This window comes from Streptomyces sp. NPDC058051 (genome assembly GCF_042885475.1).
Lineage (GTDB): Bacteria > Actinomycetota > Actinomycetes > Streptomycetales > Streptomycetaceae > Streptomyces.
In genome coordinates, this window is the sequence record NZ_JBHVRW010000008.1 from 113,194 (window position 1) to 293,596 (window position 180,403).

122 protein-coding genes and 5 pseudogenes (1 of these 127 cut by a window edge) are annotated in these 180,403 nt (G+C 70.9%); 63 read left to right on the forward strand and 64 right to left on the reverse strand.

The window, feature by feature from the left end; genetic code table 11:
• Both egtC and egtD read left to right on the forward strand, forming a co-directional pair.
• A protein-coding gene (gene egtC, locus ACFVUT_RS15625; protein WP_389650221.1) for an ergothioneine biosynthesis protein EgtC crosses the window boundary here: on the forward strand, nt 1-466 show its 3' portion. The gene continues 290 nt to the left of window position 1, outside the view; the window shows 466 of its 756 coding nt (coding positions 291-756); its start codon lies off the left edge, out of view; it ends in the stop codon at nt 464-466.
• The gene (egtD, locus tag ACFVUT_RS15630) at nt 463-1,425 is read left to right on the forward strand and encodes an L-histidine N(alpha)-methyltransferase (RefSeq protein WP_389650218.1); all 963 of its coding nucleotides are present in this window, start codon (nt 463-465) and stop codon (nt 1,423-1,425) included. Before egtC ends, egtD begins: the two co-directional genes overlap by 4 nt.
• On the opposite strand, the gene ACFVUT_RS15635 is transcribed toward egtD, so the two are convergent.
• The 3 genes from ACFVUT_RS15635 to ACFVUT_RS15645 all read right to left on the reverse strand — a co-directional run bounded on the left by ACFVUT_RS15635 (nt 1,368) and on the right by ACFVUT_RS15645 (nt 4,853).
• Nucleotides 1,368-2,375, reverse strand: a complete 1,008-nt coding sequence (locus ACFVUT_RS15635; protein ID WP_389650215.1) for a lysophospholipid acyltransferase family protein — start codon at nt 2,373-2,375, stop codon at nt 1,368-1,370. The genes egtD and ACFVUT_RS15635 overlap by 58 nt on opposite strands.
• Nucleotides 2,372-3,271, reverse strand: a complete 900-nt coding sequence (locus tag ACFVUT_RS15640) for a GNAT family N-acyltransferase (protein WP_389650212.1) — start codon at nt 3,269-3,271, stop codon at nt 2,372-2,374. Before ACFVUT_RS15640 ends, ACFVUT_RS15635 begins: the two co-directional genes overlap by 4 nt.
• A gap of 325 nt (nt 3,272-3,596) precedes the next feature.
• On the reverse strand, nt 3,597-4,853 hold the full coding sequence (locus ACFVUT_RS15645) for an extracellular solute-binding protein (RefSeq protein WP_389650209.1): 1,257 nt from the start codon (nt 4,851-4,853) through the stop codon (nt 3,597-3,599).
• A gap of 201 nt (nt 4,854-5,054) precedes the next feature.
• Between ACFVUT_RS15645 and ACFVUT_RS15650 the strand changes: the two genes are divergently transcribed.
• Entirely contained in the window at nt 5,055-5,270 is a 216-nt protein-coding gene (locus ACFVUT_RS15650) for a dodecin (protein ID WP_327371645.1), read from the forward strand.
• A gap of 68 nt (nt 5,271-5,338) precedes the next feature.
• Here the strand turns inward: ACFVUT_RS15650 and ACFVUT_RS15655 are convergent.
• Nucleotides 5,339-5,566, reverse strand: a pseudogene (locus tag ACFVUT_RS15655) (hypothetical protein); the annotation flags it as partial.
• A gap of 161 nt (nt 5,567-5,727) precedes the next feature.
• Between ACFVUT_RS15655 and ACFVUT_RS15660 the strand changes: the two are divergent.
• The 3 genes from ACFVUT_RS15660 (at nt 5,728) to ACFVUT_RS15670 (ending at nt 11,680) form a co-directional block, all read left to right on the forward strand.
• A complete protein-coding gene (locus ACFVUT_RS15660) occupies nt 5,728-7,101 on the forward strand; it encodes a polysaccharide pyruvyl transferase family protein (RefSeq protein WP_389650205.1) in 1,374 nt (457 codons plus the stop codon).
• A gap of 140 nt (nt 7,102-7,241) precedes the next feature.
• Nucleotides 7,242-9,665, forward strand: coding sequence for an ABC transporter (locus tag ACFVUT_RS15665; RefSeq protein WP_389650202.1), 2,424 nt, complete (start codon nt 7,242-7,244; stop codon nt 9,663-9,665).
• A 248-nt stretch (nt 9,666-9,913) separates the two neighbouring features.
• The gene (locus tag ACFVUT_RS15670; RefSeq protein ID WP_389650199.1) at nt 9,914-11,680 is read left to right on the forward strand and encodes a glycosyl hydrolase family 18 protein; all 1,767 of its coding nucleotides are present in this window, start codon (nt 9,914-9,916) and stop codon (nt 11,678-11,680) included.
• Nucleotides 11,681-11,822: 142 nt separating this feature from the next.
• On the opposite strand, the gene ACFVUT_RS15675 is transcribed toward ACFVUT_RS15670, so the two are convergent.
• From ACFVUT_RS15675 to ACFVUT_RS15685, 3 genes are read right to left on the reverse strand one after another with little or no spacing between them, the layout of a single operon-like run.
• Nucleotides 11,823-12,569: a succinate dehydrogenase/fumarate reductase iron-sulfur subunit gene (locus ACFVUT_RS15675; protein WP_389650197.1), complete on the reverse strand. Its 747-nt coding sequence runs from the start codon at nt 12,567-12,569 to the stop codon at nt 11,823-11,825.
• Nucleotides 12,566-14,515, reverse strand: coding sequence for a fumarate reductase/succinate dehydrogenase flavoprotein subunit (locus ACFVUT_RS15680; protein ID WP_389650194.1), 1,950 nt, complete (start codon nt 14,513-14,515; stop codon nt 12,566-12,568). The genes ACFVUT_RS15675 and ACFVUT_RS15680 overlap by 4 nt, the downstream gene beginning before the upstream one ends.
• Before the next feature lies 1 nt (nt 14,516).
• Complete coding sequence (locus ACFVUT_RS15685) at nt 14,517-15,224, reverse strand: succinate dehydrogenase (RefSeq protein ID WP_389650191.1); 708 nt, start codon at nt 15,222-15,224, stop codon at nt 14,517-14,519.
• Nucleotides 15,225-15,318: 94 nt separating this feature from the next.
• Here ACFVUT_RS15685 and ACFVUT_RS15690 point away from each other — a divergent pair, with 94 nt between their 5' ends.
• Complete coding sequence (locus tag ACFVUT_RS15690; RefSeq protein WP_389650188.1) at nt 15,319-16,230, forward strand: LysR family transcriptional regulator; 912 nt, start codon at nt 15,319-15,321, stop codon at nt 16,228-16,230.
• A 42-nt stretch (nt 16,231-16,272) separates the two neighbouring features.
• Here ACFVUT_RS15690 and ACFVUT_RS15695 read toward each other — a convergent pair whose 3' ends face one another.
• Together ACFVUT_RS15695 and ACFVUT_RS15700 are read right to left on the reverse strand one after the other, a co-directional pair.
• Nucleotides 16,273-18,447: a putative bifunctional diguanylate cyclase/phosphodiesterase gene (locus ACFVUT_RS15695; RefSeq protein WP_389650185.1), complete on the reverse strand. Its 2,175-nt coding sequence runs from the start codon at nt 18,445-18,447 to the stop codon at nt 16,273-16,275.
• Nucleotides 18,444-19,262: an SAM-dependent methyltransferase gene (locus ACFVUT_RS15700; RefSeq protein WP_389650457.1), complete on the reverse strand. Its 819-nt coding sequence runs from the start codon at nt 19,260-19,262 to the stop codon at nt 18,444-18,446. The genes ACFVUT_RS15695 and ACFVUT_RS15700 overlap by 4 nt, the downstream gene beginning before the upstream one ends.
• Nucleotides 19,263-20,832: 1,570 nt before the next feature.
• Between ACFVUT_RS15700 and ACFVUT_RS15705 the strand changes: the two genes are divergently transcribed.
• The 5 genes from ACFVUT_RS15705 (at nt 20,833) to ACFVUT_RS15725 (ending at nt 25,253) form a co-directional block, all read left to right on the forward strand.
• Nucleotides 20,833-21,600: a hypothetical protein gene (locus ACFVUT_RS15705; protein WP_389650182.1), complete on the forward strand. Its 768-nt coding sequence runs from the start codon at nt 20,833-20,835 to the stop codon at nt 21,598-21,600.
• A 175-nt stretch (nt 21,601-21,775) separates the two neighbouring features.
• Nucleotides 21,776-22,018, forward strand: coding sequence for a hypothetical protein (locus ACFVUT_RS15710; protein WP_389650180.1), 243 nt, complete (start codon nt 21,776-21,778; stop codon nt 22,016-22,018).
• Between the two features lie 387 nt (nt 22,019-22,405).
• Nucleotides 22,406-22,867 (forward strand): universal stress protein, encoded by a 462-nt coding sequence (locus tag ACFVUT_RS15715; protein WP_389650177.1) that lies wholly within the window; start codon nt 22,406-22,408, stop codon nt 22,865-22,867.
• Between the two features lie 108 nt (nt 22,868-22,975).
• Nucleotides 22,976-24,424: an amino acid permease gene (locus ACFVUT_RS15720; RefSeq protein ID WP_389650174.1), complete on the forward strand. Its 1,449-nt coding sequence runs from the start codon at nt 22,976-22,978 to the stop codon at nt 24,422-24,424.
• Nucleotides 24,425-24,683: 259 nt separating this feature from the next.
• Nucleotides 24,684-25,253, forward strand: a complete 570-nt coding sequence (locus ACFVUT_RS15725) for a sigma-70 family RNA polymerase sigma factor (protein WP_389650171.1) — start codon at nt 24,684-24,686, stop codon at nt 25,251-25,253.
• Here the strand turns inward: ACFVUT_RS15725 and ACFVUT_RS15730 are convergent.
• On the reverse strand, nt 25,187-25,384 hold the full coding sequence (locus ACFVUT_RS15730) for a zf-HC2 domain-containing protein (RefSeq protein WP_389650169.1): 198 nt from the start codon (nt 25,382-25,384) through the stop codon (nt 25,187-25,189). The two genes, ACFVUT_RS15725 and ACFVUT_RS15730, sit on opposite strands and share 67 nt — an antisense overlap.
• 125 nt (nt 25,385-25,509) lie before the next feature.
• Here ACFVUT_RS15730 and ACFVUT_RS15735 point away from each other — a divergent pair, with 125 nt between their 5' ends.
• Nucleotides 25,510-26,028 carry a hypothetical protein gene (locus ACFVUT_RS15735; protein ID WP_389650166.1) on the forward strand — a complete coding sequence of 173 codons (519 nt, stop codon included), beginning with the start codon at nt 25,510-25,512 and terminating at the stop codon, nt 26,026-26,028.
• 87 nt (nt 26,029-26,115) lie between these two features.
• Here the strand turns inward: ACFVUT_RS15735 and ACFVUT_RS15740 are convergent, their stop codons facing one another.
• The 10 genes from ACFVUT_RS15740 to ACFVUT_RS15785 form a co-directional block, all read right to left on the reverse strand.
• Entirely contained in the window at nt 26,116-27,345 is a 1,230-nt protein-coding gene (locus ACFVUT_RS15740) for a sensor histidine kinase (protein ID WP_389650164.1), read from the reverse strand.
• Nucleotides 27,342-28,823 carry a cation acetate symporter gene (locus tag ACFVUT_RS15745; protein WP_389650161.1) on the reverse strand — a complete coding sequence of 494 codons (1,482 nt, stop codon included), beginning with the start codon at nt 28,821-28,823 and terminating at the stop codon, nt 27,342-27,344. Before ACFVUT_RS15745 ends, ACFVUT_RS15740 begins: the two co-directional genes overlap by 4 nt.
• Nucleotides 28,820-29,182 carry a hypothetical protein gene (locus ACFVUT_RS15750; protein WP_389650158.1) on the reverse strand — a complete coding sequence of 121 codons (363 nt, stop codon included), beginning with the start codon at nt 29,180-29,182 and terminating at the stop codon, nt 28,820-28,822. Before ACFVUT_RS15750 ends, ACFVUT_RS15745 begins: the two co-directional genes overlap by 4 nt.
• A gap of 63 nt (nt 29,183-29,245) precedes the next feature.
• Nucleotides 29,246-29,998: a LytR/AlgR family response regulator transcription factor gene (locus ACFVUT_RS15755; RefSeq protein ID WP_389650155.1), complete on the reverse strand. Its 753-nt coding sequence runs from the start codon at nt 29,996-29,998 to the stop codon at nt 29,246-29,248.
• A gap of 247 nt (nt 29,999-30,245) precedes the next feature.
• Nucleotides 30,246-31,106, reverse strand: coding sequence for an Fpg/Nei family DNA glycosylase (locus tag ACFVUT_RS15760; RefSeq protein WP_389650153.1), 861 nt, complete (start codon nt 31,104-31,106; stop codon nt 30,246-30,248).
• Between the two features lie 36 nt (nt 31,107-31,142).
• Nucleotides 31,143-31,997 carry an amidohydrolase family protein gene (locus ACFVUT_RS15765; RefSeq protein ID WP_389650150.1) on the reverse strand — a complete coding sequence of 285 codons (855 nt, stop codon included), beginning with the start codon at nt 31,995-31,997 and terminating at the stop codon, nt 31,143-31,145.
• A 1-nt stretch (nt 31,998) separates the two neighbouring features.
• The gene (locus tag ACFVUT_RS15770; RefSeq protein WP_389650148.1) at nt 31,999-32,310 is read right to left on the reverse strand and encodes an L-rhamnose mutarotase; all 312 of its coding nucleotides are present in this window, start codon (nt 32,308-32,310) and stop codon (nt 31,999-32,001) included.
• A 1-nt stretch (nt 32,311) separates the two neighbouring features.
• Nucleotides 32,312-33,304 (reverse strand): aldo/keto reductase, encoded by a 993-nt coding sequence (locus tag ACFVUT_RS15775; RefSeq protein ID WP_389650454.1) that lies wholly within the window; start codon nt 33,302-33,304, stop codon nt 32,312-32,314.
• A 270-nt stretch (nt 33,305-33,574) separates the two neighbouring features.
• A complete protein-coding gene (locus tag ACFVUT_RS15780; RefSeq protein WP_389650145.1) occupies nt 33,575-34,957 on the reverse strand; it encodes a wax ester/triacylglycerol synthase family O-acyltransferase in 1,383 nt (460 codons plus the stop codon).
• Nucleotides 34,958-35,114: 157 nt separating this feature from the next.
• A complete protein-coding gene (locus ACFVUT_RS15785) occupies nt 35,115-37,181 on the reverse strand; it encodes a SpoIIE family protein phosphatase (RefSeq protein ID WP_389650142.1) in 2,067 nt (688 codons plus the stop codon).
• A gap of 261 nt (nt 37,182-37,442) precedes the next feature.
• Between ACFVUT_RS15785 and ACFVUT_RS15790 the strand changes: the two genes are divergently transcribed.
• On the forward strand, nt 37,443-38,810 hold the full coding sequence (locus tag ACFVUT_RS15790) for an FAD-dependent oxidoreductase (protein WP_389650139.1): 1,368 nt from the start codon (nt 37,443-37,445) through the stop codon (nt 38,808-38,810).
• Between the two features lie 89 nt (nt 38,811-38,899).
• Here the strand turns inward: ACFVUT_RS15790 and ACFVUT_RS15795 are convergent, their stop codons facing one another.
• Nucleotides 38,900-39,949: a chitinase gene (locus tag ACFVUT_RS15795; protein ID WP_389650451.1), complete on the reverse strand. Its 1,050-nt coding sequence runs from the start codon at nt 39,947-39,949 to the stop codon at nt 38,900-38,902.
• 252 nt (nt 39,950-40,201) lie between these two features.
• On the opposite strand from ACFVUT_RS15795, the gene ACFVUT_RS15800 reads away from it, so the two are divergent.
• The 7 genes and pseudogenes from ACFVUT_RS15800 to ACFVUT_RS15830 all read left to right on the forward strand — a co-directional run bounded on the left by ACFVUT_RS15800 (nt 40,202) and on the right by ACFVUT_RS15830 (nt 46,015).
• Nucleotides 40,202-41,251: an iron-siderophore ABC transporter substrate-binding protein gene (locus ACFVUT_RS15800; RefSeq protein ID WP_389650136.1), complete on the forward strand. Its 1,050-nt coding sequence runs from the start codon at nt 40,202-40,204 to the stop codon at nt 41,249-41,251.
• Between the two features lie 17 nt (nt 41,252-41,268).
• A complete protein-coding gene (locus ACFVUT_RS15805) occupies nt 41,269-42,306 on the forward strand; it encodes a FecCD family ABC transporter permease (protein ID WP_389650133.1) in 1,038 nt (345 codons plus the stop codon).
• Entirely contained in the window at nt 42,303-43,367 is a 1,065-nt protein-coding gene (locus ACFVUT_RS15810) for a FecCD family ABC transporter permease (RefSeq protein WP_389650130.1), read from the forward strand. The genes ACFVUT_RS15805 and ACFVUT_RS15810 overlap by 4 nt, the downstream gene beginning before the upstream one ends.
• A gap of 240 nt (nt 43,368-43,607) precedes the next feature.
• Nucleotides 43,608-43,661, forward strand: a pseudogene (locus ACFVUT_RS15815) (hypothetical protein); the annotation flags it as partial.
• A 14-nt stretch (nt 43,662-43,675) separates the two neighbouring features.
• Nucleotides 43,676-44,020 carry a YndJ family transporter gene (locus tag ACFVUT_RS15820; RefSeq protein ID WP_389650127.1) on the forward strand — a complete coding sequence of 115 codons (345 nt, stop codon included), beginning with the start codon at nt 43,676-43,678 and terminating at the stop codon, nt 44,018-44,020.
• On the forward strand, nt 44,017-44,529 hold the full coding sequence (locus tag ACFVUT_RS15825) for a DUF1990 family protein (protein WP_389650124.1): 513 nt from the start codon (nt 44,017-44,019) through the stop codon (nt 44,527-44,529). The genes ACFVUT_RS15820 and ACFVUT_RS15825 overlap by 4 nt, the downstream gene beginning before the upstream one ends.
• 49 nt (nt 44,530-44,578) lie before the next feature.
• On the forward strand, nt 44,579-46,015 hold the full coding sequence (locus ACFVUT_RS15830; protein WP_389650122.1) for a lipase maturation factor family protein: 1,437 nt from the start codon (nt 44,579-44,581) through the stop codon (nt 46,013-46,015).
• Nucleotides 46,016-46,186: 171 nt separating this feature from the next.
• Here the strand turns inward: ACFVUT_RS15830 and ACFVUT_RS15835 are convergent, their stop codons facing one another.
• The 9 genes from ACFVUT_RS15835 to ACFVUT_RS15875 are packed head-to-tail and all read right to left on the reverse strand — an operon-like array spanning nt 46,187 to nt 54,361.
• Nucleotides 46,187-47,536, reverse strand: coding sequence for an ammonium transporter (locus ACFVUT_RS15835; protein WP_389650119.1), 1,350 nt, complete (start codon nt 47,534-47,536; stop codon nt 46,187-46,189).
• Between the two features lie 45 nt (nt 47,537-47,581).
• Nucleotides 47,582-48,547: an urease accessory protein UreD gene (locus ACFVUT_RS15840; RefSeq protein ID WP_389650117.1), complete on the reverse strand. Its 966-nt coding sequence runs from the start codon at nt 48,545-48,547 to the stop codon at nt 47,582-47,584.
• A gap of 1 nt (nt 48,548) precedes the next feature.
• Nucleotides 48,549-49,169, reverse strand: coding sequence for an urease accessory protein UreG (gene ureG, locus ACFVUT_RS15845; protein ID WP_389650114.1), 621 nt, complete (start codon nt 49,167-49,169; stop codon nt 48,549-48,551).
• Nucleotides 49,170-49,199: 30 nt separating this feature from the next.
• Nucleotides 49,200-49,964 (reverse strand): urease accessory protein UreF, encoded by a 765-nt coding sequence (locus ACFVUT_RS15850; protein WP_389650112.1) that lies wholly within the window; start codon nt 49,962-49,964, stop codon nt 49,200-49,202.
• Nucleotides 49,965-49,971: 7 nt separating this feature from the next.
• Nucleotides 49,972-51,696, reverse strand: coding sequence for an urease subunit alpha (ureC, locus tag ACFVUT_RS15855; protein WP_389650109.1), 1,725 nt, complete (start codon nt 51,694-51,696; stop codon nt 49,972-49,974).
• Nucleotides 51,696-52,193 carry an urease subunit beta gene (locus tag ACFVUT_RS15860; RefSeq protein ID WP_389650107.1) on the reverse strand — a complete coding sequence of 166 codons (498 nt, stop codon included), beginning with the start codon at nt 52,191-52,193 and terminating at the stop codon, nt 51,696-51,698. The genes ureC and ACFVUT_RS15860 overlap by 1 nt, the downstream gene beginning before the upstream one ends.
• Nucleotides 52,190-53,035 (reverse strand): sirohydrochlorin chelatase, encoded by an 846-nt coding sequence (locus ACFVUT_RS15865; protein ID WP_389650104.1) that lies wholly within the window; start codon nt 53,033-53,035, stop codon nt 52,190-52,192. Before ACFVUT_RS15865 ends, ACFVUT_RS15860 begins: the two co-directional genes overlap by 4 nt.
• Nucleotides 53,036-53,040: 5 nt before the next feature.
• The gene (locus ACFVUT_RS15870) at nt 53,041-53,346 is read right to left on the reverse strand and encodes an urease subunit gamma (RefSeq protein ID WP_389650102.1); all 306 of its coding nucleotides are present in this window, start codon (nt 53,344-53,346) and stop codon (nt 53,041-53,043) included.
• A gap of 52 nt (nt 53,347-53,398) precedes the next feature.
• Complete coding sequence (locus ACFVUT_RS15875) at nt 53,399-54,361, reverse strand: urea transporter (protein ID WP_389650098.1); 963 nt, start codon at nt 54,359-54,361, stop codon at nt 53,399-53,401.
• A 197-nt stretch (nt 54,362-54,558) separates the two neighbouring features.
• Here ACFVUT_RS15875 and ACFVUT_RS15880 point away from each other — a divergent pair, with 197 nt between their 5' ends.
• Both ACFVUT_RS15880 and ACFVUT_RS15885 read left to right on the forward strand, forming a co-directional pair.
• Nucleotides 54,559-55,026 (forward strand): fluoride efflux transporter FluC, encoded by a 468-nt coding sequence (locus ACFVUT_RS15880; protein WP_389650096.1) that lies wholly within the window; start codon nt 54,559-54,561, stop codon nt 55,024-55,026.
• Nucleotides 55,026-55,400, forward strand: a complete 375-nt coding sequence (locus tag ACFVUT_RS15885) for a fluoride efflux transporter FluC (protein WP_389650094.1) — start codon at nt 55,026-55,028, stop codon at nt 55,398-55,400. The genes ACFVUT_RS15880 and ACFVUT_RS15885 overlap by 1 nt, the downstream gene beginning before the upstream one ends.
• Before the next feature lie 92 nt (nt 55,401-55,492).
• Here ACFVUT_RS15885 and ACFVUT_RS15890 read toward each other — a convergent pair whose 3' ends face one another.
• Both ACFVUT_RS15890 and ACFVUT_RS15895 read right to left on the reverse strand, forming a co-directional pair.
• Nucleotides 55,493-55,672, reverse strand: coding sequence for a hypothetical protein (locus ACFVUT_RS15890; RefSeq protein WP_389650091.1), 180 nt, complete (start codon nt 55,670-55,672; stop codon nt 55,493-55,495).
• Nucleotides 55,673-56,137: 465 nt separating this feature from the next.
• Nucleotides 56,138-57,622: an SDR family NAD(P)-dependent oxidoreductase gene (locus ACFVUT_RS15895; protein ID WP_389650089.1), complete on the reverse strand. Its 1,485-nt coding sequence runs from the start codon at nt 57,620-57,622 to the stop codon at nt 56,138-56,140.
• Nucleotides 57,623-57,948: 326 nt separating this feature from the next.
• Here ACFVUT_RS15895 and ACFVUT_RS15900 point away from each other — a divergent pair, with 326 nt between their 5' ends.
• Nucleotides 57,949-58,404, forward strand: coding sequence for an ATP-binding protein (locus ACFVUT_RS15900; protein WP_389650086.1), 456 nt, complete (start codon nt 57,949-57,951; stop codon nt 58,402-58,404).
• Between the two features lie 259 nt (nt 58,405-58,663).
• Here the strand turns inward: ACFVUT_RS15900 and ACFVUT_RS15905 are convergent, their stop codons facing one another.
• The gene (locus ACFVUT_RS15905; RefSeq protein WP_389650083.1) at nt 58,664-59,374 is read right to left on the reverse strand and encodes a (2Fe-2S)-binding protein; all 711 of its coding nucleotides are present in this window, start codon (nt 59,372-59,374) and stop codon (nt 58,664-58,666) included.
• Between the two features lie 377 nt (nt 59,375-59,751).
• On the opposite strand from ACFVUT_RS15905, the gene ACFVUT_RS15910 reads away from it, so the two are divergent.
• Complete coding sequence (locus ACFVUT_RS15910; RefSeq protein ID WP_389650080.1) at nt 59,752-60,945, forward strand: DMT family transporter; 1,194 nt, start codon at nt 59,752-59,754, stop codon at nt 60,943-60,945.
• 28 nt (nt 60,946-60,973) lie between these two features.
• Here the strand turns inward: ACFVUT_RS15910 and ACFVUT_RS15915 are convergent, their stop codons facing one another.
• Nucleotides 60,974-62,368 (reverse strand): transglycosylase family protein, encoded by a 1,395-nt coding sequence (locus tag ACFVUT_RS15915; RefSeq protein ID WP_389650078.1) that lies wholly within the window; start codon nt 62,366-62,368, stop codon nt 60,974-60,976.
• 231 nt (nt 62,369-62,599) lie between these two features.
• Nucleotides 62,600-62,860, reverse strand: coding sequence for a hypothetical protein (locus tag ACFVUT_RS15920; RefSeq protein WP_389650075.1), 261 nt, complete (start codon nt 62,858-62,860; stop codon nt 62,600-62,602).
• 127 nt (nt 62,861-62,987) lie between these two features.
• On the opposite strand from ACFVUT_RS15920, the gene gndA reads away from it, so the two are divergent.
• The 3 genes from gndA (at nt 62,988) to ACFVUT_RS15935 (ending at nt 66,736) form a co-directional block, all read left to right on the forward strand.
• Entirely contained in the window at nt 62,988-64,430 is a 1,443-nt protein-coding gene (gene gndA, locus ACFVUT_RS15925; RefSeq protein ID WP_389650072.1) for an NADP-dependent phosphogluconate dehydrogenase, read from the forward strand.
• 411 nt (nt 64,431-64,841) lie between these two features.
• A complete protein-coding gene (locus ACFVUT_RS15930; RefSeq protein WP_389650070.1) occupies nt 64,842-65,939 on the forward strand; it encodes a Dyp-type peroxidase in 1,098 nt (365 codons plus the stop codon).
• The gene (locus tag ACFVUT_RS15935) at nt 65,939-66,736 is read left to right on the forward strand and encodes a family 1 encapsulin nanocompartment shell protein (protein WP_389650068.1); all 798 of its coding nucleotides are present in this window, start codon (nt 65,939-65,941) and stop codon (nt 66,734-66,736) included. Before ACFVUT_RS15930 ends, ACFVUT_RS15935 begins: the two co-directional genes overlap by 1 nt.
• A 536-nt stretch (nt 66,737-67,272) precedes the next feature.
• Here the strand turns inward: ACFVUT_RS15935 and ACFVUT_RS15940 are convergent.
• Nucleotides 67,273-67,899, reverse strand: coding sequence for an arylsulfatase (locus ACFVUT_RS15940; RefSeq protein ID WP_389650064.1), 627 nt, complete (start codon nt 67,897-67,899; stop codon nt 67,273-67,275).
• Nucleotides 67,900-67,985: 86 nt separating this feature from the next.
• Nucleotides 67,986-68,411, reverse strand: coding sequence for an aspartate 1-decarboxylase (gene panD / locus ACFVUT_RS15945; protein ID WP_389650061.1), 426 nt, complete (start codon nt 68,409-68,411; stop codon nt 67,986-67,988).
• A gap of 154 nt (nt 68,412-68,565) precedes the next feature.
• On the opposite strand from panD, the gene ACFVUT_RS15950 reads away from it, so the two are divergent.
• Nucleotides 68,566-68,805 carry a hypothetical protein gene (locus ACFVUT_RS15950; RefSeq protein ID WP_389650058.1) on the forward strand — a complete coding sequence of 80 codons (240 nt, stop codon included), beginning with the start codon at nt 68,566-68,568 and terminating at the stop codon, nt 68,803-68,805.
• A gap of 100 nt (nt 68,806-68,905) precedes the next feature.
• On the opposite strand, the gene ACFVUT_RS15955 is transcribed toward ACFVUT_RS15950, so the two are convergent.
• Nucleotides 68,906-71,023: a hypothetical protein gene (locus ACFVUT_RS15955; RefSeq protein WP_389650056.1), complete on the reverse strand. Its 2,118-nt coding sequence runs from the start codon at nt 71,021-71,023 to the stop codon at nt 68,906-68,908.
• A gap of 332 nt (nt 71,024-71,355) precedes the next feature.
• Nucleotides 71,356-71,967 carry a TetR/AcrR family transcriptional regulator gene (locus ACFVUT_RS15960; protein WP_389650054.1) on the reverse strand — a complete coding sequence of 204 codons (612 nt, stop codon included), beginning with the start codon at nt 71,965-71,967 and terminating at the stop codon, nt 71,356-71,358.
• Between the two features lie 135 nt (nt 71,968-72,102).
• On the opposite strand from ACFVUT_RS15960, the gene ACFVUT_RS15965 reads away from it, so the two are divergent.
• Nucleotides 72,103-72,735, forward strand: coding sequence for an FMN-dependent NADH-azoreductase (locus ACFVUT_RS15965; RefSeq protein WP_389650052.1), 633 nt, complete (start codon nt 72,103-72,105; stop codon nt 72,733-72,735).
• 92 nt (nt 72,736-72,827) lie between these two features.
• Here the strand turns inward: ACFVUT_RS15965 and ACFVUT_RS15970 are convergent, their stop codons facing one another.
• Both ACFVUT_RS15970 and ACFVUT_RS15975 read right to left on the reverse strand, forming a co-directional pair.
• Nucleotides 72,828-74,426 carry a hypothetical protein gene (locus ACFVUT_RS15970; RefSeq protein WP_389650050.1) on the reverse strand — a complete coding sequence of 533 codons (1,599 nt, stop codon included), beginning with the start codon at nt 74,424-74,426 and terminating at the stop codon, nt 72,828-72,830.
• A 207-nt stretch (nt 74,427-74,633) separates the two neighbouring features.
• Nucleotides 74,634-76,088 (reverse strand): sulfatase-like hydrolase/transferase, encoded by a 1,455-nt coding sequence (locus ACFVUT_RS15975; protein ID WP_389650047.1) that lies wholly within the window; start codon nt 76,086-76,088, stop codon nt 74,634-74,636.
• 429 nt (nt 76,089-76,517) lie between these two features.
• On the opposite strand from ACFVUT_RS15975, the gene ACFVUT_RS15980 reads away from it, so the two are divergent.
• The 6 genes from ACFVUT_RS15980 (at nt 76,518) to ACFVUT_RS16005 (ending at nt 84,965) form a co-directional block, all read left to right on the forward strand.
• Entirely contained in the window at nt 76,518-77,852 is a 1,335-nt protein-coding gene (locus tag ACFVUT_RS15980; protein WP_389650044.1) for an ABC transporter substrate-binding protein, read from the forward strand.
• A 26-nt stretch (nt 77,853-77,878) separates the two neighbouring features.
• Nucleotides 77,879-78,811, forward strand: coding sequence for a carbohydrate ABC transporter permease (locus ACFVUT_RS15985; RefSeq protein WP_389650041.1), 933 nt, complete (start codon nt 77,879-77,881; stop codon nt 78,809-78,811).
• A 73-nt stretch (nt 78,812-78,884) separates the two neighbouring features.
• Nucleotides 78,885-79,766, forward strand: a complete 882-nt coding sequence (locus ACFVUT_RS15990) for a carbohydrate ABC transporter permease (RefSeq protein WP_389650038.1) — start codon at nt 78,885-78,887, stop codon at nt 79,764-79,766.
• 17 nt (nt 79,767-79,783) lie between these two features.
• Nucleotides 79,784-80,932 (forward strand): LacI family DNA-binding transcriptional regulator, encoded by a 1,149-nt coding sequence (locus ACFVUT_RS15995; protein ID WP_389650035.1) that lies wholly within the window; start codon nt 79,784-79,786, stop codon nt 80,930-80,932.
• A complete protein-coding gene (locus ACFVUT_RS16000) occupies nt 80,929-81,957 on the forward strand; it encodes a Gfo/Idh/MocA family protein (protein ID WP_389650032.1) in 1,029 nt (342 codons plus the stop codon). Before ACFVUT_RS15995 ends, ACFVUT_RS16000 begins: the two co-directional genes overlap by 4 nt.
• A 110-nt stretch (nt 81,958-82,067) precedes the next feature.
• On the forward strand, nt 82,068-84,965 hold the full coding sequence (locus tag ACFVUT_RS16005; protein WP_389650029.1) for a polysaccharide lyase family 8 super-sandwich domain-containing protein: 2,898 nt from the start codon (nt 82,068-82,070) through the stop codon (nt 84,963-84,965).
• Nucleotides 84,966-85,207: 242 nt separating this feature from the next.
• Here the strand turns inward: ACFVUT_RS16005 and ACFVUT_RS16010 are convergent, their stop codons facing one another.
• From ACFVUT_RS16010 to ACFVUT_RS16025, 4 genes and pseudogenes are all read right to left on the reverse strand, one after another.
• On the reverse strand, nt 85,208-85,873 hold the full coding sequence (locus ACFVUT_RS16010; protein ID WP_389650026.1) for an SDR family NAD(P)-dependent oxidoreductase: 666 nt from the start codon (nt 85,871-85,873) through the stop codon (nt 85,208-85,210).
• A gap of 72 nt (nt 85,874-85,945) precedes the next feature.
• On the reverse strand, nt 85,946-86,473 hold the full coding sequence (locus tag ACFVUT_RS16015) for a MarR family winged helix-turn-helix transcriptional regulator (RefSeq protein WP_389650024.1): 528 nt from the start codon (nt 86,471-86,473) through the stop codon (nt 85,946-85,948).
• 123 nt (nt 86,474-86,596) lie between these two features.
• A pseudogene (locus ACFVUT_RS16020) lies at nt 86,597-86,689 on the reverse strand (IS5/IS1182 family transposase); the annotation flags it as partial.
• 67 nt (nt 86,690-86,756) lie between these two features.
• A complete protein-coding gene (locus ACFVUT_RS16025; protein ID WP_389650448.1) occupies nt 86,757-87,077 on the reverse strand; it encodes a winged helix-turn-helix transcriptional regulator in 321 nt (106 codons plus the stop codon).
• Nucleotides 87,078-87,334: 257 nt separating this feature from the next.
• Here ACFVUT_RS16025 and ACFVUT_RS16030 point away from each other — a divergent pair, with 257 nt between their 5' ends.
• The gene (locus tag ACFVUT_RS16030) at nt 87,335-87,685 is read left to right on the forward strand and encodes a DoxX family protein (protein WP_389650021.1); all 351 of its coding nucleotides are present in this window, start codon (nt 87,335-87,337) and stop codon (nt 87,683-87,685) included.
• A 272-nt stretch (nt 87,686-87,957) separates the two neighbouring features.
• Here the strand turns inward: ACFVUT_RS16030 and ACFVUT_RS16035 are convergent, their stop codons facing one another.
• Entirely contained in the window at nt 87,958-88,131 is a 174-nt protein-coding gene (locus tag ACFVUT_RS16035; protein ID WP_389650018.1) for a CsbD family protein, read from the reverse strand.
• A 312-nt stretch (nt 88,132-88,443) separates the two neighbouring features.
• On the opposite strand from ACFVUT_RS16035, the gene ACFVUT_RS16040 reads away from it, so the two are divergent.
• Nucleotides 88,444-88,599, forward strand: coding sequence for a DUF6131 family protein (locus ACFVUT_RS16040; protein WP_389650015.1), 156 nt, complete (start codon nt 88,444-88,446; stop codon nt 88,597-88,599).
• A gap of 238 nt (nt 88,600-88,837) precedes the next feature.
• Here ACFVUT_RS16040 and ACFVUT_RS16045 read toward each other — a convergent pair whose 3' ends face one another.
• Entirely contained in the window at nt 88,838-89,587 is a 750-nt protein-coding gene (locus ACFVUT_RS16045; protein ID WP_389650445.1) for an SDR family oxidoreductase, read from the reverse strand.
• Nucleotides 89,588-89,907: 320 nt separating this feature from the next.
• A complete protein-coding gene (locus ACFVUT_RS16050; protein WP_389650012.1) occupies nt 89,908-90,642 on the reverse strand; it encodes a translation initiation factor IF-2 in 735 nt (244 codons plus the stop codon).
• A 391-nt stretch (nt 90,643-91,033) separates the two neighbouring features.
• On the opposite strand from ACFVUT_RS16050, the pseudogene ACFVUT_RS16055 reads away from it, so the two are divergent.
• The 3 genes and pseudogenes from ACFVUT_RS16055 to ACFVUT_RS16065 form a co-directional block, all read left to right on the forward strand.
• Nucleotides 91,034-91,507, forward strand: a pseudogene (locus ACFVUT_RS16055) (SMI1/KNR4 family protein); the annotation flags it as partial.
• A gap of 15 nt (nt 91,508-91,522) precedes the next feature.
• Nucleotides 91,523-91,726 carry a histone-like nucleoid-structuring protein Lsr2 gene (locus ACFVUT_RS16060; protein ID WP_389650442.1) on the forward strand — a complete coding sequence of 68 codons (204 nt, stop codon included), beginning with the start codon at nt 91,523-91,525 and terminating at the stop codon, nt 91,724-91,726.
• A 389-nt stretch (nt 91,727-92,115) separates the two neighbouring features.
• Nucleotides 92,116-92,844: an SDR family oxidoreductase gene (locus ACFVUT_RS16065; RefSeq protein ID WP_389650009.1), complete on the forward strand. Its 729-nt coding sequence runs from the start codon at nt 92,116-92,118 to the stop codon at nt 92,842-92,844.
• An 81-nt stretch (nt 92,845-92,925) separates the two neighbouring features.
• Here the strand turns inward: ACFVUT_RS16065 and ACFVUT_RS16070 are convergent, their stop codons facing one another.
• Nucleotides 92,926-93,510: a helix-turn-helix domain-containing protein gene (locus ACFVUT_RS16070; RefSeq protein WP_389650006.1), complete on the reverse strand. Its 585-nt coding sequence runs from the start codon at nt 93,508-93,510 to the stop codon at nt 92,926-92,928.
• A 118-nt stretch (nt 93,511-93,628) separates the two neighbouring features.
• Here ACFVUT_RS16070 and ACFVUT_RS16075 point away from each other — a divergent pair, with 118 nt between their 5' ends.
• From ACFVUT_RS16075 to ACFVUT_RS16085, 3 genes are all read left to right on the forward strand, one after another.
• A complete protein-coding gene (locus ACFVUT_RS16075) occupies nt 93,629-94,465 on the forward strand; it encodes an EamA family transporter (protein ID WP_389650003.1) in 837 nt (278 codons plus the stop codon).
• Nucleotides 94,466-94,535: 70 nt separating this feature from the next.
• Complete coding sequence (locus ACFVUT_RS16080; protein WP_389650001.1) at nt 94,536-95,243, forward strand: B3/4 domain-containing protein; 708 nt, start codon at nt 94,536-94,538, stop codon at nt 95,241-95,243.
• 169 nt (nt 95,244-95,412) lie between these two features.
• A complete protein-coding gene (locus ACFVUT_RS16085) occupies nt 95,413-96,870 on the forward strand; it encodes a ricin-type beta-trefoil lectin domain protein (RefSeq protein ID WP_389649998.1) in 1,458 nt (485 codons plus the stop codon).
• Nucleotides 96,871-96,900: 30 nt separating this feature from the next.
• On the opposite strand, the gene ACFVUT_RS16090 is transcribed toward ACFVUT_RS16085, so the two are convergent.
• A complete protein-coding gene (locus ACFVUT_RS16090) occupies nt 96,901-99,294 on the reverse strand; it encodes an ATP-binding cassette domain-containing protein (RefSeq protein WP_389649995.1) in 2,394 nt (797 codons plus the stop codon).
• Nucleotides 99,295-99,773: 479 nt separating this feature from the next.
• On the opposite strand from ACFVUT_RS16090, the gene ACFVUT_RS16095 reads away from it, so the two are divergent.
• Nucleotides 99,774-100,148, forward strand: coding sequence for a helix-turn-helix transcriptional regulator (locus ACFVUT_RS16095; protein WP_389650439.1), 375 nt, complete (start codon nt 99,774-99,776; stop codon nt 100,146-100,148).
• Between the two features lie 182 nt (nt 100,149-100,330).
• Here the strand turns inward: ACFVUT_RS16095 and ACFVUT_RS16100 are convergent, their stop codons facing one another.
• Nucleotides 100,331-101,554 carry a cysteine desulfurase-like protein gene (locus ACFVUT_RS16100; protein WP_389649992.1) on the reverse strand — a complete coding sequence of 408 codons (1,224 nt, stop codon included), beginning with the start codon at nt 101,552-101,554 and terminating at the stop codon, nt 100,331-100,333.
• Between the two features lie 161 nt (nt 101,555-101,715).
• Nucleotides 101,716-102,435 carry an aspartate/glutamate racemase family protein gene (locus tag ACFVUT_RS16105; protein ID WP_389649989.1) on the reverse strand — a complete coding sequence of 240 codons (720 nt, stop codon included), beginning with the start codon at nt 102,433-102,435 and terminating at the stop codon, nt 101,716-101,718.
• Nucleotides 102,436-102,694: 259 nt separating this feature from the next.
• Between ACFVUT_RS16105 and ACFVUT_RS16110 the strand changes: the two genes are divergently transcribed.
• The 7 genes from ACFVUT_RS16110 to ACFVUT_RS16140 all read left to right on the forward strand — a co-directional run bounded on the left by ACFVUT_RS16110 (nt 102,695) and on the right by ACFVUT_RS16140 (nt 112,201).
• Nucleotides 102,695-104,041 (forward strand): purine-cytosine permease family protein, encoded by a 1,347-nt coding sequence (locus ACFVUT_RS16110; protein ID WP_389649987.1) that lies wholly within the window; start codon nt 102,695-102,697, stop codon nt 104,039-104,041.
• Between the two features lie 288 nt (nt 104,042-104,329).
• Complete coding sequence (locus tag ACFVUT_RS16115; RefSeq protein WP_389649984.1) at nt 104,330-105,892, forward strand: hydantoinase/oxoprolinase N-terminal domain-containing protein; 1,563 nt, start codon at nt 104,330-104,332, stop codon at nt 105,890-105,892.
• On the forward strand, nt 105,885-106,949 hold the full coding sequence (locus ACFVUT_RS16120; protein ID WP_389649981.1) for a DUF917 domain-containing protein: 1,065 nt from the start codon (nt 105,885-105,887) through the stop codon (nt 106,947-106,949). Before ACFVUT_RS16115 ends, ACFVUT_RS16120 begins: the two co-directional genes overlap by 8 nt.
• Before the next feature lie 44 nt (nt 106,950-106,993).
• Nucleotides 106,994-108,163 carry a DUF917 family protein gene (locus tag ACFVUT_RS16125; protein ID WP_389649978.1) on the forward strand — a complete coding sequence of 390 codons (1,170 nt, stop codon included), beginning with the start codon at nt 106,994-106,996 and terminating at the stop codon, nt 108,161-108,163.
• The gene (locus tag ACFVUT_RS16130; RefSeq protein WP_389649975.1) at nt 108,160-109,704 is read left to right on the forward strand and encodes a helix-turn-helix domain-containing protein; all 1,545 of its coding nucleotides are present in this window, start codon (nt 108,160-108,162) and stop codon (nt 109,702-109,704) included. Before ACFVUT_RS16125 ends, ACFVUT_RS16130 begins: the two co-directional genes overlap by 4 nt.
• Before the next feature lie 226 nt (nt 109,705-109,930).
• Nucleotides 109,931-110,536 (forward strand): TetR family transcriptional regulator, encoded by a 606-nt coding sequence (locus tag ACFVUT_RS16135; RefSeq protein ID WP_389649972.1) that lies wholly within the window; start codon nt 109,931-109,933, stop codon nt 110,534-110,536.
• Between the two features lie 57 nt (nt 110,537-110,593).
• Nucleotides 110,594-112,201 carry an MDR family MFS transporter gene (locus ACFVUT_RS16140; protein ID WP_389649970.1) on the forward strand — a complete coding sequence of 536 codons (1,608 nt, stop codon included), beginning with the start codon at nt 110,594-110,596 and terminating at the stop codon, nt 112,199-112,201.
• 120 nt (nt 112,202-112,321) lie between these two features.
• On the opposite strand, the gene ACFVUT_RS16145 is transcribed toward ACFVUT_RS16140, so the two are convergent.
• Nucleotides 112,322-112,849 carry a DoxX family protein gene (locus ACFVUT_RS16145; RefSeq protein WP_389649967.1) on the reverse strand — a complete coding sequence of 176 codons (528 nt, stop codon included), beginning with the start codon at nt 112,847-112,849 and terminating at the stop codon, nt 112,322-112,324.
• A gap of 236 nt (nt 112,850-113,085) precedes the next feature.
• Between ACFVUT_RS16145 and ACFVUT_RS16150 the strand changes: the two genes are divergently transcribed.
• The gene (locus ACFVUT_RS16150; RefSeq protein ID WP_389649964.1) at nt 113,086-115,101 is read left to right on the forward strand and encodes an FAD-dependent oxidoreductase; all 2,016 of its coding nucleotides are present in this window, start codon (nt 113,086-113,088) and stop codon (nt 115,099-115,101) included.
• A gap of 107 nt (nt 115,102-115,208) precedes the next feature.
• Nucleotides 115,209-115,748: a PadR family transcriptional regulator gene (locus tag ACFVUT_RS16155; protein ID WP_389649962.1), complete on the forward strand. Its 540-nt coding sequence runs from the start codon at nt 115,209-115,211 to the stop codon at nt 115,746-115,748.
• Between the two features lie 70 nt (nt 115,749-115,818).
• Here ACFVUT_RS16155 and ACFVUT_RS16160 read toward each other — a convergent pair whose 3' ends face one another.
• Both ACFVUT_RS16160 and ACFVUT_RS16165 read right to left on the reverse strand, forming a co-directional pair.
• Complete coding sequence (locus ACFVUT_RS16160; protein ID WP_389649959.1) at nt 115,819-116,778, reverse strand: DMT family transporter; 960 nt, start codon at nt 116,776-116,778, stop codon at nt 115,819-115,821.
• On the reverse strand, nt 116,775-117,659 hold the full coding sequence (locus ACFVUT_RS16165) for a phosphatase PAP2 family protein (protein WP_389649956.1): 885 nt from the start codon (nt 117,657-117,659) through the stop codon (nt 116,775-116,777). The genes ACFVUT_RS16160 and ACFVUT_RS16165 overlap by 4 nt, the downstream gene beginning before the upstream one ends.
• A 162-nt stretch (nt 117,660-117,821) precedes the next feature.
• Here ACFVUT_RS16165 and ACFVUT_RS16170 point away from each other — a divergent pair, with 162 nt between their 5' ends.
• From ACFVUT_RS16170 to ACFVUT_RS16180, 3 genes are all read left to right on the forward strand, one after another.
• Nucleotides 117,822-118,475: a TetR/AcrR family transcriptional regulator gene (locus ACFVUT_RS16170; protein ID WP_389649953.1), complete on the forward strand. Its 654-nt coding sequence runs from the start codon at nt 117,822-117,824 to the stop codon at nt 118,473-118,475.
• A 317-nt stretch (nt 118,476-118,792) separates the two neighbouring features.
• Nucleotides 118,793-119,806 (forward strand): SPFH domain-containing protein, encoded by a 1,014-nt coding sequence (locus ACFVUT_RS16175; RefSeq protein WP_389649950.1) that lies wholly within the window; start codon nt 118,793-118,795, stop codon nt 119,804-119,806.
• On the forward strand, nt 119,803-120,702 hold the full coding sequence (locus tag ACFVUT_RS16180; RefSeq protein WP_389649948.1) for a hypothetical protein: 900 nt from the start codon (nt 119,803-119,805) through the stop codon (nt 120,700-120,702). The genes ACFVUT_RS16175 and ACFVUT_RS16180 overlap by 4 nt, the downstream gene beginning before the upstream one ends.
• 111 nt (nt 120,703-120,813) lie before the next feature.
• Here ACFVUT_RS16180 and ACFVUT_RS16185 read toward each other — a convergent pair whose 3' ends face one another.
• From ACFVUT_RS16185 to ACFVUT_RS16195, 3 genes are all read right to left on the reverse strand, one after another.
• Nucleotides 120,814-121,920: a PP2C family protein-serine/threonine phosphatase gene (locus ACFVUT_RS16185; RefSeq protein WP_389649945.1), complete on the reverse strand. Its 1,107-nt coding sequence runs from the start codon at nt 121,918-121,920 to the stop codon at nt 120,814-120,816.
• Between the two features lie 109 nt (nt 121,921-122,029).
• Nucleotides 122,030-122,641 carry a fasciclin domain-containing protein gene (locus ACFVUT_RS16190; protein ID WP_389649942.1) on the reverse strand — a complete coding sequence of 204 codons (612 nt, stop codon included), beginning with the start codon at nt 122,639-122,641 and terminating at the stop codon, nt 122,030-122,032.
• A gap of 485 nt (nt 122,642-123,126) precedes the next feature.
• Nucleotides 123,127-124,713, reverse strand: coding sequence for an MDR family MFS transporter (locus tag ACFVUT_RS16195; protein WP_389649939.1), 1,587 nt, complete (start codon nt 124,711-124,713; stop codon nt 123,127-123,129).
• 272 nt (nt 124,714-124,985) lie between these two features.
• On the opposite strand from ACFVUT_RS16195, the gene ACFVUT_RS16200 reads away from it, so the two are divergent.
• Nucleotides 124,986-126,050 (forward strand): LuxR C-terminal-related transcriptional regulator, encoded by a 1,065-nt coding sequence (locus tag ACFVUT_RS16200; protein ID WP_389649936.1) that lies wholly within the window; start codon nt 124,986-124,988, stop codon nt 126,048-126,050.
• Nucleotides 126,051-126,065: 15 nt separating this feature from the next.
• Here the strand turns inward: ACFVUT_RS16200 and ACFVUT_RS16205 are convergent, their stop codons facing one another.
• Both ACFVUT_RS16205 and ACFVUT_RS16210 read right to left on the reverse strand, forming a co-directional pair.
• Nucleotides 126,066-127,181, reverse strand: coding sequence for a sensor histidine kinase (locus ACFVUT_RS16205; protein ID WP_389649933.1), 1,116 nt, complete (start codon nt 127,179-127,181; stop codon nt 126,066-126,068).
• 200 nt (nt 127,182-127,381) lie between these two features.
• The gene (locus tag ACFVUT_RS16210; protein ID WP_389649930.1) at nt 127,382-128,728 is read right to left on the reverse strand and encodes a carotenoid oxygenase family protein; all 1,347 of its coding nucleotides are present in this window, start codon (nt 128,726-128,728) and stop codon (nt 127,382-127,384) included.
• 176 nt (nt 128,729-128,904) lie between these two features.
• On the opposite strand from ACFVUT_RS16210, the gene ACFVUT_RS16215 reads away from it, so the two are divergent.
• From ACFVUT_RS16215 to ACFVUT_RS16235, 5 genes are all read left to right on the forward strand, one after another.
• Nucleotides 128,905-130,311, forward strand: a complete 1,407-nt coding sequence (locus ACFVUT_RS16215; protein WP_389649927.1) for an aldehyde dehydrogenase family protein — start codon at nt 128,905-128,907, stop codon at nt 130,309-130,311.
• Nucleotides 130,312-130,441: 130 nt separating this feature from the next.
• A complete protein-coding gene (locus ACFVUT_RS16220) occupies nt 130,442-131,341 on the forward strand; it encodes a hypothetical protein (protein WP_389649924.1) in 900 nt (299 codons plus the stop codon).
• Between the two features lie 48 nt (nt 131,342-131,389).
• On the forward strand, nt 131,390-150,004 hold the full coding sequence (locus ACFVUT_RS16225) for an SDR family NAD(P)-dependent oxidoreductase (RefSeq protein ID WP_389649921.1): 18,615 nt from the start codon (nt 131,390-131,392) through the stop codon (nt 150,002-150,004).
• A gap of 57 nt (nt 150,005-150,061) precedes the next feature.
• Nucleotides 150,062-150,892, forward strand: a complete 831-nt coding sequence (locus ACFVUT_RS16230) for a hypothetical protein (protein ID WP_389649918.1) — start codon at nt 150,062-150,064, stop codon at nt 150,890-150,892.
• A 2-nt stretch (nt 150,893-150,894) separates the two neighbouring features.
• Nucleotides 150,895-154,002 (forward strand): amino acid adenylation domain-containing protein, encoded by a 3,108-nt coding sequence (locus tag ACFVUT_RS16235; protein ID WP_389649915.1) that lies wholly within the window; start codon nt 150,895-150,897, stop codon nt 154,000-154,002.
• Nucleotides 154,003-154,065: 63 nt separating this feature from the next.
• Here the strand turns inward: ACFVUT_RS16235 and ACFVUT_RS16240 are convergent, their stop codons facing one another.
• The 4 genes and pseudogenes from ACFVUT_RS16240 to ACFVUT_RS16255 form a co-directional block, all read right to left on the reverse strand.
• Nucleotides 154,066-154,671 carry a DNA-binding response regulator gene (locus ACFVUT_RS16240; RefSeq protein WP_389649912.1) on the reverse strand — a complete coding sequence of 202 codons (606 nt, stop codon included), beginning with the start codon at nt 154,669-154,671 and terminating at the stop codon, nt 154,066-154,068.
• A 183-nt stretch (nt 154,672-154,854) separates the two neighbouring features.
• Nucleotides 154,855-164,454, reverse strand: a pseudogene (locus ACFVUT_RS16245) (type I polyketide synthase); the annotation flags it as partial.
• 61 nt (nt 164,455-164,515) lie between these two features.
• The gene (locus ACFVUT_RS16250) at nt 164,516-175,528 is read right to left on the reverse strand and encodes a type I polyketide synthase (RefSeq protein WP_389670968.1); all 11,013 of its coding nucleotides are present in this window, start codon (nt 175,526-175,528) and stop codon (nt 164,516-164,518) included.
• 27 nt (nt 175,529-175,555) lie between these two features.
• Nucleotides 175,556-180,403 (reverse strand): SDR family NAD(P)-dependent oxidoreductase (locus ACFVUT_RS16255; protein ID WP_389670970.1); only part of this gene is annotated, 4,848 nt, incomplete at its 5' end.

Sequence of the window (180,403 nt, forward strand, 5' to 3'; positions counted from 1 at the left end):
CGGCGAGGCGGCTGCCGCCCCCTTCGCCGACGGACCGCTGCTGTTCAGCCACAACGGCGCGGTGACGGACTGGCCGAGGTCCCTGGCACCGCTCGCCGCCGCTCTGCCCCCGGCCGAGCTGCTGACACTCACCGCCCACTGCGACTCGGCCCTGGTCTGGGCCCTCGTACGGCACCGTCTCGCCGACGGCGACGCACTGCCGCAGGCCGTCGGCGACACCGTCCTCGACGTAGCAGCCGCGGCGCCGGACTCCCGGCTCAATCTGCTGCTCGTCGACGGCACGACGATCGTGGCGACGGCCTGGGGCGACACCCTGTGGTACCTCGCCGAGCCCGGCCTGCGCACGGTCGTGGCCTCGGAGCCCTACGACGACGATCCGCACTGGCGCGCGGTCCCGGACCGGACGTTGCTCACGGCGACGCGCGCCGACGTTCTGCTGACCCCGCTCAAGGAGCCCACTGCGTGAGTCCCTTTCTGCTGACCCGCACCCTGCCGGTGGACACGACGGACGCGGCGCTGCGCGCCGATGTGCTGCACGGTCTCACCCGGCATCCGAAGACACTGCCGCCCAAGTGGTTCTACGACGCGCACGGCAGTGCGCTCTTCGAGGAGATCACCCGGCTTCCCGAGTACTATCCGACCCGCGCCGAGCGCGAGATCCTGATCGACCGCGCCGAGGACATCGCCGGGACGTCCGGCGCGCGGACCCTGATCGAGCTGGGATCGGGGTCGTCGGAGAAGACCCGGCATCTGCTGGACGCCCTGCCCGCGCTGCACAGTTACGTACCCGTCGATGTGAGCGAGAGCGCACTGCGCGGCGCGGCGGAGGCCCTCCTCGTGCAGCGGCCCGATCTCTCCGTGCACGCCCTGATCGCCGACTTCACCGGCGGTCTCACGCTGCCGGACACCCCCGGACCGCGACTGATCGCGTTCCTGGGCGGCACGATCGGCAATCTGCTGCCCGAGGAACGGTCGGTGTTCCTGAGGTCGGTACGGTCACTGCTCTCACCCGGCGACACACTGCTGCTCGGTACGGACCTGGTGAAGGACGAGAAGGTACTGGTCGCCGCCTACGACGATGCGGCCGGGGTGACGGCGGAGTTCGACAAGAACGTGCTGAGGGTCGTGAACCGGGAGCTGGGCGCGGACTTCGACCCGGACGGCTTCGACCACGTGGCGCTCTGGGATCCGGAGCGGGAATGGATCGAGATGCGGTTGCGGGCCCGGGAGGCGGTCACGGTCAAGCTCCCGGACCTGGATCTGGTGGTGGCCTTCGAGGCCGGGGAGGAGATGCGGACGGAGGTGTCGGCCAAGTTCCGTGAGGAGGGCGTCCGCGCCGAACTCGGCGCGGCCGGTATGCGCATGGATCAGTGGTGGACGGATTCCGAGGGGCGGTTCGCGCTGTCGTTGGCAACGGCGGTCTGAGCCCGGCGGGCCAGCGTGCGGCGGTCCGGCCGGTCGGCCGCCGGGATCTGCGGAAGGACGTGGATCTCCGCGGTCAGACCGGCCGCCGTCACCACCCGCCACAGTGAGGCGAGGAGCGGATCGTCTCCGACGAACGCGGCCGCGCCACCCGGTGCGGTGTGCCCCGCCGGTGCGGTGTACTCCGACGGTGCGATGTGCCCCGCCAGTGCGGTGTGCCCCGCCGGTGCGGAGCCCTCGTGGCCGGGCGGCCGACTGCCCGGACCGGCCGTGGACACGGTGGCCGCGGGGCGGCCCGTCCGGCCGACGGTGCCGATACGGCGCGGTGCTTCGGTGCGATAGCTGATGCGTACGGGACGAATGAGGGCGTCGGCATCGATCGCGGCCTGGAACACGGCGGGCCCGAACCGGCCGCCGCCCCGACCGCACCAGGTGGTGCCCTCCGGGAAGGCGACCACCCGTGAGCCGCCGCGCAGCGCAGCCGCGACGCCGTCCACGGCCGTGGGCAGTGCGCGCAGCCGGTCGCGTTCGACGAAGAGTGTGCCGCCGGCCGCGACGAGCCGGCCGAGCAGCGGCCAGTTCCGTATCTCGCACTTGGCCAGCATCCGGCCGGGGAACACGGCTGCGACGAGCGGGATGTCCAGCCAGGAGATGTGATTCGCGACGACGAGTGTGCCCGGCGCCCGCGCTGCCCCGGCAGGCGCCGCGGGCCGGCCGGTGATCCGCACGCGTACCCCGAAGGCCCGGACGACCCCGTACGCCCAGCACCGGACCAGCCGCTCCCGCCGGGCCGGGCCGAGCAGCAGGACGAACGGGGCACCGAGCACCCCGGCCAGGATGGTCGCGCATCCGGCGAGCAGCAGGGCCACCGCCACCGGGCGGCCCCGCGTGCGGCCGTCGTGGCGGGCGCAGGTGCCGGGCGTGCAGGGTGCGGTGGGCAGCCAGGCGTTCACCGCAGTGGGGCGAGCGCGAGGAAGTGGCGCAGGTAGCGGGGGTCGGTGCGGCGCAGCGACAGCAGTACGTAGAGGTCGGCGACGTTGAAGTCGGGGTCGTGGGCGGGTGCCCCGCAGACCTGGGCGCCCAGGCGCAGATAGCCGCGGAGCAGGGGCGGCAGCGTGGGCAGTCCGGTGGGCACGTCCGCCTGTTCCGCGAGAGGGGCGGCGGGCTGCCAGAGCCGATGGGGAGTGACCCAGTGGTCCTCGGGTGCCAGGTACTTCGTCCGTACGGTTTCCCACGCGCCCGCCGCTGCCAGGCCGCCGTCGGCGAGGGATATCGAGCAGCAGCCGGCCAGCCAGTTGTGCCCGGTACGCTCCATGTAGCGGGCGAGTCCGGCCCAGATCAGCGCGATGACGGCGCCGTCACGGTGGGCCGGGTGGACGCAGGACCGTCCGACCTCGACCAGGTCGTCGCGGATCGGGCCGAGCCGCCCGAGGTCGAACTCGCTCTCCGCGTAGAGGCGTCCGGCGATCCGCGCGCGGTCGGGCGGAAGTACCCGGTAGGTGGCGACGACGTCGCCGGTGGCCTCCTCCCGTACCAGCAGATGGTCGCAGTACGCGTCGAACTCATCGCTGTCCAGGCCGGGTTCGGCTCCCTCCAGTCGGGCGCCGAACTCTCCGGCGAAGACCAGATGGCGCAGGCGCTGAGCCGCGCGCACCTCTTCCCGGTCGACGGCGAGGGACACCCGGTAGCGCGACGGGGTGGGAAGGACGGGCTGCGCGGGAACGACGGGAGCAGTGGGGAGAGAGGTGGCGGGCAGCGCGGGAACGACGGGAGCGGTGGAGAGAGAGGTGGCGGGCAGCGCGGGAACGACGGGAGCGGTGGAGAGAGAGGTGGCGGGCAGCGCGTTCATGACGGTCTCCGGGGACGGATCGGCAAGGGCGGCCGCCGGACCGTCGCGCTGCTGCGACGGTCCGGCCCCTTACTTCTTCCGTGACCGGCTGGATTCGACGTGACCGGTTGGCGGAGCCGGGATGTGCGAAGGCTGAATCCCCGGGTGCGCCCGGAGTCCGGGTGCGTCTGCCGCCGGTCCGGCCGGTCCGGCCATGACCGAAGCCAGAGGGTTCCCGGTCCGGCGGTGACCGGTTCTCGGGCCTGGCCGGGTCCGGTTGCGGCCGGTCCGGGGCGTCGTCCGGCCGCGGTCCGGAGCCTTTGATGCGGGCCGGATGCCGCGTGGCTCAGCCGCCGGAGAGCAGCGTCGTGATCTTCTCCGAGGCGGTCTTCGCCGCCCGCTCGGGATCGCCGCCCTCCAGTACCGCCGTCATGTACGGCTTGATCGGGTTGACGGCCTCGACGTTCGCCCACTGGGGAGAGTTGGGCGTCGCACGGCCCTCGGTGGCGCCCTGGGCCATCGCCGCGGTGCCTTCCTGCCCCTCGATGACATGCGCGAGGCCGGGTTTGTTGGGGACGTAGCTCATGGTCTGGGCAAGTTCTTCCTGCCACTTCTGGCTCGCCAGCGCCTTGACGACCTCGATACCGGCGGCGCGCTGGCTCGCCTTCTCCGGAACGATCAGGTCGGACCCGCCGGTGAAGACGGAGCCGGGGGCTTTCGCGGTCTTGCCCGGGATCGGGAAGTAGCCCAGTTTTCCCTTGAGTTCGGGGTTCAGCTGCTCGATCTGCGCGGCGGTGCCGGGCACCGAGATGATCTGCGCGACATCTCCCTCGGCGAAGACCTCGGCCTGCGGGGGCTTCTCCTCGTCCGCGTTCTTCGGGCCGTCACCGAGCGCCTGGAGTTCCTTGTAGAAGCTCATGCCCCTGATCGCCTCGGGGCTGTCGAGGGCGCCGATCCAGTCGCCACCCCTCTCCTCGGCCAGTTCGCCGCCCTCGTCCCAGATGAACCCGGCGAGGACGTACCAGTTCTGGCCCGCGAGGTAGATGCCCTGATTGCCGTTCCTGTCCAGCTGTTCGCTGACCGCGGTCCACTCCTCCCGGGTCTTCGGCGGGGACTTGATACCGGCCTGCTCGAAGAGGTCCTTGTTGTAGATCACCACCCGGTTGGCCGCGTACCAGGGGATGCCGTACTGGACGCCGTCGATGCTGCCCGGTTCGGCGAGACCGGGCAGCCAGTCCTCGCCGCCGAGGTCGCGCATGGACTCCAGCGTGAGGTCGCGCAGTCCCCCGCTCTCCGCGTACTGGGGAACCTGGGTGTTTCCGACCTCGATGACGTCGGGCGTGTCCTTGCCCTTGAGCGCGTCGGTGACCTTCGGGCCGATGCCGGTCCAGCTCTGGATCCTGAAATCGAGCTCGACGGACGGGTGTTCCTTCTCGTACGCCTTGGTGAAGCGCTTCAGGAAATCGGCCGAGACGCTGTCCTTCATGAGCCAGATCGTGACCTTCTTGCCGCCGGACACCCCCGAGCCCGACAAAACGCCGCATCCGCCCAGCGCGAAAGTGGAAACGAGCGCAACGGCTCCGACGAGTACGCGGTTCTTCACCAGGTTCACCTTCTGCACAACGGCATGACGAGATAGAGGACCCGGTGTGGGGGACTGCGGGCGGTGCTCGCACGGGCGTGGCTGGATTTTGGTATGGACCATTGTATTGGTCAAGGCCCGTTCCTCACATATTCCCCACATCGACCCCTCGCGCACCGGCATGAGGTGAGGCACCGTGGGAGGAGCGAGAGGAGGCATACGATGTCAAATCACACCTATCGGGTCACGGAAATCGTGGGTTCCTCCCATGAGGGCGTCGACGACGCCATCCGCAGGGGCATCGCAAGAGCTTCGGAAACGTTGCACAATCTCGACTGGTTCGAGATCACGCAGGTCCGCGGAGAGATCAAGGATGGCCGAATCGAGCACTACCAGGTGGGCCTGAAAGTGGGCTTCCGGCTCGACGAGACGAGCTGATCCGCGACTGTCGCCTCAGAGTCGCAACCGCCGCTTACCTCACACCGGCCATTTCCGCCACACCGCCGTCACGTGCGGCCCTGGCGCTCCTGGGCATCCTTGAGCGCGGCCGACACCTTCGCCCAGCGGGCCCGCACCACGGCGAAGCCCGCCTGCTCCGCCGCATCGCAGACGAGTTCGTCGTCATCGACCAGCATCCGCACGTCACGCTCCCGACCGAGCCGCCTCAGGATCTCCAGCTTGGTGTGCCGGGCCGGCCTGCGGTCGTCGTCGCGGCGCATGTACAACCGCCCCTCAACCGCCGCGGTCACCACTACGGCGCTTCGCACACCTGGGCCCGGATGTGTGATCATGTTCCTTCGTTCCCCATGGATCGCAAAGAGTTGTACAGGATGCACGTGGAAACGAAAGCGTTCGTAAAGCTATATTCAGCTTTGTGGCGTCCAACGTTAACTCTGTGAAGCGAATACTCCTGCGTTCAGGGAAGAGCCCCTACGACGTCGTCCCTGTCGAGCGCGCTCTCCATGAGGACGTGTTCGCCACCAACTCGGGCAACCTGATCTTCAGTGACGCCGCTCACAAGATCCTGGAGACGCCACACTCGGAGGTGGTGTCGAACGGCAGCGCCACCAGGGTCGCCGACGCCGACCGGATCAACAGCGAGTACGACGTCTTCGTCATCCCGCTCGCCAACGCCTTCCGGCCCTCCTTCGAACGCCAGCTGGAGCGTCTGACGCAGCTCATCTCGAAGCTGAAGATCCCGGTCGTCGTCCCGGGCGTGGGTGCCCAGACCGGGATCAACTACTCCGCGGACCGGCTGAAGCCCATGCAGCCGACGGTCTACGCGTTCGTCTCGGCCGTGCTCGATCACAGCGCCTCCATCGGCGTGCGCGGAGCGTTCACCGAGCGGTACCTGCGGGACATGGGCTTCCGCGACGTGGACGTCATCGGCTGTCCCTCGATGTTCCTCCACGGCAGCAGGCTCGACATCCGGGAGACCGGCCGGGCGCTGGGGCCCGAGTCACGGATCGCCATCAACGGTTCGCACGACGCCGTGCGCAAGCACGGGCTCGGGCGCGTCATCAACCGCACCCATGCGCGCTACCCCCACCTCCGGTTCATCGGCCAGAACCTCTCCGACGCCCGTCAGCTGCACTGGCGCGACCTGTCGCATCAGAACGCCTCGGTGACCGGCATCCCCACCCACCCCGACCACCCCATGTACGAGGAGGACAAAGTCCGGGTCTACATCGACCCGGTCACCTGGATGGACGAGTTGCGGGGCTTCGACTTCTCCTTCGGCTCCCGGATCCACGGAAACATCGCCGCCCTGCTGGCCGGCACGCCCGCCACCGTGCTCTGCGGCGACTCCCGGACGCTGGAACTGTGCCGCTACTTCGAGATCCCGCACCGGATGCTCGCGAAGATCCCCGCCGACCTGGACCCCGCCGACCTCTACGCCGAGGCGGACTTCGGACCGCTGGTGCTCGGCCACCACGAGCGGTTCGACCGGTTCATGGGCTTCCTCGACAAGAACGGCCTGGAGAACACCTTCACGCACGGGGACAGCGGCGCCGCCTTCGAGGCCCGGATGAGCAAGCTGGCCTTCCCCGCGGCCGTCCGCCCCTGGACCGGCACCGACGCCCCCGCGATGAGCACCCGGCTCAACTGGCTCCAGACGCAGCTGACGGAACTCAGCGCCGAGAACACCGAGCTGCAGCGGAAGCTCTCGAAAAGCAAGAACCTGCCCGTCCAGCGCTCCACCTACCAGCGGGCCCGCAGCGCTGTGGGAAGGCCCATCAAGCGCGCTCTGCGCCCCTCGCGCCAGTAGTGCCGCGGACCGGAAAGGTTCACCGGAGCGGGATCGCCACCTGATCCGAGGCCGGTCCCGAACCCACAGGGGTGCCTAGAATCGGAGTGTTTGCCCTCGGCCGCCAGGCTTTGCCCCGATCCGTACGGAGTCCCACGCACATGTCCAGCCCCCACGATCCGTACGTCCGGGTGCGCGGCGCCCGTGAACACAATCTCCAGGACGTCTCGGTCGACATCCCGCGCGACACCCTCACCGTGTTCACCGGCGTCTCGGGCTCCGGAAAGTCCTCGCTCGCGTTCGGGACGATCTACGCCGAGGCGCAGCGCCGCTACTTCGAGTCCGTCGCCCCGTATGCCCGTCGGCTGATCCACCAGGTCGGTGCGCCCGCGGTCGGTGAGGTCACGGGGCTGCCGCCCGCCGTCTCGCTGGAGCAGCGCCGCTCGGCGCCGGGTGCGCGTTCGTCCGTCGGCACGGTGACCACGCTCTCCAACTCCCTGCGCATGCTGTTCTCACGTGCCGGGGACTACCCGGCCGGCGCCGAACAGCTGGACTCCGACGCCTTCTCGCCGAACACGGCCGCCGGAGCGTGCCCGGAGTGCCACGGTCTGGGCCGGGTCCACCGCACGAGCGAGGAACTGCTCGTCCCCGACCCGTCGCTGTCCATCCGGGACGGTGCGATCGCCGCGTGGCCGGGGGCCTGGCAGGGCAAGAACCTGCGCGATGTGCTGGACGCACTGGGCTACGACATCGACCGTCCGTGGCGCGAACTCGACGCCGGTGAACGGAAGTGGATCCTGTTCACGGAGGAGCAACCGGTGGTGACGGTCCATCCGGTGCGTGACGCGGGGCGCATCCAACGCCCCTACCAGGGCACGTACATGAGCGCCCGCCGCTATGTGATGCACACCTTCGCGGACTCCAGGAGCAGTACGCTGCGCGCGAAGGCCGAGCGCTTCCTGACGAGTGCCCCCTGCCCGGTCTGCGAGGGCAGCAGGCTGCGCCCCGAGGCACTGGCCGTCACCTTCGCCGGCCGTTCGATCGCCGGACTGGCCGGGCTCGCGCTGACCTCCCTGGCCGAGGTACTGCGCACGGCGGGCGGCACGGGCACGGCGCGGGTGCTGACGACGGATCTGCTCGCCCGGATCGAGGCGGTGACCGAGCTCGGACTCGGCTACCTGAGCCTGGACCGTACGGCTCCGTCCCTCTCCTCCGGTGAGCTGCAACGGCTGCGGCTCGCCACCCAGTTGCGGTCCGGACTCTTCGGCGTCGTCTATGTGCTGGACGAGCCGTCGGCCGGTCTGCACCCGGCGGACACCGAGTCGCTGCTGGGGGTGCTCGGCCGGCTGAAGGAGGCCGGGAACTCGGTCTTCGTCGTGGAGCATCAGATGGATGTGGTGCGCCGGGCGGACTGGCTCGTCGATGTGGGCCCGCTGGCCGGTGAGCACGGCGGCAGGGTGTTGCACAGCGGTCCCCCGGCGGGGCTGGCGGAGGTGGCGGAATCAGCGACGCGGCGCTTCCTCTTCGACGGTGGTCCCGCTCCGGCCCGGGAGGTGCGTACGCCGTCGGGATGGCTGACGCTGCACGGGGTCGACCGCCACAACGTGCGGGGCGTGGACGCCGCGTTCCCGCTCGGTGTGTTCACGGCCGTGACCGGCGTCTCGGGGTCGGGGAAGTCGACGCTGGTCGGTCAGGTGCTGGCCGGTGTCCTCGCCGACCGGCAGGCCACCACCACTGCCGGGCAGCCCGCGCGGCGTCCCGGGCCCTGGTGCGCGTCGGTGGAGGGCCTGGAGGCGGTGGACCGTCTCGTCCAGGTCGACCAGAAGCCGATCGGCCGTACCCCCCGGTCCAATCTGGCCACGTACACCGGGCTTTTCGACGTCGTGCGGAAGCTGTTCAGCGAGACGGACACCGCCCGCGAGCGCGGCTACAAGGCGGGGCGGTTCTCCTTCAACGTGACGGGCGGGCGGTGCGAGACCTGCCAGGGCGAGGGGTTCGTCTCCGTCGAACTGCTCTTCCTGCCCAGTACGTACGCCCCCTGCCCCGACTGCCACGGAGCGCGGTACAACCCGGAGACCCTGGAGGTCACGCTGCGCGGTCTCGACATCGCGCAGGTGCTGGATCTGACGGTGGAGTCGGCGGCGGCCTTCCTCGCCGGAACGCCGGCCGCCGAGCGCAGTCTGCGTACGCTGCTCGACGTCGGGCTCGGCTATCTGCGGCTCGGTCAACCCGCCACGGAGCTGTCAGGCGGTGAGGCCCAGCGGATCAAGCTCGCCACCGAACTCCAGCGCACCCGTCGGGGCCACACCGTATACCTGCTCGACGAGCCGACGACCGGGCTGCATCCCGCCGATGTCGAGGTGCTGATGCGGCAGTTGCAGGGGCTGGTCGACGCGGGCAACACGGTGGTGGTCGTGGAGCACGACATGGCGGTGGCGGCGGCTGCCGACCGGGTGATCGATCTCGGGCCGGGCGGTGGCTACGAGGGCGGCCGGATCGTGGCGGCGGGAACGCCCGCCGAGGTCGCGCGTACGGAAGGCAGTCGGACAGCGCCGTACCTCAGGGCGTCCCTGCGCATCCCCTGACAGTGAGACCCACCCCAACTCGCCTATCACCTTGCGGAGTTGCCGCAACAGGCAAGCAATGGGACATGAAAAGGCAAAGACCATTGACCCCGCGATGGTCCAGACCAATTATGGGCATGCCTCGCGGCCGCTCCATGCCGTGGGGCATGTGACCCCCGGCCGGGCTTCACAGGAACGGGCCGCGCCCTCGACGGGACGCGGCCGAGCCGCGCGATTCCGCCCGTTGTCTCACCTGCTGGGAGCACCCCATGAGACGTCCAAGAACACTCGGCGCAGTGCTGAGTGTCCTGGCGACGACCGTCGCGTCCGCCGGCCTGGTCCTCGGATCAGGTGCCGGAGCGCATGCTGCCACGACCGCCGCCACCCCCCTGCCCGCACATGTCTTCGCCCCGTACTTCGAGGCGTACAACGGAGACAGCCCGGCCGCTCTCTCCGAGCAGTCCGGTGCCAGGTATCTGACCATGGCCTTCGTCCAGACGGAGGCCCGTGGTTCCTGCACCCCGTACTGGAACGGCGATGCGGGCCAGCCCATCGCAGCGTCCGAGTTCGGCGCCGACTTCACCACCATCCGGTCACGCGGCGGTGATGTGATCCCGTCGTTCGGCGGCTACGCGGCCGACAATGGCGGCACCGAGATCGCCGACAGCTGCACCAGCGTCGACTCGATCGCCGCTGCGTACGAGAAGGTCATCACGACGTACGACGTGTCCCGCCTCGACATGGACATCGAGGACAACTCGCTGGAGAACAGCGCGGGAATCGACCGCCGCAACAAGGCGATCAAGAAGGTGCAGGACTGGGCCGCCGCCAACGGGCGCTCGGTGCAGATCTCCTACACGCTGCCCACCACCACGAGCGGCCTCGCCGACAGCGGCCTGGCGGTTCTGGAGAACGCCGTGTCCAACGGCACCCGGGTCGACGTCGTGAACCTCATGACGTTCGACTACTACGACGGTGCCTCGCACACCATGGCTCAGGACACGCGTACGGCGATCACCGGCCTCAAGGGCCAGTTGGCCGAGCTGTACCCGACGAAGACCGATGCCCAGCTGTGGGGCATGACCGGCATCATCGAGATGCCGGGCATCGACGACTACGGCCCGGCGGAGACCTTCACCACCGCCGACGCCACCCAGGTGTACGACTGGGCCGTGTCCCAGGGAGTCAGCACCCTGTCGTTCTGGGCGCTCCAGCGCGACAACGGAGGCTGCCCCGGCACCGGGGGAAGCGACACCTGCTCCGGCATCGCGCAGGACACGTGGTACTTCTCCCACACCTTCGCGCCCTTCACGAGCGGCGCCGGCCCGGTCACGGACGACTACTCGGTGGCCGTCGCACCCGGTTCGGCCACGGTCGCCCCCGGTGGCTCCACCACGGCGACCGTCAACACCGCGGTCACCTCCGGCAGCGCGAAGACCGTCGCCCTGACGGCGAGCGGGGCACCCGCCGGGGTGACGGCGTCACTCAGCCCGGCATCGGTCACCGCGGGAGGTACGTCACGGCTCACGATGAACGCCTCGGCGTCCGCGGCGCCCGGCACGTACAAGGTCGTGGTGACCGGCACCGCGGGCACACTCAGCCGGACGGCGACCTTCACCCTGACCGTGTCGGGCCCGGGTGGCGGCGGCACCGGCGCCCTCGTGAACGGCGACTTCGAAACGGGTTCGCTGAGCCCCTGGACCTGTGAGTCCGGTGGCGCGGTCGTCTCCGCCCCGGTGCACGGCGGAGCGCACGCGCTCGCGGCGTCGGCCACGGCGTCGCAGACGGGCGAGTGCACCCAGACGCTCACCCTGTCCCCCAACACCACGTACACGCTGAGCGGTTGGGTCCAGGGCAACTATGGCTACCTCGGCGTGCGGGGCGATGCCTCGGCGAGCACCTGGGGTTCGTCGAGCGGCTACGCCCAGCAGTCGGTGGCGTTCACCACCGGCTCGACCGGCACCGTGACCGTCTATCTGCACGGCTGGTACGGACAGGGCACGGTCTACGGCGACGACATCTCCCTGACGTCCTGACAGCGCGGACCTCTGACGATCTCCTGGTCCCGGGGGCGGGCGGCCCCCGGGACCAGCGCCGTCTCCCGGCAGTGGGCGCTGTGACTGAGCGCGCAGCCGGGTCGGCTCGCCCGGCCCACTGGAGGCTTCCGCGCCGCAGTCCTCAGCGATGAACCTTCCGGGTCGCCCGCAGCCACTCCTTGTTCATGGCCGAGATCGACGGCAGCGGGATGCCCTTCGGGCAGGCGGTGGCGCACTCCCCGGTGAGGGTGCAGCCGCCGAAGCCCTCGCCGTCCATCTGGGCGACCATGTCGAGCACCCGGGTCTCACGCTCGGGCGCACCCTGCGGCAGGACGTTGAGGTGGTTGATCTTCGCCGACGTGAAGAGCATCGCGGAGCCGTTGGGACAGGCCGCGACGCAGGCGCCGCAGCCGATGCACTCGGCGTGCTCGAAGGCGAAGTCGGCGTCCGGCTTGGGTACCGGCGTGGCGTGCGCCTCGGGGGCGGTGCCGGTCGGGGCGGAGATGTAGCCGCCCGCCTGGATGATCCGGTCGAAGGCCGAGCGGTCCACGACCAGGTCCTTGACGACCGGGAAGGCGGAGGCGCGCCACGGTTCGATGTCGATCGTGTCGCCGTCCTCGAAGGACCGCATGTGGAGCTGGCAGGTGGTGGTGCGCTCGGGGCCGTGGGCGTCGCCGTTGATGACGAGGCTGCAGGCGCCGCAGATGCCTTCCCGGCAGTCGTGGTCGAAGGCGACGGGGTCGTCACCTGCCAGGATGAGTTCCTCGTTGAGGGTGTCGAGCATTTCCAGGAACGACATGTCCTGCGAGATGCCGTCCACCTGGTAGGTGGACATGGCGCCGGGGGCGTCGGCGTTCTTCTGGCGCCAGACGCGCAGGGTGAGCTTCATGCGTAGCTCCGCTGAGTGGGGTGGACGTACTCGAAGACGAGGTCTTCCTTGTGCAGGACGGGGGCCTCGCCGGTGCCGGAGAACTCCCAGGCGGCGGCGTAGGTGAACTCCTCGTCCCGGCGGGCGGCTTCGCCGTCCGGGGTCTGTGACTCCTCGCGGAAGTGCCCTCCGCAGGACTCGGTGCGGTGCAGGGCGTCGAGGCACATGAGCTCGGCGAGCTCCAGGTAGTCGACGACGCGGTTGGCCTTCTCCAGCGACTGGTTGAACTCCTCGCCGGTACCGGGCACCTTGACGCGGCGCCAGAACTCCTCGCGGATCTGCGGGATCCGGTCGAGCGCCTTGCGCAGCCCCTCCTCGGTGCGGGCCATTCCGCAGTACTCCCACATGAGTTCACCGATCTCGCGGTGGAAGGAGTCGGGGGTACGGTCGCCGTCGACGGAGAGCAGCAGGTTCAGCCGGTCCTCGGTGTCCGCGACGACCTCTTCCACGGCGGGATGCGAGGCGTCGACCTCGTCGTGGTGCGGGTTGCGGGCCAGGTAGTCGTTGATGGTCGACGGCAGGACGAAGTAGCCGTCCGCCAGTCCCTGCATCAGTGCGGAGGCGCCCAGCCGGTTCGCACCGTGGTCGGAGAAGTTGGCCTCGCCGATGGCGAAGAGGCCGGGGACGGTGGTCTGGAGGTCGTAGTCGACCCAGAGTCCGCCCATCGTGTAGTGCACGGCGGGATAGATCCGCATCGGGGTCTCGTACGGGTTCTCCGCGGTGATCCGCGCGTACATGTCGAAGAGGTTGCCGTACTTCTCCTCGACCTTGGCCCGGCCCATCCGCTGGATGGCCTCGGCGAAGTCCAGGTAGACGCCCTGGCCGCCGGGGCCGACGCCGCGTCCCTCGTCGCAGACGTTCTTCGCGGCGCGGGAGGCGATGTCCCGGGGGACGAGGTTGCCGAAGGCGGGGTAGATGCGCTCCAGGTAGTAGTCGCGCTCGTCCTCGGGAATGTCGTTCGCGGGGCGGTTGTCGCCCTTGGCCTTCGGTACCCAGATCCGGCCGTCGTTGCGCAGCGACTCGCTCATCAGCGTCAGCTTGGACTGGTGGTCGCCGGTGCGCGGAATGCAGGTGGGGTGGATCTGGGTGAAGCACGGGTTGGCGAAGTGGGCGCCGCGGCGGTGTGCGCGCCAGATGGCGGTGGCGTTGGAGTTCATGGCGTTCGTCGACAGGTAGAAGACGTTGCCGTAGCCCCCGCTGGCCAGGACCACCGCGTCGGCGAAGTACGTGTCGATCTTCCCGGTGATCAGATCGCGGGCGACGATGCCGCGGGCCTTGCCGTCGACGACGATCAGGTCGAGCATCTCCGTACGCGCGTGCAGTTCGACGTTGCCCGCGGCGATCTGCCGGGAGAGCGCCTGGTAGGCACCGAGCAGGAGTTGCTGTCCTGTCTGGCCGCGGGCGTAGAACGTGCGGGAGACCTGGACGCCACCGAAGGAGCGGTTGTCGAGAAGGCCGCCGTACTCGCGGGCGAAGGGGACGCCCTGGGCGACGCACTGGTCGATGATCTCGACGGAGATCTGGGCGAGCCGGTGGACGTTGGACTCACGGGCGCGGAAGTCGCCGCCCTTGACCGTGTCGTAGAAGAGCCGGTGGATCGAGTCGCCGTCGTTGCGGTAGTTCTTCGCGGCGTTGATGCCGCCCTGCGCGGCGACGGAGTGGGCGCGGCGGGGCGAGTCCTGGAAGCAGAACTGGACGACGTGGTAGCCCTGTTCGGCGAGTGTCGCACCGGCCGAACCGCCGGCGAGGCCGGTGCCGACGACGATGACGGTGTGCTTGCGGCGGTTGGCCGGGTTGACCAGCTTGGCCTGGAAGCGGCGGGTGTCCCAGCGCTCGGCCACGGGGCCCTCGGGGGCCTTGGTGTCGGCGACGGGCGCACCCGTCTCGTAATGCGAGTAGTCGGTCATGTCAGCTCACGACTCCTGTCATGACGGCGACGGGTACGGAGACGAATCCCACCGTCAGCACCAGGGCGAGGACGTTGGCGACGGTCTTGAGGGCGCGGTCCCTGGTCGCGTTCCCCGCGCCGAGGGTCTGGGCGGCGCTCCAGAAGCCGTGCTGGACGTGGAGTCCGAGGGCGAGCATGGCGACGATGTAGATGGTGTTGCCGTACCAGGTGGAGAAGGTGTCGACGACGTTCTGGTACGGGTGACCGGACTGGAATCCGCCGGAGTGCACGGTGCCCGTCGTCAGGTCGAGGATGTGCCAGACGATGAACAGGGCGAGGATGATCCCGCCCCAGCGCATGGTGCGGGTGGCATAGCCGGCACGCGCCTTCTTGTGGACGTACTGGGCAGGACGTGCCCTGAGGTCGCGGCGGCTCAGCTGGTACGCGGAGGTGGCATGAAGCACCACGGCGGCGACGAGCACGACGCGGACGATCCACAGCGCCCACTCGTAGTGCAGGAAGGGCTCGCCCATGGTCCGCAGCCAGTGCGCGTAGTGGTTGAACTCGCCGGACCCGAAGAAGATCTTCAGGTTGCCGATCATGTGGACAACCAAGTAGAGGAGCATGATCAGGCCACTCACGGCCATGATCGTCTTCTTGCCGACGGAGGAGTCCCAGAGCGTGCGCGTCATGGACGGCCGTCGGTCCGTCCGTGTTGCCAATGCCATGGACACGACGCTAGGGCCGAAAGACCCCATCAGTCCAAGACATGGAACGCCTCATCTTCATAGGCACCGACTATCGTGGCACTATGCTGGTCGTATGCAGTTCCAGCAGCTCACATACTTCGTGGCCGTGGCCGAAACCCGTCACTTCACACGGGCCGCCGAGGAGGTGCACGTCTCGCAGCCCTCGCTCTCCCAGCAGATCAGGGCGCTGGAGAACGAGCTGGGCGCGGAGCTGTTCAGCCGGGCCCGGGGCAACATCACCCTCACCGACGCGGGCGAGGCCCTGCTGCCGCTGGCGCGCCGCATCCTCGCGGACGCCGACACCGCGCGGCACGAGGTGCAGGAGCTGGCTCAGCTGCGCCGCGGCCGCGTCCGGCTCGGCGCCACGCCCAGTCTCTGCACGGGTCTGCTCCCCGATGTACTGCGCGCCTTCCACGACCGGCACCCGGGGATCCAGCTGTTGCTGGAGGAGGGCGGCTCCCTCGACCTCGTACGGGAGTTGGCGCGCGGCGCGCTCGATCTGGCCCTGGTCGTACTGCCCCTGCCCGCGGCGTCTCCCTCACTGACCACGGTCGAGCTGCTCCAGGAGGATCTGGTGGTGGTGTCGTCGGCGCGCGCGCCGCGGCCCGGCCGCGGCGGGAGCGTACGGATCGCGGACCTTCAGGGGGAGTCCCTGGTGATGTTCCGGCACGGTTACGACCTGCGCGAACTGACGGTCGCCGCCTGCCGGGCGGAGGGTTTCGAACCCTCGTTCACGGTGGAGGGCGGGGAGATGGACGCGGTGCTCGGCTTCGTCCGGGCGGGGCTCGGGATCGCGGTGGTGCCCAGCATGGTGGCCGTCCGCGCCGGCCACGACCTGCGGACCACACCGCTGGCCCGCCCCGGTCTGCGGCGGACCATCGCCCTCGCGCACCGCAGCGATGTGGCGCCACCGCGCGCCGCACGCGAACTGCAGAAGGTGGTGCTCGCCAGCCGGACGGGCTCGTCGAGCCCGTCCGGCGGCTGAGGAGACGGCGGCCGGCCGGCCCCGCCCGCCCTCACACCCCGCTCACACCGCGTCGGCCAGCAGAAGTGAGTGGATCCGGTCCGGCGCGCCGGGCCGGGCGTAGTACCACCCCTGCGCCGTGTCGCAGCCGATCTCCCGCAGCTGCTCCGCCTGGGCCCCGGTCTCCACGCCCTCCACCGTGACCGCGAGGTCCAGGCTGTGCGCGAGCGAGACGATGCCCTCGACGATCTTCAGATCGACCGGGTCCGCCGGATGCTGCTGCATGCCCCGCGTGAAGGAACGGTCCAGTTTGAGCACGCTCACCGGCAGCCGACGCAGATTGGCCAGGTTCGAGTACCCCGTGCCGAAGTCGTCCAGCGCTATGTCGACGCCCATCTCCGACAGTTGCCGCAACGGTTTGAGCACATCGTCGTCCGCGCCGATCAGCGCGGACTCGGTGACCTCCAGGCAGAGCGCCCTCGGCTCCAGCCCCGACCGTTCCAGGACGTCGACCGTCTCGGCGACGAGCCGAGGGTGGTGCAACTGGGTCGGCGAGAGGTTGACGTTGATCCGCAGCGGGCCTCCGTCGCTGTGCCGCTCCTGCCAGACGTTGGCCTGGCGCACCGACTCCTCCAGCACCCAGCGGCCGAGCGGCACGATCAGTCCGGTGTGCTCGGCGAGCGGGATGAACCGGTCGGGACCGAGCACCCCGTGCTGCGGATGGCACCAGCGCACCAGCGCCTCCGCACCGTGCACCGTGCCGTCGCCCAGGTGCACGAGCGGCTGGTACTCGATGAAGAACTCGCCGCGCTCCAGGGCGGCGGGCAGCGCGGTGGTCAGTCCGTGCCGGGTGATGGCGCGGGCATCGGCCTCGGCGTCGGCGAGCTCGAAACGGTTGCCGCCCGCTGACTTGGCCCGGTACATCGTGATGTCGGCGCTGCGCAGCACCTCGGCGGCGTTGCGTTCGCCGGCGGGCCCCTCGACAATGCCGATGGAGCCGCGCACGGTCAGCTCGCGGCCCTCCAGCCGGATCGGCGTTCCCAGCACGCCGAGGATGCGGCAGGCCAGCTCGGCGACCTCCTTCTGGGTGTCGGGTCCGGTCGTCAGCGCGACGAATTCGTCGCCGCCGAGCCGCGCCACCATCTCACCGGGCGCGGTCGCACAGCTCTGCAGCCGGTCGGCCACCTCGACCAGCAGCCTGTCCCCCGACGCGTGGCCGAGACTGTCGTTGATCGCCTTGAAGCCGTCGAGGTCGAGATAGCACAGGCCGAAACGGCTGCCGTCGTCGGCGCCGAGTGCCTTCTCCAGCCGCTCGAAGAAGAGCGTCCGGTTGGGCAGACCGGTGAGCGCGTCGTGCGTGGCCTCGTACCGCAGCCGGAGGTTGAGCAGCCGGCGCTCCGTGGTGTCCTCCATCAGCGCCAGCTGGTACTCGGGCCTGCCCTCGGAGTCGCGCAACAGCGACACCGTCAGGTTGGTCCACAGCACCGTGCCGTCGTTGCGGTAGAACGGCTTCTCCACCCGGTAGTGCTCGCGTTCGCCGCGTACCAGCTCGTTGTAGTACTTCCAGACGTGCGGCGAGTCCTCGGGGTGGACCCACTCGTTGACCTTGTGGCTGCGCACATGGTGTTCGAGCCCGCCGAACATCCGGGTGAGGGTGTCGTTGATCTCCAGCACGTTGCCGTCCAGGTCGGCGATCCCGATGCCGATCGCCGCGTCCTTGAAGACGGCGCGGAAGCGCTGCTCGGTGGCGTGCAGAGCCTGTTCGGCGTCCGAACGGGCGCTGAGCGCCGAGCGCGCGATCGCCTCCTGTTCGGCGAGGGTCCGCTCGCGCAGTGCCTGGGTGAAGCCGCCCGCGAGGGCGTGCTGCATCCGGGCGCAGCGGGCCCGGCTCTCCTCGGTCGACAGCGCCGTCACGCCATTGCCCCCGCAGTAGAGCACGAGGTACGAGTCGATGACGCCGAGCGTGCTGCTGAGCGCATCCGGGTCCGTGCAGTGCGCGGCGACGAGGGCGACGCCCACCTGGCCCGCGGACGCCGGGTCGAAGGGCCGCGCGTGCAGGATGTCGCTCAGCTCACGGGCCAGCGGCAGCAGATGCTGTTCGAACTCCGTGCGCGTGAGGGAGGTGGCCGTCGAGGGGAAGATGGCCCGGCTCCAGATCGTGGCGAATCTCCGGAGCCGGTCCTCGGGGCCGTCGGGCTCCGTGTCGGGCGCTCCGGACGGCTGGGCGGGAATGCTCACGCCTTGCGTCCCACTCCGGCGAAGCCGGAAAAGGCGAAGGGGTCCTCGTGCTCCGCCGCGTGCGGCGTGTCGGGGCGCCAGTCGGGCATCGACACGAGTCCCGGCTCGATCATCTCGTACCCCTCGAAGAAGCGGGCGACCTCGTCGCGCGACCGCATGACGAGCGGGTTGCGGATGTTCCGGTAGACGCCGACCGTACCGCCTGCCTCCTCCCTGGTCAGCGGAATGCCCTCGTACGAGGCGTGGGTGACGACGACGAGGCTGCCGGGGGCGAGCGCGTCGCGCAGCTCGGCGACCGCGGCGTGCGGGTCGTCGGAGTCCTCGACGAAGTGCAGCACGGCGACGAGCAGCAGCGCCACCGGCCGGTCCAGGTCGAGAAGTTCGGAGACCACCGGGTTCTTCACGATCTCCAGCGGATGCCGCAGGTCCGCGGCGGCGATCGCCGCCCGGTCGTTTCCTTCGAGTACGGCCCGGCTGTGCGCGACCGCGACGGGGTCGTGATCGACGTACGCCACCCGGGCCTCGGGGTCGGCCGCCTGCGCGACTTCGTGCACATTACCGAAAGTCGGTATTCCGGAACCGATGTCCAGAAACTGGGTGATCCCCTCGCTCACCGCATGGCGCACGGCCCGGCGCATAAAGGCGCGATTCGCCTGCATGATCTTGGGGAGTCCCGGCATGAACTCCATGGCCTTGCGAGCCGCTTCCCGGTCGACCTCGAAATTGTGCGATCCGCCCAGATAGAAGTCGTACATGCGAGACACGCTCGGCACCGAAATGTCTATGCCTTGCGGTGCCCAGGCGGGACGCTCCATCAATGTCTCCAACAAGTCGCCACGGTGATCCGGCCATGTTCATGGTCAGTGATGTCCAGAGGCTACTGATCGACCGCCAGGAGAGCGAGCGGAAACGGAGATTACCCGTCCGTTATTGGTCACACACCAATGGCATGTGCAACGGATCCGTCGCTGCCTGTGACATTCAGCGTCGAACCGGCCTCGGAGGAGCGTGGCGGGGGCTGCGCGGGGCTGCCGGACAGGTCGGCGCCGGAGACCGCCGCGTACCCGGCCGCCGTCACCCGGCTGTTGGCGCCTCCGCGCTTCGCGTCCGCCGGAGAAGACAGGGACCGGCCGGCAGCCGTCCCCTTGTCGCCTGATTCCGTCCGGTCGATGAACGGTGATGAAACCCATGGTGGTAACGCCTTTGACGCCGCTCATTGCCAACGGGGCAAAGAGCGGCCGTTCCAAGAGGCAGGCAGTTGCGCGGGCCCGCTTCAGCGGCCGTGCGATGCCCTTCGTGAACCAATGGCCCGTCATGCCGCTCGTCCACGCCGATGTCCTCGGATTTCGGGTCCTTGCGGACGGAAAGCCCACGCATTCCGCCGGTTCGACGGCGGCCGGACTGTCGGCGACCACCGCGGCTTTCACCCTCCCATGAGACCACGAACCGCATGTCTCCCGACCTCTGTCGATTGAGGTCGCCAGGGTCGGTATCGGCGGCATTGCGGTACAACGACCGCCCAACAAGGGCAAGTTACCGAATAGCAGACGGCTCGGCCGTGTCGTTCCCGCCCGTGCCGAGCCGAACCCGTATCCGCTGTACGGTCCGTATCCGCCGTCCGATCCCAAGGCGCCGACCGATCCGTATCCACCCACCGATCCCGCGTCGCCGACCGGTGGTGACTCGGCGTCGCGTCACGCACGGCCCCGGGTGCAGGGCAGCCATCGCTCTTTGTGCAACGCGTGCGCAGAATTTCCCCGAGCCGCAAACACCTGACGCCCCATGTCCCCACCTTCAGGGGAATCCGGCCCGCCCCCGGCGTGCCCCGCGAGCGGCCGGAACATGCTCCCCGTCGTGTACGGATCACTCATAGCGCGGCTCACCGCGGTCGCCGCACTCCTCTGGCTGCTGACCGCCCCGGCAACCGCGATGGCGGACAACTGCGCATACGCCTCCATCGGTGAGGACAGCGGGAGTTCGGCGGTCGCCGTGTCGGGCGACGGTCACTGCCACGCGGGCCCGGCGCCCGAGCCGACCCCGCCTCCCCGGCCATCACCGCCGCCTCCACCACCACCTTCACCACCCCCTCCTCCTCCCCCTCCTCCTCCCCCTCCTCCGCCGCCGCCGCCACCGTCGCCCGCCCCGCCGCGTCCAAAGCCGGCGCCCGTGCCACCGCCCCCGTCTCCCTCGCCTTCCCCCTCACCCTCCGTACGCCCCACGCATCCCGCACCCCGGCCCGTGGCGCTCCCGGCCTACCGCAAGCCACCGCGCAAGGTCCCACGGCACGGAACCTCCCTGGTCACCCTCACCCTGCTGATCACAGCCCCCGCGGTGTTCGCCGTCGCCGTGTTGCGCCCCCGCTCCCGATGACCTCCGGAGGAACCCATGTCGGAATGGCTTGTTCTCACCCTCGCCATGACCGCGGCAAGTGCCGTCGTCCTGACCATCGCCGTACTCAGCAACCGCCGGATCGCAGAGGATGACGACCCGTCCGAGACCCCTGACGTCATCGAATACATGACGATGATGATCGGCGTGGTCTACGCGATCGTGCTGGGCCTCGCCATCGCGGGCGTCTGGGAGGGCCGCAGCGCCGCCCAGGAGTACGTACGCCAGGAGGCCCAGGCGCTGCACGAGGTGAACGCCCGCTCCTCCGTCTACCCGGCCGAGGTGCGTACGCGCATCCGCGCCGACGTCGACGCCTACGTCCAGCACGTGGTCCACGACGAGTGGCGGTCGATGACCGAGCACGGCTCGCTCACCGACGAAGGGGCCCGGCTCCTCGGCAAGGTGCGCGCCGATGTCACCGACTACCGGCCGAAGAATGATCACGAAGGACAGGCGTATCAGCCACTGGTCGACCAGGTCGCCGCAGCCGATGACGCGCGCAGCGGACGCGGACAGAGCGCCGGCGCGACCATGCCCGGCGTGGTCTGGTTCGGCCTGATCACCGGCGCACTCGTGACCATCGGGCTGATCTTCACGTTGCAGATCCGCAGAAGCTTCCGCGAACTGCTGCTGGCCGGGCTCTTCAGCGTGCTGATCGCCTTTCTGCTCTTCCTGATCTGGGACTTCGATTCCCCCTTCGGCCGGGGCCTCTCGGCCACCGCGGCACCGTTCCTCGACCTGTTCCCCGGTGGGGCGGGCGGATAGCGGCCCACCCGGGTGCCGACCGCTGCACCGCTCGGGGGAACCCGGTGCCCCGGGCGGCGCACCCCGATCGCGGGCGATATACGCGACTTCTAGCGTTCGGGGCGTCGAGGCGCATTCCTGACGCCCTGTGGAAATCCATTCCGCAACTGCTCCTCGGGAACCGGAGGATTCACCCATGCGCGCAATAGGTGTCGCACCCGTCGCCCTGCTCGGCGCCGCCGTTCTCCCGCTGACCTCTCCGGCCGCGACCGCGTGCGCCGGGACGTCGGGAGGCGCGTCCTCCGCGACCGGATACACCGTCACTCCGTCGGTGATCGCGCCGGGGAGCCAGGACGTCCTGGCCGCCCGGGGGTGCTCCACAACCACCACGACAGGCTCTGGAGGCCGCCCGCACCGAGAGCAGGGCAGTGCGGCCTGATACGCCCGTCGCCCCGAGTCCTGCGACAGGCTCGGGGCGACGGGCGTACCGGGCCCGCGCCACCCGATCGCCCTTCCCTGATCGCCGCTCGGGCTCCCTGCGCCTAGCGTTCCCTTCGTCGCGACGAAGGGAGAACCATGGACCGGGACCACTGGCGTGTCCAACGGGCCGGGCGCGTGCCGTGGGGCGCCCTCGCCCTGGTGCTGCTCACCGGTACGGCGTGGATGCAGAACGGAGCCGACTTCTCCCTCGGCCCTCCCCGGCCGGCCGCGGCGACATCGCCCGACCTCCGTCGGACAGCCCCCGAACCGCCCGGCGACAGCCCCTGCCGGGGCCTTGCGGCAGCCCGGGCAGGGCACTGCGCCGGGAGCGGATAGCCTCACTGCCGTGACAGACCAAAAGCCCCACCAGTTCGAACGTGGCACAGATGGCCCACGCGTGATTGTCGCGGGTATCGACGGGTCCGATTCCTCCATGCGTGCCGCGGCGTACGCGGCGGGACTCGCCCGCCGTCAGGGGGCCATGCTCGCCCTCGTCTACGTCCAGTCGGTGATCCCCGCCGGCGCCGCGCTCGGTGCGCCGGTCGCCGACACGACCGGAGAGGTCGCGGAGGGCCTGGTGAACGAGATCCAGGAGGCCACGGAGCGGATGAAGGACATATGGAATGTGCGCTGGGAGTTCCACACCTTCCGCGGTGATCCCTACAACGGGCTCGTGACGGCTGCGGACGAACTGAAGGCCGATGCGGTCGTGGTGGGGGCGTCGGAGTCGGCCGGCCACCGTTTCATCGGATCGGTGGCGGTCCGGCTGGTGAAGGCGGGACGCTGGCCCGTCACCGTGGTCCCGTAACCGGCGCGGAATCCTCACCTGCTCCGGGCGGCACACGTCTTTCGTACCGGCTCGACCCGGGCCGTCATGAGCGCCCGTCAGGGACAGCCGTCAGTGGAGAGGTGACTCATGGCAAGGCTCCGCGTGGGCGAGGGTGTGCTGCGCCGCAAGCCGATCGAGCAGATCGACGAGAAGGGGCCGGCGGGAGAGGGCGGCACGCAGCTCACCAGAACGCTCGGGCTGTGGCAGCTCACCGCGATCGGCGTGGGCGGCATCATCGGCGCCGGTATCTTCACCCTCGCCGGCACGGTGGCGAACGGCACCGCGGGCCCCGCGGTGCTGCTCTCCTTCCTGATCGCGGGGGTGGCGAGCGCGGCGGCCGCGTTCAGCTACGCGGAGTTCGCGGGCCTGATCCCGAAAGCCGGCTCCGCCTACACCTATGGCTACGCGGTGCTCGGAGAGCTGGTGGGCTGGTTCATCGGCTGGGACCTGCTGCTGGAGTACACGGCGATCGTGGCCGTGGTCGCGATCGGCATCTCCGGGTACTTCAGCTTCCTGCTCGGCGAGATGGGGCTCGACGTGCCGAAGTGGATGCTGGGCGCGCCCGGCACCGGGTCGGGTCACCGGGTGGACCTGTTCGCCTCGCTGCTCTGTCTGCTGGTGGCGTACCTCCTGACCCTCGGCATCAGGAACGCGGCGCGCTTCGAGACGATCGTGGTCGTGCTGAAGGTCCTGGTCGTCCTCCTGGTCATCGGCGTCGGCGTGTTCCACATCGACACCGGGAACTACCACCCCTTCTTCCCGTTCGGGGTGAGCGGCGCCTTCACCGGTGCTGCCACGGTGTTCTTCGCGGTGTTCGGATACGACGCCATGTCGACGGCGGCCGAGGAATCGAAGGATGCCCAGCGGCACATGCCGAAGGCGATCCTGTACTCCCTCGCCATCTCCATGGTGCTCTATGTGGCGGCGTGCCTGGTGCTGACAGGGATGCAGAGCTACCAGGACATCGACCCGGAGTCCGGATTCTCCACGGCCTTCAAGTCGGTCGGGCTCAGCAGACTCGCGGATGTGATCGCCGTGGGCGCGATCATCGGCATTCTCACCGTGATGTTCACCTTCATGCTCGGCGTGACCCGGGTGTGGTTCTCGATGAGCCGCGACGGGCTGCTGCCGAAGTGGTTCGCGAAGACCCACCCGACCCGGCACGTGCCGACCCGGGTGACCTGGATCGTCGGCGCCGCGTCGGCCGTCATCGCCGGTTTCCTGCCGATCGGCGAGGCGGCCGAGCTGACGAACATCGGCATTCTGCTGGCGTTCGTGGTGGTGTGCGTCGCGGTGATCGTGCTGCGTTACAAGCGGCCCGACCTGCCGCGCGTGTTCCGCACCCCGGGCATGCCGTTCGTGCCGGCCCTCGGTGTGGTGTTCTCCCTCTGGCTGATCACCTTTCTGCAGTGGCAGACGTGGGTGCGGTTCGTGGTGTGGTTCCTGGTCGGCCTGGTGATCTATTTCGGTTACTCGTACCGGAAGTCGGAGATGGCGAAGACACCGGGGACGGGCACGGCAGCGGACACGGACTGATCCGAGGGCGGTGCGGGCACCGCGGCACCGCAGCGCCCGCCGCACCGCTCCGTACGGAGAACGCCGTGTCGACCACCGTCCGCCCCGTACGAGGAACGCCCCGCAGGCCGCCGCCCGACCGTTCACCGCACCATTCGCCGCACTGAGCGACCGCTCGTCGCACGGGGCCGCCCGTCTCCTGTTCCTCCGGGCCCCGATGCGTTCGTATACGCCAGTCGGCAGCGAAGCGGCAGGGCCACTGCGGGGAAGGGCGTTCACGATGACCACCACGAGGACCGATGAGCGGGCCCTGGCGGATCTCCAGCGGGAGCACGGCCCCGCTCTGCTCCACTTCCTGCTCGGGCTGACCTTCGGCGACCAGCAGCGGGCCGAGGACCTGCTCCAGGAGACGCTGGTGCGGGCCTGGCAGCATCCGGAGGCGTTCGACGCCCCGTACGCGTCGATGAGGCCCTGGCTCTTCACCGTCGCGCGACGTCTCGCGATCGACGCGCGCCGCTCCCGGCTGGCCCGGCCGGCCGAGGTCAGTGACGTCGTGCTGGAGGCCGCGGCGGGCGAGGAGAACACCGCGGAGTCCACCGTCCTCGCGCTCGACGTACGCGATGCGGTACGCACCCTCAGCCCGGAGCACCGTGCCGTCCTCGTGCAGATCTACTTCCGCGGCCTCAGCGTGGGCGAGACGGCCCGGGCACTCGGTATTCCGGCGGGCACGGTCAAGTCCCGGTCGTACTACGCGCTGCGTCAGCTCTCCCGGCACCTGCCCGGCTATTCCAGCAGGTCCTCCTCCCTGAGCAGCGCGAGCAGCGACACCACTCCGGCAACCTCCATGTAGTCGGCGGCGCAGCGGTCGCAGGACCGCAGGTGGGCGGCGACGCGGCGGTTCTCGTCGGCCGTGAGGGCGTCGAGCACATAGGCGCCGAGCGCGTGCCGTACATGCGGGCCCTGGCCGGGATCGGCGGTCATCGCATCCTCGTGTCGTGGACGGATCCGGTGGTGACGGATCCTGCCCTTCTGGCCACGCGGGGCGCGCTCCCCCGGTTCAATGCTGCGTGAAGCCCGGTGCCGAGAAGAGAAAGAGGCGAGACGGGATGCACCCGGAACGTCAGGACGGAACCAGTGGGGGCGGGCTGCTGGTCCCGATGGCCTGGATGTACGCCGAGTACATCGCCGACGAGTTGCTGCGGACCGGCGATCTGATGGAGCCGTGCACGCTGGAGTACCGCGCGGGGCGGGACGCGCTCGCGCTCACCGTCTTCCTCTCGGACGGCACGGTGCCCGACGCGCTGCCCGCGGCCCGGATGGACGAGCTGCGGCTGCTGACGGCGTACGGTGCGGCCTGGCGCGGCTGGGTCTGCGACCGGCTCGCCGCGCTGGAGGCGGCCCCGGGGCCCGGGGCGGGCGGTACGGACTGCGATACGGCGCTGGCCCGTGCGGCCTGGCAGTGGCTGGAGGAGACCGAGCTGCTCGCGGCCGATCTCGACGCGATCGGTCCGCCGCCGTGGGAAACGATGGCCGGCGAGGCGGACACGCGGGATGCGGCCCAGGTCTGGACGCCTGCCTGGCAGTTGGGGCTGCCTCTGGGGCATCTGGCGATCCATCTGCACTGACCGCCGCTCGACGGGGTGGTGCCGCCGCGCCCGTCCGGCGCTCGGGAACCCCGCACCTCCAGGTCGGTGCCGCCGGCCCCCGTGGACTCAGGAACCGTGCACCCCCGCGCGGTACTTCGGCAGCCGTACCGTGATCTTCATCCCGGCGCCGATGCCCGTCTCGATGACGAGTCCGTAGTCGTCCCCGTACACCTGGCGCAGCCGTTCGTCGACGTTCAGCAGACCGATTCCGGTGGAGTGGCCGCCCTCGCCGCGCAGGATGTGGCGCAGTCGTTCGGGGTCCATCCCGGCGCCGTCGTCCTCGATGACGACCTCGGCCTCGGAGCCGGCGTCGAGTGCGCGGATGGTGATGCGGGTCAAGGTCTCCTCCGCCTGATCGGAGTCGGGGGCCCGGGGAGGCGTGACAGCTCCTTCGAGGCCGTGTTTGACGGCGTTCTCGACCAGCGGCTGGAGGCAGAGGAACGGCAGGGCGACGGGCAGCACCTCGGGGGCGACCTGGAGGGTGACCGCGAGCCGTTCGCCGAAGCGGGCCCGGACCAGTGCCAGGTACTGGTCGATGGAGTGGAGCTCGTCGGCGAGCGTGGTGAAGTCGCCGTGGCGGCGGAACGAGTACCGGGTGAAGTCGGCGAACTCCAGGAGGAGTTCGCGGGCCTGTTCGGGGTCGGTGCGGACGAACGAGGCGATGGCGGCCAGTGAGTTGAAGATGAAGTGCGGGGAGATCTGGGCCCGCAGCGCCCTGATCTCGGCCTCGATGAGCTGGGTGCGGGAGCGGTCGAGTTCGGCGAGTTCGAGTTGTACGCAGACCCAGCGGGCCACTTCTCCGGCCGCTCTGGCCAGCACCGCGGATTCGCGCGGGGCGTAGGCGATGAGGGTGCCGAGGACCCGGTGGTCGACGGTGAGGGGCACGGCGACGGCCCAGCGCAGGGGGCAGTCGAGGTCGTCGCACTCGCTGCGGAAGGCGGTGTCGCGGCCGTTGCCGAGGAGGCCCCGCACCTCCTCCATGACGTGCCGGCTGTGGTGTTCGCCCTCGCCGTCCCAGACGAGCACCCGGTCGCGGTCGGTGAGGCAGAGGGCGTCGGTGCCGAGCAGGGAGCGGAGCCGGCGGGCGGACCTGCGGGCGCTCTCCTCGGTGAGTCCGGCGCGCAGCGGGGGCGCGGCGAGCGAGGCGGTGTGCAGGGTCTCGAAGGTGGCGTGCTCGACGGGGGTTCCGACGTCGCTGGTGCGGACCGGGCGGGCGGTGCGGCGGCCGAGCAGGAACCCCGCGCCGAGCAGGAGGAGGACGAGCAGGACGAGTACGGCGTATCCGGCCCCGGTCATCGGTCTCTCCCCGAGGTCAGCGCTTCCGGCAGGTGGAAGCGGGTCATGGCGGCGTTGGTGCCGGGGGGTATGCGGCCCGGCGTGGCGAGTGATACCAGGACCATGGCGAGGAAGCCGACCGGCACCGACCAGACGGCGGGCCAGGCGAGCAGGGCGTGCGCCCAGCCGGGCGGGCGTACCGCGCCGCTGACGGTGATGGCGACGGACAGGAACGCGGAGCCGCCGCCGAGGAGCAGCCCGGCGATCGCCCCGGGCGGGGTGAGCCCCCGCCACCAGATGCCGAGGACCAGCAGGGGGCAGAAGGAGGACGCGGAGACGGCGAACGCCATCCCCACCGAGTCGGCCACCGGCACCCGGCTGACCAGAAGCGAACAGGCCAGCGGTACGCACATGGCGAGGACGGTGGCCAGCCGGAAGTGCCGCACCCCGCGCGACGGCAGCACGTCCTGGGTGATGACTCCGGCGACGGCCATCGTGAGGCCGGAGGCGGTCGACAGGAACGCGGCGAAGGCACCGCCCGCGATGAGGGCGCCGAGCAGATCGCCGCCGAGCCCCCCGATGACCCGCTCGGGCAGCAGGAGCACGGCGGCGTCCGCGTCGCCGCCATGGATCAGTTCGGGCACGTACAGCCTGCCCAGCGCGCCGTACACCGGTGGCAGCAGGTAGAACACGCCGATGAGGGCGAGGACGGCGACCGTCGTGCGGCGGGCGTCGCGGCCGTTGGGGCTGGTGTAGAAGCGGACGACGACATGCGGGAGCCCCATGGTGCCGAGGAACGTGGCGACGATCAGTCCGTAGGTGGCGTACAGCGGATGGTCGGCGCGGAAGACGGAGAGCTCCTCGTCGAAGGTGACGCGGGGCCGGCCGTCGCCCTGCCAGGCGAGCACCAGGAAGATCGCGGGGACGAGGAGTGCGGTCAGTTTCAGCCAGTACTGGAAGACCTGTACGAAGGTGATGGAGCGCATGCCGCCCGCCGCGACGGCGATGACGACGACGGACGAGACGAGCACGTCGCCGAGCCAGCCGGGCGCCCCGGTGAGGATCTTGAGCGTCAGTCCCGCGCCCTGGAGCTGCGGTACGAGGTAGAGCCAGCCGGCCGCGACGACGAAGACGCTCACGAGCCTGCGCACCTGCCGCGACTCCAGCCGCCCCTCGGCGAAGTCGGGCAGCGTGTACGCCCCCGAGCGGCGCAGCGGCGCGGCGACGAAGACCAGCAGCACCAGATAGCCGGCCGTGTATCCGACGGGATACCAGAGCATGTCCGGGCCGTGCACGAGCACCAGGCCCGCGATGCCGAGGAAGGAGGCTGCCGAGAGGTATTCGCCGCTGATCGCGGCGGCGTTGAGCCGGGGCCGCACGGTGCGGGACGCGACGTAGAAGTCGGAGGTGGTACGGGAGATGCGCAACCCGAAGCCGCCGACGAGGACGGTCGCGACCACGACGGCGGCGACCGCCGCCACCGCGTACGTACGGCTCACTGCGCGGGACGGCCTTCCACGAGCCGGGCGAAGTCGCGTTCGTTGCGCTCGGCCCGTCGCACGTACCACCAGGCGGCCAGGGTCAGGGGCGGATAGGCGGCGAACCCGAGGACGGCCCAGACGAGTGCGTCGCTGTGCAGGGCCTCGAAGACCAGCGGAAGCGTCCCGACGATCACGACGAGGAGAGCGAACACGGTGATTCCGGCCCGCAACTGGCTGCGCATCAGCGAACGGACGTAGGCGCCGCCCAGTGCGGTCTGCTCGTCGATCTCCGACTGGGTACGGTAGCGCGGCAGTGGGCGCACCCGCCGGGGCTCCCCCGTCACCACTTCGCGCCGGGGTGTTGGCTCTGCGGACATGGGCCCGGAGTGTACGCAGCACCGGTCCCCCGTGGGAAGGGTTCGAGCCCGGGTCGAGCCTGGTCAGCGGCCGGTCTGGCGCATCAGCAGATCACGCAGCGCGCGGGTGTGGCGACGGCTCACGGCGAGCTCCGCAACGCCGATGCGCACGCTCATGCTGCCCGCGTCGAGGCGGAGTTCGTCGATGCGCCCCAGCGCGACGAGATGGCGGCGGTGGATGCGGACGAAGCCGCGCGAGCGCCAGCGTTCCTCCAGAGTGGTGAGGGGGATGCGCACGAGATGGCTGCCGTTGTCGGTGTACAGCCGTGCGTAGTCGCCCTGCGCCTCGGCGTAGGCGATGTCGTCGACCGGGACGAACCGGGTCACGCCGCCCAGCTCCACCGGGATCTGGTCGTTCGCGGTGTCGAGTACGGGTGCGGAGCGGTCACCGACCTGTTCCGCCACGCGTCGTACCGCTTCCGCGAGGCGCTCGCGGCGGACCGGTTTGAGGACGTAGTCGACGGCCTTCAGGTCGAAGGCGTGGACGGCGAAGCCTTCGTGCGCGGTGACGAAGACGATGAGCGGGGGCGCGGCGAATCCGGCCAGGAGCTGGGCGACGTCGAGACCGGTGAGGCCGGCCATGTGGATGTCGAGGAAGACGACGTCGATGGCGGACGGATCGTCGGGGCCCGCGTCGACGGCGCCCCCGATGCGACGCAGCGCCTCGGTGGCCCCGGTGGCGCCCTCGGCGCTGCGGATACGGGGATCGGCGCGCAGAAGGTAGAGGAGTTCCTCCAGAGCGGGTTCTTCGTCGTCGACGGCGAGTACGCGCAGCATGGGCCGGAGTTTAGGGCGTCCGGGGCGGTGGGGAGCCGGGTGGTTCGCCGCTTCTTTCCGCACCGGACGACGGGCGTGCCGCGCAGGCCCGTCCCGATGCCGACACCCGTGCACGGGCGTGCTCGGCGCCCGCCGGTGCCGTCGAGCCTCCCGGCGCCCTACGGGGCCCTCCGGGGCCTTCCTCTGCGAGGAGCGGTCCGGGCGGAGTGCGCCCCCTGCCGGGCGACGGGACCGCCGTCGAGCCGGGCTATTTGAGCAGTCTGGACATCCGCCGGTCGGCCAGGGGCCTGCCACCGGTCTGGCAGGTCGGGCAGTACTGGAGCGAGGAGTCGCTGAAGGACACCTCGCGGATGGTGTCCCCGCAGACGGGACACGCCTCGCCGGTACGTCCGTGGACGCGCATCGCCCTCTTCTTCTCGGCCTTGAGCCTGCCCGCCTCCACTCCGCCGGAGCGCGCGACCGCATCGCGGAGCGTGGTGCGCAGCGCGGTGTGGAGCCGGGTGATGCCGTCGTGGTCGAGGTTCGTCGTGAGCAGGAACGGCGACATCTTCGCGACGTGCAGGATCTCGTCGCTGTACGCGTTGCCGATCCCGGCGATCAGGGACTGGTCGCGCAGGGCTCCCTTGATCCGGCGGCGTTCCCCGGCGAGCAGCGCGGCGAACGCGTCACGGTCGAAGGAGTCGTCGAGGGGGTCGGGGCCCAGGCGGGCGATGCCCGGCACCTCGGCCGGGTCGTGCACCAGGTACACGGCGAGGCGTTTGGTGGTGCCCGCCTCGGTCAGGTCGAAGCCGTCGCCGCCGGTCAGCACGGTGCGCAGGGCCAGGGGGCCCTTGCCGGGGCGCGGCGAGGCGTCGGGGAAGCTGTCCTTCCAGCGCAACCAGCCGGCGCGGGCGAGGTGGGTGATCAGATGCAGCGGGCCGACGGCGATGTCCAGGAACTTGCCGTGCCGGGCGACGCCCGTGACCACACCTTCGTGCAGGGCGCTCAGCGGTGGGTCGTACGTCTTGAGCACGCTGACCTGGAGGGGCAGGACACGGTCGATCTCCTTGCCGACCAGATGGTCGTCGAGGAAGAGCCGCAGGGCTTCGACTTCCGGTAGTTCTGGCATGACTCCAGACTGCCGAAGCTGTCGGCCGGACGCCTGTCAGAGGCCGTACACACGCTCCGCCGTCGTGGCGAAGACACGGTCCCGCTCGTCCTCGGTGAGGGAGTCGGTCAGGGTGCGGGCCGTGTCGACGACCTCCTCGTACGTCGCGGCGAGCCGGCACACCGGCCAGTCGGAGCCGAACATCAGCCGGCCGGGGCCGAAGGCGTCCAGGACGGTGTCGGCGTACGGGCGCAGATCGCTGACGGTCCAGTTGTGCACATCGGCCTCGGTGACCAGGCCGGAGAGTTTGCACACGGTGTTGGGGCGGGCGGCGAGGGCCCGGATGTCGTCGGCCCACGGGTGCGGCTCCCCCGTGGCGATGGGCGGCTTGCCGGCGTGGTCGAGCACGAAGGTCAGCCCCGGCAGCAGGGCCGCGGCCTGGACGGCCGCGGGCAGCTGGTGGGCCTGGACGACGAGGTCGTAGACGAGCCCGGCGTCGGCGACGGCACTCAGTCCGCGCCGGACGTCGGGGCGCAGCAGCCACGCCGGGTCGGGTTCGCCCTGGACCTGGTGACGGATGCCGACGAGCCGGTCACCGCCGGGAAGTTCGCGCAGCGCGGCGAGGGTGTCGGCGATGTCCGGCGCGGTGAGGTCGCACCAGCCGACGACGCCCGCGACGAGGTCGTTGTCGTGAGCCAGGGCCAGGAACTCGGGTGTCTCCTCGGGGACGGTGACGGTCTGGACGAGGACGGTGGCGTGCACCCCGGCGGCCCGGGCCTCGGGCTCCAGGTCGGCGAGGGTGAACGTACGCCGGAGCGGGGCGAGTTCCTCGCCGGTGATCCAGTCCTGGTCGCGTACCGCCAGGTCCCAGACGTGGTGGTGGGCGTCGACGATGCGGTGCCGGCCGGTCACGTCACAGCTCCCAGACGGCCGGGAGACCGGCTTCGGCGCCGTCCGACGAGTAGTCGTGCGCGACGTCGAGGAGGCCGTCCATCCGGGCCTGCCAGGCGACGTTGACGGGAAGCTTCTCCAGTGCGGCGAGGAGCGCCCCGTAGTCCGCGCAGTCGATGACGTGGAAGAGATCGGTGCCGCTGCGCCAGATCGTCCAGGATGTGGCGCCCGCCGCGCGGATGGCCGTGGTCAGTTCCGCGGGGACTTCACGGTGCGCGGCCTCGTACTCCTCGATGCGGTCGGCGCGGACCTTGGTGTGCAGGGCGATTCTCATGTCAGTGTCCGTTCTCGGTCAGCAAGCCCTCGTCGCGCAGGTCGTCCCAGAGTGCGTCCGGGATGTCGCGGCGCAGCAGGGCGGCGGCGTCCCGCACCTCGTCCGGGGAGCGGGTGCCGACGAGCACTCCGGCGACGGCCGGGTGCGTGAGCGGGTAGCGGAGCGCCGCGGCCCTGAGCGGGACGCCATGGCGCTCGGTGACGGCCTTGATGCGCAGCGCCCGGTCCAGGAGGGCCGTCGGCGCGGCCGTGTAGTCGTAGGTCGCCCCGGGACGCGGGTCGGCGAGCAGCCCGGAGTTGAAGACCCCGCCGACGACGACGCTTCGGCCGCGGGCCGCCGCCTCGGGCAGCAGTTCGATCAGGGCTGACTGGTCGAGAAGGGTGTAGCGGCCCGCGCAGAGCACGGCGTCCACATCGGTGTCGCGCAGGAAGCGGGTCAGCATCTCGGTCTGGTTCATGCCCGCGCCGATGGCGCCGATGACGCCCTGCGCGCGAAGCTCCTCCAGCGCCGGGTACGCCTCGTGGAACGCGGCCTGCGCGTGGTCGTCCGGATCGTGCAGGTACGCGATGTCGATGCGGTCGAGGCCGAGCCGTTCGAGGCTGTCCTCGATGCTGCGGCGTACGCCGTCGGCGCTGAAGTCCCAGCGGCGGCGGTGGGTGGCCGGCACGGCGAAGCCTTCGGAGAGCTGATCGGGCGTGCTCGCGTCGGCGGCGGCGCCGGCGGGCAGCGGATCAAGCACCCGCCCCACCTTCGTGGAGAGCACATACGAGTCGCGGGGCCTGGCACGCAGGGCGTCGCCGAGCCGCCTTTCGGAGAGGCCGAGTCCGTAGTGCGGCGCGGTGTCGAAATACCGGACGCCCTCGTCCCAGGCGGCATCCACGGCTGCCGCCGCGCGAGCGGGATCCACGGCGCTGAAGAGATTGCCGATGGCAGCGGCTCCGAAGGACAGCTCGGTGACCTCGACCGTGCTGTTGCCCAGCCTGTTGCGCCGCATGCTTCCGCCGCCCTCCTTGATGATCGCCTTCTGTACACAGCGAATATTCATCGGATCACTTGGGCACGTCAACTCCCTGGGTCGGACGAACTGCGGCACTTTCCCACAGATGTGTCCGACCTATGGCCGATCGGGAGCTATTCCGTTCAGTGTCGGAGGTCAGCCCGTTCCGTGGCGAAAGCCGGTGCGTCCGGAGCCGGTCCGTCCGGCGCCGAGAGCCGGCCCGCTCCGGGCCCGGGGTCAGCTCGTCAGCGCCGGAGGCCGGCCCGTTCAGTGGCCGGGCAACAGCGCCAACAGGTGCGCCACCTCGTCGTCGGCACAGCCCGCCAGCCGCTCCAGGTCGGGCAGCGCCTTGCCGTCGGCCACCAGCCCGACCCGCACCCGTCCGCCGTACGTGGACAGGGCGACGGCCAGGGACTGGCCGCGGGCCAGCGGCGCCATCGGGTAGACGGCACGCAGCGGGCAGCCGCCGAGCGAGAGCGCCGAGCGCGGCAGCGGCACACTGGTGACCAGGACGTCGAAGAGCATTCTGGCCGCGTTCCCGGCGATCGGTGCGCCGAAGCGGTGGGCCAGCGAGGGCAGTTGATCGGCGAGCACGGCGACCGCGCCGGCACCGCGGAAGGGCCCGGCGGATTTGTTGCGGTCCATGGCGGTGCGGACGCTGCGGAGCCGCTGCCAGGGGTCGGGCTCGGCGACAGGAAGCCCGAGGAGATAGGCGGACAGCTTGTTCCCTGTCGCGGCGGCCTGCCCGGGCCTGCGGCGGGAGACCGGCACCAGCGCGCGCGGGTCCGCCGCGGGCAGCGGTTCCCCGCGCTCCAGCATCCAGCGGCGCAGCGCCCCGGCGACGACCGCGAGCAGGACGTCGTTGGTGGTGCCTCCGGCGGCCCGTCGGATCCGCTGGACGGCATCGAGGTCCAGGTCCGCGGTGGCCAGCCGACGGGTGCCGCTGGAGCTCGCGGTGAGCGCGGGTGCGCCGCGCAGGTCGAGACGGCTGGCCCGCACCATCGAGGCGCCGACCCCGAACGCCCGGCCGAGATCCTCGATCCGGCCCAGGGCGAGGCCGGCGACCTGGCGTGGGCCCGGCATCCAGGAGCGGGGCGGCACGGTGCGCACCCGGAGGGGGGACACGCGTGCGGGGCGGGAAGCAGAGGCGATCTCGTCGAAGATCCCGGCCCCGATGGCGACGGCGCGCATCCCGTCGGCGAGCGCGTGGTGGAGCTTGACGAGCACGGCGAAGGGGCCGCCGTCGGCGCCGCCGATCACATACATCTGCCAGGGCGGCAGCCCCCGTTCGAGCGGCTGTTCCATCAGCTCACCGGCGAGCCGGGTGGCGCCCGCCATGAATCCCTCGTCCCCGCCCCGCGCCTCCTCCTCGGTCAGCCGCACAGGTTCGATGTGCCGGCGCACGTCGAAGTCCTTGTCGACGAACCAGGCCGCGCCGCCGACCGGCAGAAGTACGTCCCTGACCCGCATCCGCAGCCGGGGAATCGCGGCGGCACGGGCGCCCAGCAGTTCCAGGACGTCCTGCGGAACGGCTCCGCGCGCCGGGACGGGAGGGGAGAAGACGGCGAGAGCGCCGAGGTGCATGGGGTGGGCATCGGTTTCGAGGTGCCAGAAGGCCAGATCGAGAGGTGCCAGCAGCTGAGTGCCCAACGGATCCTCACGGCATCAGGGGACAAAGAAGATGGAATCGCAGTCAATCGCTCGCGGTCGGTTACGGTCAAGCACAGACATGTTACGTTCTGTTACTGTCGGGTAATGCTCAGCGTTGCTGTCATGCGCGCGGTTTCCGTCCTGCGCATGGATTCCGTCATTCGCGTTCCGGGATGACGAACTCGCACCACACGGACTTGCCGCTGCCCCTCGGCTCCACACCCCACAGGTCCGCCAGCCGGTCCACCAGCATCAGGCCTCGCCCGGACACGCCGGCCTCCCCCGCGTCCCGGCGGCGGGGCAGCGCGCTGGAACGGTCCTCGACATCGACCCGCAGCCGCCGCTCGGGGCCGGTGAGCACCCGGATCGTGACGATCGCCCCGCCATCGGTGTGCATCAGCGCGTTGGTGATCAGCTCGTCGGCGGCCAGCTCGACCTCGTCGGCCCGGCTCCTGGCGCCCCAGGCACGGACCGCCGCACGGATCATGTGCCGAGCGGAACTCAGCGCCTCCGGGTCGCTCTGGGCGACATGCTGCTGGAGCCGGCCGCCCGGCTGAGGCACGTGGGCGGCCTTCCGGCGCAGCAGCAGGAGCGCCACATCGTCCTCGCCGCCACGCCCGTCGATCTCTTCGCAGAGCCGGTCGGCCAGCCGCTGGATGTCCTGCGGACCGTTGTGCACCATGGACGTCAGGAGTTGCATGCCCTCGTCGAGATCGGCCCCGGGCAGCTCCACCAGACCGTCGGTGAACAGCACCAGCATGCGGCCGGGGTCGAGTTCGATCGTGTTGACCGGGTATTCGAGCCGCCCGAACTCGGCCGAGAGTCCCAGCGGCAGCCCTCCTTCCGCGGGCAGCCTGCGGCAGCTGCCGTCGGCGTCACGCACCAGCGGATCGACATGGCCGGCCCGGACCAGCTGCACCACCCCGGTCGTCAGGTCGACCTCGGCGTAGGAACAGGTCGCGAAGCGGTCGGTGTCCAGCTCGTGGAGGAACACGGAGGCCCGGGCCATCACGGTGGCGGGGCTGTGCCCTTCCGCCGCGTAGGCGCGCAGCACGATGCGCAGCTGGCCCATGACGGCCGCGGCATGCGTGTCATGGCCCTGGACGTCCCCGATGACGGCCCCGACCCGGCCGCCGGGCAGTGGGATGACGTCGTACCAGTCGCCTCCGATGTCCCGGCCCAGCCGGGCCGAGCGGTACCGGACGGCGACCTGCGCGCCCGGCACCTCCGGGATCCGACGCGGCAGCATGGCCTGCTGGAGGCCCTCGGCCAGGTCGTGCTCCTGCTCGTACAGCATGGCCCGCTGCAGGCTCTGGGCGATGGAGCTGCCGAGCGCGACGAGCAGATTGCGTTCGTCGCCGGCGAAGCCGCCCCTGTCGTTGTAGAGCAGTCCGATCGCCCCGATGGGCCGGGCCTGGGCGATCAGCGGCAGATAGGCGGCGGACGTGATCCCGAGGTGGCTGATATGCGGCCAGAGAATCGGGTACGAGGTGGCGAAATCCGCGGCCGAGTCGATGAAGCGGGGCGCGAGCGTACGGACGACCTCACTCATCGGGTACGGCTCGTCCGTCCGGGTGTAACGGGTGCCCGGAACGAACGAACCCTCCGGGCCGTCCGCCACCAGATGGATGCGTCCGGCCTCGATCAGCCCCACGACCAGGCTGGCCGCACCGAGATTCGCCAGACCCGAGGAGTTCTGCAGCACCTCGATGACGTCGCGGACCGTCCGGGCGTGGGCCAGCGCGGCCGTGGTGCCCTCGACCAGGCTGGTACGGCGCTGCCGTTCCAGGTCCAGTTCGCGGCGTGCGGTGGAGTCCGCCAGCTCCTGGGTGGCGTCGCGGACGATGCCGATGATGCGGTGGGGGCGACCCGTCTCGTCGCGCTGGATGAAGCCCTGGGTATGGGTCCAGCACAACGTGCCGTCACGCTTCGTGATCCGGAAATACGCGCCGTAATTGCTCTGCCCCCGCTTGAGGGCCTCCGCGATCATGGCGTCGAGCCGGGCACTCTCGTCGCGCGGCATCCGCAGGCCGAGCGACTCCGGCCGGTCGTCGTAATCCTCGGCCCGCAGGTCGAACACGTCGAGCGCGGGTCGGTCCATGTGCATCAGGCCACTGTCGAGATCCCAGTCGAAGCTGCCCATTCGGTTCAGGGCGAGGCTGAGATCCGGGTGGGCGGGCCAGTCGTCCGGGAGTGACAGGGCACCCGCTACCCGATCATCCATGTGGGTCACTCTGCCATCATTTGTCTGATTCTTCGAGCGAACCTCGTGGTCGGCGCGGGGTTCGTCTTCGGAGCATCGGGACGCCTTCACATCCGCCTGCCGGGCACCGGAGAACGGCTCCCCGGAGGGCCCGGAAAACTGCCCGCCGAAAGGCCGCAGGTCAGCAGCGGTTACCGTATGCGGTGGAGCACGGTAAGCCGAGCCTTACTTCTACCCTGCGCCGCACTGCCCGCGTCAGCCCGTTCTAAGGACCTGTACTCCATGACCCGCCCCGTCCGCGTCGCCATAGTCGGAGCCGGCCCCGCCGGAATCTACGCAGCTGACGCGCTGCTGAAATCCGAGGCCGCTCAGGACCCGGGTGTTTCGATCGACCTGTTCGAACGCATGCCCGCGCCCTTCGGCCTGATCCGCTACGGGGTGGCCCCCGACCACCCGCGGATCAAGGGCATCGTCCAGGCACTGCACCAGGTGCTCGACAAGCCGCAGCTGCGGCTGTTCGGGAATGTCGACTACCCCTCCGACATCGACCTGGACGATCTGCGGTCCTTCTACGACGCGGTGATCTTCTCCACCGGTGCGGACGCGGACCGCGCGCTCGACATTCCCGGCAGCTCCCTGGACGGCTCCCACGGCGCGGCCGACTTCGTCTCCTGGTACGACGGTCACCCCGACGTGGAGCGCACCTGGCCCCTGGACGCGGAGAAGGTCGCCGTGCTCGGGGTGGGCAACGTGGCCCTGGACGTGGCTCGCGTGCTGGCCAAGACGGCGGACGAACTGCTGCCGACCGAGATACCCGCGAACGTCTACGACGGCCTCAAGGCCAACAAGGCCCTGGAGGTGCACGTCTTCGGGCGTCGCGGCCCCGCACAGGCCAAGTTCAGCCCGATGGAGCTGCGGGAGCTGGACCACTCGCCGAACATCGAGGTCATCGTCAACCCCGAGGACATCGACTACGACGCGGGCTCGATCGAGACCCGGCGCGGCAACAAGCAGGCCAACATGGTCGCCTCCACGCTGGAGAACTGGGCCATCCGCGACGTGGGCGACCGGCCGCACAAGCTGTTCCTGCACTTCTTCGAGTCCCCGGCGGAGATCGTCGGCGAGGACGGCCGGGTCGTCGGTCTGCGCACCGAGCGGACCGAGCTGGACGGCACCGGGAACGTCAAGGGCACCGGGCGCTTCACCGACTGGGACGTACAGAGCGTCTACCGCGCGGTCGGCTACTACTCGCAGGAGCTGCCGAAGCTCCCGTTCGACGTGACCTCCGGCACCGTCCCGCACGCCGCGGGGCGGGTCGTCGACGGCGAGGAGCCCATGCCGTCGGTGTACGTCACGGGATGGATCAAGCGCGGTCCGATCGGATTGATCGGCCACACCAAGGGTGACGCCAACGAGACGGTCGCCTGCCTCCTGGAGGACCACACCTCCGGCCGGCTGCCCGCCCCGGCACGGCCGGAGCCGGAGGCCGTCACCGCCTTCCTGGAGGAGCGCGGCGTCCGCTACACCACCCGCGAGGGCTGGTACCGCCTGGACGCGCACGAGCGGGCCCTGGGTGCGGAGCAGGGACGCGAGAGGATCAAGGTCGTGGAGCGCGAGGCCATGCTGGACGCCTCCGAGCCCCGCGACTGACGGTACGCACGACCGGTCGGCCGCCGTCGGCGGCCGACCGGGTCGGCGGCCCCGGCTGTCTCGGCAGGGCCGCCCGGCTCGCGATCGGCTCAACGTCCCTGCAGCGCTCTGACGTTGTCCCCGAACGTCCACCCCTGCGACCCGTCCCAGTTGAGCGACCAGGTCATCAGCCCCTTGAGACCGTTGCCGTAGTGGTTCCACGCCTGTGCCACCTGACCGGGCGTCATGTAACCGCCTCCGGCACCCGGTTGGGCCGGAAGCCCCGGCACCTGCTTGTCGTGGGGAACCCTGATGGTGGTGCCCTGGACGACGAGGCCCTTGTCGAGGCAGTCCGTCTGCGCGGTAAATCCTTCGACTGTGCCGGCGGAGTAGGAGTCACCTGCGCATCCGTACATACTGCCGTTGTAGTACTGCATGTTCAGCCACCACAGCCGGCCGTTGTCCGCGTACTTCTTCACGATGGGCAGGTAGGCGCCCCAGATCGAGCCGTAGGTGATGCTCCCGCCGGTGACATAGGCCGTCTCCGGCGCCATCGTCAGGCCGAAGTTCGAGGGCATCCGGGCGAGCACACCGTCGATGATGCGGATGAGGTTGGCCTGCGAGGCCGAGAGGCGGCTGATGTCGCCGCTGCCGGTCAGGCCGGTCTCGATGTCGATGTCGATGCCGTCGAAGTTGTACTTCTGGAGGATCGGCACCACCGTGTCCACGAACCGGTCGGCGACGGCGCTGGAGCCGAGGTCGATTCCGGCGGTCGCGCCGCCGATGGACAACAGGGTCGTGAGTCCGGCGTCCTTGGCCTGGCACATCTCGGCCGGCGTCGGGACCTTCACGGTCGAGTCCATCCCGTCCTCCCACAGGACGGTACCGTCGGAGAGGATGACGGGGAAGGCGGCATTGATCACGTTGTAGCCGTGAGCCGCGATGCGGCTGTCGGTGACGGGAATCCAACCGAGCGGCGGATGCACGCCGTTGGACGCACCGTCCCAGTTCTCCCAGTACCCCTGGAGCACCTTCCCCGAGGGTTTCGACTTGACCGCACAGGTGTCCTCCTGCGCGGCACTCGGCGTCGCACCGACCAGCATCTGCACGACACAGACCGCCGCGACGCCCAACCCCACCAGGCGCGATGTCCGACCGATCATGTTCCGTTCCCTTCCCGCAGGAGTCGATTCATGTCATGACCCTGACAAGGCTCTCCGCGAAGCTCCGCGTGCCACGACGCGCACACCGTAGATTGGTCCAGACCTTTCGTCAAGAGGTCTGGGCCAGGCCAAACACCGACGCCTGGAGGCCGGTTGTAGCCGGAAGTTGGCTTAGCTTAGGCTTACCTAAACCTTCGCGCTCCGCGCAGGATGCCGACTGCTCCGTCCATCAACCCCTGAGGAACACCCATGTCCCGGTTCACCCACGTGCGTCGCCGCACGCTCGTCGCAACTGCGACCGCCGCAGCTTTCGCTCTCGTCCTCGGTGGCTGCTCGTCGAGCGATGACGGCAAGGAGACCTCCGACGCATCCGGGAAGAGCAGCGGAGCGTTCCCGGTCTCGATCAAGAGCGCGCTCGGCACGGCCGAGATCAAGAAGCAGCCCGAACGGATCGTCACCCTCGGTCAGGGCTCGGCGGAGACGGCCATCGCGCTCGGCCACACCCCGGTGGGCATCGAGAAGTACGAGTGGGGCAGCGACAAGACCGGCTACCTGCCCTGGATCCACGAGGCGGTGGAGAAGTCGGGCGACAAGCTGCCGACCCAGTTCACGGGTGGTGAGGACATCGACTTCGAGGCCATCACCGAGCTGGAGCCCGATGTCATCCTCGCGCCGTGGTCCGGGATCACGCAGAAGGACTACGACATCCTGAAGGACATCGCCCCCACGGTGGCCTACCCCGATCTGCCCTGGAGCACGGACTGGGACCAGCAGATCAACACCATCGGCCAGGCGCTCGGCCAGACGGACGACGCGAAGGGCCTCATCTCGAAGATCGAGAAGCAGCTGTCCGACGCGGCGGCCACCCGGCCGGACTACAAGAACTACACGTTCTCGTACATCTACAACACCGGCCCCGGCAGCCTCGGTGTGTTCAAGCCCGACGAGCAGCGCGTCAAGATGGTCTCCTCGCTCGGTCTCACCGTCGACCCGGTGGTGAACACCTTCAAGGAGACCGAGGGCACCGACTCGGCGCTCATCGGCCTGGAGAACGCCGAGAAGCTGAAGGACAGTGATCTGGTGTTCACCTTCTACACGGACGACAAGTCCCGCAAGGAGGTCGAGGCCCAGCCGCTGTACGCGGCCATCCCCGCGGTGAAGAGCGGCGCCGTGGTGTACAGCAAGGACAACTCCTTCGTCACGGCCTCCTCGATCATCAACCCGCTCACCGTGCCGTGGGTGATCGACCGCTACCTGCCGCTGATCGACAAGGCCATCACGTCCGCCGACAACGGCTGAGGTCCGTCACCACCCCCATGGCCACCACCACACGAACACCGCCGAGCGGTGCCGGAACCTCACGGACCGGCACCGCTCGGCGGGTGTATTCCCTCGTCGTCGCACTCGTCGTGCTCGTGCTCGCTGTGTTCGCGAGCGTCATGTTCGGCAGCCGGACCACCTCGTTCACCGATGTGCTGCACGTCCTGTCCGGCTCCGCCGATCCGAATGTCACCACCATCATCGAGAGCCGCTATCCGCGGACCGCGCTCGGTGTGCTCGCCGGCCTCTGTCTGGCGGTGGCGGGCACGCTCATGCAGGGCGTGACCCGCAATCCGCTGGCGGATCCCGGTCTCCTCGGCATCAACGCGGGCGCCTCCGCGAGCGTCGTCGCCGCGACGGCCTTCCTGGGGGCGTCGGGCAGTACGGCCACCATGTGGTGGGCGCTGCCCGGTGCGCTGATCGCCGGTCTGCTCGTCCACGCGATCGGTTCGGCGGGTTCGGGCGGCGGACTGGTGCGGCTCGTGCTCGCCGGCGCGGTGCTCTCCGCCGTACTGTCGGCCTTCATCCAGGCGGTGACCCTGAGCCGGCCTCAGGTGTTCGACAGCTACCGGTACTGGGTCGTCGGTGCGCTCGGCGGAAGGAACTTCGAGGTCCTCCTGTCGGTGCTGCCGTTCGCCGTGGTCGGCCTGGTGGTGGCCGCGGTACTGGGGCCCGGCCTCAACGCACTCGCACTCGGCGACTCGACCGCGGCGTCCCTCGGGTCGAATCCGGCCCTGGTCCGGGCGGGCGGGCTGCTCTCGGCCACCCTGCTGAGCGCCGCGGCGACGGCGGCGGTCGGTCCGATCGCGTTCGTCGGCCTGGCCGTTCCGCATGTGGTCCGGGCCCTGGTCGGCGTCGACTTCCGGGCCCAGATCCTCTTCTCGGCGCTGGTCGGTCCCGCGCTGCTGCTCCTCGCGGATGTCGTGGGTCGGGTCGTCATGCGCCCGCAGGAACTGATGGTCGGTGTCGTGACCGCGTTCATCGGAGCGCCCGCACTGCTCATCGCCGTACGCAGGATGAGGGGCAACGCATGACGTCGCATCAGGCCGGATTCCGCACCGCGTCGCCCAAGGGGTTCCTGACGATCGGGCGGAGCGTGGCAGTGCCACTGCGGCGGGTGTCGGTACTGACGGCGCTCGCGCTGTTCGTGCTGCTCCTGGCGGCAGCCGTCGCCACGCTGTCGCTCGGGCGGCTGGGCATCCCGCTCAACGAACTCGCCGTGGCGGTGACGGGCGGGGCCGAGGGCAAGAACGCCTTCGTCCTGGAACGCCTGCGCGGGCCGCGCCTGGTGGTCGCCATCGGCACCGGCGGGGCGCTCGGTCTCTCCGGGGCGCTGTTCCAGTCCGTCACCCGCAATCCGCTCGGCAGCCCGGACGTGATCGGGCTCGCGTCCGGCGCCGGCGCGGGGGCCTCGATCACCGCGCTGCTGTTCCCGGGCACCGTGCCGGTGGCGCTCGGCGCACTGGTCGGTGCCGTACTCGCCATGGTGCTCGTCCATGCGTCGACCGGCACCGGGTTCCGCAACCCCGCACGGCTGGTCGTCGCCGGGATCGGCGTCGCCGCGATCGGCACGGCGGTCACCCAGTACGTCGTCTACGCCATGGAACGGGACCGGGCCTCCGTCCTCTCCGCGTACGTCAACGGCAGCCTGTCGGCGCGCTCCTGGGACGACGCCACCACGATCTGGCTCGTCCTGCTGGTCGTGGCCCCGCTCACCGCCCTGATCGCGCGGCGGCTGGACGTCGGGGAGATGGGCGACGACATCGCGGGCGCGCTCGGAGCCGAGCCCCGCAGCACGAAGACGACCGCCATCGTCCTGGCCATCGTGCTCTCGGCGGGCGCGGTCAGTGTCGCCGGACCCATCGCGTTCATCTCGCTGACGGCCCCGCAGATCGCCAAGCGGATCACCCGGGTCTCGGGCCCACATCTGTCGCTGTCGGTGCTGACGGGCGCGCTGCTGCTGGTACTCGCGGATCTCTGCGCCCAACAACTGCCGCTGTTCGACAACCTGCCCGTCGGCATCTACACGATGGCCATCGGAGGGGCGTACCTCGGGTGGCTGCTGATACGGGAGTGGCGCCGGGGAGTCCTGTGACTCCCTCGGGATCCGCTGCGCACCGCTGAAGCAGCCGTCCGGCGCCACGGGCACGCCTTCACCCACGCACTGCGGCTCATCCTGTGCGGCCGTCCGGTCCGCCACTCCACCGTACGGCCTCTCTTGAACACGTTCAGAAGAGGCCGTACAGTCATCCCCGCGCGCACTTGAACGCGTTCAAGTCGGGGGGTGGCCATGTCCGTTCTGGTCGGTCTGATCGGTCTGATCGTGATGCTCGGCATGCTGGTGGTGGTCCCGACAGGGCTGCGGCTGACCGGTGCGCCCGAGCTGGACCGGATGCGCCGCCTGTGGCCGCTCTTCGCCGTGCCCGGCGCCGCCGCACTCTGGCGATCGGTCCGCGGCGCGCACGGGACAGAATCACCCGGCTGCTGCTCGCCACCTCGTGCGCCGTGCTCGTGGTCACCATGGTGCTCGCGCTGAGCTGGGCACTCGGCGAGGCCACCGGCCTCCCGCACCCCACCCTGGCATGGATGGCCGCCACCCACGGTCTCGGCAACGCGCTCGGCTTCGCACTCTGCTCCGTGCTCGCCTGGCGGAGGCTTCACGACCGCACCGGTCACGAAATAGGCACGATCACCAAGGAAGGGCCGCGTGAGCCCCTCACGCATCCCGGGGAAGGCAGGACCGCATGAGCGCCCTCACGTATCCCGAGGTCGGAGCCACCCGCCTCGGACCGCTCCCCGACGGCTACCACCACCTCCACCACCGGACCCGGATCGGCCGCGGCCGGGCCGACTTCGAGACGGCGGGTGCGGCGGTCACCGCCTGGCGCGCGCATCGCGCCGCCGGGGCCGGGGTCGACGCGTCGGCGGCCCGCGCCGAGGCCGGCGCCCTCGTCCGGGTCTCGCTGGGTATCGGCCCGTTCCGATTGACCGCACCCTGCCAGGTCGTCTGGGCGGCGTACGAGCAGGACCGCGTCGGATTCGCCTACGGGACGCTGGGCCGGCACCCCGAGCGCGGAGAGGAGTCCTTCGTGGTGGACCTGGCGGACGACGGGACGGTGTGGTTCACCGTCATGGCCTTCAGCCGCCCGGCCGTCTGGTACTCCCGGCTCGCGGGGCCCCTCGTCCCGGTGGCTCAGCGGTGGTACGCCCGTCGGCTGGGCACCGCGCTGCGCCGGATCGCCGCCGACGGCCGATGAGCGCGGGCCCGAAGGGCTGAGCCGCGCCACCGGGCCGATACTGGACACAATGGAGTGGTTCACAGCAGACGGGTACTGGCTCAGCCGGCTGATCTTCCAGCGGGCTCTGGCCGGCGTCTACCTGGTCGCGTTTCTCGCCGCCGCACTCCAGTTCCGGGCGCTGATCGGCGAACGCGGCATGCTGCCCGTGCCCGACTTCCTGCGGCGTACCGACTGGCGCAGCGCGCCCGGCCTGTTCCGGCTCCACTACTCCGACCACTTCTTCGCCCTCACCTGCTGGACCGGCTGCGCGCTCGCCGTCGCACTGATCGCGGGCCTGGACGCGTACGTTCCGCTCTGGGCGGCGATGCTCCTGTGGGCACTGCCGTGGGCGCTCTACCTGTCGATCGTGCAGGTCGGCCAGACCTGGTACGGCTTCGGCTGGGAATCGCTGCTGCTGGAGACCGGCTTCCTCGCCGTCTTTCTCGGCAACGCGCACACGGCGCCGCCCGTGCTGGTGCTGTGGTTGCTGCGCTGGGTGCTGTTCCGGGTGGAGTTCGGCGCCGGACTGATCAAGATCCGTGGCGACGCGTGCTGGCGCAGGCTGACGTGTCTGTACTTCCATCACGAGACGCAGCCGATGCCAGGACCGCTGAGCTGGTTCTTCCACCGGCTGCCGAAGCCCGTCCACCGGGCGGAGGTGGCGGCCAACCATGTCACCCAACTCCTGGTGCCGGTGCTCCTCTTCACTCCGCAGCCGGTGGCGAGCGCGGCCGCGGGACTGATGATCGTCACCCAGCTGTGGCTGGTCGTCTCGGGGAACTTCGCCTGGCTGAACTGGCTGACGATCACCCTTGCCCTGTCCGCCGTCGACTGGTCCCTGTTCTCCGAGCCGCCCGCCCAGTCCGCGCCGCCGCTCTGGTACGAGACCGTCGTCATCGCGGTCACCGCGCTGGTCGTGTTCCTCAGCTATCGCCCGGCGTGCAATCTGATCTCGCGCCGCCAGGTGATGAACCGCTCGTTCGACCCGCTGCATCTGGTCAATACCTACGGGGCGTTCGGCAGCATCAGCCGGGTCCGGCTGGAGGTCGTGGTCGAGGGCACCGACGAGCGGGTGCTCCACGAGGGCACGGTCTGGAAGGAGTACGGCTTCCGCGGCAAGCCCGGTGATCCGCGCCGGCTGCCCCGCCAGTTCGCTCCGTACCATCTGCGGCTGGACTGGCTGATGTGGTTCGCGGCCCTCTCCCCGGCGTACGCGGGCCCGTGGTTCGGCCCGTTCGTGGCGCGGCTGCTGGAGAACGACCGGGACACACTGCGGCTGCTGCGTCACAACCCGTTCCCGGGTGCGCCGCCCGCGCATGTCCGCGCCGGGCTGTACCACTACCGGTACACCACCTGGCGTGAGCTGCGGGCCACCGGTCGTTGGTGGCACCGCACCTACGTGCGGGAGTTCATGCCGCCCGTCTCGCTCGGACCCTCCCGGACCGGACCGGCCCGGCGCTGGTGAACGCCCGGACGTGCCGCCCGGTCCTGCGGGCCCCCGCCGGCCCGGCAGACGCGCCCGACCCCGAAGAGACGACCCCGAAGAGACGGCCCCGAAGAGACGACCCCGAAGAGACGGCCCCGAAGAGACGGCCCCGAGGGGACGGCCCTGAAGGGATGACGCAGAAGGGGCGCGCTATTTCGATTCCTCCCGGGCCCGCAGCAGGGTGGTGATGTGCCTGACGAGCTCGTCGTCGCTGGTCACGGCCTTGCCGGAGACCAGGGCGCCGAGACGCTCGGCGGTCTGGAAGTCGTACGCACGCTCCACCTCCGAACCGGGCACGCTGTCGTACTCGTCCTCGGCACGGAAGCCGACCGTCAGGTCGACCACCTTCGCGATGAGCCAGGTGAGGACGAAGGAGAACGCGATCACGGCGACGATCGCGACGAGTTGCCTGCCCAGCAGCCCCCAGCCGCCTCCGTAGAAGAGGCCCTTCTTGCCGCTGATGCGCGCGGTGGCGAGGAGGCCGACCATGATCAGACCGATCAGTCCTCCGACGCCGTGCACGCCGACGACGTCGAGTGTGTCGTCGATGCCGAAACGGAACTTGAGCGTGATCGCGAAGGCGCAGACCGCACCCACGACGAGGCCGGTGATGACGGCACCGAGGGTGTTGATCTCTCCGCAGGCCGGGGTGATGGCGACCATGCCGGCGACGGCCGAGGAGACGACCCCCATGGTGGTGACCCTGCCGGTGCGCCATTTCTCGACCAGCGGCCAGGTGACCATGGCGCCCGCGGCACCGAGCTGGGTGTTGATGAAGGCACCGGCCGCCGTGCCCTGGTCGCTCAGCGCGGAGCCGGAGTTGAAGCCGAACCAGCCGAACCAGAGCAGTCCGACACCGATCACGACGAGCGGGATGTTGTTGGGCCTCTCCTCGCGCCGGGCGAAGTCGCGCGGCGCGCGCAGCACGAGCGCGACAGCCAGACCCGCGACGCCGGAGTTGAGTTCCACCGGCAGACCGCCGGCGAAATCCAGCGCGCCGAGATGCTTCACGATCCAGCCGTCCTGGTCGAACACCCAGTGCGCGATCGGAATGTAGACGATCAGCAGCCACAGCACGACGAAGACGAGCCAGCCCTTCATCGTGGCACGGTCGGCGATCGAGCCGCTGACCAGCGCGACGGTGATGATCGCGAAACCCATCTGGAAGGTGCTGTAGACGTAGGTGGGGATGTGGCCGGACAGGGTGGTCAGCCCGATGTCGTGCAGGAACACGTGGTCGAGACCGCCGATGATTCCGGCGCCGCCGACATCGGGGCCGAACGCCAGGCTGTAGCCGATCACCCACCAGACGAGCGTGCCGAAGGCGAGCGCGGCAAAGCTCATCTTGATCATCATCAGGATGTGCTGGGTGCGCACCATGCCGCCGTAGAAGAACGCCAGTCCGGGCGTCATCAACAGCACCATGGCGGTGGAGGCGAGCAGCCAGGCGGTGTCACCGGAGTCGTACGCGGCCGGCATCGGCGCGGGAGCGGTATTCATCGGCGGATACCTCGTGGGGGTGTGGGGGCGGGTGGTGGGAACGGGTTACGGCTTGCGCAGGTCGGGCGCCGGACGACCGGTGAGGAGCAGGTGCACGGACCGCCAGGCGGCGGAGTGGGCGGCGGCGACCAGGCAGGGGTCGTCCTCCAGGAGCCTGACCCAGGCCCCGCAGTCGCGGGGCAGGACGCTGACTCCGTACAGGACCCCGAGTCCGGCCAGTGCCTCGTGCAGGGTGTCGGCGATCTCGTCGGCCGGGGCGCGGTCGGTGACGACGAAGAGCGACGCGACGTGGTCGTGCCCGGCGAACACGCCCGGCCCGAGGACCCCTTTGCCGGGTCCGCCCGCGCCCGGGGTCAGGCGCAGGGTGTCGATGGCGAGGAGGGTGCCGTCGGGCCGGGCGATGCGCAGGTCCGTGGCGAGGATTCGGTAGTCGTGCCGCTCGCCGCGGGCGAGCCGCCCGGCGGTGAGGATGTCGCCGGTGACCACGGTGGCACCGTTCGCCACCGTGATCTCGGTGTGCTGGTAGAACCGCGCGCCGTTGAAGGGGATCAGCGGGTCGGGAAGGTATTCGACGTAGGCGCCGGCCTCCGCAGTGAGGTGAACGCGCTGGGTCGCGTAGTCGTGTTCCATCCGGAAGACCTTGGTGGCCGCCTGGGTGGTCAGATGCACCTGGGTGCCGGGACCGCACCGGAAGTCCATCCGGTAGCGGTCGGCCTGGGCGATCCCGCCACCGGTCGCCATCAGATAGACGTGGCTCATCCCGGGCATGGCGGTGTCGATCCACAGCGGCCGCATGATCTGCAGGGGTGTCTTCTGGTAGCGCTCGACGAGTTCGGTGCGTCCGCCCCGCACGGCGAAGGCCAGATCGAGGATGCCCACCTTGGCCGGGGAGCCGGGCGCGAGCGTATCGGGTACGGATGCCAGGGCCGCCACGTCCCGCGGGACACGGACCGCGGTGTAGTAGTCGGGGGCGAGCCGGTCCGGTCCGCTGCGGGGCAGGGTGGGCCGCATGTCAGATCAGCGCCTTGCGGCGCGATTCGAGGTAGGCCGCGATGTCCTCGATGCCCACGCCGGTGAGGCAGTCGGTGAGCACCACGGGACGGTTGTCGCGGACCCGGTGGGCATCGGATTCCATGACGCCGAGATCGGTGCGCACGTACTGCGCGATATCGATCTTGTTGATGACGAGCAGGTCGGAATCGGTGATGCCCGGCCCACGCTTGCGGGGCATCTTCTCGCCCTCCGCGGTGTCCAGGACGAAGAGGAACAGATCGACGAGGGCGGGGCTGAAGGTGAGGGTGAGATTGTCACCGCCGGACTCGTAGAGCAGCGTGTCGGTGTCGGGGAAGCGCTCCAGCATCTCGGCACCCGCCGCCAGGTTCATCGTGGGGTCGTCCCGTACGGCCGTGTGCGGGCAGGCGCCGGTCTCGACCCCGACGACGCGGTCCGGTTCGAGGACTCCTTCGAGGGTGCGGCGGACGTGCTGGGCGTCCTCCTGCGTATAGATGTCGTTGGTGATGACACCGGGTCGGTGGCCGCGTTCGATGAGTAGCGGTACCAGCGCCTCGATGAGCGCGGTCTTGCCGGATCCGACCGGTCCGCCGATTCCGACCCGCAGTACCTTGTCGTCCATGGTGCTCCCTGGCTTGTGAGGTGGGTCGGGTCAGCTGGCGAAGAGCCGGGCCTCGGCGCGTTCGTGACGGCCCGACATGACGTCCGAAGCGAAGACGGTGGCGCCGACGTCGGCCGGTTCGCGCCGCAGCGCCGCCTCCGCCGCCGCCTCGATGACGGGTGCGGCCCCCCGAAGGAGGGTCTGCGCCCCGCGGTGGTCGGTCAGCCGCAACCGCAGGGCCGCACCCGCGAAACTCGCGCAGAACGCGAACAGGTCCGAGACGACGGCCTGGCGGACCGGCACACCGGTCGCCGCGTAGACGACCCCGGCGGCGACCGCCTGGGTGCCGGGCGCCTCCCGGCGTACGACCCGCTCGAAGTAGTCACCGATCTCCGGACGTTCGAAGACCTCCCGCGCGAGGTCGAGAAGTTGCCTGCCGGTGCGGGTGGCGGCCTGTCGCGTCTCCCGGCCCAGTTTGGTGGCGAACAGCTGCTCGTCGATTCCGACGACGGTCTCCGGTTCGCCCGTCCGTGTCGCCCGGTGGGCGAGCGCGAGTGCGGTGGCATCCGCCGGGCCGACCCCGTGCAGCAGCAGGTCGTCGAGCAGGAGCGGCAGGCTGTCGGAGTCGACCGCTCCGGCCTGGGCGAAGCCCTCAAGACTGTGCGACAGCGTGTAGAAGCCGCTCGGGAACGCCGAGTCGGTCAGCTGGAGGCTGACCAGCAACGGCCCGGTTCCGGGACCGGGCGGTCCGGCCCCCGCGGCGGACCTCGCCACCGGGGCCGGATCATCCGGAACGTCGCTCTGGTCGCGGTACATCGACGCCCTACACCAGGAAGAACAGGTGGTTGAGGGGCAGTTCCTGGGCCGGATCGATGGTCGCGACCTTGCCGTCGAGGGTGACCTTGAAGGTCTCGGGATCGACCTTGATGTCCGGCAGCGCGTTGTTGCGGATCATGTTGTGCTTGCCGATGGTCCGTGTGCGGCGCACCGGCAGCACCATGCGCTCCAGCCCCAGTTCGGCCGGAACTCCGGCGGCGATGCCGGCCTGGGACATGAAGGTGACATGCGTCGCCTGCAGGGCCTTGCCGTACTGGCCGAACATCGGGCGGTAGAGCACCGGCTGAGGAGTCGGCAATGAGGCGTTGGGGTCGCCCATCTGCGCCCAGGAGATGATGCCGCCCTTGATCACCATCTTCGGTTTGGCACCGAAGGAGTGGATGGGCCAGAGCACGATGTCGGCGAGTTTGCCCTTCTCGATCGATCCGATGTGATCGGAGATCCCGGTGGCGATGGCCGGGTTGATGGTGACCTTCGCGAGATAGCGCAGAACACGCTGGTTGTCGTTGCGGGCGGAGTCACCCTCCAGTGTGCCGAGCTTGTCCTTGCAGTGGTGCGCGGTCTGGAAGGCCCGGGTCACGGACTCGCCGACCCGGCCCATGGCCTGCGAGTCGGAGGAGAACATGCTGATCACGCCGAGGTCGTGCAGGACCGACTCGGCGGCGATCGTCTCGGCGCGGACGCGGCTGTCGGCGAAGGAGACGTCCTCGGGGATGTCGTGGCTGAGGTGGTGACAGACCATGACCATGTCGAGGAGCTCGTCCACCGAGTTCTTGGTGTACGGCAGCGTCGGGTTGGTGGAGGACGGCAGTACGTTCGGCTCGCCCGCGACCCGCAGGATGTCGGGGGCGTGACCGCCGCCCGCGCCCTCGCTGTGGAAGGTGTGGATGGTACGGCCGTCGATCGCGGAGCGGGTGTCCTCGAAGAAGCCGCTCTCGTTGAGGCTGTCCGTGTGGATGGCCACCTGGATGTCGTGCTGGTCCGCGACGGCCAGGGCGTTGTCGATCACGGCCGGGGTGGCGCCCCAGTCCTCGTGGACCTTCAGCGCGCAGGCTCCGGCGACGACCTGTTCGTTGAGCGCTTCCGGCAGACTGCCGTTGCCCTTGCCCATGATGCCGAGGTTGACCGGGAACGTCTCGGCCGCCTGCAGGAACCGGGCGATGTTGTACGGGCCGGGGGTGCAGGTGGTGCCGTTCGTGCCGTCGGACGGGCCGGTCCCGCCGCCGATGAGGGTGGTGATGCCGTTGGTGAGTGCCTGCTCGGCCTGTTGCGGGGAGATCAGATGGACGTGGGTGTCGATGGCGCCCGCGGTGGCGATGAGGTGCTCTCCGGCGATGGCCTCCGTGCCGGGGCCGATGACGAGGTCCGGGTGCACGTTGTTCTGGGTCTGCGGGTTGCCCGACTTGCCGATGCCCGCGATGAACCCGTCCTTGATGCCGATGTCGCATTTGACGACGCCGACGACGGGGTCGATGACCACGACGTTGGTGATGACGGTGTCGAGGGCACCCTGGGCACTGGTGGCCTGGGGGTCGGCGGCCATGCCGTCACGCATGGTCTTGCCGCCTCCGTAGAGGACCTCGTCCCCGTACTGGCCCTCGCTGAAATCCTTCTCGACCTCGACTACGAGATTGGTGTCGGCGAGGTGGAAACGGTCGCCGACCGTCGGGCCGAACATGTCGGTGTACTGCTTGCGCGGCAGGATGGGCATCAGCGCGAACCCTTCTTCTTTTCCTTGGAGTCCTTGGAGCCCTTGGCATCCCTCGGGTCCTTCGGACTCTTCGCGTCCTTGGCCTTTCCGGTGCCCTTCGCGGTGGCGGAGGGTTCGGTGCTGTCCCGAGCGCCCTGGAATCCCTGCTCGATCGCCTTGCGGACGGCCTCGACCCTGGCCGGATGCGAGGCGAGGCTGCCGTTGAGCAGCCCGCTGAAGCCGACGAGCCGCCCGGTTCCGGCGTACGCGCACAGCTCCACCTCACGCGATCCGCCGGGCTCGATGCGTACGGACGTTCCGGCGGGAATGTTGAGGTGCATACCCAGCGTCTTCTGGCGGTCGAACGACAGCGCCGAGTTGACTTCGAAGAAGTGGTAGTGCGACCCGACCTGGACGGCTCGGTCGCCGGTGTTGCTGACCGTGACCTTCACCGTGCGGCGACCGGCGTTGATCTCGATCGGATCCTTGCCGTAGAGGTACTTCTGATGGAACGTCATGCAGTGCTCCTGATCATTCGGCCCGCACCGCCGGCATGCGGGTGCGGATGCGGGTGCTGATGCTGATGCGGGTGCAGAGGTCCGTGACCACGGCCGTGGTCGTGGCCCTCGCCCGGCGGATGGGTGTGGGAGTGGCCGTGGTCGTCCGCGGCGGTCAGTCCGGCCGCGATGCCGTCGTCACCGCGTTCGCGCCACCGCCGCCGGGCGTCTTGGACGCGTTCGGCGAGCACCCGGGCCACGGCGGCGGGCGACACGAGCGGACCGGCGCCCTCGACCTGCGTACCCGGCACGTCCGGTACTTCCGGCCGTGCGAACGCCGCCGGGAGCAGCACCACGCGGGCGGCGCCGAGCAGCCGGCAGCGACGCACTCCCGCGATCGGGTCGGGATCTCCCCCGCTGAACGCGACCTCGACGAGCGGATGGCTGCCGTAGCGGCGGACGAGACTCGCCACCCGGTACAGTTCCGCGTCGTCGAAGGGATCGCCGGACGGGGCGGTGATCAGCAGCGCCGACTCGTCGGGTGTGCGGCCCGCCGCGGCCCGCAGCCAGCCGATCAGGTGCTGGGAGGTACCGAATGGCTCGGCGAGCACCGTCCCCGGGCGTTCGGCGGCGGGCAGCGCGCGCAGCGTACGGGCGGTTTCCGCGACGAGTTCCGGATCGCGGCCCAGTGTCATGGGGACGACGCACCCCTTCTCGCCACCGCGCCGGAGCCCGGCGACGCACCGGTACAACGCGCGTCCGCTCGGCACGACGGTGACGGCGGAATCCACCAGGCCCTGCAGCGCCGCGCCGTGCGCCGCCTCGTGGCCGCACACGGCGATCACCCGAAAACGGTCGGACACCGGACTCAGCCGCCGATGGGGTCGTGACAGGACACCAGCTTGGTGCCGTCCACGAACGACGCCTCGACCTGCAGCAGTCCGAGCATCTCCCGTACGCCCGGCATGGTGTCGTCCTCGCCGAGGACCTGGCGTCCGAGTTCCATGCAGTCCGCGACGCTCCTGCCGTCCCGGGCGGCTTCCAGGATCGCTTCGGTGATCAGTGCGACGGACTCGCTGTAGTTGAGCTTGAGTCCGCGGCCCTGGCGTCTGCGGGCCAGGTCGGCCACGACGTACACCAGCAGCTTGTCGATCTCGCGAGGTGCGAGGTTCATCGTCAGTACCTTCCTCAGGGCTGTACGGGGAGGGATGGGGCGGTCCAGCGGGTCACGGGCTCCGGCAGAAGCGCGGCAGCACGGGGACGGCAGCCATGAACACCCAGGTCGTGAGGATGAACGGCCAGGTGAAGGTGTGGCCGCCGAACGAGGTGAAGAACGACGTCAGCGAGGCCGTCAGGCCGGTGGTGGCAGCGGCGCCGAAGAGTGCGTACGCCCCGTTCCACACGGTGCCGGTGAGAAAGACCGCGCCGAGCGCGATCGCCACGAGAACGGCGTTGTATCCGTAGATGCCGTTCGCGATCAGCGCGGTGGGGGCGCCGAGCGCCCACGCCGCGACGATGCCCATGACGCTGCCCGCCGCCGCGTACAGCACCACACGCACTCCGGCGAAGGCCAGGCCGACGAGCATGATGAGCCCGACGTACCACTCACCGACCAGGAAGACCTGGGACACGTTGGTGAAGAAGGCATGCCACAGGTCGCCCCAGGAGATCGCGGTGTCTCCGCTGGTGGCGCTGGAGACGGCCCTCGGAGCACCGTGCCAGACCCGGTGGAAGTACGGCGCCCCGAGCACCATGACGCCGGAGACCAGGCAGAACGGCGCGGTGAGCGCGGTCAGTCCGTAGGGGGCTAGCAGGGTGGTCAGCGCCGCCATGATCAGGGTGCACATGAGCGCGCCGACGACGGTGAGCACGTAGGTGGCGGGGTGGTGCCCGAGTGAGGTGACCAGCGCGATGCCGGTGAGACAGCCGCAGTACCCCTGGAGCCCGAGGGCGATGCCCGACCGGTCGGCGCCCAGTGCACGGGCGGTCGCCGTGGAGATCAGCGTGCCGAGCGTGGCGAAGAGACCGACCTGCCAGCCCGCTGCCCAGAGCCCGGCGAGGATGAACACACCGGTCCACAGGCAGGATTGGAGGTCGACCTGGCCGACTCCGCGGACCGAGGCCAGGAGGTAGGCCATCGGCTCCCGGCTTTCGAGTCTGCGGACGACGTCCGGCTCGGCGACGGTCACGGCGGACTCCAACGGTTCGGCGGGGAGGACCGCTCCACGGGTGTGTGGAGGAGGCGGACAACCACTCACCGCCATACAGCCACAGGACGGGCTGCCTTTCCCGTTGTGGGCGGTTCCGCTGCCCCGTTCGAGTGCGGCCCGAAGCCGTTCCGCGTGCTGGGTGTCCCGTGTCCCCCGCCACTCATTACGTTCGCCGGATGGCCTCGAAGATGATGCTGCACCGTTTCACGCACCCCGATCACCATCCGGGAGTGCAGTTCACCGTCGTAGCGGTCGTCGCGATCGGCGGCGCCGCGGGGGCGGCGGCCCGCCATGGTGTCGAGCTTCTCCGGCCGACCGGCCCCGTGGCATTCCCCTGGACGATCCTGCTGATCAACGTGGTGGGCTGCTTCCTCATGGGTGTCCTGATGGTCACCGTGAAGCTGCGTTTTCCCGGCGCTCCCCGTCTGATCAGTCCGCTCCTGGGCACGGGCGTGCTCGGCGGGTTCACCTCGTTCTCGCATTACACGGACGACGTGCGCCGGCTCTTCGAGGCCGGCCGGCCCGGCTACGCGATCGGCTGCCTGCTGCTGACCGTCGTGGCCGCGCTCGCGGCGGTGACCGTCGGAGCCCTCGGCACGCACCTCGCCTTCGGCGGCGGACGCCGGACATCGGACCGCGGCTGATGGTCGACTGGCTGCTCGTACTCGCCGGCGGGCTGGTCGGCGCCCCGCTGCGCTATCTGCTCGGCGTGGACGCCAAGTTCCGTCTCCACAGCGTCTTTCCGTGGGGGACGTTCGCGGCCAATACCGGCGCGGCGCTGATCCTCGGCTTCGTCTCCGCGGCGGTGGCGGACGGGGCTCTCGGGCCCCGGCTCCAACTCCTGCTCGCCACCGGGTTCTGCGGCGCGCTGTCGACCTGGTCGACGTTCTCGTACGAGCTGTTGACCCTCACTTCGGCCCGTCGACTGGCCGTCGCCGCCGGCTATCTGGCGCTCAGCGTGGGCGCGGGGGTCGGGCTTTCGTTCGCGGGGGCGGCGGTGGCGGACGCGCTCTTCTGACCGGCGGACGGCTCAAAACCGCCGAACTCCGGTCCACCCCTCGCGGGGTGCGGACCGGAGTTCGGCTGTGAAGGTGTGAAGCCGTGAAGCGGTCAGTCGATGCCGGGCAGGATGTGCGGCTCCGCGAGGTCGTCCTCGTAGCCGGCCAGCCGGATCGGTGCGGACCTGGCCCAGACCTCGATGTTCCGGAGCTTCTCGGCCTTGGGGGCCCGTTCTCCGTCGCGCCGTTCGGCCGGTCGCTTCTCGCGCTTCGTCAGTTCTGGTGTCGTCACCGCGCACTCCTTTGTGTCGCGTAACCCCGGGCGTCGCCGACGCTCCGGCCTCATTGCCGGAAGTCGGCCACCCGCGAAGGGCAGGGAAAGGGTCGGTACGGTCGCGGTGGCGCCGGGTTACGGGGCGGGACGGCGACTTGGTTGACAAGCCTGTCCCGGGAGGGTCGAGGAGGTTTCGTGGACTCCTCGATGGCATCCGTTCGCATCAGAGTAACCAAATGAGCGCGATCCCGCTCGATGGAATGTGTGCACTGGGTCACTTTCAGCCATCCCGTACGGGAAAGACCCGGCCCGGAAACGAGTCCAGGACCGGGTCCACGGGCCACACACGGCGCGGCAGCCACACACAACCCTGCGCACGCACACACGTCCCTGCACGTACGCCTCGCACGTACGGCCTTCGGCGCCGCACGCTCGCGGCGTCGCACGTCCACGACGCCGCACGCTCACGACGCCACCGGTCGGCTACCAGTTGGCGGGCGCGTAGTCCTTGAGGAAGCAGCCGTACAGGTCCTCGCCCGCCTCGCCGCGCACGATCGGGTCGTAGACACGGGCGGCGCCGTCGACCAGGTCGAGCGGGGCGTGGAAGCCCTCTTCGGCCAGCCGGACCTTGTCGGGGTGCGGGCGTTCGTCGGTGATCCAGCCCGTGTCGACGGCGGTCATCAGGATGCTGTCCTTCTCGAACATCTCCTGGGCGCTGGTGCGGGTGAGCATGTTCAGCGCGGCCTTGGCCATGTTGGTGTGCGGGTGACCCGCACCCTTGTAGCCACGGCTGAACACCCCTTCCATCGCGGAGACGTTGACCACGTAGGCGCGCCCGGCCGCCGTCGCCGCCATCGCCGGGCGGAGCCGGCTGATCAGGATGAACGGCGCGGTGGAGTTGCAGAGCTGCACTTCCAGCAGCTCGATCGGCTCGACGTCGTCGACCGTCTGGACCCAGCTGTTGGTGTCGTGCAGGTCGGGTACGAGACCGCCCGCGTCGATCGCCGTGCCCGCTGCGATCCGCTCCAGGGACGCGGAACCGGAGACCAGGGCGAGCTCGGTGACGTCCTGCGCGCTCAGGCCCTCCTTGCGGGCGGCCGGGAGCGCCGCGACACGGTCGACGGTACCGCTGCCGAACGTGCCGATGATCTCGGCGGGAGGCAGCTCACCGGCCGGGAGCGGGGCCGACTCGGCGTTGACCAGTTCGCTGTACGCGTTCGCGGAACGGCGCACGGTCTGCGCCGCGTTGTTGATCAGGATGTCCAGCGGACCCGCGGCCGCGACCGAGTCGGCGAGGGCGACCACCTGAGCCGGGTCACGCAGATCGATGCCGACGATCTTCAGACGGTGGATCCACTCGTCGCTGTCCGGCATCGCCTTGAAGCGGCGGATCGCGTCGTTGGGGAACCGGGTGGTGATGGTGGTGTGCGCACCGTCGCGCAGCAGCCGCAGCGCGATGTACATGCCGATCTTGGCCCGGCCGCCGGTGAGGAGCGCGCGCCGGCCGGTGAGGTCGGTCCGTGCGTCGCGGCGCGCCCGGTTCTCGCGGGCGCAGGACTGGCAGAGCTGGTGGTAGAACGCGTCCACCTCGATGTACCGGGCCTTGCAGATGTAGCAGGACCGGGGGCGCTGGAGGATGCCCGCGATCTCGGCCTGGGCCGAGGACGACGGCAGGATCCCCTGCGTCTCGTCGTCGATCCGCTCGGCCGAGCCGGTCGCGGTGGCCTCGGTGACCGCCTTGTCGTGCGCGGTCTTGGCCGCGCGGCGCTCCTGACGGCGGCGCTGCTTCACGGTCCGGTAGATCCCGGCCGTGGCGCGGCGCACGGAGATCGCATCGGGGTGGTCGACCTCGATGCTGTCCAGTTCGTCGAGCACGCTCAGGCAGACGGCCAGCCGCTCCGGGTCGATTCCGGGACCGAACTGCTCAGTTCCGGGAGCGAGCTCCGGGCTGTCCTCTGTCACCGTCATTGCCGTTCCTCTGTCGCTTGTCTCTCGTGGCGGCGACCGCCGTGACCGGTCCTGCCGGGCCGAACGCCCCGGTCAAGTCTGCCATGCACCGGACGCTGCTCCGTTCGCGTGATCTCCCGGGTGTTCGCCGCGTTCCGCGGGCGTGCGTGACCAGCGTGAACCCGGCGCCCGGCTGCTCCGCCACTGCTGTGGTCTCATATGCTTCGCTGCGGCCCGTCCGTGGCTGAGATCTGCCGGGACTTTCCCGGAGTGGGACCGCTCGTCGCGGGTAGGCGAGCGTCGAGCAGCTGTCACCGAAACCCCCTGCGTCGCCCGGGCTGGAGCACATGAACGAACAGGTCACCTCGCGACCGGCCGACGGTCCCGGCGGCAACCGGCCCACAGAGGTCTTGCACAGCGCCGAGGTGTTCGACGGCGAGCCCGGCTGCATCGCACGCGCCCGGGCCCTGGCCGACCATTTCCTGGTCCGGCTGGCCGCCGAATGGCTCGCGGTGTTCGGCGAGCGCACCCGCAGCGATCTGATGCTGGCAGTGAGCGAGCTGGTCACCAATGCGGACCGGTACAGCCAGGGGCCGTACCTGCTGGAGCTGGAAGGCACCGCGGAACGCATCAGCGTCACGGTGTACGACAGCAGCTCGGCCCTGCCTCTTTTCTACGCACCCGACCCGACGCGGCCGGGCGGGCACGGCATGGAGATCGTCGTGGCGCTGTGCGACCGGCTGACGGCCGAGCGCGTACCGGTCGGCAAACGCATCCGCGCCGAGTTCGAGCTGAGCAGCTGAGCCGGGGGCGGGGATTCGCGCGCCCCCGGGCCGCGAACACCCGCAGGCCGGACGGCGGCGCTCCCCCGCCACGACCGGGCTCAACATGCCGCGGACGAGCCCGTCGCACGTCTCACGCCCTCTGTGCGCGCCTCACCCCCTCTGTGCGCGTTTCACACCTTCATATGCGCGCGCGTCTCAGGCCCCTCATATGCGCGCGTCTCAGGCCCTCATGTTCCAGTGGGATCCCGTTGGGAGTACCCCCTGTGCGCCTTGCGCCCTACCCCGTGCGGCGGGCGGCGGAAGAGCCCGGTCCTCGGTCGAGGACGCAGTCGCCGCACAGGCCGCCGTCCGGGCACCGGTAGTACAGGCAGCAACTGCGGCGGCGGAACGCCGGACCGTGCGGGGCACCGGTGTCCCGGAGATCCGGGTGGTCGAAGAGTTCGGCGACCAGGGCGCGGGCTCGCCCGGAGACGTCGGGGCGGCGGTGAGCGCGGGCCCAGGTGACCAGTTCACGCAGGGCTCCCGCCAGCGCCGACCCGGCGTTGCCCCGCAGGAGCCTCTTCGACACGGGAACGTCACGATGGATCGCCTCGGCCAGGGGCACGAGGTGGGCGTACTGGACGGCTTCCCGAATCCGGGCGGCGGTGCCGGGCACCGCGTCGTCGGTCTCCAGCCACAGGTCGTCGGGGGCGGACTGCTGGGGGTTCCAGTACAGGGCATCGGGCGGGAGATCGGGGAAACGGCCGGTCAGGGCCGCCGGGCCGAGTGCGATCGACCAGAGCCGGGAGGCCAGCCCCAGGTGCGCGACGGAAGCGGCGACTCTGCGCTCGGGGGTTCGGAGCCGGGCTGCGACCGTGTCGATACGGGCCGCGAGCGGTGCGGACTCGCCCGCGTACACCAGTGCCAGCGGGCGGTGCGCCCCGTCGGGCGGCGGAGTGGTCCGCAGGGCGAAGAATCCGCCCACCACGGCTGCTGGGAGTTCTTCCATCGCACTGCTCCTTCTCGGGCTCCCGACCACCGCCGGTGACATACCGGGCACCGGGACAACCACGACCCGCTGTATCCAAGCACCGGCTACCGCGATCGCTGTACCCGGACACCCGGCACCCGGCACCCGGCACCCGGCGTCTGGCGTTTGGGCGTCTGGGCGTCTGGGCGTCTGGACACCCGGCGTCTGGGCACCCAACGTCCAACCGCTACTCGTTGCTCACCGTAACCCTCGGGTCGATCACGCCACAGCTCTCCGGGGGAGGACCACCATCGGGAGGAGGACACTGGGAGTAGTCCCGTACTACCAAAGCAGTACGCGGGATTGCCGCCTCCAGGACGACGACGCAGCGGCTTGGAAGGGACATCGTGGTGTACATGAGTTCCCTCGCGCTCTCCGTGCTTCTGTCGCTGATCTCCGCGGTCGCCTACGCGGCCGGGGCGATTGTCCAGGAGCGCGTGGCCACGGCCGGAGGCAGCGGTTCCTTGGCGCATGTGCGCAACCGTGTGTGGTGGGCGGCCGTGGCGCTGAACGGTCTGGGCGCGGTGCTGCACGTCGTTGCGCTGGCCTACGGTCCGCTCAGTCTCGTCCAGCCGCTCGGAGCGCTGACCATCGTCTTCGCCCTGCCGATGGCGGCGCTCTTCGTACGGCGCCGGGCGGGGGCCACCGCGTGGCGCGGCGCGATCATGGCGACCGCCGGTCTGGCGGGCCTGCTCACCCTCACCGGGGACTCCGGGTCGCATGCCTTGAGCAGTCCGGATCAGCTGATGCTCGCCGGTATGACACTCGGCGCGGTCGCGGCGCTCTTCCTGATCTCCAGAGGATTTCACCGGCCGGTGGTACGGAGCGTGATGCTGGCCGGGGCTGCGGGAGTCGCGTTCGGGATAGCCTCGGTGTTCACGAAGACGGTCGCGGTGCAGTGGGCCTCCGGTGCGGCGGGAGCCGGAATGACAGCCCTGTCGGCGATCGCCGTCTTCGCCGCTGCCGGGCTGCTGCTCTCCCAGGCCGCGTACCGCGGCGCCGGGCTGACAGCGCCGCTGGCCACGGTGACGGTGGTGAACCCGGTGATAGCCGCGGCTGTCGGTATCACCCTGTTCGACGAGGAATTCCGTCACGGTACGGCGGGCACCATGCTCGCACTGGTCTGCGGGGTGATCGCGGCGGGCGGGCTGATCCTTCTCACGACGGAGCGGCTGGGCGCGGAACACCGGGCCGCACAGGCGATCGGAAGCGTGTGCCCGGACACTGCGGAAGACAGGGTGGCCGCCGAGGCCCCGGAGTCCGGCGCCGAAGTCTCCGCGGCACCGGTGGAACCTTCTCAGCCGGCCACCGGGACACAGACGGTCGTCGTTCTTGCCGAGCCCGCGCCGTCGGCACCCGGCGGGGCCGTCGAAGCCATCGCGGAAACGTTCTCGGCAGCGCCCGCGCTGCCTCTGATGATGCCGCTGGAGCGGCGACTCGGGCGCGTGGAGTTCGAGCCCGACCGGTCGTCATCGCGCGGCGGCGCGACAGGGCGGGCCGAGGCGACGGGGCGCGGCGGCGCGTCCGCCGGGACGTGCCGCGTCGGCTGAGTGCGGCCGGGTGCTCCCGGGCGACCGCTCAGACGCTGACGCCGCGGGCCCTGAGGTAGGCCAACGGGTCGATGTCCGACCCGTAGCCGGGTCCGGTCCGGATCTCGAAGTGCAGGTGCGGACCGGTGACGTTCCCGGTGGAGCCCGAGCGCGCGATCCGCTGGCCCGCGGATACATGTCGGCCCTCGCGCACATGGAGCGCGGACAGGTGCGCGTACTGGCTGTACTTGCCGTCGCTGTGCCGGATGACGATCTGGTACCCGTACGCTCCGGCCCAGCCCGCAGAGACAACGGTGCCGGAGTCGACCGCCTTCACCGACGTACCGGTCGGGACGGGGAAGTCGACACCGGTGTGATAGCCGCTGGCCCAGGAACCGGCCTGGTGGTACGCCGTACCGATGCCCGCGGCGACCGGCGCGACGAGACCGGAACGCTGCTTGGCCCGCTCCTGCTTCTGGCTCTCGGCCTTCTTCGGGGGCTGTTTCGGCTCGGTGGAGCGCTGCGCGGGTTTCGCTGCCGCTTGCTGCTCGGGCTTCTTCGTCTGCTGCTGCTTCGCCTCGGTGGCCCGGGGCTGTGGCGTCGCCTTCTGGGCCGCGGCTGTTCCCTTCGGCTTGGGAGTCGGCTTCGTACTCGGCTTCGTGCTCGTCTTCGGAGTCGTCTTCGGAGTCGTCTTCGGAGTCGTCTTCGGAGTCGCTGCCGTCGTCGAGCCCGACGGGGAACTCTTGGCCGGCGCCCTGGTCGCGTCGAGGCTCAGGCGCTGTCCCGGAAAGATGAGATCCGGGTCGTCCCCCACGACTTCACGGTTGGCCGCGTACAGATGTTGCCAGCCGCCCCTGATGTGCTTGTCCGCCGCGATCGCGGAGAGGGAGTCGCCGCCGGCCACGGTGTACGACTCACGCTTGCCCGGCACCGTGGTCGGCGTGGCGGGCGTGGACGTCCGCTTCGTCTCCGGCTTCCGGGCGGTGTCCTTCCGCGCGGTTTCCTTTTCGACCGCCTTGGCCTGACCGGTCCGCTCGGACTGCACCTCGATGTCGGGGGCTTCCCCGCCGCCGGTCAGCCCCGCCCTCGTCGAGCAGCCAGGCCAGGCGCCGGGCCCCTGCCCTTTGAGCACCTTCTCGGCGATGGCGATCTGCTCGTCCTTGGTGGCCAGATCGGCGCGCGGTGCGTAGACCGTGCCGCCGTACGCCGCCCAGGTCGACCGGGTGAACTGCAGGCCGCCGAAGTAGCCGTTGCCACTGTTGATGTGCCAGTTACCGGTGGACTCGCAGGCGGCTACCTTCTCCCACACGTCCGTCGACGCGGCACCCGCGGAGCCGGCCGCGATGAGCGGGAGGGCGATGCCCGCACCGCTGGCGGTAACCGTGAGCGAGGCGCGATTGAGCCGACTGGGCTGATATCTGCGGTGCCGTCCGTTCGCGGCCATGACTTGGCTCCCCCACTGGCAATAGGACACGTCGCAAGCGCCCAACTTATGGGCAGGCAAAGGGCGATGACAAGAGTGCCAGGAACTCTTCACCCGTCACGGGCGACCCGTCGGGCACTGCCGTGCGAAGGACGTCACCGCTGCACTCACCGGCCCTCGTCCCGCACTGCCGCGTACGAAGCTGACGACCGCGCCGGCCATCGGGGCTTGTCGGGAAGGGAGTTGTCCCCTTCAGATTCTGACGTCGCGGATGACGCACGGGTCACCGGCCAGGGTCATCACGAGGCCGAGCCCGCTCCGCATCCCGCCGGAGAAGGTGACGACCGGTTCGGCCGCCGCCCCGGTCAGCGCGGAGTGGCGCAGAAACCCGTCGGTGCGCCGTCGGCCCTCGCGGCGGTGCAGAGGGAGCGGGACCACCACGAGCGTCAGGCTCTCCCGGGCGGTGAGCGGGTTTCCCACTGCGGAGAACCGACCGGTGGCATCGATCGCCACGCGTACGGCGTGAGCTCTACCATGCACACACGCAGGTCCATACGGCCCATGCCCAACAGGCCGTCCACACGCCCCGAATCCATACTTAAGGCCCCGGCATCCCCCCTACAGATTGATGAGCACACAGATGAGCGGCACAGCGCAGATCGGCGTCACAGGACTCGCGGTCATGGGCCGCAATCTCGCTCGTAACTTCGCCCGCAACGGCTTCACGGTCGCCGTGCACAATCGCACGACCGCGAGGACGGACGCTCTGGTCGAGGAGTTCGGCGCCGAGGGTTCGTTCGTCGCCGCGCGGACGCCGCAGGAGTTCGTCGCGGCGCTGGAACGTCCGCGCCGGCTGATCATCATGGTGAAGGCGGGCGATCCGACGGACGCCGTCATCCAGGAGTTCGCGCCGCTCCTCGAAGAGGGCGACGTCATCATCGACGGTGGCAACGCGCACTTCGAGGACACCCGCCGCCGCGAGAAGGACCTGCGCGGGCGCGGCATCCACTTCGTGGGCGTCGGCATCTCGGGCGGCGAGGAGGGAGCGCTGAACGGGCCGAGCATCATGCCCGGCGGCTCGTCCCAGTCGTACGCCTCGCTCGGGCCGCTGCTGGAGAAGATCGCCGCCAAGGCGGCGGACGGCGCCCCGTGCACCACACACATCGGCCCCGACGGGGCCGGGCACTTCGTGAAGATGGTGCACAACGGCATCGAGTACGCGGACATGCAACTGATCGCGGAGGCGTACGACCTGTTGCGAGGGGTGGCGGGCTACTCCCCCGCGAAGATCGCCGAGACTTTCCGGAGCTGGAACACCGGCCGTCTGGACTCGTATCTGATCGAAATCACGGCGGAGGTCCTCGCCCACACCGACGCGGCCACCGGAAAGCCCTTCGTGGACATCGTGCAGGACCGTGCGGAGCAGAAGGGCACGGGCCGCTGGACGGTGCAGATCGCGCTGGATCTGGGGGTACCCGTCTCCGGCATCGCGGAGGCCGTCTTCGCCCGCTCGCTGTCCGGCCACGCGGATCTGCGCGAGGCGGCGAAGGGACTGGCGGGCCCGTCGCCCACGGCGCTGGGCGAGAAGGAGGCCGCAGCGTTCGCCGACCGGGTGGAGCAGGCGCTGTACGCGTCCAAGATCGTCTCGTACACGCAGGGGTTCCACCAGATCCGGACGGGCAGCGAGGCGTACGACTGGGACATCGATCTCGGCGCGGTGGCGTCGATCTGGCGGGCCGGCTGCATCATCAGGGCCGCGTTCCTGGACCGGATCCGGGCCGCGTACGACGCCCGTCCCGACCTGCTGAGCCTGCTCTCGGACGAGCAGTTCGCCGAGGAGATCGGTGCGGCGCAGGACGACTGGCGCGCGGTGGTCGCCGAGGCGGTGCGCCAGGGTGTGCCGACGCCCGGGTTCGCAGCCGCGCTCTCGTACTACGACGGGCTGCGCGCGGACCGGCTGCCCGCGGCGCTCACCCAGGGACAGCGCGACTTCTTCGGCGCGCACACCTACCGGCGCACGGACCGCGAGGGCTCCTTCCACACGCTCTGGGGCGGCGACCGGTCGGAGGTCTCCGCGGGCTGACGCGCGGAGCGCCGAAGGTCACCGCGGGCTGACGCGCAGGGCGTCGGAGGTCACCGCGGGCTGACGCGCGGAGCGCCGAAGGTCTCCTCCGCGGGCTGACGCGCGGAGCGCCGGTGGGCGCTCCGCTTCGTCGCCGCAGGGGCGATGTCGGCCAACGACCACACGGTTCCTCGGGGGCCGCTGCCCGACGGCCGGAAGCACACCGGAAGGGCACCGGAGGCCACGGAAGTGTCGCTGTGGAGGACCACGGAGGTGTCGCGGTGTTCGTGACCGTCCGCACCGCCGCCCGGTCGGGCGACCCCGGGTGCGGTGCCGCCGGACGTGTGCGTAAGTAGTCGCGGGCCCTCGTGTCGCCCCGCGCCCGCGGGCCCGCCGCCGTTCCGTACGACTGACGCCCCATGGAGCCGCCGTATGCCCGACGCCACGCCGGAACCAGCCGCGGCCCAGCCCGTCGTCGCACCGCTGACCAGCGCCGCCCTGATCCTGGTCGCCACGATCGAGCCCGACGGCGAGTCCGTCGTACGCGAGGTGCTGCCGGACGTACCGGCGATCGCCCGTTCCCTCGACTTCCGGTACCCGGGAGCGGACCTGGTGGCCGTGACCGCCTTCGGCTCCGATGCCTGGGACCGGCTGTTCGCGGGGCCGCGACCGGCGGGGCTCCACCCGTTCCAGGAGCTGCGCGGTGCGCGCCACCACGCCCCCTCCACCCCGGGAGACCTGCTGTTCCACATCCGGGCCGAGCGGATGGACGTCTGCTACGAGTGGGCGGCCCAGCTCCTCGACCGGCTCGGCGGGGCGGTGCACGTCGTCGACGAGACACAGGGATTCCGGTACTTCGACCACCGGGACCTGCTCGGCTTCGTCGACGGCACGGAGAACCCGGTGGGGGCGGACGCGCGAGCGGCGGCCCTGGTCGGCGCCGAGGACCCGGAGTTCGCCGGTGGCAGCTACGTCATCGTGCAGAAGTACCTGCACGACCTCGCGGCCTGGAACTCACTGAGCGCCGAGGCGCAGGAACGGGTCATCGGCCGTACGAAGTTCACCGACATCGAGCTCTCCGACGATGTCAAGCCCGCCGACTCGCACGTCGCCCTCAACACGATCACCGAACCGGACGGCACCTCGCGCGAGATCCTGCGCGCCAACATGCCGTTCGGCAGCTTCGAGCAGGGTGAGTTCGGCACGTACTTCATCGGTTTCGCCGCCGATCCGGGCGTGACCGAACAGATGCTCCGCAATATGTTCCTCGGCAGTCCCCCCGGCACGCACGACCGCATCCTCGACTTCTCGACTGCGGTCACCGGCACCCTCTTCTACGCCCCCAGCGCCGACTTCTTCGACGCCCCGCCACCGCCGCCCGACGCGTCCGTGTCCGTGTCCGTATCCGAGTCCGAGTCCGGCATCCTCCCGGAGCCGGCGTCCGCGCCGGCGGTGGTGAAGACCCCGGTCCCGGCCCGTGCGGCCGACGGTTCGCTGCACATCGGCAGCCTGCAAGAAAGCGCCCAGTGATGAACAACCTCCACCGCGAACTCGCCCCCGTCACGGATGCCGCCTGGGACCAGATCGAAGAAGAGGCCCGGCGCACCTTCAGCCGCCATCTGGCGGGACGCCGGGTCGTCGATGTCACCGGCCCGGACGGACCCGAGCTGGCGGCCATCGGAGACGGCCATCTGCGCGACATCGATCCGCCCACACCGGACGTGACCGCACGGGCCCGCACCTCGGTGCCCGTCATCGAGTGGCGGGTGCCGTTCACGGTGACGCGGTCGGCCGTGGACGATGTCCAGCGCGGCTCCGACGACAGCGACTGGCAGCCGGTCAAGGACGCGGCGCGCACCTGTGCGTTCGCCGAGGACATGGCGATCATCGACGGTTACGCATCGGCCGGCATCACCGGCCTCCGGGACGGCTCCTCGCACGCACCGCTGCCGTTGCCGGCCGACGCCCGCGACTATCCGGCCGCCGTCAGCCAGGCACTGACCCAGCTGCGACTGGCCGGTGTCGACGGGCCGTACCGGCTGCTGCTCGGCGCCGACGCGTTCACCGAGGCGACGGAGACCTCCGACCACGGGTACCCGGTGGCCACCCATCTGTCCCGGCTGCTCGACGACCAGATCCTCTGGGCGCCCGCCGTCACGGGCGGAGTGCTGCTGTCCACTCGCGGCGGCGACTTCGAACTGCGCCTGGGCCAGGACCTGTCGATCGGCTACCAGGACCACGACGCGAACGGCATCCGGCTCTACTTCCATCAGGCGTTCACCTTCCGGATGCTGACACCCGAGGCCGTGGTCCCGATCATCGCCTGAGGACCCACCGGCGGTGGCCGGCCACCCGCACACTCCGGGTCAGGGCGCCCGTGGACGGGGCCCGGACGGCCGGGTCGCTGGTGGCCCTGAACGGGTTCGCGGACCATGGCGCGGGCGCTCTGAGGTGACGGCGCGGGCGAACGCCGTCGTGGCCGGGGCCGAGCCACACCGGCCGAGAGGACGGAGCCCACGGAGGCACGGCCCGACGGTCATCCGGTCGAATGCGGCGGCGAGGGTTCCGGCACCGGCTCGGGGCTCGGCGGGGGCGGCTGCGGGATCGGATCGGGTGCCGGGCCGGGCGGCACGGGTCCGGGCGGCGGAGGCGGCGGCTCCGGCAGCGGCGACGGAGGCCCCGGCAGCGGTCCCGGGGTGGGCGCCGGTGGCACGGGGTCGGGGTACGGATGGGTCATCGCGGGCCTCCGAGCGGTTCGGGGTGGATCTCCTTCCACCGTCCCCCGGAGCGGCTGCCCCCGCCCGGTGAATCCACACGTACAAGCTCCGAATGATCTGCCCCGGCCCGCACCGGCTCCCGCAGGTCAGCGCGCGGCGGCGGCCGCGGCGGCGAGTCCCGGCCGGGGGCTGGAGAGCACCGGAACGCGCGTCGCCGTACGGGTGACCGCATCGGCCATGGATGCCTGCGCCAGCACGATCACCCCGGCGTCCGTCACCGCGTCGGCCGCGGCGGCGACCAGGTCCAGGTAGCCGTCGCGGTCACCGGACTCGAAGCGCGCCCAGGCACCTTCGACGACGACCGTACGGACATCGAAGGGCCGCTCCCCCGCCTCCTCGGCGAGCAGCGCCAGCGTCGGCGCGAGCGTGTCGGCGAGCGCCGCGAGGACCACCACACGTCCCCGCCCCACCGCAGCGGCCGCCATCGGGCGGTCGACGCGCAGCACAGGGACGCCGAGCGTCGCCCCGGCCGACTCCGCGACCGCACCGATCGTCGAGCAGGTGCAGAGCACGGCGGCGGCACCCTCGGCGACGACGCCCGCGAGCAGCGCCCGGATCTCGCCCGCCACCGCTTGCGGGCTCGATTTCCTTGCCCGGGTGAGCAGGTCCTCGTGCACGAGGTGGCGCAGGGCCAGTCCGGGATGATCCGTGTCCCGGAGCGCGTCGAAGACCGGGACGTGCACTGGGGAGGTGTGCAGCAGGGCGAGTGTCATCCGGCGAACGGTACAGGCCGTGTTCCGTACGGGGCAGAACTCGGGAGGGGAGGTGAGGTGAGGTGAGTTGCGGTGGTCGAGCCGGTTCAGCGAGCCGCAGGGACGGCGTGCGGGCTCCGTTCGGTGGCGGTGCCGGGCACGGGCTCGGAGGCGTCGGTGCCGAGTCCGACGATACGGTTGCCCGCGTCGACGTGCACGACGCGCGGAGTCAGCCGACGGGCCTCGGTGTCCTCGACCTGGGCGTAGCTGATCAGGATGACCAGGTCACCGGGGTGCACGAGGTGGGCGGCGGCGCCATTGATACCGATGACACCGGAGCCGCGTTCGCCCTCGATGACGTACGTCTCCAGGCGGGCACCGTTGTCGATGTCGACGATGTGCACCAGCTCTCCGGCCAGCAGGTCCGCGGCTTCCATCAACGCGGCATCGACCGTGACGGAACCGACGTAATGCAGGTCGGCCTGGGTCACGGTGGCCCGGTGGATCTTGGACTTGAACATGGTACGCATCATCGAGACACTCCTGAAGTAAGGCTCCCTGCCTGCGTTTTTGCAGGTCAAGTGCCGTTTCCCTACCTTACAACGAGTCGCATGTCCGGTCAGCTCCCACCAGGTTTTCGAGGACCGATGCCGACCCGTTGTTGACTCTGCGGGGTCCAGGTCGACGATGTGTTCCCGGCCACCGTCGGGCCGGCGGATCCGCCCCAACGGCGCCTCCTCGGGCTTCGTCCACACCGACTTCGTCAACGCCGTCGCCGACCCCGAGGCCCGCGCCGCGCTGCTGGCCCGCCGCGACGCCATGGCACTGGACCCCGCCGCGATCGCGGACGCCATCGCGTACGCCCTCGCCCAGCCGAGCCGGGTCGACGTGAACGAGATCGTGGTACGGCCCACCGCACAACAGTGACGACCGCGCCCCGTCACCGCTTCGGGCTTCAGGACGCTTCAGGACGCTTCAGGACGCTTCTTGAGGATGGTCGGGTCGGCCTGGAGGAGAGCGGCGCCCCTCAACGGCTGCCCGGTGCGGGGAACTTGTCCGGCCTTGCGGTGTTCAGGCGGCGTCGTCGTCGCCACAGCAGCGCGATCAGCGGGATGAGGAGCACGGGCAGTAGACGCAGCGCCCACGTGCGCGTGGACACGGATTCTTCGGGTGCGCCGGTACCCGCCGCCTGGCGAGGGGTCGGTGAGCCGAGCCAGATGGTGTCGTCCCCGTCGGTGGACGACGGCGCCTTCAGCGAGCGGTCGACACTCTTGGGGAGCCCGGCGAAGTCTGCGGTGAAGCGCTCGCCCGAGACCTCCTTGATGGGGATGCTGGTGAGGTCGACACCACCGTAGACATAGCTGTGCACGTAGGTGGTGTTGCCGCTGGTGGTCCTGTCGGTGATGTTGAACTCGCCCTTGGTGTACGAATCGACGTACCGGTCGAAGGTATCGGTGGGCTTCCAGTCGGCGGTGGTCCGCCATGTGCCGATGTCGCCGCTGTCGATGAGGTCGCCGTACGTCGTCTCCTTGGCCCGGCTCAGCTCGCGGTACCACTCGGCGGCAACCCGGGCGAGATAGACGCGGCGCAGGGCAGCGTACTCAGGTGCGGTGTTGATGGCGTGCTTCAGCTTCGGGAGGATCAGGCTGCGAAAGAGTTCTTCGTTGTGGTCCTCGGTGGCCTGGTCCTGCTCGGGGCACGAGCGGGCGGACGACTCCGCGTGGCGCTCCAGGTACTGGGTCTCCATCTGGACGTCGAGCGGGGCGTCGAGGATGTAGAGCTTGTCGCCGTCCTGGTGGACCGACGCGGGCGCCGGCAGGATCCAGTTGCGGAACGACATGCAGCCGCCCTGGACGCCGTCCCAGAACTTCCGGCCGAGTGCGCGGTGGGGATGGATGAGCTCACCGACGGTCTTCTTCATCCGCAGATCGGCTTCCAGCAGGACGCGTCCTGCGTCCGTGCGCCCCAGCCGGTCGTCGACGATGCGGTCCGGCTCGTCGGGGTTGAGGTTGACCCAGAAGCCCGAGGGAGCGAGGGAGAGCCAGACGAAGAACGCGTCGGAACTGAGCCGGGCCGCGTTCACACCGTCGGCCGGGGAGGTGCCGCCGGCGGTGGACGGGGCGGCCTCGAAGGAGTACTGGAGGCCGCTGCCGTCACCCGGGTCGGAGAGGTAGCGCAGTTGGAGGGAGGAGAAGTCGATGCCGCCGGGAGCCTGGGCGGCAGGCTCCGACAGCGCCCCGACCAGGCCGCTGCCGGGTACGCCGGCTGCCTTGCCCGTCGTGCTGTCGCCGCAGTCCGCCTGCACGGCGCCGGACCGGTAGGTGAACGCTGCCCGGTGCACGGGGCCGCCGGACCGTGAGAGCGACGCTGCCTGTTCGACGCCGGAGGACGCCGGGCCGGCGCCGAGCCCCAACTGGCAACTGCCGCCCGTCTTGAAGACGTTCTTCGTCTGCTTGGCCAGTCGCGCGCGGCGCTTCTGGTTCGCCACCTTGCCCTCCTGGAGCCGCTGCCGCTCCTGCGCGACCTCCTTCTTGAACTCCGCGTTGTTCTCCGTGGCGGGCTTCGCCGCCTGGATACGTTCCGTCAGCTTCCCGGTCGACCCCTTGCCGTCCTTGACGAGGTAGAAGACGTCCGCGTTCTTCGGAATCCGTGGCGCACAGCCCGGGCAGGGCGAGCGGTCGCTTCCCACGGCGAAGAGCCGGTCGGTGTCCTTGACCCCGAGGTAGGCCAGCTCCCGCACGATCATGAGGATTTCGGAGTGGTTGGCCGCAACGTCGCTGGAGGCGTCGTTGGACTGCCGGACCATGGCGAACTTCTGGATCTGCGGGCGTCCGGCGAGGCGGAGCTGTTGGTAGAGCGCGGGGTCGGTCTGTTTCAACTCGGCGGCGTCGACGATCTCGTAGCCCGCGGTGTCCAGACCCTCCAGGCCGGTGATGTCCACGAAGCCGACGGCCATGTTCCGAAACGGCTTGTCGTCCAGGCGCCTCGCTTCCCGCGCGACATACAGCATCCGGCCGATGGGGGTGGCGAAGAAGTCGTCGAGAAGCGTCATCGACCGGCCGGACGGAGTCGGCTTCTTGTCCTCGGCGACGGCGGCCCGCGCCCCCGCTGCGGGCTGGGCCGCGGCGCCTCCCGACAGCAGCACGGGAGTCAGCGTCAGCAGGCCGGCAGTCGCCCAGGCGGACCACCTCAGCAGGACACGTTGTTGCCTCGGACCTCGGCATACGACAGCAGGCAGCATCGGCTGCGGCTCCTTCCCCCGTTCCCCCACGGGTGCCCCGGACAGCGCCTGGGGCATGGCGCAGGTCGCCTGGCATGGCGCTCCTGGCAGTATGCGTCCGGGCCTCGATCTCACAAGGCATCACACCGAGTTGCTCACGCCCGCTTCCCATGTTCCTCACACGGGACGCCGGAACCCAGCGCTCCGTGTGCGGCCGAGTATGCGACCGGCGTCCTGCCTTGGGCCGGCCCTGCCGGTCAGCGGGCGATGCGTTCGATCAGCGCTTGCCAGCCGTCACCGAGGAAGCGATCGACTTCGGGATCCGGGGGCGCGCTCGTCTCCGGCATGGACAGGTACAACAGCAGCGGTCCCTCCAGCGCTGCTGTGAGCTGGACCGTGACGCCATTCATGCTGGGCATCCTCACCCCGGCCTGACCGAGCAGCATGCGGATGTGGAGCTGCGAGACCGATGCATCGCCTGCCGGGACAGGCTGGCTGCGGTCGAACGCCGCCCTGGCAACGGCGTGGTGGTCCACGAGGAAGGTGATACGCGCGCGACCGTAGGCGACGAGACGTGTCACCGGATCGGCGCCCGGCCCCAAGGGGGGAGGTCCGGAGAGGACCCGCTCCTGAAAATCACGCTCGTCTGCGTCCAGCAGTGCCCTGAAGATGCCGGCCCGGGTGCCGAAGCGGCGGAAGACGGTGCCCTTGCCCAGACCGGCGCGCTCGGCCAGGCCATCCATCGTCACCTTTTCCGCGCCGTGCTCCGCGAGCATCTCGCGAGCCGCCTCCAGCAGACGCTCGCGATTGCGCGCGGCGTCGGCGCGCTCGCCGCGCGGCTTCCCGAAGGGCACTACTGACCGGTCCATGCGGTCAATCTATCCCGCTCCCAGAATAAGCGGGGTAAAGTCCGGTTACGCTGATGGAGTCGGCAGGGCGGTACCGGAGCCGCCTCCGTGCTCGCCGTCGGCACACCGCGACCATCCCCTGTGAGGAATCACGCCATGAACCTGTTCCGCCTGGACGCCAGCATCCTGCCCAGCGTCTCCACCAGCGCCGAGATCGCCGATACGGCCGAGGCCGAGTGGAAGGCAGTGCACCCGGACGGCTCGGTCACCCGCCGCAACCTCGGTACCGACTTCTTCCCGTCCGACGCATGGGCCGTCGCGACCATGGCCGCCTTCACCCCCGAGGCCGACCGGACCCCGGCGCAGAAGGAGGCCCTGGCGCTGACCGCGACCCTGGCCGAGGAACTGCAGAACGCCGACGCCGCGATTCTGGCCGTGCCGCTGTACAACTACGGCGTCTCGCAGCACTTCAAGATCTGGGTGGACCTTGTCATCGCGGGCGGCGGCCCCACCACCCCGCTGCTGAAGGGCACCCCCACCGTGCTCGTCGCCACCCTGGGCGGCGGCTACAGCCCTGGCACTCCCCGCGAGGGCTGGGACCACTCCACTCCGTACCTGGAGCGCGTCGTCGCCGATATCTGGCAGGCCGACCTCACCGTGATCAAGCGGGAACTCACCCTCGCCGCCACCACCCCCGGCATGGAGAGCCTGAGGGACCTGGCCGGGCAGCAGCACTCCCAGGCGCTTGCCGCCGCCCGTCAGGCCGGCCGGGGACTCGCCGGGAAGTGACGGCTCACCAGGCGGTCGGACAGGCCCGCACCCCGTGTCCGACCGCCCCCGGGTCCGACCGGAGAGCCGTCCGGCCCTGACCTGCGCCGCTCTCACCGGTCGCTGAAGGTCACCTCCTTCGCGTCCTCGGCGTAGTCGAAGTTGCCGGTGAATCCCCAGTTCTTCCAGCCGCCGTCCCCCTTGTTGGTGATGGTTCCCGCGTCGATGGCGAACACGTCGACACCGTCCACCACCGCAAGGTGCTCCAGGCCGGACACGCCGGAGAAGGAGAGGTCGTCGAACGATTTCACCGCGATGATGTTCTTGCCGGGGAAGCTGCGGCTGTACTCGTCGAGCAGCGAATGGGTCAACTCGGCGTCGTCACCCGGCACCTTGCCGGAGTAGTCCGTACCGGGGTACGGCCCGCCGTCCGTGTACTTCGGCGCCCCGTCGTTGAAGTTGACCGTGCCCGATCCGGTGGGAGTGGAATCGGCCTCCAGGTCGGCGGGGTCCGGCTGGTCGAAGGCCACTTCCGAGCCGTCGCGGGTGAAGTTGCCGTACAGGGCCCAGTTGATGTAGCCACCGTCGCCGTCGTTGCTGAACCTGCCCTTGTCGAAGACGTAGAGGTCGAACACGCCCCGGCCCGAGGCAATGTCATCTCCGCTTTCGCCGCCATGGTATTCGTTGGAGTTCAGCCGGTACCTGCCCTCGTGGACGAACGAATCCGGCTCCTCCACCCAGTGCGACGCCTGTTCCGAGTGCATCGCGACCACGTTGTAGTCGGGGTAGCAGCGGCGCATGTCGTTCACGAGCATCCGCACCGCCTGGGTCGAACCCTCGTTGTCCAGCGGGGAGTACGTGTCGTAGTACCGGCTCCGGTCAGGCGGTTCCTGCCCCTCGATCTGGCACCCCTCGTCGCCGGGCTTCCAGCCTTCCTTCCGCTCGGGACGGGGCGGCTCCTCGAACGTGACGGTGCGGCGGTCCTCGCTGACGTCGAACACGCCCTGGAACGCACGGTTCTTCCATCCGAGGTCGGCGTCGTCCGCCCAGGTGAACCTGCCCGTCTTGAAGGCGTAGACGCGGTACGTCGTGCCACTGATCTCCACGGTCTCGATCAGCACCGTACCGTCCATCTGCTGCAGATTTCCCTCATGCGGCTGCGCGATGACGACGTTGTAGTCAGGGAGGCAGTAGGCGAGGTCGGCAAGGGCCAGTTTGACCCGCTTCTCCTTGTTCTTCTCATTGTCGATCTTGTCGATGACGAGGTTGACCAGCCAGGAGAACCCCCAGGCGGCGGCCTTGCCGAGAACGCCGCTGCCCGGAACGGATACCGACGATTGCGATTCCCGCGGCTCGAAGCACAGATCGGGAAGTGCGTTCACCGTCTTGCCGGGGGACGTGCCGGCGGACTTGCCGACGGTCTCCCCGGCCAGGCCGCGGCGGACCGTGCCGGGCTTGACGGGGTCGCCGGGGCCGATCTGCCGGCCCTCGTCCTTGACATCGTTGTCTTCTGGGCAGTCACTGCCGCCGCCCGTCATCGGACCGATGCGGCAGACCTGTTGGTGTGCGGAGCGGGAGACGCCGCCCCCGATACCGGTGGCGACGATCGCGCCGACCACGACGGCGACGATCCCCAGCAAAGCCAGGTACTCGATTGCCGTCTGTCCCGTGCTCGCGCGTAGGCCCAGGCGTATCCGGTCACTGCGTTTCACGCGTCACCTCGTCGTCGATCGCTCGTGCCACCGGAGGCCGTCTGCCTGCCGTGGACCGAACTGTAACGACGACACCTGGGCCCACGAGTAGGGTCCGAGGGCCTGTCACCAGGGCCCAACTCGGCAGGTGGGGAGCCCAGGAGCCGCAGCCCGGGGCTCAGGCACCGTCGCGTGCAGCGCCTGCCTCCCCCGGTGCGGAACGCATCGTCAGCGACGCTCGCCCACCGGGGCGGCGCGGCCCGGAGGGGGCTCGAAAGCAGTCGGGAGGGAGCCGGGGGTGACCGGGGTCCGCTGTCCCGAACCGGTGACCGGGAGGCGGGCGCCGTCCTGGGCCGGGTCCACGTACTCGGCGAACCAGGCATCCAACCGGGCGGCCAGTTCGATGCGTTCGGCCGAGTGCGTCGGCTCGTCGACCAGGTTGCGCTTCTCGCCGGGGTCGGCGGTCAGGTCGTAGAGCTCGTGCGGGCCGTGCGGGTAGCGGTGGACGTACTTCCGGTCCTTGGTGCGAATCATCCGTACCGGCCCGTACTCGTCGTAGACGACGACCCGTTCCCGCTCCCCGCCCGTGCCGTCGTCCGTCCCCGTCAGGATGTCCGCGAAGGAGCGGCCCGGCAGGCGGGGATCGTGCTGGTGGTCGAGGCCGAGGTGGTCGACCAGCGTGGGCAGCACGTCGTACTGGGAGAGCAGGGCGTCGCAGTGGCGGCCGGACAGGATGCGACCGGGCTGCGAGATCAGGCAAGGCACCAGGACGGAACTGTCGTACATGTTCTGCGGGAACGTCCCGTTGCCCTTGCCCCAGATGCCGTGGTGTCCGGCGTTGAAGCCGTTGTCGCTGGTGAAGACCACGAGCGTGGATTCGGTGAGGCCGAGCGCGTCGAGCCGGTCCAGGACCCGGCCGATGGCGGCGTCCATCGCGGTCGTGGCGGCGAAGTAGCCGATGAGGGCCTGCCGGGTGTCGCTCTCGCCGCCCACGGGAGAGCCGTCCTCGTCCAGGGGCTGCCACGGATGGGCGGGCTCCTGCGGGCAGGTGTCGAAGGCACAGTCCTGGTACAACGCCGTGTATTCGCCCGGGTGTTGTCCCCTCCATGGCTTGTGCGGCGCGGTGAAGTGCAGGGACAGGTGGAAGGGTTCGGGACGCCCGGACTCGGCGGTGAGGAAGTCCTCCGCGTCGGCGGCGAGTGCGTCGGTGAGGTAGGCCGGTTCCTCGGTCCGCGTGCCGTCGCGGTACATGGGCGCTCCGTAATACGGACCGCCCCCGCTCTCGTGGGCGTACCAGTGGACGAAGCCCCTGCGCGGGCGGTCGTTGGCGCCCAGGTGCCACTTGCCGCTGAGGCCGAGCCGGTATCCCGCGTCCGCCAGCAGGTCGGTGAAGAGCGTCCGCCCGGAGAGGAAGTCGATGCCCGTCCGTCCGGCGTGATGGTACGAGAGCCAGTCGTGCACCCCGTGCTGGGACGGCAGTTCGCCGGTGAAGAGCGATGCGCGGGCGGGCGAACAGACCGGTGAGGTGCAGAAGAAGCGGCTGAAGCGAATGCCCCGGTCCGCGAGGCCGTCGAGGTGCGGGGTGCGGATCTCGTCGTTGCCGGCGCATCCCATCGCCCACTGCCCCTGGTCGTCGGAGAGGATCAGCAGGACGTTGGGGCGGTTCGGGTCGCGGCTGGCCAATGGGTTCCTCCTCGAACGGCGGCCGGTGAGGGCCGTCAGCGGCGGAGCGCGCGGATGACGTGCTCGGTGCGGGTACGGGTGCCGCCCTGAAGGGCGGGGACGGCAGGGGCGGCGACCGGCCGTCGGCGGCAGGGGAGTCCGCGCCCGAGCGACAGCGAGCGCACCGTGGACTGCTGAGCCTGCGTGCAGACGGCACATCAAGTCAACTGTTGCAAGATGATGAATAACGTATGACTCGAACTTTCGCGATCAGTGACCCTACGGAGTCGCATCGCAGAATGCACCTGATTCTGGTGATTCTCCCTCTACGTGAGCGAAATTCATTGCTTATTCATATCGTCGATTGACGATTGACTGCTCTATGAATGGCTGGGAATGATTGGCCCACTCCCCCAGCCCCGCCTCAGACCGCAGCCTCCGAGGAGAGCTATGTCTACCGACCGATCCGCCCACGTCTCGCGCCGAACGGTTCTCGCCGCCGCCTTGGCTGCCTCCTTCGGCCTCACTTCGGCCGCCTGTTCGCCCGGCGCGTCGTCCGCAGGTGGTGGCGGTGACTCGTTCACGTACTGGTCGATGTGGAAGCAGAACGAGCCGCAGGCCAAGGTGCTGCAGTCGGCGATCGCCCAGTTCACCAAGGACACCGGCGTCAAGGTGAGTGTCCAGTGGAAGGGCCGGCAGGTCGTCCAGCAACTGGCGCCCACCCTGAACACCGCCCAGGTGCCCGCCGATCTCGTCGACTCCGCGGACCGCTTCGCCTACGCGCAGCTCCAGGCCACCGGCCAGGCGCTCGACCTCACCCCGGTGCTGGCCGAGGCGATACCCGGCGAGAGCGGCAACACCGTGGGCGGCGTCGTCCCGGCCGCCTACCGCGATCTGAACACGGCCGACGGCACGCTCTGGCAGATCCCCTACGAGGTGCTGACGACCCAGATCTGGTACGACGGGAAGGCACTGCCCGACGTGGCCGCCAACCCGCCCGCGACCTGGGAGGAGTTCACCGCGCTGCTCGCGCAGCGGAAGAAGGCCCGCGGTGACGGCTCGCTCGCCCTGGACGCGGACATCGCGGACTACGCCGCTTACTGGACCTACTACGCGGTCCTGCGCGGACTCGGCCCCGGGGCCTTCGGGAAAGCGGCCACGGACAGGACCGGCGCCGCGTTCGAGGCCGACGGGTTCGTCGACGCGCTCCGGCACGTCGAGAAGCTGGTCGACGCAGGCCACTTCACAGCCGGGTACGACGGCTCCAAGTGGCCTGCCGTGCAGCAGAAATGGGCCAAGGGCAAGTCCGACTTCCTGCTGCTGGGCACCTTCGCGCCGAGCGAGACCGCCGAGTTCGCCACGCCCGGGTTCCGCTACCGGTCCTTCCCCTTCCCGGCGTTCGCCGCCGACGGCGGGAAGACCGCCCAGGACATCTCACTGATCGGCTTCTCCATCCCGAAGAAGGCCAGGAACAGCGCGGCCGCGCAGAAGTTCATCGCGTACTTCTTCGCCAAGCAGCACCTCTCGGGGATCTCCACCCAGGCCAAGAACATCACCCCGCGCGCCGACATCGCCGCCCCCGCCGAACTGGCCGACGCCCAGAAGGCGCTCGCCTCCGGCACCATCGTGAAGACACTGGACGGTGTGAAGGAGACCGCCGCGGAGTGGTACACCAAGGTCTTCCAGCCGCTCAACACGAGCTTCATCACGGGCCACCTGAGCGCTGCATCGTTCGCCGGCAAGCTGAAGTCCGCGTCCGCCGCCTACTGGAAGGCCGCCTCGTGACGGCCGCCGGGACCACCGCGAGGCCAGTGAGCGGCCGGCGTGAGTCCACGTCGCGTGCGGGCGCCCGCCCCAGCCCGCTCGCCGCCCGGCGCCGCCGGCTCTTCTGGCCGCTCCTCGTCCCCGCGGTCCTCGTCTACGTCGTCTTCTTCGCCGGCCCCTCGCTGTACACGGTGTGGCTCAGCTTCAACAAGTGGGGCGGTGCCGGACCCATGAGCTTCGTGGGGATCGACAACTACCGCCACCTGCTGGAGGATCCGACCTTCCGGCAGTCCTTCACCAACACGTTGTGGATCATTCTCGGCGTCGGCGGGCTGACCTTCCTGATCTCCTTCGGGCTGACGATGGTGCTCCGCGACATGAAGGGCCGCAAGGCCGCGCGCTCCATCCTGTTCTTCCCCAACATCGTGCCCAGCGTGGCCCTGTCGATCCTGTGGGGTTTCCTCTTCCAGCACGACGGACTCGCCGACGCCGTCATGGGCGCTCTGGGCATGGAGCATCCGCCGAACTGGCTGGGCCAGAGCACCATCTTCCGGGTGATCATGATCGGCCTGGTGTGGACCTCGACCGGCTTCTACACCACGATCCTGATGGCTGCCGTCGACCAGATCCCGCCGGAGCTGTACGAGGACTGCGACCTCGCCGGAGCCAACGCCCTCCAGAAGTTCCGCCACGTGACTCTGCCGCTGATGTGGGAGGTCGTCGGCGTGTGCGCCGTGCTGTGGACCATCAGCGCCGTCAAGGTCTTCGAGTTCATCTACGCCTTCGCCGGAGCAGCGGGACAGATGCCCGACACCGGTGTGTGGAACACCGCTCTCTACACCTATGGCGAGGCCTTCGCCTCCGGCGGCGTACCGCGCTACGGCTCCGCCGCGGCGAGTGCCGTGGTCATGGTGGCCCTGGTCGGTGTCCTCGTCGTCCTGATCCGGCGCGTCATGAGGCGCGACACCGTGCAGTTCTGAGCCGCTCGCCCGGCCGTCCGGGCGTCTGCCGCACACCCCGTCGTATCCCGAGAACCCAGGAGGCCCCGCCGCCATGGCCGTCACCACGTCCGGTCGTCCACCCGGCCGCCTCGCCCGCATGAGGGGCCGGCTCACCACCGCCCACGTCCTCGGCGTCCCCCTGGTGTGGGTCCTCGCCGGCTTCAACATCCTCACCGGGCTGTGGCTGCTGCTGTCCTCGCTGAAGAGCGCCGACGAGATCTTCAGCTCCCCGTGGCAGCTGCCGCGCGCCCTGCACTGGGACAACTACGCCCGGGCCTGGACGGAGGGGCTCTTCGGTCAGGCCGCCCTCAACACCGTCATCGTCGTGGCCGGAACCGCGGTGGGCACCCTCGTCCTCGCCGCGCCCGCCGCCTACGTCCTCAGCCGGGTCGCGACGCGCCTCAACGGCAGCTTCGTCCTCTTCTTCGCACTGGGCCTCGGCATCCCCGCCCAGGTGGTGATGCTGCCGCTGTTCGTCGTCATGAACAGACTGTTCCTCGTCGACAGCCTCTTCGGCCTGATCGTGGTCTATGTGGCGACCTCGCTGCCCTTCGCCGTCTTCTTCCTCACCGGATTCTTCTCGACCCTGCCGGTGGAGCTGGAGGAAGCCGCCGCGCTGGACGGGGCCTCCGCCTTCCGCACGTTCTGGCAGGTCATGCTGCCGCTGGCCCGCGGCGGACTGGTCACCGTCCTGATCCTCAACATCATCCAGCACTGGGGCGAGACCGTGTTCGCCCTGGTCTTCATCCAGAACACCGACCACCAGACCCTTTCGCTCGCGCTCCTCGGCTTCCTCCAGCAGATGCAGTACAACGGAGCCGACTGGGGCGGCTTGTTCGCGGGCGTGGCCGTTGTCGTCCTTCCCGTCCTCACCTGCTACGTATGGCTCGGCCGCCGGATCATCGAAGGCATGACCGTCGGCTCCGTCAAGTGACCGGCAGAGGAGACACCATGGCCGACCGGCCGCACCCTTCCGCGATGCGCATCGCGGAAGGTTCCAAGGAACTGAAATTCCGTCAACTGGCCCAGGAACTGCGGCAACAGGTGCGCGACGGCGTCTGGCCCGTCGGCGGCCGACTGCCCACGGAGAAGCATCTCGCCCTCAGCAGCGGCACATCGGTCAGCACCGTGCGGCGCGCCGTCGACGAGCTCATCGCCGAGGGGCTCGTCGTACGGCGTCAGGGATCGGGCACCTTCGTCCTGGCACCCGACGCCTCCGGCACCGGACGCGCCCTGATCGGCGTCCTCGTCCCCGACACCACCTTCTACTACCCCCGAATCCTCCAGGGCATCGAGGAAGGGCTGTCCGCCGCCGGGGCGCGGCTGCTGCTCACCTGCTCCGGATACGACCAGGAGCGCGAGGCCAGGGATGTGCGGGATCTGCTCGACGCGGGCGCCGACGGGCTGCTGCTCGTCCCCACGTTCACCGGCCCCGAGCAGCCGGACCGCTACCTGGCGCGGATCGCCGCACTGCCCGTGCCGACCGTTCTGATCGAGCGGCGCGGCACCTCTCTGGGCGACACCAACGAGTACGTCTGCACACACCACGAGGCAGGGGCCTACGACGCCGTCCGGCACCTCGCCGGCCTCGGCCACCGGTCCATCGGCCTCGTACTGCGCGCCCCGAGCCCGACCGCGCCGCCGGTGATCGACGGGTACCGGCAGGCGACGGCCGAACTGGACTGCGCCACAGTGGAGTTCCGGGCCAACCGGCAGGAGTGGAGCCCGGCAACGGCCGACCGCTGCCTCGCGGTCCTACGGGAGGCGGGAGCCACTGCGGCCGTGTGCTTCGGCGACCGGCAGGCCGCGCTCCTGGAGGGCGCCGCCCGCCGGGCCCGTCTCACCGTCCCCGACGATCTCGCCCTGGTCGCGTACGACGACGAGATCGCCGACCTCGCCGACATCCCCCTGACCGCTGTGGCACCCCCCAAACACCTGCTGGGCCGGACGGCGGCCGAGACGCTGCTGCGGCGGCTCCGCGAACCGGGACTGGCCCGCCACCGCGTCCTGCTGCGCCCCAGCATCACCGTCCGCCAGTCCTGCGGCGCGCGGACGACCGACATCAGCTCCACGTCCACGCAACGGGAGAGCACCTCGTGACGAACATACGGCTTGGCCTGATCGGCGCCGGCGCGGTCGGCGTCCTGCACGCGCGGGCCGCCCGGGCCACCCCCGGCGTGCGCGTGACGGCCGTCTGCGACCTCGTCGAAGCGACGGCGCACGGTGTCGCCGAGCCTCTCGGGGCAGCGGTGTTCACCGACCACCACGCGCTGATCGCCTCCGGGACCGTCGACGCGGTCGTGGTCAACACGCCGCACGCCCTGCACACCGCGATCGTGACCGACTGTGCCGAGGCGGGCCTCCACGTCCTGATCGAGAAGCCCATGGCCACCACTTCCGCGGAGTGCACCGTCATGGAGACGGCCTGTCAGGAAGCCGGGGTGGTGCTCTTCGTGGGGCACATCCAGCACTTCCTGCCGCCCATGGCGGCGGCAAGGGCCGCACTCGACACGGGTGCCATCGGCGCTCTGCTCGCCGTCAGCGACTGGCGCTCCACGGACTACCGGCACGGCAGCCGCCCCGCCTGGTTCTTCGACCCCGCCGTCTCCGGCGGTGGCGTCTTCATCAACATCGGCACGCACTGTGTGGACCGGCTGCTGTGGCTGGCCGGACGCAGGGTCCTCGCGGTCAGCGCCAGCGCCGTGCACCGGGCCGGCGCGCTCCCGGGCATCGAGACCGACGTGCTGGCCCGCCTGGAGCTGGAGGACGGCCTCGTCGGGCACATCGGCGTCACCAGCACCGGGCTGCCTGCCCGGGACGAGCTCATGCTGATCGGCGAGCGCGGAGCCATCCGCGTCGCCCGCGGCTCCGGCGCGACCCTGCACACGGAGGACGCCCCGGGCGCCGACGCCACCGTCCTGGCCGCGGAGTCCGACGACGACGTGCCCCGGGCGTTCGCGGACCAGCTCGCCGCGTTCGCCTCCGCGGTGCGCGACGGGCGGCCCCCGGCCGTGCCGGCGGACCACGGCAGGCAGGTCATCGAGGTCATCGAGGCCGTCTACCGCTCCAGCGCCACCGGCGAACGCGTCGAGCTGCGGGCCGGTCTCGGAGCGTCCGCCGCCTGAGCGAGACCCTGCCCGTTCGTCCGGCCGAACCGTTCCCCACGGCGCCCACGGCCGGGGCGATCCGCCGCACCGCAGCACCCCGAAGCCCGCCCCCCCAGAGGAGGATTTCAGTGCACGAGACCACTGCCGCACGGTTCGGCCGCCGTGGATTCCTGTCCACGGTCGCCCTGGTCCTCGCCGGTGCCACCGGCGGGCTCCAGTTGCTCCCCGGCGCGACCCCGGCCACCGCAGCCGAGGACGACGCCTTCGACCTTCTGCGAAAGACGTGGGCCGCCCTGCAGACGGGCGGCACCATCGACGCCGCCGACCCGGACTACGCCCCCGCGCTGGCCGCCCTGTCGGCGACCGCGACGGGCCTGTGGAACACCATGGCGGCGGACGCCCCGGCCCACTCGCTGTGGCCCGGTCTGACGCTGACCACCCCCGCCGACATGACCACCAGCTACAAGCAGCTCGCCACCCTGGCCACCGCGTACGCCACCGAAGGCACCACGGCCACCGACGGCAGCGGTCGGACCCTGTACGGCGACAGCGCGCTGGGCGCCGCCGTCGTGGCAGGGCTGGACTTCCTGCACGCCCAGGTCTACAACGCCGGCACGGAGGAGACCGGCAACTGGTGGGAGTGGGAGATCGGCTGCCCCGTCGCCCTCACCAACGCCATGACGCTCGTCCATCCTCTGCTCACGGCCGCCCACATCGCCAACTGGACCGCGGCGATCGACCACTTCGTCCCCGACCCCACCCAGAACCGCTACGGCACCGCCCGCACCACCTCCACCGGCGCCAACCGCGTCGACCTGTGCCAGGTCGTCGCCCTGCGCGGCATTCTCGGCAAGAGCGACGAGCGTCTGACAGCAGCGGTCGCCGCCCTGTCGGACGTCTTCCCGTACGTGACCTCCGGCGACGGGTTCTACGCCGACGGCTCGTTCATCCAGCACACCTTCATTCCCTACACCGGCACCTACGGAATGGTGCTGCTGCGCGGCCTCACCAACCTCTTCCAGTTGCTGCACGGCTCGGACCACGACGTCACCGACCCCGGCGCGGCGAACATCCACACCTCGATCGACACGGCCTTCGCCCCGTGGGTCTGGAACGGACTCGTCATGGACGCCGTCCGCGGGCGGGCGATCAGCCGCTCCTCCGAGACCGACTTCTACGACGGGAACCTCACCGCGCAGGCCGTCCTCCGCGCGGCCCTGTCCGCGCCCACCACCGCGCAGGCCACCCGTTTCAACCGTCTCGCCAAGGGCTGGATCACCCGGGGCGACGCGTACGCCCCCTACACCGGCACCGCGGGCATCGCCGGTATGGCCCTGGCCGGTCCCGTCCTGCACGACCCTCTCCTGACACCCGCTCCCGAGCCCACCGGACACGTCCAGTTCCCGAACATGGACCGGGCTGTGCACCGGGGTCAGGGCTGGGCCCTGGCCCTGGCTCTGTCCTCCGCCCGCGTCGCCCGTTACGAGTCCATCAACGGCGAGAACCTGCACGGCTGGCACACCGGCGACGGCATGGCCTACCTGTACCTCGCCCAGGACCTCGGCCACTGGACCGACGACTACTGGCCCACCGTCGACCCCCGGCGGCTGCCCGGCACCACCGTGGACACCCTCGCCCTCGCCGACTCGGCAGGAACGGGCACCCGCCCCGCCGCCACCTGGGCCGGCGGGGCGAGCCTGGCCGGCACGTACGGCAGTGTGGGCATGGACTTCCGGCAGTACGGATCGACCCTGACCGCGAAGAAGTCGTGGTTCTGCCTCGACGACTCCGTCGTCTGCCTGGGCGCGGGCATCAGCGGCGGCAGCGGCGCCGACGTCGTCACCACCGTGGAGAACCGCAACCTCCACACCGGCGGCGGCCACGTCCTCACCGTGGACGGGACCGCGCAGCCCTCCGCCGTCGGCTGGTCGGACACCCTCGACGTGTCGGACTGGGCGCACCTGCAGGACGTCGGCGGCTACCTGTTCCCCGGCGGCGCCACCGTGCAGGCCGCCCGCACCGACCGTACGGGCGCCTGGCGCGACATCAACACCGGCGGCACGACCGCCCCGACCACCCGGCGCTTCCTCTCACTTCACCTCCCCCACGGCACCGCCCCGGCGGGTGACTCCTACGCCTACGTGCTGCTGCCGGGCTTCACCGCCGCGCGGACGGCCTCCCGCGCGGCGGCGCCGACCGTACAGATCCTGGCCAACACCCCGGCCGTCCAAGCGATCCGCGACCACTCCACCGGTGTGATCGCCGCCAACTTCTTCGCGCCGGGTTCCGCGGGCGGCATCACCGTCAGCGCCCCCTGCTCGGTCATCACCCGTCAAGTCGGCGGTGCCCTGACCGTGGGCGTGTCCGACCCCACCCACTCCGCCTCGGCGATCACGGTGCAGCTCGTCCACGCGGGCACGGCGGCCGACGCGGATCCGCGAATCACCGTGACGCGGACCTCGCCCACCCTCTCCTTCACGGCGAACGTCTCGGGTGCGGCCGGGGCCACCCTTGAGGCCACGTTCGCCGTCACGTCCGCCACCCTCCCCGCCCTCGCCGACGGCTACGTCCGCGACGGGTCGTACGCGGACACGGCGTACGGCACGGGCACCACCCTCGTCGTCAAGAACGCCACCGGGGCCGGCTACACCCGCCAGGCGTACCTGACCTTCGACACCTCGGCCGTCGTCGGGGAGGTCAGCTCCGCCACACTCTCCGTGCACGGCTTCGTGTCGGACTCCGGGGGTACGGAGACGACCATCGGCGCCTACGGCACGGACCACGCGTCCTGGACCGAGTCCGACCTGACCTGGAACCGCCGGCCCGCTCTCGGCGCCGTTCAGGCGGATGCCCAGGTCTCCGCGACCCCGTCGTGGCTGACCTTCGACGTCACCTCCCATGTCACCGCCGCGAGCCCTGGACCGGTCTCCGTCGCCCTGGGCCAGGCTGCGTCGGGGCTGGCCGTCGTCCTCAACTCCCGTGAGAACAGTGCCTTCCCACCGGCGCTCCGGCTGGTGATCGGCTGAGCCACTGACCAACCGCTGCTCCGGTTGGTGATCGGCTGATCCGGTGCCCGGAGCCGCCGCGGTGGCGGCGAGGTTCGGATGGCAGGGTCTCGCCCCTCGCGGCACAGGCGGTGCTCATGGATCAGCGCCTCTTCCGATGTCTCAGGCCGCCGGCACAGCCGTCGTCATGGTGCTCCGGGAAAGGGGAGGGGCGGCGACCTGGCCGGTGGGGCCGACGGCCGCCCGTGTGTCGGGCCAGGGGCTCAGGCGCCGATGAGGTGTTCGGCCCGGTCGCGGCTGACGTGGAGGTTCCAGTAGTCCAGGGCGATCTCGTCGGGTGAACGGTGGGGGACGCCCTCGGGAGCTTCCGTGCCGATCAGGAGGTTGATGGCCACGTTCACGGCGTAAATGCCCTGGCTGCCAAGGGTGTTGTGCAGGTTGAGTGCCCAGTTGCGCTGGCCCGCCTGGGCGATGTTGGTGTCGGCGAGCATCGGGTACGGGCTGAGCGCGCCGCCTCCGGTGGTGAACAGCAGGGTGCCGGAACCGGCTTCGAGCATTCGGGGCAGCACCGTCTGTACGGCGGTGACGGCGCCGTAGAGGAGGCTGTCGATCTGCGGGCGCAGGACGTCGATGGTGACGTCCTTGGGCGCGGTCATGGTCAGCCCGGCGTGCGGCGAGAACTCCAGGACGTCGATCCTCCCGAACCGGGAGATCGCGCTCTGCAGCGCGGCGGCGAGCTGGGCGGAATCGGCCGCGTCGGCAGGGAAGCCTTCCGCGGTGATCCCGTTCTGGGCGAGTTCGGCGGCCAGCGCGTCGAGCTTGTCCTTGCTGCGGGATATCAGGGCGACGTCGAAGCCGTGGCCGCCGAAGACCTTGGCGATGGACAGGCCGAGACCGCGTCCGGCTCCGACGATGGCGATGGTGGGCATGCGTGCTCCTTGATACGGGGGTACGGACCGGCCCGGATGACCGGGCGCAAGCGGACTGAACGCGGACCGGCGTCAGTCGCGGTCGGCCGGTGAAGGCGCACCGGGCATCGGCCAGTCGGTGGGGCACGGCGCTTCGAGTGCGCCAAGGATCCGCTGGGAGGCGGTGCCGAGCTGGCGCTGCTGCGCTTTGGTGAGCGGGTCGAAGACCCAGCGGCGCACCGCCTCGACGTGCACGGGCGCGGCGTCCTCGACCTTGGCGAAGCCCTCGTCGGTGAGTGTGGCCAGTGTCGAGCGCCCGTCGGACGGATCGGGGTGACGGCGCACCCAGCCGCGCTTCTCCAGCCTGATGATCACGTTGGACAGGCGGGAAAGGGTGCTGCCCGCGTACTGGGCGACCTCACTCATCCGCAGGGTGCGCTCGGCCGCCATCGACAGTGCGGACATCACCACGTAGTCGAAGTGCGCGATACCGGCCTGCCGCTGCATCTGTGCTTCCAGCGCGGCCGGAAGCTGCGTCAGCACGTAGGCGAACGCGTACCAGTGCCCCTGCTCATCGGCGTCGAGCCAGCGTGGCACGTCGTTGTCCGGTGCATCTTCCATGACCTCAATGTACTCCAAGCGTGAAGTTAACACCACCGTTGATCACTTCAAGCATGGAGTAATGAGCTCGCTGCACTCATTCCAACCTTGAAGTTAATCGGTGAGGTGCCGGCACTCGCCGCTCCATGCGACGACCTCAAGGGTGCTGCGGCGGTCGGCCCACCGTCGCCCACGGATCGGATCGGCCGGCATCGGTGGCTCGATGCGACCCCGCATTGCATCAGTGATCACTCATCGGACCGACACATCCGGTCAACCGACCGACCCACCAGAAAGAGACGCTCTATGCGTCTTTCTCAACGGCTGCCTCGTGAAAGGCAACGACCGCCTCACCGTTGGCCCTTGCCCATTCGGTGAGCCTTCTGATGGGCTCCTCCAGGGTGCGCCCGAGCTCGGTCAGGCTGTACTCCACGCGTGGTGGCGCTTCGGCGTACGCGCGCCGCTCGATGAGCCCGTTGTCCTGGAGGCGGCGCAGCGTCTGCGTCAGTACTTTGCGCGAGACGCCTCCGATGAGTTCGACCAACTCGCCGTGGCGCAGGGGGCCGTCGCTCAGAGCGAACAGCGTCACCACGGCCCATTTGCCGGCGACGATCTCAAGGGCCATGCGGGCGGGGCAGTCGGCGAGGAACACGGTTCCGGGACGGAGGCTCACAAGCCGAAGGGTACCTTTAGGTAACTAACGGATGCCTAACGTCGAGGGTATGCAGCGCACACACACGGGACACCGGCCACGACGCCATGATCACCAGGCCGCGGAACTCGGCTCCCTGCTGCACGAAAACGCCTGACCGGCGCAGCACAGCGCGGCCAGGTCAGCGAAGGTCCAGCTACTCGACCCCGTCCAACAGTTGAGGTCTCATCATGTTCATCACTTATGCCATCGTCGCTGCGCTCATGTCGGCGGTGCTCCTGGCTTCGGCCGGTGCCAAGTTCACCCGCCCGAAGCGGCTTGTCGACCAGATGTCCACCCTTGGCCTGCCCTATGGAGTGCTGCCGTTCCTGGGTGTCGCTCAGATAGCCGGCGCCGGCGGCCTCGTCGTCGGACTCTGGTGGGGGCCCCTCGGCATCGCCGCCGCCATCGGTCTGACGCTCTACTTCATCGGCGCGGTCGCCGCACACCTGCGCGCCAGTGACTACAAGGGAGCACCCCCGGCAGTCGTCCTCACAGCTGTCGCCATCGCCCTCATCGCACTGCGCTCCTCAACCCTGTGACAGCCCTCCACCACCCGGCTCGGCGTCAACGCGCCTCCGCGCAGCCGACCACCGCAGACGGCGGGCAGCTCGCGCTGCTCTGCGGCGCGAGGGCGAGCCGCGCTCCGCTCCACTCCGGTGGCTGCGGGAGCCTCGACGGACGTCCGCCACTCACACGAAGCGCCCGACCAGCGGAACTGGTCGGGCGCCCGTGCGGCCGCCACATCCTGATCGGTGTCGTAGGAGGTGGGCGGCCGGCCGACCCGTAGCTTGCCCGGGCCGCCATGCAGGTCCTACCGTCCGGACTTCTTCAGCCGCTCAGCCGCCTTTGCCGCGGTCTCCTGGGCCTTGCCCGTCAGCTGCTCGCCGCGGCCTCTTGCCTCCATGTCCTTGTCGCGCATGGCACCGCCGGCGGATTCCTTCAGCTTGCCCTTGACCTGCTTGGCCTTCGCCTTCGCCTTACCCATGACGGTTCTGTCCTTCACTGTGGGGGTTGACGTATCCACCTTGCGTCGATGGCTCCGAGGCCGCAATCGGTGAGGTGTCGCGCTCCCGAGCAACGGGAAGGAACGGCCGCGGGCCGGGTGAGCCGGTGAGCGTCCGGCGCCGGGGCGGAGGGTTCAGGTGCGCCGACCGGATGCTCGCACAGTGCCGGGCAGGAGCGACGGGGCGACCCGCCGCTCCTGCCCGGCATGGGTCAGCCCTCGGCCTGTCGGCAGTTGCCGCGGCGTCCCACGGGAGACACAGTGAAAGGAACACACACGAGATCGGAGCGTGTCGTGATCATTCTCGGAGTCATCCTGCTTGTCGTCGGTTTCGTGACCGGCATTTCCATCCTGTGGACGATCGGGATCATTCTCGCCGTGGTGGGTCTGATTCTGTGGGTCCTGGGAGGGATGGGACACGCGGTCGCCGGTCGAAAGCACTACTGGTAGGAGTACCGGGCCATCCATGCCTGAGGGGATGCCCGAGGACCGGGTGGAGCGAGCGGCTGCCGAAGAGCCGGTTCTCCCGGAACTTCCCTCCTGGGCCATGGATGCGGGCGCCGATGTCTGCGTCACCAGCATCCACAAGACGCTCGGCATACCGTTGACCTGCTCGACCACCCACCGCTTCGGCTGCGCGAGAAATGTGAACCCGGCCCCGCCGGGCGCGTGGCCGTGCGTCACGGCATCAGCGCAGGGTGTATCCACCGTCGGGGTACAGCGTCGACCCGGTCGTGTAACCGTTGGTGAAGAGGAAGAGCACCGCGTGCGCCACCTCATCCTCGGTACCGAGCCGATGCAGCACGGTGTCATGGCGATACTGTGCGAACGCGGCCTCCCGGTCCGGCGCCGGCCGGTGTGCCCATAGGTTTCCGTCGATGGTGCCGGGCGAGACGACATTGACGCGCACCGGCGCGAGTTCCACGGCGAGCCCGCGGCCCAGTCCCTCGATCGCCGCGTTGCAGGCCGCGTAGGCGGGGGCCGGGCCGGGCGGTCGCGCCCCGGCAGCCCCCGCCATGAGCACGACCGACCCGTCGGGCGACAGCTTCGGCGCCGCGTGCCGCACCGCGTGGTACTGACCCCAGAACTTGGAAACGAAGGGGCTTTCGGCGTCCTGTGTATTGAGCTCCCGCAGTGCACCGACGCGGTAGGACGCCGCAGAGGTGAACAAGTGATCCACCTGGTCGAGTTCACCGAAGAACGCTGCGAGCGACGCGTCATCGGTCACGTCGACGGTCTGCCACCGCGTGCCGCTGCCCACCTCCTGTGCCGCCGCTGCAAGACGCTCTGCCGTACGTCCGCCCAGCATCACGCGTGCTCCGGCGGCGACGGCCTGGTGAGCCACGCGCAACCCGATGCCCGAACCTCCACCGATCAGGACGACGGTGCGGCCTGTGAGCGGACCTTCCTGCAATGGGCGATCAGACGGTGCCGACATGCAGCACACTCCTTGGATTGTTCCTGATGGGTGGACGGATCGGCGCGGTGAACGCTGTTGATCCACTTACTCTCAATCCAGGAGCGGACGCGCGCATTCCCATGCTGTGGACGTGCTGGCTCCGATCATCGCCGTTGTCGTCCTGGCCGCGTCGGCACACGCCGGCGCCGCCGAGCGTCGCGTGGTGGTGCTGTCCCACAGCCAGTACGGATCGCCCTGGTCCGACCCGGCGCGCTTCGCGGGGGTCGCGCCGCATCACCCCGGCTGTTCGATCCTGAGGGGGTACCCGGGCCCGCGGCCCGGGGAGCCAGGTACCCCGTTCAGTGCGGTGACGGTTTCGGGTCCAGGGCGTTGCCGACGGTGCAGCCGCCCTCTCCGGGCATCCGCTGGATCCGGGGCGGCACCCACACGTCAGTGGCGCCGGGGGCCACGCGAGCAAGAAGGCAGTCCTGCGCGTCGAAGCCGTTGCCCTTCACCGACAGGAGAACGCCGACCCGGCCGCCGTCCGCCTTCACCTCGGTACGGATCGCCGGATGCAGGTCCAGGGCGGCAAGCGTACGGCGCACCTCGGCCTCGTTCACCCGGCCGCCCTTCGGCACCCGGGGAAGCTTCGCGCGGAGCTCCTCGTACGGCAGCCGGGGCGGTTCGGGTGGCGGGGCGAAGGTCATCGGGAGGCCATCCGGACAGCCGACGTCACGGGGATCCTCACGCCACTCCGACTTGGGCGAAACCCGCACCGCGAAACAGCGCTGCACGGTGACCTCCTCGGGGTCGAACCATCCGTTGTACGCCGAGCCGGACGTGCGGACGACCACGTCGACGCCGTCCCCGTCGTGTGTCGAGGTACCCGTCACCCGCAGTACCTCCACCCCGTCGATGCCCGAGGCAGAGCGCCCGACCTCCTCCGCCGTGCGCGGACGCTGGCCGTGGAGCCGCTCACCCGCCTTCCTGGCCACCTCCCGTGCCGCGTCCGTCGCCTCGCCCTCGGAGGACTGCAGCACCCCGCAGCCGACGGTGAACAGCAACAGCGGGACGAGCAGCAGCAGTCGACGCATGTGTCCACCCTTTCGGCGCCGCGCGCGGCGGGCAACCACTCATGTACTCAGACCGGCACAGGTGATCGTACTCAGCCGGCGCGGCGATCAATCGTGGGCGCACGGGCTCGCATGATGAGGTGTCGCGTATTCCATGCCTGTGAATGGAGTTCAGCCACTCAGTGCGTGGCCTCGCTCGCCGCCCACCGCGCGCAGCAGGTCGGCCCGCAGCGGCATGAAGACCCGAGGGGGTTGATGTCAGTGCACCCACGTACGGTCTGCCCATGGATGATCAGCGGTCACCTTCTTTCCCGGTGGACGATGTCAGAACCTTGGGGCCCGTTCTGCGGTTCCTGGAGGTCGGCAACGTGAGCGGGCGTGCTCGTTCCGTCGGAGATCGGGCATGAGCGAAATGCCGACGCACGAGGCCAAGGACGTGCGAGCGGCGTGGGGCCGGGTCACCAGGTGGCTCGAACAGCATGCTCCCGGCGTTTTCGCCGGTCTTGGCGACCCAGGCAGCCCGAAAGCCATCAGTGATGCTGAAGAGCGCATGGGCCTGAAGTTGCCGCGGGAGATGCGACAGTGGCTCCTGGCGAACGACATCGGTGCTGGGAGGCAACCCGATGCAGGCTCGTGCCTGGTGGCGCTGGGATGTGAGGGAGTCATTCCCAACGGCGGTCTCCTTCTGGGGCTCACGGACATCGAGCATGTCTACCTCCACAAGATGGGCATGGAGGAGAGGGAACCGTCCGGAGACCCGGACTATCCGTCCTGGCACCGCGAGTGGGTGCCGATCGCCGCGGAGAGCGACGGCTTCTACGGCAGGTTCCTGAACACACGCACCGGAAGCATCGGGTCCTGGACCGAGGGATCCGACCCTGAAGAGGGAGAGTTCACCTCGCTGTTCGCCTTCTTTCAGGATGTGGCGGACCATCTGGAAGGGGTCTCCTCGGGCGATGCGAGGGAGACCGCCGGGGGCCGTAGGCCCGATCGCGGTCCGGAGGGCGAGGCGATACGGCTATGGGCCCGCGCGAACGGCTATCTCGTCAATGACAAGGGACGCATCCCTGCTTCCATCCGCGAGGCGTACGAAGCGTCACTGTGAGTGCCGTGAGGGGCCGTTGAGACCAACGCGGCGGCTGCCCTCGGCACCGGTTTTCGTTCCGAGCCGGTGACCGCTCGGGCGGGGGCTGGACCTTTGCCGATCCGTACCTGCTGACCAATGAAGGCCGCCAGGCGTCCACTTGGTTGCGCGCGGTGGCCGCGGGGACGGTTCGCTGATCAGCGGTGGCCCCGTCTCCAAGGCGTCGGTCGGGGCGTCGGTCGGGCCGTCGAGCGGCCGGCCGAGGCCGGTCAGCAGCTTCGCCATGCGACTGGCCGTGCAGTGGTGGTGTTCGACCTCGCGGGCACAGCCGGAGACTGGGCCACCTAATCCGCCGACGTCAGCCGCCGCACTGCACCGCAACAACCGACCCACGCATCAGGAGTGGCACCATGAGATTCGACAACCACCGCGTCGTCATCACCGCAGCCGGCCGCGGCTTCGGGCGCACCCTGGCCATCCGGCTCGCGGATCTCGGCGCCGAGGTCTTCCTCTCCGCGCGCAGTGTCGCTGCCGCAGAGCGTGTCCGCGACGAGATGCGCGAGCGAGGCCATGAGCGGGTCCACGCCTTTGCCTGCGATCTGACAGATCCCGCCTCCATCCGCGACTTCGCTTCCGGCGTTGCCCGGCACACCGACCGCGTCGACATCCTGGTCAACAACGGCTCCCGCTACCTCGAAGGACCGGACCTCCAGTCGGCCTCCGATGCCGATGTCGTCGACACCATCGCATCTGGCGCCACCGGCACGGTCCTGACCGTGAAGAACTTTCTCCCTCTCCTGCTCAACTCGGACAAGCCGGACGTCGTGACGATGGTCTCCGCCTGCGGAACGGCCGGCCATCACCGCTCGGACGCCCACGACGCCTTCTACGCAGCCAAGAGCGCACAAGCGGGGTTCACCGAGATCCTCTCCAAGCGCCTACGCCCCCAAGGAGTCCGGGTGATTTCGCTGTACCCGCCTGACTTCGACAACGCCGACCCGCTCTCCGAGGAGTGGGAGACCACCCCGCGCGAGCCCAAGGACGCCCTCACAGCACAGTCGCTCGTGGACTGCATCCTCTTCGCAGTCGCTCAGCCCCGTGACTGCTTCATCAAGGCGTTCCATTTCGAACAGGTCTGAAAATCCGCCCTTCGAGGGAATCCGCTCTTCGGCGGACTCCGTTCTGCGGCGGACTCCGTTCTGCGGCGGACTCCGGAGGGGTCAGGTCGCGGAGGCGGGGCCGGGCGGCAGGTGGACGGTCATGATCAGGTGGCAGGTGGCGGTGCCGGACCCGCGGTAGGTGTGGGGGAGGTCGCCGTCGAAGGTGGCGGTCTGCCCGGCGTCGACGGGGTGTTCCGTGCCGTCGACGATCAGGGTCATCCGGCCTGAGGTGACGCTGACGGTTTCGACGACTCCGGCCTGGTGGGGGTGGCTGGGGTACTCCTCGCCCGGTTCCAGCCGCCAGCGCCAGACCTCGACCGGGGCCGGGCCCGAGGTCGTCAGCATGAGCCGGGCCTCACTGCCCTGCGCTCCGGTCCACAGCGGCGCCACGGCATCGGCGCTCATGACGCGGACACGGCCTTCGGCCGGGCCCTCCAACAGGGCGGAGACCGAGACACCGAGGGTGTCGGCCAACCGGACCAGGGTGGCGAAGTTCGGGTTGCCCTGGGCTTTCTCCAGCCCCACCAGGGCACCCTTGCTCACCTGTGCGCGTCGGCCGAGTTCGTCCAGGGACAGGCCGGCGCGCGTGCGGGCCGCCCTGACGTTGCGTGCGAGCGTCCGCAAGGCTGCCTCTGTCTCGGCCATCCGATCACCATCCTCGCGTGGGGACCGCTGCAATGCACCGTCCGGTCGTTTGGTTGACACAACCCGGTCGATCCGTTGTACGGTTTAGTCGTTCCATTGACATAGTAAGGGATGCACCGTGATCGCTCTGCTGCTGGCCCTGGGCAGTTCGCTCGCCTACGGGTGCGCCGACTTCCTCGGCGGGCTGGGAGCCCGCAAGGCGCATGTGCTGCGCACGGTGATGATCGCGGCCCCGGCCTCTCTCGCGGTCGAACTGCTGCTGTGGCCGGTGCTCGGTGCCTCGTTCAGTGCCGGCGCTCTTGGCTGGGGCGCCGCATCCGGAGTCGCCTCGGCCGTCGCGTTCACCCTGCTCTACCGGACCTTGGCGATCGGTCCGATGAACGTGCTCTCGCCCGTGACCGCGCTGGTGTCCGCCACGCTGCCCGTCGGGGTGGGCCTGCTGCAGGGCGAGCACCTGGGCGCCGCCGGACTGGTCGGACTGCCGCTCACGCTGGTGGCGGTGGTGCTGGTCAGCGCCGGACAGGGGGCCGGGTCGGCGCGTCCCGCTCGTACCGCTCTGCTGCTGGCTTCCGGCGCGGGCGCCGCCATCGCCCTTCAGCTGGTCTTCCTGCACCAGGCGCCGTCCGGCAGCGGCGTGGCCCCGCTGATCGTGGGCCGGGCGGTCTCCTCGGCCGTCACTCTGGCCGCGGCCGGGGTGATGTTCCGCACCCTGGGCTCCGAGCGGCCGGCCTACGCGATGTCGGCAGCCGCCGGTGTGCTGGATTCAGTGGCGAACCTGATGTTCCTGCTCGCCGCCCGCAGCGGGGATCTCGCCGTCGTCGCCGTGATCACCGCCCTCTACCCGGCCGGGACCGTGCTGCTCGCCCGCGGCGTCCTCGCCGAACGTGTCCACCGCGGACAGCTCGTGGGCCTGGGCACCGCTGCCATCGCCGTCAGCCTCCTCGCCCTCACCTGAGCCCCGCCCCCTGGAAGCCCTGACCCGTCACGCCGCCCGCGCACGAACCCACGAAACGGAAACCCCGCTCATGCCCGCCTTCCGCATCTCCCCCGCCGTCGCAGAAGCCTTCCCCGACACGCTCATCGCCCTGGTCACCGCCACCGGCCTGCGCGGCCACGAACCGTGGCCCGATACCGCCGCCACCGTCGAGGAACTGGAGCAGCAGCTCGCCGACGGCACCTGGCACCCCGCCGACGAGACCGACCCCCGTATCGAGGCATGGCACACCGCCTACCGCTCCTTCGGCACCAACCCCCGCCGCATCCGCCCCAGCGTCGACGCGCTCGGCCGCCGCCTGGCGAAGAAGGGCTCCCTGCCGCGCATCAACCCGGCCGTCGACTCCTACAACTCCGTCTCCGTACGACACGGACTGCCCGCCGGCGCCTTCGACGTGGACCGGATCACCGGCGACGTCGACATCCGCCACGCGGACGGCACCGAGTCCTTCACCCCGCTCGGCGAACCCGACACCGTCGAGAACCCCAGGCCCGGCGAGATCGTCTACGCGGACACCACCGGCGTCCTGACCCGGCACTGGAACCACCGCGACGCCCACCGCACCCGCGTCACCGAGGATTCCGCCCATGTCGCCTTCGTTCTCGAAACTCTGCACGCCGACCGCGACGGCGACCTCCTCAAGGCCGCAGCGCACGAGTTGCAGGGCCTGCTCATCCCGCACGCCGAACAGACCGCCCTCTACTGCCTCGGCCCGCTGCAGCCCCAGGCCACCATGTGAAGCGTGCGAGGCTCCGGGGCCGAACGCCGACCGGGTATCCAGTTCCTGTTCCTGGGCGCCGGACCGAGCGCCGACCGGGTGTCCGGTGCGGCGAGTCGGTTGTCGCACGCCCGCCGTACCGCGATCCTTCGTTTGAGGAGCACACGGCGCGGGTTCGAGGAGGCCACGGATGGGCGGGAGGATGTCGGGGAGCAGCGGGCACCGTCGTCGCCCGCGGCGTCCGTACCGTGCGCTGACGGCGGTCATCGCACTCTGCGCCCTGCTGGGCTCCGCCTGCTCCGCCGAGCCGGGCCCGTCCCCCGACTCCGGCGCGGCGGCCACCTCGTACCAGGACCCGCCCCGATGCCGTCGCACCCTGGTGGGTGTGGCGCACCCCGACGACGACCTGTTCTTCTTCAACCCGGAGATCACGCGGACCATCCGGGCGAGGTGCCCTGTCGACATCGTCTACCTGACCGCGGGCGACGATGCCCTGAAGGTCCGTCTGAAGGCGCTGGAGTACGTGGACCGCAGGGAGTACGGGGTGCGGTCGGCCTATGCCGTCATGGCGGACGCGGCCGACGTGTGGAAGCAGTCCGACCTGCAGGCCGACGGCGTCCGGGTGCGGTCGTTCCTGCTTGCCGGCCGAGCCTCGGGCGCAGCCGTCCGGCTGACTTTCCTCGACCTGCACGACGGGCTTCCGCGGGGCCAGGAAGCCGACAGCGTGCTCAAGCTGTTCGACGGCAGCAAGCGGAGCGTCAACGGGTTCCTGGGCGGCGTGAGCTACAGCGAAGAACGTCTGCTCGGTGTGCTCTCCGCCCTGGTCCGGAGCAGCCGTGCGGAACGTCTCCTGACCATGGACTACGACAACGCGTCGTTCGCGTTCGGTCTCGGCGGTGGCGTCGACCACAGTGACCACGGCATCGCGGCCCGGTACTTCAGGTGGACGGGCTACGCCCTCGGGGTTCCCGTGACGTCGTACCTCGCGTACACGATGTCGACGTTGAAGGTGAACCTCACGCCCGGACAGGCGGCCGAGAAGACCGACGTGGCGCGTTGGTACATCGCGAAACGAACGTGTCGTGCCACCGGGCGGTGCGCGAATGTCCCGCCCTATCGCGGCCCGCTGCACAAGGACTGGGACCTGTGGGTCCATCGGCAGTACACCCAGGTTCATCGGACGCCCCGGCCCGGCGAGGTCCTCGGGGACATCGGCCGGACGACGTACGCCACCGGTAGGGATCCGGCCCAGTGCCTCGACGCGGCCGAGGGTTCGTCTGCGGGCCGGAAGGTCCGTATCCACAGATGTGACGGATCGGCCGCACAGCAATGGGCGATGAGGCACAACGGCACGATCGGGCTGCGGCACGAGCCGGACTCCTGTCTCACGGCCATCGGCCAGGAGGTCGGGCTCGAACCCTGCCACGGGGACGGTCCTAGCCAGAAGTGGACCCGCGTGCCGTGGCGGAGCCCGACGTGGAAACGCACGGCATGGCGAATCGAGGACAGCGGGCACCGCTGCCTGTACCAGGACGATCGTGAACTCCCCGCCCGTTGGGACGACCGGGACCGCCCCAGCCCCCGGCTGACCCTTTCCGACTGCTCGGGACCGGTCCGGCCCGAACAGTACTGGGAGTGGGGCGAGTGACGGGTCCGCGGTAGTCCGCGAGGCCCTCGGTCAGGCGCCGACGTAGTCCGCGAGGTGCTCGCCGGTGAGTGTGGAGCGGGCTGCGACGAGGTCGGCGGGGGTGCCCTCGAAGACGACCTTGCCGCCGTCGTGTCCGGCACCGGGGCCGAGGTCGATGATCCAGTCGGCGTGCGCCATGACCGCCTGGTGGTGCTCGACGACGATGACCGACTTGCCGGAGTCGACCAGCCGGTCGAGCAGGCCGAGCAACTGCTCGACGTCGGCGAGGTGCAGGCCGGTGGTCGGCTCGTCGAGGACGTAGGTGCCGCCCTTCTCGGACATGTGAGTGGCCAGCTTGAGCCGCTGCCGCTCGCCGCCGGACAGGGTGGTGAGCGGCTGGCCCAGGCTGAGGTAGCCGAGCCCGACGTCGGCGAGCCGGCCGAGGACGCGGTGCGCGGCGGGTGTCTGCGCCTCGCCGGTGCCGAAGAACTCCGCGGCCTCGGTCACGGACATCGCCAGCACCTCGCTGATGTCGCGGCCTCCGAGGTGGTAGTCGAGGACCGACGCCTGGTACCGCTTGCCCTCGCACTCCTCGCAGGTGCTGGCGACTCCGGCCATCACCGCCAGGTCGGTGTAGATGACGCCCGCGCCGTTGCAAGTGGGACAGGCGCCCTCGGAGTTGGCGCTGAACAGTGCCGGCTTCACGCCGTTGGCCTTCGCGAACGCCTTGCGGATCGGGTCGAGCAGTCCGGTGTACGTCGCCGGATTGCTGCGTCGCGAACCGCGGATCGGGCTCTGGTCGATCGACACCACACCCTCGCCTGTGGGGATCGATCCGTGCACGAGTGAGCTCTTGCCGGAACCGGCGACGCCGGTGACGACGGCGAGCACCCCGAGCGGTATGTCCACGTCGACGTCACGCAGATTGTTCGCCGTCGCGCCGCGGATCTCCAGCGCGCCGGTGGGCTTGCGTACCGTCTCCTTGACGGCGGCCCGGTCGTCGAGATGGCGGCCGGTGAGGGTGCCGCCGGCCCGCAGCCCCTCGACGGTCCCCTCGAAGCAGACGGCGCCGCCCGCCGTGCCCGCGCCGGGGCCGAGGTCGACGACATGGTCGGCGATCGCGATCGTCTCCGGCTTGTGTTCCACGACGAGCACCGTGTTGCCCTTGTCCCGCAGCCGCAGCAGCAGCAGATCGTTCATCCGCTGGATGTCATGGGGGTGCAGGCCCGCGGTGGGCTCGTCGAAGACATAGGTGGTGTCGGTCAGCGAGGAGCCGAGGTGACGGATCATCTTGACGCGCTGCGCCTCGCCGCCCGACAGCGTGCCCGAGGGCCGGTCGAGCGCGAGGTAGCCGAGTCCGATCTCCACGAACGAGTCGAGGGTGTGCTGCACCGCGGTGAGCAGCGGCGCCACCGACGGCTCGTCCAGGCCGCGGACCCATGCGGCCAGGTCGCTGATCTGCATCGCGCAGGCGTCCGCGATGTTGATGTTCTTGATCTTCGATGACCGGGCTTCCTCGCTGAGCCGGGTGCCGTCGCACTCGGGGCAGGTGGTGAAGGTGACCGCCCGCTCAACGAATGCGCGGATGTGCGGCTGCATCGCCTCCTTGTCCTTCGACAGGAACGACTTCTGGATCTTGGGGATCAGTCCCTCGTAGGTGAGGTTGACGCCCTCGACCTTCACCTTGGTCGGCTCCCGCTGGAGGAAGTCCTGCATCTCCTTCTTGGTGAACTCGCGGATCGGCTTGTTCGGGTCGAGGAGTCCCGACTCGGCGTACACGCGCACGGTCCAGAAGCTGTCGGACTTCCAGCCGGGGATGGTGAACGCACCCTCGGCGAGCGACTTGGAGTCGTCGTAGAGCTGGGTGAGGTCGATGTCCGACACGGTGCCCCGGCCGTCGCAGTGGACACACATGCCGCCGGTGCGGTTGAAGGTCGCCTTCACCGTCTTCTTGGTACCGCGCTCGACCGTGATCGCTCCGCTCGCGCGGACCGAGGCGACGTTGAAGGAGTAGGCGCTGGGCGGACCGATGTGGGGTGTACCGAGCCGGCTGAAGAGGATGCGCAGCATCGCGTTGGCGTCGGTCACGGTGCCGACCGTGGAGCGGGGGTCGGCGCCCATGCGCTGCTGGTCGACGATGATCGCGGTCGTCAGCCCTTCGAGCACGTCGACCTCGGGCCGGGCCAGTGTCGGCATGAAGCCCTGCACGAAGGCGCTGTAGGTCTCGTTGATCAGCCGCTGCGACTCCGCGGCGATGGTGTTGAACACCAACGAACTCTTGCCCGAGCCGGAGACCCCGGTGAACACCGTCAGCCTGCGCTTCGGGATCTCGATACTGACGTCCTTGAGATTGTTCTCGCGTGCTCCGTGCACGCGGATCAGATCGTGGCTGTCAGCGACGTGCGGCTCGGGCGGCTGCGGGTCCGTCTTCGTGGCCTTGCTCATCGTCTCTCCATCTGTTGGGCGGGACCGCCTTCGCGGCCTCCGTCGGCCTCGCCCGGCTCGATCCGAACGGTTCGCACAGTACGTCTGGCTTGTTCTTCGTCACCGCGGTCGCGGCACCGGCCGCTGTCTGCCGCATCAGTGGTGCCTGCCAAGGCGGGGTCGGGCCCGACAGGGGTCTCAGAAGGATGCCAGGGAGGCGTCCGGGTGGTCACACGGGAGGAAGGCGCGACACAGGGTGACGTTCATGGCGGTCACGCTAGCTGGAGCGGGATGACCGGCGCTTCTCGATTCCTGATCGGTTGCGGTGCCTGTTTCGGGCCGGAACCGGCGGCCGTGGTGACCGGTCGACGTGTGCCCGGCGCGGCCGTCCATGCGGCGTGCCCGGGACTCCGCACCGGCCTCGGGTGCTGTGGGAAACTGACCGGGTGAAACGGCAGGACCTCGACGACCTCGTGCGGCTGCGGCGGGCCCGCGACCGGATGGACCGCGACTACGCCGAGGCGCTCGACGTCCCGGCGCTGGCGCGTGACGCCCTGATGTCGCCGGGTCATTTCTCCCGTAGCTTCCGCACCGCTTTCGGTGAGACGCCCTACAGCTACCTGATGACCCGCCGCATCGAGCGGGCCAAGGCACTGCTGCGACGCGGTGACCTGACGGTGACCGAGGTCTGTTTCGCGGTCGGCTGTACGTCACTGGGATCGTTCAGCTCGCGCTTCACCGAGCTGGTCGGCGAGACCCCGAGCAGCTACCGTGCCCGGCGCCACGACGACGGCGCCGCCATCCCGGCGTGCATGGCCAAGATCCACACGCGGCCGGTCGGGAACGGCGCGGCGGACCGCGCGGCTCGGCCCTGAGGGCTGTCGTCGTACTCCCTGACGGGCGCACGACGACAGCAGGGGCGCCTTCGGGCGCATCAGCGCCGCGGGCGGCGAGGTGGTGCGGGCGGCGAGGTGGTGCGGGCGGCGAGGTGGGCGGGAACCGATGGACCAGTCCCCGGGGCGCCCGGGCGTCGCGCGCTGCCCGCGGTGCGGCCGCGTCAGCCGGTCGTCACGGGTGCGGTGCCGAGGAAGCCGGCCAGCGCGTCCAGCAGCCGGTCGACGTCCGTGTCGTCGGTGTAGGGGGCCAGGCCGATCCGCAGCCCTCCCTCGTCGCCCAGTCCGAGCCTCCGGGACGCCTCCAGCGCGTAGAAGGAACCGGCGGGAGCGTCGACTCCCCGCTCGGCCAGGTAGCGCGAAACCGCGGCGGCGCTGTGGTCCGCGAAGGTCAGCAGCAGCGTGGGGGTGCGGTGGGCGGCCCTGGAGTGCACGGTGACGCCTTCGAGGCCGGCCAGACCCTGCTCGATACGGGCACGCAGGGCGTCTTCGTGGGTCTCGATGGCCGCGAAGGCGGCGATCAGCCGTTCCCGCCGGGTGCCCTCGGTGCCGGGGGCCAGCCCGGCCAGGAAGTCCACCGCGGCCCGGGTTCCGGCCAGCAGTTCGTAAGGCAGCGTACCCAGCTCGAAGCGCTCGGGAACGGCGTCGGAGGACGGCAGCAGTTTGTCCGGCCGCAGCGTCTCCAGCAGTTCGGGGCGGCTCGCCAGCACGCCCAGATGCGGGCCGAGGAATTTGTACGGCGAGCAGACCAGGAAGTCGGCGCCGAGGCCGGGCAGGTCGACGACGGCGTGCGAGGCGTAATGCACCGCGTCCACGTGCAGCAGGGCCCCGGCACGGTGCACCAGGCCGGCCATGGCAGGGATGTCGGGGCGGGTGCCGATGAGGTTGGACGCCGCGGTGACGGCGACGAGGCGGGTACGCGCGGACAGCACGGCGGCGATGCCGTCGACCGTCAACTCGCCGGTCGCCGGGTCGAAGTCGGCCCATCGGACCGTGGCGCCCACGGCCTCGGCCGCCTGGATCCAGGGACGGATGTCGGAGTCGTGGTCGAGTCGGCTGACGACCACCTCGTCACCCGGTCCCCAGCTCTTCGCCAGGGTGCGCGACAGGTCGTAGGCGAGTTGGGTGGAGCTGCGGCCGAACACGATGCCCCGCGGATCGGCGCCCAGCAGGTCCGCCATCGCGCTGCGGGCGCCCGTCACGACCGCTTCCGCGTTGCGCTCGCCCTCGGTGGTGAGACCCCGGTTGGCGAGCGGATTCGCGAGTGCCTCGGCGATGGCGTCGATCACCGGTTGCGGAGTCTGCGTGCCGCCGGGGGCGTCGAACCGGGCGGAGCCCGACTTCAGCGCGGGAATCCGGGCGCGGACGGCGCCGACGTCGAAGGTCATGCGTACTCCTGGAACGAGAGAACGAGAGGACGATGTGGCCGCCACCGTACGGGCCGGGAGCCCTGCCCCGCACGGGGCTCCCGGGTGCGGGCGTCGGGAATCGGGCGGGAGACCGGCGACGGGGAGTGGTGGCCGCGGCCACCACCCCCCGGAGAGGAGCGTCAGATGTTGCGGTCCTTCGCGGGCGGGGTCATGTAGGTGGTGCGGCTGGGCCGCACCCCGAGCCGCACCTGGGACTCCAACCAGGTGACGGCCGCGCCGGTGGGGTCGACCACCGGGACGAACGGACCGTCCTGCGCCAACCGCTCCTGGAGGGCCCGGGCCACACCGATCATGCCGGTGCAGCCGAGCACGATCACATCGGCCTCGCGCTCGTCCACCGCCGCGCGGGCCTGTTCGGCCAGTCGGTCCACCAGTCGCTCCGGGTCGGTGAGGTCCAGGACCGGGATGTCCACCACGCGGATCGGGCCGAGCCGCTCGGTGAGCCCGTAACGGCGCACCAGGCTGTGCAGCATGGGCAGCACGTTGGGCAGGACGGTGATCACGCCCGCCTTCTCGCCGAGTGCCAGCGACGTCAGCACGGCGGGCTCGAAGCCTCCGACGACCGGGATGTCCACGATCTCGCGGGCGGCGTGCACCCCCGGGTCGCCGAAGCAGCTGATGAACACGGCGTCGGCGCCGTCCTCGGCCGCCGCGCGGACCGCGTCCAGGATTCCGGGGGCGGCCAGGGCCTCGTCGTACTCGGATTCGATGGAGGCGGTGCCTCGGGCGATACGACGCACGTCGATCTCGGTGCCGGGCGAGACCCAGCCGGCGACCTCCTTGCGGACCTCCTCGGTGAACGCGTCGCTGATGACGGGGATCACGATGGTGAGCTTCACAGCACCTCCAGGTGAAGGGGACGGCGTGGGCTTCAGGCTGCGGGGGCCGTAATCCCGGCACAAGGTGCCATCTGCCCTGTGCCGGCCGACGGACAGTGCGGTGTGCCCCGTCAGCGCCGAGTGGGATCCGATGGCTGAATCAGACTCCTGTGCACTGCGCCCTGTCCGCCGTCGATGACGGTGCACGATGCACGATGACGCGGTGGGTCAGGAGTTCTAGCCTCGCCGGAACCTCTCCCTCCAACGTCTCGGAGTCCCCATGGCGTCCTCCGCAGCACAAGACGATCACGCCCTCGGCCGCGTTCCCGACGCAGCGCGCTACCACTGGTTCTCGGTGGCCACCCAGAGGTTCGGCCAGCTCAGCTCCCTGGCCAGTTTTCTCATCGGTGCCACCCTCGGCTTCGGTATGACTTTCTGGAACGCCGTACTCGCGATCACCCTCGGTGCGGTGGTCCTGGAAGTCGTGACCATCTTCACCGGTATCGCGGGCCAGCGCGAAGGGCTCTCCACCTCGCTCCTCGCCCGCTGGACGGGATTCGGTTCGATGGGCGCATCGCTGATCGGTCTGGCCATCAGCGTCAGCGCGCTCGGCTGGTTCGGCATCCAGAACGCGGTGTCCGCGGACGGTCTGGTGAACCTGGTCGGCGGACTGCCCGCCTGGGCCTGGGCCCTGGTGTGCGGCCTGATCATCACGGGTGTGGTGATGTACGGCATCGGTTCGATGGCCTGGATCGCCTACATCACCGTGCCGGCCTTCCTGCTCATGGCCGGCTGGTCGATCGTGGTCGAGCTGTCCAAGCACGACCTGGGGTCGCTGACGACCGCGCAGCCGGCCGGTCCGCCGTTGTCCCTGCTGGCCGGCACCACCATCGTGGCGGGCGGGTTCATCGTCGGTGCGGTGATCACCCCGGACATGAGCCGGTTCAACCGCAGCTCGGCGGATGTCGTCAAGCAGACCGTCATCGGCATCACCGTCGGCGAGTACGTCATCGGCCTGATCGGCGTGCTCCTCGCGCTGGCGCTGCGGACCAACGACGTCATCGCCATCGTGACCTCGACCTCCGGCTTCATCGGGACGCTGATCATCATCGCCGCCACGATCAAGATCAACGACTGGAACCTCTACGCGGCCTCCCTGGGCGTGGTCAACTTCATCGACCAGGTCTTCGGCAAGCGGGTCAACCGCGGTGTCGCCACCCTCGTCGTCGGTGTCGCCGGGTCGGTGCTGGGCGCCACCGGCATCCTCGACAACCTGACGGGCTTCCTGAATCTGCTGGGCGTCCTGTTCCCGCCGATCGCCGGGATCATGGTCGCGGAGTACTTCGTGGCCCGGACCTGGCGCGCGTCCCTGGACAACACCCGGAACGAGGGGGTGCTCCCGGCGAGCGCGCCCACCTGGGTACCTGCGGGCATAGTCGTCTGGCTGGTCGCGGCACTCGTGGGCAAGTACGTCGACTGGGGCCTGCCGTCCATCAATTCGGTGGTCGTCGCGCTGGTGCTCTACATCGCGGCGGCCAGGCTCGGACTGGTGCGCGCCGTCGGCACCTCCCCCACCTGCACCGAAGGGAACGATGCCGCTCCGACCGCCGAGACCCAGCCCGCCTGAGGCCGGGCGTACCCGCGCGGACCGCGCCGCCGCCGTCCCGGTGACCCGGACGGCGGCAGGCACTGACAATTCGTCAGGGCAACTGCGGTACGCACATCCGCCGGAAGCCGGTGCGGCCGGCCGGGCACGGGGCCCCGCCCCGGCCGGCCGCTCGGCCACACGACTGCTGGACGCCTTCACGGAGGCGAACGGGCCCCGCCCGGGCGCGCCGCACGACCCCTCCGGGTCCGGCGAGCGCCTCGGCGGGCCACCGGCCGACAGGCCGTCAGAAATGAGAAAGGACACTCCATGCTCCGACTGGGCATCGACGTGGGCGGCACCAACACGGATGCGGTCCTGATCGACGGCGACCAGGTGCTGGGCGCCGTCAAGGCGTCCACCACGGCGGACGTGACCGGCGGCATCGTCGCCGCCATCCGCGACCTGCGCCAGGCGGCGGGCTTCGAGCCGGCCGCGATCGACGCGGTGATGATCGGCACCACCCACTTCATCAACGCACTGGTTGAGGGTGAGCGTCTGGCACAGACGGCCGCCATCCGCTTCGGCCTGCCGGCCACCCGTGCCCTGCCGCCGCTGGTCGACTGGCCCGCGCGGCTGGTGGCGGCGGTCGGCGGCCACAGCTACCTGTGCCACGGCGGCCACGAGTACGACGGCAGCCCGATCGCCGCGTTCGACGAGGCGGAGTTCCGCGCCGTCCTGGACAGGGCCGTGGAGTCGGGCGCCACCTCCTTCGCGTTGTCCTCGGTGTTCTCGCCGGTCAACGCGGAATTCGAGACACGGGCCGCGCAGATCATCGCCGAGCAGTTGCCCGGCGCCCCGGTCAGCCTCTCGCACGAGATCGGCCGGATGGGCCTGCTCGGCCGCGAGAACGCGACCGTCATCAACGCGGCGCTGCGCGACCTGGCCGACCTCGTGGCGACCGGGCTGAGCCGTACCGTCGCCGAGGCCGGCATCACCGCTCCGGTGTTCCTCAGCCAGAACGACGGCACGTTGATGGACATCGACTACGCGCGCCGGTACCCGGTGGCCACCTTCGCCTCGGGTCCGACCAACTCGATGCGCGGCGCGGCCTTCCTGTCCAAGCTGCCCTCCTGCGCGGTGCTCGACATCGGCGGCACCACCAGCGATGTGGGCATCCTGCAGAACGGCTTCCCGCGCGAGGCGTCCACCGACGTCAGCGTCGCCGGGGTGCAGACCAACTTCCGCATGCCCGACGTGCTGTCCATCGGCATCGGCGGCGGCAGCCACGTACTGCACACGGCCTCCGGCGTCGGAGTCGGCCCGGCCAGCGTCGGCTACCGGCTCACCGACGAAGCACTCGTCTTCGGCGGAACCCGGCTGACGGCCACCGACATCGCGGTGGCCGGCGGGCGCGCGGACGTGGGCGACTCCTCACTGCTCTCCCACCTCAGCCGCGCGGACGTCGCGTCGGCACTCGACGTGATCGACAGCCGGCTGGCGGAGGTCGTGGACCGGATGCGGGTCTCCGCCGACCCGGTGCCGGTCGTCGCCGTCGGCGGCGGCAGCATCCTGGTGCCGGAGAATCTGGCGGGTGCCTCCCAGGTGGTGCGTCCGGAGCACTTCGCGGTGGCCAACGCCATCGGCGCGGCGATCGCCCAGGTGGGCGGTGAGGTGGACCGGGTCTACTCGGTCGTACCGCAGCAGCGCGACGCGGTGCTGGACGAGGCCCGCCAGGAGGCGATGGACCGCGCGGTCGCCGCAGGCGCCCGGCCGGGATCGGTCGAGATCGTCGATGTCGAAGAAGTACCGCTGGCCTATCTGCCGGGCAACGCGACGCGTGTCCGGGTCAAGGCCGTCGGAGAGCTGAGCCTGGGAGGCCACGATGCGTGAGATCACTGCCGAGAACCTGCCCGACCTGGCGCGGGGCGCGGCCGTTCTGGGGACCGGTGGCGGTGGCGATCCGTTCGTCGGACGGCTGCTCGCCCAGCAGGCACTGGCCCAGCACGGCCCGGTGACGCTGCTGGACGTCGACGAGATCGACGACGACGCCGTGGTGATTCCCACCGCGTTCATGGGCGCGCCGACCGTCATGCTGGAGAAGCTGCCCTCGGGCGACGAGGTGTTGCGGGCGCTGCGTGCGATCGAGGAGCTCATCGGGCGCGAGGCCACCCACACGGTTTCCCTGGAGGCCGGCGGGCTCAACTCGATGACCCCGTTCGTGGCCGCGGCCGAGGCAGGGGTGCCGCTCATCGACGCCGACGGCATGGGCCGTGCCTTCCCGGAGCTGCAGATGCTGCTGCCGACACTCGGCGGGATCCAGGCGTCCCCGATGGCCATAGCCGACGAGCGCGGGAACGCGGTCACTCTGCGTACCGACGACAACGCCTGGGCCGAGCGCCTGGCCCGTGCGGCGACCATCGAGATGGGGTGCAGCGCGGCGGTCAGCCTGTACGTACTGACCGGACGTCAGGTCAAGGAGTTCATGGTCCCCGGCACTCTCTCGCTGTGCGAGAAGGTGGGCCGGGCCATCCGCGAGGCCCGTGAGGGCCACAGCGATCCCGTCGGGGCGGCCACCGGGGTTCTCGGCGGGCGCCGGGTGTTCAGCGGGAAGATCAGCGATGTGCAGCGCACCACCCGGGGCGGCTTCGCCCGGGGCCATGCCGTGCTGGCCGGGCTGGGCGAGGACACCGGCTCGGTGCTTGAGCTGTCCTTCCAGAACGAGAACCTCGTCGCGACCCGTGACGGTGAGGTCGTGGTCAGTGTCCCCGACCTGATCTGTGTGCTGGACACGGACACCGGTGAGCCGGTCACCACCGAGACGCTCCGCTACGGCCTGCGGGTCAGCGTCCTGGGTGTGCCCTGCGATCCCCGCTGGCGGAGCCCCGAGGGTCTGGCGCTGGCGGGACCGGCCTACTTCGGCTACGAGCACACCTACGTTCCGGTGTGAGCCGAACGTTCCGGTCTGCGCCGAAGTGGTGTGATGATCGAGAGGTGACCGCCGACGCCCCTTCGCCCGCCGGGACAGGACAAGCCGTCCTGTCGGAGGCCCGGGTGCCCGCCCTCGCCGCCGGAGCCACGTTGCTGGGCTCGGGCGGCGGGGGCGAGGTCGCCACCGGGGCACTGCTGCTGCGCGGGCAGCTGGCCGGTGCGCCGGTCCCGCTGGTGGCGGCGGCCCGGCTTCCGGCCGGAACCCTGGTGGTGCACGTGGGGCTGGTCGGGGCGCCGGACGTGCTCTCGGAGCGCCTGGTCGAGCCGGGCGACTTCGCCCGCGCCGTGCACGCGGTGGCCGATGCGGCGGGTGCGCCGGCCGGTGCGGTGGGGGTGATCGAGGTCGGTGGCCTGAACGCGCTGATCCCGGTCCTGGCCGCCGGCAGGCTGCGGCTGCCCCTGGTGGACGGCGATCTGATGGGCCGGGCCTTCCCCCGCATCGACCAGACCGTGGCCGGGCTGCACGGCCTTCACCCGCAGCCCTTCGCACTGGTCGGTCCGGCCGGGGACACCGTCGTTGTCCCGGACTGCACCCCGCGGTTGGCGGAGCCGCTGGTGCGGGCCAATGTCCTCGCCCTGGGGGGTGCCGCGGCGCTGGCGCTCCACCCGGTGACGGCCGTCCGTCTGGCGGAGGTCGGTGTGACCGGTTCGCTCAGTGCCTGCCTCGACCTGGGCGAACGCTTCCTCGCCTCGGCCGGCGCCGCACCGGAGGAACTCGCCGCCGGGCTGGGCGGCGAACTGCTGGCCCTCGGCCGCATCGAGGAGATCGTCCCGCGGCACGGTCAGACCCCCGGTTCGATGACCCTCACCGACCGGCGGACCGGCGCCGTGGTGCGGGTGGATCTGCTCGACGAGTACCTGGCGGTGACGGTCGACGGGGTGACCCGGGTGAGCAGCCCGGACATCATCGCCGCCGTCGACCCGAGCGGCCACCGGCCGCTGCGTACCGATCAGGTGCGGGCGGGGCAGACCTTGATGCTGCTGCGGTTGCCCGCGCTGTACGACTGGCCGCCGGAGGCTGCTGCCCTGGTCGGTCCCGCCGCCTTCGGCCTGGATCCGGAGCCGGCCCGGCCGGGCGGTGCGGTGGACGGCGCCTCGTCCGCCGCCGCGGGCCGCGATGCCGTGGACGGACCGGCTGCGCCCGCGCCCTCCGTCGAGAGGAGACCCCGATGACGGCGCCCGTCACGGTGGCCGATCTGCTGGCCGACCCGCTGCTGCGCGGCGCCCGGACGCTCGCCGGTCACGCGGGTCTGGAACGTCTGGTCACCGACGTCACCGTCTACCGCGGGGGTGCGCCGGCCGAAGTGACGGGGCATCTCGTGGTGTGCGATGCCGAGCAGACCGCTCCCGCCTACCGGCTGGACGCGCTCGTACGCCGCGCCCAGGAGGCCGGTGCGGCGGCGCTGTGCGTCACGTCGGCGGACGCCCGACCGCTGCTCTCCACCATCAGGCTGGCCGACCGCCTGGAGATCCCGGTGCTGTGGCTGGTGACCGAGGACCCGTTCACGCTGGTCGTCGAACTCACCCTGCGTATCCGTGCCCATGAGGTGCTCAGGGCCCGCACGGTGGAGACGCTGGTGAAACAGCTGAGCGCCCGTACGGACGGCGCCGAGCTGCTGGCCGTCGCCTGCCGGGTGCTGGACGCCCGGATCAGTCTGGTCACCGCGGAGGGAAGCGCCATTCTCGGTGACACGGTGCCGCTGCGGGAGGTGCGGACCGAAATCGCCGTGCCGCAGCGCACCGACCGGTTGCTGGCGCATCCCGTGCACACGGGGCCGGCGGCACCCCGCGAGGGGAGCGGCCCGACCGCCGCCGCCTGGCTGGTGTGGGCTTTCGAACGGGCCGACCAGAACCGCGCGGGCACGGTCGCTCTGGGCCTGGCCGTGCTGGAGCCCTTCGTCCGTTCCTGGCTGGCGGGCGAACGCACCCGGGCCGACCACGACGCCGTGCTGCGCGAACGGCTGCTGGACGAGGTCACCACCGGTCGCGCCTCCGTCAGCAGGGACGCCGTGGAGCGTGCCCTTTCGCTCGGTTGGCGGCTGGAGGACTGGCACGTGGGTTTCCATCTGCGCTGCGACAACCAGAACGCCTTCGATCGTCCGGGGGTGGTGCCCGAGCAGGTGAGTGCGGCGCTGGCCCGGTACGGCGTCCCCGTCCAGGTGGTCGCCGAACGGGACGGCGGCTGGGCCGCCTGGACGAGCAGTACCCGTGAACCCGCCCCCGACGAGGCGCGTCGCCTGCTGCGGGTGCTGCGTCTGGTGCTGGCCGGACTGCCCGAGCAGTGGCGTCCGGTGGCGGGCATCGGATGGCCGCACCAGGGTCCGGGCGGCCTCGCGGACACTCTTGCCGAAGCCCGCAACGCCGCCCACCTCGCGCGCGCCCGGGAGTTCCGGCCGGCGGTGGAGCACACGGATGAGCTGGGCGTCAGCCGGCTGCTCGCCGCCTGGCAGCAGTCCGACATCACCCGGGCCTTCGCGGAGACCGCGCTCGCCCCGTTGCGCGGGGCCGAGCATGCCCACCTGCTGACGACGCTGCGCGTCTTCCTGGAGAACGGCGGCTCCTCGGCGGCCACGGCCCGGGTCCTGGGTCTGCACCGCAACACGGTCGCGACCCGGCTGCGGCAGGCCCGTGACCGTCTGGGAGTGGATCTGGACGATCCCAGCCGCCGGCTCGCGCTCCAGATGGCCTGCCGCACGCTGGATCCTCAGCCCTGACGGCCTGTGCCGCAGGTCCGGATCCCGCCCGGGTGCCGGGCCGGTGACGCCCGCCGCGCGGGCAGGCTGCCGGGAGGTTTCCCGGCTCGTGCTCCTGGTCCGGGACACCGGGGACGGGTGCTCGTTCCCGGGGCGGCCCGCGACCGTGCGGGGGGGTGAGCCCGCCGTACCGGCAGGAGCCGAAAGGATTTTGCACACAGCGCAAAATTACATAACATGCACGTTCATGAGTGCCGATGACATGCCTCTCGGGCTGCGCGAACGCAAGAAGCGTGCGACGCGTGACGCCTTGGCGGACGCGGCACTGCGCATGGCCGCGGACCGCGGGATCGAACACGTGACCGTGGAAGCGGTCACCGACACGGTCGGCGTCTCTGTGCGCACTTTCTTCAACTACTTTCCGTGCCTGGAAGACGCGATCACCCGACCCGACCAGGACAACGCCGAGCGGATCCGCCGGGCCGTACTCAACGCGCCGGAGGAGTGCACGGCACTCCAGGCGCTGCGTGAGGCGATCGGCCAGGAACTCGCCCATATCGAGGAGGATCACGAACGCTGGGAGCTCCAGACGGCCGCGCTCAGGAAGAGCCCGTCGCTGCTGCCGGGGTTCCTGGCCGCGCAGGGCGCGGACGAACGCGCGCTGGTCGCCGTTGTGGCCGAGCGCCTCGGTCAGGATCCCGACTCCGATCTCCACCCCCGCCTTCTCGCGCACGTGACGACCGCGGCCGTGCGCGCCGCCGTCGAACTCTGGGTGGCATCCGGCCGTACTCGTACGTTCCGGAGCATCTATCGCGAGGCGTTCGCCTCGCTGGCCGACGGCCTGAGCGGCTGAAGCACATCCGAAGCCCCCCTCGGGGGCCTGTCACCAAAGAATGAGGAACGTCAGCAGATGTCCGCTGCCGTCATACCCGAGTCCGCTGCTTCCGGTGCGCCCGACGGGGCCCCACCGCCCATGACGCGTCGTCACGTACTTCAGGCCATGTCCGGCCTGATGGCCGGCATGTTCGTGGCCATCCTGGCCTCCACGGTGGTTTCGAACGCCCTGCCGAAGATCATCGCCGACCTGCACGGCAGCCAGTCCTCGTACACCTGGGTGGTCACCGCCGAGCTTCTGGCGATGACAGCGACCGTCCCGATCTGGGGCAAGCTGTCCGACCTCTACGACAAGAAGCTGCTCATCCAGCTTTCCCTCTCGATGTTCATCGTCGGCTCGCTCGTCGCCGGCTTCTCGCACAGTGTCGGCCTGCTCATCGTGAGCCGCGTGGTGCAGGGCATCGGCGCCGGTGGTCTCACCGCGCTCGCCCAGGTCGTGATGGCGGCGATCATTCCGCCGCGTGAACTGGGCCGCTACTCCGGCATCTTCGGTGCCGTCTTCGCCGTCGGCACCGTCGCGGGACCGCTGATCGGCGGCGTGCTCGTCGACACCTCCTGGCTGGGGTGGCGCTGGTGCTTCTTCATCGGTGTGCCCTTCGCCCTGCTCGCGATCGTGCTGCTCCAGCTGACCCTGAAGCTGCCTACGGTCCGTAGAGCGGTGAAGATCGACTACCTCGGCGCCGTGCTCATCATGAGCGGGGTCAGCGCACTGCTGCTGTGGGTGACCCTCGCGGGCAACCGGTTCGACTGGGCGTCGTGGCAGACCGCCGCCCTCGTCACCGCCGGTGTGGTCCTGCTGGCCACCGCGGTCCTGGTCGAGTCCAGGGTCCAGGAACCGATCATCCCGCTGGACATCTTCCGCAACCGCACGGTGGCGCTGACGACAGTGGCGAGCCTGCTGGTCGGTGTGGCCATGTTCGGCGGCACGGTGTTCCTCTCCCAGTACTTCCAGATCTCGCTCGGCAAGTCCCCGACGGCCGCGGGCCTGATGAGCCTGCCGATGATCCTCGGTCTGATGCTCTCCACCACCATCGCGGGGCAGATCATCTCCGCCCGGGGCAAGTGGAAGGGCTTCCTGATCGCGGGCGGCATCATCATGACCGCGGGCATGGGACTGCTGTCCACGATCAGCGCGGACTCCTCGTTCGGACTGCTCAGCGTCTACATGGTGGTGCTCGGTGTCGGCGTCGGCATGCTGATGCAGAACCTGGTGCTGGCGGCGCAGAACGACGTGCCCGCGTCGGAGCTGGGCGCGGCCACCTCGGTGCTGTCGTTCTTCCGCAGCCTCGGTGGTGCGATCGGCACGAGCGCGCTGGGTGCCGTACTCAGCCACCGGGTGGCGAGCGAGCTGGAGAAGGGCTTCGGCGGAGCATCGGACAACGGAGGGGCCGGGCACAGCGTCCCCGACCTCTCGACCCTTCCCGAACCGGCCCGGCAGGTGGTCGAGCACGCGTACGGCGTCGCGACCGCGGATGTCTTCCTGATCGGAGCCCCCTTCGCGTTCCTCGCCCTGATCGCGGTGCTGTTCATCAAGGAGAAGCCGCTCAAGACGCTGAGCGGCATGGAGCGCCTCGCGGAGGAGAACGCCGCCGCGGCGAAGGCGTCGGCTGCCGCGACGCACTGAGCCGCTCCGCGCAGTCCGCCTGCCGGGGCCGGGCGGCTCCCTCCCTGGGGGTGCCGCCCGGTCCCTGTCCTACGGGGCGGGCCTGCCGAACGGGCCTGTTGGGAGTGGTGCGCCGGGCGGTCAGGTCGCGTCGGGGTCGACCGCGGCCCGGCCCTTGGCGCGCCTGCCGACGACGGCCGCCGCCGCGACGGCGCTGCCCGCGAAGGCGAGGGCGACCGTCCACGGCTGGTTGAGGACGTGCCGGGTGGCGTGGTCGAGGGAGTACCGGCCCGGGCCGATCAGTCCGATCACCGCGGCGGTGAAGCCGAGGAACGCCGGGTACTCGTAGCCACCGCCCTGTGCGAAGAATCCGGCGGGTGCGTGGACGGCCACGGCGCCCGCCATCGCGCCGGCCGCGGCCGCACCTGCCGCCGGGGTGGCGAGGCCGAGAGCCAGGAGCGCGCCGCCGCCCGCCTCACCGAGCCCCGCGGCGACCGCGCTGTGCTTGGGCGGGTGGAAGCCCATGGCCTCCATCGCGGCGGTGGTCCCTTCGATGCCTCCGCCGCCGAACCAGCCGGCCAGCTTCTGGGTGCCGTGCGCGGCCAGAACCGCGCCGGTGCCGACGCGCAGGACGAGCAGACCGAGGTCACGTCGGTCGAGGCAGGCCATGGGAGCCTCCGCAGCATTTCGGGGTCAACGGGTTCGGCGCCCCGCCCTCGCCATGACGGACGGGCGCCGCCGTTCCACTGTCCGCCGTCCGGGGCACCGACGTGTTGCGCTGTTACGCCGTCCGGGGGACGGCCGCCCTCACCGCTCCGCGACGGGCACCTTTATGCAACTTGTTGCACAAAGGTGTTCCGGTGGTCTACAACTGGCGCGACGACACTGTGCGAGGAGGCGCCCCCATGAGCCCGTACCCGAATCTCCTGAACCCGCTCGACCTCGGGTTCACCACGCTGCCCAACCGGGTGCTGATGGGGTCGATGCACATCGGTCTGGAGGAGGTCGAGCGGGGTTTCGAGCGGATGGCCGCTTTCTACGCGGAACGCGCCCGGGGCGGCGTGGGTCTGATGGTCACCGGTGGCATCGCTCCGAACACCCGCGCCTGCTCCACGCCCGGCGGCGCCAAGATGACCACCGAGGCGGAGGCCGAGCAGCACGCGCGGGTCACCGCCGCCGTACACGAGGCGGGCGGCCGGATCGCCATGCAGATCCTGCATTTCGGCCGGTACGCCCACCATCCCGATCTCGTCGCGCCGAGCGCGATCCAGGCACCGATCAGCGCCTTCACCCCGCACGCCCTGACGGACGACGAGGTCGAGGAAACCGTCGAGGACTTCGTCAGGGCTGCGGAGCTCGCGCGGCGCGCCGGGTACGACGGTGTCGAGATCATGGGCTCCGAGGGTTATCTGATCAACGAGTTCATCGCTGCCGCCACCAATCACCGCACCGACCGCTGGGGCGGTTCGTACGAGAACCGCATCCGGTTCCCCGTCGAGATCGTGCGCCGGGTCCGTGAGCGTGTCGGCACCGATTTCATCCTGATCTACCGGCTCTCGATGCTGGATCTGGTACCCGGCGGTTCCTCGCTGGAGGAGGTCGTGCGGCTCGCCCGCGCCGTCGAGTCGGCCGGCGCGACGATCATCAACACGGGGGTCGGCTGGCACGAGGCCCGCATCCCCACCATCGCCACGTCGGTGCCACGCGGCGCCTACACCTGGGTCACCGAGAGGGTGCGCGGCGCCGTCTCCGTACCGCTGGTGACGAGCAACCGCATCAACACGCCCGAGGTCGCCGAGGAGATCCTTGCCTCGGGGCGGGCGGACATGGTGTCGATGGCCCGGCCGTTCCTCGCCGACCCGGACTTCGTCGTCAAGGCGTCCGAGGGCCGCGCCGCCGCGATCAACACCTGCATCGGCTGCAACCAGGCCTGCCTGGACCACGTCTTCAGCGGCCGGGTCACCTCCTGTCTGGTGAATCCTCGCGCCTGTCACGAAACCGAACTCGTGCTGTCGCCGACCCGCACCGTCAAGCGCGTGGCGGTCGTCGGCGCCGGGCCCGCCGGTCTCGCGTGTGCCGTTTCGGCGTCCGGGCGCGGGCACGAGGTGACGCTCTTCGACATGGCGGAGGAGGTCGGCGGCCAGCTGAACGTGGCGCGAAGGGTTCCCGGCAAGGAGGAGTTCGACGAGACGCTGCGCTACTTCCGTACCCGGCTCGTCGCGGAGAAGGTCGAACTGCGACTCGGTACGCGGGCCACGGCCGATGTCCTCGAAGGCTTCGACGAGATCGTCCTCGCCACCGGTGTGACACCCCGCTCCCCCGGGATACCGGGCCTGGACCACCCGAGCGTGGTCGGCTACCTCGATGTCCTGCGCGACGGCGTACACGTGGGCGAGCGAGTCGCGATCATCGGGGCAGGCGGGATCGGCTTCGACGTGGCCGAGTTCCTGACCGACCCGGGCGACGCGGCAAGCACCGACCCCGAGGTGTTCTTCCGGCAGTGGGGCGTCGACACCGACTACCGCGAGCGCGGCGGTCTGCGTGCCCCGGAGCGTCGGAAGGCACCGCGCACCGTCCATCTGATCCAGCGCAGGGCCGGCAAGGTGGGTACGGGGCTGGGCACGACGACGGGCTGGATCCACCGTACCGAGCTGCGGCACCGCGGCGTCGAGACGATCGCGGGTGCCTCCTACGACCGGATCGACGACGCCGGGCTGCACCTCACGGTCGACGGGGAACAGCGCCTTCTGCCGGTCGACACGGTGGTGCTCTGCGCGGGCCAGGAGCCGCGTCGGGAGCTGTACGAGGAACTGCTCGCCGCGGGCCGTACGGCGCATCTGATCGGCGGCGCAGACGTGGCCGCCGAGCTGGATGCCAAGCGCGCGATCCGCCAGGGCACGGAGCTCGCGGCTTCGCTGTGACGGGCCGGACTGCCCGGTCAGGGGGGGCCGGTCGGCCCGCCCCCTCCGTCGTCGGCCCGCCCCCTCCGTCGTCGGGCCGGTGCCCGGCCGTCCCTAGGATGCACTCCATGTCACTCCCGCACGCGATCCTCACCGCTCTGCTCGAAAAGCCGTCGTCGGGACTGGAGCTGACCCGCAGGTTCGACCGGTCGATCGGCTACTTCTGGTCCGCCACGCACCAGCAGATCTACCGCGAGCTGGGGAAGCTGGAGCAGGCGGGGCAGATCCGGGCCCTGCCGTCGCAGCAGCCCGCCCGCGGGCAGAAGAAGGAGTACGAGGTGCTGCCCGCAGGCCGGGAGGCGCTGTCCGCGTGGGTGGCCCGCTCCGAGGACCCCAAGCAGATCCGCGATCCGCTGCTGCTCCGGATGCGGGCGGCGGCGGTCGTCGGCGCACCCGGCCTGGATGCGGAACTGCGCCGCCATCTGGGGCTGCACCGTCGGCAGCTGGCGGAGTACCTGGAGATCGAGGAGCGGGACTTCCCGCCGGAGCGGGACTCCGACGAGGACCGGTTGCGGCATCTGGTGCTGCGCGGCGGGATCGATCTGGAGAACTTCTGGATCGGCTGGCTGACGCGGGCACTGGACCGGGACGAGGAACCGGGGTCGTAGGCAGGTGGCTTCTCCGCCGATGCCGCGTTCCCACGGCACACCATCGACGAGGGTGCGTAGCTTCCTCGCGTTACGAACCGCCCACCGGGGCCCCGCCCAGCTCCGGTCGCAGCGTCGGCTGATCCCTCGGCCCCCGGCTCCCGATCACGACCCGCGACACGGCTCCGGGCTCCGGATCGGCCCTGGTGGGGTCGGCGGCGGCCGAGGTCTCCGCCTGCGCGCGGCTCAGCAGGATCACGCCCCACACAGCAGCGGCAGATCCCAGCAACGCCGGGACGAGGTTGATCGTGCCGCCCTGGAGGCGTTCGCCGAGCAGGGCCATGCCGATGGCGGCGGCGGCCACCGGATTGGCGAGGGTGACCACGGCCAGCGGCGCGCCCAGGCCGCCTCGGTAGGCGGTCTGGGAGAGCAGCAGCCCACCCATCGCGAACGCGGAGACGAGGAGCGCGACCGTCACCAGGCGCCAGCTCAGCAGTGGTCCGGTGTGGTCGGTGACGGAGACGGTCAGAGTCTGGGTGAGCGCGGAGGCAACCCCTGAGGTGATGCCGGAAGCCGCCGCGTGCCGCAGACCGGGGCGTGCGCCGGGGCGGCAGAGGCCGGCGACGACGGCCATCGTCCCGGCGCCGACGGCCAGGGCTTGCGGGAGGCTGAGCGTGTCGTGCGGGGTGGTGCCGCCCGCGGTCGTCAACAGGGCTCCGAGGCCGAGCAGGGTGAGGATCGTGCCGCGCCATTCGATCCTGGTGACCCGGCGTCCGGCGGTTCTGGCACCCAGCGGAACCGCGGCGACCAGGGTGAGGGCACCGAGCGGCTGGACAAGGGTGAGCGGTCCGTACGTGAGCGCCGCGACATGCAGCAGTGCGCCACCGGCGTTCAGTCCGACCGCCGACCACCAGGCACCGCGGCCGAGCAGCCCCATGACGCCCGCTTCCGGCCCGGTGCGCTCGGCGAGCCGGGCCTGCGCCACCGCGGCCGAGGCGTACGCGGCGGCAGAGACCAGGGACAGCACGACGGCGATCAGAGTGGCGCTCATCGCGCGGTCCCGGACGAGGCGTACGAGGAGGCGGAATGTGCGGGCCCAGGGGGGGCGTAGGCGGTCGGCACGGCGGAATCGGCGGGCCGGGGCACGACCGCCTGTGCGGGTTCACCCGCCGTCGAAGGCCACGGTATGCGGACGCGCACCGGCTCTGTGCGCTTCAGCGGCAGCGCCGCGAAAGCCACCGCGAGAAGCGCCGACACCACGATCGAGTCGAGCCAGTAGTGGTTGGCCGTGCCCACTATCACCAGCAGTGTGACGAGCGGATGCAGCAGCCACAGCCAGCGCCACCGGGTGCGGGTGGCGGCTATCAGGCCGACGGCGACCATCACCGCCCAGCCGAAGTGCAGCGAGGGCATCGCGGCGAACTGGTTCGCCATCGAGTCGGTCGCCGGCGTCGCCCCGTACACCGTCGGACCGTAGATCTGGCCGGTGTCGACGAGTCCGGTGGCGGCCAGCAGCCGCGGCGGGGCGAGCGGGAACAGCAGATGCAGGGCGAGCGCGGCACCGGTGAGCACGGCCAGGATGCGGCGCGACCAGACGTAGTGACGGGGGCGGCGCCAGTAGAGCCACCCGAGGAAGAGCAACGTGGCCGGGAAATGCACCGTCGCGTAGTAGGTGTTCGCCAGATGGATCAGCGTGTCGTTGTGCAGCAGCAGGCTCTGCACCGTGCCCTCGCCGGGCAGGTGGACCGACCGTTCGAAATCCCAGACGTTCCCCGCGTTGCGAAACGCCTCCTCGACATGACCGTTCGCGGCCTGTCGGCCGAGCTTGTAGATCACGAAGAGTCCCACGACGAGAAGAAGCTCGCGGACGAGGGGCGGCCGGGCGGAATTGCCCGGCTCCTGATCTGCGGGCTCGCTACCGGCGTACATCACCCGGTGCCCCTTTGCTGACGAAGCAGTGTTTCGACGGCACGGTCCAGCCCGCGCCGTATCGATACGCCAGTGTACCGAAACGCGAACGTATCGGTACACGTGCGTTTCGGTACACTGGCGTATCGATGAACCTCGTCGCAGAATCGCCGAGAGGGAAAACGCATGTCGCCGCAGCAGACCGCGCACGAGCCGGTACACACGCCGCGCCGCTCGAAGATCACGCCCGAGCGGGCGCAGGAGTTCTACGCGGCCGTGCTCGACATCCTCAGGGAATCCGGCTACGAGGCCCTCACCATGGAGGGAGTCGCGGCGCGGACGCGCTGCGGCAAGTCCACGCTCTACCGGCAGTGGGGCTCCAAGCCCGAACTGGTCGTGGCGGCGCTGCACGGCACCCGGCGGTCACTGCTCCCACACATCGACACGGGCACGCTGGCAGGGGATCTGCATGCGGCGGCCCGCGCGATCGGCGAGGTGTCCGGCCGCGACACCCCCTTGATGCACGCTCTCAGCCACGCCGCGCTGCAGAGCCCGGAACTCCTGTGCGCACTGCGCGAGGCGCTGATCCTGCCGGAGGTGGCGGCGATCGAGGCGATGGTCCGGCGCGGGGCGGAGCGCGGCGAGATCCCGGCGGACGCCCCCGCGGCGGAGTTCGTCGCCGTGCAGATCCTGGGCGTGATGCGCGCCCGGCCCATGCTGGAGGGGAAGTTCACGGATGAGGCATACCTCGCCCGCTTCGTGGACAACGCCGTCCTTCCCGCACTCGGACTGGCCGCTCCTCAAGGGCCGAGAGACACGGGCCGTCGTCCGAGCGGATGACGACGACCCGCAGGCGCCGCACCGTGGGGACGGGGGCGGCGCACCACCGGGCGGCCGGTGACTCCCCCTGGAGTCACCGGCCGCTCGTTCTTCCCGCACGCCGACACCCGGCGCGGGCGACACACCGGCCGGGCTTCCTCGCCACGGACAGCGGACGGGGCAGCCGGCCAGGCAGCGGAGGCGGCGATGCCGCAGCGCGAGGGCGGCGGCTCGGCGCACCGGAGACGGCACACATCCGGGCGATCATTCTCGTCCCCTTGACGAGATCGACGGAACCCCTTTATCGTCTCCATGACGATAACGAGGGGGATTCCGACATGGCCGACATCACCAGGCGCTTCGGCTGGCGCCATCTGCGTTCCGCGCCCACGGCCCACATCCGCCACCACAAGCGCGGCACGCTCGCCCACGACGGGACCGGACTGAGCTTCTGGTACCGGTCGTTGACCGCCGCGCTCTCGGAAGTTCCGGTCAACGACCGCGAGTTGGCGATGGCCTTCCATGCCCGCACCTCCGACTTCCAGGACGTCACCGTGCAGGCCACCGTGACGTACCGGATCAGCGACCCGGCCGAGGCCGCCGCCCGCCTGGACTTCTCGGTCGACCCGGACACCGGGATCTGGCGCGGCGCGCCGCTGGAACAGATCGCCACGCTGCTCACCGAGACCGCCCAGCAGCACACCCTGGACGTACTGGCCCGCACAGCACTGGCCGACGCTCTGGTCGACGGTGTCGGTTCGGTGCGCGACCGGGTCGCGGCGGGGCTCGCCGCCGAACCCCGGCTGCCCGCCACCGGCATCGACGTGGTCGCGGTGCGGGTGGTCGCCATCCGTCCGGAGGCCGAGGTGGAGCGGGCCCTGCGCACCCCCGCGCGCGAACAGATCCAGCAGGAGGCCGACCGGGCCACCTATGAGCGCCGCGCCGTGGCCGTCGAACGGGAACGGACCATCGCCGAGAACGAGCTCGCCAGCAAGATCGAACTGGCACGCCGCGAGGAGCAGTTGGTCGACCAGCGCGGCACCAACGCGCGCCGCGAGGCGGAGGAGGCGGCGGCAGCCGACGGGGTGCGGGCCGAGGCCGAGGCGGCGCGCAAGGTGCGGCTGGCCCGGGCCGAGGCCGAGGCCGCACGCGAGGTCGGCGCCGCACGTGCCGAGACCCAGGCAGCCTGGCTGCGGGTGCACGGCGAGGTGGACGCCGCGACGCTGCACGCCCTCGCGGCGACCAGGCTCGCCGAGAACCTGCCGCGCATCGACAGCCTCACCCTCTCCCCCGACGTCCTCACCGGCCTCCTCAGCAAGCTCGGCAGGACCGGTCCGGAGCCCCGGGCATGAGCCTGGCCCCGCGCGCCGTACTGGTCCACCGCACCACCGAGTACGAGGAACTGCTGGCCCGGCACGGCACGCACGGCCAGGCCGCGTTCTTCCTCTCCAGCCGTGGCCGGTCCATCGACGAGGTGGCCCTGCGGCACCACCGCACCCAGCAGTCGCTCGCCGATGTGGCGGCGGCCGTACCGCTCCAGTGGCGCCAGTCGCGGGTGGAGCGCGCCGATCTCGACCGTTTCCTGTTCGGACCCGAGGACGTGGTGGTGGTCGTCGGGCAGGACGGGCTGGTCGCCAACGCCGCCAAGTACCTCTCCGGCCAGCCCGTCGTGGGCATCGACACCGACCCCGGGCGCAACCCCGGCGTGCTCGTACGCCACCGGCCCTGCGATGCGGCCGCCCTGCTCCGGGCGGCCGTCTCCCCCGGCGGTACGGCGGACGAACTCACCATGGTCGAGGCGGTGGCCGACGACACCCAGCGCCTCCTCGCCCTCAATGAGATCTACCTCGGCCCGCCGGGTCACCAGACCGCCCGCTACCGGCTCGGCCCCGACACACCCGACGCCCCCGCCGAATCGCAGGCCTCGTCCGGCGTCCTCGTCGGCACGGGAACCGGCGCCACGGGCTGGATCCGCTCGCTGTGGCAGGAGCGCCACAGCTCCCTGCCGCTCCCCGCCCCCACGGACCCCCGTCTGCTCTGGTTCGTCCGGGAGGCCTGGCCCTCCCCCGTGACCGGTACCTCACTGGTCGCGGGCGAACTGGGGCGCGGGCAGGGGCTGCGGCTCACCGTGGAGTCCGACCGGGTCGTGGTCTTCGGTGACGGCATGGAGGCGGACGCGCTGGAACTGGCGTGGGGGCAGACGGTCCGGCTGGGCATCTCGGCCACCGCCCTACGGCTGACCGTCTGAATCGTGGCCGGTCTTGCCCCGTCCGGGGATCGTGGACGGCCTCGCCTGCGACCGGGAATCGTGGCGGGCGGATCGTGGAGGGCCGATCGTGGAGGGCCTCAGCCCCCGGCCTCAGCCGGGCCGGTGGCCGCCGCGCCGGGCGACGACGAGGATGGCCATGTCGTCCTGGTGACCCTCGCCGCTCCACCGCGCGACGTCCGCGGTCACCGCGTGGACCAGCTCGTCGGGGTCCGTGAAACGGGTGCGTGCGAGCGTGGCGGACGCACAGGGGTCGTAGAAGGTGCCTGCCCGGTTGCGCGCCTCCGTGACGCCGTCGGTGATCATGAGCAGCAGCGCACCGATCGGCAGTACGAAGACATCGGTGGGCGCCTCGCCCTGGGCTGCGGCAACCGGGGCCAGCCCCATGCCCAGGGGCAGTTGGGGAACGGCCGCGTCGAGCCGTGCGATCGCTCCGTCGTGGATCAGGTACGGGCCCGGATGGCCTCGGTTGACCAGGCGCAGCAGCTCGCCGTCGTCGGAGACCTCGGCCAGCACCGCCGTGGTGAAGTCCTCGCTGGACGTCTCGTTGCCGCGGCGGGCCGAATCCCTGCCCAGCGCGTCGTCCAGGCGCCGCGCCAACTCGGCGAGTGTGGGGGCGTTCTCGGCTTCCTGACGGAACGCACCGATCGCCACCGATACGGATGCGACCGCCTGGAGCCCCTTGCCCTTCACATCCCCGATGATCATGCGTACGCCGTACGGGGTCTCCTGCACCGCGAAGAGGTCACCGCCGATTCTGGCCTCGGCCTGTGCGGCGGTGTATCCGGCGCCGACGGCGAGCGGCCCGGCCTGCGACGGCGGGTCCGGCAGGACCGCCAGTTGCACGGCCTCCGCGATGGACCGGGCCCGCGCGAGATCCCGCCCCTGACGCTGCAACAGAAGGTTGACCGCGAGGGCCAGAATCCCGATCAGGGCGATCACCGCGAAGTCGACGAAACTCGCCGACGCGGGACGCCCCTGGACGATGTCCAGCCCCGTGGAGACAGCGCACGCGAGGCTCGCGACAACGACGCCCGCCCGGAAGGACAGCATCGCTCCGGCGATCAGCGGTGCCGCGGCCAGCAGCGGAAGTCCCATGTACGGCTCGGGCGCGAACATGTTCAGCAGTACGCCGGACACCAGAGCCGGGACGACGAGCAGCCAGCCCGCCCACGGCGCCGGACGCCGGGTCTGCTTCACCTGTGCTCCCTGTCGTCCCCCGTCAGGCCCCATACGTGCACGTACAGTGGCGGCCTGATGTCAGCACACTCGATCACCAGGCCGCCCTGCCGAACCCGTTCCGCGACGATCACTGCGCCGGTGGCATGAGCACCGTGTCGACCAGATAGACGGTGGCGTTCGCCGTCCGGATGTCTCCACAGACGATCTTCGCCTTGTCGTTGACCTTGAACGACATGCCCGAACCGGAGGTCTTGAGCTTCGAGCCCTCCAGCGTCTTGAAGCTTCCCTTCGGAAGTTCGCTGGGCGTGATGGTCTTGTCCACGACGTGGTACTCAAGGACCTTCTTGAGCTCCGCCCTGCTCTTCATCAGGTTGGCCAGCTGCGCCTTGGGGACCTTGTCGAATGCCTCGTTGGTCGGCGCGAAGACGGTGATGTGCTTCGCTCCGTCGAGCTGCTTCGTCAGGCCGGCTTCTTTCAACGCCAGTGCCAGCTTGGTCAGTTTCGGATTGTTCGCGGCCGCCTTGGCCACGCGCTCCGTGGCCATTCCGCGGACGCTGCCCTTGCCGTTCTTCGGCAGAGAGGAACAGCCCGGACCGAAGGGGCTCGGGGTGCCCGACGCGCTTGGCGAGCTGGAAGCTGCGTCGTCCGCCAGCGCCTGCGGAGCGAGCAGTCCCGAGGTCAGCGGCAGTGTCGCCGCGGCGACGGACGTGACGATGAGGCGTACACGACGTGCGTGCATTTCGGTTTCCCTTCCCTCAGGGCGAAGGACTCCCCGGATCCCACCGGAAACCACCGGCGGTCCGAGGACGGTGGCCGGCCGCCGGACGTGATGTCCGGGAACCGATCGGGCACGTTCGACCGGACCACCACCCAAGCCTAGGCAGCACCGGGCTCCCCGCGCATGCCGAGCCGAACCACACCCCGGTCGTCGTGCCCGTACACCGCCGCGACGCGTATGGTGCCCCCCGGCAGGCGGCCCTGAACTGGGGTGATGGGCGCAATCACGGGCCCGCCCCGGCCTGGTGCTCCTGCTTCTGTTCACCCGGGTGCGGCGTCATGCGCTCGGTTCTCACCACGTGCTCCTGGAGCGTTCACCCGACTGGCCGGTGCGTGGGTGCGCCCAAGGGCTGCGAGCCGTCCTGCCGGCCGCTCGCGCACCGCAGGACGATGCCGCGGCGGACGATGTGAATCGCCACCGCGGCATCGGGAGTCAGTCGGGCCACCTCACGTGGCGGGGTCCGCGGCGGGCGGGTCCTGCCTGGGAACCCGTGCTTGACGGGGATCGCGCAGCGGGACCTCACGGACGAACAGCGCCGCCAGAAGCGTGATCGCACCGGCGATCGCGCCGCCGATCGCCACGGCGTGCAGGCCGTCGGTCACACCGGCCGACCATGCGGCGCGGACCGGTGCCGACAACTGCTTGAGCGTATCCGGGGTCAGGTCGCGGTCACCGGACGAGAGCAGCGGGCGCGCATCGTCCTTGCCGAGCTTGTCGGCCAGCGTGTCGGTGAGCTGGTTGGTGTAGACGGCGGCGAAGATCGCCGCCCCGATGCCGGTGCCCAGTGTCCGGGCCAGGGAGCTCATGCCCATGGCGGCACCCATGTCGCGCGGCTCGACACTCGACTGAGTGATCAGCACCGCGTTCTGCATGAGGCACCCGAGTCCGATTCCGATCAGCACCGGGAACAACGCGCTGAGCCAGATGTCCGTGTGCACTCCGAGCCGGAGCAGCAGAAGCATGCCGGCCGTCATGGAGATGCCGCCGATGATCGGGAAGATCCGGTAGTGCCCGGTCTTGCGGACCCACCTCGCGGCGTAGGTCATCACGAGCACCATCCCGAGCATCATCGGAATGAGCAGCAGGCCACTGCTGCTGGAGGTGGCGCCCCGGACGTGCTGGGTGTACAGCGGCAGGAAGCTGACGGCCACGATGATGGTCAGGCCGAACGAGAAGCCGAGGATCTGGGCGAGGGTGAAATTCAGGGTGCGGAACATCCGTAGGGGCAGGATCGGCTCCGCTGACCGGCCCTCGACGAACACCAACGCGGCCAGCGAGATGACCGCCGCCGCGCAGAGTCCGATGATCTGCGCCGATCCCCACGCGTACTTGTTGCCGCCCCAACTGGTCACGAGCGTGAGGCTGGTGACGCCGGTGGTCAGCAGAATCGCGCCGGGGATGTCGATCCGTGCCTTCTTCGTCGGCAGGGCGGTGTGGACGCCGAGGATGACCGCAGCGAGGCTGGCGATGCCGAAGGGCACGTTGACGTAGAAGGCCCAGCGCCAGTTGAACGCGTCCGTCAGTGCGCCGCCGACCAGCGGACCGCCGATGAAGGCGATGCCCATGAGCGACGAGGTGAGTGTCCCGATCTTGACCATTTCCCTGGGCGGCAGCAGGACGCCGATGATCGACAGGGCGCCGACGATGAGACCGCCGGCTCCGATTCCCTGCAAGGCCCGGAACGTGATCAGCTGACCCATGTTCTGCGCCAGGCCACACAGCATCGATCCGATCAGGAAGACCGTCACCGATGCCAGGAAGACCGTCTTCCGGTTGTACAGGTCACCGAGCTTTCCCCAGATCTGCGTGGAGGCCGCGGTCGCCAGCGTGTAGGCCGTGATGACCCACGCCAAGGAGTTGAGCCCGCCCAGTTCGCCGACGATGGTCGGCAGCGCGGTGCTGACGATAAAACTGTCCAGCATCGCAAGGAACATTCCGAGCGCGAGGCCGATGACCCCGAGCATGGGGAAACGGTCCCGGTTCTCTGTCGACGCCTCCGGCGCGGCGTCACCGACGGTGTTCGTTTCCGACATGCAGTTCTGTCCCTTCCAGCAGACGCCGAGTCCGTTGATGGCGGCGCCACTCGTCGCTCCAGAATGTCAGTCGGAAACCGATCGCACCCACGACATCTGTCACTGATATCCCACGACAACTGTCATCGAACACGTGTCGGGACGTACGGTCGGACCTGACCCCAACGCGACCGGGGTTTTTTACCGGGCCGGTTGGAAAGTCGTCGGGAGTGCCGCTTGGGGATCCGATGACCGCAGGTCGCAACAGAGCGTGAGAGAAGCACGGGGGAACGGTGTCGCTTCCACTGGAAGAACTCATATCGCAGCAGCCCGAACTCGACCGGACGAGTGCCCTGGTATTCCGGCACGTCGTCTCCTTGGGACGATTCCAGGCCGATGCGATCGCGCGGGATCTCACTCTCTCGCCCCAGTCGATACACCGGGCGAAACGAACTCTACTCACCTATCGGCTGCTTCAGGCATCGGCTCATGACCCCGGCCTCCTCGTGCCCGTCAATCCGGAGGTGGCGGCGGCGGAGCTGACCGCACCGGCGGAGAACCGGATACGTGAGCTGCAACGGGGCGTGGACGAGAGCCGCTCGGCCCTGACCACGCTGATGCACACCTACATCGACGGCCGGCAGGACCGGGACCGGTTCCAGGAGCCGCTGCACGCGATCGGTGACGACGAGACCGCGCGGGCGATGATCAGCGAGCATGTCGACCAGTGCGACGAACTGCTGGTCGCCCAGCCCCATGCCACCCTCGTGACGGAGGGCCACCGCACCGCGCTTCGGGACACGCTGGTGGACGCGCTGCTCAGGGGCGCCCACGTGCAGGGCGTCTTCCAGCACGCGACGCTCGTCGACGCCGGCACCCGGAGCTTCGTCGAGGACATCCGCAGGGTCGGTGCGGACATCCGGATCACCGGCGAAGTGATCTGCGGGCAGTTCGTGTTCGACCGCGCTTCGGCGATCGTCTTCCCCTCCGCGCAAGCGGGGCCGCTCGGCGCGCGACAGCCCACCGCTCACGCCATCGCCGTCAACGAGCCGATCACGATGGGGGTGCTGTGCACGACGTTCGAACTCCTGTGGAACCAGGCCACCCCCTTCACCACGGACGAATCCGTGGTGTTCGACGACCTGAAGCTGTCGATCCTCCGGCTGCTCGCAGACGGCCGCAAGGACGATGTGATCGCCCGTCGTCTCGGCATCTCGGTACGGACGTGCCGGCGGCACATCAAAGAGGTCATGGTCTCGATGCGCGCGGACAGCCGGTTCCAGGCCGGAGTACGTGCAGCGCTGTCCGGCCGCCTGGAGAGGAAGATCAAGGGCCTCTCCACCGACAACACGGCCTGAGCGCCCGAAGAACGGTCAGCCTGCGACCGAATCAGCGACGGCATCCTCGGGAAGGAGTGCGCCGGCCCCCGTCATCGGCGGGGCGGTGACCACGGCCCGCAGCAGAAAGCCCCCTCCCGAGGCCCGGCCGGTGATCAGCTCGCCGCCGAAAGCCCGCACACGCTCGTCGAGGCCGAGCAGCCCGTTGCCGGAGCCGGTGTCCGTCAGGCCGTCCATGGTGACGGGCGAGCCGTGCCCGTCGTCCTGTATGGCCATCCAAGCCTCTCCCAGGCGCACCTGGCAGTGGCCGGCACCACTGTGCTTGACGACGTTCGTCACGCCCTCGCGCAGCACATAGGCGAACAGTTCGCTGAGATCGGCACGCACGACGTCCCCGCTCACCGGTACCTCGGCGGCGATGCCGGCCACGTGCAGCGTCTGTTCGGCCTGGGCCAGTTCGTCGTCGAGGCACATCGACCGGTTGTCCAGCACGGTGGCACGGATGTCACCCATGGCCTGTCGGGACAGTTCCTCGATGCCGCGAAGCTCCGCGATCGCGTCGGCCCGGTCCGCACCGGCCTCCAGCATCCGGCGTGCCGCGCCGCTCTTGAGCGCGATGGCGGCGACCGTCTGCCCGAGCCCGTCGTGCAGATCGCGCGCGAGGCGCACGCGTTCCCTGGCGACCACGTTGTGGGCGAGCACCGAACGGGCGGCCCTCAGATGCGCGACCGTGCGGTTGAGGAGGAACAGCGACGACACGAACAGGGTGATGACCACGAGCATCGAAGTGCCCGACCAGTCGACACGCCCGTCCACGGCCCAGCTCAGCACGCCCTGGGCCAACGCGATCGAGAGCCCGATCAGCCGGCTGAGCACCGCGGGAAGCAGAAGGATGGCGGCGACGATCGCGAAGGCCAGACAGACCAGGGTGGCGACATTGCCGGTGATCACCGGCAGCACCCACCCGAGCACCAGCAGCCAGCCGATCAACAGCAGGCGCACCCACTGCTTGCGCCGTTGCCCGAAGAGCGCCACGGCCAGGAAGCTGGCCCCGTACAGCACCAGGTCCGCGATGGAGAGGGCCCTCCGGGTAACCGATCCGGTGGACTCGAAATCAACGGTGAGTACGACGATGACGACGAATATCACCACGAATGCGAGAGACCCGCGAAGCCGCGTCTCGTTGGACTGGACGCGCGAAGAACGATCGGCAACCGGCCAATGCCAGGCACTGACCTTGTTCATGTCAGGATCTGCCACTGCAACCTAATTTCTTTTTGCCTCGCCCCGCCTGTGCACAAGGCACCTCCCCTTTATCGGCATTGTCAATGCGCGGACCTCCGCTGTCAAGATCAACGCGGAAGTCCGGCCTCGACGTCAGGCAGCCAGTTGCCGTGAAAGCCGAACGGGACGCGTTGCGGAAGATGAATAGTGGCGACCGGTTCCGCCGTCATGTCGGAAACATCCACAATGACCAAATCACTTGAGTCACGTGCGGCGTCGTACACATAGGTCATCAACCACCCGTCACCGCCGGCCCGGTCGTCGGCGGGGGCGAAAGCGGCCTCGCTGGGAATGCGCCCGGGGCCGAAGGTGTGCTGGTCGACGGCACCGGAGTGCATGTCGTAGCGGAGCAGCGCGCCGGGGACATGCTCGTGGCGCGGGTGAGCCGCCGCGATGACCGTGTGCGTGTACCGGGCGTCGAGCCCGGCCAACCGCTCGTCGATGCGCGGGAATTCGGTGGTGCGGTCGTCAACCTGGGCCTCGGTCACCTTGCCGGCGGCAAGGTCGACGGTCCACTGCCAGAGAGTGGAGTCCGGATACTCCTGCGCGCTGTCCGCCACCCACAGCTCGGAGTAGCGGATCACGCTCAGGACGATGGTGTCGCCGTCGTCGTGGGCGTTGGAGACGTGGAAGACGTAGCAGGGCTCGATGTCGAACCAGCGGATCGCGCCGTGCGGGTCGTCGCGCCGCAGTACTCCGATGCGCGCCCCGTAGGAGGCGTCCCACCGGTAGGGCATGGTGTCGCCGGTCATCGCCCGGTTGATGTCGAAGACGACGGGCAGGTCCATGAAGATCACATGCTTCGCGGTCAGCGCGAAGTCGTGCATCATCGTGGGGCCGACCTCGTCGACATCCCGGCTGAGGGTCAGGTTCCCCGCGGCGTCGGCCCGGTGGTAGGTGAGGAACGGCGGGGTCAGTATTCCGTACCCGAAAAAGTGCAGCTCGCCCGTGACGGGGCAGGTCTTGGGGTGCGCGTTCATCGCGGTGGTGAGCCTGCCGCCGAAGTCGTGCGGGCCCACGGTGTCCAGATCGGCCGTCAGCTGGTAGGGCAGGCAGGCCTCGGCCAGCGCCAGGGTGCGCCCGGCGTGCCGCACCACATGGGTGTTGGCGCTGCCCGCCGTGAAGTTCCGGTTGCCGAACTGGTCGAACAGCGTTGCGCCCTCGGTGAGGGTGGCAGTCCGGACCCAGCGGTTCCGGAACGCCGTGGCACGGCCCCCCTCCAGCCGCACGCCGTGGACCATGCCCTGGCCGATGAACCAGTGCGCGGCGGCCGCCTCGTGCGGGTTGGGCCCGTTGCGCAGGTACCAGCCGGTCAGTTCCTTGGGGATGGAACCGGTCACGGCCAGGTCGTACGAGGTGAGTTCCTCGCTGACCGGGGCGTAGTTGCCGGCCAGATGCGGCACCGCGGTAGGCAACTGCTCGTTCCTTTCAGCTGAATTGCGCGCAGCCCCTATGGACCCGCATCCTCCAGCATTTACGGAACACCAAAGGAGAGTAACCCCTAGGTCTCCCCTAAAAGGCACCCCAGATGGCGACCGGGAAATAGGGACGGACGGATGGGACGGTAAGTTCGAAAAAAAGGGGAGGCGCCATGCCGCAGTACACGATGACCATTGACGGCGCGCCTGTTCCCGGGGGCACGACGTGGGGCGTCGTCAATCCCGCCACGGGCGAGGTGCACGCACAGGCACCCGACTGCACGCAGGAGCAGCTCGATGCCGCGTTCGCGGCGGCCGAGAGGGCCTTCGTGTCCTGGCGGAAGGACGAGAACAAGCGCCGCAGGGCGCTGCTCGCGGCCGGTGACCTGTTGATCAACAGGGTGCACGAGCTGGCTCCCGTGCTCACCGCGGAACAGGGCAAACCGCTGCAGGACGCCGCGAGCGAGATCATCGGATCCGGGCTGTGGCTGAAACACTTCGCCGGCGAGCCCATCCCGCACGAGGTGATCCGTGACGACGCGTCGGCGCATGTCGAGGTGGTCCGCAGGCCGCTCGGTGTGGTCGCGGCCATCACTCCGTGGAACTTCCCGCTCATGCTGGCCTGCTGGAAGCTCGGCCCGGCCCTGCTGGCGGGCAACACGGTGGTGCTCAAGCCGTCCCCGTACACACCGCTCACGACGCTCGCCGTAGGTGATCTCCTGCGCGAGGTGCTCCCGGCGGGCGTGCTGAATGTCGTGAGCGGGCGCGACCCGCTCGGCGCGCTCATGACGGCCCATGCCACGCCCCGCAAGATCAGCTTCACGGGCAGCGTCGCGACCGGTAAGCAGGTGGCCATGGCCGCCGCGCGCGACCTGAAGCGGGTGACCCTCGAACTCGGCGGCAACGACCCCGCGATCGTGCTCGACGACGCGGACCCGGCCGTCGTCGCGCCGCAGCTCTTCAAGTTCGCCTTTGAGAACAACGGTCAGCTCTGCTCCGCGATCAAGCGCGTGTACGTGCCCGACCGTTTGCACGACGACCTGGTGGCGGCGCTGGCAAAGGAAGCGGACGCGGCCGAGGTCGGCAACGGTACGGAGCCCGGGGTGCGGTTCGGCCCGGTCAACAACAAGCCGCAGTTCGACCGGGTCGTCGAACTGGTGGAGGACGCGGTCGGCCGGGGCGCCCGGGTCGCAGCCGGCGGCAAGCCGCTCGACGGGCCCGGCTACTTCTACCGGCCGACCATCCTGACCGAGGTCGACGACAGTGTCCGCGTGGTCAGCGAGGAACAGTTCGGCCCGGTCCTCCCGGTCGTCCGGTACACCTTCGTCGACGAGGTGATCAAGCGCGCGAACGCCTCCCACTTCGGCCTGGACGGCTCGGTCTGGAGCGCCGACCCGCACCGCGCCGCCAGGGTGGCCGCGCAGCTCGACTGCGGCACGGTCTGGATCAACACACACTTCTCGGTGCATCCGGACCAGCCGTTCGGCGGGCACAAATGGAGTGGCATCGGCGTCGAGAACGGCCGCCTCGGCGTGGAGGGCTTCACGGAGACGCAGGTAATCCATCGCGCCCGGGGCTGAAGCCGGCCCGCGGGCTCGCTTTCCTCTCGCACAGGGGCCGACTCTGGGGGCGGTTAGGGGTTTCCCGGCGACCGCCCTCCGCAAATAATCGGCAGTGCCCAGATAGCACCTCAGAACGGAGACTTTCGCGGTGTACTCGTTCGTCAATGGCTCCTGCCGTTCATTCCGTGGTGACGGCAAGCTCGACCTGCTGGTGCGCTCCGCGGAAACCGGCGAGCTCTTCGTCCATCCGCACAGCGGAAAGCTCAACGGCACCCTCACGTATGAGGACCCGGTCAAGGTCGGCGACAACTTCGGGGCACGGCGATACTTCTTCGTCCGGGCCTGTGACATCAGCGGAAACGGTCGCACCGAGCTGTGCGCCTTCAGCGTCGAGAAAGCCAGGAACCCCGGCGAGAACGGCGAATTCGGGTTCTTCTACTACCCGAACACCGGAGCGGTGGGCGAAATCGCCCCGTTCACCGAACCGCCGGTACGTATTTCCGGAAAGCTCGACGACGGCAGGCTCTGGGAGACGTTCGGTTTTGCCGATGTCCTGGGCACGGGCAAGGACGACATCTTCTCCCGCGGCGAGAACGCCGGCAATGTGGACATCTTCCGGCACGAGAATGTCGGAATCATCAAGGATGACACCTACAGCCGGGATCCGCTGGCGCTGACGACCCTGGATGTATCGGATTTCCCGTTCGCCATGGCCGACTTCACCGGGAACGGGAATCTGGATCTGCTGGTCCGGCGGGCCAACGGCGACATCGACCTGTTCGAGTTCCCGTTCAAGCCCGGTCTGGAGCACGCCGACGCCACCAGCGGCAACTGGTACACGATCGCCCGCGGCTGGCAGGACATGAAGTTCCTGACGCACACCGATGTCGATCTCGACGGAAAGCCGGACCTGCTGGCACTCCGTCCGGACGGAACGCTGGCGGCGTACGTCCACACCGGTGAGTTCGACCGTGAAAACCCGGAGAGCATCTTCTCCGAGCCCGTCACGGTGGCCACCGGCTTCGGCACGTACGACACCGTCAGCTGACGGCTCTTCGTCGGCGACCACGCACATTCCGGATCTGGATTGGTTTCCATGGCGTTCGATTCCTCCTCACGTAATGTCGCTGACGAACCGATCGCGATGGTGGGAATGGCCTGCCGCCTTTCCCGGTCACCCGACCCGGATTCGTTCTGGCAGTTGCTGCGCGCCGGCCGGGACGCCCTGACGGACGCCCCGGCCGACCGGTGGAACCCGGCCGACGCCGACGACCCCGCCGCGCCCGGCGGAACACCCTTCTGGCGCGGCGGGTTCATCGACGCGGTGGCCGACTTCGACGCCGAGTTCTTCGGTATCTCGCCGGGCGAAGCAGCCATGATGGACCCTCAGCAGCGGCTGGTGCTGGAGCTGAGCTGGGAGGCGCTTGAGGACGCCGGTATCGTGCCCTCCCGGCTGCGTGGGACCGCCACGTCCGTGTTCGTCGGAGCGATGGCCGGCGACTACGCGAGCATGGTCGCGGCAGGCGGCACCCCCGCCGTCACCCGCCACACCCTGACCGGCCTCGGCCGGGCCCTGCTGGCCAACCGAGTCTCGTACGCGCTGGGCCTGCGCGGCCCCAGCCTCACCGTGGACTCCGCCCAGTCCGCGTCGCTGACCGCGGTGCACCTGGCCTGCCAGAGTCTGCGGTCGGGCGAGTCCCGGCTGGCCGTCGTCGGCGGCGTCAACCTCAACCTCGTCCCGGAGAGCACCGTCGGGGCCGCGAAGTTCGGCGGCCTGTCACCGGACGGGAAGTGCTTCACCTTCGACGCCCGTGCCAACGGGTACGTGCGGGGCGAGGGCGGCGGCGTGGTCGTCCTCAAGCCGCTCTCACAGGCACAGGCCGACGGTGACCGCATCCACTGCCTGATCGTCGGCAGCGCGGTCAACAACGACGGCGCGAGCAGCGGCCTCACCGTGCCCGACCGGCAGGCGCAGGAGGAAGTCATCCGGCTCGCGCACCGGCGTGCCGGGATCGAGGCGTCGGACCTCGACTTCGTCGAGCTGCACGGCACGGGCACCAGCGTCGGCGACCCCGTCGAGGCGCACGCGCTCGGCGGCGCGATCGGAACCGACCGGGAAACACCCCTGCCGGTCGGCTCGGCCAAGACCAACGTGGGACACCTGGAGGGCGCCGCCGGAATCGTCGGCCTGCTCAAGGCCGCGCTGAGCCTGCGCCACCGTGCTCTCCCGGCCAGTCTCAACTACGAGACCCCGAACCCCGCGATCCCGCTCGCGGAACTCAACATCCGGGTGAACACCGAGCTCATGCCGCTGACCGGGACCGGCCCGCTGCTCGCCGGGGTCAACTCGTTCGGCATGGGCGGCACCAACTGCCACCTGGTCCTCGCTTCCTACGAGGACGAGCACGAGTCCGCCGGGGCCGAGCCGCCCCGCGTCACCGGTCCGCTGCCGGTGCCGGTGTCGGCGCGCAGCCGGTCCGCCCTGCGGGCGCAGGCGGCTCGCCTCCATGACCGTCTGGACGGACTGGACGCGGCCGGCCTGGTGGACGCGGCCTACTCGGCGGCGACGACCCGGGAGGCGTTCGAGCACCGCGCCGTCGTAGTCGCGGGAGACCATGCGGCCGTCTCCGGCAGCCTGGCCAAGCTGTCGGGCGGGGAACCGGTGCCCGCCGTCGTCACGGGCCGGGTGCGCGCGTGGGATCCGTCGCGTACGGCCTTCCTCTACTCCGGCCAGGGCAGCCAGCGGACCGGGATGGGGCGTGAACTGCACGCGACGTATCCGGTCTTCGCCGCGGCGATCGACGAGATCTCCGGGCACTTCGACGCGGTGCTGCCCGAGCCGTTGCGGGACATCATGTTCGGCGAGGACGCCGACCGGCTCGAACAGACGGTGTTCGCCCAGCCCGCCCTGTTCGCCTTCGAGGTCGCGCTCACCCGGCTCCTCGACAGCTGGGGCGTGCGGCCGGGCCGGCTGATCGGGCACTCGATCGGCGAGATCACCGCGGCGCACGTCGCCGGTGTGCTGTCGCTGCCGGACGCGTGTGCGCTGGTCGCCGCGCGCGGCACGCTCATGCAGGCGCTTCCCGCCGGCGGCGCGATGATCGCCGTGGAGGCGGACGAGCACGAGGTGAGCGAGGCGCTCGCGGGCGCCGAGGCGTCCGTGGGCATCGCGGCGGTCAACGGGCCTTCGGCCGTGGTGATTTCGGGTGCGGCAAAGGACACCGCCCGGATCGCGGAGGTCTTCGCGGGCCGTGGGCGGCGGACGCGGCGGCTCCAGGTGAGCCACGCGTTCCACTCGCCGCTGATGGAGCCGATGCTGGCGGAGTTCCGCCGGGTGGCTGAGGGGCTGACCTATCACGAGCCCCGCGTCCCGGTTGTCTCGAACCTCACGGGCGGACCGGCGACCGCTGAACACCTGTGCTCGCCGGAACACTGGGTACGGCACGTGCGCGAGGCCGTGCGCTTCGGCGACGGGATGCGCGCGCTGGCCGCGGCGGGGGTCACCACTTTCGTCGAGGTCGGACCGGACGCGGTCCTGAGCGCCCTGGGTCAGGGCGCGGTCCCCCCGGCCGTCGACGGTGCCGTGGACGACGCGGCGGTCTTCCTCGCCACCCAGCGCGGCGGCAGGCCGGAGCCGCTCACCCTGATGCGAGCCGTTGCCGGGCTGCACGTCCAGGGGCACGAGGTCGACTGGGCCGCGGTGTTCGCCGGTTCCGGGGCGCGGCGCGTGCCGCTGCCGACGTACGCGTTCCAGCGCACCCGCCACTGGCTCGACCAGCAGCCGACGGCGGCGGCCCGGGGCGCACGTAAGGAAACCGCGCAGACGGACATCGCGCGTACGGAACCCGCCCGTCCCGGACTCACGCACGCCGATGCGGCAGCCGCCGACGCCCCGCGGAGTGAGAAGGACGCGCTGGCGGTCGTGCGCGGTGGCGTCGCGGCCGTGCTGGGCCACAGCGACCCGGCCGGCATCGACGAGGACCGGACATTCAAGGACCTCGGCTTCGACTCGCTGGGTGCGGCGGAACTGTGCGCCTATCTCAACGGCACGGCCGGCACCTCGTTGGCGCCCACGGCCCTGTTCAACCACCCCACCCCGCGGCGTCTCGCCGCGCACGTGCACGGGACCGGAACCGCCCCGGACAGCACGATGTCCGTGCGTCACCAGGGCGAGCCGATCGCGATCGTGGGGATGGCCTGCCGCTACCCCGGTGGTGTCACCACGCCGGAGGCCCTCTGGCAGCTCGTCGCCACCGCGACGGACGCCATCGACGCCTTCCCCACCAACCGCGGCTGGCATCTCGACGCCCTGTTCCACCCCGATCCCGGCCACCGCGGCACGTCGTACACGCGTCACGGCGGCTTCCTTCACGACGCGGGGCTCTTCGACCCCGGTTTCTTCGGTATCTCCCCGCGTGAGGCCCTCGCCATCGACCCGCAGCAGCGCCTGCTGCTGGAGACGTCGTGGGAGGCCGTCGAACGCGCCGGGATCGACCCCACCGCGCTCCGCGGTTCCCGTACCGGGGTGTTCGCCGGCGTCATGGCGCAGGACTACGGTCCGCGGCTGCACGAAGCCTCCGGCGACGGGGAGGGTTACGCGCTGACCGGAAGCTCGATCAGCGTCGCGTCCGGACGCGTGGCCTACGCGCTGGGCCTCGAAGGCCCTGCGGTCACCGTCGACACGGCATGCTCGTCGTCGCTGGTCGCCCTGCACTCCGCGATCCAGTCCCTGCGCTCCGGCGAGTGCGATCTCGCGCTGGCCGGCGGCGCGACCGTGATGGCCACGCCGGGCATGTTCCTTGAGTTCTCGCGCCAGCGCGGGCTCTCGCCGGACGGACGGTGCAAGTCCTTCGCCGCCGGTGCCGACGGCACGGCCTGGAGCGAGGGCGCCGGCATGCTCCTCGTGGAGCGGCTCTCCGACGCCCGCCGCCACGGCCACCCCGTGCTGGCGGTGGTACGGGGTTCGGCGGTCAACCAGGACGGTGCCAGCAACGGCCTCACGGCGCCCAACGGGCCGTCCCAGGAGCGGGTGATCCGCCAGGCACTCGCCGGCGCCGGCCTGTCCCCGGCAGATGTGGACGCGGTGGAGGCGCACGGCACGGGGACGACGCTGGGTGACCCGATCGAGGCGCAGGCCCTGCTCGCCACGTACGGGCAGAACCGGCCCGCCGACCGGCCGGTGTGGCTCGGGTCGCTCAAGTCGAACATCGGCCACAGCCAGGCGGCCGCCGGCGTCGGCGGGATCATCAAGATGGTCCTCGCGATGCAGAACCGTGCACTCCCCCGCACCCTGCACGTCGACGAGCCGAGCCCCCACGTGGACTGGTCGTCCGGTGGCGTCGAGCTGCTCGGCGAGGCGCGGCAGTGGGACGCGGTCGGCGATCGCCCGCGCCGGGCCGGTATCTCGTCGTTCGGCATCAGCGGCACCAACGCGCACGTCATCGTCGAGGAGCCCCCGCCGGTGGCCGACCGGGCTCCCTCGACCTCCACGAGCCCGGTCGAGCCGTGGGTCCTCTCGGCGCACAGCGCGGACGCCCTGCGGGACCAGGCGGACCGGCTGAGGACGTGGCTGGCCGAGCACCCGGAGTCGAACCCCGCCGACGTGGGCAGGTCGCTGGCCTCGGGCCGTGCGCTGTTCGACCACCGGGCGGTTCTGCTGGGCTCGGATCCCGGGCAGTTCGCGCGGGCGCTGGACGTGGTGGCCTCGGCCGCCGACAGCCCGGCCGTCTTCACGGGCCGCGCGCACGGCCCGGTGCCGACGGCGCTCCTGTTCGCCGGTCAGGGGAGTCAGCGGGTCGGTATGGGTCGGGCGTTGGCGGAGGCGTTCCCGGTGTTCGCCGATGCGCTCGACGGCATCTGCCGGGTGCTTGATCCGTTGCTTCCCCGGCCGGTGCGGCAGGTCATGCTCTCGGACGGTGACGCGCTGGATGAGACGGGGATGACGCAGCCCGCGTTGTTCGCGTTCGAGGTGGCGTTGTTCCGGTTGCTGGACTCGTACGGTGTGGTGCCGGATGTGCTGGTGGGGCACTCGGTCGGTGAGATCGCGGCCGCGCATGTGGCGGGTGTGTTCTCGCTGGACGATGCGTGCACGTTGGTGGCGGCCCGGGCGCGGTTGATGCAGGCGTTGCCGACGGGCGGGGCGATGCTCGCCGTCGCGGCACCCGAAACCGATGTGCTTCCCCTCCTGAACGACCGGGTCGGGGTGGCTGCGGTCAACGGGCCCGCTTCCGTGGTGATTTCCGGTGCCGAGGACGCGGTCGACGAGATCAGCGCGGTGCTCGGTGAGCGCGGGGTACGGACGCGCAGACTGCGCGTCAGCCATGCGTTCCACTCGCCGCTGATGGACCCGATGCTGGAGGAGTTCGGGCAGGTCGCTTCGTCGCTGGCCTATCGCGAGCCGTCGATTCCGGTGATCTCCAACCTCACCGGACAACTCGCCACCACCGGACAGCTCACCGACCCCACCTACTGGGTCCAGCACGTCCGCCAGGCCGTCCGGTTCGCCGACGCCGTCACCGCCGCGGATGCCTCGGTGTTCATCGAGATCGGACCCGACGGTGTCCTCAGCGCCCTGGCACAGCAGAGCGTCGACGACACGGCCCTGGTCGTGCCGACCGTACGCAAGGACCGCGACGAGGCCCAGGCGTTCGTCGAAGCGCTCGGCCGGCTCCACACCACCGGTGTGACCGTCGACTGGACCGCCCACTTCGGGGACACCCAGGCCCACGTCGACCTGCCGACCTACGCCTTCCAGCACCAGCACTTCTGGATCGACACGGCTGCGTCGGCCGGCTTCGAGATGTCCACGACCGGGCATTCGATCCTCAACACTGTGATGGAGCTGGCAGACGGCACCATCCTGCTGAGCGGCACGCTCTCGCCGGAGGCTCAGCCCTGGCTCGGCGACGACTCGGCGGCGACCACCGTGCTGTCCGGGGCCGTGCTGGTGGAACTGGCTCTGCGGGCGGGTGACCAGGCGGGTCTCAGCCGGATCGAGAGCCTGACCCTCGACCGGCCGCTCGTGGCCGGCGCGCCCGTGGAACTTCAAGTGGCGGTCGGTCCGGCCGAGGCCGGCCGTGCTCCGCTGTCCGTCCATGCCCGGTCGCAGCATGCGTCGGAGTGGACGTGCCAGGCCACCGGAGTGCTCGATGGACATGCCTCCGGCGTCGACCTCACCGGCTCGGACCTGCCCGGGGCGGAGACGGTCGAGGTGCAACTGCCCGAGGAGTTCACCAGCGACGGCCTCACGCTGCATCCGTTGCTGCTGGACGCGATCCTGGGACACCTTGCGGAGCCCGCCGACGCGGACGCCGGCCTGCGGCTGCCGCTCTCCTGGTCCGGAGTGTCGGTGTTCGCGACCGGGGCATCCCGGCTGCGGGCACACATCTCGCCGGGCGACTCGGGCAGTTGGGCGGTGTCGATCACCGACCAGGCCGGCGCTCCGGTCGCGGCCGTCGAGTCCGTGAGGCTGGGCACGGTGCCGTGGGCACAGGTGGATCCTGCCCGGACGGCGGGTCGTAGCACGGTCTTCGAGATCGGCTGGCAGCCACTGCCGGCCGGCGGCCGACCGGTCGCCGACCTCGCCGTGGCCGGTGGCCACCTCACCGTCCCCGGCGCGCGCTCGTACCCCGACCTGGCGGCCGTCGCCCGGGACGTGAGCGTGCCCGGAGTCGTCCTGATCTCGGCCGCGGTGGACGCCCAGGAACATCCCGCGGCACAGGCCGCAGCGGCGACCGCGCAGGTGCTGTCGTCCGTACAGCAGTGGCTCGACGACGACCGCTTCGCGGACGCGCGGCTGGTCGTCGTCACGCACGGCATGACGGCCGAGCCCGTCGACGCGTCCCGGACGCTCGCCGGCGCGGCCGTCTGGGGCCTCGTCCGCTCGGTACAGACCGAATTCCCCGGCCGGGTCGTCCTGCTGGACCTGGACCACGACGACCACTCGGCCGATGCGGTGGCCGCGGCGCTCGGCTCCGGCGAGCCTCAGCTGACGATCCGGGCCGGGGAGATCCGCGTGCCCCGGCTGGCGGCCGCACCTGTGCCGGACATGGAGAAGCTGCGGTGGGGTTCCGAGGGCGCGGTGCTGGTCACCGGAGCCACCGGGACGCTCGGCGGTCTCGTCAGCCGGCACCTGGTCACCGACCACGGTGTGCGGAACCTCGTGCTGGTGAGCCGCCGCGGTCCGGACGCACCGGGCGCGGCCGAGCTGACCGAGGAGCTGACCGCACTCGGCGCGCAGGTGAGCGTCAGGGTCTGTGACATCACCGATCGCGACGCGCTGTCCTCCCTGATCACCGGCATCCGGCGCGAGCACTCCCTCATCGCCGTGGTGCACGCCGCCGGTGTCCTGGACGACGGCATCGTGCCCGCGCTGACTCCCGAACGGCTCGGTGCCGTATGGCGGCCCAAGTCGGACCCGGCGTGGCACCTCCACGAGCTGACCAGGGATCTGGATCTCCGCGCGTTCGTACTCTTCAGCTCGATCGCCGCGGTCCTCGGCAGTGCCGGCCAGGCGAACTATGCCGCCGCGAACGGATTCCTCGACGGTCTGGCACGGCACCGGCACGCCCTCGGGCTGCCGGCGACCGCGATGGCCTGGGGGCTGTGGGACACCGCCTCGGGTGGGATGTCCGGCGCACTCGACGCGACCGCGGTGACGCGCTGGGCGCGCCTGGGCGTCGACCCGATCCCGCCCTCCCGGGGGCTCGCGCTGTTCGACGCGGCGCTGGCGACCGGCAAGGCCACCGTCGTACCCGCGCTGCTGTCCACCGGCCGGCTCACCGCCGGCCCCGTTCCGCCGCTGCTGCGGGGGCTGGTCCGGCAGGCACCCAGCCGTCGCACGGTCAGCGACGCCGCTACCGCCGAGGCGGGCACGTCGTACGCGCAGCGGCTGGCCGGCATGGGCCGGGAGCAGCAGGACGCCGTTCTCCTCGATCTCGTGCGCAGCCAGGCCGCGTTGGTGCTCGGGCACGCGGGGTCCGGCACGCTCGGCGCCGACAAGGCTTTCCGGCAGGCCGGGTTCGACTCCCTCACCGCCGTGGAGATGCGCAACAGGCTGAACACTGTCACGGGTTCACGCCTGTCCGGCTCGGTACTGTACGACTACCCCACGCCGACGCTGCTCGCCGGTTTCCTGCGGGCGGAACTGCTGGGCGCCGATGCCGTCGCCACGACGACCACCAGGGCGCCACTGGCCCCTGACGAGCCGATCGCGATCGTCGGCATGGCGTGCCGCTACCCGGGCGGCGTGACGTCGCCGGAGGACCTGTGGCGGATCGTCGCGGAGGGCGCCGACGTGATCGGCGAGTTCCCCGCGAACCGAGGCTGGGACCTGGGCCGGCTCTACGACCCGGACCCGGACAGCCGCGGCACCTCGTACACGCGTCATGGCGGATTCCTCTACGACGCGGGTGACTTCGACGCCGGGTTCTTCGGGATTTCACCGCGTGAGGCCCTCGCGATGGATCCGCAGCAACGTCTCGTGCTCGAAACCTCCTGGGAAGCCTTCGAGCGGGCGGGGATCGATCCCACCTCGATGCACGGCAGCCGTACGGGTGTGTTCGCCGGGCTTGCCCCGCAGGAGTACGGGCCCCGCAAGCACGAGGCGCCGGAGGGCGTCGAGGGATACCTGCTGACCGGCGGCTCGGCGAGCATCTCCTCGGGGCGAGTCTCGTACACGTTCGGTTTCGAGGGTCCGGCGGTGACGGTCGACACGGCGTGCTCGTCGTCGCTGGTCGCCCTGCACCTCGCGGCGCAGGCGCTGCGGTCCGGCGAGTGCGACCTCGCGCTGGCCGGTGGAGCGATGCTCATGGCCACGCCCGGCACGTTCGTGGAGTTCTCGCGTCAGCGCGGGCTCTCGCCCGACGGCCGGTGCAAGGCGTTCGCCGCGGACGCGGACGGCACGGGCTGGGGCGAGGGCGTGGGCATGCTCCTGGTGGAGCGGCTCTCCGACGCCCGGCGCAACGGGCATCCGGTGCTGGCGGTGGTGCGTGGTTCGGCGGTGAACCAGGACGGTGCGAGCAACGGGTTGACGGCGCCCAACGGTCCGTCGCAGCAGCGGGTGATCCGGCAGGCGCTGGCGAACGCCGGTCTGTCCACCTCGGATGTGGACGCGGTGGAGGCGCATGGCACGGGGACGACGCTGGGTGACCCGATCGAGGCACAGGCCCTGATCGCCACCTACGGCCAGGACCGGCCCGCCGACCGGCCGCTGCGGATCGGCTCCCTCAAGTCCAACATCGGCCACACCCAGGCCGCCGCGGGCGTCGCCGGCATCATCAAGATGGTCATGGCCATGCGCCACGGTGTGCTGCCCCGGACCCTGCACGCCGACAAGCCGAGCCCCCACGTGAACTGGACGGCAGGCGCGGTCGAGCTGCTGACCGAGGCGCGGCAGTGGGACACGCACGACGGGCGGCCTCGCCGAGCCGGTGTGTCCTCGTTCGGATTCAGCGGAACCAACGCCCACGTCGTCATCGAACAGCCGACGGACGAGCCCACCGTGGAAGTGACCGAGGTGACCACTCCTCCGGTCGTGCCGTGGCTGGTCTCCGCGCGCAACCCAGACGCTCTGCGGGCACAGGCCGACAAGTTGGCCACGTACCTGGCCGAGGCGGATGTCGATGCCGGTGTCGTGGGTGCGGCGCTGGTGTCGCGGGCGGTGCTGGATCATCGTGCGGTGGTGGTGGGTGCTGACCGGGTGGAGTTGCTGGCTGGGTTGGCGCGGCTGGCGGCGGGTGAGGCCGGGCCGGGTGTGGTTTCCGGTGCGGGTTCGGGTGGTCGGCTCGGGTTCTTGTTTGCGGGTCAGGGGAGTCAGCGGGTCGGGATGGGTCGGGTGTTGGCGGAGGCGTTCCCGGTGTTCGCCGATGCGCTCGACGGTATCTGCCGGGTGCTTGATCCGTTGCTTCCCCGGCCGGTGCGGGAGGTGATGTTCTCGGAGGGTGACGCGCTGGATGAGACGGGGATGACGCAGCCCGCGTTGTTCGCGTTCGAGGTGGCGTTGTTCCGGTTGCTGGTCTCCTTCGGTGTGGTGCCGGATGTGCTGGTGGGGCACTCGGTCGGTGAGATCGCGGCTGCGCATGTGGCGGGTGTGTTCTCGCTGGACGATGCGTGTGCGTTGGTGGCGGGCCGGGCGCGGTTGATGCAGGCGTTGCCGGTGGGTGGGGCGATGCTTGCCGTCGCGGCACCCGAAGCCGATGTGCTGCCGCTGTTGAACGACCGGGTGGGTGTTGCGGCGGTCAACGGGCCCGCTTCCGTGGTGATTTCCGGTGCCGAGGACGCGGTCGAGGAGATCGGCGCGGTGCTGGGTGAGCGCGGGGTACGGACGCGCAGGCTGCGCGTCAGCCATGCGTTCCACTCGCCGCTGATGGAGCCGATGCTGGAGGAGTTCGGGCAGGTCGCTTCGTCGCTGGCCTATCGCGAGCCGTCGATTCCGGTGATCTCCAACCTCACCGGACAGCTCGCCACCACCGGACAGCTCACCGACCCCACCTACTGGGTCGATCACGTCCGCCAGGCCGTCCGGTTCGCCGACGGCGTCACCGCCGCGGATGCCTCGGTGTTCATCGAGATCGGACCCGACGGTGTCCTCAGCGCCCTGGCGCAGCAGAGTGTGGACGAGACCACTGTCGTCATCCCCACCGCGCGCAAGGACCGCGACGAGGCCCAGGCGTTCGTCGAAGCGCTCGGCCGGCTCCACACCACCGGTGTGACCGTCGACTGGACCGCCCACTTCGGGGACACCCAGGCCCACGTCGACCTGCCGACCTACGCCTTCCAGCACCAGCGGTACTGGCTCAACCCGGTCAACACCGGAAGCGACGCGGGTGCGGCAGGGCTGGGTGCGATCGATCACGGGTTCCTGACCGCCGCCACCGAACTCCCCGACACGAACACCCTCCTGCTCACCGGACGGATTTCGCCGGCCACCCACCCGTGGCTCGCCGAGCACGACGTGCTGGGCACCGTCATTCTTCCGGGCACGGCGTTCGTGGACATGGCACTGCGCGCCGCCGAGCAGGCCGGGTGCGAACGGGTGGAGGAACTCACCCTGGAAAGCCCGCTCGTCCTGCACCCCGACCGGACGACACAGATACACGTGCTCGTCGACACCAGCAGCCACACCCTGACGGTCCACTCACGCACCGGCGACACCGAGGCGTGGATCCGGCACGCGAGCGGCACACTCACCCACGACCAGGCGGCCGGCCCGCCCACCACACTCGAAGTCTGGCCGCCGGCCGGTGCCACGCCCATCGAGCTCGGCGACCCCTACGCCGACATGCTCGACCGCGGCTACGCCTACGGCCCCACCTTCCAGGGCCTGCACGCCGCCTGGCGCTCCGGCGAGGACGTGTACGCCGAGATCCGCCTGCCCGAGCAGGCGCACGGGGATGTCGGGCAGTTCGGGGTTCACCCGGCGCTGCTGGACGCCGCGCTGCACTCCATGACGCTGGTCATGCTCGACCGGCTGTCGGGAGCACGGTCGTTGGTGCCGTTCGCCTGGTCGGGCACAACGCTCCACGCCGTCGGTGCCACCGACCTTCGGGTGCGCATGTCCGCTGTGGGTCAGGACGAGGTGTCCCTCATCCTCACCGACCGGACCGGGGCTCCGGTGCTCACGGTCGAGTCGCTGGCGGTCCGGCCGGTGTCGGACGCGCAGCTCGCCGCCGCGCAGGCGCCCGCCTCCGCGCAGTCGCTGTACGGCCTGGAGTGGCCCCGGGTGACCACACCGACGCCGGATCCCGCGCGCCGGATCGTCGCGCTGGGCCCGCACCCGTTCGGCACGGCTGTGCCGGCCCACCCCACCCTCGACGCCCTGCATGCGGCCCGGGACGAGGAAGCACCCGACATCGTCGTCGCGTTCCACTCCCCCACCCCCGGCCTCACCCCCGGCGCCGACCTCGTCTCCGCTGCCCGGCAGAGCACGCATGCGGTGCTCGCCCTGCTTCAGGACTGGCTGGCGGACGAAGGGTCGGCGCAGTCCCACCTCGTCATCGTGACCCGCTCGGCGGTCGCGACCTCGGCGGACGAGGTCCCCGACCTGTCCGTCGCACCGGTCTGGGGCCTGGTCAGGTCCGCTCAGACCGAGCACCCGGGCCGGTTCACCCTGCTCGACACCGACGGATCCGACGCCTCGACGCAGGCCGTCCTCGCGGCCCTGGCGTCCGACGAGGCCCAACTGGCCTTGCGTGACGGCGTGGTACACGTTCCCCGGCTCACCGTCGCACGGAACGAGAACCCCGCTCCGACGTGGGATCTCGACGGCACGGTGCTGCTCACCGGGGGTACGGGCGAGCTGGCCGGGCCGGCTGCGCGCAGGCTGGTGAGCGAGTACGGCGCACGGCACCTGGTCCTCGCGTCGCGGCGCGGCGCGGATGCTCCCGGTGCGCAGGAGCTGCGGCAGGAGCTGGCCGGGCTCGGCGCCGAGGTCACGTTCGCCGCGTGCGACCTGTCGCAGCGGGGCGAAGTCGCCGCGCTGCTGAGCGGGATCCCGGCACTGCGCGGCGTGGTCCACCTCTCCGGGGTGGTCTCCGACGGCGCCGTCGAGTCGCTCAGCCCCGCCCAGGTGGACGCGGTGTTCGGCCCGAAGGCGGACGCCGCCTGGCATCTGCACGAGCTGACCCGCGACCGGGAGCTGTCCTTCTTCGTGCTGTACTCCTCCGTCGCGGGCACGATCGGGAGCGCGGGTCAGGCCAACTACGCCGCCGCCAACGTGTTCCTCGACGCGCTCGCCGCCCACCGGCGGGCGCAGGGGCTCCCGGCAACGGCGCTCGCGTGGGGTCTCTGGCAGTTGGACAGCGGGATGTCGGGCGCCCTCGGCGAGGCCGACATCGCACGGCTTCGCCGGACCGGTATCGGTCCGATGCCGGTGGCCGAGGGCATGGCGCTCTTCGACGCCGCCCTCGCCCTCGATGCCCCGCTGGCGATCCCGGCACGGCTGGACCTCGCGGCTCTGCGTCGTCGGCAGGACGTCCCCGCACTGTTCCGCGGGCTCGTCCGTGTCCCCGTCCGCCGGGCCGCGGCCGGCGCCGCGCCCACGGGCGCGGACTCGCTCGCCGGGCGGCTGGCCGGGCTGTCCGCACAGGACCAGCACAAGGCCGTGCTCGACGTGGTGCGCTCGGGCATCGGCACCGTCCTGGGACACACCACGGCCGGTGCCGTCGACACCGAGGCGGCCTTCAAGGATCTCGGCTTCGACTCGCTGGGTGCGATCGAGCTGCGCAACCACCTGAACGCGGCCACCGGCCTCACGCTCGCTCCCACGCTGCTGTTCAACCACCCCACTCCCCGCCTGCTCGCCACTCATCTGCACAGCCGGCTGACCGGTGCGACGGTGGCCCGTGCTCAGGTGTCGGCGGCCGGCCGCACCGACGAGCCCATCGCGATCGTCGCCATGGCGTGCCGCTACCCGGGCGGCGTCAGCACACCGGACGACCTGTGGCGTCTCCTCACCGAGGAGACCAACACCACCAGCACGTTCCCCACCAATCGTGGCTGGGACCTCGACACGCTGTACGACCCCGACCCGGACCATGCCGGGACCACTTACACCCGGCACGGCGGCTTCCTTCACGACGCGGATCAGTTCGATCCCGCACTGTTCGGCATCTCGCCGCGCGAGGCCACGGCCATGGACCCTCAGCAGCGACTGCTGCTGGAACTCACCTGGGAGACGCTCGAACGGGCCGGCCTGGACCCCGCCTCGGTCGGCGGTACCAACACCGGTGTCTACACCGGCGTGATGTATCACGACTACGGTGCGCGGCTGGCGCAGGCGCCGGCCGGCTATGAGGGCTTCGTCATCAACGGCAGTGCCGGAAGCGTCGCTTCGGGCCGTGTCGCGTACACGTTCGGCTTCGAAGGCCCGGCCGTCACCGTCGACACCGCCTGCTCGTCGTCGCTCGTCGCGCTGCACTCCGCGATCCAGGCCCTGCGCTCCGGCGAGTGCGATCTCGCGCTCGCCGGCGGTGTCACCGTGATGGCCACACCGAACGTGTTCGTCGAGTTCTCCCGGCAGCGCGGGCTCTCCCCGGACGGCCGCTGCAAGTCCTTCGCGTCCGGTGCCGACGGCACGGGATGGAGCGAGGGCGCCGGCCTGCTGCTGGTCGAGCGGCTCAGTGACGCCCGGCGCAACGGGCATCCGGTGCTCGCCACCGTCCGCGGCACCGCGACCAACCAGGACGGTGCGAGCAACGGTCTCACCGCGCCCAACGGCCCTTCCCAGGAACGCGTCATCCGCCAGGCTCTGGCGAACGCCGGGCTGTCCACGTCGGACATCGACGCCGTCGAGGCGCACGGCACCGGAACGACCTTGGGCGACCCGATCGAGGCCCAGGCACTCATCGCGACCTACGGCCAGGACCGGCCGGCCGACCGGCCGCTGTGGATCGGCTCATTGAAGTCCAACATCGGCCACACCCAGGCCGCCGCCGGTGTCGGCGGCATCATCAAGATGGTCATGGCCATGCACCACGGCATGCTCCCGCGCACACTCCTCGTCGACGAGCCCACGCCGCACGTCGACTGGTCGGCGGGCGCGGTCTCCCTGCTGACGGAAGCACGCCCATGGGATTCCGCGGGCCGCCCGCGCCTGGCCGGTGTGTCCTCCTTCGGCGTGAGCGGCACCAACGCGCACGTCATCATCGAGGAGCCGCCCGCCGAGCAGCCGCCCGCCGCGGCGCCCGAACCCCTCACGGCGGCCGGGCCCCGGATCGTGCCCTGGCCGCTCTCGGCCAAGACACCGGAGGGCCTGCGCGCGCAGGCCGCGCACCTGCTGTCCTGGCTCGACACGCACACCGACGTGGACATCGCCGCGACCGGCCGCGCTCTCGTGTCCGGCCGGGCCCTGCTGGAGCACCGCGGTGTGGTCGTGGGAGCCGAACGGGAGGAACTGCTCGCCGGGTTGCGCGCCCTCGGCGCGGGCCCGTCGGCCGACACCCAGGATGTCGCCCCGGCCGACGCGCGGGCCGCCGGCCTGACCGCGTTCCTGTTCTCGGGGCAGGGCAGCCAGCGCCTGGGCATGGGGCGTGCGCTCGCCGAGGAGTTCCCCGTGTTCGCCGACGCGCTCGACGACGTGTGCCGGGAGCTCGACCCGCTGCTCCCCCGACCGGTCCGGGACGTGATGTTCTCCGACGGCGCCGCCCTGGACGAGACGGGCATGACCCAGCCGGCGCTGTTCGCCTTCGAGGTGGCCCTGTACCGGCTGCTCGTCTCCATCGGTGTCACGGCGGATGTCCTCGTCGGGCATTCGATCGGCGAGATCGCCGCGGCGCATGTCGCCGGGGTGTTCTCTCTGGAGGACGCGTGCACACTCGTCGCGGCGCGTGCCCGCCTGATGCAGGCGCTGCCCGCCGGCGGCGCCATGCTCGCCGTCGCGGCATCCGAGGACGAGATCCTGCCGCTGCTGCGGGACCACGCGGACGAGATCGGCATCGCCGCGGTGAACGGACCGTCCTCGGTCGTGGTGTCCGGCACGGAGAAGCGGGTCACCGAGATCGAGGAGGCCGTCGCCGCGCGCGGCACGCGCGTGCGGCGGCTGCGGGTGTCGCACGCGTTCCACTCCCCGCTGATGGCCCCGATGCTGGACGAGTTCCGTGCCGTGGCGGCACGACTCGACTACCACGCCCCGGCCCTCCCCGTCGTGTCCAACCTCAGCGGCGACCTCGGCACCGGACAGCACGCGACCCCCGCCTACTGGGTGGACCACGTCCGGCACGCCGTGCGCTTCGCCGACGGCGTCGCCGCCGCGCACGCGGCCGGCGCGACCACGTTCGTCGAGCTGGGGCCGGACACCGTGCTCACCGCCCTCGCCGAAGGAATCCTGGACGGCGACGCGCTGTGCGTGCCCACCGCACGCAAGGAGAGCGACGAGGTACGCACCCTCGTCGAGGCGCTCGGGCGGCTGCACACGGGCGGGACCGCGGTGACCTGGGGCCGCTACTTCGCCGACGTGCCCGAACGGTACGTCCCGCTGCCGACGTACGCGTTCCAGCGCGAGCGCCACTGGCTGGACGCTCCGCGGCCCGCCGGTGACGTCACCACCGCCGGTCTCGGCGCGCTCGATCACCCCCTGCTCAGCGCGCTGGTGCCGGCCCCGGACTCGGAGGCGGTCACGCTCACCGGCCGTCTCTCGGTCGCCTCGCACGCCTGGCTCGCCGACCACACGGTCAACGGGGCCGCCGTCGTGCCCGGAGCGGCGCTCGTCGACATGGCGATCAGGGCCGCGGACGAGGTGGGAGCCGGCGCGGTCGAGGAACTGGTCATGCACGCCCCCCTGGTGCTGCCGGACCAGGGCTCGGCGCAGGTGCAGGTGACCGTCGCCGCACCGGACGGGCAGGGGCGGCACACCGTTGGCATCCACGCCAGGTCCGGAAGCGGACGGTGGACCACGCACGCCGTCGGCGTACTGGCCGGCCAGGCGTCCGCACCGGACCTCGCGTTCGGCAGCTGGCCGCCGCCGGACGCCGAACCGCTGGACGTCGACGGCCTGTACGCACGGCTGTCCGCCGGCGGCATGGAGTACGGCCCGACCTTCACGGGCCTGCGGGCAGCCTGGCGTACGGATACCGGGGTGTTCGCCGAGATCGAGCTGCCCGCGGACGCGGAGGGCGAGGCCGCCCGGTTCGGTCTGCATCCCGCGCTGCTGGACGGCACGCTGCACGCGATCGCCGCCGGAGGTCTCCTCGACGAGGCCGAGGACGGGCGCCCGTACCTGCCGTTCTCGTGGCAGGACGTCAGCCTCCACGCCTCGGGCGCGACGCGCATTCGGGTGCGGATCACCGAGTCGGACAGCGGGTTCGCCCTGTCGGTCGCGGACGTCGCCGGAGCGCCGGTGGCCCGGATCGGCGCCGTGTCCCTGCGGGCGATGGCGCCCGTCCAGCGGCCGGCGACGGACGACGCGCTGTTCCAGGTGGACTGGGCGACCGTGCCCCTCGCGGACGCCGTCGGCGGCACGGCCGTCATCGGGGAGGCGCTGACCGGCCTGGACGCGGAGCGGTACCCCGACCTCGCCGCACTCGGTGCGGAGCCTCCCGGCCACGTGCTGATCGCCGCCCCGCGGCCTGACACCGATGTGCCGGACGCCCTGTACGACGTCACCGGCGGCATGCTGAGCGTCGTTCAGGAGTGGCTGGCCGACGAGCGCTTCGCGTCCTCGCGGCTGGTGGTCGTCACCCGCTCGGCCGTCGCCACGGAACCGAAGGACGACGTGGATCCGTGCCAGGCGGCCGTCTGGGGGCTCGTCCGCGCCGCGCAGGCCGAACAGCCCGAGCGGATCGTCCTGCTGGACGTGGCCGGCGGTGCCGAACACCTCGTACCGGGCGCGCTGGCGACGGGCGAACCGCAGCTGGCGATCCGCTCCGGCGAGGTACGCGTCCCCCGGCTGGCCAGGGCCACCGCGCGCGGAACGGACCGGCCCGGCTTCGGTGACGGCGCGGTCCTGATCACCGGTGGAACGGGCGGCCTCGGCAGTCTCGTCGCACACCATCTGGTGACCGCGCACGGGGTGCGGGACCTTGTCCTGGTCAGTCGCAAGGGGACGGACGCGCCGGGCGCGACCGGCCTCGTCGCGGAGCTGACCGGGCTCGGCGCCCGTGTCACGGTCGCGGCGTGCGACGTCGCCGACCGCGGTGCCCTCGCCTCCGTGGTGGACTCCGCGCCCACGCTGACCGCTGTGGTTCACACGGCGGGTGTGCTCGACGACGGTGTGCTCGCCACCATGACCCCGGACAAGATGGCCGGCGTGCTGCGGCCCAAGGCGGAAGCCGCCTGGCACCTGCACGAGCTGACCCGCGACCGGGACCTGTCCGCGTTCGTGCTGTTCTCCTCGACCTCCGGGGTGCTCGGCGGTGCCGGGCAGGCCAACTACGGTGCCGCCAACGCCTTCCTGGACGCCCTCGCGCACCACCGCGTGGCGCAGGGCCTGCCCGCCACGTCGGTGGCCTGGGGCCTCTGGGAGGCCGGCGGCATGGCTGCCGGGCTCGACGAAGCCTCCGAGGCACGACTGGCACGCGCCGGCATCGCGCCACTGCCGGTCGAGGACGGACTGGCGCTGTTCGACACGTCGGTGGCCGCCGCCCGGCCGCTCATGGTGCCCGTGCGGCTGCTGGTGGACCGCCCGCTCGACGCCGCCTCCCCGCTGTTGCGCGGCCTGCTGCGCCGGCCGGTCCGGCGTACCGCGGGCAGCTCCGTCGCGCCGGAGGAGTTCGCCGACCGGCTGGCCGCCCGGTCGCCGGAGGAGCGGACGAAGGCCGTCACCGACCTGATCCGGACACATGCCGCCGCGGCCCTCGGTTACGCCGACCGGCGGGCCATCGTCGCCGACCGGGCGTTCCAGGACCTCGGGTTCGACTCGTTGACCGCGGTGGAGTTCCGGAACCGGCTGAGTGCGTCCCTGGGTGTCCGGCTGCCGACCACGCTCGTCTTCAACTATCCGACGCCTCGTGCCATGACCGGCTACGTGCTGGGTCTGCTCTTCCCCGAGATGAGTACCGACACCGGCGCGGCAGTGCCCAACGAGGCGCGGCTGCGGCACGTCCTGGCGACCGTTTCCCTCCGACGACTTCAGGCCGCCGGCCTGCTGGACGCCCTGCTCCGGCTCGCCGACGCGCCGGACGACAGCGAGAACCCGGACGAAAGCGTGGCGGAGGGCATCGACGAGATGGACGTCGACAACCTCATTCAGCTCGCCCTGGACGGCCGGGACTCCTGAGACCCGGCTGATCCGAGACAAGCGGAACCAGCGAACCGACAACCCGAAAGCGTAGCCATGAGCATCAGCAGCACCTGGACCCCCCTTCGCACCTCGTCGTCGTCGGACGTCGTCCTGTGCGCCGACTTCCAGACGACCGGACGCCCGGAAGCCGGATTCCCCGACCTCGTGCCGCATCTGGAACACGACAGCAACTACTGGCTGATCGTGCCGCCCTCGGTCGCCCCCAACGCCGACGTCGACGTCGACGACTACATCCGGTCGTGGCTGGCGCCGGTGCGGGAGAGCGGCCTGACGGTGCGCGCCGTCATCGGCTACTGCGTCGGCTCGGTGTACGCGGCGGCGCTGGCGGACGGGCTGGCCGAGAGCCAGGACACCGTGCCGGAACTCATCGTCATCGACCCCGAACCGACCCAGATGGTGACCATCCAGTACCAACTGGCCAAGGTCCTCGACCAGCTGAACACCATCCTGAACGAGGCCGAACTCGCGGAGATACACGCGAAGCTCGGGGAGTTCCTCACGGTGGACGGCACGTCGGTGGGTCAGTACGCCGCGGACATGTTCGGCGCGTTCCGCCGGATCAGTGACGGCGCGTTCGCCCGAGCGGGTCTCGACGCGGAATACAGCGCGGAGATGTGGAGCCTGTTCAGCGCGTTCCTGTCCTACCTGAGCCTCGCCGACGGGCTGGACCCCCGGGCGACCTGGCTCCGTGCCACGGCGCTGAGCTCGTCCAGCCCGGAGAACGGGCTGAACCGGCTGAAGGTCACCGGTGAGATGGGCCCCGGTGAATTCGTCGCGCACGAGATCGGGTTCGACGAGAGCCACAGCGAACTCCTGCGGTCCGCCGGCGTGGCCCAGACCGTCGACAAGCTGCTGGAGCGCTGACCATGACGACCGACCAGATGATCGCCGTCCCCGACGACAAGCAGGCCGGACAGAAGCAGCAGGCGTTGTGGCTGCTTGAGGAGTTCGTGCCGGGCACGGGGGTCAACAACCTGAACATGACGTTCCGCGTCGAGGGCCGGCTGCGGGAGGACCTGGTCCGGCAGACCGTGGCCGGGCTCGTCCGCAAGCACGCGGTGCTGCGCACGGTGTTCCGGCCGGGGCCGAGCGGCCTCGTGCGCGAGGTGCTGCGTCCTGAGGAGGCCGCTGTCCAGGTCGTCCGGGCCGACCTGGACAGCGAGGAGCTCGTCCCCTGGCTCACCGGATTCGTCGCGCGGCCCTTCCAGCCGGACGGCGAGTTCCTGCTGCGTGCGGCCCATGTGACGCAGGGGCCGGCCGACGTGGTCTGCGTCGCCGTTCACCATGCGAACTTCGACGGCCGGTCCTCCGCGCTGCTCCTGGGCGAGTTCGTCGCGCGCTACAACGCGCTGGCCGCGGGGACGGATCCCGGTACGGAGATCGTGCCGGCCTGGCAGGAGCAGCCGGCGCGGGAGACCAGCCAGGCGTACTGGCGGGCGAAGCTCGACGGGGTCGACGCGGACGCCCTCGACCTGTGGTGCGAGAAACCGGCGCCCGCGGTGACGACCCTGGCCGGCGCGGTGCGGACCCGGGCGCTGTCCCCGGCCGCACGCGACGCGGTCAAGGGGATGGGGCTGGAGCTGAACGCTCCCGAGTCGGTGGTGATGACGGCCGCGTACGGAGTGCTGCTGGCCGCGCACGGCGCCGGACCCGACCTCACCATCGGGTCACCGGTGAACGTCCGCGCGCCGGGGGCGGAGCAGGCGATCGGCTACCACGCGAACGTGCTGATCCTGCGGACTCCCATCGACCGGGCGGAGACCTTCCGCTCGTTCGTCCGCCTGAACCGGCGCACGTTCTTCGAGGCGATGGCGCACGCGGACTACTCGGCCGAGGGCATCCTCGAATTCGTGCCGAGGAGGACCGCGTCCGGGCGCAACAGCCTGTTCCGGCACACGTTCAACTACGCGCCGGTCGAGACGAGGGCCGCGTTCTCGATCGACGGGCAGCCGGCCGAGCAGCTCATGGTGGAGACCGGCACCAGCAAGTTCGACCTGGAGTTCTTCGTCACCTCCACGGCGGAGGGGATCGAGGTGCGCGCCGGGTACTGCGTCGACGTCTTCGATCCGGAGGACGTGGACATGCTGATCGCCCGGTACGACGAGCTGCTCGTCGCGCTCGCGAGCCGGCCGGACGAACCCTTCAGTGAGCTGCCGGTCTGGGCGGCGCACGACCACGACGTGATCGACGCGGCGAACGACACCGCGCGCGCCGTCGAGCCGGCCACGGTGCTGGAGATGTTCGCCGCCACGGTCTCCGCCGCACCGGAGGAGGACAGGACGGCGGTGGTGGACGGGGCGCGCTCGGTCGGCGCCCGGCGGCTGTGGGCCGCGGCCGAGGCCACGCGGGACCTGCTGGCGGAGGCCGGCATCGGCGCGGGTGACACCGTGGCGCTCCTCGCTCCGCGCGGCCCCGAACTCGTCGCGGCCGTGTTCGGCGTCTGGCTGTGCGGCGCCGCGTATCTGCCGCTCGACCCGGACCACCCCGAACAGCGGGTCACCTATCAGCTGGACGACTCCGGCGCGGTGGTCGTCCTGGCGGGCCCGGGCGTCGCCGTCCCCGGCGACCGCACGGTCCTCCCGCTCGTCGACGTCGACGGCGTGACGCCCGCCGCGGGCACGGTCCTGGCGAAGCCGCCCGTGACCGCGCAGGACCAGGCGTACCTCATCTACACGTCGGGCTCGACGGGGCTCCCCAAGGGCACGCGGATCGGCCACGGCGCGCTGGCGAACCTGGTCGCACACGTCGCGGAGCTGCTCGGCGACCACGGCACGTCGATGCTGTGGGTGACGACGTTCAGCTTCGACATGTCCACCCTCGAACTGTTCCTCCCCCTGGTCACCGGCGGCACTCTGGTGATCGCACCGGACGAGGCGCGTACGCAGGGGGCGGCGCTCGCCGGGATGCTGGAGCGGCACGAGATCTCGGTCCTCCAGGCGACGCCCACCACCTGGCGCATGGTCATCGACGACGTGGCCGACCGGCTGGCCGGGCGCGTCGTGATCATCGGCGGCGAACCGCTGCCGGCCGCGCTCGCCAGGAGGCTGACGGCCACCGGGTGCACCCTGTTCAACTTCTACGGCCCGACCGAGACCACCGTCTGGTCGACGGGCGGAGTCGTCAGGCCGGGCACGGAGGACGTGATCACCGTCGGAACCCCGGTGGCGAACACACACGTCCACATCGCCGGCCCGCACGGAACGGTGCTGCCGCTCGGTGTGCGGGGCGAACTGTGCATCGCCGGCAGCGGTCTGTCCTTCGGGTACCACAACCGCCCGGAGCTGGTCGCGGAGCGGTTCGGGGAGCACCCTGCCTTCGGGCGCTTCTACCGCACCGGGGACCTGGCCAGGTGGACCCACGACGGGCAGTTGGAGATCCTCGGCCGCATGGACCGGCAGGTCAAGCTGCGCGGCAACCGCATCGAGCTGGGTGAGGTGGAGGAGGTTCTGCGCGCGCACCCGGACGTGACCGGCGCCGCCGTCGTGCTCGTCGGGGATCCCAGTGCCGACGGCGCGCTGTGGGCCTTCGTCACGGCGCCCGGGCGGCCCTGCATCACGTCGGAGCTGTGGGACCACGCGCACGCGCTGCTGCCCAACTCGGCGATGCCGCAGGAGTACGCCGCAGTGGACGCCTTCCCGATGACCGGCAGTGGCAAGGTGGACTACCCGGCGCTGCGTCGCCGGGCCGAGGAACTCCGTGCGAGCCGACATGTCACGGACGACGTGGCGGAGCAGCGCACCGAGAAGGCCGACGACCTGGTGGAGACGCTGGTCGCCCTCTGGAAGACGCTGCTGCAGCGCGGTGACGTCGGCCCGGACAGCAACTTCTTCGCGAACGGCGGGCATTCGCTCCTCGGGGTGCGGCTGCTCCAGGAGGTCCAGTCGGCCACTCAGGTGCGGCTCAAGCTGAAGGACCTGTTCGACACCCCGACGCCGAGCGGACTGGCCCGCCGGCTGCGTACCGAAGAGGTCTGACCGCGTCGCGGGCCCTCGACCGGGGTTCCACGACCACGTGACGGCCTCCCCCGCGGGAGGCCGTCACAGCCAGCCGTTCTCCTCGGCGATCCTGGCGGCCTCGGCCCGTGTACGGGCCGAGGTCTTCGTCATGGCGGACGAGATGTGGTTGCGGACGGTGCCCTCGGAGAGGTGCAGTGTCCGGGCGATGTCGGTGATCGTGCCGCCGTTGCGTGCCGCGCAGAGTGCGTCCCGCTCCCGCCCGGTCAACGGGCTGGTCCCCGCGACGAGCGCCTTCGACGACAGCGCGGGGTCCATCAGCCGCATGCCCGCGGCGGCCCGGCGGACGGCTTCGACGAGCCGCTCCGGCGGGGAGTCCTTGACGACGAATCCGACGGCCCCGGCCGCCGTCGCCCTGGTCAGATAGCCGGGCCGCCCGAACGCGGTGCAGATGACCACCTTGCACGAGGGCATCTCCCGGCGCAGGTCGGCCGCGACCTCCAGGCCGTTCCTGCCCGGCATCTGTACGTCCATCAGCACGACATCGGGCCGCAGGCGCAGGACGGCCGGCAGCACCGCGTCCCCGGACTGGACCTGCGCGACGACATCGATGTCCGGTTCGAGACGCAGCATCGACGCCAACGCCCCACTGACCAGTGCCTGATCATCCGCGATCAAGATCTTGATCACCGCTTATCCTCCCCCGAAGACGGCCGACCGCCGTCGTACGGGCGCGATCGAGCCGTGGTCAGCTTACGGCCTCCCCCGCGGCGGAGAGTGGATCAGTGGCGCAGGCGCGGAGCACCGGAGGCCCACGCCCCTGGCACGGGAAGGCCGTTACCGCCCGGCACGGAGCCGGACGGTAACGGGAGGTCACACGGGTTCGGCGACGGGCAGGGCGGTGAGCAGATGCCCGGCGATCCCGGTGGCGGTCGGGTACTCGTACACCACGTCGGCTTCGAGTTCCGCGCCGGTCAGGGCCACGATCCGGTTCCGGAGTTCGACGGCCGCCATCGAGGACATGCCGAATTCCAGGAACCGTGTCTGAGGGTCGACCGCGTCCAGGGACGCGAAGTTCAGCACGGCCGCCGCTTGCGCCCGTACGAACTCCAGCACGAACGCGTGGCGTTCTCCCTCGGCGGTCGCGATGAACCGCTGCTGGAAGGCCGCCTGACTGTCAATCACGTCGGAGGGTGCTTCGTCCGGCCGGTCACCGGCCAGTTCGGCGAGCAGCGGCACCGGGCCGTGCGCCACCAGTTCGTTCCAGTCGGCGTCGGTGACGACCAGGGTCGGATCGCCCGCCTGACGGACGGCCGTGACGGCGTCCTCGGGGTCGCGCACGCCGACGGCGGCCGACAGCGACGGCATCCCCAGCGCGGCACGCCGGCGGGCCAGCGCGTCGAAGGCGGTCAGCGCGGCGCATCCGGCACCGCCCCACGCCGCCTCGGCGGGAACCAGGGTCACCAGGCGTCCCGGCGCGACCAGGTCGTGCAGGACGTCGGCGGCCCGCTCGTCCTCACCCCGGTACACCGCCGCGGTGAGTGAGCCGCCCACGCGTGCGACGAGCGCCGCCATGGACGCCGCGTCCGACGGGTCGCAGGGGTCGACGACGATCCCCGGCTCGCTGCGCAACTCGGCGCAGGGGGCGGTCAGTACGACCCGCTCCGCGCCGTTGCGGGCGGCCCATCGGGCGAGCGCCGTCGCGGGGGCGTCCAGCGCTCCGGCGACCACGACGGTGCCCGACGGCTGCCACGACTCGGTGCCCTTCGCGGCGGCCTTCGGTCGCAGGCGGCGGGCAAAGGCACCCGCCGGCCGGATCGCGACCTCGTCCTCGCCGGTCAGGCCGGCAAGCACGGCGCACAGCCTCCGTCGGGCCAGCCCGTCCAGGCGCGGCGGGAGGTCGACGAGACCGCCCCGGCGCTCCGGGTGCTCGCGGCCCGCCTCCCGGCCGAGGCCCCAGGCCCGATGGTGTCCGTACTCCTTGGGTGTGTCCGCGTCGGTCACGGGCATCGCACCGGTGGTCAGCAGCCACGTCGGCGCCGTGGCCCCGGCCACCAGGACCGGCACGGTGTGGGCGAACCACTCACTCCCGTCGGTCGGCACGAGGCAGACGACGCCCGCGTAGCGTCCGGCGGTCGTGCCGGCGAGGGCGGACAGGTCCGACGAGGCGGCGACGGCCGTGGTGACGACGTCGGCCCCGGCCGCGGCCATCCCGGCGACCAGGTCTCGCACCCGCTCGCCGTCGGCCTCGGACTCCGCGGCGACGACCAGCCAGGTACCGGACAGCGCGGCACCGGGGACCTCGGCCATCGGCGTCCACTCGATCCGGTACCGCAGACCGCGCTCGTCCCGGCCGGCCGGACCGTCGCGCAGTGCCGCCAGCGCGGGCAGCAGGTCGTCGGCCGCGGCGTCCGCCGACAGCCCGAGCACGCCCAGGAGGGCGGTCAGGTCCCCGCTGTCGACGGCCGCCCACAGCGGATGGTCGGCGACGGGTTCCCGCGTGACGGGCTCCGGCCAGAACCGCTCGTGCTGGAAGGGATACGTCGGCAGCGGCACCGCCTCGGCGGGCCCGGTGGGCGCGGCCCAGTCCACGGCGACACCGCGGGTGTGGGCCTGTGCGAGCGCGCCGACCAGCGTGTCGACCTCGTCGCGGTCGCGGCGCAGCACCGCCAGGGCGATGCCGTTCTCCTCGGTGACGGTCTCCTGGACCATCGCGGACAACACCGCGTCCGGGCCCAGTTCGAGGAAGGTGGTGACACCGGCGTCCGACAGCGCGCGGACGCCGTCGTGGAAGCGCACCGTGTCGCGCAGATGCCTGGCCCAGTAGGCGGGCGAGGTCAGCTCGTCGTCGGTGGCCGTCCGGCCGGTGACGTCGGAGACGACGGGAATCCGCGGCGGCCGGAAGGTGACGCTCTCGGCGACGGCGGTGAAGTCCGCGAGCACGGGATCCATGAGCGGGGAGTGGAAGGCGTGGCTGACCGCCAGCCTCCTGGTCCTGAGCCCCCGCCCGGCGAGCTGCTCGGCGATGTCCGCGACCGCGGACTCGGTGCCGGAGAGCACCACGGACCGCGGTCCGTTGACCGCGGCGATGCCGACCTGGTCGGTCCGTCCGGCCAGCAGGGTCCGGACGGTCTCCTCGGGCGCGCGTACCGACACCATGGCGCCGCCGGACGGCTGGGCCTGCATCAGCCGGCCGCGCTCGGCGACCAGCAGGGCCGCGTCCTCCAGCGACAGCACGTCGGCCACGTGCGCGGCGACGAGCTCGCCGATCGAGTGGCCGGCGAGGAAGTCGGGCGTGACTCCCCAGGCGCGCAGCAGGCGGTAGAGGGCGACCTCGACCGCGAACAGCGCGGCCTGGGTGTACTGGGTCTGGTCCAGCAGCGCGGCATCGCCGCGTACGACGTCCTCCAGCGGCCGGTCGAGGTGCTTGTTCAGATGGGCGCAGACCTCGTCGAACGCGGAGGCGTACACCGGGAAGGCGTCGTGGAGCGCCTGCCCCATCGCGAGTCGCTGGCTGCCCTGTCCGGTGAACAGGAAGGCCGTCTTGCCGGTGTTCGTGGTTCCGGTGGTCAGGCGGGGTGTGTCCGCGCCGGCGATCAGGGCGTCCAGCCCTGCGGCGAGGTCGTCCCGGCCGGCGCCCGCCACCACGGCGCGGTGCCGGAACGAGGAACGCGTCGTGGCCAGCGCGGACGCGATGCCGGCGGCGGTCTGCTCGGGGTGGGTGTCCAGGTGTGCGCGCAGCCGCCGTGCCTGTGCGACGAGGGCGTCCGCGGTCTTCGCCGACAGCGGCCACGCCACCGGGTCGGCGTCGGACCGGGTGGCCGGGGCCGGTGGGAGCGCGGGTGCCTCCTCGATGATCGCGTGGGCGTTGGTGCCACCGATACCGAAGGAGGAGACCCCGCCGCGGCGCGGCCGTTCGTCCTGCGGCCAGTCCACCGGCTCGGTGAGCAGCCGGACGGCGCCGGCCGACCAGTCCACGTGGGGCGACGGTTCGTCCACGTGCAGCGTCTTGGGATGTACGCCGTTGCGCAGGGACATCACCATCTTGATCACACCGGCCACGCCTGCGGCGGCCTGGGTGTGACCGATGTTGGACTTCACCGTGCCGAGGCGCAGGGGGCGGTCGGCCGGGCGGTCCTGGCCGTAGGCGGCGATCAGGGCCTGCGCCTCGATCGGGTCGCCGAGCTTCGTACCCGTGCCGTGTGCCTCGACGACGTCGACGTCGGACGGGGAGAGGCCGGCATCGGCGAGCGCCTGTCGGATCACCCGCTGCTGCGAGGGGCCGTTGGGCGCGGTGAGCCCGTTGCTCGCACCGTCCTGGTTGACCGCCGAACCACGCACCACCGCAAGAACGGGGTGCCCGTTGCGCCGGGCGTCGGAGAGCCGCTCCACCAGCAGCATCCCGACGCCCTCGCCCCAGCCCGTGCCGTCGGCACCGGCCGCGAACGACTTGCAGCGGCCGTCCGGTGCGAGGCCGCGCTGCCGGCTGAAGTCGATGAAGACCGAGGGCGTGGACAGCACGGTCACCCCGCCGGCCACGGCGAGTGAGCACTCGCCGCGACGCAGTGCCTGGGCGGCCATGTGCAGCGCCACCAGCGAGGACGAGCAGGCGGTGTCGAGCACGACCGACGGGCCCTCGAAGCCGAAGGTGTACGACACCCGGCCGGAGGCGACCGCGCCGGACAGCCCGGTGCCGACGAAGCCCTCCAGCTCCTTGGGCAGGTTCTGCAACTGCACGCCGTAGTCGTGATACATCAGCCCGACGAACACGCCCGTCCGGCTGCCGCGGACCGTGGCCGGGTCGATGCCCGCGTCTTCGAGCGCCTCCCAGGTGCCCTCCAGCAGGAGCCGCTGCTGCGGGTCCATGGTCACCGCCTCGCGCGGCGATATCCCGAAGAACGCCGGATCGAACCGGGTCGCGTCGTAGACGAAACCGCCCTGGCGCGTGTAGCTGGTGCCCGGGTGGTCCGGGTCCGGGTGGTAGAGCTCGTCGAGGTTCCAGTTGCGGTCGGCCGGGAACATCGAGACGGCGTCGCCGCCGTCGGCGACCAACTGCCACAGGTCCTCGGGTGACGTGACGCCCCCGGGCAGCCGGCAGCTCATCCCGATGATGGCGATCGGCTCGTCGTCCGCCGCCGTGGCGTGGGTGGCGACGGGGGCGGTGCCCGGCGCGTCGAGCAGCTCGGCGCGCAGGTACTCGGCCAGGGCCGCCGGGGTCGGATAGTCGAAGACCAGCGTCGCGGGCAGCCGCAGCCCGGTGGCCGCGTTCATCCTGTTGCGGAGCTCGACGGCCGTCAGTGAGTCGAAACCGGTCTCCCGGAACGCGCGCCCGTCGTCGATGACGCCGGCGTCGGGGAGCCCGAGCACCACCGCGACCTGGGTACGGACGAGGTCGAGCAGTACCCGCGGGTGCTCGGCCGCCGGCATCCTGGCCAGCCGGTCGCGCAGTGCGGACGCCCCCTCACCCGCGCCGGCCACACGACGGGCCGGGCTCGGCACCAGGCCCCGCAGAAGGGGCTGTACCACCCCGGTCCTGGCGCTCGCGCGGAGCGCCGCGAACTCCAGTCGCACCGGTACGAGCGTGGCGCGGTCGGTGGCGCACGCCGCGTCGAACAGCGCCAGGCCGTCCGTCGTGGACAGCGGGCTGACCCCGGTCCTGGCGAGCCGCGCACGGTCGGCGTCGTCGAGCGCTCCGGTCAGGCCGCTGGCCCGGTCCCACAGACCCCAGGCCATCGACACGGCGGGCAGGCCGGCCGACCGCCGGTGCTGCGCGAGCGCGTCGACGAACGCGTTGGCCGCGGCGTAGTTGCCCTGGCCGAGTCCGCCGAACATGCCCGCGGCGGAGGTGAACAGCACGAACGCGGTCAGCGGGAGGTCCCGGGTGAGATCGTGCAGGTTCAGCGCGGCGTCGGCCTTGGGCCGCAGCACCACGTCGACACGCTCCGGGGTGAGTGCCCCGAACACACTGTCGTCGAGCGCGCCCGCGGCGTGCACCACACCGGTCAGCGGGTGCTCGGCGGGCACGGCCGCCAGCACCGCGGCCAGCGCCTCGCGGTCGGCCGCGTCGCACGCGACGACGGAGGCGGTGGCGCCCAGCTCGGCGAGGTCCGCGCGCAGTTGGGCGGCGCCCTCGGCGCCCGGGCCGCTACGACTCGTCAGGAGCAGGTGACGGACGCCGTGTTGGGCGACCAGGTGCCTGGCGACGATCGCACCCAGCGTGCCGGTGCCACCGGTGACCAGTACGGTGCCGTTCCCGTCCCAGGGGGCGACGGGCTCCTCGGACCCGGTGTGCCGGGCCAGCCTCGGCAGGTACGCCGCGCCGTCGCGCAACGCCAGTTGTGGTTCGCCGGAGGCGATCGCCGCGGGAACGGCGGCCCATGACGCCTCGGTGCCGTCGATGTCCAGCAGGACGAACTGGCCCGGGTTCTCCGACTGTGCGGACCGGATCAGTCCCCAGACCGCGGCCTGCGCCGGGTCCACCGGGGCGGGATCGGTCGTCGCGACGGCGCCCGTGGTCAGCAGCACGAGCGGTACGCCGGCGCCGTGGTCCTCCGCGAGCCACCGCTGTGCCGCGGAGAGGGCGCGCGTGGTGGTCTCCCGCACGACGTCGCGCGGGTCCTGTCCGGACGGTTCGCCCACCACCAGGAAGCCCAGGCGCGGCGCTTCGTCGGTGGCTGTCACGACCCGCGCACCCGCTGCCTCCAGGGCGGCCCGCAGTGCGGCAGACTCCTCCGGCTCCTCGCCGGCGGACACACAGATCGCGCCGTCGAGCGCCGGCCCGGTGCTCGCCGGCGCGCTCACCCAGTCCAGTCGGAAGAGCGCGTCGCGCAGCGGGTCGGACGGGCCGGCGAGGGCACCGGCGGCCAGCGGCCGGACGGCCAGCGAGTCCACCGACGCCACCGGCGCACCGGAGGTGTCCGCCACGTCGACCCGGACCGCGTGTTCACCGGACGCCGACAGCCGGACGCGCAACGCGGTGGCGCCGGTCGCCTGCAACCGCACCCCCGACCACGCGAACGGAAGCAGCGCGCCCTCGTCGCCGGCGCGGTCGCCGAAGAAGCCGCTGACCGCGAGGGGCTGGAGCGCGGCGTCCAGCAGGGCCGGGTGCAGTCCGAACCGATCGGCGCCGTCCGCCTCGTCCGGCAGGACGACCTCGGCGAACACCTCGGTACCGCGCCGCCACACCGCCCGCAGCCCGCGGAAGGCCGGCCCGTAGCCGATGCCGACCGCGGTCATGGTCTCGTACACGTCCTCCGGCGCCAGTGCCTCGGCACCGGCCGGCGGCCAGTCGTTCTCGTCGAAGCGGGCCGCCGGCGCGTCCGCGGCCAGGAAGCCCGCGGCGTGCCGCGTCCACGGCTCGTCGGGTGCGGCGTTGTCGCGGCGCGCGTGGACGGTCAGCGGCCGCCTGCCGTCCTCCTCGGCGCCGACGACCAGTTGCAGCTGCATGCCGTCCTGCTCGGGCAGCACGAGCGGCGACTCGATCGTCAGCTCCTCGATCAGCCGGCAGCCGGCCTCGTCGCCGGCGCGGACGGCGAGCTCCACGAACGCGGTGCCCGGCAGGATCACCTGGCCGCCGACCGCGTGATCGGCCAGCCAGGGGTGGGACCTGACCGACAGCCGGCCCGTGAGCAGCACTCCGTCGCCGTCGGCGAGCAGCACGGTCGCGCCGAGCAGCGGATGCTCGGCGGAGCCCAGGCCGAGGCCGGAGGCGTCGGTGACCGGGGCGGCGTTCCTGGGCCAGCACGGCTGGCGCTGGAAGGCGTAGGTCGGCAGGTCCACCCGCGCCCGGGGGCCGATGAGGTCTGCCCAGTCGACGTCCCTGCCCCGCACCCACACCTCGGCGAGTGACGTCATCAGGCGGTCGAGCCCGCCGTCGTCGCGGCGCAGTGAGCCGACCACGACGGCATCGGTGACGCCGGCCCGCTCCGCGCTTTCCTGCACACCGATCCTCAGCACCGGGTGGCCGCCGGTCTCGACGAAGGTCCGGAAGCCGTCGGCGGCGAGCGTCTCGATCGCCGGGCCGAACCACACGGTCTCCCGCAGGTTTTGGTACCAGTACCCGCTGTCGGCCTCTAGGCCGGTGAGCCACTGCCCGCGCACGGTGGAGTACCACGGGATCGTGCACTCCCGCGGCACGACCGGGCCCAGCACCTCCGCGAGGCGGTCCTCGATCGCTTCCACGTGGGCGGAGTGCGAGGCGTAGTCCACCTCGACGCGGCGGGCCCGGACGTTGTCGGCCTGATACGCCGCCAGCAGCTCGTCCAGGGCGTCCGCGTCGCCGGACACCACCGTCGTGGAAGGACCGTTCACGGCCGCGACGGACACCCTGCCGCCCCATCGGGCGAGACCGCCGGACACCTCCTCGGCCGACAGCGGAACGGACACCATGCCGCCGCGGCCGGACAGCTCGGTGATCGCCCGGCTGCGCAGGGCCACCACGCGCGCACCGTCGTCGAGCGACAGGGCACCGGCGACGACCGCAGCCGCGATCTCGCCCTGCGAGTGCCCGACGACCGCGGCCGGTTCCACACCGCAGGACCGCCACACGCGCGCCAGGGACACCATCATGGCCCACAGCGCGGGCTGGACGACGTCCACCCGGTCGTAGCCGGGCGCACCCTCGTCACCCCGCAGCACGGCCGACAGCGACCAGTCCACGTACGGCGCCAGGGCCGTCTCGCACTCCGCCAGCGACGCGGCGAACGCGGGGTTCGTCCGTGCCAGCTCCACGCCCATGCCGATCCACTGCGAACCCTGGCCCGGAAAGACCAACGCGGTCTTTCCGGCCTGGCCCGCCGTGCCCTCGACCACCGAGGCCGACGGCGTTCCCTCGGCGAGGGACGACAGCCCGGCCGCCAGTTCCTCGCCGCTGCCCACGACAACCGCCCGGCATCCGAGGACGGCGCGGCCGGACACCAACGAGGCGGCGACCGACGCCGGGTCGTCGTGCAGGGCGTCGTGGGCCAGCAGGCGTCCGGCCTGGGCCCGCAGTGCGCTGTCGGTGTGCGCCGACAGCACCCACGGCACGGCGGGAAGTGCGCCGGTGGCCGTGGTGTCCGCCGACGGCTCACCGGCCTGCTCGGCCCCCGCGCTCTCCGCGGCTCCACCGGCTTCCTCGGCTCCACCGGCTTCCGCGGCTTCCTCGACGACGAGGTGCGCGTTGGTTCCGCTGAATCCGAACGAGGACACACCGGCACGGCGCGGCTCGTCCGACTCCCAGGCGCGCGCCTCGGTGAGCAGTTCGACGTCACCCTCGGTCCAGTCGATGTGCTCGGACCGATTGTCCGCGTGCAAGGTCCTCGGCAGCACCTTGTGCCGCAGCGCCATCACGGCCTTGATCAGCCCGGCCGCACCGGCCGCCGCCTGCGAGTGCCCGATGTTCGACTTGACCGAGCCGATCCACAGGGGGCTGCCGCCCGGCCGGCCCTGACCGTAGGTGGCCATCAGCGCCTGCGCCTCGATCGGGTCGCCGAGCGGTGTGCCGGTGCCGTGCGTCTCCACCAGGTCGACCTGGTGCGGCGAGAGTTTCGCGTTGACGAGTGCCTGGCGGATCACGCGCTGCTGCGCGGGGCCGTTCGGTGCGGTGAGCCCGTTGCTCGCACCGTCCTGGTTGACCGCCGAACCACGCACCACCGCCAGAACGGGGTGCCCGTTGCGCCGGGCGTCGGAGAGCCGCTCCACCAGGAACATGCCGGCGCCCTCGGCGAGCGCCATCCCGTCCGCCTCGGCGGAGAACGCCTTGCACCGTCCGTCGGCGGCCAGCGCGCGCTGCCTGCTGAACCCGATGAAGCTGCCGGGCGAGGACAGCACCGTGACCGCGCCCGCCAGCGCCATCGTGCAGTCGCCGTCACGCAGGGCGCGTATCGCCAGGTGCACGGCGACCAGCGAGGACGAGCACGCGGTGTCGATGGTCGCCGCGGGGCCCTCCAGTCCCAGTACGTAGGAGACGCGCCCGGACACGACGCTCGTGGCCACACCGGTCATCAGGTAGCCCTGCAACTCCGGCTGGGCCCGCGTCATGAGCGTCAGGAACTCGCCGCTGTTCGCACCGACGAACACGCCCGTACGGCTGCCGCGCAGCGTCGTCGGGTCGATTCCGGACCGCTCGACGGCCTCCCAGGCGGTCTCCAGCGCGAGCCGCTGCTGCGGGTCCATCGCGACGGCCTCACGCGGGCTGATCCCGAAGAACGCGGGATCGAACTCGGTCGCGTCGTGGACGAACCCGCCCTCTCGTACGTACGCGGTGCCGTTCTCGTCCGGGTCGGGGTCGTACAGCGACTCCAGGTCCCAGCCCCGGTCCTCGGGAAGCCCCGAGATGGCGTCGGTGCCGTCGGTGACGACCCGCCAGAGGTCCTCGGGCGAGGTGACCCCGCCGGGGTACCGGCACGCCATGCCGACGATCGCGATCGGCTCGTGATCCTTGTCCTGGGCTTCGACCAGGCGCCTACGGGTGTCGTGCAGTTCCCCGGAGACGCGCTTGAGATAGGAGACCAACTGGTCCTCGGTGGCCATGTGCGTGTCCTTCCGCGTTCGCTCAGGCCAGGCCGAGCTCGTTGTCGATGAACTTGAGCACGTCGTCGGCGCTCGCGTCCTCCAGCTGTTCCGCGACGTCGGACTTCTCGGTCCGGGTCCGCTTCCGCCAGCCGGACAGCAGTTGTTCCAGCCGTGCGGTGATCTCCTCCGTGCTGCCGTCCTCGGCGGCCATGCCGGCCATCGCCGCCTCGATCCGGTCGAGTTCGCCGAGCAGCAGCTCCTCGGCGGACCGGGTCGGCGGCGCGATCTCGGCGAGCAGGTGGTCGGCCAGCACCACCGGCGTCGGGTGGTCGAAGACCAGCGTCGCCGGCAGCCGGAGCCCGGTGACGGCCCTGAGCCGGTTGCGGAACTCCACGGAGGTCAGCGAGTCGAAGCCGATCTCGTTGAACGCGTGCCCCGGGTCGACGGACTCGGCGCCGGGGAAACCCAGCACCGCGGCCACATGGCTGCGCACCAGCTCCAGTACGGCTGCCGGCCGCTCGCCCTCCGCGAGCGCGGCGAGCCGATCGGTGAGGGACTCGGCCGCACCCGCGCCGGAGTCCAGGACCCGCCGCGAGGGCGCTCCGACGAGCCCGCGGAACAGCGGGTGGACCGCGCCCCGTTCGGCGGCCGCGCGCATCACCGCGAGATCGACGGGGACCGGCACGAGAGCCGCCTCGTCGGCGGCGAGCGCCCGGTCGAACAGCGCCATGCCCTCCTCCGGTGACAGCGCGCCCATGCCGGTGCGGCTGAGCCGGGCGAGGTCGGCCTCGTCGAGATGGCCCGTGATGCCGCTGCCGGCCCCCTGATCCCACAGCCCCCATGCCAGCGAGGTCGCGACGCGACCGGTGGCGCGGCGGTGCCGGGCGAGTGCGTCGAGGAACGTGTTGGCGGCGGCGTAGTTGCCCTGTCCCGCGTTGCCCAGCACACCGGCCGCGCCGGAGTACAGGACGAACTCGGCGAGATCCAGGTCCCGGGTCAGTTCGTGCAGGTTGACCGCGCCGTCGACCTTCGGCCGCAGCACTCGCTCCACCTGTTCGGGCGTCAGCGAGGTGACGATGCCGTCGGCGAGCAGCCCCGCGGTGTGCACGACACCGGTGAGCGGGTGCTGCCCGGGAATCGCCCTCAGTACGTCGGCGAGGGCGGCGCGGTCGGCCGCGTCGCAGGCGACCACCCGGACCGTGGCGCCGAGTGCGGTGAGCTCCTGCTCCAACTCGTCGGCGCCCGCGGCGTCCCGGCCGCGGCGGCCGGCCAGCACCAGGTGGCGCACCCCGTGTTCGGTGACCAGGTGGCGTGCGGCCAGCCCGCCGAGCGCGCCCGTACCCCCGGTGATGAGCACCGTGCCGTCCGGTTCGAGAGCGTGCGGCACCGTCAGCACGATCTTGCCGATGTGCTGGGCCCGCGCGACGAAGCGGAACGCGTCCCGCGCGCGGTGCAGCGGCCAGGTCCTGAGGGGCAGCAGCGACAGCGCACCCTTGTCGAACAGGGACATGACCTCGGTGAGGATCTCCCCGATCCGCCGGCCGGGCAGCAGGGCCAGGTCGAAGCTCTGGTACGCAACGCCGGGATGCGCCTGCGCGACCGTGCCCGGGTCGCGCAGGTCCGTCTTGCCCATCTCGACGAACCGCCCGCCGCGCGGCAGCAGGCGCAGCGACGCGTCCACGAAGTCGCCGGCCAGCGAGTTGAGCACCACGTCGGCGCCCCGGCCGTCACTGGCGGTGCGGAAGGACTCCTCGAACTCCAGCGTCCGGGAGGACGCGATCCGGGCGTCCGGGACGCCGATGTTCCGCAGCGCGTGCCACTTGGCGGGGCTCGCGGTGCCGTAGACCTCGGCACCCAGGTGCTGGGCGAGCTGTACGGCCGCCATGCCGACGCCGCCCGCGGCGGCGTGCACGAGCACCGACTCCCCCGCGGTGAGTCCGGCCAGGTCGACCAGGGCGTAGTACGCGGTGGCGTAGGCCATGGGCACGGACGCGGCGTCGGTGAACGACCAGGTGTCCGGGATGCGCACGAGCTGCTCGGCGTCGGTGACCGACGACTTCCCGGACCCGCCGAGGAAGATGCCCATCACGCGGTCGCCGGGCGCCAGGTGTGTCACGTCCGGCCCCACCTCGACGACGACGCCGGCTCCCTCGCCGCCCATCGGGACGTCGCCGGGGTACATGTCGAGCGCGATCAGGACGTCGCGGAAGTTCAGGCCGACGGCGCGCATGGCGACCCGGACCTTGCCCGGTCCCAGCGGTCCGCCGTCCTCGGCCGGTGCCAGGATCAGGTTGTCCACGGTCCCCCGGGTGCTCACGTCGAGCCGCCAGTTGGCCGCTCCCGGGGGCGGCACCAGGCCGTCGCCGGGCGGACCGAGGCGGTCCAGCCGTGGAATGTGCACCGCGCCGGCGCGTACGGCGAGCTGTGCCTCGCCGGTCGCGAGGGCCGCGGGCAGTACGTCGCGGGACGCCGGTTCGTCGTCGAGGTCCACCAGCACGAGTCGGCCGGGGTTCTCCGCCTGGGCCGAGCGGACCAGGCCCCAAAGGGCTGCGTCGACCAGGTCGGCGGGGCCCGCCTCGCCGACGGCGGCGACCGCGCCGCGCGTGACCAGGGCCAGGCGCGAGGACTCGAACCGCTCCTCGGCCAGCCACTCCTGTACGAGTGCGAGCGTGTGGCACGTGGCCTCGTGCACCGCACCGGCGAGATCGGCGGCCTCCCGGGACGCGGTGAGCTCGACGGCGACCAGTGCGGGCACGTCCTCCCTCGCGGCGAGTGCGCCGAGGCCGCCGTGCTCGACGAACTCCGGCGCGGTCGCCCCGTCGGTGGTGGCGCTCAGCGGGAGCGGGTGCCACTCCACGGTGTACAGGGAGTCGTTGGCCTTGCCGGAAGCCGCGGCGGGCTGCTCGGTGGGCAACGGGCGCATCACGAGCGACTCGATCTCCGCGACGGGCGTGCCCGTCGGATCGCTGACGCTCAGCGCGAACCTGCCGCTTCCGCCGTCGGACAGCCGTACGCGTACGGCTGTGGCGCCGGTGGCGTGCAACCGTACTCCTGCCCAGCTGAAGGGGATTTGGGGGCCGGTGCCTCCGGCGGCTCCGAGCGCGATCGTGTGCAGGGCCGCGTCCAGCAGGGCCGGGTGCAGGCCGAAGCGGTCGGTGCCGTCGGTGCCGTCCGGCAGGGCGACCTCGGCGTACAGGTCCGTGCCGGACGTCCAGGCCGCCCGGAGCCCCTGGAACGTGGGCCCGTAGGCCATGCCCACCTCGGCGAACCGGTCGTACACGCCGGTGACGTCCAGGCGTCGCGCCCCCTCGGGAGGCCACGGGCCGGCCGGTGCGGACGGCGCGGCGTCGTACGGGTCGACGGCGAGCGACCCGGTGGCGTGCCGGGTCCACGGCGCGTCCGGCGCGGTGTCCTCGTGCCGCGAGTGGATGGTGAGGGTGCGCCGGCCGTCGTCGAGCGCGCCGACGCCGATCTGGAGCGTCACACCGCCCCGCCCGGGGAGTACGAGCGGCGCCTCGATCGTCAGCTCCTCGACGAGGGAGCAGCCTGTCTCGTCCCCGGCGCGGATGGCCAGGTCGGTGAACGCGGTTCCCGGGACCAGTATCCGGCCGCCGATCACATGCTCGGTCAGCCACGGGTGGGTGCGGGCGGAGATACGCCCGGTCAGCACGACGGTGTCGCTCCCGGCCATGCCGACCGCCGCGCCGAGCAGCGGGTGCGTGGACCTGCGCAGGCCGACGGTGGTCACGTCCCCGGCCGTGGGCCCGCCGCTCGGCAGCCAGAACCACTCGTGCTGGAAGGCGTGGGTCGGCAGGTCGACGTGGTGGGCGGGCTGTCCGAAGTGGGTGGTCCAGTCGACCCGCACACCGCTGGTGTGCAGGTGGCCCAGTGCCGCCACGAAGGTGTGGTTCTCGTCGCGGTCCTTGCGCGCGGTGGGCACGACCACGGCGGTCTCGTCCAGGCTCTGCTCGGCCAGCCCGGTCAGTACGCCGTCCGGTCCCGCCTCGACGAAGACCGAGGCGCCCGCGTCGCGTGCGGCGCGCACGCCGTCGGCGAAGCGGACCGGCCGGCGCACGTGCTCGACCCAGTAGGCCGCGTCGGTCAGCTGCCCCTCGACGGCGAGTTGTCCGGTCACGTCGGACACGATCGGGATCGACGGCTCGCGATAGGTCAGCCGGGCGGCGATCTCCCCGAACTCGGCGAGCATCGGGTCCATCAGCGGCGAGTGGAACGCGTGGCTGACCCGCAGCCTCCTGGTCCGCACACCGCGCTCGGCCAGCGTCGCCGCGATCCGGTCGACCGCCTCCTCGGCGCCGGAGACGACCACCGATCCGGGTGCGTTGACCGCGGCGACAGCGACCTCGTCGGTCAGCAGCGGCAGTACGTCCTCCTCCGGTGCGGCGACCGAGATCATCGCTCCACCGGTGGGCAGTGCCTGCATGAGCCGGGCGCGGGCGGCCACCAGGGTGCACGCGTCCTGGAGGGAGAGGACGCCGGCGACGTGCGCGGCGGCAATCTCTCCGATGGAGTGTCCGACCAGCACGTCCGGGGCCACCCCGTAGGACTCCAGCAGCCGGTACAGGGCGACCTCGTAGGCGAACAGCGCCGGCTGGGTCATGCCCGTGCCGTCGAGCTGCGCCGCCGGGTCCGAGCCGGGCTCGGCGTACATCACGTCCCGTACCGGGTGCGGCAGCAGCGGATCGAGTACGGCGGCGGTCTCCTCCAGTGCTTCGGCGAACACCGGGAACGTCTGCGCCAGCGCGCATCCCATGCCGGGCCGTTGGCTGCCCTGGCCGGTGAAGAGGACGGCGAGCTTTCCGCCCGTCGCGGCAGTGCCCCGGAGCACACCGGGCTCGCTCCTGCCGTCCGCGAGTGCGTCGAGGCCGGCGATGAGTTCGGCCTTGTTCGCGCCGACGACGACACCCCGGTGTTCGAACAGGGTGCGGGTCGCCACTGTCGCGGCGCCCACGGCGGCGAGGTCGATGTCCGGGTTCGACGCGAACGCCGCCCGCAGCCGGGCGGCCTGGGCGCGCAGCCCGTCCGCACTCGGGGCGGAGACCGTCCAGGGCACCACGGGAAGGCCGGCGCGGGCCGTGCCGGCTGCGGCCTCCTGGGTGGTGGGGGCCTCCTCCAGGATCACGTGGGCGTTGGTGCCGCTGATCCCGAAGGAGGACACGGCGGCGCAGCGAGCGCGGCCCGGGTCCTCCCACTGCCGTGCCTCGGTGAGCAGGTCGACGGCGCCCTGGGACCAGTCGACGTGCGGGGAGGGCTCGTCGACGTGCAGGGTGCGGGGCAGCACCCGGTGGCGCATCGCCATGACCATCTTGATCACACCGGCGACACCGGCGGCGGACTGGAGATGGCCGATGTTGGACTTGATCGAACCGAGCCACAGCGGGTTGTCGGCGGGCCGGTCCTGACCGTAGGTGGCGATCAGCGCCTGGGCCTCGATCGGGTCGCCGAGCGTGGTGCCGGTGCCGTGCGCCTCGACGACGTCGACGTCCGCCGTGGACAGGCCGGCGTTGGCCAGTGCCTGCCGGATCACCCGCTGCTGCGAGGGGCCGTTGGGTGCGGTGAGGCCGTTGCTGGCGCCGTCCTGGTTGATCGCCGACCCGCGCAGGACCGCGAGGACCGGGTGGCCGTTGCGGCGCGCGTCCGACAGCCGTTCGAGCACCAGCATGCCGACGCCCTCGGACAGAGCGAATCCGTCGGCCGCGGCGGCGAAGGACTTGCACCGCCCGTCTCGGGACAGCGCGCCCTGGCGGCTGAACCCGACGAACCCGGCCGGGGAGCACATGACCGTGACGCCGCCGGCCAGCGCCAGCGAACAGTCCCCGTTCCGCAGCGCGTTGGCCGCCAGGTGCATGGCGACCAGCGACGACGAGCACGCGGTGTCCACCGTGACCGCGGGGCCTTCCAGTCCCAGGGTGTAGGAGACGCGCCCGGACACGACGCTGCTGAGCGTTCCGGTGACGAGGTGTCCTACGGACTCCTCCGGAACCTGGTCGGCCCCGCCCCTCCCGTAGTGCTCGAACGTGGCGCCGACGTACACGCCGGTCCGGCTGCCGCGCAGGGAACCCGGGTCGATCCGTGCGTGCTCGACCGCCTCCCAGGAGGTCTCCAGCAGCAGTCGCTGCTGGGGGTCCATGGCGAGGGCTTCACGGGGGCTGATGCCGAAGAGGCCGGGGGCGAACCGGCCCGCCGTGTGGACGAAGCCACCCTCGCGTACGTACGAGGTGTGTGGCCGGCTCAGATCCGGGTCGTAGATCCCGTCGACGTCCCAGCCGCGGTCCTCGGGCAGGGCCGAGATCGCGTCGGTGCCGTCGACGACGAGTTGCCAGAGGTCGTCCGGGCCGGTGACCTCGCCCGGGACGCGGCAGCTCATGCCGACGATGACGACCGGGTCGTCGGCCGACGACTGCACGACAACACCGTTGCCGTCGGCCTGGTCCTGCGTGCCGAGGATCTCCGAGGACAGGAGCGCGGCCACGGCCTTGATGTTCGGATGGTCGAAGACGACGGTCGTCGGCACCCGCGCCCCGGTGGCGGTCTGCAGCCGGGTGCGCAGTTCGACCGCCGACACGGAGTCGAAGCCCAGGTCACGGAACGCGCGGTCCACCTCGACGTCGGCCGGGTCGCTGTGCCCGAGCACCGTCGCGACCTGTTCACGCACCAGGTCGACGAGCAGCCGGTCGCGGTCGGACTCGCCGAGCGGGAGGAGCCGGGCGCGCAGCGGGGAGGCGTCGTCCTCGCCCGCGGTCCCCGGGCGCACCTCCGACTCGATGATCCGCGCCACTTCGGGGACATCGGCCACCAGCGGCCTGTTCCGCGCGGCGGTGAACAGCGGGAAGAACCGCTCCCAGTCGATGTCGGCGACGACCAGGTGGGTCTCGTCGTCGGCCAGGGCCTGCACCAGGGCGTCGACGGCGCGGTCCGGTGCCATGAAGGGCAGACCACTGCGGCGTGCGTCGCCTTCGTCGAGCAACGCGGTCATGCCGCCGTCGGAGCCGGACCAGAACCCCCAGGCGACGGCCGTGCCGGGGAGCCCGCGGCCCCGCCGGTCGACGGCGAGCGCGTCGAGGAAGGCGTTGCCGGCGGCGTACGCGGCGTTGTTGCCGCTGCCCCACACACCGGCGCCCGAGGAGAACAGCACGAAGGCGTCGAGTTCCCGCTCGGTGAACACCTCGTCGAGCACGGACGCACCGGTGATCTTGGCGCGGACGGCGTGGGCGAGCTCGTCGTGGCCGAGGGCGTCGAGCCGTCTCATGTGCGGTACGCCCGCCGCGTGGAACACCGTACGGATCACGTCACCGCCGGCCTCGATCCCGCGGACCAGTGCGGAGACCGCTTCGGTGTCGGCGACGTCGCAGGCGGCGAGCGTGACCCGCGTACCGCTGCTCTCCAGTTCCGCGACCAGTTCGGCGGCGCCGGGCGCCGCAGGGCCCCGACGACCCGTCAGAACCAGGTGTGCGGCGCCGCTCCGGGCGAGGCGGCGCGCGATGTGTGCGCCGAGCCCGCCGGTCCCCCCGGTGATCAGGGTCGTCTCCCGCGGGCGCCAGGTGCCCGGGGCTCCGGTCCTGCGGGGGGCGCGGGTCAGCCGGCGGGCGAAGATCCCGGACGTGCGGATGGCGACCTGGTCCTCGTCACCGATCCCGGCCAGTACGGCGGCGAGACGGGTGCGGGCGCGGGTGTCGATCGTCTCCGGAAGGTCGACCAGGCCGCCCCAGCGGTCGGCGTGCTCCAGCGCGTGGACCCGGCCCAGGCCCCAGACCGTGCTCTGCGCGGGAGCCGTCAGCCGGTCGGTGCCGCCGACCGACTCGGCGCCGCGTGTGGCGAGCCACACGGGCGAGGTGATCCCGGCGTCCCCGAGCGCCTGGAGCAACGACAGGGTCTGCGCCGGTCCGGGGCTCGCCGGCGCGAGCAGAGACAGCACACCGGCCGGTGCTGCCTGCGTCGCGTGGCCCCGCAGCGTCCGGGTGATCAGGTCGCGGTCGTGTTCGCCGCCGAGTGCGACGACGCACACGTCGGCCCCGTGCTCCTGGAGCGCGGTCAGCGCGTCCGAGACCAGTGCGTCCGTCTCGGCGGCCACGATCCACCAGGTTCCGGTGAGTTTCGGGGCTGCGGTGGTGAGGGCGAGCGGCGTCCAGGTGACGTGGTAGCGCCAGGAGTCGATGACGGAGCGGTCCTGTCGGCGGCGGCGCCAGGAGGACAGCATCGGCAGGACCTCGGCCAGCGGTGACCCGTCCTCGATGCCGAGGGTGCCGGCGAGCGCGCCGACGTCCTCGCGCTCGACGGCTGCCCAGAAGCCCGTCTCGTCCGCCTCGGCCGGGGAGGCGGTCACCGGTGCGGTCTGCGGCTCGGCCCAGAACCGTCGGCGTTGGAACGCGTAGGTGGGCAGCTCGAATCCGCCGAGTGCGACGCCCGAGAAGTAGGTCGTCCAGTCGACGCGGACACCGCGGGTGTGGAGCCGGCCGAGCGCGTCGATGAGGAAACTCGCCTCGTCGCGGTCCTTGCGTACCAGCGGAACGAGCACGGCGGACTCGTCCCCGGCGTGTTCGAGGGTCTGCTCGGCAAGGCCGGTCAGCACGCTGTCCGGACCGATCTCGACGAACGCGGTGGCGCCGGCCGCACGCGCGGCGGTCACCATGTCGGAGAACCGGACGGTTCGGCGGACGTGGGCGACCCAGTACTCCGGGTCGTCGACCGGCCCGGTGTCACCGGACAGGAGCGGGATGGCCGGTGCCTGGTAATCCAGGGACTGCGCGACCTGGCGGAACTCCGCCAGCATCGGCTCCATGAGCGGTGAGTGGAACGCGTGCGAGACACGAAGTTCCCTGGTCCGTACGGACCGTTGGGCCAGCAGCGCGGCGACCTCGCCGAGCGCGTCCGCCGCGCCCGACAGGACCACCGAGGCCGGCCCGTTGACCGCGGCGACCCCGACTCCGGGGCGGTTCTCCAGCAGCGGCAGCACGTCGGCTTCGGCGGCGGCCACCGCGAGCATCGCGCCGCCGCGGGGAAGCTTCTGCATCAGGCGGGCGCGGGCGGCGACCAGGGTGCACGCGTCGTCGAGGGAGAGCACCCCGGCCACGTGTGCGGCCGTGATCTCGCCGACCGAGTGGCCGGCCAGCATGTCGGGCGCCAGCCCGAACGTGGCCGCCAGCCGGAACAGCGCCACCTCGAACGCGAACAGCGCGGGCTGCGTCATGCCGGTCTCGTCGAGCGCGGCGGCGAGGTCGGAGCCCGGATCGGCGAACATCACCGCGCGCACGGGGTGGGCGAGCTTCGGGTCAAGTACCCGGCAGACCTCGTCCAGGGCCTCGGCGAAGGCGGGGAACGCCTCGGCGAGTCCTCGGCCCATACCGAGCCGCTGACTCCCCTGGCCGGTGAACAGGAACGCCAGCTTTCCGGCCGTTCCGCTGCCGGTGGTCACGCCGGCGGGGCGCTCGCCCTCGGCGAGCGCGCGCAGGCCGTCCAGCAGCTCGTCGCGGTCCGTGCCGGAGATCACCGCACGGTGGTCCAGGACCGTGCGGGTCGTCGCGAGTGCGGCACCCACCACGTCGGCCGGGGTGTCCTGTCCGGACAGCCGGCTGAGCAGCCGGGCCGCTTGGGCGGGCAGCGCGTCCCAAGTCCGTGCGGACAGCAGCCACGGCACGACCGGCGGCGCCACCGAGGCGTTCCCGGCCTCGGTCCCGGTCTCCGCCTCTGCCTCTGCCTCGGGTGCCTCTTCCAGGATCACGTGCGCGTTGGTGCCGCTGAACCCGAACGAGGAGACGCCGGCCCGCCGCGGCCCGTCGCCGCGGGACCACTCCCGTGCCTCGACGAGCAGTTCCACGTCACCCGCCGACCAGTCCACGTGCGGGGACGGCTCGTCCGCGTACAGCGTGCGGGGCAGCACACCGTGCCGCATCGCCATGACGGTCTTGATCACTCCGCCCACCCCGGCCGCGGCCTGGGTGTGGCCGATGTTGGACTTCAGCGAGCCGAGCCAGAGCGGGCGCCCCTCGGGACGCTCCTGCCCGTATGTCGCGAGCAGGGCCTGTGCCTCGATCGGGTCGCCGAGCGTCGTGCCGGTGCCGTGCGCCTCGATCATGTCGACCTGGGAGGCCGACAGGCCGGCATCGGCCAGCGCCTGGTGGATCACGCGCATCTGCGACGGACCGTTGGGCGCGGACAGCCCGTTGCTGGCACCGTCCTGGTTCACCGCACTCCCCCGGAGCACGGCGAGCACCTGATGCCCCTTGCGGCGCGCGTCCGACAGCCGTTCGAGTACGAGCACGCCGACGCCCTCGGCCCAGCCGGTACCGTCCGCCCCCGCCCCGAACGACTTGCACCGGCCGTCGGGCGAGAGCCCGCGCTGCCGGCTGAACTCCACGAACGTGCCCGGCGAGGCCATCACGGCCACGCCGCCGGCCAACGCGGTCGAGCACTCGCCTCGCCGCAGCGAGCTCGCCGCGAGGTGCAGCGCCACCAGCGACGACGAGCAGGCGGTGTCGACCGAGACGGCGGGGCCGTTCAGGTCGAGCGTGTACGCGACCCGGCCCGAGATGACGCTGCCGAGCGCCTCACTGCGAACGTAGTCGTGGTACATGACCCCCACGAACACCCCGGTACGGCTGCTGCGCATCGACACCGGGTCGATGCCGGCCCGCTCGAACGCCTCCCACGACGTCTCCAGGAACAGGCGCTGCTGCGGGTCGGTGCCCAGTGCCTCGCGCGGGGACATGGAGAAGAACCCCGGGTCGAAGTCGCCCGCGTCGTAGAGGAATCCGCCGTTGCGGGTGTACGAGGTCTCCGGGTGCTCCGGGTCCGGGTGGTACAGCTCGTCGCCCCAGCCACGGTCCGTCGGGAACTCCGCTATCGCGTCCACTCCACCGTCGACCAGCTGCCACAGGTCCTCCGGAGACGTGACGCCTCCGGGGTAGCGGCAGGCCATGGAGACGATCGCGATCGGCTCGTGGTCCCTGCTCTCGGTCTCCCGCAACTGCTGTCGTGTCTGGTGAAGTTCGGCCGTGACGCGCTTCAGGTAATCCCGGAGCTTGTTCTCATCTGCCATCAGGAATGCAACCCCTCGTTACCTGGATCAACTGTCAAGTTCGTTGTCGATGAGGGCGAACATCTCGTCGTCGCTCGCCGATTCGATCTGGTCGATGACGCTGCCGGGCGTCTGGGCGGCGTCGCTGAGGCCGGCCAGGATGTCCTTGAGGCGCGCGGTGATCCTGCCGCGGGCCTCACTGTCCGCACCGGCCCGCGAGACCGAGGTCTCGATGCGGTCCAGTTCCGCGAACAGCCGCAGCACCCCGGCCTCCTCGTCGACCGCCCCGTCGAACTGGCTGACCAGGTGGCCGATCAGCGCCGCCGGGGTCGGGTAGTCGAAGATCAACGTCGCCGGCAGGCGCAGGCCCGTCGCGGTGTTGAGCCGGTTACGGAGCTCGACGGCCGTGAGCGAGTCGAACCCGACGTCCTGGAACTGCTGCTCCGGGGCGATCGCCGAGCCGTCGGCGAAACCGAGGGTGGCGGCCACCTGACCGAGCACCAAGTCCGAGAGCAGCGCCTCGCGTTCGGCCGCCCCGAGTGCGGCCACCCGGTCGGCGAACGCCGCGGCGTCCGCCTCGCCGGAAGCCGCCCGCCGGACGGCACCACGCACCAGCCCCCGGAACATCATCGGCAACGCGTCGCCCGCGCCGCCCAGTACGCGCAGGTCGAGCTTGACCGGCACGAGCACGGCGCGCTCGTGCGCCGGCGCGGCGTCGAAGAGCGCGAGCCCCTCGGCCACCTCCAGCGGCGAGATCCCGGACCGTGCCATCCGGCCGAGGTCCGCGTCGCTGAGGCGCTGCGCCATGCCCTCGTCGTTCGTCCACAGGCCCCAGGCCAGCGAGGTCGCCGGCAGGTGGTTGGCCCTGCGGTGCTGCGCGAGTGCGTCGAGGAACGTGTTGCCCGCCGCGTAGTTGCCCTGGCCCGCGCCGCCGAACACACCGGCCACCGAAGAGAACAGTACGAACGCGGACAGGTCCAGTTCGCGGGTCAGTTCGTGCAGGTTCCAGGCCCCGTCCACCTTCGGCCGCAGTACGGCGGTCAGCTGCTCCGGGGTGAGAGTGGCGATCGTGGCGTCGTCGAGCACGCCCGCGGTGTGGACCACGGCGGTGAGCCGGTGCCCGTCCGGCACCGAGTCGATCAACGCGGCGACCGCGGAGCGGTCGGTCACGTCGCATGCCGTGATGGTCACGGCGGCGCCGAGCGCGGTCAGATCGCTGCGCAGTCCGGCCGCTCCCGGCGCGTCCTCGCCCCGCCTGCCGGCCAGCAGCAGGTGCCGGACCCCGTGTTCGGTCACGAGGTGGCGGGCAAGGAGCGCACCGAGTCCGCCGGTTCCGCCGGTGATGAGCACGGTGCCGTCGGGGTTCAGCCGCGGCATCACGGCGTCGGAGGGTGCTGCGGCGGCGCGGGCGAGCCGCGGAGCCCACACCTGGGCCCCGCGCACCGCGAGCTGCGGTTCACCCGATGCGAGGGCGCCACCGACCGCCTCGGCGGTCACCGCACCGTCCGCATCGAGCAGCACGACGCGATCCGGATTCTCCACCTGTGCCGCACGCACCAGGCCCCACACAGCGGCCTGGTCCGGTGCCACGTCGTCCTCCGGCGCCACGGCGACCGCGTTCCTGGTCACCAGCACCAGCCGCGCCTTGGCGAACCGGTCCTCGGCCAGCCACTCGCGCAACAGCGCCAGCGTCTCCTGAGCGGCGGCGTGCGCGGCCGCGTCCGTGTCCGCGGGAGCAGCCGCAGCAGCCGTGCCCGGTGCGGCGTCGTGCTCGCCGACCGTCGCCAGGACCCAGCCGCTGCCCACTTCGGAGAGGTCCGCGAGTTGCGGGCCGCGTCGAGCCGACAGGCCCGGCAGACCGTCACCGATGACGGTGAGGTCGGTGACGCCCTCGCCGCCGGCGACGGTGGTCCAGTCGATCTGGAACAGGCTGTCCCGGCGACCGGTGTCGCCGACCGCCCCGACGGCAACCGGCCGCATCACGAGCCGGTCGACCTGGATCACCGGAGCGCCGGTGGGGTCCGCGGCCGCGAGCCGCAGCGTCCCCCGTGCGCCCGCCGAGCCCACCCTGACCCGCAGCCGGGTCGCGCCTGCGGCGTGCAGCACCACCTGGTTCCACGAGAACGGCAGGTTCGACTGACCGGGTTCGGCCTCCTCAAGGAAGTCGCCCAGCCCGACCGCGTGCCACGCGGCGTCGAACAGAGCGGGGTGCAGGCCGAACCGCTCGCCCTCCGCGGTCGCGCCTTCCGGCAGTGCGATCTCGGCGAAGACCTCGTCCCCTCGACGCCATGCCGCGGTGAGGCCCTGGAACACCGGTCCGTACGCCACTCCCCGGCCGGTCATGTCCGCGTAGAAGCCCTCGACATCGACGGCCTCCGCGTCCCTGGGCGGCCAGACCGTCAGATCCAGGTCGGGCGTCGGCAGCGCGGGAGCGAGCACACCTTCGGCGTGCTGAATCCACTGCTCGTCGACTCCGGCGTCCGGTCGCGAGTAGATCGCGACGCTGCGCCGGGCGTCCGTGCCGGTGGCGCCGACCACGACCTGCACCTGCGTGCCGGCCTGCTCGGCCAGCACCAGGGGCGCCTGCATGGTCAGTTCCTCCACGACCGGGCACGCGCCCTCGTGCCCTGCCTGGACCGCCATCTCCACCAGCGCGGTTCCCGGCAGCACGATGGTCTCGCCGACCCTGTGGTCGCCCAGCCAGGGCTGCGTGGCCGCCGCCAGCCGCCCCGTGCAGACGATGCCGTCCGAGTCGGGGGACGGTATGACGGCGGAGAGGAGGGGGTGCTCGACCGCATCCAGTCCGGCGGCCGAGATGTCCTGCACGCCCGCGGTGCCGTTCAGCCAGTACCGCTCGTGCTGGAAGGCGTAGGTCGGCAGGTCGACGTGGGTCGTCGCCGTTCCGAAGTACGCGCTCCAGTCGACCGGAACCCCGGCGGTGTGGAGCCGGCCCAGCGCCTCCATGAACGCCTGGGCCTCGTCGCGGTCCTTGCGCGCGGTCGGCACGACCACGGCGACCTCGTCCAGACTCTGCTGGGCCAGCCCGGTCAGGGTTCCGTCGGGCCCGACCTCGACGAAGAACGAGGCGCCCGTGCTCCGGGCGGCGGTGACGCCGTCGGCGAACCGGACGGCCTGACGGACGTGATCGACCCAGTAGGTGGGGTCGGTGAGCTGTCCGGTGGTGGCGAGCTGTCCGGTGAGGTTGGAGATCACCGGAATCGACGGCTCGCGATAGGCCAGCGACGAAGCGACCTGCCCGAACTCCTCCAGCATCGGCTCCATCAACGGCGAGTGGAACGCATGGCTGACCCGCAGCCTGCGCGTCCGTACCCCGCGCTCACCGAGCACCGCGCCGATCTCGTCGACGGCGTCCTCGGCACCGGAAATCACCACGGAAGCGGGCCCGTTGACCGCCGCAACACCCACACGGTCATTCAGGAGGGGAAGCACATCGGCTTCGGGTGCCGCGACGGCGAGCATCGCCCCACCCGTAGGCAACGCCTGCATCAACCGCGCCCGGCCCGCCACCAACGCACACGCATCATCCAGCGAGAACACACCCGCCACATGCGCGGCCGCGATCTCACCGACCGAATGCCCCACCAACACATCCGGCACCACACCGTACGAGTCCAGCAACCGGAACAACGCCACCTCGAACGCGAACAACGCCGGCTGCGTCATCCCCGTCTCATCCAGCCTCACCGCCAGACCCGAACCCGCCTCCGCGAACATCACATCCCGCACCGGATACGGCAGCAACGGGTCAAGAACCCCGGCGATATCAGCCAAGGCTTCGGCGAACACCGGGAACGCCTCCGCCAACGCCCGACCCATCCCGGCCCGCTGACTGCCCTGACCGGTGAACAGGAACCCCAGCCGGCCACCGGAGCCGGCGCCGGTGACGACACCGGCCCGGTCCTCACCGGCAGCCAAGGCACGCAGCCCTTCGATCAACTGCGCGTGGTCCACGCCGACGACCACGGCTCGGTGGTCCAGCAGCGTCCGTGTGCCGTGCAGCGTCGCACCCACGACACCGGCATCGATATCCGCCTCGGTCAGGTACGTGGCCAGCTTGTCGGCCTGTGCGCGGAGGGCGTCCGCGCTGTGCGCGGAGACCACCCACGGCACGACCGGCAGGTCAGGCGTAAGGGGCTCGACCGCGTCGGTCACGGGCGGTTGCTCGATGACCACATGGGCGTTGGTGCCACTGATACCGAACGAGGAGATACCCGCGCGGCGCGGTCGGCCGCTCTCCGCCCACTCCCGTGCCTCGGTCAGCAGAGCGAGACCGCCCTGCGCCCAGTCCACATGCGAGCTGGGCGCATCCACGTGCAGCGTCTGCGGCAGCACACCGTGCCGCACCGCCATCACCATCTTGATCACACCCGCCACACCAGCGGCGGCCTGCGTGTGCCCCATGTTCGACTTCACCGAACCCAGCCACAACGGAGCCTCGGCAGGCCGGTCCTGACCATACGTAGCACTCAGAGCCTGTGCCTCGATCGGGTCACCCAACGTCGTCCCCGTGCCGTGCGCCTCCACCGCGTCCACATCCGACGCCGACAGACCCGCGTTCGCCAGCGCCTGCCGGATCACCCGCTGCTGCGACGGACCGTTCGGCGCCGTCAGCCCGTTGCTCGCACCGTCCTGATTCACCGCCGAACCACGCACCACCGCCAACACGCGGTGGCCGTTGCGGCGAGCATCCGACAGACGCTCCACCAACAGCACACCGGCACCCTCGCTCCACCCCGTACCGTCCGCACCATCAGCAAACGCCCGGCACCGCCCATCCGGCGACAACCCACGCTGACGCGAGAAGTCCACAAACGTGCTCGGCGAAGCCATCACCGTCACACCACCGGCCAGCGCGAGATCACACTCACCCGACCG

What these genes read in the sequence shown, in the direction of transcription:
- ACFVUT_RS15640 (WP_389650212.1), bottom strand. Translation starts at nt 3,271, where the DNA reads ATGAACGCGCTGCCCGCCACCTCTCTCTCCACCGCTCCCGTCGTTCCC.
- ACFVUT_RS15650 (WP_327371645.1), top strand. Translation starts at nt 5,055, where the DNA reads ATGTCAAATCACACCTATCGGGTCACGGAAATCGTGGGTTCCTCCCAT.
- ACFVUT_RS15665 (WP_389650202.1), top strand. Translation starts at nt 7,242, where the DNA reads ATGTCCAGCCCCCACGATCCGTACGTCCGGGTGCGCGGCGCCCGTGAA.
- ACFVUT_RS15670 (WP_389650199.1), top strand. Translation starts at nt 9,914, where the DNA reads ATGAGACGTCCAAGAACACTCGGCGCAGTGCTGAGTGTCCTGGCGACG.
- ACFVUT_RS15675 (WP_389650197.1), bottom strand. Translation starts at nt 12,569, where the DNA reads ATGAAGCTCACCCTGCGCGTCTGGCGCCAGAAGAACGCCGACGCCCCC.
- ACFVUT_RS15680 (WP_389650194.1), bottom strand. Translation starts at nt 14,515, where the DNA reads ATGACCGACTACTCGCATTACGAGACGGGTGCGCCCGTCGCCGACACC.
- ACFVUT_RS15685 (WP_389650191.1), bottom strand. Translation starts at nt 15,224, where the DNA reads ATGGCATTGGCAACACGGACGGACCGACGGCCGTCCATGACGCGCACG.
- ACFVUT_RS15690 (WP_389650188.1), top strand. Translation starts at nt 15,319, where the DNA reads ATGCAGTTCCAGCAGCTCACATACTTCGTGGCCGTGGCCGAAACCCGT.
- ACFVUT_RS15700 (WP_389650457.1), bottom strand. Translation starts at nt 19,262, where the DNA reads ATGGAGCGTCCCGCCTGGGCACCGCAAGGCATAGACATTTCGGTGCCG.
- ACFVUT_RS15705 (WP_389650182.1), top strand. Translation starts at nt 20,833, where the DNA reads ATGTCGGAATGGCTTGTTCTCACCCTCGCCATGACCGCGGCAAGTGCC.
- ACFVUT_RS15710 (WP_389650180.1), top strand. Translation starts at nt 21,776, where the DNA reads ATGCGCGCAATAGGTGTCGCACCCGTCGCCCTGCTCGGCGCCGCCGTT.
- ACFVUT_RS15720 (WP_389650174.1), top strand. Translation starts at nt 22,976, where the DNA reads ATGGCAAGGCTCCGCGTGGGCGAGGGTGTGCTGCGCCGCAAGCCGATC.
- ACFVUT_RS15725 (WP_389650171.1), top strand. Translation starts at nt 24,684, where the DNA reads ATGACCACCACGAGGACCGATGAGCGGGCCCTGGCGGATCTCCAGCGG.
- ACFVUT_RS15730 (WP_389650169.1), bottom strand. Translation starts at nt 25,384, where the DNA reads ATGACCGCCGATCCCGGCCAGGGCCCGCATGTACGGCACGCGCTCGGC.
- ACFVUT_RS15735 (WP_389650166.1), top strand. Translation starts at nt 25,510, where the DNA reads ATGCACCCGGAACGTCAGGACGGAACCAGTGGGGGCGGGCTGCTGGTC.
- ACFVUT_RS15740 (WP_389650164.1), bottom strand. Translation starts at nt 27,345, where the DNA reads ATGACCGGGGCCGGATACGCCGTACTCGTCCTGCTCGTCCTCCTCCTG.
- ACFVUT_RS15750 (WP_389650158.1), bottom strand. Translation starts at nt 29,182, where the DNA reads ATGTCCGCAGAGCCAACACCCCGGCGCGAAGTGGTGACGGGGGAGCCC.
- ACFVUT_RS15755 (WP_389650155.1), bottom strand. Translation starts at nt 29,998, where the DNA reads ATGCTGCGCGTACTCGCCGTCGACGACGAAGAACCCGCTCTGGAGGAA.
- ACFVUT_RS15760 (WP_389650153.1), bottom strand. Translation starts at nt 31,106, where the DNA reads ATGCCAGAACTACCGGAAGTCGAAGCCCTGCGGCTCTTCCTCGACGAC.
- ACFVUT_RS15770 (WP_389650148.1), bottom strand. Translation starts at nt 32,310, where the DNA reads ATGAGAATCGCCCTGCACACCAAGGTCCGCGCCGACCGCATCGAGGAG.
- ACFVUT_RS15775 (WP_389650454.1), bottom strand. Translation starts at nt 33,304, where the DNA reads ATGCGGCGCAACAGGCTGGGCAACAGCACGGTCGAGGTCACCGAGCTG.
- ACFVUT_RS15785 (WP_389650142.1), bottom strand. Translation starts at nt 37,181, where the DNA reads ATGGATGATCGGGTAGCGGGTGCCCTGTCACTCCCGGACGACTGGCCC.
- ACFVUT_RS15790 (WP_389650139.1), top strand. Translation starts at nt 37,443, where the DNA reads ATGACCCGCCCCGTCCGCGTCGCCATAGTCGGAGCCGGCCCCGCCGGA.
- ACFVUT_RS15800 (WP_389650136.1), top strand. Translation starts at nt 40,202, where the DNA reads ATGTCCCGGTTCACCCACGTGCGTCGCCGCACGCTCGTCGCAACTGCG.
- ACFVUT_RS15805 (WP_389650133.1), top strand. Translation starts at nt 41,269, where the DNA reads ATGGCCACCACCACACGAACACCGCCGAGCGGTGCCGGAACCTCACGG.
- ACFVUT_RS15810 (WP_389650130.1), top strand. Translation starts at nt 42,303, where the DNA reads ATGACGTCGCATCAGGCCGGATTCCGCACCGCGTCGCCCAAGGGGTTC.
- ACFVUT_RS15825 (WP_389650124.1), top strand. Translation starts at nt 44,017, where the DNA reads ATGAGCGCCCTCACGTATCCCGAGGTCGGAGCCACCCGCCTCGGACCG.
- ACFVUT_RS15830 (WP_389650122.1), top strand. Translation starts at nt 44,579, where the DNA reads ATGGAGTGGTTCACAGCAGACGGGTACTGGCTCAGCCGGCTGATCTTC.
- ACFVUT_RS15835 (WP_389650119.1), bottom strand. Translation starts at nt 47,536, where the DNA reads ATGAATACCGCTCCCGCGCCGATGCCGGCCGCGTACGACTCCGGTGAC.
- ACFVUT_RS15840 (WP_389650117.1), bottom strand. Translation starts at nt 48,547, where the DNA reads ATGCGGCCCACCCTGCCCCGCAGCGGACCGGACCGGCTCGCCCCCGAC.
- ureG (WP_389650114.1), bottom strand. Translation starts at nt 49,169, where the DNA reads ATGGACGACAAGGTACTGCGGGTCGGAATCGGCGGACCGGTCGGATCC.
- ACFVUT_RS15850 (WP_389650112.1), bottom strand. Translation starts at nt 49,964, where the DNA reads ATGTACCGCGACCAGAGCGACGTTCCGGATGATCCGGCCCCGGTGGCG.
- ureC (WP_389650109.1), bottom strand. Translation starts at nt 51,696, where the DNA reads ATGCCCATCCTGCCGCGCAAGCAGTACACCGACATGTTCGGCCCGACG.
- ACFVUT_RS15860 (WP_389650107.1), bottom strand. Translation starts at nt 52,193, where the DNA reads ATGACGTTCCATCAGAAGTACCTCTACGGCAAGGATCCGATCGAGATC.
- ACFVUT_RS15870 (WP_389650102.1), bottom strand. Translation starts at nt 53,346, where the DNA reads ATGAACCTCGCACCTCGCGAGATCGACAAGCTGCTGGTGTACGTCGTG.
- ACFVUT_RS15880 (WP_389650096.1), top strand. Translation starts at nt 54,559, where the DNA reads ATGGCCTCGAAGATGATGCTGCACCGTTTCACGCACCCCGATCACCAT.
- ACFVUT_RS15885 (WP_389650094.1), top strand. Translation starts at nt 55,026, where the DNA reads ATGGTCGACTGGCTGCTCGTACTCGCCGGCGGGCTGGTCGGCGCCCCG.
- ACFVUT_RS15895 (WP_389650089.1), bottom strand. Translation starts at nt 57,622, where the DNA reads ATGACGGTGACAGAGGACAGCCCGGAGCTCGCTCCCGGAACTGAGCAG.
- ACFVUT_RS15900 (WP_389650086.1), top strand. Translation starts at nt 57,949, where the DNA reads ATGAACGAACAGGTCACCTCGCGACCGGCCGACGGTCCCGGCGGCAAC.
- ACFVUT_RS15905 (WP_389650083.1), bottom strand. Translation starts at nt 59,374, where the DNA reads ATGGAAGAACTCCCAGCAGCCGTGGTGGGCGGATTCTTCGCCCTGCGG.
- ACFVUT_RS15910 (WP_389650080.1), top strand. Translation starts at nt 59,752, where the DNA reads ATGAGTTCCCTCGCGCTCTCCGTGCTTCTGTCGCTGATCTCCGCGGTC.
- ACFVUT_RS15915 (WP_389650078.1), bottom strand. Translation starts at nt 62,368, where the DNA reads ATGGCCGCGAACGGACGGCACCGCAGATATCAGCCCAGTCGGCTCAAT.
- gndA (WP_389650072.1), top strand. Translation starts at nt 62,988, where the DNA reads ATGAGCGGCACAGCGCAGATCGGCGTCACAGGACTCGCGGTCATGGGC.
- ACFVUT_RS15930 (WP_389650070.1), top strand. Translation starts at nt 64,842, where the DNA reads ATGCCCGACGCCACGCCGGAACCAGCCGCGGCCCAGCCCGTCGTCGCA.
- ACFVUT_RS15935 (WP_389650068.1), top strand. Translation starts at nt 65,939, where the DNA reads ATGAACAACCTCCACCGCGAACTCGCCCCCGTCACGGATGCCGCCTGG.
- ACFVUT_RS15940 (WP_389650064.1), bottom strand. Translation starts at nt 67,899, where the DNA reads ATGACACTCGCCCTGCTGCACACCTCCCCAGTGCACGTCCCGGTCTTC.
- panD (WP_389650061.1), bottom strand. Translation starts at nt 68,411, where the DNA reads ATGATGCGTACCATGTTCAAGTCCAAGATCCACCGGGCCACCGTGACC.
- ACFVUT_RS15950 (WP_389650058.1), top strand. Translation starts at nt 68,566, where the DNA reads ATGTGTTCCCGGCCACCGTCGGGCCGGCGGATCCGCCCCAACGGCGCC.
- ACFVUT_RS15960 (WP_389650054.1), bottom strand. Translation starts at nt 71,967, where the DNA reads ATGGACCGGTCAGTAGTGCCCTTCGGGAAGCCGCGCGGCGAGCGCGCC.
- ACFVUT_RS15965 (WP_389650052.1), top strand. Translation starts at nt 72,103, where the DNA reads ATGAACCTGTTCCGCCTGGACGCCAGCATCCTGCCCAGCGTCTCCACC.
- ACFVUT_RS15980 (WP_389650044.1), top strand. Translation starts at nt 76,518, where the DNA reads ATGTCTACCGACCGATCCGCCCACGTCTCGCGCCGAACGGTTCTCGCC.
- ACFVUT_RS15990 (WP_389650038.1), top strand. Translation starts at nt 78,885, where the DNA reads ATGGCCGTCACCACGTCCGGTCGTCCACCCGGCCGCCTCGCCCGCATG.
- ACFVUT_RS15995 (WP_389650035.1), top strand. Translation starts at nt 79,784, where the DNA reads ATGGCCGACCGGCCGCACCCTTCCGCGATGCGCATCGCGGAAGGTTCC.
- ACFVUT_RS16010 (WP_389650026.1), bottom strand. Translation starts at nt 85,873, where the DNA reads ATGCCCACCATCGCCATCGTCGGAGCCGGACGCGGTCTCGGCCTGTCC.
- ACFVUT_RS16015 (WP_389650024.1), bottom strand. Translation starts at nt 86,473, where the DNA reads ATGGAAGATGCACCGGACAACGACGTGCCACGCTGGCTCGACGCCGAT.
- ACFVUT_RS16025 (WP_389650448.1), bottom strand. Translation starts at nt 87,077, where the DNA reads ATGGCCCTTGAGATCGTCGCCGGCAAATGGGCCGTGGTGACGCTGTTC.
- ACFVUT_RS16030 (WP_389650021.1), top strand. Translation starts at nt 87,335, where the DNA reads ATGTTCATCACTTATGCCATCGTCGCTGCGCTCATGTCGGCGGTGCTC.
- ACFVUT_RS16035 (WP_389650018.1), bottom strand. Translation starts at nt 88,131, where the DNA reads ATGGGTAAGGCGAAGGCGAAGGCCAAGCAGGTCAAGGGCAAGCTGAAG.
- ACFVUT_RS16045 (WP_389650445.1), bottom strand. Translation starts at nt 89,587, where the DNA reads ATGTCGGCACCGTCTGATCGCCCATTGCAGGAAGGTCCGCTCACAGGC.
- ACFVUT_RS16050 (WP_389650012.1), bottom strand. Translation starts at nt 90,642, where the DNA reads ATGCGTCGACTGCTGCTGCTCGTCCCGCTGTTGCTGTTCACCGTCGGC.
- ACFVUT_RS16065 (WP_389650009.1), top strand. Translation starts at nt 92,116, where the DNA reads ATGAGATTCGACAACCACCGCGTCGTCATCACCGCAGCCGGCCGCGGC.
- ACFVUT_RS16070 (WP_389650006.1), bottom strand. Translation starts at nt 93,510, where the DNA reads ATGGCCGAGACAGAGGCAGCCTTGCGGACGCTCGCACGCAACGTCAGG.
- ACFVUT_RS16080 (WP_389650001.1), top strand. Translation starts at nt 94,536, where the DNA reads ATGCCCGCCTTCCGCATCTCCCCCGCCGTCGCAGAAGCCTTCCCCGAC.
- ACFVUT_RS16085 (WP_389649998.1), top strand. Translation starts at nt 95,413, where the DNA reads ATGGGCGGGAGGATGTCGGGGAGCAGCGGGCACCGTCGTCGCCCGCGG.
- ACFVUT_RS16090 (WP_389649995.1), bottom strand. Translation starts at nt 99,294, where the DNA reads ATGAGCAAGGCCACGAAGACGGACCCGCAGCCGCCCGAGCCGCACGTC.
- ACFVUT_RS16095 (WP_389650439.1), top strand. Translation starts at nt 99,774, where the DNA reads ATGGACCGCGACTACGCCGAGGCGCTCGACGTCCCGGCGCTGGCGCGT.
- ACFVUT_RS16100 (WP_389649992.1), bottom strand. Translation starts at nt 101,554, where the DNA reads ATGACCTTCGACGTCGGCGCCGTCCGCGCCCGGATTCCCGCGCTGAAG.
- ACFVUT_RS16110 (WP_389649987.1), top strand. Translation starts at nt 102,695, where the DNA reads ATGGCGTCCTCCGCAGCACAAGACGATCACGCCCTCGGCCGCGTTCCC.
- ACFVUT_RS16115 (WP_389649984.1), top strand. Translation starts at nt 104,330, where the DNA reads ATGCTCCGACTGGGCATCGACGTGGGCGGCACCAACACGGATGCGGTC.
- ACFVUT_RS16120 (WP_389649981.1), top strand. Translation starts at nt 105,885, where the DNA reads ATGCGTGAGATCACTGCCGAGAACCTGCCCGACCTGGCGCGGGGCGCG.
- ACFVUT_RS16130 (WP_389649975.1), top strand. Translation starts at nt 108,160, where the DNA reads ATGACGGCGCCCGTCACGGTGGCCGATCTGCTGGCCGACCCGCTGCTG.
- ACFVUT_RS16135 (WP_389649972.1), top strand. Translation starts at nt 109,931, where the DNA reads ATGAGTGCCGATGACATGCCTCTCGGGCTGCGCGAACGCAAGAAGCGT.
- ACFVUT_RS16140 (WP_389649970.1), top strand. Translation starts at nt 110,594, where the DNA reads ATGTCCGCTGCCGTCATACCCGAGTCCGCTGCTTCCGGTGCGCCCGAC.
- ACFVUT_RS16145 (WP_389649967.1), bottom strand. Translation starts at nt 112,849, where the DNA reads ATGGCCTGCCTCGACCGACGTGACCTCGGTCTGCTCGTCCTGCGCGTC.
- ACFVUT_RS16150 (WP_389649964.1), top strand. Translation starts at nt 113,086, where the DNA reads ATGAGCCCGTACCCGAATCTCCTGAACCCGCTCGACCTCGGGTTCACC.
- ACFVUT_RS16155 (WP_389649962.1), top strand. Translation starts at nt 115,209, where the DNA reads ATGTCACTCCCGCACGCGATCCTCACCGCTCTGCTCGAAAAGCCGTCG.
- ACFVUT_RS16160 (WP_389649959.1), bottom strand. Translation starts at nt 116,778, where the DNA reads ATGAGCGCCACTCTGATCGCCGTCGTGCTGTCCCTGGTCTCTGCCGCC.
- ACFVUT_RS16170 (WP_389649953.1), top strand. Translation starts at nt 117,822, where the DNA reads ATGTCGCCGCAGCAGACCGCGCACGAGCCGGTACACACGCCGCGCCGC.
- ACFVUT_RS16175 (WP_389649950.1), top strand. Translation starts at nt 118,793, where the DNA reads ATGGCCGACATCACCAGGCGCTTCGGCTGGCGCCATCTGCGTTCCGCG.
- ACFVUT_RS16180 (WP_389649948.1), top strand. Translation starts at nt 119,803, where the DNA reads ATGAGCCTGGCCCCGCGCGCCGTACTGGTCCACCGCACCACCGAGTAC.
- ACFVUT_RS16190 (WP_389649942.1), bottom strand. Translation starts at nt 122,641, where the DNA reads ATGCACGCACGTCGTGTACGCCTCATCGTCACGTCCGTCGCCGCGGCG.
- ACFVUT_RS16195 (WP_389649939.1), bottom strand. Translation starts at nt 124,713, where the DNA reads ATGTCGGAAACGAACACCGTCGGTGACGCCGCGCCGGAGGCGTCGACA.
- ACFVUT_RS16215 (WP_389649927.1), top strand. Translation starts at nt 128,905, where the DNA reads ATGCCGCAGTACACGATGACCATTGACGGCGCGCCTGTTCCCGGGGGC.
- ACFVUT_RS16225 (WP_389649921.1), top strand. Translation starts at nt 131,390, where the DNA reads ATGGCGTTCGATTCCTCCTCACGTAATGTCGCTGACGAACCGATCGCG.
- ACFVUT_RS16230 (WP_389649918.1), top strand. Translation starts at nt 150,062, where the DNA reads ATGAGCATCAGCAGCACCTGGACCCCCCTTCGCACCTCGTCGTCGTCG.
- ACFVUT_RS16235 (WP_389649915.1), top strand. Translation starts at nt 150,895, where the DNA reads ATGACGACCGACCAGATGATCGCCGTCCCCGACGACAAGCAGGCCGGA.
- ACFVUT_RS16250 (WP_389670968.1), bottom strand. Translation starts at nt 175,528, where the DNA reads ATGGCAGATGAGAACAAGCTCCGGGATTACCTGAAGCGCGTCACGGCC.